Source organism: Klebsiella sp. CN_Kp088, assembly GCF_040064335.1.
Classification (GTDB): domain Bacteria; phylum Pseudomonadota; class Gammaproteobacteria; order Enterobacterales; family Enterobacteriaceae; genus Klebsiella; species Klebsiella aerogenes.
In genome coordinates this window covers 1-164213 of sequence record NZ_JBEAIQ010000029.1, presented here as the reverse complement: position 1 = coordinate 164213, position 164213 = coordinate 1, and the positions used below count along the sequence as shown (strand labels likewise).

153 protein-coding genes and 1 tRNA gene are annotated in these 164213 nt (G+C 55.5%); 97 read left to right on the top strand and 57 right to left on the bottom strand.

Going from position 1 to position 164213, the window contains the following annotated elements; all coding sequences use genetic code 11:
- Positions 1-321 precede the first annotated feature (321 nt).
- Complete coding sequence (queG, locus tag ABLV08_RS19130; protein WP_015704164.1) at positions 322-1461, bottom strand: tRNA epoxyqueuosine(34) reductase QueG; 1140 nt, start codon at positions 1459-1461, stop codon at positions 322-324.
- Between the two features lie 13 nt (positions 1462-1474).
- On the opposite strand from queG, the gene nnr reads away from it, so the two are divergent.
- From nnr to rlmB, 14 genes are all read left to right on the top strand, one after another.
- Positions 1475-2986, top strand: a complete 1512-nt coding sequence (gene nnr, locus ABLV08_RS19125) for a bifunctional ADP-dependent NAD(P)H-hydrate dehydratase/NAD(P)H-hydrate epimerase (RefSeq protein WP_026612424.1) — start codon at positions 1475-1477, stop codon at positions 2984-2986.
- Positions 2979-3440, top strand: a complete 462-nt coding sequence (gene tsaE, locus ABLV08_RS19120; protein WP_015704166.1) for a tRNA (adenosine(37)-N6)-threonylcarbamoyltransferase complex ATPase subunit type 1 TsaE — start codon at positions 2979-2981, stop codon at positions 3438-3440. The genes nnr and tsaE overlap by 8 nt, the downstream gene beginning before the upstream one ends.
- Positions 3441-3456: 16 nt before the next feature.
- Positions 3457-4806, top strand: a complete 1350-nt coding sequence (gene amiB, locus ABLV08_RS19115; protein ID WP_015368636.1) for an N-acetylmuramoyl-L-alanine amidase AmiB — start codon at positions 3457-3459, stop codon at positions 4804-4806.
- A gap of 10 nt (positions 4807-4816) precedes the next feature.
- Positions 4817-6679 (top strand): DNA mismatch repair endonuclease MutL, encoded by a 1863-nt coding sequence (gene mutL, locus ABLV08_RS19110; RefSeq protein WP_015704168.1) that lies wholly within the window; start codon positions 4817-4819, stop codon positions 6677-6679.
- Entirely contained in the window at positions 6672-7622 is a 951-nt protein-coding gene (gene miaA, locus ABLV08_RS19105) for a tRNA (adenosine(37)-N6)-dimethylallyltransferase MiaA (RefSeq protein ID WP_015704169.1), read from the top strand. The genes mutL and miaA overlap by 8 nt, the downstream gene beginning before the upstream one ends.
- Before the next feature lie 92 nt (positions 7623-7714).
- Positions 7715-8023: an RNA chaperone Hfq gene (hfq, locus tag ABLV08_RS19100; RefSeq protein ID WP_015368633.1), complete on the top strand. Its 309-nt coding sequence runs from the start codon at positions 7715-7717 to the stop codon at positions 8021-8023.
- Between the two features lie 75 nt (positions 8024-8098).
- Positions 8099-9379, top strand: a complete 1281-nt coding sequence (hflX, locus tag ABLV08_RS19095) for a ribosome rescue GTPase HflX (protein ID WP_015368632.1) — start codon at positions 8099-8101, stop codon at positions 9377-9379.
- A gap of 58 nt (positions 9380-9437) precedes the next feature.
- Positions 9438-10700: an FtsH protease activity modulator HflK gene (hflK, locus tag ABLV08_RS19090; protein WP_015368631.1), complete on the top strand. Its 1263-nt coding sequence runs from the start codon at positions 9438-9440 to the stop codon at positions 10698-10700.
- A gap of 2 nt (positions 10701-10702) precedes the next feature.
- Positions 10703-11707: a protease modulator HflC gene (gene hflC, locus ABLV08_RS19085; RefSeq protein WP_015368630.1), complete on the top strand. Its 1005-nt coding sequence runs from the start codon at positions 10703-10705 to the stop codon at positions 11705-11707.
- A gap of 198 nt (positions 11708-11905) precedes the next feature.
- Positions 11906-12103, top strand: a complete 198-nt coding sequence (locus ABLV08_RS19080; RefSeq protein WP_015368629.1) for a DUF2065 domain-containing protein — start codon at positions 11906-11908, stop codon at positions 12101-12103.
- A 103-nt stretch (positions 12104-12206) separates the two neighbouring features.
- Positions 12207-13505 (top strand): adenylosuccinate synthase, encoded by a 1299-nt coding sequence (locus ABLV08_RS19075; RefSeq protein WP_002885665.1) that lies wholly within the window; start codon positions 12207-12209, stop codon positions 13503-13505.
- Between the two features lie 150 nt (positions 13506-13655).
- Positions 13656-14090, top strand: coding sequence for a nitric oxide-sensing transcriptional repressor NsrR (gene nsrR, locus ABLV08_RS19070; protein ID WP_015368627.1), 435 nt, complete (start codon positions 13656-13658; stop codon positions 14088-14090).
- Between the two features lie 91 nt (positions 14091-14181).
- Positions 14182-16623 carry a ribonuclease R gene (rnr, locus tag ABLV08_RS19065; RefSeq protein ID WP_348856158.1) on the top strand — a complete coding sequence of 814 codons (2442 nt, stop codon included), beginning with the start codon at positions 14182-14184 and terminating at the stop codon, positions 16621-16623.
- Positions 16624-16704: 81 nt separating this feature from the next.
- Positions 16705-17436 (top strand): 23S rRNA (guanosine(2251)-2'-O)-methyltransferase RlmB, encoded by a 732-nt coding sequence (rlmB, locus tag ABLV08_RS19060; RefSeq protein WP_015704174.1) that lies wholly within the window; start codon positions 16705-16707, stop codon positions 17434-17436.
- A 20-nt stretch (positions 17437-17456) separates the two neighbouring features.
- Here the strand turns inward: rlmB and ABLV08_RS19055 are convergent, their stop codons facing one another.
- Positions 17457-18752, bottom strand: coding sequence for an MFS transporter (locus ABLV08_RS19055; RefSeq protein WP_149271419.1), 1296 nt, complete (start codon positions 18750-18752; stop codon positions 17457-17459).
- A 179-nt stretch (positions 18753-18931) separates the two neighbouring features.
- Between ABLV08_RS19055 and ABLV08_RS19050 the strand changes: the two genes are divergently transcribed.
- Positions 18932-20569, top strand: a complete 1638-nt coding sequence (locus ABLV08_RS19050) for an isovaleryl-CoA dehydrogenase (RefSeq protein WP_047464573.1) — start codon at positions 18932-18934, stop codon at positions 20567-20569.
- Here ABLV08_RS19050 and yjfN read toward each other — a convergent pair.
- Together yjfN and bsmA are read right to left on the bottom strand one after the other, a co-directional pair.
- Complete coding sequence (gene yjfN, locus ABLV08_RS19045; protein WP_020079815.1) at positions 20560-20835, bottom strand: DUF1471 family protease activator YjfN; 276 nt, start codon at positions 20833-20835, stop codon at positions 20560-20562. The genes ABLV08_RS19050 and yjfN overlap by 10 nt on opposite strands.
- A gap of 140 nt (positions 20836-20975) precedes the next feature.
- Positions 20976-21284, bottom strand: a complete 309-nt coding sequence (gene bsmA, locus ABLV08_RS19040) for a biofilm peroxide resistance protein BsmA (RefSeq protein WP_015368621.1) — start codon at positions 21282-21284, stop codon at positions 20976-20978.
- A gap of 209 nt (positions 21285-21493) precedes the next feature.
- Between bsmA and yjfP the strand changes: the two genes are divergently transcribed.
- On the top strand, positions 21494-22210 hold the full coding sequence (gene yjfP / locus ABLV08_RS19035; RefSeq protein ID WP_348856157.1) for an esterase: 717 nt from the start codon (positions 21494-21496) through the stop codon (positions 22208-22210).
- On the opposite strand, the gene ulaR is transcribed toward yjfP, so the two are convergent.
- Together ulaR and ulaG are read right to left on the bottom strand one after the other, a co-directional pair.
- Positions 22207-22962: an HTH-type transcriptional regulator UlaR gene (ulaR, locus tag ABLV08_RS19030; protein ID WP_348856156.1), complete on the bottom strand. Its 756-nt coding sequence runs from the start codon at positions 22960-22962 to the stop codon at positions 22207-22209. The genes yjfP and ulaR overlap by 4 nt on opposite strands.
- A gap of 103 nt (positions 22963-23065) precedes the next feature.
- Positions 23066-24130, bottom strand: coding sequence for an L-ascorbate 6-phosphate lactonase (gene ulaG, locus ABLV08_RS19025; RefSeq protein ID WP_015368618.1), 1065 nt, complete (start codon positions 24128-24130; stop codon positions 23066-23068).
- Positions 24131-24494: 364 nt separating this feature from the next.
- On the opposite strand from ulaG, the gene ulaA reads away from it, so the two are divergent.
- From ulaA to ABLV08_RS18995, 6 genes are read left to right on the top strand one after another with little or no spacing between them, the layout of a single operon-like run.
- Positions 24495-25895, top strand: a complete 1401-nt coding sequence (ulaA, locus tag ABLV08_RS19020) for a PTS ascorbate transporter subunit IIC (RefSeq protein ID WP_015368616.1) — start codon at positions 24495-24497, stop codon at positions 25893-25895.
- A 12-nt stretch (positions 25896-25907) separates the two neighbouring features.
- Complete coding sequence (gene ulaB, locus ABLV08_RS19015; RefSeq protein ID WP_001577590.1) at positions 25908-26213, top strand: PTS ascorbate transporter subunit IIB; 306 nt, start codon at positions 25908-25910, stop codon at positions 26211-26213.
- 9 nt (positions 26214-26222) lie between these two features.
- Positions 26223-26690 (top strand): PTS ascorbate transporter subunit IIA, encoded by a 468-nt coding sequence (ulaC, locus tag ABLV08_RS19010; RefSeq protein ID WP_015368614.1) that lies wholly within the window; start codon positions 26223-26225, stop codon positions 26688-26690.
- Between the two features lie 15 nt (positions 26691-26705).
- Positions 26706-27359, top strand: a complete 654-nt coding sequence (gene ulaD / locus ABLV08_RS19005; protein ID WP_348856155.1) for a 3-keto-L-gulonate-6-phosphate decarboxylase UlaD — start codon at positions 26706-26708, stop codon at positions 27357-27359.
- Positions 27360-27368: 9 nt separating this feature from the next.
- Positions 27369-28223: an L-ribulose-5-phosphate 3-epimerase gene (locus ABLV08_RS19000; RefSeq protein WP_042895261.1), complete on the top strand. Its 855-nt coding sequence runs from the start codon at positions 27369-27371 to the stop codon at positions 28221-28223.
- Complete coding sequence (locus tag ABLV08_RS18995) at positions 28223-28909, top strand: L-ribulose-5-phosphate 4-epimerase (protein WP_015704178.1); 687 nt, start codon at positions 28223-28225, stop codon at positions 28907-28909. Before ABLV08_RS19000 ends, ABLV08_RS18995 begins: the two co-directional genes overlap by 1 nt.
- Before the next feature lie 61 nt (positions 28910-28970).
- Here ABLV08_RS18995 and ABLV08_RS18990 read toward each other — a convergent pair whose 3' ends face one another.
- Both ABLV08_RS18990 and ABLV08_RS18985 read right to left on the bottom strand, forming a co-directional pair.
- Positions 28971-30164, bottom strand: coding sequence for an MFS transporter (locus ABLV08_RS18990; protein WP_032715476.1), 1194 nt, complete (start codon positions 30162-30164; stop codon positions 28971-28973).
- Between the two features lie 147 nt (positions 30165-30311).
- A complete protein-coding gene (locus ABLV08_RS18985; RefSeq protein ID WP_020079809.1) occupies positions 30312-30587 on the bottom strand; it encodes a DUF1471 domain-containing protein in 276 nt (91 codons plus the stop codon).
- Between the two features lie 339 nt (positions 30588-30926).
- Here ABLV08_RS18985 and rpsF point away from each other — a divergent pair, with 339 nt between their 5' ends.
- The 5 genes from rpsF to ABLV08_RS18960 all read left to right on the top strand — a co-directional run bounded on the left by rpsF (position 30927) and on the right by ABLV08_RS18960 (position 33446).
- Positions 30927-31322, top strand: coding sequence for a 30S ribosomal protein S6 (gene rpsF / locus ABLV08_RS18980; RefSeq protein ID WP_004098001.1), 396 nt, complete (start codon positions 30927-30929; stop codon positions 31320-31322).
- 5 nt (positions 31323-31327) lie between these two features.
- Positions 31328-31642, top strand: coding sequence for a primosomal replication protein N (priB, locus tag ABLV08_RS18975; protein ID WP_015704181.1), 315 nt, complete (start codon positions 31328-31330; stop codon positions 31640-31642).
- Positions 31643-31646: 4 nt separating this feature from the next.
- On the top strand, positions 31647-31874 hold the full coding sequence (rpsR, locus tag ABLV08_RS18970) for a 30S ribosomal protein S18 (RefSeq protein ID WP_000135199.1): 228 nt from the start codon (positions 31647-31649) through the stop codon (positions 31872-31874).
- Positions 31875-31915: 41 nt separating this feature from the next.
- Positions 31916-32365 carry a 50S ribosomal protein L9 gene (gene rplI, locus ABLV08_RS18965; protein ID WP_015368607.1) on the top strand — a complete coding sequence of 150 codons (450 nt, stop codon included), beginning with the start codon at positions 31916-31918 and terminating at the stop codon, positions 32363-32365.
- A 145-nt stretch (positions 32366-32510) separates the two neighbouring features.
- The gene (locus ABLV08_RS18960; RefSeq protein ID WP_020079808.1) at positions 32511-33446 is read left to right on the top strand and encodes a DMT family transporter; all 936 of its coding nucleotides are present in this window, start codon (positions 32511-32513) and stop codon (positions 33444-33446) included.
- 32 nt (positions 33447-33478) lie between these two features.
- Here ABLV08_RS18960 and ABLV08_RS18955 read toward each other — a convergent pair whose 3' ends face one another.
- Positions 33479-34150: a LysM-like peptidoglycan-binding domain-containing protein gene (locus ABLV08_RS18955; protein ID WP_015368604.1), complete on the bottom strand. Its 672-nt coding sequence runs from the start codon at positions 34148-34150 to the stop codon at positions 33479-33481.
- A gap of 209 nt (positions 34151-34359) precedes the next feature.
- Here ABLV08_RS18955 and fklB point away from each other — a divergent pair, with 209 nt between their 5' ends.
- Together fklB and cycA are read left to right on the top strand one after the other, a co-directional pair.
- A complete protein-coding gene (gene fklB, locus ABLV08_RS18950) occupies positions 34360-34980 on the top strand; it encodes an FKBP-type peptidyl-prolyl cis-trans isomerase (protein WP_002886687.1) in 621 nt (206 codons plus the stop codon).
- Between the two features lie 307 nt (positions 34981-35287).
- Complete coding sequence (gene cycA / locus ABLV08_RS18945; RefSeq protein ID WP_015368603.1) at positions 35288-36691, top strand: D-serine/D-alanine/glycine transporter; 1404 nt, start codon at positions 35288-35290, stop codon at positions 36689-36691.
- 64 nt (positions 36692-36755) lie between these two features.
- On the opposite strand, the gene ytfE is transcribed toward cycA, so the two are convergent.
- The 4 genes from ytfE to ABLV08_RS18925 form a co-directional block, all read right to left on the bottom strand.
- Positions 36756-37421 (bottom strand): iron-sulfur cluster repair protein YtfE, encoded by a 666-nt coding sequence (gene ytfE / locus ABLV08_RS18940; RefSeq protein ID WP_015704183.1) that lies wholly within the window; start codon positions 37419-37421, stop codon positions 36756-36758.
- Between the two features lie 82 nt (positions 37422-37503).
- Positions 37504-38478, bottom strand: coding sequence for a DMT family transporter (locus ABLV08_RS18935; RefSeq protein WP_032713612.1), 975 nt, complete (start codon positions 38476-38478; stop codon positions 37504-37506).
- 76 nt (positions 38479-38554) lie between these two features.
- Complete coding sequence (locus ABLV08_RS18930; RefSeq protein ID WP_015368600.1) at positions 38555-39379, bottom strand: AraC family transcriptional regulator; 825 nt, start codon at positions 39377-39379, stop codon at positions 38555-38557.
- An 80-nt stretch (positions 39380-39459) separates the two neighbouring features.
- A complete protein-coding gene (locus ABLV08_RS18925) occupies positions 39460-40308 on the bottom strand; it encodes an SDR family oxidoreductase (protein ID WP_348856153.1) in 849 nt (282 codons plus the stop codon).
- Positions 40309-40397: 89 nt separating this feature from the next.
- Here ABLV08_RS18925 and ABLV08_RS18920 point away from each other — a divergent pair, with 89 nt between their 5' ends.
- Positions 40398-40769, top strand: a complete 372-nt coding sequence (locus ABLV08_RS18920; RefSeq protein WP_015704186.1) for a helix-turn-helix domain-containing protein — start codon at positions 40398-40400, stop codon at positions 40767-40769.
- A gap of 194 nt (positions 40770-40963) precedes the next feature.
- Here the strand turns inward: ABLV08_RS18920 and cpdB are convergent, their stop codons facing one another.
- Positions 40964-42907, bottom strand: coding sequence for a 2',3'-cyclic-nucleotide 2'-phosphodiesterase (gene cpdB / locus ABLV08_RS18915; RefSeq protein WP_015704188.1), 1944 nt, complete (start codon positions 42905-42907; stop codon positions 40964-40966).
- A gap of 191 nt (positions 42908-43098) precedes the next feature.
- Here cpdB and cysQ point away from each other — a divergent pair, with 191 nt between their 5' ends.
- On the top strand, positions 43099-43842 hold the full coding sequence (gene cysQ / locus ABLV08_RS18910) for a 3'(2'),5'-bisphosphate nucleotidase CysQ (RefSeq protein WP_015704189.1): 744 nt from the start codon (positions 43099-43101) through the stop codon (positions 43840-43842).
- Here the strand turns inward: cysQ and ABLV08_RS18905 are convergent.
- A complete protein-coding gene (locus ABLV08_RS18905; RefSeq protein ID WP_032709693.1) occupies positions 43832-44389 on the bottom strand; it encodes a YtfJ family protein in 558 nt (185 codons plus the stop codon). The two genes, cysQ and ABLV08_RS18905, sit on opposite strands and share 11 nt — an antisense overlap.
- Before the next feature lie 319 nt (positions 44390-44708).
- On the opposite strand from ABLV08_RS18905, the gene ABLV08_RS18900 reads away from it, so the two are divergent.
- On the top strand, positions 44709-44915 hold the full coding sequence (locus ABLV08_RS18900) for a DUF1107 domain-containing protein (RefSeq protein WP_015368594.1): 207 nt from the start codon (positions 44709-44711) through the stop codon (positions 44913-44915).
- A 63-nt stretch (positions 44916-44978) separates the two neighbouring features.
- On the opposite strand, the gene ABLV08_RS18895 is transcribed toward ABLV08_RS18900, so the two are convergent.
- On the bottom strand, positions 44979-46331 hold the full coding sequence (locus tag ABLV08_RS18895) for a hemolysin family protein (protein WP_015368593.1): 1353 nt from the start codon (positions 46329-46331) through the stop codon (positions 44979-44981).
- A gap of 181 nt (positions 46332-46512) precedes the next feature.
- The gene (gene msrA, locus ABLV08_RS18890) at positions 46513-47151 is read right to left on the bottom strand and encodes a peptide-methionine (S)-S-oxide reductase MsrA (protein ID WP_015368592.1); all 639 of its coding nucleotides are present in this window, start codon (positions 47149-47151) and stop codon (positions 46513-46515) included.
- A gap of 202 nt (positions 47152-47353) precedes the next feature.
- Here msrA and tamA point away from each other — a divergent pair, with 202 nt between their 5' ends.
- The 3 genes from tamA to ABLV08_RS18875 are packed head-to-tail and all read left to right on the top strand — an operon-like array spanning position 47354 to position 53204.
- Positions 47354-49087, top strand: a complete 1734-nt coding sequence (tamA, locus tag ABLV08_RS18885) for an autotransporter assembly complex protein TamA (protein WP_348856152.1) — start codon at positions 47354-47356, stop codon at positions 49085-49087.
- Entirely contained in the window at positions 49084-52860 is a 3777-nt protein-coding gene (gene tamB / locus ABLV08_RS18880) for an autotransporter assembly complex protein TamB (RefSeq protein ID WP_032715481.1), read from the top strand. The genes tamA and tamB overlap by 4 nt, the downstream gene beginning before the upstream one ends.
- A 2-nt stretch (positions 52861-52862) precedes the next feature.
- Positions 52863-53204 carry a gamma-glutamylcyclotransferase gene (locus tag ABLV08_RS18875; RefSeq protein WP_015704194.1) on the top strand — a complete coding sequence of 114 codons (342 nt, stop codon included), beginning with the start codon at positions 52863-52865 and terminating at the stop codon, positions 53202-53204.
- A 115-nt stretch (positions 53205-53319) separates the two neighbouring features.
- On the opposite strand, the gene ppa is transcribed toward ABLV08_RS18875, so the two are convergent.
- A complete protein-coding gene (gene ppa, locus ABLV08_RS18870; protein WP_015368588.1) occupies positions 53320-53850 on the bottom strand; it encodes an inorganic diphosphatase in 531 nt (176 codons plus the stop codon).
- Between the two features lie 404 nt (positions 53851-54254).
- Here ppa and ytfQ point away from each other — a divergent pair, with 404 nt between their 5' ends.
- The 4 genes from ytfQ to yjfF all read left to right on the top strand — a co-directional run bounded on the left by ytfQ (position 54255) and on the right by yjfF (position 58838).
- Entirely contained in the window at positions 54255-55211 is a 957-nt protein-coding gene (ytfQ, locus tag ABLV08_RS18865; protein WP_015704195.1) for a galactofuranose ABC transporter, galactofuranose-binding protein YtfQ, read from the top strand.
- 103 nt (positions 55212-55314) lie between these two features.
- On the top strand, positions 55315-56817 hold the full coding sequence (gene ytfR / locus ABLV08_RS18860; protein ID WP_015704196.1) for a galactofuranose ABC transporter, ATP-binding protein YtfR: 1503 nt from the start codon (positions 55315-55317) through the stop codon (positions 56815-56817).
- A gap of 10 nt (positions 56818-56827) precedes the next feature.
- A complete protein-coding gene (ytfT, locus tag ABLV08_RS18855; RefSeq protein ID WP_071993155.1) occupies positions 56828-57853 on the top strand; it encodes a galactofuranose ABC transporter, ATP-binding protein YtfT in 1026 nt (341 codons plus the stop codon).
- Positions 57840-58838 (top strand): galactofuranose ABC transporter, permease protein YjfF, encoded by a 999-nt coding sequence (gene yjfF, locus ABLV08_RS18850; RefSeq protein WP_015368584.1) that lies wholly within the window; start codon positions 57840-57842, stop codon positions 58836-58838. The genes ytfT and yjfF overlap by 14 nt, the downstream gene beginning before the upstream one ends.
- 42 nt (positions 58839-58880) lie before the next feature.
- On the opposite strand, the gene fbp is transcribed toward yjfF, so the two are convergent.
- The gene (gene fbp / locus ABLV08_RS18845) at positions 58881-59879 is read right to left on the bottom strand and encodes a class 1 fructose-bisphosphatase (RefSeq protein WP_015368583.1); all 999 of its coding nucleotides are present in this window, start codon (positions 59877-59879) and stop codon (positions 58881-58883) included.
- A gap of 174 nt (positions 59880-60053) precedes the next feature.
- On the opposite strand from fbp, the gene mpl reads away from it, so the two are divergent.
- Complete coding sequence (gene mpl / locus ABLV08_RS18840) at positions 60054-61427, top strand: UDP-N-acetylmuramate:L-alanyl-gamma-D-glutamyl-meso-diaminopimelate ligase (protein ID WP_015368582.1); 1374 nt, start codon at positions 60054-60056, stop codon at positions 61425-61427.
- Between the two features lie 68 nt (positions 61428-61495).
- Positions 61496-62017 carry a GNAT family N-acetyltransferase gene (locus tag ABLV08_RS18835; RefSeq protein WP_015368581.1) on the top strand — a complete coding sequence of 174 codons (522 nt, stop codon included), beginning with the start codon at positions 61496-61498 and terminating at the stop codon, positions 62015-62017.
- A 53-nt stretch (positions 62018-62070) separates the two neighbouring features.
- Here the strand turns inward: ABLV08_RS18835 and yjgA are convergent, their stop codons facing one another.
- A complete protein-coding gene (gene yjgA / locus ABLV08_RS18830; RefSeq protein WP_015704200.1) occupies positions 62071-62622 on the bottom strand; it encodes a ribosome biogenesis factor YjgA in 552 nt (183 codons plus the stop codon).
- A 94-nt stretch (positions 62623-62716) separates the two neighbouring features.
- Here yjgA and pmbA point away from each other — a divergent pair, with 94 nt between their 5' ends.
- From pmbA to ABLV08_RS18770, 12 genes are all read left to right on the top strand, one after another.
- Positions 62717-64069 (top strand): metalloprotease PmbA, encoded by a 1353-nt coding sequence (pmbA, locus tag ABLV08_RS18825; RefSeq protein ID WP_020079799.1) that lies wholly within the window; start codon positions 62717-62719, stop codon positions 64067-64069.
- Positions 64070-64133: 64 nt separating this feature from the next.
- Complete coding sequence (gene cybC / locus ABLV08_RS18820) at positions 64134-64520, top strand: cytochrome b562 (protein WP_015368578.1); 387 nt, start codon at positions 64134-64136, stop codon at positions 64518-64520.
- Positions 64521-64809: 289 nt separating this feature from the next.
- The gene (locus tag ABLV08_RS18815) at positions 64810-65148 is read left to right on the top strand and encodes a PRD domain-containing protein (RefSeq protein WP_015368577.1); all 339 of its coding nucleotides are present in this window, start codon (positions 64810-64812) and stop codon (positions 65146-65148) included.
- A 10-nt stretch (positions 65149-65158) separates the two neighbouring features.
- The gene (locus ABLV08_RS18810) at positions 65159-65521 is read left to right on the top strand and encodes an SFCGS family glycine-rich protein (RefSeq protein WP_015368576.1); all 363 of its coding nucleotides are present in this window, start codon (positions 65159-65161) and stop codon (positions 65519-65521) included.
- Between the two features lie 2 nt (positions 65522-65523).
- Positions 65524-65823, top strand: coding sequence for a DUF4312 family protein (locus ABLV08_RS18805; protein WP_015368575.1), 300 nt, complete (start codon positions 65524-65526; stop codon positions 65821-65823).
- Between the two features lie 21 nt (positions 65824-65844).
- On the top strand, positions 65845-66621 hold the full coding sequence (locus ABLV08_RS18800) for a DUF4311 domain-containing protein (protein ID WP_015368574.1): 777 nt from the start codon (positions 65845-65847) through the stop codon (positions 66619-66621).
- A gap of 13 nt (positions 66622-66634) precedes the next feature.
- Positions 66635-67279 (top strand): DUF4310 family protein, encoded by a 645-nt coding sequence (locus ABLV08_RS18795; RefSeq protein ID WP_015368573.1) that lies wholly within the window; start codon positions 66635-66637, stop codon positions 67277-67279.
- A gap of 112 nt (positions 67280-67391) precedes the next feature.
- Positions 67392-68525, top strand: a complete 1134-nt coding sequence (locus ABLV08_RS18790; protein ID WP_015368572.1) for an amidohydrolase/deacetylase family metallohydrolase — start codon at positions 67392-67394, stop codon at positions 68523-68525.
- A complete protein-coding gene (locus ABLV08_RS18785) occupies positions 68509-69627 on the top strand; it encodes a DgaE family pyridoxal phosphate-dependent ammonia lyase (RefSeq protein WP_348856151.1) in 1119 nt (372 codons plus the stop codon). Before ABLV08_RS18790 ends, ABLV08_RS18785 begins: the two co-directional genes overlap by 17 nt.
- Positions 69624-70364, top strand: coding sequence for a KDGP aldolase family protein (locus ABLV08_RS18780; protein WP_015368570.1), 741 nt, complete (start codon positions 69624-69626; stop codon positions 70362-70364). The genes ABLV08_RS18785 and ABLV08_RS18780 overlap by 4 nt, the downstream gene beginning before the upstream one ends.
- A 66-nt stretch (positions 70365-70430) precedes the next feature.
- A complete protein-coding gene (locus ABLV08_RS18775) occupies positions 70431-71582 on the top strand; it encodes a lactonase family protein (protein WP_015368569.1) in 1152 nt (383 codons plus the stop codon).
- A gap of 22 nt (positions 71583-71604) precedes the next feature.
- Entirely contained in the window at positions 71605-73515 is a 1911-nt protein-coding gene (locus tag ABLV08_RS18770; protein WP_047058376.1) for a PRD domain-containing protein, read from the top strand.
- Between the two features lie 17 nt (positions 73516-73532).
- Here ABLV08_RS18770 and nrdG read toward each other — a convergent pair whose 3' ends face one another.
- The 3 genes from nrdG to ABLV08_RS18755 form a co-directional block, all read right to left on the bottom strand.
- Positions 73533-73997: an anaerobic ribonucleoside-triphosphate reductase-activating protein gene (gene nrdG / locus ABLV08_RS18765; protein ID WP_015704204.1), complete on the bottom strand. Its 465-nt coding sequence runs from the start codon at positions 73995-73997 to the stop codon at positions 73533-73535.
- 242 nt (positions 73998-74239) lie between these two features.
- Positions 74240-76378, bottom strand: a complete 2139-nt coding sequence (nrdD, locus tag ABLV08_RS18760; protein ID WP_015368566.1) for an anaerobic ribonucleoside-triphosphate reductase — start codon at positions 76376-76378, stop codon at positions 74240-74242.
- A gap of 357 nt (positions 76379-76735) precedes the next feature.
- Positions 76736-77479, bottom strand: coding sequence for a MurR/RpiR family transcriptional regulator (locus tag ABLV08_RS18755; RefSeq protein ID WP_032715487.1), 744 nt, complete (start codon positions 77477-77479; stop codon positions 76736-76738).
- A 261-nt stretch (positions 77480-77740) separates the two neighbouring features.
- Here ABLV08_RS18755 and ABLV08_RS18750 point away from each other — a divergent pair, with 261 nt between their 5' ends.
- The 3 genes from ABLV08_RS18750 (at position 77741) to celB (ending at position 80824) form a co-directional block, all read left to right on the top strand.
- On the top strand, positions 77741-78049 hold the full coding sequence (locus ABLV08_RS18750; protein WP_020079792.1) for a PTS sugar transporter subunit IIB: 309 nt from the start codon (positions 77741-77743) through the stop codon (positions 78047-78049).
- Between the two features lie 89 nt (positions 78050-78138).
- Positions 78139-79446 (top strand): 6-phospho-beta-glucosidase, encoded by a 1308-nt coding sequence (locus ABLV08_RS18745; RefSeq protein WP_348856149.1) that lies wholly within the window; start codon positions 78139-78141, stop codon positions 79444-79446.
- 25 nt (positions 79447-79471) lie between these two features.
- Positions 79472-80824, top strand: a complete 1353-nt coding sequence (gene celB, locus ABLV08_RS18740) for a PTS cellobiose transporter subunit IIC (RefSeq protein ID WP_015704207.1) — start codon at positions 79472-79474, stop codon at positions 80822-80824.
- A gap of 56 nt (positions 80825-80880) precedes the next feature.
- Here celB and treC read toward each other — a convergent pair whose 3' ends face one another.
- From treC to treR, 3 genes are all read right to left on the bottom strand, one after another.
- Positions 80881-82536: an alpha,alpha-phosphotrehalase gene (gene treC, locus ABLV08_RS18735; RefSeq protein ID WP_045364909.1), complete on the bottom strand. Its 1656-nt coding sequence runs from the start codon at positions 82534-82536 to the stop codon at positions 80881-80883.
- A 51-nt stretch (positions 82537-82587) separates the two neighbouring features.
- Entirely contained in the window at positions 82588-84006 is a 1419-nt protein-coding gene (gene treB / locus ABLV08_RS18730) for a PTS trehalose transporter subunit IIBC (protein WP_015368560.1), read from the bottom strand.
- Between the two features lie 130 nt (positions 84007-84136).
- Positions 84137-85084 (bottom strand): trehalose operon repressor TreR, encoded by a 948-nt coding sequence (gene treR / locus ABLV08_RS18725; protein ID WP_015704209.1) that lies wholly within the window; start codon positions 85082-85084, stop codon positions 84137-84139.
- 381 nt (positions 85085-85465) lie between these two features.
- Between treR and mgtA the strand changes: the two genes are divergently transcribed.
- Together mgtA and ABLV08_RS18715 are read left to right on the top strand one after the other, a co-directional pair.
- Entirely contained in the window at positions 85466-88174 is a 2709-nt protein-coding gene (gene mgtA, locus ABLV08_RS18720; RefSeq protein WP_032715491.1) for a magnesium-translocating P-type ATPase, read from the top strand.
- A gap of 158 nt (positions 88175-88332) precedes the next feature.
- Positions 88333-90726, top strand: coding sequence for a family 20 glycosylhydrolase (locus ABLV08_RS18715; RefSeq protein WP_348856147.1), 2394 nt, complete (start codon positions 88333-88335; stop codon positions 90724-90726).
- Between the two features lie 57 nt (positions 90727-90783).
- Here the strand turns inward: ABLV08_RS18715 and ridA are convergent, their stop codons facing one another.
- The 4 genes from ridA to ABLV08_RS18695 all read right to left on the bottom strand — a co-directional run bounded on the left by ridA (position 90784) and on the right by ABLV08_RS18695 (position 92798).
- Positions 90784-91170, bottom strand: a complete 387-nt coding sequence (gene ridA, locus ABLV08_RS18710) for a 2-iminobutanoate/2-iminopropanoate deaminase (protein ID WP_020079786.1) — start codon at positions 91168-91170, stop codon at positions 90784-90786.
- A gap of 73 nt (positions 91171-91243) precedes the next feature.
- Positions 91244-91705: an aspartate carbamoyltransferase regulatory subunit gene (pyrI, locus tag ABLV08_RS18705; RefSeq protein ID WP_015368555.1), complete on the bottom strand. Its 462-nt coding sequence runs from the start codon at positions 91703-91705 to the stop codon at positions 91244-91246.
- Between the two features lie 13 nt (positions 91706-91718).
- Positions 91719-92654, bottom strand: a complete 936-nt coding sequence (pyrB, locus tag ABLV08_RS18700; RefSeq protein ID WP_015704213.1) for an aspartate carbamoyltransferase — start codon at positions 92652-92654, stop codon at positions 91719-91721.
- A gap of 36 nt (positions 92655-92690) precedes the next feature.
- Positions 92691-92798, bottom strand: a complete 108-nt coding sequence (locus ABLV08_RS18695) for a pyrBI operon leader peptide (protein WP_020079785.1) — start codon at positions 92796-92798, stop codon at positions 92691-92693.
- A gap of 191 nt (positions 92799-92989) precedes the next feature.
- On the opposite strand from ABLV08_RS18695, the gene ABLV08_RS18690 reads away from it, so the two are divergent.
- Entirely contained in the window at positions 92990-93442 is a 453-nt protein-coding gene (locus ABLV08_RS18690) for a YhcH/YjgK/YiaL family protein (protein ID WP_032713560.1), read from the top strand.
- 56 nt (positions 93443-93498) lie between these two features.
- Here the strand turns inward: ABLV08_RS18690 and argF are convergent, their stop codons facing one another.
- Complete coding sequence (argF, locus tag ABLV08_RS18685; RefSeq protein WP_015368551.1) at positions 93499-94503, bottom strand: ornithine carbamoyltransferase; 1005 nt, start codon at positions 94501-94503, stop codon at positions 93499-93501.
- Between the two features lie 163 nt (positions 94504-94666).
- On the opposite strand from argF, the gene rraB reads away from it, so the two are divergent.
- Together rraB and miaE are read left to right on the top strand one after the other, a co-directional pair.
- A complete protein-coding gene (gene rraB / locus ABLV08_RS18680) occupies positions 94667-95092 on the top strand; it encodes a ribonuclease E inhibitor RraB (protein WP_015368550.1) in 426 nt (141 codons plus the stop codon).
- Positions 95093-95163: 71 nt separating this feature from the next.
- On the top strand, positions 95164-95928 hold the full coding sequence (gene miaE, locus ABLV08_RS18675) for a tRNA isopentenyl-2-thiomethyl-A-37 hydroxylase MiaE (RefSeq protein ID WP_042894224.1): 765 nt from the start codon (positions 95164-95166) through the stop codon (positions 95926-95928).
- 199 nt (positions 95929-96127) lie between these two features.
- Here the strand turns inward: miaE and ABLV08_RS18670 are convergent, their stop codons facing one another.
- From ABLV08_RS18670 to pepA, 4 genes are all read right to left on the bottom strand, one after another.
- On the bottom strand, positions 96128-96631 hold the full coding sequence (locus tag ABLV08_RS18670) for a GNAT family N-acetyltransferase (RefSeq protein WP_139397281.1): 504 nt from the start codon (positions 96629-96631) through the stop codon (positions 96128-96130).
- A 124-nt stretch (positions 96632-96755) separates the two neighbouring features.
- Positions 96756-99611, bottom strand: coding sequence for a valine--tRNA ligase (locus tag ABLV08_RS18665; protein ID WP_015368547.1), 2856 nt, complete (start codon positions 99609-99611; stop codon positions 96756-96758).
- The gene (gene holC / locus ABLV08_RS18660; RefSeq protein WP_015368546.1) at positions 99611-100054 is read right to left on the bottom strand and encodes a DNA polymerase III subunit chi; all 444 of its coding nucleotides are present in this window, start codon (positions 100052-100054) and stop codon (positions 99611-99613) included. The genes ABLV08_RS18665 and holC overlap by 1 nt, the downstream gene beginning before the upstream one ends.
- Before the next feature lie 121 nt (positions 100055-100175).
- Entirely contained in the window at positions 100176-101687 is a 1512-nt protein-coding gene (gene pepA / locus ABLV08_RS18655; RefSeq protein ID WP_008807121.1) for a leucyl aminopeptidase, read from the bottom strand.
- Positions 101688-102077: 390 nt separating this feature from the next.
- Here pepA and lptF point away from each other — a divergent pair, with 390 nt between their 5' ends.
- The 3 genes from lptF to ABLV08_RS18640 are packed head-to-tail and all read left to right on the top strand — an operon-like array spanning position 102078 to position 104791.
- On the top strand, positions 102078-103175 hold the full coding sequence (lptF, locus tag ABLV08_RS18650) for an LPS export ABC transporter permease LptF (protein WP_020079782.1): 1098 nt from the start codon (positions 102078-102080) through the stop codon (positions 103173-103175).
- Positions 103175-104257 carry an LPS export ABC transporter permease LptG gene (lptG, locus tag ABLV08_RS18645; protein WP_015368543.1) on the top strand — a complete coding sequence of 361 codons (1083 nt, stop codon included), beginning with the start codon at positions 103175-103177 and terminating at the stop codon, positions 104255-104257. Before lptF ends, lptG begins: the two co-directional genes overlap by 1 nt.
- Positions 104258-104311: 54 nt before the next feature.
- A complete protein-coding gene (locus ABLV08_RS18640) occupies positions 104312-104791 on the top strand; it encodes a hypothetical protein (protein ID WP_020079781.1) in 480 nt (159 codons plus the stop codon).
- A gap of 91 nt (positions 104792-104882) precedes the next feature.
- On the opposite strand, the gene ABLV08_RS18635 is transcribed toward ABLV08_RS18640, so the two are convergent.
- Together ABLV08_RS18635 and ABLV08_RS18630 are read right to left on the bottom strand one after the other, a co-directional pair.
- Entirely contained in the window at positions 104883-106385 is a 1503-nt protein-coding gene (locus ABLV08_RS18635) for a helicase HerA-like C-terminal domain-containing protein (protein WP_015368541.1), read from the bottom strand.
- Positions 106386-106472: 87 nt separating this feature from the next.
- Positions 106473-107294, bottom strand: a complete 822-nt coding sequence (locus tag ABLV08_RS18630) for a TIM barrel protein (protein WP_042894218.1) — start codon at positions 107292-107294, stop codon at positions 106473-106475.
- 355 nt (positions 107295-107649) lie between these two features.
- Between ABLV08_RS18630 and ABLV08_RS18625 the strand changes: the two genes are divergently transcribed.
- Entirely contained in the window at positions 107650-109155 is a 1506-nt protein-coding gene (locus ABLV08_RS18625) for a CoA-acylating methylmalonate-semialdehyde dehydrogenase (protein WP_015368538.1), read from the top strand.
- 18 nt (positions 109156-109173) lie between these two features.
- Positions 109174-109974 (top strand): 5-deoxy-glucuronate isomerase, encoded by an 801-nt coding sequence (gene iolB, locus ABLV08_RS18620; protein ID WP_020079778.1) that lies wholly within the window; start codon positions 109174-109176, stop codon positions 109972-109974.
- A gap of 84 nt (positions 109975-110058) precedes the next feature.
- Here iolB and ABLV08_RS18615 read toward each other — a convergent pair whose 3' ends face one another.
- Together ABLV08_RS18615 and iolC are read right to left on the bottom strand one after the other, a co-directional pair.
- Positions 110059-110913 carry a MurR/RpiR family transcriptional regulator gene (locus ABLV08_RS18615; protein ID WP_015368536.1) on the bottom strand — a complete coding sequence of 285 codons (855 nt, stop codon included), beginning with the start codon at positions 110911-110913 and terminating at the stop codon, positions 110059-110061.
- Between the two features lie 148 nt (positions 110914-111061).
- Positions 111062-112975: a 5-dehydro-2-deoxygluconokinase gene (gene iolC, locus ABLV08_RS18610; RefSeq protein WP_015704220.1), complete on the bottom strand. Its 1914-nt coding sequence runs from the start codon at positions 112973-112975 to the stop codon at positions 111062-111064.
- Between the two features lie 527 nt (positions 112976-113502).
- Between iolC and iolD the strand changes: the two genes are divergently transcribed.
- The 5 genes from iolD (at position 113503) to ABLV08_RS18585 (ending at position 120003) form a co-directional block, all read left to right on the top strand.
- Positions 113503-115443 (top strand): 3D-(3,5/4)-trihydroxycyclohexane-1,2-dione acylhydrolase (decyclizing), encoded by a 1941-nt coding sequence (iolD, locus tag ABLV08_RS18605; RefSeq protein ID WP_348856146.1) that lies wholly within the window; start codon positions 113503-113505, stop codon positions 115441-115443.
- Positions 115444-115490: 47 nt separating this feature from the next.
- The gene (locus tag ABLV08_RS18600; RefSeq protein ID WP_015368533.1) at positions 115491-116504 is read left to right on the top strand and encodes a Gfo/Idh/MocA family oxidoreductase; all 1014 of its coding nucleotides are present in this window, start codon (positions 115491-115493) and stop codon (positions 116502-116504) included.
- 41 nt (positions 116505-116545) lie between these two features.
- Positions 116546-117430 carry a sugar phosphate isomerase/epimerase gene (locus ABLV08_RS18595; protein ID WP_015368532.1) on the top strand — a complete coding sequence of 295 codons (885 nt, stop codon included), beginning with the start codon at positions 116546-116548 and terminating at the stop codon, positions 117428-117430.
- A 23-nt stretch (positions 117431-117453) separates the two neighbouring features.
- Positions 117454-118353, top strand: a complete 900-nt coding sequence (gene iolE, locus ABLV08_RS18590; RefSeq protein ID WP_045360285.1) for a myo-inosose-2 dehydratase — start codon at positions 117454-117456, stop codon at positions 118351-118353.
- Between the two features lie 153 nt (positions 118354-118506).
- A complete protein-coding gene (locus ABLV08_RS18585) occupies positions 118507-120003 on the top strand; it encodes a sugar porter family MFS transporter (RefSeq protein ID WP_015368530.1) in 1497 nt (498 codons plus the stop codon).
- 100 nt (positions 120004-120103) lie between these two features.
- Here ABLV08_RS18585 and ABLV08_RS18580 read toward each other — a convergent pair whose 3' ends face one another.
- The 8 genes from ABLV08_RS18580 to ABLV08_RS18545 form a co-directional block, all read right to left on the bottom strand.
- Positions 120104-121414 carry an ABC transporter substrate-binding protein gene (locus ABLV08_RS18580; protein ID WP_337087522.1) on the bottom strand — a complete coding sequence of 437 codons (1311 nt, stop codon included), beginning with the start codon at positions 121412-121414 and terminating at the stop codon, positions 120104-120106.
- Positions 121407-122480 carry an ABC transporter ATP-binding protein gene (locus tag ABLV08_RS18575; RefSeq protein WP_020079774.1) on the bottom strand — a complete coding sequence of 358 codons (1074 nt, stop codon included), beginning with the start codon at positions 122478-122480 and terminating at the stop codon, positions 121407-121409. Before ABLV08_RS18575 ends, ABLV08_RS18580 begins: the two co-directional genes overlap by 8 nt.
- Positions 122481-122485: 5 nt before the next feature.
- Positions 122486-123310, bottom strand: a complete 825-nt coding sequence (locus tag ABLV08_RS18570) for a phosphodiesterase (RefSeq protein ID WP_020079773.1) — start codon at positions 123308-123310, stop codon at positions 122486-122488.
- Between the two features lie 10 nt (positions 123311-123320).
- Complete coding sequence (locus ABLV08_RS18565) at positions 123321-124208, bottom strand: carbohydrate ABC transporter permease (protein ID WP_348856144.1); 888 nt, start codon at positions 124206-124208, stop codon at positions 123321-123323.
- Entirely contained in the window at positions 124198-125070 is an 873-nt protein-coding gene (locus ABLV08_RS18560; RefSeq protein ID WP_348856143.1) for a sugar ABC transporter permease, read from the bottom strand. The genes ABLV08_RS18565 and ABLV08_RS18560 overlap by 11 nt, the downstream gene beginning before the upstream one ends.
- 142 nt (positions 125071-125212) lie before the next feature.
- A complete protein-coding gene (locus tag ABLV08_RS18555; RefSeq protein WP_348856142.1) occupies positions 125213-126232 on the bottom strand; it encodes an NAD(P)-dependent alcohol dehydrogenase in 1020 nt (339 codons plus the stop codon).
- Positions 126233-126345: 113 nt separating this feature from the next.
- Positions 126346-127815 carry a SulP family inorganic anion transporter gene (locus tag ABLV08_RS18550; RefSeq protein ID WP_047075957.1) on the bottom strand — a complete coding sequence of 490 codons (1470 nt, stop codon included), beginning with the start codon at positions 127813-127815 and terminating at the stop codon, positions 126346-126348.
- Positions 127812-128456 (bottom strand): carbonic anhydrase, encoded by a 645-nt coding sequence (locus ABLV08_RS18545; protein ID WP_015368521.1) that lies wholly within the window; start codon positions 128454-128456, stop codon positions 127812-127814. The genes ABLV08_RS18550 and ABLV08_RS18545 overlap by 4 nt, the downstream gene beginning before the upstream one ends.
- Positions 128457-129028: 572 nt before the next feature.
- Here ABLV08_RS18545 and ABLV08_RS18540 point away from each other — a divergent pair.
- The 9 genes from ABLV08_RS18540 to ABLV08_RS18500 all read left to right on the top strand — a co-directional run bounded on the left by ABLV08_RS18540 (position 129029) and on the right by ABLV08_RS18500 (position 139961).
- A tRNA-Leu gene (locus tag ABLV08_RS18540) sits at positions 129029-129113 on the top strand.
- Positions 129114-129312: 199 nt separating this feature from the next.
- Positions 129313-130560 (top strand): integrase arm-type DNA-binding domain-containing protein, encoded by a 1248-nt coding sequence (locus ABLV08_RS18535; protein ID WP_348856141.1) that lies wholly within the window; start codon positions 129313-129315, stop codon positions 130558-130560.
- A 277-nt stretch (positions 130561-130837) separates the two neighbouring features.
- Positions 130838-131005 (top strand): hypothetical protein, encoded by a 168-nt coding sequence (locus ABLV08_RS18530; RefSeq protein WP_163361748.1) that lies wholly within the window; start codon positions 130838-130840, stop codon positions 131003-131005.
- A 135-nt stretch (positions 131006-131140) separates the two neighbouring features.
- On the top strand, positions 131141-131722 hold the full coding sequence (locus ABLV08_RS18525; RefSeq protein ID WP_100781468.1) for a restriction endonuclease subunit S: 582 nt from the start codon (positions 131141-131143) through the stop codon (positions 131720-131722).
- 3 nt (positions 131723-131725) lie between these two features.
- The gene (locus ABLV08_RS18520) at positions 131726-133249 is read left to right on the top strand and encodes a type I restriction-modification system subunit M (RefSeq protein ID WP_100781451.1); all 1524 of its coding nucleotides are present in this window, start codon (positions 131726-131728) and stop codon (positions 133247-133249) included.
- Positions 133239-134456 carry a restriction endonuclease subunit S gene (locus ABLV08_RS18515; protein WP_348856140.1) on the top strand — a complete coding sequence of 406 codons (1218 nt, stop codon included), beginning with the start codon at positions 133239-133241 and terminating at the stop codon, positions 134454-134456. Before ABLV08_RS18520 ends, ABLV08_RS18515 begins: the two co-directional genes overlap by 11 nt.
- A 397-nt stretch (positions 134457-134853) precedes the next feature.
- On the top strand, positions 134854-138135 hold the full coding sequence (locus tag ABLV08_RS18510) for a type I restriction endonuclease subunit R (protein ID WP_348856139.1): 3282 nt from the start codon (positions 134854-134856) through the stop codon (positions 138133-138135).
- Positions 138136-138165: 30 nt separating this feature from the next.
- The gene (locus ABLV08_RS18505; RefSeq protein WP_100781469.1) at positions 138166-138888 is read left to right on the top strand and encodes a SprT family zinc-dependent metalloprotease; all 723 of its coding nucleotides are present in this window, start codon (positions 138166-138168) and stop codon (positions 138886-138888) included.
- A gap of 158 nt (positions 138889-139046) precedes the next feature.
- Positions 139047-139961, top strand: a complete 915-nt coding sequence (locus ABLV08_RS18500) for a restriction endonuclease (RefSeq protein WP_100781455.1) — start codon at positions 139047-139049, stop codon at positions 139959-139961.
- A 119-nt stretch (positions 139962-140080) separates the two neighbouring features.
- Here the strand turns inward: ABLV08_RS18500 and ABLV08_RS18495 are convergent, their stop codons facing one another.
- Positions 140081-140308 carry an AlpA family transcriptional regulator gene (locus tag ABLV08_RS18495; RefSeq protein WP_100781470.1) on the bottom strand — a complete coding sequence of 76 codons (228 nt, stop codon included), beginning with the start codon at positions 140306-140308 and terminating at the stop codon, positions 140081-140083.
- Positions 140309-140463: 155 nt separating this feature from the next.
- Entirely contained in the window at positions 140464-141033 is a 570-nt protein-coding gene (locus ABLV08_RS18490) for an inovirus Gp2 family protein (protein ID WP_057068566.1), read from the bottom strand.
- Positions 141034-141527: 494 nt separating this feature from the next.
- Between ABLV08_RS18490 and ABLV08_RS18485 the strand changes: the two genes are divergently transcribed.
- From ABLV08_RS18485 to ABLV08_RS18425, 13 genes are all read left to right on the top strand, one after another.
- On the top strand, positions 141528-142514 hold the full coding sequence (locus ABLV08_RS18485) for a hypothetical protein (RefSeq protein ID WP_100781456.1): 987 nt from the start codon (positions 141528-141530) through the stop codon (positions 142512-142514).
- Between the two features lie 210 nt (positions 142515-142724).
- Entirely contained in the window at positions 142725-143453 is a 729-nt protein-coding gene (locus tag ABLV08_RS18480; RefSeq protein ID WP_057068562.1) for a DUF3944 domain-containing protein, read from the top strand.
- A gap of 59 nt (positions 143454-143512) precedes the next feature.
- Positions 143513-144190 (top strand): WYL domain-containing protein, encoded by a 678-nt coding sequence (locus ABLV08_RS18475; protein ID WP_100781457.1) that lies wholly within the window; start codon positions 143513-143515, stop codon positions 144188-144190.
- 54 nt (positions 144191-144244) lie between these two features.
- Positions 144245-144709 carry a hypothetical protein gene (locus ABLV08_RS18470; protein WP_057068557.1) on the top strand — a complete coding sequence of 155 codons (465 nt, stop codon included), beginning with the start codon at positions 144245-144247 and terminating at the stop codon, positions 144707-144709.
- 86 nt (positions 144710-144795) lie between these two features.
- Complete coding sequence (locus ABLV08_RS18465; protein WP_057068555.1) at positions 144796-145155, top strand: hypothetical protein; 360 nt, start codon at positions 144796-144798, stop codon at positions 145153-145155.
- An 81-nt stretch (positions 145156-145236) separates the two neighbouring features.
- Positions 145237-145449, top strand: coding sequence for a hypothetical protein (locus tag ABLV08_RS18460; protein ID WP_100781458.1), 213 nt, complete (start codon positions 145237-145239; stop codon positions 145447-145449).
- A 98-nt stretch (positions 145450-145547) separates the two neighbouring features.
- Positions 145548-146369 (top strand): DUF932 domain-containing protein, encoded by an 822-nt coding sequence (locus tag ABLV08_RS18455; RefSeq protein ID WP_165787423.1) that lies wholly within the window; start codon positions 145548-145550, stop codon positions 146367-146369.
- Between the two features lie 70 nt (positions 146370-146439).
- Entirely contained in the window at positions 146440-146910 is a 471-nt protein-coding gene (radC, locus tag ABLV08_RS18450; protein ID WP_057068553.1) for a DNA repair protein RadC, read from the top strand.
- A 12-nt stretch (positions 146911-146922) separates the two neighbouring features.
- Entirely contained in the window at positions 146923-147246 is a 324-nt protein-coding gene (locus ABLV08_RS18445) for a type IV toxin-antitoxin system YeeU family antitoxin (RefSeq protein ID WP_100781460.1), read from the top strand.
- A 36-nt stretch (positions 147247-147282) separates the two neighbouring features.
- Complete coding sequence (locus ABLV08_RS18440; RefSeq protein ID WP_100781461.1) at positions 147283-147603, top strand: TA system toxin CbtA family protein; 321 nt, start codon at positions 147283-147285, stop codon at positions 147601-147603.
- Positions 147604-147716: 113 nt separating this feature from the next.
- Positions 147717-148553, top strand: coding sequence for a DUF4942 domain-containing protein (locus ABLV08_RS18435; RefSeq protein ID WP_348856138.1), 837 nt, complete (start codon positions 147717-147719; stop codon positions 148551-148553).
- Between the two features lie 406 nt (positions 148554-148959).
- Positions 148960-149520, top strand: a complete 561-nt coding sequence (locus tag ABLV08_RS18430) for a hypothetical protein (protein ID WP_045364741.1) — start codon at positions 148960-148962, stop codon at positions 149518-149520.
- Positions 149517-149858, top strand: coding sequence for a putative T6SS immunity periplasmic lipoprotein (locus tag ABLV08_RS18425; protein WP_045364739.1), 342 nt, complete (start codon positions 149517-149519; stop codon positions 149856-149858). The genes ABLV08_RS18430 and ABLV08_RS18425 overlap by 4 nt, the downstream gene beginning before the upstream one ends.
- Before the next feature lie 40 nt (positions 149859-149898).
- On the opposite strand, the gene ABLV08_RS18420 is transcribed toward ABLV08_RS18425, so the two are convergent.
- Positions 149899-150768, bottom strand: a complete 870-nt coding sequence (locus tag ABLV08_RS18420; protein WP_348856137.1) for a phosphorothioated DNA-binding restriction endonuclease — start codon at positions 150766-150768, stop codon at positions 149899-149901.
- A gap of 179 nt (positions 150769-150947) precedes the next feature.
- On the opposite strand from ABLV08_RS18420, the gene ABLV08_RS18415 reads away from it, so the two are divergent.
- Entirely contained in the window at positions 150948-151580 is a 633-nt protein-coding gene (locus ABLV08_RS18415; protein WP_117026197.1) for an HNH endonuclease, read from the top strand.
- A 27-nt stretch (positions 151581-151607) separates the two neighbouring features.
- Positions 151608-152603 carry a hypothetical protein gene (locus ABLV08_RS18410; RefSeq protein WP_142689449.1) on the top strand — a complete coding sequence of 332 codons (996 nt, stop codon included), beginning with the start codon at positions 151608-151610 and terminating at the stop codon, positions 152601-152603.
- An 89-nt stretch (positions 152604-152692) separates the two neighbouring features.
- Here ABLV08_RS18410 and ABLV08_RS18405 read toward each other — a convergent pair whose 3' ends face one another.
- From ABLV08_RS18405 to ABLV08_RS18380, 6 genes are all read right to left on the bottom strand, one after another.
- Positions 152693-153037 carry a DUF1294 domain-containing protein gene (locus tag ABLV08_RS18405; RefSeq protein ID WP_045364731.1) on the bottom strand — a complete coding sequence of 115 codons (345 nt, stop codon included), beginning with the start codon at positions 153035-153037 and terminating at the stop codon, positions 152693-152695.
- A 115-nt stretch (positions 153038-153152) separates the two neighbouring features.
- The gene (locus ABLV08_RS18400) at positions 153153-153911 is read right to left on the bottom strand and encodes a DNA/RNA non-specific endonuclease (RefSeq protein WP_348856159.1); all 759 of its coding nucleotides are present in this window, start codon (positions 153909-153911) and stop codon (positions 153153-153155) included.
- 278 nt (positions 153912-154189) lie between these two features.
- Entirely contained in the window at positions 154190-157339 is a 3150-nt protein-coding gene (locus ABLV08_RS18395; RefSeq protein WP_059444016.1) for a CusA/CzcA family heavy metal efflux RND transporter, read from the bottom strand.
- Positions 157340-157350: 11 nt separating this feature from the next.
- Positions 157351-158613 carry an efflux RND transporter periplasmic adaptor subunit gene (locus ABLV08_RS18390; protein ID WP_348856136.1) on the bottom strand — a complete coding sequence of 421 codons (1263 nt, stop codon included), beginning with the start codon at positions 158611-158613 and terminating at the stop codon, positions 157351-157353.
- A gap of 45 nt (positions 158614-158658) precedes the next feature.
- Complete coding sequence (gene cusF / locus ABLV08_RS18385; protein ID WP_032709759.1) at positions 158659-159003, bottom strand: cation efflux system protein CusF; 345 nt, start codon at positions 159001-159003, stop codon at positions 158659-158661.
- A 17-nt stretch (positions 159004-159020) separates the two neighbouring features.
- Positions 159021-160406 carry an efflux transporter outer membrane subunit gene (locus ABLV08_RS18380; RefSeq protein ID WP_348856135.1) on the bottom strand — a complete coding sequence of 462 codons (1386 nt, stop codon included), beginning with the start codon at positions 160404-160406 and terminating at the stop codon, positions 159021-159023.
- A 173-nt stretch (positions 160407-160579) separates the two neighbouring features.
- Between ABLV08_RS18380 and cusR the strand changes: the two genes are divergently transcribed.
- Positions 160580-161263, top strand: coding sequence for a copper response regulator transcription factor CusR (gene cusR / locus ABLV08_RS18375; RefSeq protein WP_008807068.1), 684 nt, complete (start codon positions 160580-160582; stop codon positions 161261-161263).
- Positions 161253-162695 carry a Cu(+)/Ag(+) sensor histidine kinase gene (locus ABLV08_RS18370; protein WP_032709761.1) on the top strand — a complete coding sequence of 481 codons (1443 nt, stop codon included), beginning with the start codon at positions 161253-161255 and terminating at the stop codon, positions 162693-162695. The genes cusR and ABLV08_RS18370 overlap by 11 nt, the downstream gene beginning before the upstream one ends.
- A 54-nt stretch (positions 162696-162749) precedes the next feature.
- On the opposite strand, the gene ABLV08_RS18365 is transcribed toward ABLV08_RS18370, so the two are convergent.
- Positions 162750-163871, bottom strand: coding sequence for a cupin domain-containing protein (locus ABLV08_RS18365; protein WP_015704249.1), 1122 nt, complete (start codon positions 163869-163871; stop codon positions 162750-162752).
- Between the last annotated feature and the right edge of the window lie 342 nt (positions 163872-164213).

Sequence of the window (164213 nt, the reverse complement as noted above, 5' to 3'; positions counted from 1 at the left end):
ACGACCTTGCCAAGGTCGGGGTCGCGAGTTCGAGTCTCGTTTCCCGCTCCAAATTTCTTCCTTTATCCAGTTTATCCACAGTGCGAAATCGCGCCGGGGATGATTTTCATTGCCTATCGAAAAATACTGTAAACAGAGTTATCCACAGGCTGTCGTTTGGCTGACGGCGCGATAAATGCTTCACTTTGTAAATAGTATTGTCGTATCTTATTGAAATTTAACATTTAAATTTCATTTCAAACTGTTAATTCGATCACTTGACGTACGTCTGCCCGTTGAAACGCAATGTGTTTTTGTTTTTATTCACAGCCTGTGAATGAATCAGGCGTCGCGCGGTAATCCTTTCTCGACCACCCTGACCAGGCGTAATTTCTGCGGCAACTGCACTTCGACAACGTTGGCGTTTCGCTTTTCGATCTGCTGCGCAACCGCCCATTCAATGTGTTCATCGAGAAGTGGGTGCTCACCTCGGCGACTTTCCAGCGCGACCAGATTGGCTTCATTCCAGGGAGCATTACCGAGCGCGACGGCGATATTGCGTAACCAGCGTAAGTGACCGATACGGCGTATCGCCGAGCCCTCAGTGACTTTCAGGAACCAGGCTTCGCTCCAGGCGAACAGCTCAATCAGCTGCGGCGCATGTAGCGCTTTACGCGGGCTGAAGTCCTCTTCATCGGTGAGCTGCGAAAAACGGTTCCACGGACATATCAACTGGCAATCATCGCAGCCGTAAATACGGTTGCCGATAAGCGGACGAAATTCTTCCGGGATGGCGCCTTCAAGCTCGATGGTCAGATAGGAGATGCAGCGCCGCGCGTCGACGGTATAGGGCTCGACGATGGCGCCGGTGGGGCAGATAGTCATACAGGCGACACAACGCCCGCACTCTTCGGCAACCGGCTGGTCTATCGGCAGTGGCAGATCGATAAGCAACTCGCCCAGGAAGAAAAACGATCCGGCGTCGCGGCTTAAGATAAGTGAGTGCTTACCTGTCCAGCCAAGCCCCGCTTTTTCAGCGATGGGCCGCTCCAGGATAGGCGCGGAATCGACAAACGGTCTAAAATTGAGCGAAGCACACTGTTCCTGAATCATCTCGCCGAGTTTTTTCAGACGGTTACGTAGCAGCTTATGATAATCACGCCCCAGGGCATAACGGCTGACGTAACCCAGCGTGGGATCTTTCAGAGTGCTGGCGAAAGCAGCATTGGCGGGCAGGTAGTTCATGCGCACGCTAATCACGCGTAGCGTACCGGGCAGCAGTTCATGCGGCCGGGCGCGCATCATGCCGTGGCGAGCCATCCATTCCATTTCGCCATGGTATTGTTTATCCAGCCATGCCTGTAGTTTAGGTTCGCTGGCGCTGAGATCGGTATCGGTAATACCGACCTGCTGGAAGCCAAGCTCGGTGCCCCATTGTTTGATTTGTTGCGCTAACTGATTGAGATCGAGGGGCTGTGACATGATGGACCATACAATGACGAAAAACCCTGACAGTATACCACACATCGTATGGCCAGCGGAGACGCTGCGCCAGGCGGAAAGAGAGGCGGCGGATAGTCTCGGGCTGACGCTTTTTGAATTGATGCGGCGTGCCGGTGAGGCGGCGTTTCAACTGGCCCGAAGCCTTTATCCCGCCAGCCAGCACTGGTTGATTCTTTGCGGCCACGGCAATAACGGCGGCGACGGCTATGTCGTCGCGCGACTGGCGCAGGCGCAGGGCATCGCGGTAACGCTACTGGCGTTGGAAAGCGATAAGCCGCTGCCGGAAGAGGCGCAGGCCGCGCGGGAAGAGTGGCTCAATGCCGGCGGCGTCATCCACGCCGCCGATAGCGCCTGGCCGGATGATATCTCATTGATTATTGACGGGCTGCTCGGCACCGGCCTGCATAGCGCGCCGCGCGCTAACGTCGCCGGGCTGATTGAACTGGCGAATGCCTATCCCGCGCCGGTTATTGCGCTTGATATCCCCTCCGGGCTGAACGCGCAAACCGGCGCGACGCCTGGCGCGGTAATCCACGCCGCCCATACCCTGACGTTTATCGCGCTAAAACCCGGACTACTGACCGGCAACGCCCGCGACGTCGTCGGGCGCTTACATCATCATGCGCTCGGGCTGGAGCGCTGGCTTGCCGGGCAAAACACCGCTATTCGCCGTTTTTCCGCAGCGCAACTGGCAGGCTGGTTGCCGCCGCGTCGCCCGACGTCGCATAAAGGCTCGCATGGTCGGCTGGTGATTATCGGCGGCGATCGTGGCACCGCTGGCGCCATTCGTATGGCAGGTGAGGCCGCGCTGCGTGCCGGCGCGGGTTTAGTACGCGTGCTGACCAGGGCGGAAAATATCGCGGGCATTGTGACTGCCAGACCGGAATTGATGGTCCATGAGCTGAACGGTGACTCTCTTGCCGAGAGCCTGGAGTGGGCGGATGTCGTGGCGATTGGTCCCGGTCTTGGGCAAAGCGAATGGGGTAAAGCGGCGCTGCGGCAGGTAGAGAATTTTCGCAAACCGATGGTCTGGGATGCCGACGCGTTGAACCTGCTGGCAATCAATCCCGATAAACGTCACAATCGCGTGTTAACCCCGCATCCTGGCGAAGCCGCCCGTTTATTGAATATCAGCGTGGCAGAAGTTGAAAGCGATCGCTTACATTCTGTACAACGTCTGGTAAAACGGTATGGCGGCGTGGTGGTGCTAAAAGGCGCAGGAACCGTCGTGGCGAATAACGCGGGGGAAATCGGTATCATTGATGCCGGTAATCCCGGAATGGCCAGCGGCGGGATGGGCGATGTGCTCACCGGCATTATCGCCGCGCTGTTGGGACAGGGGCTGACCCCATATGATGCCGCTTGCGCAGGCTGCGTGGCGCACGGCGAAGCCGCAGACCGGCTGGCCGCCAGAGATGGCGCCCGCGGGATGCTGGCGACCGATCTTTTTTGCACGCTGAGGCGTGTTGTTAACCCGGATGTGATTGACCTAGACCATGATTAACCGTGTGATTCCTTTACCCGACGAGCAGGCGACATTAGACCTTGGCAACCGCGTAGCGCAGGCCTGTAGCGGCGCGACGGTTATCTATCTGTATGGCGATTTAGGCGCGGGTAAAACCACCTTCAGCCGCGGTTTTCTGCAGGCCCTTGGCCACCGCGGCAATGTCAAAAGCCCAACGTATACGCTGGTGGAGCCTTACACCCTCGACAATCTGATGGTGTATCACTTCGACCTCTACCGGCTGGCGGATCCTGAGGAGCTCGAATTTATGGGGATCCGCGATTACTTCGCTAACGATGCCATCTGCCTGGTAGAATGGCCGCAACAAGGTGCGGGTGTACTGCCTGACCCGGATGTCGAAATTCACCTGGATTATCAGGCGCAAGGGCGTGAGGCGCGCGTAACGGCGGTCTCTTCATTGGGTGAGTCTTTATTGGCGCGTTTAGCCATTTAGCCTAAAGGATGACGGGATGAAGTATCGTATAACCAGTTGGCTGGCCGCCGCTCTGATGCTGCTCGGCACTCAGGCATCCGCGGCAAGTTTATCCGATATCCAGGTCTCAAACGGCGATCGGCAGGCCCGCATCACGCTAAGTTTTGTCGGCGATCCTGAATATTCTTTCACCCCGCAAGGTAAGCGGGCGGTGGCGTTGGATATCAAACAAACCGGCGTACTTCAGGGGCTGCCGCTGCAGTTTAGCGGTAATAATCTGGTCAAGAGCATTCGTTCCGGCTCGCCTCAGGATACGCAATCGCTGCGTCTGTTGGTCGATCTGACGGAAGATGGTAAAACGCGGGCGGTGAAGCAGCAAAATGGCGCCAACTATACCGTCGTCTTTACCATTAACGCCGATGTGCCGCCGCCACCTCCTCCGCCAGTGATAGCGAAACGGGTCGAAGCGCCGGTAGTGGCGTCGCGTCCGAGCACGCCGCCGCGCAATCCGTTTAAAAACTCTGGCAGCGACAGAACCACGGTGGTGACCAGCAGTCAGCCGGCGATGACCAACAACCAGACCATCAGCCGTCCGGCGGCGCGTACCGTCTCTTCTGACGATAAAATTATTATCGCCATTGATGCCGGTCACGGCGGCCAGGATCCTGGCGCCATCGGACCGGGCGGCACCAAAGAGAAAAACGTCACGATTGCTATCGCCCATAAACTCCGGGCGTTGCTCAACGACGATCCGCAGTTTAAACCGGTGCTAACCCGCAACGGTGATTACTTCATCTCGGTTATGGGGCGTTCGGACGTGGCGCGCAAACAAAACGCCAATTTCCTTGTCTCTATCCATGCCGATGCGGCCCCGAACCGCGACGCGACCGGCGCATCGGTGTGGGTGCTCTCTAACCGCCGCGCGAATAGCGAAATGGCCGGCTGGCTAGAACAGCATGAGAAACAATCCGAACTTTTGGGCGGTGCGGGCGATGTGCTGGCGAATAGCCAGTCGGATCCTTATCTGAGCCAGGCGGTGCTGGATTTACAGTTCGGCCATTCCCAGCGCGTCGGTTATGATGTGGCGACGGATGTACTAAGCCAGCTGCAGCGGGTCGGTAATCTCCATAAACGCCGCCCGGAGCATGCCAGCCTTGGCGTTCTGCGCTCGCCGGATATTCCGTCGATCCTCGTCGAAACCGGCTTTATCAGTAATAACGGCGAAGAGCGCCTGCTGGGTAGCGATGATTACCAACAGCAGATTGCAGAGGCGATTTATAAAGGGCTGCGTAACTATTATATGCAGCACCCGCTGCAATCAGCGCCGCGCGGCACGGCTGCGCAAACCGCCAGCGCCAGTTCGCCTGGCGGGACGTTGATTAACTAAGGAGAAGGTCATGCCGATTCAGGTTCTACCGCCGCAGCTCGCCAACCAGATTGCCGCTGGCGAGGTGGTGGAACGTCCGGCGTCGGTAGTGAAGGAGCTGGTTGAGAACAGCCTTGATGCCGGCGCAACCCGTATCGACATTGATATCGAACGCGGGGGCGCGAAGCTTATCCGTATTCGCGATAACGGCTGTGGGATCAAAAAAGATGAGCTGGCGCTGGCGCTGGCTCGTCACGCCACCAGTAAAATCGCCTCGCTGGATGACCTTGAGGCGATCATCAGCCTTGGCTTTCGCGGCGAAGCGTTGGCCAGTATCAGTTCCGTCGCCCGCCTGACGCTGACTTCGCGTACCGCGGAGCAGCACGAGGCATGGCAGGCTTATGCTGAAGGGCGCGACCAGGCAGTGACGGTGAAACCGGCGGCGCATCCGATAGGCACCACGCTGGAAGTCCTGGATCTGTTTTACAACACCCCCGCGCGGCGCAAGTTCATGCGCACCGAAAAAACCGAGTTTAATCATATTGATGAAATCGTCCGCCGCATCGCGCTGGCGCGTTTCGATGTAACGATTAATCTCAGCCATAACGGCAAAATGATGCGCCAGTATCGCGCAGTGGCGGAAGGCGGCCCGCGTGAACGCCGCCTCGGCTCGATTTGCGGCGCGGCGTTTCTGGAACACGCGTTGGCCATTGAGTGGCAGCATGGCGATCTGACGCTGCGCGGCTGGGTTGCCGATCCGTTGCATACCAATCCGGCATTAGCGGAAATCCAGTACTGCTACGTCAACGGGCGTATGATGCGCGACCGGCTGATCAACCATGCCATTCGCCAGGCCTGTGAAGACAAGCTGGGCGCTGACCAGCAGCCGGCGTTTGTGCTGTATCTGGAGATTGACCCGCATCAGGTTGATGTCAACGTGCATCCGGCGAAGCACGAAGTACGTTTCCATCAATCGCGGCTGGTGCATGATTTTATCTATCAAGGCGTACTGAGCGTGCTGCAGCAGCAACTGGATGCGCCGTTGGCGGAAGAAGACGAAGCGCCCGCGTCGCGGCCGGTGCCGGAAAATCGCGTAGCGGCGGGCGCTAACCATTTCGCTCGCCCATCGCCTGCCCGGGAACCGGCGGCGGGTTATGATACCCGCGCGCCGCGGGAACCTGCCGCCGGCGGCGGCTATAGCGCAGGCGGCGCCAACTGGCCCCACGCGCAGCCGGGCTATCAAAAACAGCAGGGGGCGCTTTACCGTCAACTGCTGCAAACCCCGGCGGCGGAAAAGCCACCCGTTGCGCCGGCGCCTGCGGAAAGCCTGGCAGCCCATAGCCAAAGCTTTGGCCGGGTGCTGACTATTATCGGCAGCGATTGCGCGCTGCTCGAGCGCGGCGGCACATTGGCGTTGCTGGCGCTGCCGGTGGCGGAGCGCTGGCTGCGTCAGGCGCAGCTAACGCCGGGCGCGGAAGCGGTTTGCGCGCAGCCGCTGCTGATCCCGCTGCGTCTTAAAGTGAGCGAAGCAGAACGTAAGGCGCTGGAAAAGGCGCAGCCGGCGCTGGCGCAATTGGGTATCGATTTACAAGCAGATGCTCAGCACGTGACGGTCCGCGCGGTGCCTTTACCCTTAAGACAACAAAATTTACAAATCTTGATTCCTGAACTGATAGGCTACCTGGCGCAGCTAACGGCATTCGACGTCGGCGACATTGCCCAGTGGACGGCGCGTAATCTGACGAGCGAGCACGCGCAGTGGAGTATGGCGCAGGCGATTTCCGTGCTGGCGGACGTTGAGCGTTTATGTCCGCAGCTGATTAAAGCGCCGCCGGGTGGTCTGTTACAACCTGTTGATTTACATTCGGCGATGACAGCCCTGAAAGATGAGTGATGTAACTGAGGCGAGCCTGCCTAAGGCAATTTTTTTAATGGGGCCGACGGCCTCCGGTAAAACCGCATTAGCTATCGCCTTGCGTAAAGTTTTGCCCGTAGAGTTGATTAGCGTCGATTCCGCCCTCATCTATCGAGGAATGGATATCGGCACGGCCAAACCCGATGCCGCGGAGCTTAGCGCTGCGCCGCATCGGTTGCTGGATATCCTTGATCCGGCAGAGTCGTACTCGGCGGCGGATTTTCGCCGCGATGCGTTGGCGGAAATGGCGGATATCGTCGCCGCCGGGCGCATCCCGCTGCTGGTCGGCGGAACAATGTTGTACTTCAAAGCGTTGTTGGAAGGGTTATCGCCGCTGCCTTCGGCGGATCCCGCAGTCAGGGCCAGAATTGAGCAACAAGCAGCAGAGCAGGGGTGGCACGCATTGCACCGGCAGTTACAGGACATCGATCCCGTGGCCGCCGCGCGTATTCATCCAAATGATCCGCAAAGACTTTCCCGAGCACTGGAAGTTTTTTTCATTTCGGGTAAAACTTTAACGGAACTGACGCAAACGTCAGGAGAGGCTCTGCCGTATCAGGTGCATCAGTTCGCCATCGCCCCGGCGAGCCGTGAACTGCTACATCAACGCATTGAGCAGCGTTTTCATCAGATGTTGGCTTCAGGTTTTGAAGCAGAAGTGCGGGCGCTATTTGCCCGTGGAGATTTGCATACGGATATGCCTTCCATTCGTTGTGTCGGATACCGCCAGATGTGGTCATACCTTGAAGGCGAGGTCCCGTATGATGAAATGGTTTATCGAGGTGTTTGCGCGACGAGACAGTTAGCTAAACGTCAGGTCACCTGGCTGCGTGGTTGGGAAGATGTTCACTGGTTAGACAGTGAGCAACCTGAACAAGCGCTCAACAAAGTATTACAGGTTGTTGGTGCTAGCCAGAACTGAACGTGTACAATTGAATGGTATCGTGCGTAATTTTTTTTAAGAATCGTAAGGTTCTGAGTACAAAACAAGCATACATATAAGGAAAAGAGAGAATGGCTAAGGGGCAATCTTTACAAGATCCGTTCCTGAACGCTTTGCGTCGGGAACGTGTTCCGGTTTCTATTTATTTGGTGAATGGTATTAAGCTGCAAGGGCAAATTGAGTCTTTCGATCAGTTCGTGATCCTGTTGAAGAACACGGTCAGCCAGATGGTCTATAAGCACGCAATTTCTACTGTTGTTCCGTCCCGTCCGGTGTCTCACCACAGCAATAATGCTGGCGGCGGTGCAAACAACTATCACCACGGTGGTAGCGCGCAAGGTTCTTCTGCGCCGCAGCAAGACAGCGACGACGCCGAATAAGGCTAATGCTGTTTTTCCACGTCGGGGAGCCAGGTTTTCTGCGTTCCCCGCTGGTATTTTATAAGGGGTTTACGCTTGTTTGACCGTTATGATGCCGGTGAGCAGGCGGTACTGGTACACATCTATTTTTCGCAAGACAAAGATATGGAGGATCTCCAGGAGTTTGAATCCCTGGTCTCTTCCGCCGGTGTCGAAGCAATGCAGGTGATTACCGGTAGCCGTAAAGCACCGCACCCGAAGTATTTTGTTGGTGAAGGTAAGGCTGTTGAAATTGCGGAAGCCGTAAAAGCGACCGGCGCCTCGGTCGTGCTGTTCGATCATGCCTTGAGTCCGGCCCAGGAACGTAACCTGGAGCAGCTTTGCGAATGCCGGGTTATCGATCGCACCGGTCTGATTTTAGATATTTTTGCCCAGCGAGCGCGTACCCACGAAGGGAAACTGCAGGTTGAGCTGGCGCAGCTGCGCCATCTGGCCACCCGTCTGGTACGCGGCTGGACCCACCTTGAAAGGCAGAAGGGCGGGATTGGTTTGCGCGGACCGGGTGAAACCCAGCTCGAAACCGACCGTCGATTGCTGCGTAACCGTATTATGCAGATCCTGTCGCGACTGGAAAAAGTAGAAAAGCAGCGCGAGCAAGGTCGGCGGTCACGCGCTAAGGCCGATATCCCTACCGTCTCGCTGGTGGGATATACCAACGCCGGAAAATCAACGCTGTTCAACCAGATAACCGAAGCGGAAGTCTATGCCGCGGACCAACTGTTCGCCACCCTGGACCCAACGCTGCGCCGCATTAACGTCACCGACGTCGGCGAAACGGTACTGGCTGACACCGTAGGCTTTATTCGTCATCTGCCGCACGATTTGGTGGCGGCGTTTAAAGCGACGCTGCAGGAGACGCGTCAGGCGACGCTGCTGCTGCACGTTATCGACGCGGCGGATGTCCGCGTGCAGGAAAATATTGATGCAGTAAATACGGTCCTTGCTGAAATCGAGGCCGATGAAATCCCGTCATTGCTGGTGATGAACAAAATCGATGTGCTTGACGATTTTGAACCGCGCATCGATCGGGATGAAGAGAATAAACCGATTCGGGTCTGGCTCTCCGCCCAGACCGGAGTTGGCGTACCACTGCTTTTTCAGGCGTTAACAGAACGTCTTTCCGGCGAAGTGGCTCAGCATACGCTGCGTTTACCGCCGCAGGAAGGTCGTCTGAGAAGCCGGTTCTATCAGCTTCAGGCGATAGAAAAAGAGTGGATGGAGGATGACGGCAGCGTAAGCCTGCAAGTGCGCATGCCCATCGTGGACTGGCGTCGCCTCTGCAAACAAGAGCCTGCGTTGGTCGACTACGTGGTTTGACCTGGCCTGAAGATATTAACCCCTGTGGGGATATCAAAAACAAATATGGAGCATATACATGGCGTGGAATCAGCCCGGTAATAACGGACAGGACCGCGACCCGTGGGGAAGCAGCAAGAATGGCGGCAACTCTGAGGGAAATGGCAACAAAGGCGGTCGCGATCAGGGGCCGCCCGATCTGGATGATATCTTCCGCAAGTTAAGCAAAAAACTTGGCGGTCTCGGCGGCGGTAAAGGCGGCCAGGGTGGCGGTAATGTGACGCAGGGGCCGCGCGGCCCGATGGGCGGGCGCATTGTCGGCATCGTTGCTGCAGCGGCGGTGATTATCTGGGCAGCCAGCGGTTTCTATACCATCAAGGAAGCGGAACGTGGTGTGGTGACACGCTTTGGCAAGTTCAGCCATCTGGTTGAGCCAGGTCTGAACTGGAAGCCAACCTTTGTCGATAATGTGCAAGCGGTGAACGTCGAGTCGGTTCGTGAGCTGGCCGCATCTGGTGTGATGCTGACTTCCGATGAGAACGTCGTGCGCGTTGAGATGAACGTACAGTACCGGGTGACCGATCCGGAGCGCTACCTGTTTAGCGTGACCAGCGCCGACGATAGTTTGCGTCAGGCCACCGACAGCGCCCTGCGCGGCGTCATCGGTAAGTACACCATGGACCGTATCCTGACTGAAGGTCGTACCGTTATCCGTAGCGATACCCAGCGCGAGCTGGAAGAGACCATTCGTCCGTACAACATGGGGATTACCCTGCTGGACGTCAACTTCCAGACGGCGCGTCCGCCGGAAGAGGTGAAGGCCGCGTTTGATGATGCCATTGCCGCGCGTGAGAACGAGCAGCAGTACATCCGCGAAGCGGAAGCTTATACCAACGAAGTTCAGCCGCGTGCGAACGGTCAGGCGCAGCGTATCCTCGAAGAGGCGCGTGCGTATAAAACCCAGACCGTACTGGAAGCACAGGGTGAAGTCGCTCGCTTTGCGAAGATCCTGCCGGAATATAAAGCCGCGCCGGAAATTACCCGCGAGCGTCTGTATATCGAAACCATGGAAAAAGTGCTGAGCCATACCCGCAAAGTGCTGGTTAATGACAGCAAGGGCGGCAACCTGATGGTTCTGCCGTTGGATCAGATGCTGAAAGGCGCCACTGGTGCGCCGGCAAAGAGCGATAGCAGTGGCGCAAGCGATCTGCTGCGCCTGCCGCCTGCGTCCAGCTCAAGCAGCGCCAGCACCTCATCAACCTCGAGTTCAACTGGGGGTACCATTATGGACCAACGCCGCGCCAACGCGCAGCGTAACGACTACCAGCGTCAGGGGGAATAACGATGCGTAAATCTGTTATCGCGATCATTGTCGTCGTGCTGGTAGTGCTCTACATGTCTGTCTTCGTGGTGAAAGAAGGCGAGCGTGGCATTACGCTGCGCTTTGGCAAAGTTCTGCGCGACGATGAGAACAAGCCGCTGGTGTATGCGCCAGGTCTGCACTTCAAGATCCCGTTTATTGAATCCGTGAAAATGCTGGATGCGCGTATCCAGACCATGGACAACCAGGCTGACCGCTTTGTTACTAAAGAGAAGAAAGACCTGATCGTCGACTCCTATATCAAGTGGCGCATCAGTGACTTCAGTCGTTACTATCTGGCGACCGGCGGCGGCGACGTCTCCCAGGCCGAAGTTCTGCTGAAGCGTAAGTTCTCTGACCGTCTGCGCTCTGAGATTGGTCGTCTGGACGTGAAAGACATCGTGACTGATTCCCGCGGTCGTTTGACCCTGGAAGTGCGTGATGCGCTGAACTCCGGTTCTGCAGGTACAGAAGATGAAGTCTCGACGCCGGCAGCCGATGACGCTATCGCTAAAGCGGCAGAACGGGTAGAAGCTGAAACTAACGGTAAGGTTCAGGTAATCAACCCGAACAGTATGGCGGCGCTGGGTATTGAAGTCGTTGACGTACGTATCAAGCAGATCAACCTGCCGGCTGAAGTGTCTGAAGCGATCTACAACCGTATGCGCGCCGAGCGTGAAGCGGTTGCTCGTCGCCATCGTTCACAAGGTCAGGAAGAAGCGGAAAAACTGCGCGCGACCGCGGACTATGAAGTGACCAAGACCCTGGCGGAAGCCGAGCGTCAAGGGCGTATTCTGCGCGGTGAAGGCGATGCCGAGTCGGCAAAACTGTTTGCCGATGCATTCAGTCAGGATCCGGGCTTCTATGCCTTTATCCGTAGCCTGCGCGCCTATGAGAAGAGCTTCCAGAGCAACCAGGACGTGATGGTCCTCAGCCCGGATAGCGATTTCTTCCGTTACATGAAGTCACCGGATTCTGTGCGTAAATAAGCCGGGTCAGTGTGAAATCAGAAGGCGCCTTGCAAGAGGCGCCTTTTTTCATGCCATAGATTGTGATTTTTCTCTCAGCTAGTGGTTTCATATTGCCTGTGAAATGCCGGAGAATGTGAAGAAAGAAAAGGGTTTTGCGGTAATACTCACCGGCGCCAAACTGGCGGCGGTTTTGTTTTTCTATAAGGGTCATCAATAATGAATGCAACAATTTGGCTGGCACTGGCGCTGGTTTTAGTTCTCGAAGGTCTTGGCCCACTGCTTTATCCCCGCGCCTGGCGCAAGATGGTAGCGACCATGAGCCAACTGCCGGATAATTTATTGCGTCGCTTTGGCGGCGGTCTTGTGGTAGCTGGTATCGTCATCTACTACATGTTGAGGAAATCGATTGGCTGATCAAAAAACAATCGTATTACCCTCATTTTGAGTGCAAAAAGTGCTGTAACTCTGAAAAAGCGATGGTAGAATCCATTTTTAAGCAAACGGTGATTTTGAAAAAATGGGTAACAACGTCGTCGTACTGGGCACCCAATGGGGTGACGAAGGTAAAGGGAAGATCGTCGATCTCCTGACTGAACGGGCTAAATATGTTGTGCGCTACCAGGGTGGCCATAACGCAGGCCATACTCTCGTAATCAACGGTGAAAAAACCGTCCTCCATCTTATTCCATCAGGTATTCTCCGTGAGAATGTAACCAGCATCATCGGTAACGGTGTTGTGCTGTCTCCGGCTGCGCTGATGAAAGAGATGAAAGGTCTGGAAGACCGTGGTATCCCTGTTCGTGAGCGTCTGCTGCTGTCCGAAGCCTGTCCGCTTATTCTCGACTATCACGTTGCGCTGGATGTTGCGCGTGAGAAAGCACGCGGTGCGAAAGCTATCGGTACAACCGGTCGCGGTATCGGCCCGGCTTACGAAGATAAAGTCGCCCGTCGCGGCCTGCGCGTTGGCGACCTGTTTGATAAAGCTACCTTCGCTGACAAACTGAAAGAAGTGATGGAATATCACAACTTCCAGTTGGTGAACTTCTATAAAGCAGAAGCGGTCGACTATCAAAAAGTGCTGGACGATGTGATGGCGATTGCCGACATCCTGACCAGCATGGTCGTTGACGTCTCCGATCTGCTGGATCAGGCGCGTCAGCGCGGCGACTTCGTGATGTTCGAAGGCGCGCAGGGCACGCTGCTGGATATCGACCACGGTACCTATCCGTATGTAACTTCCTCCAACACCACTGCTGGTGGCGTGGCGACCGGCTCCGGCCTGGGCCCGCGTTATGTGGATTACGTTCTGGGTATCATCAAAGCTTACTCTACTCGTGTAGGCGCGGGTCCGTTCCCGACCGAGCTGTTTGATGAAACCGGCGAGTTCCTGTGCAAGCAGGGTAACGAATTCGGCGCCACTACCGGCCGTCGTCGTCGTACCGGCTGGCTGGACGCTGTCGCGGTACGCCGCGCGGTGCAGATTAACTCCCTGTCCGGCTTCTGCCTGACCAAACTGGACGTCCTGGACGGCCTGAAAGAAGTGAAAATCTGCGTCGGCTACCGTATGCCGGACGGCCGTGAAGTGACCACCACTCCGCTGGCTGCCGACAACTGGGAAGGTATCGAGCCTATCTACGAAACCATGCCGGGTTGGTCCGAAACCACCTTCGGCGTGAAAGAGCGCAGCGGTCTGCCGCAGGCAGCGCTGAACTATATCCAGCGTATTGAAGAGCTGACCGGCGTGCCGGTTGATATCATCTCTACCGGTCCTGACCGTACTGAGACTATGATTCTGCGCGACCCGTTCGACGCGTAATCATCATCCAGGGGCGCCGTTCGGGCGCCCTTGTTTTTGCAGTTCGCCCGCCCCATTTCAAATAAATTAGCGGCCTGAGCGCTGGCTGGTTTATCATCAATAGAGTTAATACCCGCGGATTCACCGCTTTCCCCTTACCCTGAGGTTGATGTGCAGTTAACGAGTTTCACCGATTATGGATTACGTGCGCTGATTTATATGGCGTCGTTGCCGGATGACCGAATGACCAGTATTTCCGAGGTGACGGATGTCTATGGCGTTTCCCGTAATCATATGGTCAAAATAATCAATCAGTTAAGCCGTGCTGGCTACGTGACGGCCGTGCGGGGAAAGAATGGGGGGATTCGCCTTGGCAAGCCAGCTAAAATGATTCGCGTGGGTGATGTTGTGCGCGATCTTGAGCCGCTATCGCTGGTGAATTGCAGCAGCGAATTTTGCCACATTACTCCCGCTTGCCGCCTGAAACAGGCACTTGCCGAAGCCGCGCAAAGTTTCCTGAAGGAACTGGATAACTACACGCTGGCCGATTTGGTTGAAAAGAATCAACCGCTATATAAATTATTACTGGTGGAAGAAAAGCGCTGAGTGATTCGCGCCGCAGCGTAAAGAGAACTCACAAAGCGGCGGCGTGCGCCACCCAGAGACTTTCATCGGAGATGACAACGGAGGAACCGATATGTCACAAGATCCATTCCAGGAACGCGAAGCTGAGAAGTACGCGAATCCAATCCCGAGCCGGGAATTTATCCTCGAACATTTAACCAAACGCGAAAAACCGGCCAGCCGTGATGAGCTGGCGATTGAGTTAAATATCGAGGGCGAAGAACAAACCGAAGCGCTACGTCGTCGCCTGCGTGCAATGGAACGCGATGGCCAGTTGGTGTTTACTCGCCGTCAGTGCTATGCGCTGCCGGAACGTCTCGATTTAGTCAAAGGCGTCGTTATTGGCCACCGCGACGGCTACGGCTTTTTACGCGTCGAAGGGCGTAAAGACGACCTGTATCTTTCATCTGAGCAGATGAAAATGTGTATCCATGGCGATCAGGTGCTGGCCCAGCCGTTGGGCGCCGATCGTAAGGGGCGTCGCGAAGCGCGCATCGTTCGCGTGCTGGTGCCGAAAACCAGCCAGATCGTCGGCCGTTATTTCACCGATGCCGGTGTAGGCTTCGTGGTGCCGGATGACAGCCGTCTTAGCTTCGATATCCTGATCCCGCCTGAAGAGATCATGGGCGCGCGTATGGGCTACGTGGTGGTGGTCGAGCTGACCCAGCGTCCAACCCGCCGTACCAAAGCGGTCGGCAAAATAGTTGAAGTGCTGGGCGACAACATGGGCACCGGCATGGCCGTTGATATGGCGCTGCGTACCCATGAGATCCCTTACGTCTGGCCGCCGGCGGTGGAAAAACAGGTCTCCGGCCTCAAAGAGCAAGTGCCAGAAGAGGCGAAAGCCGGGCGCGTCGATTTGCGCTCTCTGCCGCTGGTCACTATTGACGGCGAAGATGCCCGCGACTTCGATGACGCGGTGTATTGCGAGAAAAAACGCGGTGGCGGCTGGCGACTGTGGGTGGCTATCGCCGACGTGAGCTACTACGTGCGCCCCGGTACGCCGCTGGACGGCGAAGCGCGCAGCCGCGGGACGTCAGTCTACTTCCCTTCGCAGGTCGTACCGATGCTGCCAGAGGTGCTGTCCAACGGCCTGTGTTCGCTGAACCCACAGGTCGATCGCCTGTGTATGGTCTGCGAAATGACGATCTCGTCAAAAGGCCGCCTGACCGGCTTTAAATTCTATGAAGCGGTGATGAGCTCTCACGCCCGCCTGACCTATACCAAGGTGTGGCATATGCTGCAGGGCGATCAGGAGCTACGCGAGCACTATGCGCCGCTGGTGAAGCATATTGAAGAGCTGCATAACCTCTATAAGGTGCTGGATGGCGCCCGTGAAGAGCGCGGCGGTATCTCATTTGAAAGTGAAGAAGCTAAATTCATCTTCAACGCCGAGCGTCGTATCGAGCGTATTGAACAGACTCAGCGTAACGATGCGCACAAGCTGATTGAAGAGTGCATGATCCTGGCGAACATCTCCGCGGCGCGTTTCGTTGAGAAAGCGCAGGAGCCGGCGCTGTTCCGTATTCACGATAAGCCAAGCACCGAAGCGATTACCGCCTTCCGTACCGTGCTGGCGGAACTGGGGCTGGAACTACCGGGCGGCAACAAGCCGGAGCCGCGCGATTACGCCGAGCTGTTGACTTCCATCGCCGATCGCCCGGATGCGGAAATGCTGCAGACGATGCTGCTGCGTTCTATGAAGCAGGCGGTCTACGATCCGGAAAACCGCGGCCACTTCGGCCTGGCGCTGCAGTCATACGCCCACTTCACCTCGCCGATCCGTCGTTATCCTGACCTGTCGCTGCATCGCGCTATTAAGTATTTACTGGCGAAAGAGCAGGGACATAAAGGCAATAGCACCGAGACCGGCGGCTGGCACTACAGCATGGAAGAGATGCTGCAGCTGGGCGAGCACTGCTCGATGACCGAGCGCCGCGCCGATGAAGCAACGCGTGAAGTGTCAGACTGGCTGAAGTGCGACTTCATGCAGGATCAGGTGGGCAACACCTTCTCCGGCGTGATCGCCAGCGTCACCGGCTTTGGCTTCTTCGTCCGCCTGAACGATCTGTTTATCGATGGTCTGGTACATGTCTCCTCGCTGGATAATGACTACTATCGCTTCGACCAGGTCGGGCAGCGGCTGATCGGCGAGTCCGGCGGCCAGACTTACCGCCTGGGCGACCGCGTGGAAGTGCGCGTCGAAGCGGTCAATATGGATGAGCGTAAGATTGATTTCAGCCTGATTTCCAGTGAACGCGGCCCGCGTAATGTCGGCAAAACCGCACGCGAAAAAGCGAAGAAGGGCGCGCCGGGTAAAAACAGCGGCGGCCGTCGTCGCCAGGTTGGCAAGCAGGTAAACTTCGAGCCGGATAGCGCCTTCCGCAAGGAAAAAGAGAAAGCTAAAGCCAAACCGAAAGGCGAGAAGAAAGCGAAAAAGCCATCGGCGAAAACGCAAAAAATCGCCGCGGCAACCAAAGCCAAGCGCGTGGCAAAAAAGAAGAACGCCGAGTAATTGACGTCCCTTCACCCTGAAGCCTGCTGGCGCAGAACGGGGTGAAGGGAACGGATAACAGAACCTAAAACGAGTACATCAATGAGTGAAATGATTTACGGCATCCATGCGGTGCAGGCACTGCTGGAACGCGCACCTGAGCGTTTTCAGGAAGTTTTTATTCTGAAAGGCCGTGAGGATAAGCGTCTGCTGCCGCTGATTCATGCCCTTGAAGCGCAGGGCGTGGTGATTCAGGTTGCCAGCCGCCAGTTTCTCGATGAGAAAAGCGAAGGCGCGGTGCACCAGGGCATTATTGCTCGCGTGAAGCCGGGACGTCAGTATCAGGAAAACGATCTGCCGGATCTGCTGGCGCAGTTCGATCAACCGTTCCTGCTGATCCTCGACGGCGTCACCGATCCGCACAACCTCGGCGCCTGCCTGCGTAGCGCCGACGCCGCCGGCGTGCATGCGGTGATCGTGCCGCGCGATCGTTCCGCTCAGCTCAACGCTACGGCGAAGAAAGTCGCCTGCGGCGCGGCGGAAAGCGTGCCGCTGATCCGCGTCACTAACCTGGCGCGGACCATGCGTCTGCTGCAGGAAGAAAACGTGTGGATCGTTGGTACCGCCGGCGAAGCCGACCATACGCTGTTCCAGAGCAAAATGACCGGCCCGATGGCGCTGGTGATGGGCGCGGAAGGCGAAGGTATGCGTCGCCTGACCCGCGAACATTGTGATGAACTGATCAGTATCCCGATGGCAGGTAGCGTCTCTTCGCTGAACGTCTCCGTCGCCACCGGTATTTGCCTGTTTGAAGCGGTGCGCCAGCGCAGCTAAGCCGCCGCGGGCGCGGTAGGTTAGTCGTCCAGCGCCCGCAGATGATCGTTCTTATTGAGCGTCATCAGCGCGGCAATACTGACGACGGCCGTCGCCATCACGTAGTACGCCGGAATATCCAGATTACCGGTCTGTTTAATCAGGCCGGTAATAATCAACCCGGCACAGCCGGAGAAGACAGCATTCGAAAGCGAATAGGCTAAACCCAGCCCGGTATAACGCACTCTGGTTGGGAACATCTCCGCCAGCATCGCCGGCCCAGGCCCGGCCAGAATCCCCACCAGGCCACCCGCAATCAGCACCACGATACCTTTCACCAGCAGCGTACTGCTTTCCGCCTGCAATATTTTCAGCAGCGGTAGCGCCAGTACCAGCAGCAATACCGCAGCCGCGACCATCACCCGCCGACGTCCCCACTTATCGCTGAGCATCCCGGCAGGCAAGATGGTGATGGCGAAGCCAATATTGGAGATCACCGCAATCAGCAGTGCCTGATTAAAACCGGTGTGCAGCGCGGACTGAAGGTATGAGGGCATGATCACCAGGTAGGTATAACCCGCCGCCGACCATACCATCAGCCGGCCAATGCCGGTGAGAATCGCTTTGAGCGTCTGGCGCAAACTGGCGCGGGTTTCCGCGGGCGGTTTAGCCTGCTGCTGGCGTAAAAAGCCCGGCGTCTCTTCCATTTTAACGCGTAGCCACAGCGCGACGATGCCCATCGGTATGGCGAGAAAGAAGGGGATGCGCCAGCCCCAGTCATGCAGCGATTCGGGGCTAAGCGCGGCGGAAATCAGCGCGACCACGCCTGCGCCTGCCAGCAGCCCCAGCGCGACGGTAAAAGATTGCCATGCGCCATACAGCCCACGCTTACCTTTAGGGGCGAACTCGGTCATCAGCGATACCGCACCTCCGTACTCGCCGCCGGCAAACAATCCCTGAAGAATACGTAATCCGGTCAGAATGAGCGGTGCGGCAATACCGATGCTGGCGTAAACCGGTACCAGTCCGATAGCCGTGGTGGCGAGCGTCATCAGTACCAACACGATAATCAGCGTCGGCTTGCGGCCGATGCGGTCGCCGAGACGGCCAAAAACGATGGCGCCCAGCGGGCGAAAGAAGAACGCTATCGCGAAAGAGGCGTAAGTCAGAATCAGCCCGGTCAGCGGCGCTTCTCCAGTCATTTGGAAAAAATTTTTCGCAATTACGGTCGCCAGAAAGCCATAGACCGCGAACTCGTACCATTCAATAAAGTTACCGATAGAACCGGCGATCAGCGCGCGTTTTTGCGCTGCCGATGTTGTGCTGGCGGTGTGCATAGGAAGCCCCGACTGATACAAAACAGTAACGAATGAATAAATTATTCCATACATTTTTAATGAGAAAATTTTAAATTCTTATGCCTGTGATGGGCTTCACGAAGGCGGAGCGGTTTTTTTGTGGCCGTCTATGCGGGCGACCATACTTACTGTCAGAGCCATTGACGGAGGGAGACATCATGCACTGGCAAACGCATACCGTATTCAATCAACCGACGCCGTTGTGTAACAGTAATCTGTTTTTGTCCGATACCGCGCTTTGTGAGGCAGTGACGCGTGAAGGCGCTGGCTGGGATAGCGATCTGCTCGCCAGCATCGGCCAGCAGTTAGGCACGGCGGAATCGCTGGAGTTGGGGCGTCTGGCCAATAGTAATCCGCCGGAACTGCTACGCTACGACGCCACCGGCGCCCGATTGGATGACGTGCGGTTTCACCCCGCCTGGCATTTGCTAATGCAGGGACTGTGCGCCAACCGGGTGCATAATCTTGCCTGGCAGGAGGATGCCCGCGCGGGTTCATTTGTTGCCCGTACTGCCCGCTTTATGCTGCATGCCCAGGTGGAGGCGGGAACGTTATGCCCGATAACCATGACCTTCGCCGCAACGCCGCTGCTACAGCGCGCGCTGCCCACCGTCTTTAGCGACTGGCTGCCGCCCTTGCTCAGCGACCGCTATGACCCGCATCTGGCGCCCGGCGATCAGAAGCGTGGGTTGCTGATTGGTATGGGAATGACCGAAAAACAGGGCGGTTCCGATGTGCTCAGTAATACCACCCGGGCGGAAAAAACGGCGGAAGGATTCTATCGGCTGGTGGGGCATAAATGGTTCTTCTCGGTGCCGCAGAGCGACGCGCATCTGGTGCTGGCTCAGGCGTCGGGTGGGCTCTCCTGTTTCTTTGTGCCGCGCTTTTTACCCGATGGCCAACGCAATGGCGTGCGTCTTGAGAGGCTGAAAGATAAATTAGGCAACCGCTCTAACGCCAGTAGCGAAGCCGAATTCTTTGACGCCTGCGGGTGGCTGATAGGCGAAGAAGGCGACGGCGTGCGGCAAATTCTCAAGATGGGCGCGCTGACCCGCTTCGACTGCGCCGCCGGCAGCCATGCCCTGATGCGCCGCGCTTACTCGGTGGCGCTGTATCATGCGCTGCAGCGTCAGGCGTTCGGCAAGAATCTGGCCGATCAGCCGATGATGCGTCAGGTGCTGGGCCAGATGGCGCTGCGTCTTGAAGGACAAACCGCTTTTCTGTTCCGTTTGGCTCGCGCCTGGGATCGGCGCGACGATGCGCATGAAGTGCTATGGGCCCGGTTATTTACCCCAGCCGCCAAATTTGCTATCTGTCGCGCCGGTATACCGTTTGTCGCCGAGGCGATGGAAGCGCTGGGCGGTATCGGTTATTGCGAAGAGAGCGAGCTCCCACGTTTATACCGTGAGATGCCGGTGAATAGTATCTGGGAAGGCTCCGGCAATATTATGTGTCTCGACGTGATGCGGGTGCTTGGCAAGCAGCCGGCGGCGCTAGAAATGCTGGCGGCGGAGTGTGCGGAAGTCAAAGGGCAAAATCGCCATTACGATCGCGCGTGGCGACAGCTTCAGCAACTTTTACGGCGGCCGGTTGAGGCGCAGGGACGAGAAATAGCGCGTCTGGTGTATTGCCTGGGGGCGGGTGCGCAGATGCTGCGCTTTGCGTCGCCGCCGCTGGCCCAGGCATGGTGCCGAATGATGCTGGATACGCGAGGAAGTGTCCGCCTGGACGCTCAACTGCTTGACGATGCGCTGCTGCGAGCAATGGGGCGCGGACGACAGCCGTCTCAGGCGTAGAGAATGGCCTGCACCCGCCAGCTATCCGGCTGCGGCTCTTCATACATCTGAACGATACGATACCAGGAAGCGCCCTGCTCATCGGCTTTTACGGCAATGGCGTGCTCGACATCCTGCTGACTGCCGGAGATATTATTGACGGAAATCAGACCAATTTCGTTCAGGCCGGTGACGCAATCCGCACTGGCGAATTCGGCTGACTGAGCGGAAGTATTGGCCGTCGCGGTGGTCAGCAACAGGCTGGGTAAGGTCAGTGATCGTTTCATCGTCAGCTCCATTTCACGTAATCCCGAGGGCAGTCCGTTTGCTAACGTTCTGCCAAAAAGGCTGGCCGAACGTTATTATGCGCAGGAGAACGTGAATGGACGCAAAGCAGTGTAAAGCTGATTAAAAGCGCATCACGCTGCTATTTATGATACAGAATCGCTTGCGAATACCACTGGCCGGGAACCATGGTGTCATCGATCATGACGATGACGTAGTAATCCGCTTTTGCGGCTTCTGCTTTGGCTTTCAACGCGGTCTCGACATCCATCGGCGAACCGTACATTAGCACGCTGACGGTACCTATCTTTTGCAGGCCCTCAGTCTGATTGCGACGAATCTCCTGCGGATGATCGCTTGCCGGCGGCGGTGCCTCCGGCGTACCCTGCAGGACGCTACATCCGCTTAAGGCGAGAGCCAGTAACCACGGTGTAAACCTACGCATGACCATATCTCGTTTCCTGATAGTGATAGTGTAGTGGTAGCCTGAACATCATTTCTGGGGAATGTTCCCGAATTGTTATCTATCGCGCGATTTTCGAATGAAAATGTTATGAAAGCGTAACCGAGCTCTCAACATTATAATTCACGGCAAAAGCAGAATTTTGGTGGTTGCTTTTTGCGCATTGCGTGATGCCACTATAAAGAAGGAGACGATAAATGATAACACTCGAAATGCGCAATCTGGCGGGCGGTGAAGTGATTCACGCCTGTCCGGCTGGGATGGCGGAGAAACCGCTGCCGGTTATCGTCTTCTATCACGGTTTTACCTCTTCCAAACTGGTCTACAGCTACTTTGCCGTCGCGCTGGCCGAAGCCGGCTTCCGGGTGATTATGCCGGATGCCGCCGAACATGGCGCGCGTTTTCACGGCGATGATGCCGGGCGAATGCTGCGCTTTTGGCCGATCCTGCGACAAAACTTTGTTGAGTTTGCCGCACTGCGGGAAGCGATTATCGCTGAGGGGTGGCTGGAAGACGAGCGGCTGGCGGTGGCCGGCGCATCAATGGGCGGCATGACCGCGCTCGGCATCATGACTCATCATCCTGAACTTAAATGCGTGGCCTGCCTGATGGGCTCGGGCTATTTCAGCACCCTCGCACAGACGCTGTTTCCGTCGCCCGGATTCGATACGGCAAGCCTGGCGGAGTGGGACGTGACTCATCAACTGGCGGCGCTGGCCGACAAGCCGCTGCTGCTGTGGCACGGTGATGCCGATGATGTGGTTCCACCTGGTGACACTTTCCGTCTGCAGCAGGCGTTAACGCAGAGCGGCCAGGCAACTAACCTGACCTGCCACTGGCAAAAGGGCGTGCGTCACCGCATCACCCCGGAAGCGCTGCACGCGACTACCGCCTTTTTTCTACAGCACCTTTAAACGCGGATAACCTGCACGCCCTGATCCTCAAGCTGCTTGAGGATCGTTTCATCGGCCTGCTTACCGGTGATAACCAGGTCGATTTGGCTGGCCTGGCTGAACAGCATCCCGGCGCGTTCGCCGACTTTGCTGCTATCGACCAGTACCGCCAGTTTGCCAACGACGTTAAGCATTTTCTGCTCGGCCATCGCAGTCAACATATCCGTTTTGTACAATCCCTCGGCGGTTAACCCTTTGCCGCTGGTGAACATCCAGTGCCCGGCATACAGGCTGTTTTCGCTACCCTGCGGGCTGAGGGTGATGAAGTGGCTGTGGTTATATTGCCCCCCCATAATGATCACGCTGTCATGCTCCTGATCAATCAGATAGTTGGCCAGCGGCAGGTAGTTGGTGATGATCTGCACCGGTTTGCCGCATAGTTCGCGGCCGAGCAGGAAGGCGGTGGAGCCGCAGTTGATAACAATGCTTTCGCCCGGCGACACCAGCTGCGAGGCGGCGCGGGCAATCCGCACTTTCTCATCATGATTTTGCGCCTGATGAATGTTCATTGGCGACCATCGCGGGCGCTGTTCGCTGATGGCTTCCGCGCCATTACGGACTTTCTTCAGCTTACCGTTTTCATCCAGCTTATTAATATCGCGTCTTGCCGTCGCCGGAGAGATGCCGAGACGGGAAATTACCTGTTCAACGGTAACGAATCCCATTTGCGCCAGCAAATCCAGTAAAATTTGATGTCTTTGCGCTTCAGTCATGAGCGAATCCGATTAAAAGTGACAAGCAAAGATGATATTTGAAATCAACGCTAAATACTAATGCGGAAAGGGAATTCCGGCGGGCGCGACCGCCGGAATACGGTTACAAGAAGGATTTGAACGGCAGGTCCGGCTCAATGGTAAAGCAGTCGTCGAACCCGCGTGGGTAGTGGTACTCGAAATTGTCTTTATCCAGCGGCCAGGTAAATTTACCGCCGACCTGCCAGATAAACGGCTTGAAGCCGTATTTCAGACGATCTTTTTTCATCTCCCACAGTACGCGGATCTCTTGCGGGTCGGCCTGGAAGTTGGACCAGATATCGTGATGGAACGGGATAACCACTTTGGTATTCAGCGATTCCGCCATGCGCAGGATATCGGCGCTGGTCATTTTGTCGGTGATGCCGCGCGGGTTTTCCCCGTAGGAACCGAGGGCGACGTCAATCTGATGCTCGTTGCCGTGCTTCGCGTAGTAGTTGGAATAATGGGAGTCGCCGCTGTGGTACAGGTTGCCGCCCGGCGTTTTGAACAGATAGTTGACCGCGCGTTGGTCCATGCCGTCCGGCAGCACGCCGGCGGCTTTTTGATCGGCTGGCAGGGTAATGAGGGCCGTACGATCGAATGCGTCGAGCGCGTGGATCTCAATATCTTTGATCTTCACCACATCGCCCGGTTTCATGACGATGCAGCGTTCTGCCGGCACGCCCCAGCCAATCCACAGGTCAACGCAGGTTTTCGGCCCGATAAACGGCACATCGGCGGCGCAGTTTTGCATCACCGCGGCGGCGACGTTAACGTCGATATGATCGTTGTGATCGTGCGTCGCCAGCACAGCGTCAATTTGACGGATGGCGAAAGGATCGAGCACGAATGGCGTAGTGCGCAGGTTCGGCTGCAGTTTTTTCACCCCGGCCATGCGCTGCATCTGGTGGCCGGTTTTCATCAGCGGATTACCGTGGCTCTGCTTACCGGTGCCGCACCAGAAATCGACGCAAATATTAGCGCCGCCTTCCGATTTAAGCCAAATACCGGTGCATCCCAGCCACCACATGGCAAAGGTGCCCGGCGCAACCTGCTCTTGTTCGATCTCTTCATTCAGCCAGCTGCCCCATTCCGGGAAAGTGCTCAAAATCCAGGATTCACGGGTGATGGTTTGCACTTTACTCATCTATCTCTTCCTCTTTTATTTCAAAAGTAATCAATCGGTGATTTGTTTTGATTGATGTTGTCACTGTTTTTTCAGGAATGCAATCGGCTATTTTCGATAAAAAGCGCTGATATCGTTGCGCTAACGCGCTGATAAGCCCTGAGTTTAATATCATGGATGTATGTATATTGTTGATATTAGTGGTTTGTTTGGTTGTGATATGACGTAATGGAAAATACACGTATAAAAAATGTGATTATTTGCGTGATGCGTCACATTTAATCAAATTCAATCTTGTTGTGATTGTTTTTGATTATTAGAGTGAGGGCGACGACAACTGCTGAGCGTCATGCGCGTTCAAAGCCTTCCTCTTCTGGAGTGTGTTATGGAGATCCTCTACAACATCTTTACCGTCTTCTTTAATCAGGTAATGACTAATGCCCCGCTGCTGCTGGGTATCGTGACCTGCCTTGGCTATATCTTGTTGCGTAAAAGCGTCAGCGTGATTATCAAAGGCACGATCAAAACCATCATTGGTTTCATGCTGTTACAAGCCGGCTCTGGCATTCTTACCAGCACCTTTAAGCCGGTGGTGGCGAAAATGTCAGAGGTTTATGGCATCAATGGCGCGATTTCCGACACCTACGCCTCAATGATGGCGACCATCGACCGGATGGGTGAAGCCTATAGCTGGGTGGGGTATGCGGTGCTGTTGGCCCTGGCGCTAAACATCTGTTACGTCCTGCTGCGCCGCATTACCGGCATTCGCACCATTATGCTGACTGGCCATATCATGTTTCAGCAGGCGGGGCTGATTGCGGTCTCTTTCTTCATTTTCGGCTACTCCATGTGGACGACCATTATCTGTACCGCGGTACTGGTCTCCCTGTACTGGGGGATCACTTCCAACATGATGTTCAAGCCGACTCAACTGGTTACCGACGGTTGCGGCTTCTCTATCGGGCACCAACAGCAGTTTGCCTCGTGGATTGCCTATAAAGTGGCGCCGTATCTGGGGAAAAAAGAGGAGAGCGTCGAAGACCTCAAACTGCCCGGTTGGCTCAATATCTTCCACGACAACATCGTCTCTACCGCGATTGTGATGACCATTTTCTTTGGCGCCATTCTGCTCTCCTTTGGCATCGACGTTGTACAGGCGATGGCGGGCAAAACCCACTGGACGGTCTATATCCTGCAGACCGGTTTCTCCTTCGCCGTGGCCATTTTCATCATTACCCAAGGCGTGCGTATGTTCGTCGCCGAGCTGTCCGAAGCCTTTAATGGCATCTCTCAGCGCCTGATCCCCGGCGCCGTGCTGGCGATCGACTGCGCCGCTATCTATAGCTTCGCGCCGAATGCCGTGGTCTGGGGCTTTATGTGGGGCACCATCGGCCAACTGATTGCCGTGGGTATTCTCGTCGGCGTTGGTTCCTCCATCCTGATCATCCCGGGCTTTATCCCAATGTTCTTCTCTAACGCGACGATTGGCGTCTTTGCTAACCACTTCGGCGGCTGGCGCGCGGCGCTCAAAATCTGTCTGGTGATGGGCATGATTGAAATCTTCGGCTGCGTGTGGGCGGTGAAGTTGACCGGAATGAGCGCCTGGATGGGCATGGCGGATTGGTCAATCCTGGCGCCGCCGATGATGCAGGGCTTCGCCTCGATAGGGCTGGCGTTTATGGCCGTCATTATTCTGATTTCACTGGCTTATATGTTCTTCGCCGGCCGCGCGCTGCGCGCCGAGGAAGACGCGGAAAAACAACTGGCAGAAGCCTCTGCTCAATAAGGAGTTCTGATTATGACCGTACGTATTCTGGCTGTGTGTGGCAACGGGCAAGGTAGTTCCATGATCATGAAAATGAAGGTGGACCAGTTCCTGACGCAATCAAACATCGACCACACGGTGAACAGCTGCGCGGTAGGTGAGTATAAAAGCGAACTAAACGGCGCGGATATCATTATTGCCTCGACCCACATCGCCGGCGAAATCACCGTCACTGGCAATAAATATGTGGTTGGCGTGCGCAATATGCTGTCGCCTGCGGATTTCGGCCCAAAACTGCTTGAAGTGATCAAAGCCCACTTCCCGCAGGATGTGAAATAAGGAGCCGCCATGAAACTTCATGATTCTCTGGCGCAGAACCACTCCATACGCCTGCAGGCGGAGGCGGAAAGCTGGCAGGAGGCGGTGAAAATCGGCGTCGATCTGCTGGTGGCCGCCGACGTAGTGGAACCGCGTTACTACCAGGCGATCCTCGATGGCGTCGCTCAGCATGGCCCCTATTTTGTTATCGCGCCGGGGCTGGCGATGCCGCACGGCCGTCCGGAAGAGGGGGTTAAGAAAACCGGCTTTGCGCTGGTGACGCTCAAAAAACCGCTAATTTTCAATCACGAAGATAACGACCCGGTCGACATTCTGATCACCATGGCGGCAGTTGACGCCACCACCCACCAGGAGGTGGGCATCATGCAGATCGTTAACCTGTTTGATGACGAAGCCAATTTCGACCGTTTACGCGCCTGCCGCACCGAGCAGGAAGTGCTGGATTTAATTGAAAACGCCACTGCGGCGGCTGTTTAAGAGGGAGTTGATACGATGTCTCAGTTACCAATGTTGCAGGTTGCGCTGGATAACCAAACCCTGTCTCACGCCTATGAGACCACCCGGCTGATCGCCGAAGAGGTGGATATCATTGAAGTCGGCACTATTCTCTGCGTCGGTGAAGGGGTGCGCGCGGTGCGCGATCTGAAAGCGCTGTATCCGCATAAAATCGTGCTGGCGGATGCCAAAATCGCCGATGCCGGTAAAATCCTGTCGCGGATGTGCTTTGAAGCCAACGCTGACTGGGTGACCGTGATCTGCTGCGCCGATATCAACACCGCCAAAGGGGCGCTGGATGTCGCCAAAGAGTTCAATGGCGACGTACAAATTGAACTGACCGGCTTCTGGACCTGGGAGCAGGCGCAGGCGTGGCGTGATGCGGGTATTCAGCAGGTGGTCTATCACCGCAGCCGCGACGCGCAGGCCGCGGGCGTGGCGTGGAGCGAGGCGGATATCAGCGCGATTAAGCGCCTTTCCGATATGGGCTTCAAAGTCACCGTGACCGGCGGACTGGCGCTGGAAGACCTGCCGCTGTTCGCCGGTATCCCTATTCACGTCTTTATTGCCGGGCGCAGCATCCGCGATGCCACCTCGCCGGTGGAAGCGGCTCGCCAGTTTAAACGCTCTATCGCCCAGCTGTGGGGTTAAGGAGCGGTTATGTTGTCGAAACAAATTCCGCTCGGTATCTATGAAAAAGCGCTCCCCGCCGGGGAGTGTTGGCTGGAACGGTTACAGCTGGCGAAAGCGCTGGGTTTTGATTTTGTTGAAATGTCGCTTGATGAAACCGATGCCCGTCTCGCCCGGCTGGACTGGAGCCAGGAGCAGCGCCTCGCGCTGGTCAAGGCGGTAGCCGAAACCGGCGTCCGGGTACCATCGATGTGCCTTAGCGCCCATCGTCGTTTTCCGCTCGGCAGCGAAGATGACGCGGTGCGCAAGCAGGGGCTGGACATCATGCGTAAAGCCATTCAGCTGGCGCAGGATGTGGGGATTCGGGTGATCCAGCTGGCGGGCTACGATGTTTATTACCAGCAGGCAAATGATGAAACGCGCCGCCGTTTTCGTGAAGGCCTGAAAGAGAGCGTCGAGATGGCCAGCCGGGCCCAGGTCACGCTGGCGATGGAAATCATGGACTATCCGCTGATGAACTCAATCAGTAAGGCGCTGGGTTATGCCCACTACCTGAATAATCCATGGTTCCAGCTTTATCCGGATATTGGCAATCTGTCGGCGTGGGATAACGACGTACAGATGGAATTGCAGGCCGGCATGGGGCATATCGTGGCGGTACATGTCAAAGATACGAAGCCCGGCGTCTTTAAAAACGTGCCGTTTGGTGAAGGGGTCGTCGATTTTGAACGTTGCTTCGAAACGCTCAAGCAGACAGGCTACTGCGGTCCGTATCTGATTGAGATGTGGAGCGAAACCACCGATGACCCGGCGGCGGAAGTCGCGAAAGCCCGTGACTGGGTGAAAGCGCGGATGGCCCGCGCGGGCCTGACGGAGGCGGCATAATGCAGCAGCTTAAACAGCAGGTATTTGCAGCTAATATGGATCTGCCGCGCTACGGGCTGGTGACCTTTACCTGGGGCAACGTCAGCGCAATCGACCGGCAACGTGGGCTGGTGGTGATTAAGCCCAGCGGCGTAGCCTACGAATCAATGACCGTCGATGATATGGTGGTGGTCGATTTGCAGGGCAACGTGGTGGAAGGGCGCTGGCGTCCCTCTTCTGATACCGCTACCCACCTTGCGTTATACCGCCGTTATTCCGGCCTTGGCGGGGTGGTGCATACCCACTCGACGCACGCTACCGCCTGGGCGCAGGCGGGGCTGGCAATCCCGGCGCTCGGCACCACCCACGCGGACTACTTCTTCGGTGATATCCCCTGCACCCGGGCGCTCAGCGCACAGGAGGTGGAAGAGGCCTATGAGCTGAACACCGGGAAGGTGATTATCGAAACGCTGGGCGAGGCCAACCCGTTACATACGCCGGGAATTGTGGTGTATCAGCACGGACCCTTCTCCTGGGGGAAAGATGCCCACGAGGCGGTGCACAATGCGGTGGTGATGGAAGAAGTGGCGCGAATGGCGTGGATCGCCCGCGGCATTAATCCGCAGCTACAGCCCATCGACAGCTGGCTAATGGAGAAACATTTTCTGCGTAAACACGGGCCTGACGCCTACTACGGGCAGAAGTAAGCTACGCGCTCCGGGGCTTTCACCTCAGGGTGAAGCAACTGGTCTGGCCCCGGAGCCGTTTTTAACCCTGACGATAGGCCGATGGCATACAGCGCATGCCGATGAGCGTCAGCAGACAGATAACCGCGCCGGCGTAAAACGTCGATGCGGCGCCGAAGCTTTCCCAGAGTATCCCCGCGCCGGTACTGGCCAGCAGCAGCGCCAGCCCGCTCATCAGGTTGAACATGCCGAATGCCGTACCGCGTAGTTCCGGCGGCGCGGTATGCGCAACCATGGCCGCCAGTAGGCCTTGAGTCATCCCCATGTGAATCCCCCACAGCGCGACGCCGATCAGCAGCGTGCTCCAGTGGCCGCTGAGCGCCAGCACGATATCGGCGAGGATCAGCACCAGCAGCCCCCATTGCAGCAGTTTACTGTGGCTCATGCTGTCAGAGAGCTTACCGAACGGGTAAGCCGTGAGGCTGTAGACCAGGTTCATCGCGACCATGACCAGCGGAATAGTAAACAGCGGGATCTCCATCTGCTGGGCGCGCAGCACCAAAAAAGCTTCGCTGAAGCGGGCGAGGGTGAAAATACTGCCGATCGCCACCACCCACCAGTAGGCGGCAGAGAGCTTTTTCAGGTTTTCGCGCTTCAGCGGATTGCTACGTTTGTGCGCGATGGCGGATTTCGGCTCCTGCAGGCCAAAGCCCAGTAGAGCAATGGATAGTACGGCGGGAATGACCGCCACCCAGAAGATAGCGTGAAAATCGTTGGCCCAGATGAACATCAGCAGCACCGCCAGCAGCGGGCCGAGAAAGGCGCCGACGGTATCCAGCGCCTGGCGTAACCCGTAGGCAGCGCCACGGATCTCCGGCGGAGTTACGTCGGCGACCAGCGCATCGCGCGGCGCTCCGCGGATACCTTTTCCGACGCGGTCGATCATGCGGGCGCTAAATACCACCCCGGCGCTCGGCGCGATGGCAAACAGCGGTTTACTCAGCGCCCCCAGCCCGTAGCCAAGCAGCGCCAGCCCTTTGCGTTTGCCAACGTAGTCGCTAATGACGCCGGAGAAGACTTTGAGAATTAAGGCGGTGGCTTCGGCTAGCCCTTCGATAAGACCGATAATAATGACGCTGGCGCCGAGCGTGGTGGCCATAAACAGCGGGAGCAGGCTGTGGATCATCTCGGATGAGACATCCATTAGCAGGCTGACGCCGCCGAGCACCCAAACTCCTTTCGGGATGCGACCTAACGTCGCGAAACGCGGGACCATCAATCACTCCTGATTAACAAACGGTGAATTGATGATTAAATCAGGTTGCGATGACGCTGGTAAGTCAGTTTGGAAAATAATTCTCAATTGCGTTTACATCGGCTATCGCTTCGCCCCTCGTGAGGAGAGGCGAAGCATCGACCTGGGTTAGCGGTAAATAGCGGCGCTGGCATGAATAAGGCCATTGCTCTGCGGTTCGTGAATCAGGATTGGCTGGAAGTACTTCGCTCCCAGGGCATCGCTTTCCTGGTTCAGGGCCTGGTCGGCCTCTTGCTCGCTAGCCATATTATGGTTGATATAAATTACGCCCAGACTCTGCACATCGTCCATGTTGCGAGCCTGACGCCCATCGATTTTGATGGCTGCCAGCGCGTTGGCGCTAAGGAGTAGCGCAGCCATAACGGCGATGATAATGCTTTTCATAGAACGCTCCTTACTGACAGTACGGGTAAAACGCTGGACTCCTCTTGCTGGTGTCTGGCCATTGATTAAATTGTAATCGCTGGCGCGTCGCCTGATAGCGACCTTTTCTGATGCAGTTGTTCAAAAAAATGCCGCGTTCGTTATTGGTTAATTTTAAATCACCCACTTAGCCCAGCTTGGCGCTTAGTGCGAATTATTTGTGCAAATGCGCTTGTGTTCCTGGGGGGGCGCAATTAGAATGACGCGTCAATTTTTCAGCCGCCCTTTAACACGTTCCTTGCCTCCATGGGCCGCGGCTGACCCAGACAGGAGGCTGAATAATCCGTAAGGAGCAATTCGATGCGTCATTACGAAATCGTTTTTATGGTCCATCCTGACCAGAGCGAACAGGTTCCGGGCATGATCGAACGTTACACTGGTGCAATCACTGCAGCAGAAGGTACGATCCACCGTCTGGAAGACTGGGGCCGCCGTCAGCTGGCTTATCCGATCAACAAACTGCACAAAGCTCACTACGTTCTGCTGAACGTTGAAGCGCCGCAGGAAGCGATCGATGAGCTGGAAACTAACTTCCGCTTCAACGACGCCGTTATCCGCAGCATGGTAATGCGTACTAAGCACGCTGTTACCGAAGCATCTCCGATGGTTAAAGCGAAAGACGAGCGCCGTGAGCGTCGTGAAGATTTCGCTAACGAAACCGCAGATGATTCTGAAGCTGGGGATTCTGAAGAGTAATCCTGATGACCAACCGTCTGGTGTTGTCCGGCACCGTGTGCAGGATGCCCCTTCGAAAGGTCAGCCCGTCAGGAATTCCTCATTGCCAGTTCGTGCTTGAGCATCGTTCTGTGCAGGAGGAAGCCGGTTTTCACCGGCAGGCGTGGTGCCAAATGCCCGTTATTATTAGCGGACACGAGAACCAGGCCATTACTCACAGTATAACGGTCGGTAGCGCAGTCACCGTTCAAGGGTTCATTAGTTGCCATAAGGCAAAGAACGGCTTGAGTAAAATGGTTCTGCATGCCGAGCAGATTGAATTGATAGATTCTGGAGACTAGCCATATGGCACGTTATTTCCGTCGTCGCAAGTTCTGCCGTTTCACCGCGGAAGGCGTTCAAGAGATCGACTATAAAGATATCGCTACGCTGAAAAACTACATCACCGAAAGCGGTAAGATTGTCCCAAGCCGTATCACCGGTACCCGTGCAAAATATCAGCGTCAGCTGGCTCGCGCTATCAAACGCGCACGCTACCTGTCCCTGCTGCCGTACACTGATCGTCATCAGTAATCGGTCACGGTCCATTAATACGACTTTGAGAGGATAAGGTAATGCAAGTTATTCTGCTTGATAAAGTAGCAAACCTGGGTAGCCTGGGTGATCAGGTAAACGTTAAAGCGGGCTATGCTCGTAACTTCCTGGTACCACAGGGTAAAGCTGTTCCAGCTACCAAGAAAAACGTTGAGTTCTTCGAAGCGCGCCGCGCTGAACTGGAAGCCAAACTGGCTGACGTTCTGGCCGCTGCTAACGCACGTGCTGAAGCAATCAACGCACTGGGCACCGTTACCATCGCGTCCAAATCTGGCGACGAAGGTAAACTGTTCGGTTCCATCGGTACTCGCGACATCGCTGACGCTGTTTCTGCAGCTGGCGTTGCCGTTGCGAAGAGCGAAGTTCGCCTGCCGAACGGCGTTCTGCGCACCACCGGTGAGCACGAAGTAGACTTCCAGGTTCACAGCGAAGTCTTCGCTAAACTGGTTGTTAACGTTGTAGCTGAGTAATTTTTTACTCAACTCACGTCGATGCGCCGGCCTTGTGCCGGCGTTTTGCTTTTTAGCGCCAGCCTGATTTTTATCTGGTATGGTAGCTATTCTCTCCACTTTCTGGATGATAAAATAAAACACGATTTTATTTCCGGTAAAGTTAATGGACGCTTCCTTTCCGACCCCCTCGATTTTTGCCAATAAAAAAGTAGCTTATGTCTGCGCGACCCTATGCTGTCTGCTGTGGGGCAGTTCTTATCCGGCGATTAAAAACGGCTATGAGCTTCTGCACATCGCCACCGATGATGTTCCCTCAAAAATTGTTTTTGCCGGATATCGCTTCCTGTTTGCGGGCTTATTGTTGCTGCTGTTTGCGCTCGCGCAGCGCAAACCCATCGCCCGGCTCAATGGCCGCCAGTGCGGGCAGCTGGCGATGCTGGGGCTGACGCAGACCGCTATCCAGTACGCCTTCTTCTACGTTGGCCTGGCATTCACCACCGGAGTGAAGGGATCGATTATGAATGCCACCGGGACGTTCTTCAGCGTTCTGCTGGCGCATTTTATCTACCAGAATGACCGGCTCAGCTATAACAAAACTATCGGCTGTGTGCTGGGCTTCGTCGGCGTGATGTTGGTGAACTTCAACACCTCATTGGGCGATTTTAATTTTGTCTGGCAGGGGGATGGATTTGTCGTGCTGGCGGCGTTCATCCTCTCGGCGGCGACGCTCTACGGCAAACGCATCTCGCAAACCGTCGACCCAACGGTGATGACCGGCTGGCAACTGGCCTTCGGCGGCCTGGTGCTGGTGGCGGGCGGGTATTTGACCGGCGGGGAGCTACGGATGCACAGCCTGACCGCAGCGATGATCCTTGGCTATTTAACTCTGCTGTCGTCGATAGCTTTCGCACTATGGAGCGTGCTGCTCAAGCACAACCGCGTCAGTATGATTGCGCCGTTTAACTTTGTTATCCCGGTGGCCGGGACGGTGCTGTCGGCGATCTTTCTTGGCGAGAATATTTTTGAGTGGAAGTACGCGATCGCACTGGTGTTGGTATGCGTAGGGATCCGCTGGGTGAACAAAAACCAGGCGCGTTAGGCCGGGTGTTCGACCCGACCTAAGCGAAGTGTTTATCGCGCGCGCACGAAGCTGCCGTTCGACTGGCGGGTGAACAGCACCTGCTGGCCGTTGCCGGTATCGATAGTAAGGCCGGTGACGACGCCGTTGGCGTTCTGGCGAATTTGCACCGTTTGTCCACTTTGCAAGGTGCTTAATGGTTTGCCGGCGCCTTCGACCTGCGCCATGGCATAGACGTCAGTGGCTGGCAGACCGTGGTCGCGGAACAGCTGCGCCAGCGTTTTGCCGGATTCAATCCGGTAGGTGCGCCACTGCTGTTCGATGCCCGGAGCAGACTGCTGCTGCGCCGGTTGTTGATACGGCTGAGAAGAGGAAGCGGTTTGCGTCTGGTCTGGCTGTTCATCCTGAATGGCTTCAGGCGCCACAGGCGCAACCTGGTCGGCATCGCTGACCGTCGGCGTATTGGTAATTGGCGGAAGCGGCACAGCCTGATTGCCCGAACCTTGCGGCTGAGACTGGGACTGCAGATCGAGATTAGCTTCGCGGCTGGCCTGGGTCGGCGTGCTGTTATCGCCGGAGGGGAGCAGGAAACCAATAATGACCAGCAGGAAGCCGGCGATGATGCCGCGGCGATGCATGGGCGGTAGCGGATCCATGAGACGAAGTTGATCCGGGGCGTGCCAGATCTTCGCCAGGGTAGATGTCAGTTCAAAGCGCCCGGGCATGGCTTTCCTCCTGCTCCGCATATTTTTATCCTGCTTATGAGTATAGACGGCTAACGTCCTGAAGGTAGAGGTTAACCTGATATCGCCTATTGTTTCTGTTTCGCTGAGATTTGTCATCATCCGCCGACAAAGTTTTACCCATTCCTCTATGGCTGTTATGCTTTCGAACGCTTTTCTCAAGATGTTTATCACCCAAAAAAGGAACAAAGATGGCAACCCCGACTTTTGACACTATCGAAGCGCAGGCAAGTTACGGTATCGGCTTGCAGGTTGGACAACAACTGAGCGAATCCGGCCTGCAGGGGCTGCTGCCGGAAGCGCTGGTTGCCGGCATTGCCGATGCGCTGGAAGGCAATCAGCCGCAGGTGCCGGTTGAAGCCGTACACCGCGCGCTGCGTGAAATCCATGAACGCGCTGACGCCGTGCGTCGCGAGCGCTTCCAGGCGATGGCCGCCGATGGCCAGAAATACCTCGATGAAAACCGTGAAAAAGAAGGCGTGAACAGCACTGAATCCGGTCTGCAGTTCCGCGTACTGACGCAGGGCGAAGGCCCGATCCCGGCGCGCACCGACCGCGTACGCGTTCACTACACCGGTAAGCTTATCGACGGTACCGTGTTCGATAGCTCCGTAGCCCGCGGCGAACCGGCTGAATTCCCGGTGACCGGCGTGATCGGCGGCTGGATCGAAGCGCTGACCCTGATGCCGGTAGGTTCCAAATGGGAACTGACTATTCCGCACAACCTTGCTTACGGCGAGCGCGGCGCGGGTGCTTCTATCCCGCCATTCAGCACCCTCATCTTTGAAGTTGAGCTGCTGGACATTATTTAAGCACCAGGGGCTTCCTCTCCTGTCAGGGGGAGGGAGCCAATAAAAACAGTGTAAAATCCTTAAGTTATAAATTTATTGGAATTTTGTATTGCATATAAGTTCGTTGAGTGTATTTTTGTGAGCTGTTTCGCGTTACATTGGTGATATAACACTCACTTTAAACATAAAATTAACATTATATCTAAATCATAGTATTCATCCCTCCGATTCTTACCTAATATCGATAAACCCTCTTGCCAGGGTTGCGACAAATGACAGGCCAACAGAGCCTGAACAACACAGACAGGTACAACAGGAAGAAAATCACATGGTAGATCAGGTCAAAGTCGTTGCCGACGAGCAGGAGACGACTGAACAATCGCTACGGCGAAATCTCACTAACCGGCATATTCAGCTTATTGCTATCGGCGGGGCGATCGGCACCGGGCTGTTTATGGGGTCTGGCAAGACCATCAGTCTCGCCGGGCCATCCATTATTTTTGTTTATATGATCATCGGTTTTATGCTGTTTTTCGTCATGCGTGCCATGGGCGAATTACTGCTGTCGAACCTCGAATATAAATCATTCAGTGATTTCGCTTCCGACCTGTTAGGGCCGTGGGCGGGGTATTTTACCGGCTGGACCTACTGGTTCTGTTGGGTGGTCACCGGGATGGCGGACGTTGTCGCTATCACAGCCTACGCGCAGTTCTGGTTCCCCGGGCTTTCTGACTGGGTCGCTTCGCTGGCGGTTATCCTGCTGCTGCTGGGTCTGAACCTCGCTACCGTGAAGATGTTTGGCGAAATGGAGTTCTGGTTCGCGATGATCAAAATCGTCGCCATCGTGGCGCTGATCGTGGTCGGCCTGGTGATGGTGATGATGCACTTTAAATCGCCGACCGGCGTTGAAGCTTCATTCGCGCATCTGTGGAATGACGGCGGCTGGTTCCCGAAAGGCCTCAGCGGTTTCTTTGCCGGCTTCCAGATAGCGGTATTCGCCTTCGTGGGGATTGAGCTGGTGGGTACTACCGCGGCGGAAACCAAAGACCCGGAAAAATCACTGCCGCGGGCGATTAACTCCATCCCGCTGCGTATCATTATGTTCTACGTCTTCGCGCTGATTGTGATTATGTCGGTGACGCCGTGGAGCTCCGTCGTGCCGAGCAAGAGCCCGTTCGTTGAGCTGTTTGTTCTGGTCGGCCTGCCGGCTGCCGCCAGCCTGATCAACTTCGTGGTACTGACTTCCGCCGCCTCTTCCGCTAACAGCGGAGTGTTCTCCACCAGCCGTATGCTGTTCGGTCTGGCGCAGGAAGGCCAGGCGCCGAAAATGTTCGCCAAGCTGTCTAAACGCGCGGTGCCGGCGAAGGGCTTAACCTTCTCCTGCATGTGCCTGCTGGGCGGCGTGGTGATGCTGATGGTCAACCCGAGCGTGATTGCCGCGTTCACCATGATCACCACGGTGTCGGCGATTCTGTTCATGTTCGTCTGGACCATTATCCTCTGCTCTTACCTGGTCTATCGTAAAAAGCGTCCGCAGCTGCACGAGAAGTCCATCTATAAGATGCCGCTGGGTAAAGTGATGTGCTGGGTGTGCATGGCCTTCTTCGTCTTCGTACTGGTGCTGTTGACGCTGGAAGATGATACTCGCGAAGCGCTGATGGTTACCCCGCTGTGGTTTGTTCTGCTGGGCGCGGGCTGGCTGTTTGCCGGTAAAAAACGTCTGGCGAAATAAAAAAGGCCACCCGGAGTGGCCAATAAACTGACAATGTCGAGAGGGCGCCTGCGGGCGCCTTTTTTTATGGTTTTCCGGCGAGGGCACGCGGGAACAGCACGTTATTTTCCAGACTGATGTGCTCCATCAGGTCGTCAATCATCTCGTTAATGCCGTTGTACATCGCTTTCCAGGTGGTGCAGGCTTCCGGCGGCGGTGTCACGTTATGGGTGATGTGCTTGATGACTTCCAACAGTTCGCCCGCTTCGTCGTGCTCGCTTTCCATCACGCTGATAGGACCACCGGCCTGGGTTCCCATCCCCTGCTTGATCATCGGGAACAGGATCTGCTCCTCTTTCATCATGTGGCTGGAGAGTTCCTGGTGCAGCATGGTCAGATATTTGGTTAGTCCTTTTGGCACGTTCGGCTTATCGGCGTGGACGCGTTCAACCTTGGTTGCCTGCAGAATCAGTTCCGGCAGCTGTTCGCGGTGACGATCATGATAGCGAACGATGATGTGGTCGATGATGTCGGTGAACGGCGCGGCGCGCCAGTCGCGCTCGATCGGCTGCTCGGCCAGTTTTGTCAGCTCGGCTTCAATCGCCGCGACGTCCAGTGCTTTGCGCGCCGCCGCGCGATCCAGGGTTTGTTTGCCGCCGCAGCAGTAATCCATATCGTATTTACGGAACAGCGCGGAGGCGCGCGGGATGCTCAGCGCCAGCTCGCCTAAAGGTTGGTCACGGAAAGCCATAGCAATTACCTCGTCATCAAGAATATAAGATGCATATTAAATGCATCTTTAATCCATGGGAATACCCCTTTAGGATACCAGGCTATTTTTTAGGCTCGACGCGCAGTTCCTGCAGAACCGGTTTTTCCGGGCGGGCGCGAACCGCCGACACCACGCCGAGCACCAGCAGCAGGATCCCGCTCAGCGTCAGCAGCGGCGGCAGGCTCTGGCGTAGCAGGAAGGTGTACAGCAGACCAGCCAGCGTCTCGAAGACAATCAGCGGCCCGAGGATCACCGTCGGCAGACGCTGGCTGGCGACGTTCCAGCACAGCGCGCCCACCCACGAGCAGAGTACGGCAATCGCCAGCATCAGCGCGATGAATACAGCCGGGCGCGGGCCGAAGGGGAGCGGAAAGTTGAGGTGTTGGCCCTGCAGCCACCAGCAGGCGGCGATGTAACCGACCAGCGAGAGCGGCAGGGTGACCAACGCCTGCGCGGTGGCCCACATCATCGGCGGCTTATCCGGGTTTTCACGCAACCAGCGGGCGTTGCGCAGGGCATACCACGCCCAGCAGACGACGGCGATCAGCGCGAGAACAATGCCCGAACCATAGCGCCACGGGCTGAAATCAGGAAGCCCGTGCTGCAGCTCCGCCACGTTGACGCACACCAGCCCCAGCGCAATACAGATTAGCGCCGGAAATAGCCGCCGCCACGGCAGCTTGCCATCGCGCTGGCTATACAGCAGGTTGGCGCACACCGGCAGTACTACCGGCAGGGTGCCGATAATCATTGTCGATACCGGCGCGCCGGTGCGCTGAATGGCGCTGGCCAGACAGAAGTAATAGATCAGGTTTCCCATCATGGTCAGCGCCAGCGCGGTCCACCAGTCCTTGCCGTTCAGTTGGCGTAGACGCGCGCGGCCGAGCCACGCCAGCGGCAGGGCGATAAGTCCCAGCGCCAGATAGCGCCCCATCGACTGCAGCACCGCCGGATATTCCGGCACCAGCAAGGGGCCGACGAAAATCAGCCCCCACATTAACCCCGCCAGCAGGGCATACAACACGCCGCTAATCATGATGACATCCATCTTCAGTTTGCTTGCGCCAAGTGTAGGAGGGTACGAGGGAAAGAATATTGTATGAGATTGCGCTTTAGCGCCCGGCGACCTGCTTTTGGTAACGCACCGGTGTGATGCCGTAGCGACGGGTGAAGGCGCGGGTTAAATGTGACTGGTCGGTTAACCCGGCGGCGATGGCCACTTCGGCGGCAGGCATGCCGTGGGTCAGAAACGCCTTGGCGCGCCACAGGCGAATCGCCATCAGCATCTGGTGCGGGGTAACATGAAAGTGGGCTTTAAACTGGCGCTGGAAGTGATAGGGGCTGAGCGCTGCCACCTGCGCCAGTTCATCAAGGCTGACGGCGCGCATATAGTTATCGTGCAGGTAGTCGCGTACCCGATCGAAGCGGTGCGCCGCTTCCGGCGCCATTGGCGCATGGTGGGCCAGCGGGCGGAAGGTATCAACCAGGTCGAGCAGTATCCCTTGCTGCGCCAGCGGATCGTCAGCGTGCCACAGGCCGTAAATCAGTTGGCCGATTTGCCGGGCACGCTGCGGCTCCTGGCGCACAACCTCACTGAACCACCAGTGGCGAACGCCGGTGAAGGCTTCCAGCCGATCCGGCTCCAGATAAATCATCCGGTAGCGCCAGCCTTCGGCGGTTTCCGCCTCGCCGGTATGGAGCTCATCCGGATTCATGGTGACGATGGAATTGGCTGAAGCGACGTGCTGGCTGCCACGATAGCGAAAGCGTTCGGCGCCTTGTTCAATCACGCCGATGCCGAAGGCTTCGTGGGTATGCGGTTCAAAGGCATAACGGGAAATATGGGCGTGATAGAGCTCAACGCCGGGAAGTTGTTCGAGATGGCGAAAGCGCGCGCGGTCTTTTTCATCGCTAAATTGTGGTGGTACGCCCTGCATGCCGTGTCTCCCGACGATTCATCCCTTCAATATTAGAGATGAAGCGCCGGGACGCAACCGCAAAAACTGACAGGGAGCGGTTAAATGATGCCTTTTACGCTATCGGCAAGCGACGTGGTCGGGCGGCCAATCAGTTTGCTCAGAGTGCGGCTGTCGTCAAACAGTCCGCCTTTCGACGCGCCGGTATCGGAATCCGCCAGCATATCGGCAAGCCCGGACGGCAGGCCGACGTTTTTCAGCGCGGCGGCGAAATCGGCTTCGCTGAGGTTTTGATAAACCACATTTTTCCCGCTTTGCTTGCTCAGCTCGGCAGCCAGTTCGCTCAGGGTCCAGGCGTTGTCCCCCGCCAGTTCGTAAACTTTCCCGGCATGACCCTCACCGGCAATAACGTGAGCGGCGGCGGCGGCATAATCGGCACGGGTGGCGGAGGCGATTTTACCCTCCCCGGCGGCGCCGATAAACACGCCGTGTTCCAGCGCCGGCGGCGCGCTGGCCAGATAGTTTTCGGTATACCAGCCGTTACGCAGCAGCGCGTAAGGAATACCGGAATCAGCCAGCATTTGTTCGGTTTCGATATGTTCACCGGCCAGGCCCAGCGGTGAGGTATCGGCATGCAACAGGCTGGTATAGGCGATAAATTTCACCCCAGCGGCTTTGGCAGCGTTAATGACGTTACGGTGCTGGACGGCGCGCTGGCCGACTTCGCTGGAGGAGATTAATAGCAGTTTATCAACCCCTTGCAACGCGGCGGTAAGGGCGGCTTCATCGCCGTACTCGGCCTGCCGCACAGTGACGCCCTGCTGTCTGAGCGCTTGCGCTTTCGCCGGGTTGCGGACAATCGCCACAATCTGGCTGGCGGGGACGGTTTTTAACAGATCATGCAGTACGTGCTGGCCAAGCTGGCCGGTGGCGCCGGTAATCGCGATCATAGGTCTTCTCCTTCGTGTTCATTGGCAGTTGTGGTAAGCTAACACCTTAACTAACTTTTAGTAAGTACGTACAAAAAGGTAAGTATAAAATGGCCGAACCGACGCTGAGCGACAAACTGCGCAACGGGAATCTGTTTGCTGAACAGTGCCCGTCGCGTGATGTGCTAAAACACGTGACCAGCCGCTGGGGCGTGTTGATTCTGGTGGCGCTACGCGAGGGGACCCACCGCTTTAGCGATCTGCGGCGCAAAATGGGCGGCGTCAGCGAAAAGATGCTGGCGCAGTCCTTACAGGCGCTGGAACAGGATGGCTTTATCGACCGCGTCTCTTATCCGGTGGTGCCGCCGCATGTTGAATATAGCCTGACGCCGCTCGGCCTGCAGGTGAGCGAGAAGGTGGCGGCGCTGGCGGACTGGATCGAGCTGAATCTCCCCGCGGTGCTGGCTAACCACGGGGAGTGAAAATGTATCACTCCCTGTAACCCCGGATAGCGGCTGGCGCCTTATCCGGGCTACCGGCCAGCTTCGCTTTGTAGCCCCGGTAAGCGCAGCGCCACCGGGGAGATGTACCCGGATAGCGGCTGGCGCCTTATCCGGGCTACCGGCCAGCTCCGCTTTGTAGCCCCGGTAAGCGCAGCGCCACCGGGGAACAGGCATTACTGACTCAAATCCAGCTGATAAATAGCGAAACCGATATCATCGGTCGCCACCTGCCGCATCGGATACTGTGCTTTCTCTTTGATAAACGCCGCGGCTTTGTCGCCAGGCGAGGTCTCAAAGCGAATATCCAACGGCGTTTTGCTGTGGATCGGCGCCAGTCGCCAGTTGTTATCCGCCGCCGGATGGATCGCGCCATCTTTCTTCGACTGTGCGCCAATCCACGCCGCCAGCACCGAACGGTTTTCGTCCGGGGAGGCAAAAGCGATATGGCTGTCGCCGGTACCGGCGAATTTGCCGCCGTAGGCGCGATAGTTATTGGTGGCGACGAGGAAGGTGGCCTGCGGATCGATAGGCTTACCGTTAAAGGTCAGGTCTTTGATGCGTTCTGACTGCGGGTGAATCATCTGGCACTCGCCGTCGTAGCGCGCCGGTTGGCTGACGTCGATCTGGTAATTGACGCCGTCAATCACGTCGAAGTTATAGGTGCGGAACCCGTCCCAGTTAATCAGCGACTGTGGTTTGCTGCTGGCGGGGTCAATCTGGTTAAACTGCCCGGCGGAGCATTCGAGCCACTCCTTGACCTCTTTACCGCTTACCTTCATCACCACCAGCGTGTTCGGGTAGAGATAGAGGTCGGCGGCGTTACGGAAGGTGAGCTGGCCTTTTTCCACTTCGACAAAGCTTGCCGGATCGTTTTTACGCCCACCGACTTTGAACGGCGCGGCGGCGGAAAGCACCGGCAGCTTCGCCAGATCCGGATCGCCCTGGATGTAGTGTTCGACATAGGCCTTTTGCGCCATGTTGACCACCTGCACCGTCGGGTCGTCCTGTACCAGCGCCAGGTAGCTATACATGTTGTCGGCGGACTTGCCGATAGGCTTGCTGACGAATTCGCGAGTGGCGTCGTGATCGGCTTTCAGCACCGCCACCATTTTACTATCTTCCGCCGCCAGCGATTTTTTCGCTACCGCGTCGTAAATAGGTCGCGCTTCGGCTTTAGCCTGCGTCACTTGCCATTTACCGCTGTCGTTATTCAGCACCAAATCGACCACCCCGAGATGATCGCCCCACATTCCCGGCATCACCGCCGGAATACCATTCAGCGTACCTTTGGCGATATCCGCGCCTTTAATGGTGGCGAAGTCTTTACCGGGGAACACCGCGTGAGCGTGGCCGAACATAATGGCGTCAACGCCGGGTACCTGGCTTAAGTAGTAGACCGAGTTTTCCGCCATTGCCTGATAGGGGTCGGCGGAGAGGCCGGAATGCGCAACCACGACTACCACATCAGCGCCTTTCGCGCGCATCTCCGGTACATACTTACGCGCGGTTTCAGTGATGTCGTTGACCTTCACCTTGCCGCTGAGGTTAGCTTTATCCCATGTCATGATCTGCGGCGGCACAAAACCGATATAGCCGATGCGCAGGGTATGGGGTTGACCATCGCTATCCTGAACCTCGGTATCCTGAATCAGGTAGGGCGTAAACATCGGTTTGCCGGTTTTGAGATCGATAATGTTGGCGTTAACGTAGGGGAATTTCGCCCCGGCCAGCGCCTTGTGCAGGAAGTCGAGACCGTAGTTGAATTCATGGTTTCCCAGATTGCCGACGGCGTAATTCAGGGTGTTCATCGCCTTATAAACCGGATGCACATCCCCCTCTTTAAGTCCTTTTGCCGCCATATAGTCGCCCAGTGGGCTACCCTGAATAACATCGCCGTTATCCACCAGCACGCTGTTTTTCGCTTCCGCGCGGGCTTTTTCAATCAGGCTGGCGGTTCTGACCAGGCCGAATTTTTCCGTCGCGGCATCTTTGTAGTAATCGAAATCCATCATATTGCTGTGCAGATCGGTGGTTTCCATGATCCGCAGGTCGACCGTCGCCGCGTTGACGCTGGCCGCCACCAGCGTGGCCAGCAGCGTTGCGCTAAACTTAATCATCAGAGGCGTCCTTTTTTATGAGCAATGGCACAAAAGAAAATGTATTTACATTCTGTTGCTTACAGAATTGTGAATTCTGCCAGAAAAGCGTGAATGGAAACCGCTAGTGTTATCACAGATAGCGGAACTGGTGATGATGCGATATAAATAAAACAACGAGTTAACGCCACTGTAACCAGAAGAGGTGGAGAATGTTAGAACAAGTATGTCAGCTTGCACGGACCGCGGGCGATGCCATCATGGATGTCTACGATGGGAACCAGCCGATGGATGTGAGCAGCAAAAAGGATGATTCTCCCGTTACCGCGGCGGATATCGCCGCGCATAAAGTCATTGTCAGCGGCCTGCAGGCGCTGGATGCAGCAATCCCGATCCTCTCCGAAGAGGATCCGCCGGCGTGGGAAGTGCGGCAGCACTGGCAGCGCTACTGGCTGGTCGATCCGCTGGACGGCACCAAGGAGTTTATCAAGCGCAACGGCGAATTCACCGTTAATATCGCGCTAATTGAAAACGGCAAACCGACGCTGGGCGTGGTGTACGCGCCGGTGATGAAAGTGATGTACAGTGCGCAAAATGGCAAGGCGTGGAAAGAAGAGTGCGGCGTGCGCAAGCAGATTCAGGTTCGCGATGCTCGCCCGCCGCTGGTGGTGATTAGCCGCTCCCATGGTAACGATCCGGAGCTGCAGGAGTATCTGGAGCAACTGGGCGAGCACCAGACCACCTCAATCGGTTCGTCTCTGAAATTCTGCCTGGTGGCGGAAGGCCAGGCGCAGCTCTATCCGCGCTTCGGGCCGACCAGCACCTGGGACACTGCCGCCGGTCATGCGGTCGCGGTAGCCGCCGGGGCGCACGTTCACGACTGGCAGGGTAAAACCCTCGACTACACGCCGCGTGAATCCTTCCTCAACCCCGGCTTCCGCGTCTCTATTTATTAAGCAGCTTATGCAGCAGGCCGACAACCTGCTGTACCTCTTGCTGGGTCAGCGCGCCGTCTTTTGCCCACTGAACGCGTCCGTCTTTGTCTAACACCACAATCGCCGAACTGCCTTCATCGAGCTGCCAGGCTTTGCGTGCGAGACCGTTGCTGTCGACGATAAACTGCGACCACGGATAGAGCTGTTTATTGCTCTCAATGCTGCTGCGCACGAACATCCCGGAACCGGGGATCGCGTCATCGGTATTGACGATGGTGGTGGTCTGGTAGCGGTCGTGCGGCAGGCCAGCCGCCTTAATCGCCTCAATCAGATTGGCATTTTTCTCTTTTGCCGAGGTGCGCCCGGCAATATGCTGGATGACGCGCACTTTTCCCGCCAGCTGCGAGCTATTCCAGTTTTTGTAGCTAAACTTATCGTTACTCAGTACCAGTTCTCCGCGGTCGGCGATGCCTACCGGCGCGACGCGTTGACCGTCGACAAAATTATGTGCCGAAGCCATTAACGGCAACAGGAGGGCGGAAACCGCCAGCAACTTACGTAGGGTCATGAGATATCCTTTTTTATATGCAGGTGATCCGACCACTTGGTCTTGTTTAATGATAAGTGCGAATTGTCGCCATTACCCGCAAGCGTGATGCCAGTTTGCGTGCCAACGCACACATTCAATAAAAAACGGAAACTTATACTAACAACTACGTATGCCTGAAACGAAAATTCTGAATTATTGTCATCAAAGGGTAAAAAAACTTCTACAGACTGGGTGACTTCGGAAATCTGGACTATAGTTTTAGGGCATTAAAATTTGCGCTCCCGATACGCGGGCTAACTGTGGCACCGCAGGAGCGTAACCCTGGCAGGAGACAACAATGAAAATTTTCCAACGCTACAATCCGCTGCAAGTGGCGAAGTACGTGAAGATCCTGTTTCGTGGACGGTTGTACATCAAGGACGTTGGCGCTTTTGAATTTGATAAGGGCAAAATCCTTATCCCGAAGGTTAAGGACAAGCTGCACTTCTCAGTGATGTCCGAGGTCAATCGTCAGGTTATGCGTCTGCAAACAGAGACCGCATAACGTGGTATGACGGCACGAAAAAAAACGGCTCCCGATGGGAGCCGTTGATGTTTTCAGGGCCGCTTACGCCGCACCTTTCTCTTTTTTCGCCGCTTCTTCGATATCAGGCAGTTTCGGTACCAGCACCGTTGGTTTGTTATCGATACGGGTGACCAGCAGCTGGTCGATACGGTAGTTATCGATATCCACCACTTCAAACTTGTAGCCGGAGAACTTCACCGCATCGGTGCGTTTCGGGATCTTGCGCAGCATAAACATCATAAAGCCGCCGATGGTCTCGTAATTATCGGACTGCGGGAACTCATCGATATCCAGCACGCGCATCACGTCGTCGATCGGCGTCCCGCCGTCAATCAGCCAGGAGTTCTCATCGCGGGCGACGATTTGCTCTTCCAGCCCTTGGCCGACCAGGTCGCCCATCAGGGTAGTCATGACGTCGTTGAGGGTGATAATCCCCACCACCAGCGCGTATTCGTTCATGATCACCGCGAAGTCTTCGCCGGCGGTTTTAAAGCTTTCCAGCGCTTCAGAGAGGGTCAGGGTATCCGGCACGATCAGCGTATTGCGGATCTGCACGCCGCCGGTTAACACCAGGCTCTGGTTTGCCAGCACGCGGTTCAGCAGGTCTTTTGAATCGACGTAACCGATGATGTGATCGATATCCTCGTTACATACCAGGAACTTGGAGTGCGGATGTTCCGCCACTTTATTCTTCAGGCTCTGCTCGTCTTCGTGCAGATCGAACCAAATCACGTTTTCACGCGGCGTCATCGAAGAGGGGACGGTACGGGATTCCAGCTCAAAGACGTTTTCAATTAATTCGTGTTCCTGTTTACGCAGTACCCCGGCCAGCGCGCCGGCTTCCACCACCGCGTAAATATCATCAGAGGTGATGTCGTCTTTACGCACCATTGGGATTTTAAACAGGCGGAAGATGTTGTTCGCCATGCCGTTAAACAGCCACACCAGCGGGCGGAAGACCAGTAAACAGAAGCGCATCGGGTTGATGATGCGCAAAGCCACGGCTTCTGGCGCAATCATACCGATGCGTTTCGGCGTCAGGTCAGCAAACAGGATGAACAGGCTGGTGACCAGGGTGAAGGAGAAAATAAAGCTCAGCTGCTCGGAAAGCTCCGGCGACATGTAGCGGCTCAGTACGCTGTGGAAAGCAGGCGAAAAGGCGGCATCGCCGACGATACCACCGAGAATGGCCACGGCGTTAAGGCCGATCTGCACGACGGTGAAGAAGGTGCCAGGGTTTTCCTGCATTTTGAGAACGCGCTGCGCGTTCACATTGCCTTCATCAGCCAGCAATTTGAGTTTGATTTTACGTGATGCGGCCAGTGAGATTTCAGAGATCGAAAAAAATGCACTGACGGCAATAAGGAAAAGTATTACTAAAATACTGTTTAACATATCTTTTCTGACCGTTGAGGCCAGATCCTCGGAAGGGAAGTGGATAACTCTTTTAATGTGGAATACATAAAAAACCGGTCCGAAGGCGCTGGACCGGCTATGACACAGCGTAGTATAGCGTAAATGTCTGTAAAGCCACCAGAGCGATAATTATTCTCGCCAGCGGCCTTACTCTTCAGGATTACGCCTGTGGGGGGAGGCAAACGCCAATCCCGCCGATACCGCAGTAGCCGTACGGATTTTTGTGCAGATACTGCTGATGATCGTCCTCGGCATAGTAGAACGGTTTCGCCGTGGCGATTTCGGTGGTGATCTCGCGGGTATCGTTGGCGTCGCGCATCGCTGCCTGGTAACGCAGCATGCTGGCCTGCGCCGCTTCAAGCTGCTCCGGCGTCAGTGGGTAGATAGCCGAACGGTATTGCGTGCCGTGGTCGTTACCCTGCTGCATCCCTTGCGCCGGATCGTGGTTCTCCCAGAAAACCTGCAGCAGTTGTTCATAGCTGATGACCTGCGGGTCATACACCACGCGCACCGCTTCCGCGTGCCCGGTGTCGCCGCTGCAGACTTCGCGATAGGTTGGATTTGGCGTGTAGCCGCCGGTATAGCCCGCCGCGGTGCTGTAGACCCCCGGCAATTGCCAGAACAGACGCTCGACGCCCCAGAAGCAGCCCATCGCGAACAGCGCGACCTCCATTCCTTCAGGAACATTGGTCATTGAGTGGCCGTTAACGGCGTGGAGCGTTGCTACCGGCATCGGCGTGTTGCGCCCCGGTAGTGCATCCGCCTGGGCGACAAGATGCGTTTTATCAAATAGACTCACGGTTGGCCTCGCAATTTGTGGTTAAGGTTGTAACGTCGCGTATCTTTTTAGACAATAAACACGCTCAATACGTCTAAATTTAAACATAAGAATTATTTGGGTTACCGTCACTTTTTCAACCCTTAGTTGTTAGGGTTTTGTTAAGCCGTGGAGCGGCACTTGCGTTTCCTTCGGGGGGAAACAAGGATATTCAGGAGAACACGTGCAACAAATCCGCCAGATATGCGTTACCAGCCTTTTGCTGGTCAGCGGGGTCGCCAGCGCAGCGAATGTGCGTTTGCAGGTTGAGGGGTTATCCGGGGAACTGGAAAAAAACGTCCGCGCCCAACTATCCACGATCCAGAGCGATGAGGTCACGCCGGACCGTCGCTTTCGCGCGCGCGTCGATGACGCCATCCGCGAGGGCCTGAAAGCGCTGGGTTATTATGAACCCACTATCGATTTCGATCTGCGTCCGCCGCCCAAAAAAGGGCGTCAGGTACTGATTGCCAAAGTAACTCCCGGCGAGCCGGTGCGCATTGGCGGTACCGAGGTTATCCTGCGCGGCGGCGCGCGCACCGACCACGATTATCTGGACCTGCTGAAAACGCGTCCGGCAATTGGCACGGTACTTAATCACAGCGATTATGACGGCTTCAAAAGCTCGCTCACCAAGGTGGCGCTGCGTAAAGGCTATTTCGATAGTGAGTTCAATAAAAGCCAGCTCGGCGTGTCGCTCGACCGTCATCAGGCTTTCTGGGATATAGATTACAACAGCGGCGAGCGCTACCGCTTTGGTCCGGTAAGTTTTACCGGTTCGCAGATCCGCGAAGAGTACCTGCAAAGCCTGGTGCCCTTTAAACAGGGTGATTATTACACCTCGCAGGATTTGGCGGAGCTGAACCGCCGCCTGGCCGCAACCGGCTGGTTTAACTCGGTGGTCGTCGCGCCGCAGTTTGATAAATCACGTAAAACCAAGGTGCTGCCTCTGCAGGGCGTCGTTTCGCCACGCAAAGAGAACACCGTGGAAACCGGGGTCGGTTATTCGACAGACGTTGGGCCGCGCGTGAAAGCAACATGGAAAAAGCCGTGGATGAACTCCTATGGCCACAGCCTGACCTCCAGCATCAGCCTATCCGCGCCGGAGCAACAGTTCGATTTCAGCTACAAAGTCCCGCTGTTAAAAAGCCCGCTTGAGCAGTATTACCTGATGCAGGGCGGTTTTAAGCGTACCGACCTTAACGATACCAAGGCCGACTCCACCACCCTGGCGCTGTCGCGCTATTGGGAGATGTCGAGTGGCTGGCAGCGCGCGATTAATCTGCGCTGGAGTCTGGACCACTTTACCCAGGCTAACGTCACCAATACCACCATGCTGCTTTATCCCGGCGTCTCGGTGAACCGGACCCGCTCCCGCGGCGGCCTGATGCCAACCTGGGGCGATTCCCAGCGCTATTCGGTGGACTACTCCAACACCATGTGGGGCTCGGACATTAACTTTATCGTCATGCAGGCGCAGGACGTGTGGATCCGCACCCTCTATGACCGCCACCGCTTCGTGGTGCGCGGCAACCTCGGCTGGATTGAAGCCGATGACTTCAGCAAAGTTCCGCCGGATCTGCGTTTCTTCGCCGGTGGCGACCGCAGCATTCGTGGTTATAAATACAAATCGATCTCGCCGAAAGACGACGACGGCAAGCTGATCGGTGCGTCAAAGCTGGCGACAGGCTCGCTGGAGTATCAATACAACGTCACCGGAAAATGGTGGGGGGCGATGTTTATTGACAGCGGCGAAGCGGTGAGCGACATCCGTAAAAGCGATTTTAAAACCGGCGCGGGCGTCGGCGTGCGCTGGCAATCGCCGGTCGGGCCGATCAAGCTGGATATCGCCAGACCTATCGGCGACAAAGAAGAACACGGTTTACAGTTTTATATCGGTCTGGGGCCTGAATTATGAGTTTATGGAAGAAGATAAGCCTCGGCGTATTACTCTTTTTAGTGTTGCTGATTGGCGCGGTCGGCTTTTTAGTCGGCACTACTACCGGTTTGCATCTGGTACTGAAAGCGGCGGACCGCTGGGTGCCGGGGCTGGAGATCGGCAAGGTTACCGGCGGCTGGCGTGACCTGACCTTACAGAACGTGCGCTTCGAACAGCCGGGCGTGGCGGTGACGGCCGGCCAGTTCCATCTCGGCGTCAAGCTGCGCTGCCTGTGGGATAGCAGCCTGTGCGTAAACGATATCTCGCTGCGTGATATCTACGTCGCTATCGATACCAAAAAGATGCCGCCTTCGGCGCCGGTAGAGGAAGAAGATTCCGGCCCGCTGAACCTCTCGACGCCATACCCCATTACCCTCAGCCGCGTGGCGCTGCATAACGTCAATGTCAAAATCGACGACACCGCCGTTTCGCTGCGCGATTTCTCCACCGGCCTGAACTGGCAGGAGAAAAACCTGACTCTGACGCCGACTTCGCTCCAGGGCTTGCTCATCGCCCTGCCGAAGGTGGCGAAAGTGGCGCAGGAGCAGGTGGTGGAGCCGAAAATTGACCATCCGAAACCGGAAGAGAAGCCGCTTGGCGAGACGATGAAAGATCTGTTCTCGCAGCCGGTGCTACCGGAGATGGTCGATGTGCATCTGCCGCTGAACCTTAATATTCAGGAGTTCCGCGGCGAACAGCTGCGCCTGACCGGCGACACCGATATGACCGTCTACAACCTGCTGCTGAAGGTGAGCAGCATCGACGGGCAGATGAAACTTGATGCGCTGGACGTCGATTCCGACCAGGGCAAGGTTACCGCTTCCGGCACCGCGCAACTGCAGGATAACTGGCCGGTCGACATCACCCTCGACAGCACGCTGAACATCGACCCGCTGAAAGGCGAGAAGGTAAAGCTGAAAGTTGGCGGCGAACTGCGTAAAAAACTGCAGGTCGGCGTTGATTTAGCCGGCTCGGTGGCCATGACCCTGCGCGCCGAAGCGCAGCTGGCGGAAGCCGGTCTGCCGCTGAATATGGAAGTGAAGAGTAAGCAGCTGTACTGGCCGTTTACCGGCGAGAAACAGTTCCAGGCGGATGATCTGCATCTGAAATTCAGCGGCAAAATGACCGACTACACCATGGCGTTTAGTACCGCGGTGAAAGGACAGTCGCTGCCGCCGGCTAAAATTACCCTTAATGCTAAAGGCAATGAACAGCAGGTGAACCTGGATAAGCTGACCGTAGCGGCGCTGGAGGGGAAAACCGAACTGAAAGCGTTGCTCGACTGGCAGCAGGCGATCAGCTGGCGCGGCGAATTGACCCTCGATGGCATTAATACCGCCAAAGAGGTGCCGGACTGGCCGTCGAAGCTGAACGGGATTATCAAAACCCAGGGTAGCCTGTATGGCAGCAGCTGGCAGATGGCGGTTCCCGAGCTGAAAATTACCGGCAACGTGAAACAGAATAAAGTGGATGTCCACGGTTCGCTGCAGGGTAACAGCTATATGCAGTGGAAAGTGCCGGGACTGCATCTGGCGCTTGGCCCAAACAGCGCCGATGTGAAAGGCGAGCTGGGGGTGAAAGACCTCAATCTCGACGCCACCATCGATGCGCCGCATCTCGATAACGCGTTGCCGGGGCTCGGCGGTACGGCGAAAGGTCTGCTGAAGGTGCGCGGCACCATCGATGCGCCGCAGCTGCTGGCGGATATCACCGCCCGCGCTTTACGCTGGCAGGAACTGACGGTAGCTCAGGTCAACGTCAAAGGCGACGTCAAATCCAGCGACCAGATTGGCGGTAATCTTGACGTACGCGTCGATCGTATCAGCCAGCCGGGCGTTAACATCAGCCTGGTGCAGCTGAATGCCAAAGGGACTGAGAAGCAGCACGATTTACAGCTGCGCGTACAGGGCGAGCCGGTGTCGGGCCAGTTGACGCTGGCGGGCAGCTTCGATCGTAAAGAGGAGCGCTGGAAGGGCACCCTGAGCAATACCCGTTTCCAGACGCCGGTAGGGCCGGTGGCGCTGACGCGCAACATTGCGCTGGATTACCGTAATCAAGAACAGAAAATCAGCATCGGGCCGCACTGCTGGAGCAACCCGAATGCCGAGCTGTGCGTACCGCAGACCATCGATGCCGGCGCCAGCGGGCGCGCGGTGGTCAATCTCAACCGTTTCGATCTGGCGATGCTGAAGCCGTTTATGCCGGAGGCGACCCAGGCAAGCGGCGTGTTTAGCGGTAACGCCGATGTGAGCTGGGACACCACCAAAGAGGGGCTGCCGCAGGGCAAAGTCACCCTCAGCGGGCGCAACGTCAAAGTCACCCAGACGGTCAACGACGCACCGCTGCCGGTGGCTTTCGATACGCTTAACCTCAGCGCCGACCTGCATAACAACCGGGCGCAGTTGGGCTGGCTGATACGCCTGACCAACAACGGCCAGCTTGATGGCCAGGTGGAAGTGACCGACCCGCAGGGGCGGCGTAACCTGGGCGGCAACGTCAACATTAGCAACTTCTCGCTGGCGATGATTAACCCGATCTTCGCTCGCGGCGAGAAAGCAGAAGGCAAGCTTAATGCCCGTCTGCGTCTGGGCGGCAACTTACAGAGCCCGCAACTGTTTGGTCAGATGCAGTTGAGCGGCGTTGATATCGACGGCAACTTTATGCCGTTTGATATGCAGCCGAGCCAGCTGGCGATGAACTTCAACGGAACGCGTTCGACCCTGCAGGGGACGGTGAATACCAAACAGGGGCAGATTGCGCTGAGCGGCAACGCCGACTGGACGCAAATCGACAACTGGCGCGCGCAGATTGCGGCGAAGGGTAGCCGGGTGCGCATTACCGTGCCGCCGATGGTCCGCCTGGATGTTTCTCCGGACGTGGTGTTTACCGCCACGCCAAGCCTGTTTAACCTCGATGGCCGCGTTGACGTACCTTGGGCGCGTATTGTGGTGAACGAGGTGCCGGAGAGTGCGGTGGGCGTCTCTTCTGATGAGGTGATGCTGGATAAAGATCTGAAGCCGATTAAGCCGCAGAGCGCCGGTATTCCGATCAACAGCAACCTGACGATTCACGTCGGCAACAACGTGCGTCTGGACGCTTTCGGCCTGAAAGCGCGTCTGACCGGCGATCTGAAAGTGGCGCAGGATAAGCAGGGGCTGGGGCTCAATGGCCAGATCAATATTCCGGAAGGTCGTTTCCACGCTTATGGTCAGGATCTGATCGTGCGTAAAGGCGAGCTGCTGTTCTCCGGGCCGCCGGATCAGCCGCTGCTCAATATCGAAGCGATTCGTAACCCGGAAGCCACCGAAGACGACGTGATCGCCGGCGTTCGCGTCACCGGTTCTGCCGATCAGCCGAAGGCCGAGATCTTCTCCGACCCGGCAATGTCGCAGCAGGAAGCGCTTTCTTATCTGTTACGCGGTCAGGGTTTAGGCAGCGAACAGAGCGATAGTGCGGCAATGACCTCAATGCTTATTGGAATGGGGGTTGCACAAAGTGGTCAGGTTGTGGGTAAAATCGGCGAGACGTTTGGCGTAAGCAATTTGGCGCTGGATACCCAGGGGGTAGGCGACTCCTCCCAGGTGGTAGTCAGCGGCTATGTGCTGCCAGGTCTTCAGGTAAAATACGGCGTCGGCATCTTCGACTCTTTGGCGACGCTTACCCTGCGTTATCGCCTGATGCCTAAGCTATATATGGAAGCGGTGTCTGGCGTAGACCAGGCTCTCGATTTGCTCTATCAGTTTGAGTTTTAGCAATGCGAATATTTGTTTACGGCAGTTTACGACGCAAACAAGGCAACAGCCACTGGATGACCAACGCCCAGTTGCTGGGCGCTCATAGTGTCGACGATTATCAGCTGTACAGCCTGGGCCACTATCCAGGCGCGGTGCCGGGCGAGGGCACAGTACATGGTGAAGTGTATCGTATCGACGCATCGACGCTGGCCGAGCTGGATGCGCTGCGCACCAAGGGCGGTGAATACGCGCGCCATCTGATCCAAACGCCTTACGGCAGCGCGTGGATGTATGTCTACCAGCGCTCCGTCGAGGGGTTTGCGCAGATTGAGAGCGGAAACTGGTTGGACAGAGACCAGTAATTGAAAACGGCAACGCCACCTTCGGGTGGCGTTGTTTTTTGGCCGTCTGAAACCAGAACAGGCCCATACAAAAACACCGCCCGGAGGCGGTGTTTTTTATGCTGGATAAACAGAATTACTTCTGTTTAGCGCGCTCGAAGGAAGCAACGATTTCAGCTTTAGCCGCTTCAGCGTTGTCCCAACCGTCGACTTTAACCCACTTGCCTTTTTCCAGATCTTTGTAGTGCTCGAAGAAGTGAGTGATCTGGGCTTTCAGCAGTTCCGGCAGGTCGTTCACATCTTTGATGTGATCGTATTCTTTGCTCAGCTTGGTGTGCGGTACCGCAACCAGCTTGGCATCTTCACCGGATTCGTCGGTCATTTTCAGTACGCCAACCGGACGGCAGCGGATAACTGAGCCTGGTTGCAGCGGGTACGGAGTCGGGACCAGCACGTCAACCGGGTCGCCGTCCAGGGACAGGGTGTGGTTGATGTAGCCGTAGTTGCACGGATAGAACATCGCAGTGGACATGAAACGGTCAACGAACAGTGCGCCGCTCTCTTTGTCAACTTCGTATTTGATTGGGTCTGCGTTAGCTGGGATTTCGATAACGACGTAGATGTCTTCCGGCAGCTCTTTGCCCGCAGGTACGTTGAGTAAGCTCATGTCTGTTTCCTTTAAAAATGTTTGGCAAACAAGTGCCAGGTATTATAGCCAACTCACATCGAATGTCTTCGCTTCTTTTTGCCTGGCTATGGGGGGAAGCGTCTGAATTTCTCCTCATCAGATAACCCTAAAATCCATAAAGATAGCTACATTCTGAATAATTTTGTGTAACCGTTTTCAATGTTGCGAGCGGCGGTTATCCAGAAGGCAAATTTTCGTCATTAGCGCAGGGCATGCCGCTGGGCGGGAAGCCTTATCGCCGCTCAGCTCAGACAAATCGCACCAATTAACATTTTATTTACTTTTTCGAAGTGTGATGTAACGCATTCAGTTACATAACGGATTGTCTATAGTTTGTTCGCAGGTGAGCATTTAACCAACAATAACCCTACGAGGAACATCTTATGTGGAAGCGCTTACTTCTCGTCACCGCGGTTTCGGCAGCTATGTCGTCTATGGCGATGGCCGCCAACCTGACCGTAGGATTTTCGCAGGTCGGCTCTGAATCGGGCTGGCGCGCGGCCGAAACGAATGTTGCTAAGGAAGAAGCGGCGAAGCGTGGCATCACCCTGAAGATTGCCGATGGTCAGCAAAAACAGGAAAACCAGATTAAAGCCGTGCGCTCATTCATTGCCCAGGGCGTGGACGCGATCTTTATCGCGCCGGTGGTGGCGACCGGCTGGGAGCCGGTGCTAAAAGAAGCGAAAGAGGCCAATATCCCGGTGTTCCTCCTCGACCGTTCGATCGACGTTAAAGATAAGTCGCTGTATATGACCACCGTCACCGCCAACAACGTGCTGGAAGGCCAACTGATTGGCGACTGGTTGGTGAAAACCGTTGATGGCAAGCCGTGTAACGTCGTGGAGCTCCAGGGCACCGTGGGCGCCAGCGTCGCTATCGATCGTAAGAAAGGCTTCGCCGAGGCGATTGCCAAAGCCCCCAACATCAAGATTATCCGCTCGCAGTCCGGCGACTTCACCCGCAGTAAGGGGAAAGAGGTGATGGAGAGCTTTATCAAAGCAGAGAATAACGGCAAGAACATCTGCATGGTCTACGCCCATAACGATGACATGGTCATCGGCGCGATTCAGGCCATCAAAGAGGCCGGGCTGAAGCCGGGCAAAGATATCCTCACCGGTTCTATCGACGGCGTGCCGGATATTTATAAAGCGATGATTGCCGGCGAGGCGAATGCCAGCGTCGAGCTGACGCCGAATATGGCCGGTCCGGCGTTTGATGCGCTGGAAAAATACAAAAAAGACGGCACCCTGCCTGAGAAGCTGACCATCACCAAATCGACCCTCTACCTGCCGGATACGGCAAAAGAAGAGTTAGAGAAGAAGAAAAATATGGGCTACTAAGCCTTCATGAAAATGCCGGGGGCGCTACGCTTGCCCGGCCTACATTGCGCTCTTTTGTAGGCCGGATAAGCGTAGCGCCATCCGGCGTGATGCAGGGGGAATCATGACCACCGACCAACATCAGGAAATCCTCCGCACCGAAGGATTAAGCAAATTCTTTCCCGGCGTCAAAGCGCTGGATAACGTTAATTTCAGCCTACGGCGCGGCGAAATCATGGCCCTGTTGGGCGAAAACGGCGCCGGAAAATCGACGCTGATAAAAGCGCTCACCGGTGTGTACCATGCCGAACGCGGGGCGATTTGGCTGGAAGGGCAGCAAATATCGCCGAAAAACACCGCCCACGCTCAGCAGTTGGGTATCGGCACCGTTTACCAGGAAGTTAACCTGCTGCCAAATATGTCGGTGGCGGATAACCTGTTTATTGGCCGCGAGCCGAAGCGCTTTGGTCTGCTGCGGCGCAAAGAGATGGAAAAACGCGCTACCGCGCTGATGGCCTCTTACGGCTTCTCGCTCGACGTGCGCGAACCGCTGAACCGTTTTTCGGTGGCGATGCAGCAAATCGTCGCCATCTGCCGGGCCATCGACCTGTCGGCGAAAGTATTAATCCTCGATGAACCGACCGCCAGTCTGGACACTCAGGAAGTGGAGATGCTGTTCACCCTGATGCGTCAGCTGCGCGATAACGGCGTCAGCCTGATTTTCGTGACCCACTTTCTCGACCAGGTCTATGCCGTCAGCGACCGTATTACCGTGCTGCGCAATGGCAGTTTCGTCGGCTGTCGGGAGACCCGCGAGCTGCCGCAAATCGACCTGGTCAAAATGATGCTGGGGCGCGAGCTGGACCATCAGGCGCTGCAGCGCGCCGGGCGCACGCTGCTTAGCGATAAGCCGGTGGCGGCATTTGAAGATTTTGGCAAGAAGGGCACGATTGCGCCGTTTACTCTGCAGGTGCGGCCAGGCGAGATCGTCGGCCTGGCCGGGCTGTTGGGATCCGGGCGCACCGAAACGGCGGAGGTCATTTTTGGCATCAAGCCTGCCGACAGCGGTAAAGCGTGGATCAAGGGCAAGCCGCAAACGCTGCGCTCGCCGCATCAGGCTTCCTGCCTCGGCATTGGCTTCTGTCCGGAAGATCGTAAAACCGACGGCATCATCGCCGCTGCTTCGGTGCGGGAAAATATCGTGCTGGCGCTGCAGGCGCAGCGCGGCTGGCTGCGGCCGATCCCGCGCCGTGAACAGCATGAGATCGCCGAACGCTTTATTCGCCAGCTCGGGATTCGCACTCCCAGCGCTGAACAACCGATCGAATTTCTCTCCGGCGGCAACCAGCAGAAGGTATTGCTGTCGCGCTGGCTGCTGACCAAACCCCAGTTCCTGATCCTCGATGAGCCGACGCGCGGTATCGATGTCGGCGCCCACGCTGAGATTATTCGCCTGATAGAAACCCTCTGCGCCGATGGTCTGGCGCTGCTGGTTATCTCCTCCGAACTGGAAGAGCTGGTGGGCTACGCCGACCGGGTGATCATCATGCGCGATCGCCAGCAGGTGGCGGAAATCCCGCTTGCCGAGCTATCGGTCCCGGCGATCATGAACGCGATTGCGGCATAAGGAGCCCAGCATGATGCCCAGAACCGTACCACAAAGCGGACAGCCAAAACGGCGCTTTAGCTGGCCGAAAGGGATGCCGCAAATTATCGCTCTCCTGCTGGTATTAGCGGTGGATAGCCTGGTGGCGCCGCATTTCTTCCAGGTGCTGCTGCAGGATGGGCGGCTGTTTGGTAGCCCGATTGACATTCTCAACCGCGCGGCGCCGGTGGCGCTGCTGGCGATTGGCATGACGCTGGTCATCGCCACCGGCGGCATCGATCTGTCGGTCGGTGCGGTGATGGCTATCGCCGGGGCGACCGCCGCCTCAATGACCGTCGCCGGGCACAGCCTGCCGGTGGTGCTGCTCGCCGCATTGGGCGCAGGCGCGCTGGCCGGCCTGTGGAACGGCATTTTGGTGGCCGTGCTGAAGATCCAGCCTTTTGTGGCCACGCTTATCCTGATGGTCGCCGGGCGCGGCGTCGCGCAGCTGATTACCTCCGGGCAGATAGTCACCTTTGATTCACCGGCGCTTTCCTGGCTCGGCAGCGGATCGCTGCTGTTGCTACCGACGCCGGTGATTATCGCCGTCGCAACGCTGCTGCTGTTCTGGCTGTTTACCCGCAAAACGGCGCTCGGCATGTTTATTGAGGCGGTGGGGATCAATATCCGTGCGGCAAAGAATGCCGGGGTGAATACCCGCATCGTGGTGATGCTGGCCTATGTACTAAGCGGTATTTGCGCGGCGATTGCCGGCATTATCGTCGCGGCGGATATCCGCGGCGCCGACGCCAACAACGCCGGATTGTGGCTGGAGCTGGACGCCATCCTGGCGGTGGTGATCGGCGGCGGTTCGCTGATGGGCGGGCGCTTCAATCTGCTGCTGTCGGTGGTGGGGGCGTTGATTATCCAGGGGATGAACACCGGGATTTTACTCTCCGGTTTCCCGCCGGAGCTCAACCAGGTGGTGAAAGCGGTGGTGGTGCTGTGCGTACTGATCGTTCAGTCGCCGCGCTTTATCGGTCTACTGAAAGGGGTACGCGGCCGTGATAAAACGTAATTTACCTTTGATGATCACCCTCGCGGTATTCGTGCTGGGCTATCTCTACTGCCTGACCCAGTTTCCGGGTTTTGCTTCGACGCGGGTGATTTGCAATATCCTGACCGATAACGCTTTCCTTGGGATCATCGCCGTCGGCATGACCTTCGTGATCCTCAGCGGCGGTATCGATCTGTCGGTCGGGTCGGTGATTGCCTTCACCGGCGTGTTTCTTGCCAAAGCGATCGGCTTTTGGGGGATCTCGCCGCTGCTGGCCTTTCCGCTGGTACTGGCCATGGGCTGCGCCTTCGGCGCGTTTATGGGATTGCTGATCGATGCGCTGAAAATTCCGGCATTTATCATCACCCTCGCCGGTATGTTTTTCCTGCGCGGCGTGAGCTATCTGGTCTCGGAAGAGTCGATTCCTATTAACCATCCGCTGTATGACACTCTGTCCGGGCTGGCGTGGACCATCCCCGGCGGCGGCCGCCTGAGCGCGATGGGGCTGCTGATGCTGCTGGTGGTAGTGCTGGGAATTTTCCTCGCCCATCGTACCCGCTTTGGCAACCAGGTCTACGCTATCGGCGGCAACGCCACGTCGGCCAATTTGATGGGCATTTCGACGCGTAGCACCACCATTCGCATCTATATGTTGTCGACCGGTCTGGCGACGCTTGCCGGCATCGTCTTCTCTATCTACACCCAGGCGGGCTACGCGCTGGCGGGCGTCGGCGTGGAACTGGATGCTATCGCTTCGGTGGTGATAGGCGGCACGCTGCTTAGCGGTGGCGTCGGAACGGTCCTGGGGACGCTGTTCGGCGTGGCGATTCAGGGGCTTATTCAGACCTACATCAACTTTGACGGTACGCTCAGTTCATGGTGGACGAAGATTGCCATCGGCATCCTGCTGTTTATCTTCATTGCGCTGCAGCGCGGGCTGACGGTGCTGTGGGAAAATCGCCAGAATGCGGCGGTGACTCGCGTGGGTGGGGCGGTGAATCGCTGACAGGGAACTCCCTTCCCGCAGGGCGGGAAGGGAAGGTAGAAATTAAGCGTCCGGGAACTCTTTAATGAAGTTCTCGACGTCTTCTACCATGTGGTCGTTGCCGACGAAGAACGAACGGCGCTGGTGCAGGCTTTCCGGGATGATATCGAGAATACGCTCTTTACCATCGCTGGCTTTGCCGCCCGCCTGTTCCGCCAGCATCGCCATCGGGTTGCATTCGTACAATAAACGCAGTTTCCCTTGCGGGTGGCTGGCGGTGCTCGGATACAGGTAGATGCCGCCTTTCAGCAGGTTACGGTGGAAGTCGGCCACCAGAGAACCGATATAGCGCGAGGTGTACGGGCGCTGGGTCTCTTTATCTTCTTCCTGACAGTACTTGATGTATTTCTTCACGCCCATCGGGAACTTGATGTAGTTACCTTCGTTGATGGAGTAGGTTTTGCCTTTCTCCGGGAAGCGCATCCGCTCCTGGCTCAGGCAGAAGACGCCGAGTGACGGGTCGTAGGTAAAGGCGTGCACGCCGCAGCCGGTGGTGTAGACCAGCATGGTGGAGGAGCCGTAAACCACATAACCCGCGGCAACCTGTTTGTTACCCGGCTGCAGGAAGTCTTCTTCGGTGACCGGCGTACCGACCGGCGTGACGCGGCGGTAGATAGAGAAGATAGTCCCCACGGAGACGTTAACGTCAATGTTGGAGGAGCCATCCAGCGGATCCATCAGCACAACGTATTTGGCGTGTTCGCACCCTTCGAAGACCACGATTTCATCTTCTTCTTCCGAGGCGATACCGGCGACGATATCACGTGCGCGCAGTGCAGCTTTTAATTTTTCATTCGCGAACAGGTCCAGCTTCTGCTGAACTTCACCCTGAACGTTTTCCGCACCGCTGGCACCCAGGATATCGACCAGACCGGCCTTATTGATATCGCGGTGGATGATCTTGGCGCCCAGTTTTATTGCCGACAACAAAGCAGTCAGCTCACCGGTAGCGTGGGAGAACTCGTGCTGCTTTTCGACAATAAATTCACCTAACGTTTTCATAACTCGTTCCCTGCATTTTTATGTTGAGTAAAACGAACGCAACAATCTTAACAAATAATAAAAAAACTGCGCACAGGTGAATCGCGCCAGCAAATGCAGATTTGCCTGAAATGCATTTCTCAGGGGGCCTACATATGGGTAAAATGCGGGTCAGATTAATGAGGGAAGTAACGAATGCGCATTCATATTTTAGGAATCTGTGGCACGTTTATGGGGGGGCTGGCAATGCTGGCACGTTCCCTCGGGCATCAAGTAACCGGCTCGGATGCTAACGTTTATCCGCCAATGAGCACCCTGCTGGAAAATCAGGGTATCGATCTGATTCAGGGCTATGACGCCAGCCAACTGGACCCGCAGCCGGATCTGGTGATTATCGGCAACGCTATGACCCGCGGTAATCCGTGCGTCGAAGCGGTGCTGGAAAACAACATTCCGTACATGTCCGGCCCGCAGTGGCTGCACGACTTCGTTCTGCGCGACCGCTGGGTGCTGGCCGTCGCCGGTACCCACGGTAAAACCACCACCGCCGGGATGGCGACGTGGATCCTCGAAGCCTGTGGCTATAAGCCGGGCTTCGTTATCGGCGGCGTACCGGGGAACTTCGATGTTTCCGCACGCCTGGGCGACAGCCCGTTCTTCGTGATTGAAGCCGACGAATATGACTGCGCCTTCTTCGACAAGCGTTCCAAGTTCGTTCACTACTGCCCGCGCACGCTGATCCTCAATAACCTTGAATTTGACCACGCGGATATCTTTGACGACCTGAAAGCGATTCAGAAACAGTTCCACCACCTGGTGCGCATCGTGCCGGGCAAAGGCAAAATTATTCTGCCGGAGAGCGACATCAACCTGAAGCAGGTGATGGCGATGGGCTGCTGGAGCGAACAGGAGCTGGTGGGCGAACAGGGCCACTGGCAGGCGAAGAAACTCAATGCCGATGCCTCGCAGTGGGAAGTCCTGCTCGACGGCGAAAAAGTAGGCGAAGTGAATTGGGCGCTGGTCGGCGAACATAATATGCACAACGGCCTGATGGCGATTGCCGCGGCGCGTCATGTCGGCGTGGTGCCGGCGGATGCCGCTAACGCGCTGGGCAGCTTTATCAACGCCCGCCGCCGCCTTGAGCTACGCGGCGAAGCCAACGGCGTGACCGTCTACGACGATTTTGCCCACCATCCGACGGCCATTCTCGCGACGCTGCAGGCGCTGCGCGGCAAAGTCGGCGGCACCGCGCGTATTCTGGCGGTGCTGGAGCCGCGTTCCAACACCATGAAAATGGGCGTCTGCAAAGACGATCTGGCGCCGTCTCTCGGCCGCGCCGATGAAGTCTTCCTGTTACAGCCGCAGCATATCCCGTGGCAGGTGGCGGAAGTGGCGGAAGCCTGCGTACAGCCGGCGCACTGGAGCGCCGACGTCGATACGCTGGTGGACATGATCGTGAAAACCGCGCATCCGGGTGACCATATTCTGGTGATGAGCAACGGCGGCTTCGGCGGCATTCATCAGAAGCTGCTGGATAAACTGGCGCAAAAAGCGGTCGCGGCAGAATAAGCGCGAACGCCTCCGGTTACTGCCCTCCGCGTGAGGGCAGTTTTGTTTTTGCCACCAGGGATTGTGTGATGCTGACCTGTGAAAGAGTACTTTCTACCGACTCGCCCCATTTCGCCACGCTTGACGCGCTGTACGCCCGCGCCTTTCCGTGGCACGAACAGCGCGAAAGCGACGCCAAACTTCAGGCGCTGAGCAACCCGCACTATGCGCTGGAAGCGTGGTTTGATGACGGGGGATTTATTGGCCTGAGCGGCTGCTGGCAGTTTGCCGGTTATAGCTATATCGAACATCTGGCGATTGACGACACCCTGCGTTCGCGCGGTTATGGCAAACAGCTGCTGGCGCAGATCCTGACGCGCGCGCCGCTGACCATTCTGGAAATCGATCCGCTCACCAGCGAAATCGCCCATAAACGGCTGCGCTTTTATCAGTCGATGGGATTCCATGCCAATGCCTGGGCGCACCGCCATCCGACCTATCATCAAGGGATCGACGATCATGAACTGCTGGTGTTGAGCTATCCACAGCCGATCGATGCGGCGCAGTATCAGCAGTTTGCCCGCGATTTAGGGCGAGAGGTGATGGGGTAGCCCGGATAAGGCGCAACGCGCCGCCATCCGGGAGATGGCGGTTAGCGTGGTGACTAGCCTTCGTTTTCGGCCAGTTCGCGCAGATACTGGAAGATCAGGCGCGCGGATTTCGGCGGCTTGTTGCCTTCTTTCTCTTTCTTGGCATTGCGGATCAGTGAGCGCAGCTGCTGACGGTCAGCGTCTGGCCACAGGTTCAGTACTTCTGCGACCGCATCATCGCCATTATCAATCAGGCGATCGCGGATTTGTTCCAGCTTATGGAACAGCGCAACCTGCTGGTTGTGACGGTTCTTCAGCTTATCCAGCGCCTGGCGAATCGGATCGACGTCGCGGTTACGCAGCATTTTACCAATCAGCTGCAGCTGGCGGCGGCGGCCTTCTTTCTTGATACGCTGGGCGAGCTCAATGGCGTCGCGCAGGTCGGTATCGAGCGGCAGCTTATCCAGCGCGTTCTTACCAAGGTCTACCATTTCCGCGCCAAGACGCTTCAGTTCTTCCGCATCGCGCTTAATTTCACTCTTGCTGACCCAGATAATTTCATCATCTTCATCTTCAACGTCATCACCGGGCACGTCGTCGAGCCAGTCTTCGGGCTGCTTTGTCATCTCAGGCTCCTTAAAAAAGAGGCTAATGTTACCAGTTAAGGCGCGCACTGAAAAACGGTTCTCTGTTAGACTTCAGTTAACTCCTTCTTACATTATGGCATTAGCAATGAAAGTCATCTCTCAAGTTGCACAGCAGCGTAAGACGCTGGAAGAAGCCGTTAGTACGGCACTGGAACTGGCGGCAGGCAAATCCGACGGTGCGGAAGTCTCCGTCAGCAAGACCACCGGCATCGGCGTCAGCACCCGCTACGGTGAGGTGGAGAATGTTGAATTCAATAGCGACGGCGCGCTGGGCATCACCGTTTATCATCAAAACCGTAAAGGCAGCGCCTCGTCGACCGACCTGAGCCCGGACGCTATCGCCCGTACCGTGCAGGCGGCGCTGGATATCGCGCGTTACACCTCGCCGGACCCGTTTGCCGGCGTGGCGGATAAAGAACTGCTGGCCTTTGACGCCCCGGATCTGGACCTGTTCCATCCGGCAGAGGTCTCTCCGGATGAAGCCATCGAGCTGGCCGCCCGCGCCGAGCAGGCCGCCCTGCAGGCCGACAAACGTATTACCAATACCGAAGGCGGCAGCTTCAACAGCCACTATGGAATTAAAGTTTTCGGTAACAGCTATGGCATGCTCCAGAGCTACTGCTCTACCCGCCACTCGCTCTCCAGCTGCGTGATTGCCGAAGAAAACGGCGATATGGAACGCGACTATGCCTACACCATTGGCCGCGCTATCGGCGACTTACAGACCCCGGAGTGGGTCGGCAACGAATGCGCCCGTCGCACTTTGTCGCGCCTGGCGCCGCGTAAGCTGTCGACGATGAAAGCGCCGGTTATCTTCGCCAACGAAGTGGCCACCGGGCTGTTTGGCCACCTGGTCGGGGCGATTGCCGGCGGCGCGGTCTACCGTAAATCGACCTTCCTGCTCGACTCCCTCGGCAAACAGATCCTGCCGGAGTGGCTGACCATCGAAGAACACCCGCATCTGCTGAAGGGGCTGGCCTCCACGCCGTTCGACAGCGAAGGCGTGCGCACCGAACGTCGCGACATCATCAAAGACGGCGTGCTGACCCAGTGGCTGCTGACTAACTACTCCGCGCGCAAGTTGGGTATGAAAAGCACCGGCCACGCCGGCGGTATCCATAACTGGCGCATCAACGGCCGCGGCCTGAGTTTTGCAAAGATGCTTAAAGAGATGGGCACCGGGCTTGTGGTCACCGAATTGATGGGGCAGGGTGTCAGTGGCGTGACCGGCGACTACTCGCGCGGCGCATCCGGTTTCTGGGTAGAAAACGGCGAAATTCAGTATCCGGTCAGTGAGATCACCATCGCCGGAAATCTGAAAGAAATGTGGCGTAATATTGTCACCGTCGGCGACGATATCGAAACGCGCAGCAATATTCAGTGTGGTTCCGTGCTGCTGCCGGAGATGAAAATCGCCGGTCAATGACCTGTGTGCCGGGCGCGTCCTGCCGCGCCCGTTTTATATCTTCATAATAAAAAGGAAGTGAGCAATGCGTAAAAAACTGTTAGCGATGCTGGCCGTCTCTGCTTTTGCGCTCGGTTCGGCATCGGCGTTCGCCGATCTTGGCGAAGACATGGACACCCTTGCGGAAAACCTGCAGGTGGTACAAAAAACCTCTGACATTGGCGAGCTGAAAGCGGCGCTGAATAAGATGCGCACCGCTGCGGTTGACGCGCAGAAAGAGACGCCGCCAAAACTGGAAGGCAAAGCGGCCGATAGCCCGGAGATGAAAGATTTCCGCCACGGTCTGGAAACGCTGGTCGGCCAGATCGACGGCGCGCTGAAGTTAGCTGACGCTGGTAAGCTGAAAGAGGCGCAGGCTGCCGCGGAGGACTTCAAAACTACCCGCAATACTTACCATAAGAAGTATCGCTAATCGCCATTTTCGGGAGGCGTCAGCCGATGTCTCCCGCCTAAAAGCCTACCTGTATCACATTTTTCCCTTTTCTTTTTCCGGTCTTTCTGCGGTCGTTTTCCGCTAAACCTCGCTCATTGTTGTGATGCGCATCACGTCATATCGCCTGTTTTTACATTTATCCGGCGAATATGTGGAGTCGATCACCTAAGCCTTCTCCCTTTCCACTTCGAAGTGGAAAACAACTCGCTACAAACTCCTGACCCCCGGCGCTACTTTGGATTCCAGAGACATCAGCGGGGTAACACAAGTGAATAACGGAGCGGTAATAAACGACGTAGGGGAGCAGGCGGCGCAGACCGAACGCCTGGCTGACAAGATGTTACAGCAGGTATTCGCCCTGTTAAGCCGTCACGACATCGTCCCTAACGACGTTCAGGAGCAAATGCTGACTTCCCACGTGCGGGCCATGGCCCACCGGTCAATCAGCGGCGAACCGCTACCGGAAGTGGATGCCAGTCTGTTCGAAGAAATTTCTGAAGATTCAATGATGCTGGCCCGCGAAGTGGTCGCACAGTTCGGCAACCTGCCTGATGAAGAGGCCTGGTTGTTGTCCGTCCACTTCGAAGTCGCAAAAGAAAACCTGTAAGGAGCAAAACATGGAACAAATCACCGTAGTTATTGGCGACCGTCTGGGTAAAGGACAAAAAGTCGCGGCAGGCGCAGAAAAAGCCGGCGCACGTGCAGTGGTCGTCCCTGGCGTTGCTGCAGATATGAAACTTGGCGACATGATGAAAGCGGAAAACGCCTCTTTCGGCATCTCCTTCTGCGGTAGCGGCGGCGCAGGCGCCATCACCGCGCAGACCAAGTACGGTTACAAAGCAAAATACGGCATGCGTTCTATTGAAGAGGGCGTCACCGCCATCAACGAAGGCTGCAACGTGCTGGGCTTCGGCTTCATGGATAAAGAAGAGCTGGGCGAGCGCCTGGTTGAAGCCTGGAAAAAGAAATACGGCGCATAAGTATGAAAGAGCAATTCACCACCACGGTGAGGGTTGCAGGCAAAGGCGAAAGCAAATCACGGGCCTTCGCCGATGCCCTGAACCATGTGCAGGCTGCGGTGATGAAATCATCATCGCGCATCCTACTGCGTATTGAGCCACAGGACGTGACGGTTGTTCATGCGCGCGAAGCGGTACGAAAAGAGGCGTTTCTGTTCATCTTTTTGCGCCGTGAACGACGGACCTACAGCGTGGAGCTGGACGTCACCGTCAACGTGACCGCCATCGATCTCGATAAAGTGGATTTCGTCACGCAAACCTGATTGTTACCAAAGGGTCAGACTATGTTCCTGATAATTTTAATAAAATCGCTCATCATCGGCGGCCTGGTCGGCGTCGGCGTGGGCGCCGGAGCGGCACGCATGTTTCACGCGCCCACCACGCAAGGGATGGGGGCGTTTCGTACCTTGGGCGAGCTGAATTCCTGCGAAGGCGATCCGGCTTCTCACTTCTCTTTTGGTCTCGGCTTCTTCTTTAACGCCTGGGCCTCTTCCGTTGCAGCAGGCTCCTTCACTCAGGACGTTGACCACCGCATTATCCCGAACTGGGGCGCGGCGGCGTTGATGGTGAAAAATCGTAACGTTGGCGAAACGCTACACGATCCGAAAAAAATGGCCATTGCCTGCGGCATCATCGGCATGATCGTCGTCGCCTTCCTTAACCTGACCGCCTCTTCCGTACCGGAAGCGCTGCAGGTCACCGCCGTTAAGGTATTGGTTCCGGCGGCAAACCTGCTGGTGAACACCGTGATGCCGGTGATTTTCTGGCTGGCGGCTATCGATGCCGGTAAGAAATCAGGCTTCTGGGCGACGATTTTCGGCGGCGCGGCGCAGCTGATTATGGGGAACGCCGTACCGGGTCTGGTACTGGGGATCCTGATCGGTAAAGGCGTGGAAGAGAGCGGCTGGAACCGGGTAACCAAAGTGATGATGATCGCCATTGTCGCGTTGTTCGTCCTCAGCGGCTTCTTCCGCGGCTTCGACATGAAGATGCTCGAATCCTTCCATCTGACCGTGCCGAACTGGCTGGACATGATCCACAACTCACTCAGCGGCAAGTAACGGGAGCCTAATAATGGAACAGAATAAAGGTTTTTGGTATGCCGACTGGTCGTTCCCGATCTTTGTTGGCCTGCTCTCCTCCGGCGTCTTCGCCGGGACGCACATGTACTATCTGTACGGCATCGGCGCCTTTAACGAAGTGGCCTTCGTGGCGATGTTGAAGGCAGGGATTGATACCGGCGCGTACGGCGCGGTGGCGGCATTCGGCGCAAGCTTCCTGTTCGCCCGCATCATCGAAGGTTCGCTGGTGGGGATTCTGGATATCGGCGGCGCCATTCAGACCGGTATCGGCCTCGGCGTACCGGCGCTGCTGCTCGGCGCGGGCTTTGTCTTCCCGGTGGCGAACTTCGCCGCGTCGCTGGCAACCGGCCTGATCCTCGGCCTGGCAGTCGGCTACATCATCATTCTGGCCCGTAAGTTCACCATCAACCAGAGCGACTCCACCTACGGCGCCGACGTGATGATGGGGGCCGGTAACGCCTCCGGCCGCTTCCTCGGCCCCTTGATCATCCTCAGTGCGATGACGGCGTCTATTCCTATCGGAATTGGTTCTTTGGTTGGCGCACTGCTGTTCTACATCTGGCAGAAACCGATCACCGGCGGCGCCATCCTCGGCGCGATGATCCTCGGTTCCATCTTCCCGATTGCGATTAGCTAATCGCCCGATGGCGCCGCGCTTATCGGGCCTGCAAGTCAGCGCGATTTGTAGGCCGGATAAGGCGGCACGCCGCCATCCGGCAACAGATTCACTCTTTCATCAGGAGATAGCTATGTTTGATTTACTCCTGCGCCGTGCGCGCCTCGTCGACGATACCCTGACTGATATCGCCATCCAGGACGGGAAAATCGCGGCGCTGGGCGAGATTAGCGCGCCCTCCCGTAAAACCATCGAGCTGAACGGCAAGGTTTACGTCAGCGCTGGCTGGATTGACTCTCACGTTCACTGCTACCCGAATTCACCAATTTATCACGATGAGCCGGATAGCGTCGGCATCGCCACCGGCGTCACCACCGTGATTGATGCCGGCAGCACTGGCGCCGACGACGTCGATGACTTCTATCAACTGACCCGTAAAGCGGCGACGGAAGTTTATGCGTTGCTCAACATCTCCCGCGTCGGGCTGATTGCGCAGAATGAGCTGGCGAATATGGCTAATATCGACGCCGCCGCGGTGAAGCAGGCGGTGCAACGTCATCCTGATTTTATCGTCGGCCTGAAGGCGCGGATGAGCAGCAGCGTCGTCGGCGAAAACGGCATTACGCCGCTGGCGCGCGCCAAAGCCATTCAGCAGGAAAACGGCGATCTGCCGTTGATGGTGCACATCGGCAATAACCCGCCGAACCTCGATGAAATCGCCGATCTGCTGAGCAGTGGCGACATCATTACCCACTGCTATAACGGCAAGCCGAACCGTATTCTTAATCCTGCCGGCGAGCTGCGCAGCTCCATTACTCGCGCTCTGCAGCGCGGCGTGCGCCTCGATGTCGGCCACGGTACCGCCAGTTTCAGCTTTGAAGTGGCGCGGCGGGCGATTGCGATGGGCATTCTGCCGCACACCATTAGCTCCGATATTTACTGCCGTAACCGTATCGACGGCCCGGTGCGCTCGCTGGCGCTGGTGATGTCGAAATTCCTCGCCATCGGCATGACCCTGCCGCAGGTCATTGACTGCGTGACCGTCAGCGCCGCCGAGGGGCTGCGCCTGACGCGGAAAGGGCGCCTCGAAGAGGGCTTCGATGCCGATTTAACGCTATTTAGCCTGCAGCATCAGCCCACGTTGCTGGTAGATGCCGAAAAAGAGAGCCTGCAGGCTGACAACATTCTGGTGCCGCTGGCCGCGATTCGCGCGGGCAAGGGCTATCTGACCGAACAAGGGAGCGCGGAACATGCCTTCGATTTTTGAGAAATACCATTTAAAACAAGTTATTAACACTTCTGGCCGAATGACGGTGCTGGGCGTTTCCACGCCGCGCCCGGAAGTGGTTGAAGCCGCGATGGCCGGTATGAACCAGTACTTTGAAATGAAAGACCTGGTGAATAAAACCGGCGAGTACATCGCCAAACTGCTGGATGTGGAAGGGGCGACCGTTGTCTCCTGCGCGTCGGCGGGGATTGCCCAGTCGGTCGCGGCGGTGCTGGTGAAAGACAGCGACTGGCTGCTGGAAAACCTGCACGTTACCCCGATTGAAAATAACGAAATCGTGTTGCCGAAGGGCCACAACGTCAACTTCGGCGCGCCGGTTGGCACCATGGTGGCGCTGGGCGGCGGTAAGCTGGTGGAAGCAGGCTACGCCAACGAATGTTCTGCCCAACAGCTGGCGGCGGCGATCACTCCGCGCACCGCGGCGATTCTGTACATCAAATCCCACCACTGTGTGCAAAAAAGCATGCTTAACGTCGCGCAGGCCGCGGAAGTGGCGCGCCAGCATAACTTGCCGCTGATCGTCGATGCGGCGGCGGAAGAAGATCTGCAGTGCTACTACCGCATGGGCGCCGATTTGGTTATCTACAGCGGCGCGAAAGCGATTGAAGGGCCGACCAGCGGGCTGGTCATCGGCAAAACGCAGTACGTTGAGTGGGTTAAGCGCCAGTCGATGGGGATTGGCCGGGCGATGAAAGTGGGTAAAGAGGGCATTCTCGGCCTGACCTGCGCCATTGAACACTACCTGACGGCGACCAAAGAGAGCGGCCAGCAGATGGTGGACAAGATGACGCCGTTTATCGAACAGCTCAACACTCTCAACGGCGTGACCGCGCGGGTGGTGTGGGATAGCGCGGGCCGTGATATCGCCCGCGCCGAAATTAAATTTGATGAAGCGACCACCGGCGTGAATACCGGCGATCTGGTTAACGCCCTGAAGCAGGGCGAATACGCCATTTACTTCCGCGGCTATAAAGCGAATGAAGGCATTATCGAAGCCGATGTCCGCAGCGTGAACGCGCAGCAGCTGGAGGTGGTCGCTCGCCGCATCGCAGAAGTTCTGAATAAGGAGAAAAAAGCATGAAACTGACCCCAAACTTTTACCGTGACCGCGTGTGCCTGAACGTACTGGCGGGCAGCAAAGACAACGCCCGTGAAATTTACGAGGCGGCGGAAGGTCACGTACTGGTCGGCGTGCTCTCCAAAAACTATCCGGACGTCGCCAGCGCGGTGGCCGATATGCGTGAATACGCGAAGCTGATTGATAACGCGCTCTCCGTCGGGCTGGGCGCAGGCGATCCAAACCAGTCGGCGATGGTGAGCGAGATTTCTCGCCAGGTGCAGCCGCAGCACGTCAACCAGGTCTTCACCGGCGTGGCTACCAGCCGCGCGCTGCTCGGGCAGAATGAGACCGTGGTGAATGGCCTGGTCTCGCCGACCGGCACGCCGGGAATGGTGAAGATCTCAACCGGCCCGCTGAGCAGCGGCGCGGCGGATGGGATTGTTCCGCTGGAAACCGCCATCGCGCTGTTAAAAGATATGGGCGGCAGCTCAATCAAATACTTCCCGATGGGCGGCCTGAAGCACCGCGCCGAGTTTGAAGCCGTCGCCAAAGCCTGCGCCGCGCACGATTTCTGGCTGGAACCGACCGGCGGTATCGATCTGGAAAACTACAGCGAGATCCTGAAAATCGCGCTGGATGCCGGCGTGAGTAAAATCATCCCGCATATTTACAGCTCGATTATCGATAAAGCCAGCGGCAACACCCGCCCGGCCGATGTGCGCCAGTTGCTGGAGATGACCAAACAGTTAGTGAAGTAGTGCTCTTGCCCCTCACCCTCAAAGGGTGAGGGGCAACTTATCCCACCGAACCATCAAGGAGTTACCATGCCAACCGCTCGTCACCTGCTTGTTGCTTCACTGTCTTTGCTTGCCGCCGGCGCCGCCGCGCAAACCCACTACGCCTGGATTGGTACCTATAATCCTAATGGCGAAGGTCTGTATCGCTTTACCGTCGATGCCAAAACCGGCGCTCTGCGCGATAAGGCGCTGGTGAGCTCGTTGCCGAACGTCGCGCAGTTAACCGTATCGCGCGATGGCAAAACGCTGTATGCCGCCAGTGAAGTCGAAAAAGGCGTGGTGCAGGCGTGGCGAATTGACAAGAACGGCGAGCTGACGGAACTCAACCAGGTTGCCTCCGGCGGCGCCGGGCCGGTGTATCTCTCCCTGACGCCGGATGGTAAATATCTGTTGGTGGCCAACTATGTTAGCGGCAGCACCGCCGTGCTACCGGTGAAAGAAGATGGTAGCCTGGGCGAGGCGGTGGATGTGCATCAGGATGAAGGTCCGGCCGGCGCCGAACGTCCGGCGGCGGCCGTCGAGGGCAGCTTTGCCATTAGCGATCACAATGGCCCTCACGCCCATATGATCGCCGCGGATCCCAGTGGGAAGTTTGTTTACTCCACCGATCTCGGGCTGGATCGGATCTATCAGTACCGGCTGGATAGCGCCAGCGGTAAGCTGACGCCGAACGATCCGCCGTTTATCGCCGCCTCATCGCCGGGAGCCGGCCCGCGCCACTTCGTCTTTACGCCAAAGGGCGACGGTCTGTGGCTGATTAACGAAGAAGCGTCGACGCTGACCTTCTATCATCTTGATAAGCAAAGCGGCCTGCTGCGCGAAGGCAAAACCGTCTCCGCGCTGCCGAAAGAGTATAAGGGTACCAGCTTTGCCGCGGGCCTGGTGTTGAGCAACGATGGCAAACAGCTATATGTCGCCAACCGCCTGCATAACAGCATTGCCCACTTTAGCGTGCTGGCTGACGGCAGCCTGAGCCACCAGGAGGATATCTGGACGCGTGGGGATTACCCCCGTACGCTGACGCTGGATAATCAGGGGCAGTGGCTGTACGTCATGAACCAGCGTAGCGATAATATTACCCGTTTTAGCGTGGCGCCGAAGGATGGCAAATTAACCTTTGCCCCAGACTACACGCCGGTCGGTAGCCCATCGCAGATGGTGATATCCGCCCAACCCTGAGCCGTAACAACAAGGAACTGACATGCGATTTCCCAACCAACGCTTAGCGCAACTCTTCACCCTGCTGCGAAATGAAACGCTGCCGCAGGATGAACTGGCGCAGCGGCTGTCGGTTTCTACCCGTACCGTGCGCGCCGATATCACCGCGCTGAATGCGCTGTTGGCGCAGTATGGCGCGCAGTTTACGCTCAACCGCGGTAGCGGTTATCAACTGAAAATTGACGATCGGTCGCGTTTTCAGGCGCTGGAGGAGACGGCGCCGAAGACGCAGCACGTGCCGCGTACCGCCCAGGAGCGCATCCACTTTTTGCTGGTGCGTTTCCTGACCTCGGCGTTCTCCATCAAGCTGGAAGATCTGGCCGATGAGTGGTTCGTCAGCCGCGCCACGCTGCAAAATGATATGGTCGAGGTGCGCGAGCGCTTCCAGCGTTATCAGTTGACTCTTGAAACCCGCCCGCGCCACGGCATGAAGCTGTTCGGCAGCGAGGTATCGATTCGCGCCTGCCTGACCGATTTACTGTGGGAGCTGACGCTGCAGGGCGGCATGAATCCGCTGATTAGCGCCGAGGCGCTGGAAGCGGATGTTCCTGCGCAACTGGAACCGGTGCTGCAGGAGACGCTCACCCGGCATCATATTCGCCTCACCGATGTCGGCGAGCGCTTTATCTGCCTGTACGGCGCGGTTGTGGTACGCCGCGTGAGTGAAGGCTACCCGCTGGCCGATTTTAGCGCTGAAGATGTGGCGCAAAACGTCCGCGACGCCGCGCGCGATTTGGCGGGGGAGCTACAGCGGTTGGCCGGAAAACCCTTCTCGCCCGCCGAGGAAGAGTGGCTGTGCGTGCATATCGCCGCCCGTCAGGTACAGGATGTCGATCCGGAAACCATCAGCGCCGACGATGACGAAGCGCTGGTCAATTACATTCTGCGTTACATCAACAGTCAGTATAACTACAACCTACTGGACGACGCCCAGCTGCACGCCGATCTGCTGACCCACATTAAAACCATGATCACCCGCGTGCGCTATCAGATAATGATCCCCAATCCGCTGCTCGATAACATCAAACAGCACTATCCGATGGCATGGGATATGACACTCGCCGCGGTATCGAGCTGGGGCAAATATACGCCTTATACCATCAGCGAAAACGAAATCGGCTTTCTGGTGCTGCATATTGGCGTCGGGCTGGAACGCCACTACAACATCGGCTACCAGCGCCAGCCGCACGTACTGCTGGTGTGCGATACCAGTAATGCGATGGTGCGGATGATCGAAGCGATCCTGCAGCGTAAATATCCGCAGTTGGCGATCGCCGCTACCATTTCCCAGCGTGAATATGAGCAGCGGGCGGCGATCGATGAGGATTTTGTCATCTCAACGGTACGGATCGGCGAAAAAGACAAACCGGTGGTGACCATCGCGCCGTTCCCCACCGATTACCAGTTAGATCAGATTGGCAAGCTGGTGCTGGTGGATCGTACCCGTCCGTGGATGTTGAATAAATACTTCGATGCCGCCCACTTCCGGGTGATCGATAAGCCGATAGATCAGCAAACGCTGTTTGCGGAGCTGTGTCAGCAGCTGCAGCAGGAAGGCTTCGTCGATGCAGAATTTCATGATTCGGTGGTCGAGCGTGAAGCGATTGTCAGCACCATGCTGGGCGACGGTATTGCGCTGCCGCACGCCCTCGGCCTGTTAGCGAAAAAGACGGTGGTCTATACCGTGATCGCCCCGCAGGGTATCGCCTGGGGCGACGAAACCGCCCATATCATCTTCCTGCTCGCTATCAGCAAGAGCGAGTATGAAGAGGCGATGGCGATCTACGATATTTTCGTGACTTTCCTGCGCGAGCGCGCCATGAGCCGCCTTGCCGCGACCCGTAGCTTCGATGAGTTTAAAACGGTGGCGATGGAGTGCGTCAGCCGGTTTTGAGAGGCTGACGGAGGGGATTAACGCAAATGATGCACGACCTGGTTGCTGCTGCCGCGCCAGATAAGCGCCGGGTCTTTTAAATCCTGCACAAACTTACCGTCGACCAGCACGTTAATCAGGTTCACGACTTCCATCTGCCCGGCGTTCAGTTCGTCAATCTTATAGCCGGTCCAGACCCAGATATCTTTACCGGGGCATTCGGCGCGTACGCGCTGCACCAGATTGAGGATCTCCGCGACGTTTTGCGGATGCAGCGGATCGCCGCCGGAGAGTGAAAGCCCCTGGCGTTTGATGCGGGTATCGTTGAGGTCGGCGATGATGCGGTCGGCCATCCCGGTTGTGAACGGCATACCGGAATTTACCCGCCAGGTGCTTTTGTTGTAGCAGCCGGGGCACTCGTGGACGCAGCCGGAGACAAACAGGGTGCAGCGGGTGCCGGGGCCGTTGACGATGTCGACGGGGTAGTATTGGTGATAATTCATTGTTTCCTCTTCTCATTTGCCGCTGCAGCGTCGTTGGCTGCGCTCGCTCGCCCGGGTCACTTACTCCAGTAAGCTCCCCGGGACTTACTCGTTTGCCGCCTTGCTCTGACGTTAATTGCTTTGCGAAAACGAAGGAGTGCGGCCATTTCCCGGCGTCGCTGAGCTCGGCCGGGCTACGACAGTGGCAGTGGTAGCCCGGATAAGGCGCTGCGCGCCGCTATCCGGGAAAAGCGCATTGATCTTTAACCAATCTGCCCATTGCCCAGGTGCTTCACGCGGCGCTTCACTTCTTCCTGCTTGCCGGCGTTGAACGGACGCGCGTCCGGGCTGCCGAGATAACCGCATACCCGGCGGGTCACCGATACGCGGGCGGCGTCGTGATTGCCGCATTTCGGGCAGGTAAAGCCCTTGCTGGTGCACTCGAACTCGCCGGTATATCCGCACTCGTAGCATTCATCGATCGGCGTATTGGTGCCGTAATACGGTACGTGCTGATAGCTGTAATCCCACACGTCTTCCAGCGCCTTGAGGTTATGCTGGATATTCGGATATTCGCCGTAGCAAATGAAGCCGCCGTTGGCCAGCGGCGGATACGGCGCTTCAAAATCGATCTTGTCGTACGGGTTAACCTTCTTCTCGACGTCGAGATGGAAGCTATTGGTGTAGTAGCCTTTTTCGGTCACGCCCGGTACCACGCCGAATTCGGCGGTATCGAGGCGGCAGAAGCGATCGCACAGGTTTTCGCTCGGCGTGCTGTACAGGCTGAAGCCGTAGCCGGTCTCTTCCTTCCATTGTTCAACGGCGTCGCGCAGACGCTGAACGATGGCGATGCCTTTTTCACGCAGCGCTTCGCTATCGTACATATGCTGATTGTTGTACAGCGCGTTGATGGTCTCGTGAATCCCGATGTAGCCCAGGGAAATGGACGCGCGGCCGTTCTTGAAAATTTCCGCGACGTCATCGTCGGCTTTCAGACGCACGCCGCAGGCGCCTTCCATATACAGAATTGGCGCGACGCGGGCTTTCACCCCTTCCAGACGGGCGATACGGGTCATCAGCGCTTTGCGCGCCAGCAGCAGGCGCTCGTCCAGCAGCGCCCAGAAAGCGGCTTCGTCGCCTTTCGCTTCCAGCGCGATACGCGGCAGGTTCAGGCTGATAACGCCGAGGTTGTTGCGCCCATCGTGTACCTGTTCGCCGTTCTCGTTTTCCCATACACCGAGGAAACTGCGGCAGCCCATCGGCGTTTTAAACGACCCGGTGACTTTCACTACCTGATCGTAGTTGAGAATATCCGGGTACATGCGTTTGCTGGCGCACTCTAAGGCCAGCTGTTTGATGTCATAGTTCGCATCGCCGAACTTATGGTTCAGGCCGTCGCGAATGGCGAAGACCAGTTTCGGGAATACCGCCGTTTTGCGGTTTTTCCCGAGGCCGGCGATGCGGTTGCGCAGAATCGACTGCTGGATCAGGCGCGACTCCCAGCTGGTGCCGAGGCCAAAACCAAAGGTGACGAACGGCGTCTGGCCATTGGCGGTATGCAGCGTGTTGACCTCATACTCCAGCGACTGGAACGCGTCGTAGCACTCTTTCTCGGTACGCGTACGGGCATACCCTTCGGCATCCGGGATCTGCCACTCTTCGGCAATTTTACGATGCTTTTTGAAGCTCTCGGTGACGAACGGCGCCAGCACTTCATCGATACGGTTAATGGTGGTGCCGCCGTAAATATGGCTGGCGACCTGGGCGATAATCTGCGCCGTGACCGCGGTGGCGGTAGAGATAGACTTCGGCGGCTCAATTTCGGCATTGCCCATTTTAAAGCCGTGCGTCAGCATGCCTTTCAGGTCGATCAGCATGCAGTTGAACATCGGGAAGAACGGCGAATAGTCGAGATCGTGGTAGTGGATCTCGCCGCGCTCGTGCGCCTGCACCACATCGCGAGGCAGCAGGTGCTGACGGGCATAGTGTTTGGCCACGATACCGGCCAGCAGATCGCGCTGGGTCGGGATCACTTTACTGTCTTTGTTGGCGTTCTCGTTGAGCAGCGATGAGTTGGTTTGCTCGACCAGACCACGAATTTCCTGGTTCAGACGGCCGCGCTTTTCACGCTCGATATCGCGATCGTGGCGATATTCGATATAGGCGCGCGCCAGCTGTTTCCACGGGCCGGACATCAACTGGTTTTCCACGGCGGTCTGGATGTCGTTGATATCGACCTGCGCGCGGCCCTGCATTTGCTGGCTAACGACTTCTGCGACGGTGGCGCAATAGTCTGCGTCATCGACTCCCGCTGCTTTAGCTGCACGCAGAATTGCTTCTTTAATGCGCTCTGACTTGAACGGCACTTTACAGCCATCACGTTTCATCACATGCGGTGTCATGATCACTCCATATATAGAACAGGTTATCCACAGAGGCGGAAGGTCTCCCAAAAGCGCGCCACGCTACGAGTAGCGGCGTTTGCCTTCGGATCCGGCCCTTTTTATCCACATCTCATCACCGCCCAACAACGACAAGATATGGTGACATAATAGACGATTAATACAATATGTAGGGCCGAGGCGCATTTTAAGTTCTATATGTAGTGATTTGCATCAAAGATGTTTGCGATTTTATTGACCCAGAACAAGGTAAAAAGGTGAGAGTACGGATGATGGGCGCTAGCGTGAAATGTAAATTTAGGCGCTTAAAATATAAGCAAAAATGGGGCCCGATCGCGAAGGGAACGGGCAGAATATTCAGGCAATCAATGTATCGTTAAGCAGATCGACAAGCAGCAGCAGGGCGTAGCGGGCATGCTGCGGGTTGACGGGCAGGGGAAGCACGGCGCTGGCCATATCCGCCAGCGCGTGCTGTTCCGGGGTCAGAGCGATAATCGTCACCCCTTGCGTACGCGCCTGCAGCGTCGCGCTCTGTAATACGGCATTGGCATCGGCGGTGGCCAGCACCAGCAGCAGGTGATCGTCATTAAGGGTACTGGCAGTCATTCGCATCAGCGCCGCATCCTGGCAGAGATTAATCGCGATACCGGATGGCAGCAACTGGTGCTGAAGCAGCGCCGCCAGCGCCACGTCCTGGGCGCCGAGGGCGAAGCAATGCACCGCGCGGGCGCTCAGCAGGCGCGATTTGCACTTCTCCACCGCCGCTTCGGCGGTGTGGCCGAGCTGACGGGTTAGCGTATCGCCGAGGCTGCTAAGTTTGTCGCGCCAGGCGACGGGCAGGGCGGCGCTATCCGGCGTGAGCCAGCTGGCGCGCCGTTCGCTGGCCTGCGCCAGCTGTTTGCGTAAATCACGAATATCATCACAGCCCACTGAACGGGCGAAGCGGGTGATGGTGGCCGGGCTGACCCCCGCGCTGGCGGCCAGTTCGTCAATCGAGGCGCTGGCGGTAAAGCTAAGATTTTCCAGAATAAAGGCGGCGACGCGCGACTCCTGAGCGCTAAAGCGGACCAATCCGTCCTGTAGTTGACCTACGATATCCATCCTGATGTTCCCTTTGGCAGTACCCGGAATTGAAAATATTTTTCACTTAGTGAATAGCCGTTTTTATAGCATCTGCGCAGAATATTTCCTATGTCTGGCATCGATGTTTCGCAATGGCATGAGGAAATAATGCGCAAAAATTGAGCCTCGATCACATCGGTGAAAATTATTTTCATATAGCCTTCACTATCACACAATATTAACAATATAGTCGCATAGGTCGTGAAGGCTGAAGCGATAAACACGCAAAGGGGAAGCGCAATGCCACGAATCGTACTCTGTTGTGCCGCAGGCATGTCGACCAGCATGCTGGTGAACAAAATGAAAGCGGAAGCCCAGCAGCGCGCGCTGGCGCTGGAAATCTATGCCGTAGCGGTGGCGGAATTTGAACGCGAACTGCCGAACGCCGACGTCATCCTGCTCGGGCCGCAGGTCAAATACGAAGCAGGCCGCCTGACCGCGCTGGCGGCGCCGCAGGGTAAAGCGGTGGCGGTGATTGATATGGCCGACTACGGCATGATGCGCGGCGCAGCGGTGCTGGATAAAGCGCTGGCCCTGCTCGAACGCTAATTTTCTAATCCCATTTTTATCACCCTCACGTGCGGTCCTGGCGATCGCGCGCGGCGATCTGCATGCCGAAAATGCGAATAGAGGTCACTATGCAAGCACTGAAAATCGCCGTTATCGGCGGCGGCAGCAGCTACACGCCGGAGCTTATTGAAGGGATTATCGTTCGTTATGAACAGCTTCCGGTCACCGAACTGGCGCTGGTGGATGTCGAATCCGGCAGGGAAAAGGTTGAGATCATTGCCGCGCTGACCCGGCGGATGTTGAAACATAAAGGGCTGGATCAGGTGGCGGTCAGCGTCCACTTTACGCTCGATGAGGCGATCCGCGGCGCCAGCTTTGTGCTGACGCAGCTACGCGTCGGGCAACTGGCGGCGCGCGCCGCGGATGAAAGGCTGGGTCTCAAATATCATCTATTGGGCCAGGAGACCACCGGCGTCGGTGGGTTCGCCAAGGCGCTACGGACGATCCCGGTGATCCTCGAAGTTGCGCGCAAAGTGGAACAGCTGGCGCCGGAAGCGTTCATTCTTAACTTTACCAACCCGGCGGGGATCGTCACCGAGGCGGTCAGCCGCTACAGCACGGCGAAGATCATCGGCCTGTGCAACGTGCCGATCAACATGCAGCACATGATCGTCGGGATGTTAGGCGCGCAGGAGTCCGAAGTGAAATTGCGCTTTGCCGGGCTCAACCATATGGTTTGGGTGCATAAGGTGCTACAGGGGCGCGAGGATGTCACCGGCAAAGTGATCGATATGCTCTGCGACGGTAAGGCGTTGTCGATGAACAACATTAAAGAACTGCCGTGGCCGGCGGAATTCCTCCGCGCGCTGAAGGCGATTCCGTGCCCTTATCATCGTTATTTCTGGCTGACGCCGGCGATGCTGGCGGAAGAGATCGCCGCAGCGAAAACCAAAGGCACCCGCGCCGAGCAGGTGATGAAGGTCGAGCAGGAGCTGTTTGCGCTGTACGCCGACCCGCAGCTGGAAGAAAAACCAGAGCAGCTGAGCTTTCGCGGCGGCGCTTACTACTCGGAAGTGGCCGTTGAGCTTATCAATGCGATTCACAACAACCTGGGCGCGGAGATGGTGGTAAACACCCGCAACAACGGCGCGATTCACGGCCTGGATGATGATGCGGTGGTGGAAACCAACAGCATTATCGATGCGCAAGGGGCGCGGCCGCTGGCGTTCGGCCCGCTGCCGCCGGCGATGAACGGCCTGACGCAGCAGGTGAAGGCCTTTGAAAGGCTGACGATTGAAGCCGCGGTACACGGCTGCCGCGAGAGCGCGCTGTTGGCGCTGGTGGCTAACCCGTTGGTCGGTAACGTCACCGATGCCCAGACGCTGCTGGATGAAGTGTTAACGATAAACCGTCAATGGCTGACGCAATTTAACTGACCGCTATTTCCCTCGGGAGCACACCATGTCGAATACAAGCTGGATTGAACGTTACGTCATGCCGGCGGCGCTGAAAATCGCCGGGCAAAAGCACGTCCTGTCGGTACGCGATGGCATCATTCTGAATATGCCGTTTATGCTGATTGGCTCGTTTTTCCTGATTTTCGCCTACCTGCCGATCCCCGGCTATGCCGACATGATGAGCGGCCTGTTTGGCGAGGTCTGGCGCGATAAAATGCTGTACCCGGTGAAAGCGACCTACGACATTATGGCGCTGATTTCCAGCTTCGGCATCGCTTATCGGCTGGCGGAGAAGTACCGCACCATCGACCCGCTGAGCGCCGGGGCGATGTCGCTGGTGGCCTTTGTGATGACTATCCCGCAGAACACCCTCTTTACCCCGGTACACGGCGCGGCGGAGGTGATTAAAGGAGTGATCCCGGTGAGCATGGTCGGCAGCCAGGGGCTGTTTGTCGCTATTGTCATTTCGCTGCTGTCGACGGAGATTTATCGTTTGGTCGCCAGCCGCAATCTCGTTATCCGCATGCCGGACGGCGTGCCGCCGGCAGTGGCGAAATCTTTCCTCGCCCTGATCCCCGGCTTCTGTGTTCTGGCGGTGGTGCTGGCGCTGCGCCTGGCGGTTGAGGCCTCGCCGTTCGGCGACATCAACAGCATGATCGCCACTTTGATCGGTATTCCGATGCATCACGTCGGCGGTACGCTGCCGGGGATGATTATTTCGGTGATAGTGATCGGTATTTTGTGGACGCTGGGCCTGCACGGCGACGCGATTGTGCTGGTATTTATCCAGCCGGTGTGGCTGTCGAATATGTCAGAGAACCTGACGGCCTTTCAGAACGGTCAGCCGATCCCGCATATCATTACCCAGCAATTTTACGATCTGTGGATTGCGCCCGGCGGCACCGGCGCGCTGCTGGGGCTGGTGATATTTATGTTGCTGCGCAGCCGTAGTCAGCAGATGAAACAGCTGGGGAAAATTGCCGCGCCGGGAGCGTTGTTTAACATCAGCGAGCCGATGGTGTTCGGCATCCCGCTGGTGATGAACCCGTACTTCTTCCTGCCGTTTATTTTAACGCCGGTGCTGCTGGTGATCGTGTCCTATACCGCAATGGCGACCGGGCTGGTGGCGCCGCCGGCCGGAATCGCGCTGCCGTTCACTACGCCGATCTTCATCAGCGGCTATCTGGCGACCGGCGGCCATATTTCCGGCACCATACTGCAGGTCGTGAATTTAACTATTTCGCTGGTGGTTTACTATCCGTTCTTCCGCGCCTGGGATCGGCTGAAGGCCAAAGAGGAGCACGCCTCAGCGCAGCCGCAGGAGAGCGTTATCCTTCCTGACGCTGACCGCGCGTAATCTCCAGCCCCACGAACCGGTAGCCCCGGTGAGCGTAGCGCCACCGGGGAAAAGCTTTATGCCTGCAACCACCATACCGCTTCGAACGGCCGCAGCGTCATTGCCGCCGGACGGTTGGCCGTTTCCGCATAGTTGCCAATCAGCGCCCGCCAGTCGCCAGACATCTCTGGCGGCTGCCACGGCTGGAACTCACGGCTCAGGTTGGCGGCCACCACCAGCGTCTGCCCCTGCCACTGGCGGCGATAACACCACAGCGACGGATGGTCCGGCAGCAGATCCTGATAATCCCCCCAGGTCAGCACCGGCGTGGTTTTTCGCAGTGCGATCAGCTGCTGATAGGTGTAAAACACCGATTCCGGATCCGCCAGCGCCGCCTCGACGTTAATCTCGCGATAGTTATTACCCAACGCGATCCAGGGTTCTCCATCGCTGAAGCCGCCGTTCTCGCCATCGTGCCACGGCATCGGCGTGCGGCTATTGTCGCGCGATTTGCTGGCCAGAATCGCCAGCAGTTCATCCGGGCTTTGTCCCTGCGCCGCGCGCTCGATAAACATGTTATGGCTTTCCACGTCACGATAATCGCTGATGTTGCTGAAATGCGGGTTGGTCATGCCAATCTCTTCGCCCTGATAGATATAGGGCGTGCCCTGCATGCCGTGCAGTACCATCGCCAGCATCTTCGCCGCCGGCACCCGGTACTCGCCCTCGTCGCCGAAGCGCGACACGATGCGCGGCTGATCGTGGTTACACCAGAACAGCGCATTCCACGCCCGGTTATGCATCCCTTGCTGCCAGTGGCGGAATAGCGCTTTCAGCGCCACGTAGTCCGGACGGGCGAGGGTCCATTTTTCACCGCCGGGATAATCGACTTTTAAGTGATGAAAATTAAACGTCATCGACAGTTCGCAGCCGTCCAGCGCGGCGTACTGTTGGCAGTGCTCAAGCGAAGTGGAAGACATTTCGCCCACGGTCATCAGGCCACGAGGGGTAAAGACATCGCGGCTCATTTCCTGCAGGAACTCGTGAACCCGCGGGCCATCGGTGTAGAAGCGGCGTCCATCGCCAACGGTATCGGAGGGGAAGTCCTGCTCCTTGGAGATAAGATTGATGACATCGAGGCGCAGGCCATCAACGCCGCGATCGGCCCAGAACTCGCAGACTTTTTTCAGCTCGGCGCGTACCGTCGGGTTTTCCCAGTTGAGATCCGCCTGCTCGGTGGCGAAAAGATGCAAATAATACTGTTCGCTTTCCGCATGCCATTGCCAGGCGTTACCGCCGAATTTCGAACGCCAGTTATTCGGCAATGCTCCCGGCTCGCCGTCGCGCCAGATATAGAACTGGCGGTACGGGCTCGCCTTATTTAACGACTGGCGGAACCATTCGTGTTCCGTCGAGGTATGGTTAAACACCATATCCAGCACGATGCGGATACCGCGCGCTTTCGCTCCGGCGACCAGTTGGTCGAAATCCTCCAGCGTGCCGTATGAGGGATCGATAGCGGTATAGTTCGCCACGTCATAGCCGTTGTCCACCTGCGGCGAGACGTAGAACGGCGTCAGCCAGATAGCGTCGACGCCGAGCTTTTGCAGGTAGTCGAGACGGGCGGTGACGCCGCGTAAATCGCCGGTACCGCTGCCGGTGGTGTCCTGAAAACTCTTCGGGTAGATTTGATAAATAACGCCGTTTTGCCACCAGCGGGGAAGGGTATTCATATTACGTTCCTGCGAATATAGGGGGCGCAAGCGGCGCCCCGAAAGAAGACGTTAGATAATCTGCAAGGTGCCCTGACGGTACTTGCGTTGATAAACCACGGTGGTGAGGATAATCGGCACTACCACGGCGATGGCCATCGCCGTGGCGTAGACCTGCCAGTAGCTTGGCTGAATCGACAGGATGCCCGGCAGGCCGCCGACGCCGATGCCATTCGCCAGCACGCCGTTCAGGCCGCACAGCAGGCCCGCGAGGCCGGATCCGACCATCGCGCACAGCATCGGGAAGCGGTACTTCAGGTTGATGCCGTACATCGCCGGTTCGGTGACCCCGAGATAGGCGGAGATCGCCGCGGGTACCGAGATTTCGCGTTCATTCTGTTTACGGCTGGCAATAATAATGCCGACCACCGCCGACGCCTGAGCAATATTCGACAGCGCAATCAGCGGCCATACCGGCGTGCCGCCCATGCTTTGAATCATCTGCATATCGATAGCGAGGGTGGTCTGATGTACGCCGGTTATTACCAGCGGCGCATAGAGGAAGCCGAACAGCGCGGCGCCGATCGGCGCGAAGCTGCCGGTTAACAAGTGGCGCACCGCGAAGGCCACGCCGTCGCCAATCAGACGACCAAACGGGCCGATAAAAGCGTGAGCGAGGAACACCGCCAGAATCAACGAGCACACCGGCACCACCACCAGGTAGAGGTAGTCAGGCACGATGCGCTTGAGACGTGTTTCGATAAAGCCCAGCGCCAGCCCCGCCAGCAGAGCCGGGATCACCTGCGCCTGATAGCCGACTTTCGCAATGGTAAACAGGCCGAAGTTCCACACTTCCGGCACCTGCTGGCCGAGCAGGTAGGCGTTCATCAACTGTGGAGAGACCAGCGTGACGCCAAGCACGATCCCGAGGATCGGCGTGCCGCCCATTTTCTTCACCGCTGACCAGCAGATCCCCACCGGCAGATAGAAGAAGATAGCCTCGCCAATCAGCCACAAGAAGTCATAAATCGTTTTCAACGACGGGTGCATTTGCGCCAGCGTCTGGCCGTTGCTCATTGGCAGATCGCCGATGACGTTACGGAAACCGAGGATCAGACCGCCGCTGATCAGCGCCGGCAGAAGCGGGAAAAAGATCTCGGCAAAGTGCGAGATCAACCGTTCATGCCACTTCATATTTTGCCGCGCGGCCTGTTTGGCCTGCTCTTTGTCGGCGGACGCCTGACCGGTGGTGGCCAGCAGCGCCTTATAGTAATCGCCGACTTCGGTGCCGATGACCACCTGAAACTGCCCGGCGTTAGTGAAGCATCCCTTCACCATGCGCAACTGCTCAATCTCTTTCGGTTTGGCGATGGCCGGATCGTTCAGCACAAAGCGCAAACGGGTAATACAGTGGCTGACGGTGGCAATGTTGCCGCGCCCGCCCACCAGTTCGATCAGTTTATCGATGTCCTGCTGGTTTACTTTGCTCATGATGAAGCCTCAAAAACAGAGGGGAGAGATGCCGTTTTTACCTTGCATGCATCCTAACCGTTCCGTTGGCAATGCAAAATGGGAACGTTCCCGAAACTCGGCGAAGATCACATAAATCACCCGAACGAGATTAATTCAGGGCAGCGGGAATGACGATTTGGCGGGGTTCGGCGTGGCCGGCGATCTGGTCGATCAGCTGCTGTGCCGCCTGGCGTCCAGCTTCGGCGTAGCCGGGATCGACGGTGAGGATCTCCGGATGCAGAAACTTCATCAGCGGCGTGCTGCCGACGCTGGCGAGTTGTAGCGTGTCGATACGCTGTTCCTGTAGATATTTACTGGCGCCGAGAGCGAGAGTATCGGTGGCGCAGACCAGCGCGCGGGTCTCGGGCGTCAGCACGCTGGCGACGCTTTCATAACCCTGCTTCATCGCCAGCCCCGGCAAAGCAGCGGTTGGCGTGAGCTTCTTTTGCGCGCAGAAATCGAGATACGCCTGATGACGGCGTTCCCCGGTGGTGACGTCGCTGTGCGGCACGCCGAGGAAGCTTATATGCCGGTGCCCGCGCTCATAGAGACGCTGCATCAGTAACTTGATCGCGCCATGATCGTCATAGCACACCGAAGCGAAGCCGGGGGCATCGCGCGCCAGCAGCACCAGCGTTTCGCGCCACGGCGCAAGCATCTCCTCGCTAATACCGGTAAAGCCGAACAGCACCACGCCGTCGATATTGCGCCGGGCGAGCATGCCCAGATGTTCTTCCACCAGTGCCGGAGAAAACTGGCTCTCCATCATGATCGGATCGTAGCCCTGCTGATAAAAGGCGGGCAGCATGGTCTGCACCGCTAAATTTTCCGACAGCGAATCCAGACGGGTGACGATAATCGCCACCACCTTATCGCTCTGACCACGCATGGCGCGGGCGGAGCGGGAAGGGGAGAAACCGTGCTGCTGCATCACCGCTTCCACCCGTTCGCGGGTGCGCTCGCTGACGCCGCTTTCGTTATTCAGCACGCGCGACACCGTCGACTTTCCGACGCCGCTTAAGCGGGCGATATCTTTGATTGTTAGCCGGTTTTGCATACGGGGTTCTCGCCATCGTCCGATTTGAGTGAGTCTAATGCTACTCAACGAATCCTCAATGAGCAAAGACTGGTTGATGTCTGGTTTAGTTGCCGGGCGGTATGATAGCCATAATAGCCACAAATAGTTTCCTGGTCGCGGTATACTCCGCGCCGTCTTGAGTCACTTACCGGAGAATTTTATGGACCCCGATCCCACTCCTCATCCTCGATGGATCAACCTTTCTTTCCGGTAAGCCTGTTTAGCACTGCTTTACCGGAAAGCGTAAAGCAGTGACGTCCACGATGTCCCTGCCCTATAAAAATAATGCCTGACAGGTAAGGCTTTGCCGCGCCTGTTGGCAACGCTGCGTTCGCTCGCGCGAGCGCGGAGGGACTGTTTATGCTGAAAAATTTTACCCGGCAGCTGTTCGCGCAGCTTAGCCGCCATTTACCACATCGTTTGATCCAGCGCGATCCGCTGCCCGATGCCCGCAATCTGGCCAGCGCGCCGATCCCGGATTCACTCGGCAAGCGCTGCCTGGACGTGGCGGCCATGGATGAGCAGGAGATCTGGCGCGCGTTCGATAGCCACCCTGAAGGGCTGAACGACGCCGAAGTGGCGGCGAAAATCGCCCTGCACGGCGATAACCAAATCCCCGCACAGAAGCCGTCGCCGTGGTGGATTCATCTGTGGACCTGCTATCGCAACCCGTTCAACCTGCTGTTGACGGTGCTCGGCATCGTCTCCTATTCCACTGAAGATTTGTTCGCTGCGGGCGTTATCGCGCTGATGGTCGGCATCTCGACGCTGCTTAACTTCATTCAGGAAGCGCGCTCGACCAAAGCGGCGGATGCGCTGAAGGCGATGGTCAGCAATACCGCCACGGTGCTGCGGGTCATCAACGAACAGGGCGAGAGCCGCTGGCTCGAACTACCCATCGACCAACTGGTGCCGGGCGATATTGTCAGGCTATCGGCGGGAGATATGATCCCGGCAGACCTGCGCATCATTGTGGCGCGCGACCTGTTTGTCGCTCAGGCCTCGCTGACCGGCGAATCGCTGCCGGTTGAAAAAGTCGCGCGCACCCGCGATCCGCTACAAACCAATCCGCTGGAATGCGACACCCTGTGCTTTATGGGGACCAACGTGGTGAGCGGCTCGGCGCAGGCTATCGTCTACGCCACCGGCGGCAACACCTGGTTCGGCCAGCTTGCCGGGCGCGTCAGCGAGCAGGAAAGCGAGCCGAACGCCTTTCAGAAAGGCATCAGCCGGGTCAGCATGCTGCTGATCCGCTTTATGCTGGTGATGGCGCCGGTGGTGCTGCTGATCAACGGCTACACCAAAGGCGACTGGTGGGAAGCGGCGCTGTTCGCGCTGTCGGTGGCGGTCGGCCTGACGCCGGAGATGTTGCCGATGATCGTCACCTCGACGCTGGCGCGCGGGGCGGTGAAGCTGTCAAAACAAAAAGTGATCGTCAAACACCTCGACGCCATTCAAAACTTTGGCGCGATGGATATCCTCTGCACCGATAAAACCGGCACCCTGACCCAGGATAAAATCGTGCTGGAGAACCATACCGATGTTTCCGGTAAATCCAGCGAGAGAGTCCTGCACACCGCCTGGCTCAATAGCCATTACCAGACCGGGCTGAAAAACCTGCTCGACACCGCGGTGCTGGAAGGCGTGGAGCTGGATGCCGCTCGCGGTCTCGCGGAGCGCTGGCAGAAGGTGGATGAGATCCCGTTCGACTTCGAACGCCGCCGCATGTCGGTGGTGGTAAAAGAGCAGGACGACGCGCATCAGCTGATCTGTAAAGGGGCGCTGCAGGAGATCCTCAACGTCTCAACTCAGGTGCGCTACAACGGTGAAATCGTACCGTTGGACGACACCATGCTGCGCCGTATCCGCCGGGTGACCGATACCCTGAACCGTCAGGGGCTACGGGTGGTGGCGGTGGCGACCAAATACCTGCCGGCGCGGGAAGGCGACTATCAGCGTGCGGATGAATCCGACCTGATCCTCGAAGGCTACATCGCCTTCCTCGATCCGCCGAAAGAGACCACCGCCCCGGCGTTGAAAGCGTTAAAGGCCAGCGGCATTACGGTGAAAATCCTCACCGGCGACAGCGAACTGGTGGCGGCGAAAGTGTGTCATGAAGTGGGGCTGGATGCGGGCGAAGTGGTGATTGGCAGCCAGATTGAAGCCATGAGCGACGACGAACTGGCAGCGCTGGCGAAACGCACCACGCTGTTCGCGCGCCTGGCGCCGCTGCATAAAGAGCGCATCGTGACGCTACTGAAACGAGAAGGCCACGTGGTGGGCTTTATGGGCGACGGTATTAACGACGCCCCGGCGCTCCGCGCGGCGGATATTGGCATTTCCGTTGACGGGGCGGTGGATATCGCCCGCGAGGCGGCGGATATCATTTTGCTGGAAAAAAGCCTGATGGTACTGGAGGAGGGGGTTATCGAAGGCCGCCGCACCTTCGCCAACATGCTCAAGTACATCAAAATGACCGCCAGCTCCAACTTCGGCAACGTCTTCAGCGTGCTGGTGGCCAGCGCCTTCCTGCCGTTTCTGCCGATGTTGCCGCTGCACCTGTTGATTCAGAACCTGCTGTACGATGTCTCCCAGGTGGCGATTCCGTTTGATAACGTCGACGATGAGCAGATCCGTAAACCGCAGCGCTGGAACCCGGCCGATCTCGGGCGTTTTATGGTCTTCTTCGGGCCGATCAGCTCGATTTTCGATATCCTCACCTTTGGCCTGATGTGGTGGGTGTTCCACGCCAACAGCGTCGAGATGCAGACCCTGTTCCAGTCCGGTTGGTTCATTGAAGGGCTGCTGTCGCAGACGCTAATTGTGCATATGATCCGTACCCGCCGCATTCCGTTCGTCCAGAGCCGCGCCGCGTGGCCGCTGTTCGCGATGACGCTGCTGGTGATGGCGGTGGGGATCGCGCTGCCGTTCTCGCCGCTGGCGGGCTACCTGCAGCTGCAGGCGCTGCCGCTCAGCTATTTCCCATGGCTGGTGGCGATTCTGGCGGGTTACATGGTGTTGACCCAGACCGTTAAAGGCTTCTACAGCCGCCGCTACGGCTGGCAGTAGCGGTTTCGCCCCTTTGCCGTTCGGCAGAGGGGCTTACCGGTATTTCTCTTAAATCTCATCAAGTTGTGAAGCCCGTCATCGCCATGTATTGACGCAATTTTGTGCGCATGTTAACCCAATGTTTTGCTTTTTTTGGCCCGTCATAAAAAGGAACATTGATGATTAACACCGTGCGTTACAGTCTGCTGACCAGCGGAATATTACTGAGCAGCATGGCGCTTGCCGCCCCGGCGGGCGATCTGCCGCTGATGCCGTGGCCCGCCCATGTAGAGCGCCCGCAGGCGCAGGGGGCGTTGGCGCTAAATAATCAGCTGACGATCAACGTCAGCGGCGACGATCTGGGCGAGGCGGCCAACCGCTGGCGTGAACGTGTTGCGCGGCAAACCGGCTGGACGCTACAGCCGCAGACGGCGCCGGCAAAAAGCCCAACCATTAACGTGATCGTCAATAAGAAAGTGCCTTTCCTGCCGCAGCCTGATAGCGACGAAAGCTATCAGCTAACCGTTAACGCCGAAGGCGCGACCCTGAAAGCCAATACGCGTTTTGGCGCGCTGCGCGGCATGGAAACGCTGCTACAGCTGGTACAAAACGGCCCTGACGGCACCACCATTCCTTATGTCGCCATTGACGATGCGCCGCGCTTCCCGTGGCGTGGACTGCTGCTGGATTCCGCCCGTCACTTTATGCCGCTGTCGGCGATCAAGCGGCAGATTGACGGTATGGCGGCGGCGAAGCTTAATGTACTGCACTGGCATCTGACCGACGATCAGGGCTGGCGCTTCGCCTCCAGCCGCTATCCGAAGCTGCAGCAGCAGGCCAGCGACGGCCTGTTTTATACCCAGGCGCAGATGAAAGACATTGTGCGCTATGCCGCCGAACGCGGTATTCGCGTGGTGCCGGAAATCGATATGCCGGGCCACGCCTCGGCGATCGCCGTAGCTTATCCGGAGCTGATGAGCGCGCCGGGGCCTTACGCGATGGAGCGCCACTGGGGCGTGCTAAAACCGGTACTCGATCCAACAAAAGAGGCCACCTACGCGTTTGCCGAGGCGATGGTCAGCGAACTGGCGGCTATCTTCCCCGATCCGTATCTGCATATCGGCGGTGATGAAGTCGATGACAGCCAGTGGCGCGCCAATCCGGCTATTCAGAAATTCCTCAAAGAGAAGGGGCTGGCGGACAGCCACGCGCTACAGGCGTACTTCAACCGGCGGCTGGAGAAACTGCTCGAGAAACATCACCGGCAGATGGTCGGCTGGGATGAAATCTACCACCCTGATTTACCGAAGAGCATTCTGATTCAGTCCTGGCAGGGGCAGGACGCATTAGGCGACGTCGCCAAACACGGCTATCGCGGCATTCTCTCCACCGGTTTTTACCTCGACCAGCCGCAGTACACCGCCTATCACTATCGTAATGAGATTATCCCGCAGGGGCTTAACGGTGTGGATACGATTACCGATAACGACAGCGCCCAGAGCTGGCAGTTTTCGATGCCGCGCCTGAAGGGCAGCGCGGTTGAGGGCAGCTTTACGCTGGTAAAAGGCGATAGCGGCTGGCGTGGATTTATTGATTTTAAAGGGAAATCACGGCGTGCCGTGCAGGAGATTGAATGGCTCGGCGACAATCAGGTCACGTTCCGCGTCGATACCTGGATGGGCGAGACCCGCCCGGTGCTAACCATTAACGACGACAAGCTCGCAGGCTACTTCCTGCTTGGCAACACCCGTTATCCTATTGACGGCAAGCGGCTGGATGCCGTGCCGCAGGGCATTCAGCCGACGCTGCCCGACGCGCAGCAACAGAAGAATCTGCTCGGCGGCGAGGCGGCGCTGTGGGCGGAAAACGTCGCCGCGCCGGTCATCGATATCAAGCTGTGGCCGCGGGCTTTTGCGGTGGCGGAGCGGCTGTGGTCGGCCGAAGACGTCAAAGACAGCGACAATATGTATCAGCGCCTGCAGGCGATGGACAGTTGGTCAACGGTCTCCGTCGGCCTGCAGCAGCACACTCAGCAGCTGGAGCAGTTCACCCGACTGGCGAACAGCAGCCATACGCTGGCGTTGCAGATCCTCGCCGAGGCGCTGGAGCCGGCGCATTACTACACCCGTCAGCATCTCAAGTTCCAGGCGAACAATTACCATCAATTTGAACCGCTGAACCGGCTGGCCGATGCGTTACCGGCGGAGAGCGATACCGTACGCAGCCTGAACCAGTGGGCGGAGCGGCTGATCAGCGATGCCGAAGACACTGAGAGCGCCGATGCGCTGCGCCACGTCTTTACCCGCTGGCAGAACAACAGCGGCGATGCGCTGGCGCTGACTGACAATAACTATCAGCTGGCGGCGATTAAACCGGTGGTGCAGCAGGTTGATAAGCTGGCGAGCCTCGGGCTGCGCTTGACCGATCTGGTGGCGCGGCAGGGAACGCTGGACGATAAAGAGTACGCCTCAATCCAGGCGCAGCTGGATACGGCGGCGAAAACCCAGGATGAGCTGGTGATTGCGGCGGTCTATCCGCTGGAGAAACTGCTGCGGGCAACGAAGATAAAATAGGGCATTTCCCTCACCCCGTGGATGACGCAAGCGCCTGGGGTGAGGGCAGAGAAGCGCTTAGCGACGGATCGCGATAGCTTCAATCTCAATCTTCACGTCTTTCGGCAGACGCGCGACTTCTACGCAGGAACGCGCCGGGAAAGTGGCGTTATGCTCGGTGAAGAACGCTTCATACGCGGCATTCACGGTGGCGAAATCGTTCAGATCTTTCACGAAAACGGTGGTTTTCACGATATCGCCCACTTTCAGGCCAGCGGCTTCAACGATAGCTTTTACGTTGTCCAGGGACTGACGCGCCTGCGCGGCGACATCTTCCGGCACGCTGCCGGTTTTCGGGTCTACTGGGATCTGGCCGGAAGTGATGATCATGCTACCCAGATCAACACCTTGTACATATGGGCCGATAGCTGCTGGTGCCTTTTCCGTCGCAATAGTTTTGCTCATAATATCTCCAGATGAACTGCAGTAATTAGGTCGTAGCCATTATAGGGAGGGCCGGTATTAATACCAACCGCAATTAGTTGGCCAGCACCACATAATGGGAAAACTCTTTTTCACAGTATTTGCATTTGAGTGCGATGTCATCGGCGCGTTTTTTCACTGCGAAACTCGACGAAACCGGCTCAGCGTGACTGATGCAGTTGCTGTTCGGGCAGACCAGCACGCTGTTGATGCGCTCCGGCAGGCTCGGGCGGGATTTGCCCACTACTTCGTAATCATCGATACGGTTAACCGTTGCGTCCGGCGCATACAGCGCCAGCTGATTGACCTGCTCATCGGTCAGGAAGGTGTTCTCGATTTTAATCAAATCTTTACGGCCCATCTCGCCGGACGGCAGGTTCAGGCCGATGGTGATGCGCTGGTCGGTTTCGGTCAACTTGAACAGGGTCAACAACTTGAAGCCGACCTGGGCCGGGATATGGTCGATCACGGTGCCGCGTTTAATGGCTTCTACTTGCAGTTTATTGTCGTGTGTCATCTCTCATTCCCCCTTATTGTGCCAGCTCGCTATTCAATACCAGTGCCAGTAACGCCTGGCGGGCGAAGATGCCGTTGCCGGCCTGTTGGAAGTACCAGGCGTGCGGCGTTTTATCGACGTCGGTGGTGATTTCATCAACGCGCGGCAGCGGGTGCAGCACCTTCATGTTGACGCGGGCGCCTTCGAGATCCGCGGCGCGCAGCACGAACTGCGCCTTCACGTTGGCGTATTCCGATGGGTCCAGGCGCTCTTTCTGCACGCGAGTCATATACAGAATATCGACCTCTGCCATCACTTCGTCGATGGCGCTATGCAGGCTCCAGGCGATGCCTTTTTCATCCAGCATATCGAGAATGTACTGCGGCATCGCCAGCGCGTCCGGGGCGATGAAGTAAAAGCGGTTGCCGTTGAATTTGGCCAGCGCCTGGGTCAGCGAGTGTACGGTACGGCCATATTTCAGGTCGCCGACCATCGCGACATTGAGGTTCTCAAGGCGGCCCTGAGTTTCCTGAATGGTGAACAGGTCGAGCAGGGTTTGCGTTGGATGCTGATTGGCGCCGTCGCCGGCGTTGAGAATCGGTACGTTGCCGGAGAATTCGGTTGCCAGACGCGCGGCGCCCTCTTGCGGATGGCGCATTACGATAGCGTCGACGTAGGTGCTGATAACCGAAATGGTGTCGGCCAGGGTTTCGCCTTTCTTGCCGAGCGAGGTGTTGCTGCTGTCGGAGAAGCCGACCACGCTGGCGCCGAGGCGGTGCATGGAGGTTTCAAAAGAGAGGCGAGTACGGGTGGAGGCTTCAAAGAAACAGCTGGCGATAACCTTATGCTTCAGCAGCTCGGGTTGCGGATTGGCTTTCAGCTTTGCGGCTGTCGCCAGCACCAATTCGAGGTCTTCGCGGCTGAGATCGTTTATGGAAATGATATGTTTTTGATATAGCGGGTTAGCCATGCTTATCTCCTGACGCCTGAGCAAAAAAAAAGCCCCTTAAATAAGGGGCTTCGAGAATTCATTGAGCAACGGAAAGAAAAACGCCAGGCCAGCGCCTGCTTTCAGACGCGGTAAGACACAGCAATGTCGTACGCAATTGACCATATTTCCTCCCGGCAAAACGGCTGGCATTATACGCAGCTTTGATGAGCAATCAAGCGATTAATCCACAATCAGGGAAACGTTTGCCTGCGAAGGCTGCGCCAGCGCAAAAAACCGCGATAAAAATGTGGTCTGGCAGTGGTAAGCAGCGTATAAAACAAAAATGAAAAGCTGTTTTATATTTGAGGGCTACTATGATTATCGGCAATATTCATCATCTGCAATCCTGGCTGCCGGACGCGCTGCGTCAGGCGATTGAGCATGTTAAAGCCCACGTTAGTGCGTCGACGCCGCTCGGCAAACACGACATCGACGGCAATAATCTGTTCTATCTGATTTCTGAAGACAGCACCGAAGCACAGGCCGAGCGTCGCGCCGAGTATCACGCCCGCTATCTGGATATTCAAATTGTACTTCGCGGTCAGGAAGGGATGACCTTCAGCACCTTACCCGCAGGCGAGCCGCAGACTGACTGGCTGGCGGACAAAGACATCGCCTTCCTCGCCGAGGGCGCGCAGGAGAAAACCGTTATCCTTAACGAGGGCGATTTTGTAGTGTTTTATCCAGGCGAAGTGCATAAACCGCTCTGTGCGGTCGGGGCGCCGGCGAAGGTGCGCAAAGCGGTGGTGAAGGTGTTGATGGCTTAAAACGGTTAGCCCGGATACGCGTAGCGCGCTATCCGGGAACCTACCGTGATTAATGGTTATTTTCCAAGCGTCGCCACCATCACCGCTTTGATGGTGTGCATACGGTTTTCCGCCTGATCGAAGACGATGCTCGCTGGGGATTCAAAGACTTCATCGGTCACTTCCATACCGCCGTGCAGTCCATACTCCGCCGCCATCTGTTTGCCGAGAATGGTCTGGTCATCGTGGAACGCGGGCAGACAATGCAGGAATTTCACCTGCGGGTTGCCGGTTAATTGCAGCATGGCTTTATTCACCTGATAGCCGCGCAGCAGGGCGATACGCTCCGCCCATTTCTCTTTCGCCTCGCCCATCGATACCCACACGTCGGTATAAATGAAATCGGCGCCTTTTACGCCCGCGGCGATATCTTCCGTCAGGGTAATATTGCCGCCGTGCTTTTTCGCCAGCGCAGTGCATTCCGCCACTAAACCCTCTTCCGGCCAGCAGGCTTTCGGCGCCACCAGGCGCAGGTCCAGCCCGGTCAGCGCGGCGGCTTCCAGCATGGAATTACCCATGTTGTTACGCGCGTCGCCGGCGTAGACCAGCGTCATTTCATTAAATGCCTTACCCGGCAGGTGCTCTTGCATGGTCAGCAGGTCGGCCAGTAGCTGTGTCGGGTGGAATTCATCGGTCAGGCCGTTCCACACCGGCACGCCGGCGTACTCCGCCAGGGTTTCTACCAGCTCCTGACCGTAGCCGCGGTACTGAATACCGTCATACATGCGACCCAGCACGCGGGCGGTATCTTTCATGGATTCTTTGTGGCCGATTTGGCTTCCGCTGGAACCGAGATAGGTCACGCGGGCGCCCTGGTCGTAAGCGGCAACTTCGAAAGAGCATCGTGTGCGGGTTGAGTCTTTTTCGAAGATGAGCGCGATGTTTTTGCCCTTCAGTTTCTGGGCTTCGATGCCGTTTTTCTTATCGGCTTTTAATTGCGCGGCCAGGTCGACAAGGCCGGTAATTTCTGCAGCAGTAAAATCCAGTAATCTCAAGAAATGCTTCTGATATAACGCGGACATAATTCCCTCACCTGGCAAACGCCACTATTGAATTAAAATTCACTTTATATGTATGAATATTCATTTGCAACCCCGAGTTAGAAATCTTTTACACAGAAGGTGGAGGCAATCACGGCGGTATGTGACAATAGGAGTATCTGCCGCACATTATGAGGAACGAGCCATGGCAAACCCGGAACTACTGGAAGAACAGCGTGAGGAAACGCGTCTGATTATCGAAGAGCTGCTGGAAGATGGCAGCGATCCGGACGCGCTGTATACCATTGAGCATCATCTCTCTGCCGACGATTTCGAAACGTTGGAAAAAGTGGCGGTAGAGGCCTTCAAGATGGGTTATGAAGTCACCGAGCCGGAAGAGCTGGAAGTCGAAGAAGGTGAAGTGGTGATCTGCTGCGATATCCTGAGCGAAAGCGCGCTTAACGCCGATCTGATCGACGCCCAGGTTGAACAGCTGATGAACCTGGCGGAAAAATTCAACGTCGAGTACGACGGTTGGGGTACCTACTACGAAGACCCGAACGGCGAAGACGATGACGGCGAAGATGACGAAGATTTAATTGACGAAGACGATAACGGCGTACGCCACTAAGTCGTCAACGGATACGGCGGCGTCTGCCGCCGTATATACCCGTCCTGATTAGGGTATAGCCTGGAGCTTCAATGGATTACCCGCAAATACTTTCCCCGATTTTAGCATTCCTGCACTGCCCAACGCCGCAGGCGTGGATTGACGAAGCCCGTAAACCGGAAAACCTGCCGCTGCTGTTGACCGACCATATGGTATGCGAGCTGAAAGCGGCGCAAAACGCCATGCTGCTGGTACGCCGCTACGTCGCCGATAAAGATGGCGCCGACGAGCTACTGGAATGCCTGAAACCGTACGAAGACTTTACCTATCGCCGTGGGCCGGAGCCGGATTTTGTCGCTCTGCATAAACGGATCAACAAAAGCGCCATGCCGCGAACCAACGACCCGTGGGGCAGCCAGTTGCTCGACAGCATGATTCTGCTTATCAAAGAGGAGCTGCACCACTTCTGGCAGGTGCGTGAGATCATGCTGGCGCGGGATATCCCTTACGTCAAAATCACCGCCAGCAACTATGCCCGCGGTATGCGCCGGGAGGTGCGATCCCATGAGCCGGTGATGCTAATCGATAAGCTGATTTGCGGCGCCTATATCGAAGCGCGCTCCTGCGAGCGATTTGCCGCGCTGGCGCCGTGGCTGGATGATGATCTCCAGAAGTTTTATCTGTCGCTGCTGCGCTCCGAGGCCCGGCATTATCAGGATTACCTGGACCTGGCGCAGAAGATAGCGGGGGGAGATATCAGCGAGCGCGTACGCCAGCTTGGCGAGGCGGAAGCGGCATTGATCCTCCGCCCGGAGCCCGAGTTCCGTTTCCACAGCGGCGTGCCGACGGCGTTGTAGCCCGCGGTATTCGGCCCCTGTAGCCACTAACACCGGCAGTTTCAGTAATCCTGGGGAGAGGGAGAGCGTTGAGAGCTTTAGCTCGCAATAGCACGGGCCGTAGGTCGGGTAAGGCGTTAGCCGCCACCCGACAAAAAACGACACCGCGGGTAGCCCCGATAAGCGCAGCGCTACCGGGGAGGCCCACGGTAGCGAGGCGTTACAGCGTTTTCAACATCCGCACTTCACAATCGACGTGGCCGGTGCAGCCCAGCGGCTCGTCAATATGCTCAAACCCGAGATGCTCATACAAGCCAATCGCTTCTTTCAAAAAAGCGGTGGTTTCCAGATAGCAGCGTTTAAAACCCTGCTCGCGGGCGTAATCCATCGCCATCAGCGCCAGCTTTTTCGCCAGCCCTTTGCCGCGCGCCGGGGACATAAAGTACATTTTCTGTAGCTCACAGATATCGGACTCGCTACACGAGAGCGGCGCCACGCCGCCGCCGCCGACCACTTCGCCATTTTGCTCAACCACCCAATAAGCGGAGCCAGGTTGGCTATAGAGCTCATAGAGTTCATCCAGATTCGGGTCAGCGACCGTATAGCCTTTATCGGCGGTCAGACCGTATTCCGCGGAGACCTGGCGGATAACATTGGCAATCGCCGGATTATCAGTGGCCGTGATGCGGCGCAGGGATAGCGTTAGGGTTGCGCTCGTATTCATTTGAAGACTCATTACAATAATAATGACGGATGATGTTGTTAATAACACTGCGGGCGGGGAGAGTGCAAGCGAGGATCTTTCATAAAATAACGCCCCTTACCGGATGGGATAAGGGGCGGGAGGATTACAGCGCGGCGATCACTGCCTGCTGTTCAATCAGTTTCGCTTTCGCTTCCGCGTAGCCTTCCAGCTTCTCACGCTCTTTGGCGATAACCGCTTCCGGCGCGCGGGCCACAAAGCCTTCGTTGGACAGCTTGCTTTCGATACGGCCGATTTCCGCTTCGACTTTCGCCACTTCTTTTGCCAGACGCGCCAGCTCGGCTTCTTTGTCGATAAGACCCGCCATCGGGATCAGCAGCTCGGCGCCGTCGATAATCTTGGTCACGGAAACTGGACCTTTATCATCGGCAGGCAGCACGGTGATGCTTTCCAGACGCGCCAGGTTCAGCAGGAAACTGCGGTTGTCGTTAACACGACGCTCGGCATCTTTGCTGCAGCCGCGCAGCAGCAGTTCCAGCGGTTTACCCGGAGCGATGTTCATCTCCGCACGGATGTTACGTACGGCGACGATCGCCTGCTTCAGCCATTCGGTGTCGGCTAGCGCCGCTTCATCAACCTGAGAAGCCTCGTACTGCGGGAACGGCTGCAGCATGATGGTATCGGCGGTGATACCGCAGATTACTTTCACGCGCTGCCAGATGGTCTCGGTGATGAAAGGAATAATCGGGTGAGCCAGGCGCAGCAGACCTTCCAGCACGGTCACCAGAGTATGGCGAGTCCCGCGCAGCTCCGCTTCGCTGCCACCGTTCATGACCGGCTTGGTCAGTTCGAGGTACCAGTCGCAGAATTGGTTCCAGGTAAATTCATACAGGATGCCCGCGGCGATATCGAAGCGGAAGTTATCCAGCGCTTCGCGGTACGCTTTCACGGTCTGGTTGAATTCAGCCAGGATCCAGCGGTCGGCCAGGGACAGCACCATCTCGCCGCCGTTGAAACCGCAATCCTGATCTTCGGTATTCATCAGTACGAAGCGGCTGGCGTTCCACAGCTTGTTGCAGAAGTTACGGTAACCTTCCAGACGCTTCATATCCCAGTTGATGTCGCGGCCGGTAGAGGCCAGCGCCGCCAGGGTGAAACGCAGGGCGTCGGTGCCGTGCGGCTCGATACCGTTCGGGAACTGTTTCTCGGTGCGCTTACGGATTTTTTCCGCCAGCTGCGGCTGCATCATGTTGCCGGTACGTTTCTCCAGCAGCTCCGGCAGGGTGATGCCGTCAACCATATCCAGCGGGTCAATGACGTTACCCTTGGATTTGGACATCTTCTGGCCTTCGTCGTCGCGGATAAGGCCGGTCATGTAGACGGTCTTAAACGGAACCTGCGGCTTGCCGTTTTCATCTTTGATGAAGTGCATGGTCATCATGATCATGCGGGCGATCCAGAAGAAGATAATGTCGAAGCCGGACACCATCACGCTGGTCGGGTGGAACTGACGCAGCGCGTCGGTGTTTTCCGGCCAGCCGAGGGTGGAGAAGGTCCACAGCGCGGAAGAGAACCAGGTATCCAGAACGTCTTCATCCTGACGCAGCGCGACGTCGGCGCCGAGATTATTTTCCTGGCGTACTTCGTCTTCGGTGCGGCCAACGTAGACGTTGCCCTGATCGTCGTACCATGCCGGGATGCGGTGACCCCACCACAGCTGACGGGAAATACACCAGTCCTGAATATCGCGCATCCAGGAGAAGTACATGTTTTCGTACTGCTTCGGCACGAACTGAATGTCGCCATTCTCAACGGCTTCGACTGCCGGCTTGGCCAGCACGTCCGCACGCACGTACCACTGGTCGGTCAGCATCGGTTCGATAACCACACCGCCGCGGTCGCCGTAAGGCACGGTCAGGTCGTGCGGTTTGATCTCTTCCAGCAGGCCCAACGCGTCGACAGCGGCAACCATCGCTTTACGCGCGGCAAAACGTTCCATCTTCTGGAATTCAGCCGGGATCTCGTTGGAATAGACGTCGGATTCATTGCCTTTGGTATCGTAGACTTCCGCGCTTTCGCGGATGTCGCCATCAAAGGTCAAAATATTAATCATCGGCAGCTGATGACGGCGGCCAACTTCGTAGTCGTTAAAGTCGTGCGCCGGGGTGATTTTCACGCAGCCGGTGCCTTTTTCCATGTCGGCGTGTTCGTCGCCAACAATTGGAATGCGGCGGTTAACCAGCGGCAGCACCACGAATTTACCGATAAGGTCTTTGTAACGCGGATCTTCCGGGTTAACGGCCACGCCGGTATCGCCCAACAGGGTTTCCGGACGGGTGGTGGCGACCACCAGGTAATCTTTACCGTCAGCGGTTTTCGCGCCATCGGCCAGCGGATAGCGGATGTGCCACATGGAACCTTTCGATTCGCGGTTCTCTACTTCCAGGTCAGAGATGGCGGTGCGCAGTTTCGGGTCCCAGTTGACCAGGCGCTTGCCGCGATAAATCAGGTCTTCTTTGTACAGGCGAACGAAGACCTCTTTCACCGCGTTGGACAGGCCTTCGTCCATTGTGAAGCGCTCGCGCTCCCAGTCTACGGAGTTGCCGAGGCGGCGCATCTGGCGGGTAATGGTGCCGCCGGATTCCGCTTTCCACTGCCAGATTTTATCGATGAAGGCATCGCGACCGTAGTCGTGGCGGGTTTTACCTTCTTCAGCGGCAATCTTACGCTCAACCACCATCTGGGTGGCGATACCCGCGTGGTCGGTACCGGCCTGCCACAGGGTGTTTTTACCCTGCATGCGCTGGTAGCGAATCATGGTATCCATGATGGTTTGCTGGAAGGCATGACCCATATGCAAACTGCCGGTGACGTTCGGCGGCGGGATCATGATGCAGAAGCTCTCCTGGCTTTCATCACCATTCGGTTTGAAATAGCCCTGCTTTTCCCAGTGCTCGTAAAGCGGCTGTTCGATATCTTGTGGGTTGTATGTCTTTTCCATTATTTCCAGGTTGCCGTGTTCAGGTTGAAACCAGCCATGCGGTACGCTTTATAGCGTTCGCGCGCCAGTTGTTTCAGAGAATCTTCGTAAGGGACAAAGTCTATCACTTCTGTGAAAGCGGTGGCAAAATCTGCAAAGTTTAGCCGCAGGCTGATAAGAATATCCCGCGGGCTGCTGTTGCGCTTTTGCGGCCAGGCAATTTCTACCGGCGCGCCGCCTCTCGGGCCTTCGCCCGCCAGGTTATGCGGCACAAAGCTCTCCGGCGGCCGCGTCCACAGCGCTTCGTCGAGGCGAATAGCCTGCTGTTCATCTTCACAGGCGATCAATACGCGCTTGCCGTTGCGCCAACGTTCTGCGGCAATTTCACACACCAGCTGTTCGACGGCGCTGAGCTCGTCGACGATGGTGTCATTGTCCAGAAGATAGAACGTTGCGTTTTTCATATATGGGGCTTCTTGTTGTGGATTTAAATGCAAAGCCGGGTGGCGCTACGCTTACCCGGCCTACAAACGGCATCTTTCCGTAGGCCCGGTAAGCGTAGCGCCACCGGGCATCAGACGGCAATCACTCTTCGCCGTTAAAACCCGCACGATTGAGCAGGAACTGCGACAGCAGCGCCACCGGGCGGCCAGTCGCGCCTTTGGCTTTTCCGGAACGCCAGGCGGTACCGGCGATGTCGAGGTGCGCCCAGTTGTACTTGCGAGTGAAGCGTGACAGGAAGCAGCCAGCGGTAATCGCGCCGCCAGGACGGCCGCCGATGTTCGCCATATCCGCAAAGTTGGACTCCAGCTGATCCTGGAACTCGTCGGCCAGCGGCAGACGCCATGCGCGGTCGCCGGCCAGTTCGGAGGCGCCGATCAGCTCATGAGCCAGCGGGTTATGGTTCGACATCAGGCCGGTGATGTGATGACCGAGGGCAATCACGCAGGCGCCGGTCAGCGTTGCGACATCGATAACCGCTTCCGGTTCGAAGCGCTCAACGTAGGTCAATACGTCGCACAGCACCAGACGGCCTTCGGCATCGGTATTCAGCACTTCAACGGTCTGTCCGGACATGGTGGTCAGAACATCGCCCGGGCGATACGCGCGACCGCCAGGCATATTTTCACAGCCTGCCAGCACGCCGATGACGTTTAGCGGCAGCTGCAGCTCGGCAACCATTCGCATTACGCCGTAGACCGCCGCCGCGCCGCACATGTCGTACTTCATCTCGTCCATGCCTTCGGCAGGCTTGATGGAGATACCGCCGGAGTCGAAGGTCAGGCCTTTACCGACCAGCACGATAGGGCGCGCGTCTTCAGACGGGTTGCCTTTATACTCGATGACCGACATCAGCGACTCGTTCTGCGAGCCGTTGCCGACGGCGAGATAGGAGTTCATCCCCAGCTCGCGCATCTGCTGTTCGCCGATCACGCGGGTGATGACGTTCTTGCTGTAAGTGTCGGCCAACTGGCGCGCCTGGGAAGCAAGGTAAGCCGCGTTACAGATATTCGGCGGCATATTGCCGAGATCTTTCGCCGCTTTGATGCCGGCGGCGATCGCCAGGCCATGTTGAATGGCGCGTTCGCCGCTGGTGAGCTCGCGGCGAGTCGGTACGTTAAAGACCATTTTACGCAGCGGGCGACGCGGCTCGCTTTTGTTGGTCTTCAACTGATCGAAGCTGTATAGCGTCTCTTTGGCGGTTTCAACGGCCTGGCGAACTTTCCAGTAGTTGTTGCGGCCCTTAACGTGCAGTTCCGTCAGGAAGCAGACGGCTTCCATCGAACCAGTATCATTCAGAGTATTAATGGTTTTCTGAATAACTTGTTTATACTGACGTTCATCCAGTTCGCGCTCTTTACCACAGCCGATGAGCAGAATGCGCTCAGACAGGATGTTCGGCACATGGTGCAGTAACAACGTCTGGCCAGGCTTGCCTTCGAGCTCGCCGCGACGCAGCAGGGCGCTGATGTAACCGTCGCTGATTTTATCGAGTTGTTCGGCGATGGGGGAGAGGCGACGTGGTTCGAAGACGCCGACCACGATACAGGCACTCCGCTGCTTCTCCGGGCTACCGCTTTTTACACTGAACTCCATGCACTATGCTCCTGAATCTTAAAGACAACAGTGGTGGCTACGGCTATACTCGTCGCCTTTCCAGTTGCAGATGCGTTGGCTACGCCTGCTTACCCCTGACGCTGGCTGATGCCGCTTTGGGGCTTCACAGTCCTGCCGCCTTTCTACAACTCGAAATCCATTGAGTATATAATTGCAAGCTTTCGTAACTCATGTCCGCTGTTGCGGTGACTTCGTGTTAATCTTAACGTTATTACGGCCTTGGTTCGTCAGAAAAGATCCTGATACGCAGAACCGATGAGTCATTTAATCTTAGCGATGTTTTCGACGACAAAAGAGAATAAATGACGTTTAAGCCATGAAACAAGCAATTTTCCTGCAATAAGACGGGTTTTTACGGGCGTATTTATAGTGATAATCATAAGATATCTGGTTCGTGAGACGCTGAAAAGCCAGTTGGCGATCCTATTCATCCTGTTACTGATTTTCTTCTGTCAGAAACTCGTCAGGATCCTTGGCGCCGCGGTAGATGGCGATATCCCGACCAACCTGGTGCTCTCGCTGTTAGGGCTGGGCGTACCGGAAATGGCGCAGCTCATTCTGCCCCTGAGTCTTTTCCTCGGGCTGTTGATGACGCTGGGCAAACTGTATACCGAAAGCGAAATTACGGTGATGCACGCCTGCGGCTTAAGTAAAGCCGTATTGATTAAGGCGGCAATGATCCTCGCCCTGTTTACCGGCGCCGTCGCGGCAGTCAACGTGATGTGGGCGGGGCCGTGGTCGTCACGCCATCAGGATGAAGTGCTGGCGGAAGCCAAAGCCAACCCTGGAATGGCGGCGCTGGCTCAGGGCCAGTTCCAGCAGGCCAGCGACGGCAGCGCGGTGTTGTTTATCGAAAACGTGAACGGCAACCGCTTTAGCGACGTGTTCCTTGCGCAATTGCGGCCCAAAGGCAACGCGCGTCCTTCCGTTGTGGTGGCGGATTCCGGCGAACTGTCGCAGAAAAAAGACGGATCCCAGGTGGTCACTATGACTCAGGGGACGCGTTTTGAAGGCACGGCGATGCTGCGCGATTTCCGTATTACCGACTTCAAAAACTACCAGGCGGTAATTGGCCATCAAGCGGTAGCGGCCGATCCCAGCGACACTGAACAGATGAATATGCGCACCCTCTGGAAGACCGATACCGCGCGCGCGCGCGCCGAACTGCACTGGCGATTTACGCTGGTGGCGGCGGTGTTCATGATGGCGCTGATGGTTGTCCCGCTTAGCGTGGTGAACCCGCGTCAGGGCCGCGTGCTGTCTATGCTGCCGGCGATGCTGCTGTATCTGGTGTTCTTCCTGCTGCAAACGTCGATCAAATCGAACGCGGGTAAAGGCAAAATGGACCCCGCTATCTGGATGTGGGGCGTGAACCTGCTCTACTTCGCGCTGGCGGTGCTGCTTAACCTGTGGGATACGGTGCCGATGCGTCGTTTTCGTGCCCGGTTTAATAAAGGAGCGGTGTGATGCAGGCGTTTGGCGTACTTGACCGCTATATCGGTAAAACCATTTTCAACACCATCATGATGACGCTGTTCATGCTGGTGTCGCTCTCCGGCATTATTAAGTTTGTCGACCAGCTGAAAAAAGCCGGACAGGGCAGCTATGATGCAATGGGCGCCGGGCTTTATACCATTCTCAGCGTACCAAAAGATGTGCAAATCTTCTTCCCCATGGCGGCGCTGCTTGGCGCATTGCTGGGGCTGGGGATGCTGGCGCAGCGCAGCGAACTGGTGGTGATGCAAGCTTCCGGTTTTACCCGTATGCAGGTGGCGCTGGCGGTGATGAAAACGGCGATCCCGCTGGTGTTGTTAACCATGGCGATGGGTGAGTGGGTGGCGCCGCAGGGCGAACAGATGGCGCGTAACTACCGTGCACAGCAGATGTACGGCGGTTCGCTGCTGTCGACCCAGCAGGGTTTATGGGCGAAAGACGGGCATAATTTTGTCTACATTGAACGAGTAAAGGGCAATGATGAACTAGGCGGCGTGAGCATCTATCAGTTCAACGATAATCGTCGTCTGCAATCTGTCCGTTACGCCGCTTCCGCGAAGTTTGATAATGAAGCTAAGATCTGGCGCCTGTCGCAGGTGGATGAATCTAATCTCACCGATCCGAAACAGGTCACCGGCACGCAAATGGTGAGTGGCACCTGGAAGACCAAACTGACGCCAGACAAACTCGGTGTGGTCGCGCTGGATCCGGATGCGCTGTCAATCAGCGGCCTGCATAACTACGTGACCTATCTGAAGTCCAGCGGCCAGGATCCGGGCCGTTACCAGCTCAATATGTGGAGCAAAATTTTCCAGCCGCTGTCGGTGGCCGTGATGATGCTGATGGCGCTGTCGTTCATTTTTGGCCCACTGCGGAGCGTGGCGATGGGCGTGAGAGTGGTTACCGGGATTAGCTTCGGCTTCATCTTCTACGTCCTCGACCAGATATTTGGCCCACTGACGTTGGTTTACGGCATACCGCCGATAATCGGTGCGTTGCTGCCAAGCGCAAGTTTCTTCCTGATAAGCCTTTGGCTGATGATGAGAAAAGCGTAGTACAATAGAAGGGTGCGAAAGCACCCTTTTTTTCGTCTTTGCATGGAGGCATTGATGTTTGGTAAATCCCTGATATTCATTCTGCAGGTCGCTGCCGGAATCTTGTGGATCCCGGATATTTTTATCATCGCCACCATCTTCTTCGGCGCGTTGCATCCAGAGTGGGCCAGCGGCTGGTTCCTGTTTGAAGGCACAGTTTTTCTGCTTATGCTGGTGTTTTTTATCTGGTCGCTGAAACGAGCGGATGTGCTGAGCCTGACGACGGGGCTGGTGCGTGCGGGCACAGCTGAAGAGCAAAAAGCCAATCGGGTGCTGTTTTGGTTCGATCTCAATGGCACGTTAGCGGGGGTTATACTGTCGCTATCGATATTCGCTTTTCTGTTTGCTTTCGTGGTGTTAGACAAAGGCCTGCCGCTATATCTTCATCAGGTTGCGGTGGTCGCCGTGCTGGCGCTGTGCTGGCGTGGCAATCACCGCCTCGAAGCGCGTAAAAGCGCGCGGGGATATGGGGATTATGTTAAGACAACCCCCTGAGGCGACTAAGGCCTAACGCTTACGCTCACCGAGCCAACAAATAACCCGGATGAGGCGCAGCGCGCCACAATCCGGGGTCGGCGTCCTTGCGCTAACGGCGCCTTCCGCCGAGCAGGCTTCCCAGCATGCCGCGGACGATCTGGTTGGTTACCTGACGTACGGCGCTTTTGGCCGCGGTCTGCACGATACCATCTCGTTTACCGCCGCGCGGGCCGGTAGTGCCGAACAGAATATCTTTCAGTCCACCGAGTAGCCCGTCATCATCACCGTTTTGTTGACCTTTTGCCGGCGGTGCCGACTGCTGCTCTGTGGCGACCTGCACCCCTTTTTGCAGCATTTCGAAGGCCGACTCGCGGTCAATCTCTTCTTCATACTTGCCGTACAGCGCCGAGTGGTTAATCAGGCCATTTCGCTCATCATCGGTGACCGGTCCCATCCGCGAGCAGGGAGCGATAACCATTGCGCGCTCGACGACCGACGGGCTGCCTTTCTCGTCGAGGAAGGAGATCAGCGCTTCGCCGGTACCGAGCTCCTGAATGGCCTGCTCGGTACTGAATGCCGGGTTGGCGCGCATGGTCTGGGCGGCGGTTTTCACCGCTTTTTGATCCTTCGGAGTAAAGGCGCGCAGGGCATGCTGCACGCGGTTGCCCAACTGGCCAAGCACGGCATCCGGGATATCCGACGGATTCTGCGAGACAAAATAGACGCCGACCCCTTTAGAGCGGATAAGACGGATCACCTGCTCGATTTTATCCAGCAGTACCTGCGGCGCATCGTTAAACAGCAGGTGGGCTTCGTCAAAGAAGAACACCAGCTTCGGTTTTTCGAGGTCGCCGGCTTCCGGCAGGCGCTCGTAGAGTTCGGAGAGCATCCACAGCAGGCTGGCGGCGTACAGCTTCGGCATCTGATAGAGCTTTTCAGCACTGAGGATATTAATCACCCCTTTACCGCTGGCATCGACACGCATCCAGTCCTGAATATCCAGCATCGGTTCGCCGAAGAAGTGCTCTGCGCCCTGCTGCTCCAGGGTTAACAGCCCGCGCTGGATAGCGCCGACCGACGCGCTGCTGATGTTGCCATACTGGTTCTGGAAGGCTTTGGCGTTATCACCGATAAACTGGGTGATGGCGCGTAGATCTTTAAAGTCGAGCAGCAGCAGGCCGCGATCGTCAGCAATACGGAAAATAATGTTTAGCACGCCGCTTTGTACTTCATTCAGGTTGAGCAAGCGGGCGAGCAGCAGGGGGCCGAGATCCGACACCGTGGCGCGCACCGGGTGGCCCTTTTCACCAAAGATATCCCAAACAACCACCGGGTTGGCATGCGGCTCCCAGTCGGTAACGCCGATTTTTTCCAGACGCGCCTGAAGTTTCTCAGAGCTCTGGCCTGCTTCCGCGATACCGGTCAGGTCGCCTTTCACATCGGCCATAAAGACCGGTACGCCGATCTCGGAAAATGACTCCGCCAGTTTCTGCAAAGTTACGGTTTTACCGGTGCCGGTGGCGCCGGTAATTAGGCCGTGACGGTTAGCCATTGCAGGCAGCAGATGCAGTTGTTTATCCAGCGTGCGCGCAATCAGCAGGGGTGAGCTCATGATCGATTCCTCCATTTATCCTGCGTCGATTATAGGCAACCTGACAGCAAAAAGATGGAGGAAATCGATAACTCTCAACGTTTAATCTCAGGCGCAGTGGCGCTGAATCAGCGCGATGCTCTGTTCAATCTCGCGGCGAATCTCCTCTTCGCGCCATGACGCCAGCTGCGGAGCGAAAGGCTCGAAGGCGTAATCTCCCTGGTATCCGCGGGCTTCGAGATGTTTTACCTGCTGGCAGGTCAGCAGCCTATCTTGTGGTGTCAGCATGATGCGCTCGTTGTCGGTCAACTGTTCGCGTGGGCGGGGATCGTCAACGCCGGAGAGATGAACCAGACCTATCTCAGCAATGTCCAGCTGGCTGAATTCCTCTTCAGCTTGTGGATAAAGATGATGATGGAAAGTATCAATTAACAGCTTAAACGGTACCTGGGCGTCGCGAATGAGCGCCTGCGCCTGCGCCGCCGAGCGCAGCGAACTTTGTGGGAAGCCAAGCGGCTCAACCAGGCCCTGAACGCCATATTGTTCGAACAACGGCGCCAGCTCGCGCATAGCGGCAAGCGTTTCTTGCGGCGCTACAACGGTGCCATCATTTAACGGGCACATCACCAGCGATTTGGCGCCAATGGACTGCGCCTCTTTCAGCAGCGACTCCGTCAGCTGACGTACTTCAGCGCTGTGGCGATTGAAGGGATAGACGGCGTTGATCGTCAGAATTTCAAGCTGGTATCGGTCGGCCAGCTTGCGCACCTGCTGGTGGGTTAGCTCATCGGTGACTTTACCGCTGGGTAAATCATTACGCAGCTCGACCTTATGCAGCCCGAGTTCGCTTACCAGACGGAAAAACGCTTCAATGCTAAGCGATGGCGCAATTTTACGATTGATACAGAAACGCTGCAGGGCAATGGCCATTTGACACTCCTGACAAGATGTTGACTGGTTTAGTTCGCTTGCCTGATAGTTAAAATGTTTATTTCATCATTGGCAATGGATGAAATGATGGTTGTTTGAGCACGATCGCAAAATAGTTGCTGCGCTATTTCATAGTTTACATCAACATCAACCGCAGAAAATCTCACCTTCACTACCGCTGCGATATGAAATCATGTAGAGAGAGGCTTGCTGAAAAATGCGACAGCTATCACCAAAGTGGAATTTCATTTTATCTGTTTATTGAAATATAAATTTCATTTTACTACGGTTATAGCACAGCACAATCAGCGACGGGCCGTAACTTGAACGGCCTTCTACACTATGAGGCGAGAAGATGACTATCACAGGTAACTTTATTGGTGGGAAAACGGTAACCAGCAGCAGCCGGGAAACGATGCCGGTGTACGACCCGGCCACTGGCGATGTGGTTCGCGAAGTCACGCTTTCCACCGCGCAGGAGGTTTCCGACGCAATCCAGGTCGCTCGCGACGCTTTTGACAGCTGGTCCCGTACCACGCCGCTGCGCCGCGCCCGCGTGCTGTTCAATTTTAAAATGCTGCTTGAACAGCACGTCGATGAACTGGCGGGAATTATCGTTAGCGAGCACGGCAAAGTGTGGTCCGATGCGTTGGGCGAGCTGACCCGCGGCATGGAAGTGGTTGAGTTCGCTTGCGGTATTCCGCATCTCATTAAAGGTGAGTTTTCTTCCGACGTGGGTACCGGCGTCGACAGCTATTCGCTCATGCAGCCGCTGGGCGTGGTGGCGGGGATAACGCCGTTTAATTTCCCGGCTATGGTGCCGATGTGGATGTTCCCCATCGCGCTGGCCTGCGGCAACAGCTTCGTGCTGAAACCACCGGCGCTGGCGCCGACCGCGGCGGTACGCATGGCTGAATTACTGAAAGAAGCCGGTCTGCCGGACGGCGTTTTTAACGTCATTCATTGCAGTAATGAAGATGCCGAGCAGCTTTATACCGACCCGCGTATTGCCGCCGTCAGCTTTGTCGGCTCCTCCGGCGTGGCGGAATATATCTATAAAACCGCCAGCGCTCACGGAAAACGCGTCCAGGCGTTTGGCGCGGCGAAAAATCATGCCATCGTGATGCCGGACGCCGATCTTGATGCGACCGTGAATGCCATCATGGGCGGTGCGTATGGTTCCGCAGGCGAGCGCTGTATGGCTCTGCCGGTAGTGGTGGCCGTCGGTGACGAGACCGCAGATAAGCTCATTGCCCGCCTGAAACCATTAGTCGAGTCGTTGAAAGTGGGACCTGGTTGCCTGCGCGGCAAAGACGAAAACGAAATGGGGCCGGTGGTATCCGAAGCGCATCAGAAAAAAGTACTCGGCTATATTGATAAGGGCGTCAGCGAAGGGGCGTCGTTGGTGGTGGATGGCCGCAGGCTGCGCGTGGCCGGGCATGAGGACGGATATTACGTTGGCGGTACGCTGTTTGACCATGTCACTCCGGAAATGACCATCTGGCGTGAAGAGATTTTTGGCCCGGTGCTGGGGATCGTCCGTGTTGCTGATTACCAAAGCGCGCTGGCGCTGGTAAACAGCCACGAATTTGGTAACGGCAGCGCCGTCTTTACCAGCAATGGCCATACCGCCCGCGAGTTCGTTCATGATGTACAGGCCGGCATGGTTGGCGTCAACGTACCGGTGCCGGTGCCGATGGCCTTCCATAGCTTTGGCGGCTGGAAGCGCTCGGTATTTGGCGCGCTGAACGTCCACGGGCCTGACGGCGTTCGCTTCTATACCCGTATGAAAACTGCCACCGTGCGCTGGCCGCAGGGGCAGCAAACCGTATCTGAATTCAGTATGCCGACGTTAGGTTAATCGGCGAAGGAGAACGCTATGTCGTTATTGGCTAAAGCGCAAAAAGAGGGACATATCCAGCACATCACCCCGCAGAGTGCGGGGTGGCATTATATTGGCTTTGATGTCTGGATGTTAAAACAGGGGCAAACCGTGACCCTGGAGAGCGGTGATCGTGAGCTATGTCTGGTTCTGGTCTCCGGGCTGGCCTCGATCAAAACTCAGCACGCCGATTTTCCCGACCTTGGTAAACGCATGTCGCCATTCGAGCGTACGCCGCCGTGGTCGGTCTATGTGCCGCCACAGGATAAGGTCGAGGTCACTGCAGATTCCGATCTTGAGCTGGCGGTTTGCAGCGCGCCGGGCAAAGGCAGCTTCCCGGCGCGAGTGATACGGCCTGAGGATGTTGGCGTAGAACATCGCGGTAAAGGGCGTAACCAGCGGCTGGTACATAATATTCTGCCGGATAATGCGCAGGCGGATTGCCTGCTGGTAGTGGAAGTCTACACCGAAGAAGGGGCGACCAGTTCCTGGCCATCGCACAAGCACGATACCGCGCTGCCGGGGCAGGAAACCCAGCTGGAAGAAACCTACTACCACCGTTTCGATCCGCCGCAAGGTTTTGCCTTTCAGCGAGTGTACACCGATGACCGCAGTCTGGATGCCTGTATGGCGCCCTATAACCATGATGTGGTGATGGTGCCGCGCGGCTACCATCCGGTAGCGGCGATCGCCGGTTACAACAGCTACTATCTGAACGTGATGGCGGGGCCGGATCGTAAGTGGCTATTTACCTGGGAAGACGATCACGCCTGGATCAACAGCGATCGCTATTCATAGTGCGCGATAAACGAGAAAAGCCGGGGATGTCCCCGGCTTTTTTGTCTATTGATTGCCCCTGTTTACCGCTAGCGCAACGGGCAATCAGGCGCGGTGCTGCTGCGGCTCTTTGCTGCTATTCAATGCCAGCGATACCGCCAGCGTCTGCGCCAGGCACAGCGAGGCCACCTGTGAACGGAAACCATCGACCTGCGCTTCACGCACCACAAAGCACACATCACTGAAGGCGGCAAGCGGGCTTACCTGGCTATCGGTAATGGCGATTTGTCGCGCCTTGCGCTGGGCGCCAAGCTCAACCAGCTCCACCACTTCACGGGCATAAGGCGAGAAGCTCACCGCCACGACCACATCCTTCGGCCCCACCAGACTGAGCTGCTCGGTGAACATCCCGCCGAGGCCGTCGATCAGGAAGGCTTTGCGATCCAGATGGCGCAGTGCGTAGGTCAGGTAAGAGGCGACGCTGAACGAGCGACGCAGACCGATAACATAGATATTTTCCGCATCCGCCAGTAAATCTACCGCCCGGTTGAGGTCTTCGCCGGAGGTCTGCATTGCCAGTTGCTGCAGCGCCTGGGTATTGACCATGCTGAACATGTTGAGGATTTCCGTCGGCGTTTCCGGCGGCGTTGTTTCGTCGTTAGTAGTCTGGCGGAACAGACGTGCGCGCTCGGTGTAGTTGGCGGTCTCTTCCATCAGATGCTGCCTGAACATCTGCTTCATTTCGTTAAAGCCGCTGAAGCCAAAGGCGTTAGCGAAGCGAATCAGCGTTGAGGGCGGAACGTCAGCCTGTTGCGCAATGGAGGCTACAGTATCGAAAGCAACGCTATTACTGTTATCCAGTATATAGCGCGCCACCTGCTTCAGACGTTTGCTGAGCGTGTCGTAGCGCCGTCTGATTTCATCCTGCAGGATGGTCAGTTGGGTCGGATTATTAGCCATAAGTTGCGCTCTGAGAAAATGGAAGGAATATGGCTTCCAGTGTACCAAATGAAGCGAATTTTTCATTTTTTGCGATGAAATACGCGATTCATTTCACGAAGAAACCGCAGGCCCGCCGCTTTCAAGGAAGTGGCGGGCCTGAAGGAGGTTAGCCGCGCGCTTCGCGCCAGTAGCCGATGAGCCGTAGATAGTTGCGTTTCACTTCATCTATTAGCGCTGCGTCATCCAGTTCGCCCTGCATCCAGCGGCGCGAAGGCTGGCCAAAGATGGTTCGGCCGACGGCAAAACCCTTGATCATCGGGTGCCCGGCCGCTTCGGCGAAACCTGAACGCAATCGATCCGATGGCGCATCCAGCCCCAGGAGCAGGATGCCCCGGCACCACGGATCTTCGCGCTCGATAAGCGCTGAGATCCGCTCCCACTGGGCGCTGGCCAGCGGCGGCAGCTTCCACCAGTCCGGCTGGATGCCCAACTGATAGAAGTGCTCCAGCATAGTGTGGTAGTGGCGTTCATCTTTGTCCGGTCCGTTCTCCGGCAGGATCACTTCCAATAGCAGCTCGTGCCCGGACTTATTGCAGGCCTGCCAGACTTCCAGCAGCAGCGCATCCTGCTCGGCGCGCAGCGCCGCCGGGTCATCCGGGTGGTAAAAGACCAGGCATTTGACGACGTGCTCAAGCGGCCAGTCGATCAGCTGTGAGCCAATATTACCATGTTCAAGACGTAGCGGACGCGAGCTGGGAAGCTCAATCGGCCGACCGATCCACCAGCCTTTACCGGTAATGGCGTTAAGTGAACGTTGACCATAGGTACCATCGGCGAGGATGCCGCTGCGCCGATCCAGCCCGGCCTCTGTGGCGGCCGCCTCGGCGGCGGCCAACAGCAGCAGTTTGAGTTCGGGAATACAGGCCGGGTCGCGCCCGGTTTCTAATGCCAGATCCGCCAGCTGTTTACGATGGTCAAAGGCGAAGATACACAGTTCCGGCCACGGCTGGCGCCGGCTGGTCACCCGGTGCAAATGATTTAACCGCGCGTCGATATCCGGGCGCGGAACGGCATCGGCCCGCGATAAATAATCATCAAGCTCTACTTTTGTCGGCATCGCCGGCGCGCAGCCGTGGCGCGAAACCACTAAGGCGCCGCAGGCGTTGGCGTAGCGGCAGGCCTGCTCCCAGCCCTCATCGTTAAGCCAGCCGCGCAGTAGCCCGGACATAAAAGCATCGCCGGCACCGAGCACGTTGAGTACTTCGACGCGAACGCCTTGCTGCAACGGCACTTCGTCCCAGCTATCCGGGATGGCGCCCTCCAGCACCACGCAGCCCATCGGCCCGCGCTTGCAGACCAGCGTCGCTTTGGTGGCATGGCGAACGTTTTTCAGCGCGGTGAGGGTATCGGTGCTGCCGCCGGCGATATGAAACTCCTCTTCAGTGCCGACGACTAAATCGAACAGGTGCAGAACTTCCTGCAGCTGACGGGTCACCGGACCCGACTCAATGAAACGCGTTTCACCGTCGCCCAGCGAAGTAAGCCCCCACAGCACCGGACGGTAATCGATATCCAGCGCGGTACGCAGGCCGTGGCGGCGGGCGTATTCCAGCGCCTTCAGTACCGCGTCTCGGGTATTGGCGTGTGAAAGGTGGGTGCCGGTCACCGCCAGAGCGCGTGAAGAGGCGATGTACTCCTCATTGATATCGTCAGGCGTCAGCGCCATATCGGCGCAGTTGTCGCGGTAGAAAATCAGCGGGAAGGTATCCTGATCCTTAATGCCCAGCATCACCAACGCAGTCAGCCGTTCTTTATCCGTGATCAGATATTCGGTATCGACACCTGCGCGGCGGAGGGTTTCACGCAGAAACCGGCCGTTGTGCTCATCGCCAACCCGCGCCAGCATCGCCGATTTTAATCCCTGAATCGCGGTACCAAAGGCGACGTTGCCCGAGGAACCGCCGAGATACTTGGCGAAACTGGCCACATCTTCCAACCTTGCCCCTATCTGCTGGGCGTAGAGATCGACGGCCACCCGGCCAATACAGATGACGTCGAGCCGCTTAACTGCTGCATTCATCGCTTGGGTTTCCTTTTGCAAATCTGCTGCCAGGAGAAGGTCGCATGAGTGACAGTCTGCCGTGAACAGCCTGATGGTTATTAGTTATCTCTAGTTTGAGAAATAAATATTTCATTTTCAAATCTAATCGAAATTAAAAAACCAAAAGTGTGAAGGATCTACCACTCTGCGTGGGTAAGCAGCTGCCCACCCATACATGCTGTCTGTGTCCCGCTTACCCATGTTATCCTTTTTTTAATATCAATATTATCCATAATTTTCATGTAGATACTCTTGTTTTTCCTCTTTTGTTTGGAAGCCTGCTCGCGAAGGAGATGTAAGTGAAACGTGTGAAATGGGTAGAGAGTTTGATCCTTCTCGCAAAATGAAACATTTCTTCTGTATTTGTGTTTAATGAAAAAAATGTTTGCCTATAATCCAAAAATATTCCAGTGGACGTTAACGGCTTTCCCTCACCTACGCCATCTTCTTTGGCGAGCAAAGCGCTAACTCACACGACAAATACTGAACGATAAGGATTAGGCAACATGGGCAAACTGAGACTGACAATGGCGCAGGCGCTGGTGAAGTTCCTTGATAACCAGTATCTGGAGGTGGACGGCGAAGCGCAGAAATTCGTGAAAGGGATTTTCGCTATTTTTGGTCACGGCAACGTGTTGGGCTTAGGCCAGGCGCTGGAAGAGAACAGCGGCGAACTGCGGGTTTACCAGGGGCGTAATGAACAAGGCATGGCCCATGCGGCCACCGGCTTTGCCCGTCAATCACTGCGCCGGCAGATCATTGCCTGCACTTCTTCCATCGGTCCCGGGGCGGCCAACATGATCACCGCCGCGGCGACGGCTACGGCCAACCGTATCCCGCTGTTATTACTGCCGGGCGATGTATTTGCCACCCGCCAGCCGGACCCGGTACTGCAGCAAATCGAACAGAGCCACGATCTGAGTATCACGACTAACGACTCATTTCGCGCGGTGAGTAAGTACTGGGATCGTATTACCCGCCCGGAACAGCTCATGAGCGCCTGCATTAATGCCATGCGCGTGCTGACGGATCCGGCGGAAACCGGTGCCGTCACCTTGTGTCTGCCGCAGGACGTGCAGGGTGAAGTCTGGGATTATCCCGAGTCCTTTTTTGCCCGCCGTGTCCACCGTCTGGATCGCCGTCCGCCAAGCGCGGCGCAGTTGGCGGATGCGGTAGCGGCAATTAAAGCCAGCCGTAAACCGCTCATCGTCTGCGGCGGCGGCGTGAAATATTCCGCGGCAGGCGAAGCGCTGGTGAGCTTCGCCGAACGTTACGACATCCCGTTTGCGGAAACGCAGGCCGGAAAGGGCACGGTGGTTTCATCGCATCCGCTGAACGTCGGCGGCGTTGGCGAAACGGGCTGTCTGGCTGCCAACCTGTTAGCGAAAGAGGCCGATCTGGTCATCGGTATCGGCACGCGCTTTAGCGATTTTACCACCTCCTCGAAATGGATATTCCAATCCCCGGGCGTGCGCTTTCTTAACGTTAACGTCAGTAATTTTGATGCCTGGAAGCTGGACGGCATCCCAATGCTGGCGGACGCCCGCGAGGCGCTAAGCGCGCTCAGCGCCGCGCTGGCGAACGAGTCCTGGCAGGCAGGATGGGGCGCGCAGATTGCAAGCGTGCAGAGCCGGCAGATGAAAGAGACCCAGCGCGTCTACCAGGCGGTCTGGCAGGAAACGGATTTCGTACCAGAAATTGACGACCATATTGACCGTGAATCGGTTTATCGCGAATTCCGTCAAATCACGGATTCCACCCTGACGCAAAGCAGCGTTCTTGGCCTGCTGAACGAGTCGCTGGCGGCGGATGCGGTCATTGTGGCGGCGGCGGGCAGCCTGCCGGGGGATTTACAACGCGTCTGGCGCAACCGCGCGCCGAATACCTATCACGTAGAGTACGGCTACTCGTGCATGGGCTATGAGGTCAACGCCGCCCTCGGCGTTAAGCTGGCGCAGCCGCAGAGCGAAGTCTATTCGCTGGTCGGCGATGGCTCCTTCATGATGCTGCACTCTGAGCTGGTCACCTCCCTGCAGGAGCGGGCGAAGATCAACGTCATCCTGCTCGACAACATGGCGAACGGCTGCATCAACAACCTGCAGCTGGAACACGGTATGGATAGCTTTGGCACCGAGTTTCGCTACCGCTCGGCGGAAAACGGCCAGCTGCAGGGCGGGCTGGTACCGGTGGATTTCGCCACGATCGCTTCCGGCTACGGCTGCAAGACCTGGCGGGTCACCACCCTCGATGAGCTTCGCCACGCGCTGGATGCCGCTCGCCGTGAAACCGTCAGCACGCTTATCGACATTAAAGTACTGCCGAAAACCATGGTCCACAAATACGGTAGCTGGTGGAACGTTGGCGTGGCGCAGACGGCGCTGTCGGAACGTATCCGTAAAGTCGCTGAAATGATTAATGAAAAACGCGCCCAGGCGCGGGATTACTAACAAATAACACGAACCCTGAACCCTACAGAACTACGGAGAGAACCATCATGTCACTCAAATTAGGTGTCATCGGCGCAGGCGCCATCGGTAAAGAACATATCCGTCGCTGCACCCAGGTCCTACAGGGGGCGACCGTGGTCGCCGTTTCCGATATCAACGCCGAAAACGCCCGTGCGGCAGTAGCGCTGCCGGGCGTGCAGGCGGAAGTCTACGCCGACGGTCATGATGTGATTAAAGCCAGCGACGTTGACGCCGTGCTGGTGACCTCCTGGGATCCAACCCATGAAGAGTACACCCTGGCGGCTATTGAGGCCGGTAAGCCCGTATTTTGCGAAAAGCCGTTGGCGATGAGCGCGGAAGGCTGCCGCCGCATCGTTGATGCTGAAATGAAAGCCGGGCGTCGCCTCGTTCAGGTCGGCTTTATGCGCCCGTACGATGAAGGCTATCTGGCGTTGAAGAAGGTCATCGACGACGGTGATATCGGCGCGCCGCTGATGCTGCGCTGCGCCCACCGCAACCAGTCGGTCGGCGAGAACTACACCACCGATATGGCGATCACCAACACCCTGATCCACGAGCTGGACGTGCTGCGCTGGCTGCTAAATGACGACTACCGCTCCGTACAGGTACGCTTCCCGCGCTCGACCTCCCATACCCATGCGCGGCTGAAAGACCCACAGATCGTCTCGTTTGAAACGAAAAAGGGCACCCTGATCGACGTCGAAGTCTTCGTAAATTGCCAGTACGGCTACGACATCCAGTGTGAGGTGGTTGGCGAAACGGGCATTGCGCGCCTGCCGGAACCGTCGGCGGTGGAGATGCGTAAAGCCGCCAGCCTGTCGACAGCTATCCTCACCGACTGGAAAGACCGTTTCATCAAAGCCTACGACGTCGAACTGCAGGCATTTATCAATGATGTGAAAGCCGGCAAGCTGCAGGGCCCCTCCGCCTGGGACGGCTATGCGGCATCGGTTGCCGCCGACGCCTGTCTGAAAGCGCAAGAGTGCAACGAACCGGTAGCAGTATCGCTACCTGAGTGCCCGGCATTCTACCAACGCTAAATCCTCCTTCACCGACGTAACGTTTCAAACAGGTAACGACGATGAAAATTGCTTTTGATGTCGATGTGATTCGCGATCTCGGGATCACCAGAATGGTTCAGCAGGTGGCGGAGTGGGGCTACAAATACATTGAACAGTCGCCGCACCCGCAGATTAACCCATTCTACAAACATCCGCGCGCCAGCCGGGAGATCATGGCCGAGTATAAGCAGGCGCTGCGTGACAACGGCGTTGAACTCTCCTCGTTCATCTGCGTTTATCGCTGGTCCGGCCCGGATGAGCTGCGCCGTCAGGCGGCGGTGAAGAACTGGAAGCGGCTAATCGAAGTAGCGGTAGAGATGGGCGTGCAGGTTATCAACACCGAATTTTCCGGCGATCCTAACCAGCCGGAAATTTGCGAAGAAATGTTCTACCGCTCGATGGAAGAATTACTGCCGATATTCGAACGTGAAGGTATCCGCGTCGAAATCCAGGCCCACCCGTGGGACTTCTGCGAAGAAAACAACGAGACGGTGGATATCGTGAAGTCCTTCCGTAGCGACAACGTGAAGTACGTCTACAGCGTGCCGCACACCTTCTTCTACGACAAAGGTAAAGGTGAAGTCGAGAAGATGCTGCGCTATGCCGGTCAGGACCTGTCGCACGTGCTGATTGCCGATACCCGCAACCACACCAAACACTGCCGCTATATCGTTAATCCGCCGGGCGTTGACGCCGCCGTACATCAGCACGTCGGCGTCGGCGAGGGGGATGTCGATTTCGATGCTCTGTTCCGCACCCTGCGCGATATGCGCTTCGCTGAACAGACCTTCAAAGTTGGCGGTGAACCGATCGTCTGCACCTCGCTGTTTGGTTACCCGGAAAAGATGAAATACCAGGCCGTGGAAACGCGTGAACTTATCGAACGTGAACTGCTGCGCCGGTAAGGCGCGGCGGCAGGAGCATCAAAATGAACAAAGACAACGTCAAACTGGCTATCGCCCCTATCGGTTGGACTAACGACGATATGCCTGAGCTGGGGAGTGAAAACACCTTCCAGCAAACGGTCAGCGAAATGGCGCTGGCCGGGTTTACCGGCAGCGAAGTCGGCAGCAAATATCCGCGCGATCCGGCGGTGCTGAAGCCGATGCTGGATATTCGCGGCATGCAGATTTGCAACGCCTGGTTCAGCACCTTCTTCGCGAATGGCCAAAGAGAAAAAACCATCGATGAATTCGTTAACCACATGAATTTCCTCCATGCGATGGGCGCAAAGGTGATTGGTTGCTCTGAACAAAGCGGCAGTATCCAGGGGCTCGATAAACCGATTCTCGGCGATGTAAAGCCGTGCTTTAGCGACGAAGAGTGGCAGCGGGTAGCTGAAGGTTATAACGCGCTTGGCAAACTGGCGGCAGAGAAGGGGATGCAGGTTTGCCTGCATCACCATATGGGCACCGGCATTCAGACTGCCGCGGAGATTGACAAGTTTATGTCGCTGGTGGACGAACGCGTCTTCCTGCTCTACGACACCGGTCACGCCTGGTATTCAGAGGGCGGCGAGGCGCCGATGCTGGCGATCCTGAAAAAATATCTGCCGCGCATTAACCACGTGCATCTGAAAGACGTCCGCCCCGCGGTAATTGAGCAGGTGCGCCGCGAAGGGCTCTCATTCCTCGACGGCGTCAAGAAAGGCACCTTTACCGTACCGGGAGACGGCGAAATAGATTTCCGTCCGGTCTTCCAGTTGCTGGATGACTACGGCTACAAGGGTTGGATGGTAGTGGAAGCCGAACAAGACCCCGCGCTGGCGAACCCCTTCGAATACGCCGTAAAGGCGCGTAAGTACATCCGCGAAACGGCAGGAATCTGATCGTTGATGCATTTCGGGCCACACAGCTGCGTGGCCCGCTTTTTCTAAACCTCAAGAGAACCACACGAGAACGACACGTCCGTGAGGCAGGAGGCCTCTGTATTCAGACAAGAGCATATCTTCCCCCTACAAGGTAGGTTACTGGAGTCTTCTATGTCACAGGAACAATATCTCACACTCAATAAAGCGTCGGGGCCGAATAGCGACGCCCCGGCAACGCCGTTTGTTAAGATCGTTGCGTTGATTGCGACCTTAGGCGGTTTACTCTTTGGCTACGACACCGGGGTGATTTCCGGCGCCCTGCTGTTTATGGGTAAGGAACTGCACCTCACGCCCTTTACCACTGGGCTGGTGACCAGCTCGCTGCTGTTCGGCGCCGCATTCGGCGCACTGCTTTCTGGCCATCTGGCCAGCGCCGCAGGCAGAAAGAAAATCATCCTCTGGCTGGCGGTGATCTTCGCTATCGGCGCGGTGGGTACTGCCCTCGCGCCGGACGTCAACTGGATGATTTTCTTCCGCCTGGTTCTCGGCGTAGCGGTTGGCGGTGCGGCGGCAACGGTGCCGGTTTACATCGCTGAGATGGCGCCCGCCAACAAACGCGGGCAACTGGTCACGCTGCAGGAGCTGATGATCGTCTCTGGACAGCTGCTGGCCTATATTTCTAACGCCACCTTCCATGAGCTGTGGGGCGGTGAAAGTACCTGGCGCTGGATGCTGGCGGTGGCGACGCTACCTGCCGTGCTGCTGTGGTTTGGCATGATGTTTATGCCCGATACCCCGCGCTGGTATGCGATGAAAGGCCGACTGGCGGAAGCACGCCGGGTGCTGGAGCGTACGCGGCGTAAAGATGATGTCGAGTGGGAGCTAATGGAGATTACGGAAACTCTCGACGAGCAGCGCAATCTTGGTAAGCCAAAAATTCGTGAAATAATGACCCCTTGGCTGTTTAAGCTGTTCATGATCGGTATCGGCGTGGCGGTTATTCAGCAGCTTACCGGCGTCAATACCATTATGTACTATGCGCCGACGGTGCTGACCTCGGTCGGTATGACCGATAACGCCGCGCTGTTCGCCACCATTGCCAACGGCGTGGTTTCGGTGCTGATGACCTTTGTCGGTATCTGGATGCTGGGGAAGATAGGCCGTCGCCCGATGACCATGATCGGCCAGTTCGGCTGTACCGCCTGCCTGGTGTTTATCGGCGCGGTGAGCTACCTGCTGCCGGAAACGGTCAATGGTCAGCCGGATGCGCTGCGCGCCTATATGGTACTGGCGGGAATGCTGTTGTTCCTGAGCTTCCAGCAGGGGGCGCTGTCGCCGGTGACCTGGCTGCTGTTGTCGGAAATTTTCCCAACCCGGATGCGCGGGATGTTTATGGGCGGGGCGGTGTTCTCAATGTGGATTGCCAACTTCCTGATCTCGCTGTTCTTCCCGATGCTATTGTCGTGGGTCGGCCTCTCCGGAACCTTCTTTATCTTTGCGGCAATCGGTATCTTCGGCGCGATCTTCGTGATCAAATGCGTGCCGGAAACGCGCAACCGCAGCCTTGAGCAGATCGAGCACTACCTGCGCGAGAAGCTGGATACCAGCCCGGCGGGAAAAGCCTACGCGCGTAAATCCTGGGCTTCGTCGCAGGCGGATAAAATCTAAGGCTTCGCAAAATCTTCCCGGCGCATCCTGCGCTGGGGGCGGTTGGTCACCCGGCCTGGGCGTTTACGCCGTAAGCCGGGCGCCCCGCAACAGACCTGTGCTACTTCACTTCTCCCAGTGCGGTCTTATCAACATAAGGTTTCATTAGCGCGTCAGCTTCCTTCTGCGCTGCCTGTACCGCGGCTTCCGGCGTTACTTTGGCATCGTTGACCACCGCCGCCAGCTGGTTCTCCATCGCCTTACGCACGGCGACGGTCTCCCAGGTGGAGTACCACGGATGCGCGTACTTCAACTGTTCAAGGGCGATCGCTGCTCGTGGATCCTGCTGCAGATAAGCTTTCATCTCCGGCGTATCGTAAGAAGCCTTACGCGGCGAGAAGTAGCCGGTAAAGCGGCTCCACGCGCCGTTCACCTGCGGGCTCACCAGATAAGTCAGGAACTGGTAGGCCGCTTTCTTCTGCGCGTCGTTGATGCCTTTAAAGCTCACAAGGCTGGCGCCGCCAATCGGCACCGCGCGCTGCTCCTTGGCTGGTAGCATGGCGACGCCGAGTTCAAAATCTTTACTGTTCTCGCGCATAAAGCCCAGTGCGCCGGTGCTGAGCATCGCCATGCCAAGTTTGCCGGAGAAGAATGAAGCGCTGATCTGCTTCGAATTCAGTACCCCGGAAGGCATCACTTTGTCTTTGTAGATCAGATCCTGCCAGAAGCGCAGAGCGCCGATAGCGGTCGGCGAGTTGTAATAAACCTCACCCGGATAGTCTTCATTGAAATATTTACCGCCGTTGGCGCGCACCAGCGCCGAGAAGATCCAGCCGCCGTAGTCGTCGTTGGTCGACGGCAGCATGATCCCCCACTGGCCTTTGCTCTCGTCGGTCAGCTTTTTGGCATCGGCCAGCAGCTCGGACCAGGTCTGCGGTGGTTGCGCGATCCCTGCTCGATCGAACAGCGTCTTGTTGTAGTAGAGGATCGGTGTCGAGTTATGGAACGGGATCGCATAGGTGGTGCCCATCACCTGGGCGTTCTTATGCATCGCGGGCCAGAACTCCTTTTGCAGAAAATCGCCAGCCTTTTGATCGCCATATTTAAACAGCTCATCCATCGGCAGGATCTCATCCTTCAGCGCCAGATCGGTGGTGAAGTTGGCGGACATGATCACCAGCGCCGGCGGCTGCCCGGCCTTCTGTGCGGATTCGGCTTTGATCTTGGTGGTGTCATAATTACCGGTGAAGATGCCGCGTACTTCGACATCCTGCTGCGAGTCGTTGAACGCTTTAATAACGCGGGTCATCTCCATCGTCAGCTTGCCGTCTACCGGGGCCGGAAACATGAAGTCTATTTTCTCTTTCGCCAGCGCCGCGCCGCTCAGGGCGAGGCTGAGCCCAACCGTCAGGGCGGTGAGGGGGTTAAACATGATTACACTCCATCAGTAAATTATGCTGGGTCTCAGCATGAAAAAGATGCACATCGGCAGGCGAGAAGCCGAGGATCAGCGATTCGCCTTTTTCCGGCACCGTGCCGCGGTGGCGGCGGCTAAAGCGCAGGGTGCCGATCGGGGTGCTGACGTGGAGCAGATAATCGGCTCCCATCAGTTCTCGTTGCAGGACGGTGCCCGGCAGGCGCAGTTGGCCTTGCTCCACGCGGTCGGTAATATGTTCCGGGCGAATGCCCAGCCAGACACGGGTCTGGCTGCGGTGGCGCGGCGGTAGCGGATGGCGTTGTTCGCCAAGCTGAACGTTGCCGTCAACGCAGGGCAGCGATAGCAGATTCATCGCTGGTGAACCGATAAATCCGGCCACGAACAGATTGGCCGGGTTGGCATACAGATATTCTGGCCGCCCCACCTGCTGCACGTGGCCGCCGTTCATCACCACGATGCGATCGGCCATCGACATGGCTTCGGTTTGATCGTGGGTGACGTAGACGGTACTGGTTTTCAACTGCTGGTGGAGGTCCATAATGCTGTCGCGGACTTCGCTGCGCAGGCGGGCGTCGAGGTTGGACAGCGGTTCATCCATTAAGAACAGCCGCGGATTACGCACGATCGCCCGCGCCATCGCTACCCGCTGCCGTTGGCCGCCGGAGAGCTTCGCCGGTTTACGATCGAGCAGCGCCTCAAGCTGCAGCATCTGCGCCACTTTATCTACTCTCGGCTGCCAGCCGCTTTTCTCTTCCTTGCGTACCTTCATGCCGAAGGTGATGTTGTCGCGCACTGACAGATGTGGAAACAACGCATAGTTCTGGAAGATCATCGCAAAATTGCGTTCTCGCGGCGTGGTGTCGGTGATGTTCTCATCATGCAACCAGATTTCGCCTTCACTGACCTGATCCAGCCCGGCAAGCAGGCGTAGCAGGGTGCTTTTACCGCAGCCCGACGGGCCGACCAGCACCACAAATTCGCCTTCGTGAATATCAAGCGACAGCGCGCTGAGCGCGGGTTTACCGTCGAAATGTTTACTGATGTTTTGCAGACTGAGCATGGCGGTTAGCGCTCTTCCGTTGGACAACTGATGTTTTCGTCGTACAGCCATGGCCCGGCGTAGTGGGCCAGCGAGTGCTGGTAGCTCACCCACTGTTCGCCGACCTGGCGGTGCATCAGGCAAGAAGCCGGCGAGAGATCGTAATACGGGCGAGTGTCTTCGTGGCAGTACGGTACCTGATGGACGGTGCCGGGGAGGGTGGAGATCAGCGTCTGGCGATACTGGGTCATGGTCAGGCTATGGTTATGACCGCAAAAGATGCGCGTCAACGACGGGAAACGCTCCACCAGCGCCAGCAGACGGTGGCCGTTTTCGCAGGCAATCGGGTCCATCTGCGCGTTGCCCAGCGGCAGCGGCGGGTGGTGCATAAAGATCGTTGCCGGTTTGTCGCCGCCGTCGAACAGCTGCGCCTCCAGCCAACTGATGGTCTCGTCGGTCAGCCAGCCTTTTGAAGTGCCGGCGTGGCTGGAGTCGATAAACAGCAGGCGGGTAGCGAAGTCGTCAACCGCATAGCGCATATTATTGGCATCGCTACCGAGCTGTGGGCACAGCGGCTGCAGGTACTCCAGAAACAGCGCTTTATCATCGTGATTGCCGGGGATGAGATACAGCGGATAGTTCAGGCTGCCGAGGATCTGGCGGGCCACCTGATACTCCTCCGGACGGCCGCAGTTGACGATATCGCCGCTCACCACCACCGCATCCGGGCGTTCGCGCAGCGCGTTAAGTTGAGAAACCACATCAGCATTGGCGGCATTGACGTCGATAAAACCGTACAGCTTCTCGCCGCGGCTGCGGAAATGGGTATCGGAAATGTGCGCTAACAGCATGAATAACTCCTTATTTGATCCCGGAGAAGCCGAAGCTTCGCAGGAACTGTTTCTGGAAAAGGATGAACGCCAGCATCAGCGGCAGGCAGACCATCAGCGTCCCGGCGCCGATGGTGCCCCACTGGCCGCCGGATTCAGCGCCCATGGCGAAAGAGACCAGCCCGACCGTCAGCACCTGCTTATCGGGATCGTTGAGCATCATCAGCGGCCACAGGTACTCGTTCCAGTGGTAGGTAATGCTGACGGTGGCGAAGGCCAGCACCGATGGCCAGGACATCGGCAGCAGTACGCGGAATAGCACCTGCCACCAGCGGCATCCCTCCATCAGCGCCGCCTCTTCCAGCTCTTTCGGGATGGCGAGGAACGCCTGGCGCATCAGAAACACGCCGAACGCCGAGGTAAAGTAAGGCATCATCACGCCGGTCAGAGTGTTGAGCAGGCCGAAGGTTTTCAGGGTCAGCATGTTCGGCACCATCATCACCACCGGCATGATCATCAGCTGGACGAGGAACAGCAGAAACAGCGTTTTCTTGCCGCGAAATTCGTGGCAGGCGAAGACGTAGCCGGCGGTGGTGATGGTGAGTAGCTGCACGAAGAAAGTGCCGAAGGTAAAGATAAGGGTGTTGGCGTACAGGCTCAGCCAGTCGGCGCTGTCCCACGCGTCGCGGAAGTTATCGAGAGTCAGCGGCAGACGGGGCAGCAATGAGGCCATATCTTCGCCGAAGGTGGTGGCGCTGAACGAGGTCGCCAGCATCCAGATAAACGGGCTCACCCATAGCAGCGCCAGGCAGCACATGATTACCGTCAGGGTAAAGGGCTGTGAGCGACGCAGGCGCAACCACAGCGGACGCGCAGCGGCGGGCGAGTGGACCATCAGCGGCGAGATTTCAGCGCTCATAGTGGGCTCCTTTTTCCAGCAATTTCAGGTTAATCAGCGAGAAGGCAAACAGCCCGGCCAGCGTCAGGAAGGTGGCGGTGGAGGCCTTGCCGAGGTCATGGGTATCCCAGGCGAGATTCTGGATGTAATAGAGCAGCACGGTCGTGGCGTTATCCGGCCCGCCACGCGTCATCACCGCGACGTGATCAATCTGGGTAATGGAGTAAATCAGCGCGGTGGTGATAACAAAGCTCAGCGTCGGGCGCAGCAGCGGCAGCGTGACCTTAAAAAACACCTGGGTGCGGCTGGCCCCTTCCATCAGCGCCGCTTCCCGCGTCGAGGCCGGAATGCTCTGCAACCCGGCGAGGAAAAACAGCATGTAGTAGCCAGCGAATTTCCACACGCCAATCAGCGCCAGCGCCAGCAGCGCGCTGTTGCTGCGCCCCAGCCAATTGTTGTTCAGCGGGCCAAATAGCTTCGCCAGATAGTGATCGAGCAGGCCGAGACCGGGCATAAAAATAAACAGCCACAGCGCGGCGGCGCTGACCATTGGGATAATCATCGGGAAGAAAAAGGCGGTGCGCAACCAGCGGTTGACGCGGTGATTCTCGCTCAGCGCCACCGCCAGGAGCAGGGCGAGCGTCACGCCGGGTACCACCGTCAGCAGGATATAGAGCAGATTATTGACCAGCGATTGCCAGAAAACGCCGTCGGCAAACAGGCGGGCGAAGTTATCCAGCCCGACGTACTGTGCGCCGTCGCTGGCCATGCGGGTATCAAACAGGCTGTCATAGACCGAACGGCCAAGCGGAAACCAGGTAAACAGAAGTAAAAACAACAGGGAAGGCGACAGTATCAGCCAGGGGAGCCAGCGCTTATTCATGGTGACGGGCGTCTCGTTCAGGCGTTTATGGAAGCCCGGATTGTGGGAAGCGATGACTACAGAGGAATGGCGGGGAGATGACGGTTTGATGAAGCAAGAAGAAAAGCGCCGGGCGCACGGGACGCCCGGCGATAAATACCAATCAGAAGTCGGCTTTTAATACCGCGCGATAGCGGGCTTTGCCTTCGCGCACGTGTTTCAGCGCTTCGTTAATTTGCGACATCGGGAACAGTTCGGTGGTTGGCGCCACTTTGCTACGCCCGGCGAATTTCATCAGCTTACGCAGTTCGGAAGGATTACCGGTCGCCGAGCCGGAGATGCTGCGGTCGCCGCCGATAAGGGTAAAGGCCGGTACCGGGAACGGCTTCATCACCGCGCCGACGGTGTGGAAGTTGCCGCCGTAAGCCAGCGCCTGGAAGTACGGCTGCCAGTCGAGATCCACCGCTACGGTGTTGATGATCAGATCGAACTGACCGGCCAGCGCGGTTAACGCCTGCGGATCGCGGCTGTTCACCACACGATCGGCACCCATTGCCAGCACTTCCTGCTCTTTAGCCGGGTTGGAACTGAAAGCGGTCACTTCCGCCCCCATCGCCCGCAGCAGTTTAATGGCGATATGGCCGAGGCCGCCGATACCAATCACGCCGACGCGGCTGGTGGCGGTCACGTGGTGGGTCAGCAGCGGTTTGAAGACGGTGATGCCGCCGCACAGCATCGGGCCCGCGGAAGCCAGATCGATGCTCTCCGGCAGCGGGATCACCCATTGCCAGTCGGCGCGCAGCTTATCGGCGAAGCCGCCGCGGTTCATAATGGTCGGCACAGAGCCTTCCAGGCAGTTGATCTGATTGCCGCTAATACAGGCGTCGCAGTGGCCGCAGCTGCGCGCTGTCCAGCCGATCCCGACCTTCTGACCAATCTTCAGCCCTTTATCCTGCGCCGTGCTGCCCAGCGCCGCCACCCGGCCAATCACCTCGTGACCGGCGACCAGCGGGTAGCTCGACATGCCCCATTCGTTGTCGATCATCGACAGGTCCGAATGACAAATCCCGCAGTACTCCACCTCGACTTCAACATCTTCCGGCAGCAGTTCGCCGGCATCGTACTCCCACAGCGACAGATCGGCGCCCGCTTCTTTGGCGGCGTAACTTTTAATGATGCTCATGTTTGTTTCCTTGGGGTTGGCGTAGTAACGAAGAAAGTGTAGAGCATGGCAACAGGCGTCGCTTGGCATTAGGAGGGGTGGATAAGCGGGCGGACCAGCCGCCCGGGAGACGGTCAGCGGCTGGCAAGCGGCCACTGATTGAGGCGGATACCGCGCTGCGGCGCGCTCTCGGCAAAATCATCCAGCACCGCCTGCACATCCGGGTCAAGATAGCCGACGTTATCGTGCTCGACGATCACCACGCTCTTTTCCGGAATTTTCGCCAGCAGCGCCAGCAGATGCGGATTGTGTAAAAAGGTCAGGTTCTGCTGGATGCGCAGCACGTAGTGGTCGTCGTAGCGCGCCAGCTGCAGCGAATGGCGATGGCTACGCCAGATGCTGAACGCCACCTGGGTGGCGAGGCCAATCCCGATCCCCGCCAGCATGCCGAAGCCGATAATCCCGCCAATGGTGGCAAGGAAGGGGACGTACTGTGCGGCGCCCTGGCGGAACTGTTCAATGAACAGCCGCGGCGTCGCCAGCTTATAGCCGGTGTACAGCAGCACGGCAGCGAGGCTGGCGAGCGGGATTAACGTCAGCAGGCCGCTAAACCACAGTCCGCAGATCAGTAGCAGTACGCCGTGGATAAAGATCGACAGTTTGCTCTGCGCGCCGTTGCTGACGTTGACCGAGCTGCGAACGATGACCGCGGTGATCGGCATCGCCCCGAGTACGCCGGAGAGCAGGTTGCCGACGCCCTGGGCGACCATTTCGCGGTTCGGCGAAGGCGGCGGATTTTGCGGACGCAGTTTTTTCAGCGCCTCCTGACTGAGCAGGGTTTCGAGGCTGGCGACCAGCGCGAGGGTCAGCGCCACCATCCACACCGACGGATTACGCCACGCGCTCCACGCAGGAGACTCCAGCTCGCCCAGCAGATCGCCGAGGCTACCGAACTCCGGCAGGGTAATGCGCGGCAGGGAGGCAAGCTGCTGTGGCGCGGCCTGGGTCATTAATACGGTGGTGACACAACCGAGCAGGACCGCGATCAGCGGGCCGGGGATCCAGCGCAGGCTCTTCACCCGGCGGATAAGCGGCGAACCCCACAGCCATAGGACCAGCAGGCCGCCCAGGGCGGCGGCGATAGCGCTGAGGGAGAAGGTGGCGTTACCCTGCACGATATCGGCGAGCCCGGTCTCTTCTGCGCTGCCAAGCGCGACGGGGATCTGCTGCATAATCAGCAGGATGCCGATCGCCGCCAGCATACCTTTGATGACGCTGGCGGGAACCAGCGAGATAAAGCGCCCGGCCCGCAGAATGCCAAACAGCAGCTGCAGCACGCCGGCCAGCACCAGCGCCATCAGGAAGACGGAGAAGGAACCCAGGGATTCAATGGCGGCGACGACGATGGTGACCAGTCCGGCGGCGGGGCCGCTGACGGCGAAGCGGGAGGGGCTGAGGGCGGTGACGACCAGGCCGCCGATGATACCGGTTAGCAGACCGACAAAGGGCGGTAAGCCGCTGGCCTGGGCGATGCCGAGGCACAGCGGCAGGGCGACAAGGAAGACGACAATGCCTGCGAGAGAGTCCTGACGAAGAGTATTCATGGGGCATGCTCCTGAGGTGAGAGGTGTTCGACGAGAGTGGTCAGATGGCCGGATGCCAGATCGTAGACGCAGCCGTGCAGGCTGAGCGGCCGTCCGCTGGCGAGCAGCGTCTGTACGGGTTCACAGTCAAGCAGGCGGCTGAACTGGGCGCGAACGTTGGCCTCCACCAGGGCGTTGAGCGCTTCGGCCGCGTCGGCGTCAGGGTCAGTGTCAGTGAGCGTCAGAGTAGCGATATCACCCTGCAGGGTATCGCGCAGCGAGCCGATGCGGCGGGCCAGCGCCGAGGACTCACGGGCTAGCGGCATCTCCGGCAACGAGAGCGCCGCCTGCACGCCGCCGCAGCCGTAGTGGCCGCAGAGCACCACCCGTTCGACCTCGAGATAGTGGAGGGCATATTGCAGTACGCTCATAAAGTTGTCGTCGGCGGGGTCAATCATGTTAGCGATATTGCGGTGGACGAAGAGTTCGCCGGGATGGCTGCCGGTGAGTACTTCGGCGGGAACGCGGCTATCGGAGCAGCCAATCCACAGCGAATGTGGCCGCTGCCCGGCTACCAGTTTTTCAAAATATTCCGGGTCATGCTGGCACTTCTGCAGCGCCCAGCTGCGGTTACGCGCCAGTAAAGGTTTTAAGGTAGTCACAGTCTTTCTCCTGAGTAAATTCACCGAGTGAAGATGTCCATCGAGACTCGTACAGCGACTAGTAAAAATAGTATTTACCGGAACTTTCACGCCTGAGGAAAATCCTGGAATAAAGAGCGAAAACAAAACTTTTCATTAATGTAAAGTTATAAAAATATTGACGTAATTAATAAATCCTTAAGGATTGCGGTAATAAGAAAAAGCGATGGAGTAGTTTTTTATGGAATATATAAATCAATTACATTAATTATTCTGGAATCTTATATTGAGTGTTTGAGGAAGCGTAAATGCTTATGGTTGGCGGCGATAAAACGTTGACGCGATGAGGGTGTAATGTGAGATGGGTTTGAGAAAAATTGGAGCGGGATTGTGATGTGTTGGTCGTAGGGGCAGGGAAGCGAAAGTCAGGTAGCCGGTTTGCTGCGCATTGATGGCTGAAAAATGTGACGCCGCACCGCGCGTTTGTGGGATTACGCTGTTTTTTTCAACACTTAGCACTACTGATGCACGCTGTTGCTTGCATGGCGGCTATCGACAGGTATAATCCAAAACGTTTTCCGTATCCCTTCAGTGCCGAAGTGGCGAAATCGGTAGACGCAGTTGATTCAAAATCAACCGTAGAAATACGTGCCGGTTCGAGTCCGGCCTTCGGCACCATCGGAACATCAATAGACGTCAACGGACGTCTTTTTTTGTGTCTGAAATCCCCGTCATACAAGGCTTTCCGCGATTTTCCTTTCAACAGTAGTCAATCTGAGTCAACCCACATCAAGTCGCTTGTGAGTATAGAACCGAGTATATATGCTGGTTCGATAATGGTTGTATACTCACAGCGGCACATGGAAGGAGAACTTTTATGGCTCTGACAGATATCAAAGTGCGTTCTGCAAAACCGCAGGAAAAGGAGTACACCCTAGTTGATGGGGATGGCATGTTTTTGCTGATTCACCCCAACGGCTCAAAATACTGGCGGTTCCGCTTTCGCTTCGGTGGCAAGCAACACTTGATGGCGTTTGGTGTTTATCCTGAAACGTCACTGGCTGATGCTCGTCAAAAAAGGGAAGAGGCCAGAAGGCTTGTTGCTGCTGGAATCGATCCTCGCGAACACAAACGTGCTGTGAAAGAAGAACTGGCGAAAGAAGATATTACCTTTGAGTCAGTTGCCAGAGAGTGGCATGGCGCTAATAAGAAATGGTCGGAAGACCATAGCCGACGGGTGCTTAAAAGTCTGGAAGATAATCTGTTCCATGCAATTGGCAAACGTAGTATTGAGGAGCTGAGAACTCGCGATCTGCTTGCTCCTATCAAAGTTGTAGAAGCTACAGGCCGTTTTGAAGTAGCTTCTCGTCTTCAGCAACGGACAACTGCCATAATGAGGTATGCCGTTCAAAGTGGCTTGATTGATTACAACCCGGCTCAAGAGATGGCTGGGGCAGTTGCTTCCAGCAACCGTATCCATCGACCTGCACTTGAGCTGAAACGCCTACCTGAACTACTCCACCGAATTGACTGTTACACGGGACGCTTGTTGACCCGCCTGGCCGTTGAACTCACCTTGTTGATATTCATTCGCTCTAGCGAATTGCGCTTTGCTCGTTGGTCTGAAATAGATTTTGAAACGGCAATGTGGACGATACCGGCTGAACGAAAAGCTATCGAAGGGGTAAAGCACTCACACCGGGGTTCAAAGATGCGCACACCTCATTTGGTGCCATTATCTCATCAGGCTTTAGCAATCCTCAAACAGGTTCACAAGCTTAGCGGCGGGCGCGATTTTGTTTTCGTTGGAGATCACAACCCTCGTAAACCGATGAGTGAAAACACGGTGAACAAGGCACTTCGTGTTATGGGTTATGACACAAAAGTAGAGGTTTGTGGGCATGGTTTCAGGACAATGGCCTGTAGTTCGCTGATTGAGTCAGGATTATGGTCTAGGGATGCGGTTGAACGGCAGATGAGCCATATGGAGCGTAACTCTGTTCGAGCTGCGTATATTCATAAGGCGGAGCATTTGGACGAGCGTAGATTGATGCTGCAGTGGTGGGCGGATTATCTTGATGCAAATCGGGAGAAAGGAGTCAGTGCATTTGATTTTAAAACATAAGGAACAGTTAAATACTCAATTAAAACAGTATATTAGAATAATTAATAATTAAGCCATTAACGATCACTGCTTCTTCGGGGGGTAACGCTCTTCTGTAGAGAAGCTACTGCACATAAAATACTTATTGACTTTGATATCAGCCTGAGCAAATATAAGTGCATCAACTCACTTTTATTACAGTAGCGGTCGTACAGAAGAGAGTGATTTGTGCGATTGATTCCAGCCTTTCGCGAACCTCAAACCCGAAGCGTCTAAACCAGGATAGGAGATCGAATCCATGGCATTTTATCAAGTTTCTTACGATTTGCAAAAGCAGATTATTACACTTAGCGTAACAACAGAAGTAAACCCGGCAGCGACTGATGCTAACGTTATGACTTTACAAGGTTCACTATCTCTCACTAAGTTGCTGCGTAAATTCATTGGGCTGTTCTGGTTTTGGTAATATAACTCTCGCTTCACATATAAAGTTATGCAGGCGTGGATTATCAAAATAAGGGCTTCATGAGCTCATAGCTAAGCCCTTTTTATCCTCTTTAAGATTAGTCCATCAGTGATGATGCACTTAACTGAGGCCATTATGCCAACAAAGTTATACAAGATAGGTGATTTGGCTGATATTCGCTCAGGCTATACCTTCCGGGGGGCTGTCGAACCGGTGTCTGATGGGGATGTACGCATATTACAAATTAAGGACCTTGAGCTGGATTGGCAGAGAGATTCTGAAGCTTTACCGGCGATTAGTTGGGAGCAACGTGTTGAACCACCTTTCCTCAAACAAGGTGAGATCGTCGTTGCCGCCAGGGGGAACCGGAACGTCGCGGTTGTCTATAGCAGTGACATCCCAGTGGTAGCTACCAGCCAGTTTCTGATCGTTACCCTTCGAAGGGAAGAGCACGAGATAGCTCCTGAATACCTGTGTTGGGTACTTAACCACCCGATGACACAACAGATGTTTAATCGCAGTGGTACAAACATCCAGCTTGTTACTAAAGCAGCATTGTTAGATGTGGAGGTTCCAGTTCCACCTGCGCATACGCAACGACAACTTATTGAGCTTCAACGAGTCTGGCAGGAAGAAGATAAACTTATCAGTAAGTTACAACATAATCGCCACCAACTTGAGCTTGGCATTTTGCAGAAATTACTTAAGGATAAATAGATTATGAGCAACAAAATCGATCAAGACCGTATTAACAGGGTGCTATGGGGCGTGTGCGATATCTTCCGTGGCACTATCAGCCCTGATACCTATAAAGACTTCATCCTTACTATGTTGTTCCTGAAGTACATTTCTGATGTGTGGCAGGATCACTACGATGGATACAAAAAAGAGTATGGTGAAGAGCCGGAACTGATCGAAGAAATGATGAAGAATGAACGATTCGTTCTGCCTAAAGAGGCCAGTTTTTATGCGCTTTACGAGCGTCGTAATGAACCTGGTAACGGCGAGCGTATCGACGAGGCCCTTCACGCGATTGAAGAAGCCAATGGTACTAAGCTGAAAGATGCAGGGAAAAGTGTTTTCCAAGATATCTCTTTTAACACAGATAAACTAGGTGAAGAGAAGCAAAAGAACGGGATCCTCAAAGACCTGTTAGTGGAGTTCGCTAACCCAGAGCTGAACCTTAAGCCTAGTCGCGTGGGCGGGCTGGACGTAATCGGTAATGCGTATGAATACTTGATCGGAAAGTTTGCTGCAAACAGTGGTCAGAAGGCGGGTGAGTACTATACCCCACCGGAAGTGTCTGAGCTTATGGCTGAACTCTTAGATCCACAACCGGGAGATACTATTTGCGATCCCGCGTGCGGTTCTGCGTCCTTACTGATGAAATGTGGTCGTAAAGTAGTGCAGCATCATGGCTCCAAACAGTATGAACTCTATGGCCAAGAAGCCATCGGTTCAACTTGGTCGCTAGCGAAAATGAATATGTTTTTGCATGGTGAGGATAACCACAAAATAGAATGGGGCGATACTATTCGTAATCCCAAGCTGCTGGATAAAAATGGCGATTTAATGCTGTTTGATGTGGTTACCGCCAACCCACCTTTCTCTTTAGATAAGTGGGGACATGATGACGTAGAAAACGATAAGTTTGGTCGTTTTCGTCGTGGTTTGCCGCCAAAAACAAAGGGTGATTACGCATTTATTCTGCATATGATCGAAACCATGAAGCCTAAAACTGGGCGCATGGGCGTTGTGGTCCCTCATGGCGTGCTGTTTCGCGGTTCTAGCGAAGGCAAAATCCGACAGAAGTTGATTGAAGAAAACTTGCTTGATGCGGTGATCGGATTACCTGAAAAACTGTTTTACGGCACAGGTATTCCAGCTGCGATTCTGATCTTTAAAAAGCAGAAAGTGGACGATAACGTGTTGTTCATCGATGCCAGTCGTGAGTTTAAACCGGGTAAGAACCAAAACCAGCTCACTGATGAGAATATTCGTGACGTTGTTAAAGCTTATCAAAATGGTGATAACATTGATAAATATGCTCATATTGCCAACCTGCAAGAGATCCGCAACAACGACTATAACTTAAATATCTCCCGTTATGTCGATACCTTTGAAGAAGAAGAGCAAATTGATCTGATGATTATACATGCTGAACGCGAGCAACTTAAAGGACAGCTGGCTGCATTAGAGGACCAAATGGCTTTATATTTAAAGGAGTTGGGTTATGGTGCCTGAGGGATGGAGTCTAGTAGATGCTAATAGAATTTGTGAGTCTATTTCTGTTGGCGTCGTTATTAAACCTTCTCAGTATTACGTTGATGAAAGTGTGGGAATAAAAGCATTTAGATCAGCAAATGTGAGAGAAGGGTTTATTAATGACTCTGATTGGGTCTATTTTTCTCAAGAAGGGCACTTGGCGAATAAGAAGAGTCAACTTAAAACAGGCGATGTTTTAATTGTAAGGACAGGGTATCCCGGTACAGCTTGCGTCGTTACTCCAGAATTTGAAGGGGCAAATGCAATAGATATTGTTATAGCTAGGCCTAAGAAGGATAAGGTGCTTCCTGAATATTTGTGCGCTTACACAAATTCTTCGGTTGGCAAGTCACAAGTATTAAGCCTCCAGGGCGGGATGGCACAAAAACATCTTAATGTTAGTGCCTACCAAACATTAAAAGTAAAACTACCTCCATTATCTGAACAGAGACAAATTACTCAAATATTGTCTACTTGGGAGAAAGCGATCTCAATTACTGAGAAACTGCTTGTCAATAGCCAGCAGAAGAAGAAAGCAATTATGCAACAACTGCTTACAGGGAAGAAACGCTTTGAGGGGTTTAATCGCGAATGGAGTAAGGTTAAAGTTAGTGACATGGGAAGCATATTTTCCGGAGGTACACCAGATACAACTGAGACAGAATATTGGAACGGGGGTATTAGCTGGTTAACTCCTACTGACGTTACATCCTTGAAAAGTCGGTATGTATTTAATACAAATAAGACAATATCAGAAAAAGGTTTAAAAAATAGTTCGGCAAAGATGCTTCCTAAGGGAGCATTACTTGTTTGTACAAGAGCAACTATTGGTGCAATGGCTATTTCTGCAACAGAAATAACGACCAATCAGGGGTTTAAAAATTTAGTTCCGAACTCCGATTTTTCTGTTGAGTTTCTTTACTATCTATTCATGTTCAATGTTAAAGAATTAGTTAGAAAATCATCTGGTTCAACATTTTTAGAATTATCAAAATCAGACTTTGAAAAAATAACTTTTTTATGTCCTTGCTTAGATGAACAACACAAAATTGCTTCTGCCCTGACTACGGTTGATAATGTTATTAATGTGCTACAACAAAAACTAGATTACTTGAAACAAGAAAAAAAAGCGTTGATGCAGCAATTGCTCACCGGCAAACTCCGGGTGAAAATGGAGGCGGTGTGACTGATAAGTACGTAGTTCATGCCTCTATAAGGGCGTTTTTATTTTATAAAAATGCAAATTGCAGAGTGCTTGAGTTGGGTATCGGCTTGAAACAAAGGCTCCTCAGTTATACCGAGAGTCTATGGCTGAGTTGTATGGCAAAGACATTCCCATTTTTGAAGAGCACCTTCTCAATATTTATAATTAAGTTGGGGTTGGTTAAAGTTCAATCGCTAGAGGTCTGCAGATGGTTTGTCAGAAAGGGGGGCGCTGAGTTTCTAGGGAGATTGAATACTGCAATCTTAAGGTCGTTTTGGTTATGGCTTATTGGGATTGCTCGGTATGTAGTAGACAGTTCTGTCAATAGGCAACCGTACTCCATCAATGGAAGATTAAGCCTAAACGATAGGGGAGTATAATGAGCAACCAACATGCCCCAAAATTTCAGGAAGAATTTAGCGCTAAGATGCCGGCTTTGGCGCTACTGACTAACCTTGGCTGGTCTTACCTTTCTTCTGATGAGGCTCTAGCTACCCGAGCAGGCAAACCTGATCAGGTTGTGTTAACACACCTTCTTAGGGAGCAGCTGGCAAAGCGTACTTTTACGTTTGGTGGGCAAGAGTATTCCCTTTCTGACAAAGCCATCGATAATCTTATTGCTGAAGTCAACAGCCCGGCCCTGAATCAGGGATTACTCACTGCCAATGAGCGTCTCTATAACCACTTGATGTACGGTATTTCCGTTACCGAGTTTATCGATGGTAAAAAGGCGAACCCAACTATTGCCTTAATCGATTGGCATCATCCAAAGAATAACAGCTTTGTCTTTACCGAAGAGTTCACAGTAACGCGCGCTAACGGTGTTGGATCCCGTAGGCCTGATATCGTCTGTTTTGTGAACGGTATTCCATTGGTGGTCATTGAGGCAAAACGTCCGGATGGTAATGCTAAAAAAAACCCAACCATTGGTGAAGGAATATCACAAACTCTGCGCAATCAGCGGCACGATGAAATTCCGCGCTTGTTTGTTTACAGCCAGTTGCTGTTATCGATTAATGGTCATGATGGTCGGTATGGTACTTGTGGAACATCGGCTAAATTCTGGGCCGCCTGGCGTGAAGAGGACCTCTCTGATGCTGAAATGTACGTCATCAAGAACCAAAAACTTCCGCCTGAACAGCTAGATAAGCTATTTGGTCACCGGCCGGTAGCGGCCAGAGATTGGTACCAGGGTTTGGTAGCTGCGGGTGAATTGGCCGTGACCGGGCAAGATAAGCTGTTAATCAGCCTATTGTTGCCTGAACGTCTGCTGGATATGGTTCGCTTTTATACGCTGTTTGATAAAAAGGTCGGCAAGGTTGTTGCTCGCTATCAGCAAGTGTTTGGTATCAAACGCTTGATTGAGCGTATCAATACCAAAAGACCTGATGGTAGCCGTGAAGGTGGCGTTATTTGGCATACCACCGGTTCGGGTAAATCGTTGACGATGGTATTTCTGAGCAAAGCGCTGATCTTGCATGAAAGCTTAAAGCAATGCCGCATTGTGGTGGTTACCGACCGCGTCGATTTGGAAAACCAGCTTAGCCGTACCTTTATCTCCAGTGGAGAGCTCTCTGGGAAGAGGGATAAGTCAGCGGCGATCGCGACATCCGGCAGGCGTTTGGCAGAGCAGATTGGTAAGGGCACTGAGCGTATTATCTTCTCGTTGATCCAGAAGTTTAATACCGCCATCAGGCAGCCTGAATGCATCAATACCAGTTCAGATATTATTGTGTTGATTGATGAAGGCCACCGTAGCCAAGGTGGTGAAAACCATATCCGCATGATGCAGGCATTGCCGAAAGCCGCATTCGTTGCTTTTACCGGTACTCCATTGCTGAAAGATGATAAAACGACCAATAAATTTGGTTCTATCATCCATGCTTATACGATGCAGCGAGCAACGGATGATAAAGCTGTAACTCCACTACTTTATGAAGAGCGCATTCCCGATCTGGATGTGAATGAACGAGCTCTCGATAGCTGGTTTGAGCGAATCACCGAAGGGTTAAGCGACCAGCAAAAAACCGATCTTAAACGCAAATATGCCAGTAAAGGGCAGATCTACACCGCAGACGATCGTATTCGTCTGATTGCATTAGATATTGCTAACCACTTCGTGAAAAACATCGATGAAGGATTAAAAGGTCAGCTTGCTTGTGACAGTAAAGCCGCTGCTATCAAGTACAAGAAATACCTGGATGAGGTCGGGCTGTTTGAATCAGCGGTGGTGATCAGCGCCCCTGACACGCGTGAAGGTAACACCGAAGTTGATGAATCTACCGCACCTGAAGTTGTTAAATGGTGGAAAGAGAATGTCGGTCAACAGGATGAACAATCCTACACCAGAAATGTGATAGACCGCTTTGATAAAGACGATTCGTTAAAATTGCTGATTGTGGTCGATAAGCTGCTAACCGGCTTTGATGAGCCCAAGAACGCTGTGCTTTACATCGATAAGCAGCTCAAAGGACACAACCTGATTCAGGCGATAGCACGAGTCAACCGTTTACACCCTAAGAAGAAATTCGGTCTGCTCATAGACTATCGTGGCATTCTTAAAGAGCTGGATACTACCATAGAGAAGTACCAGAAACTTGCATCCCGCACTCAGGGTGGTTATGAGATTGACGATCTCGCCGGGCTCTATAATCAGATGAGCACCGAATACAAACGTTTACCGCAGCTTTATAAAAACCTGTGGGCGATTTTTGACGGTGTGAAGAACAGACAAGATACCGAGCAACTGCGTCAGGTATTGGTGCCACGCATTGAAGACAAAAATGGCGAACTGGTCGATGTGCACCTGAAAATACGTGAAGACTTCTACGAGGCACTGACTGAATTTGCCAGTTGTTTAAAAGTTGCATTGCAATCAGCCACCTTCTTTGAAGACAAGAGCTTCAGTGAAGATGATCGCCGTCATTACAAAGAGACGGTGAAGCAGTTCTCCAGTTTACGCCAGTTAGTGCAGCAAGATGCCGGTGAGCGTATCGACTATGATGAGTATGCCGAGCAGGTCAAAAAGTTACTCGATAAGCATGTTGTTGGCGTAGAAGTTCGGGAGCCTGATGGTGTTTACGAAGTAAACAAGATGGGGCAAGCGCAGCCAGATGAGTGGAGCGAAGATAAAACCCGTAACGAAACCGACATCATAAAAACGCGTGTTACTCGTATGATCGAGCAAGAACTGCGTGATGATCCCTATGCGCAGGAAGCGTTCTCTAAGCTATTACGGCAAGCTATTGAAGAAGCTGAGAAGTTATTCGAACATCCGCTCAAGCAATACATGCTTTTCCGGGAGTTTGAAGAGCAAGTGCATGAACGCCGCTTGAATGATATTCCAGATGTATTTGCCGGCAACCATCATGCTCAGGCTTACTTTGGCGTATTCAAGAAAATGTTACCTGAGGTTTTCTCGATTACCGATTCGCAAGTTCAGGATAAATGGATAAAACTGGCTTTTGATGTGGACCGTTCAGTCGAAACCTCAGTGGCCGAAAACTCAATAAACCCGCAGAACATTGAAGCAGATATCAGGAAAAAGCTGCTGCCATTGATGTTTAAGGAATGCAAAGCCATTGGCGGCGGAATGGACCAGGCGAAGAGGATCGTCGAGATGATTGTACAAATTACCCGTGTCGGATTGAGCGGAGTGTAAGCTGTGCCCATTCACACTCAAACGCAGGCTATGAGCTTTATCTACGGAGACGAGTGGATCAACTTTGACCGTGAGTCTCGTCCCTATGCCACAAGTCGCGTGTTGATTAAGGTGCATCCAGATTGCCGTGTGGTTGTTTCTGCACCTGAAGAGGCTGATGACCAGGCCGTTCTGACGGCAGTAAAGAAACGTGGGCGCTGGATTTATCAGCAGCTTAGGGATTTCCGCAGACAGATTGAATACATTACGCCACGTAAGTATATCAGCGGCGAGAGCCATTATTACCTTGGCAAACAATACTTGTTGAAGGTGATTGAAGAACCTGCGGAGGTACAACGCGTAAAAATGTTGCGCGGAAAGCTGGAAGTTACCTTGCGTCAGAAGAGCCCTGAAAAGGTCCGGCAGCTTCTTATTGATTGGTATAAAACTCGTGCCAAAGATGTTTTCGCCAAACGGCTCGAAGCCATGCTCGAGCAGGCTCTGTGGGTAAATGCTCCTCCCCCATTGCGTATTCTAACAATGCAAACACAGTGGGGGAGTTGTTCTCCTAACGGTCGGCTCACTCTTAACCCAAACTTGGTTAAAGCTCCCCGAGAATGCATTGACTATGTAATTTTGCATGAGCTGTGTCATCTAGCTGAGCACAACCATAGCGAGCGTTTTTACCGTTTGATGGGACAAGTTATGCCCGAGTGGGAAGTAGTCAAAACGCGGTTGGATGAGATGGCTGGGGTGATATTTTCTGATTTATGATGTGGAGATGAGACTTTAGCTTGGTGAGTAAAATGATTGAGGTATGTGTTCATCACCTCGCCAGTTGGAAGTACACTCAATTGCTAAGTAACTAAACAGACTTTAGTTGATCGGTTTGACGCAGCCGAGCTAATAAGAACCCTATCAGGGATGTATATATGGCCGTTCCTACCTACGATAAATTTATTGAACCAGTTCTCCGTTTTCTGGCAGGTAAACCTGAGGGCGTACCAGCTCGTGATGCGCATGAAGCTGCGGCAGATGCTCTTAATCTTGATGATAATCAGCGAGCAGAGGTAATAGCCAGCGGTCAGTTAGTTTATAAAAATCGGGCGGGCTGGGCACATGACCGTCTGAAGCGAGCTGGATTATCGCAAAGTTTATCCAGAGGAAAATGGTGCTTAACGCCCGACGGGGTTAAATGGGTACAGGCTCATCCCCAGCCACTCGCCGAAAAGGAAGTGAACCACCTGGCCTTTGATTTCATGAACGTGAAATTAAAACAGCAGCCAGATGCTGTCGATCTTGATCCAAGACCAGCTGCACCGAACCAGGAAGAGCTGGCAAAAAGCAGCCCTGACGATCGTCTTGATCAAGCGTTAAAAGAGCTACGGGATGCTGTTGCTGATGAGTTACTGGAAAACTTGTTGCAGGTATCCCCAGCGCGTTTTGAGGTTATCGTCCTGGATGTTCTTCATCGTCTGGGATATGGCGGACATCGGGATGATCTTCAGCGCGTAGGTGGTACTGGAGATGGTGGTATCGACGGAATTATTTCACTTGATAAATTGGGGCTGGAAAAAGTTTACGTGCAGGCTAAGCGCTGGCAGAACACTGTTGGTCGCCCTGAACTTCAGGCGTTCTATGGTGCGCTGGCCGGACAGAAGGCCAAACGAGGAGTATTTATTACTACTTCCGGCTTTACTTCTCAGGCGCGAGATTTTGCCCATTCCGTTGAGGGAATGGTACTGGTTGATGGTGAACGTTTAGTTCATTTGATGATTGAAAACGAGGTTGGCGTTTCCTCTCGTTTGGTTAAAGTGCCCAAACTGGACATGGATTATTTTGAGTAATGAGTGAATTCGAGCCGGAGGGACAGCTCCGGTGATTTGTCCGAAGTGTTTTCTCTCTAAGGGCTGGTTTTCGTGTTTCTGAGTTATCAGTGACATACATTTCGCTGTGTACTGTCTTTTCATCGCAGACAGTTCCCCCGTGAATCCTCGATACGTTGCTGCATCCAGCTCTCCACCTCACTTTTTCGCCAGCGGGAACTGCGCCCCAGCTTGATGGGTTTCGGGAACAGACCGTCTCCAATCAGTTTGTAGAACCACTTATCTGTCATACCGGTATACGTCGTGATAAAGCTCATATCGATAAGCGGGTCTTCAGCGCAAAGGACTGGGTTATTGGTAGTAGCCATGGAATCTCTCCCTCTGAAAATTAATGATGGGAGGAGTCCGGCGTGGTTGAGTTCTATTGCACACCAGTACTCCTTCAGAGGATAGGGATTGCCAGTAAAAAAATACCTGAGCGCCTTATCGGCAACGATAGGCTGGGGCGAATCTTGAGGGGATATCAGCGCTGGCTGCATCCAAAATTACGCTCGCCATCACCAGTAACCTTGGTATGGTCCTTTGCAAGATATGAAGCCCGTAATAATGCCTCCTGTAGTTGCTCGTTATTCCCTCGGTTAATCCAGTACACCGGGCTTTCCGGAAAGTGTGCCAGCGTTGCATACTCCTGAGTACCCACCCGTAAGGCGCTACACCACGCCTGTTTGATTAATCCTGCCAGTGAAGCCGGGTCGTTATAGTTGCCTGCGGAACACCAGACTTCGCGATTAAGCAACAACACCATGTGATAGTGCTTTTTACCGTTGCGTTCTCCATATTCCTTTGCCCATATATAACGCAGGTCGGTCATGCGTTTTCGGTTGCCCTCGCGGTGTTTACGAAGCAGATACACTGCAATCTTTACTTTCAGAGAGTCTATAAATCGGGAGATGACAGCAGCATCTGTAGCTGCTGGTACATTGGGTAGTCGTAGATCAACCCTCAGCATTAATACTCGCGGATAAGCCTTAAGGGCGTTCTGTAAGGTGTCGGTAATACGTTGTTGCCAGAAAGGATTAGAGGTGTAATTCATTATGGAAATCTCCAGTGGTTTGTTTTTCACATCAATGACTGGAGCTGTAAAAAAATACTCTTAAAAATAATCCTTCAGATAATTAAAACTGAGATTTGATGTTTCAACCTATCTTGATTAAATCATTTCTGATTACAAAAGGGTTATGAAGGTAACCCATAGGTTTAAGCGTAACAGAGAGAAAGGGTGTGTCAGGTATATATTACCAATCCGACAGTTTGTTCGATGTAAAGTGTGTACATCCGGTGGCCATGCACCATCAACCTGCTCCTGGCTGGTCCTCCAGTCACTCTGGAGTTAACGTTGTATGGGGAAGTTGATTGACTATGCTATTAAAGTGCCATCAGCTCAGTATTTAAAGGGGTTTTGTGCTATGAATGGAACGTTTTTTCCTTGTTTTTTCCGCTATCAGGCATCATTTTTAACACGAAAAATCTTCATTAACACCTTGGCTTAAGTTATCTTAAAAGGAGGCTTGAGAGAAGGAACTGGACATGAGTGATGAGCGTATAAAAAGGATGAGAATCAAATCTGCTCAGGAATTGGCAGGAGATGAACCAATGCTGATAAGGGAATATCTTTCAACCTTTCCATTGTCTATGCTCAGGCGCATATTAATATCGCTAAATATAACGATAGCAAACTCAAATTTCTCACAGATAGCCAATAATGCCCCGGCATTAATAGATTTTATTTGCTCGGATGTCGCTTCTGATAAAATAAAATCTCCTTTTGATAAGATAAATAAACTTGTAAAAGATGTAGAAAGTGACGCTTTCTCCGATGGTTGTATTGTATGGCTTAAAAATGATATCGAGGCATGCCACTATTTCTGGTGGAATCTGATGCAACTCGAATGGAAAGGTGTGTTTAAACTGCTCAGAGCGGATAATATACATCTCTACAGTGATGTGGGGAGTAAGCAGCAAGCTCAATGCGTCTTTGATACATTTTGTTTGCCCAGAGTCGTAGGCGGACATAAAGAACGTTATAAATCCATTTTTACCTTATTAAGTTTGTTGCCATTTAAAAATACTGAAATAAATCTTCTGATTTCACATTTATCCTGTAACTACAAGAGAGATAAAGAGATATGCAGGCATGAGGTCAATGTCACCTCTTTGATGAAAAGCAAAGAGTCGGTTTCTTTTTCAGTTCGTTACTTAAAGAAAAAAAATATGTTCCTGGCTGATTTAGAACCTCTCACGGAGAGTGAGAGTAAATATGCATTAATCACACAGCTTTATATGCTTACAAGAGAAGACAATTTTAAAGAGTTAGTCACTTCGTTGACTAAAGCTTGGTCACAAAAGAAGGTACGTGAAAAAAGAAAAGAGACGGATAAAAAACAGACTGCCGAACTTCTCGGCTTGAGCAAAGAAAGCATCAGGATGCTTAAGGAATTATCAAAAAAACACAGTATGGGCCAATCAGAACTGATGGATCTGGCTATACAGTCTTTGTTCGAGCAAATGCAATAATTCATTATAAAATCAGATATATATCATCATAATGTATGACGGTAGCTTCCGATCTCAGTGTGTATGTTTTAGTCGTAGTTGTCACGGGACTATGACACTCAGTGTCGCATTCAACTCCATCCGCGTAAAAACTCACCATTTCAGAAGACATATCCGTGCCACAGCCCCCCTTAAAGTGTGAACTCTCACCACACTGACTGAGGAAGATTAATGGCTGTCTACCGTAACGACCCCGATTTAAACCTGCTGGGCCAGTGCAGCAATGAAGAGCTGCAACTACTGGTTTCTATTCTGACCACTGACCCTCGTGACGGCGACATCCGCTGGACAGAGAGCCTGACCAGCACCCCGGAATACCGTCTGCTGGCACCGGAACACCGCCGCTACTGGCAACTGATAGCGGCTGAACTTCAGCGTTACGGGGCCAATACGCTGGTAAGTTTGATTAGGCTGGGGCAGGGCGTGACCTATCGAGAAATCCTTGGTGATGTTTGCGACAAACTTGATGTGAACTTCAACCTGAAAAGCACCACCGAGACCATTGAGTTGTGCCTGCTGATGAAAGTGCTGGAGAAAAGCCTGGACCAGATGACATCCGAAGAACTGGCTACCTTTTCCCGCAATATGCAACTCGACTTAACCAACCCCACCCCTCAGCTCATTTTGATGGCAGTACAGGCAGCCATACGTACCTCCTCGCTGGCTGCACTGGAGCTTGCCACCGTACTATCTGCAAGCGTCATTACCTCACTAGGAGGCGTTGCCACTTGGGGCACGGTAGTGGTGGCATCCAGAGCACTGTCCGTTATTTCCGGTCCCGTCGCCATTGCGCTCAGTTCGGCGTGGATGATTTCCGACATTGCGGGTCCGGCTTACCGGGTCACCATACCAGCCTGCATCATCGTAGCCTGGCTCCGGCAGCAACGTCTTTCCCGCTAATCCATTTTTCACTGCCAGCAGATGACTGGTACCAATATTTTCTGCTGGGAGCACACAACATGTCTGAACAGGGACACCGCTATGATCGGTTGGCCAGCCGTCTCGCCATCCTGGTCAGTCGCCTCTTTATGGGCGAATCACTCAGCGTCAGACAATTGGCTCAGGAGTTTGGCGTTTCTGAGCGCACCGTTCAGCGCGACTTGCGTGAGCGTTTGCGTTATCTCGACATCGAATATTCCCGTGGAAGCTTCCGGCTCCTGGACGCACGGGGTCCCTTTCGCACCAACAGCGACATTCTCCGCTTTGCCCGGATAACCAGCGTGGCACATTACTTTCCTACTCTGGATCCCAGGCTGCTGTCGGTGTTGCTCGACAGTGGTCAGGACTCTCCATGTATTATCTGGAATGCCCCGCCACGTCAGGCACCTGCGTTGTTTGGTGGTTTCCAGGCTATCGTTCAGGCCATCATCCGTAATCGCTGTGTTCACTTTCTGCATCAAGGTCATCAGCAGTCTGCAGTGGCCCCTTACCGGCTGATCTGTCTGGACGGGGAGTGGTACTTGGTGGGCGTATCGAAAGATCGCATTCAGGTGTTCACCCTTTCAGCCATCACTGATGTGGTGATGACCCTCAGCTGTTTTGTGCGAAACAGCCATATCACTCGCATTTTTCAGGACCCGAGATTCATTCAGGCCCTGCCGCATTATCAATATATCAGCGGGCTCATCAGGGAATGAGCCCGTATTCCCGTCCGTCAGGACAATTTGCTTTACTTACAAAAGGATACATTCATGAAAAATTCATCACTCAGCGCGTTGGTGCTGGTCTGTGGCCTTGTTCCGGTCATGGCGCAGGCTTTTGGAAATAAGGACACTTGGTCCAGTGGTTGGGGCCAAGGCGTATCAGAGTTTGTTATCAAGGGGAAAGGTCAGTCACAGTTATATCTATCCTGTGAGGATTATGGCTCACAGCCGGCTACGGTCATATTTACGGACGCCAGCGGGCATGAAGTCAGTATGGATGAAGATAAAAACCTTCAGGTCAGCATTGACGGTGGAGAGGCCATTGATATCAGTGAGTCTGGCAGTCGTATCGGCAGCAATAACCTGGTGCTGGCCTGGACACAGTTGCGTAACGGCAAACAAGTCTCGGTATCCGGCGAAGGTGTTAATCCAGCTACCTTCACGCTAGCTGGGGCTGCGAAGGTGCTGCCAGAGTTTGGCACACACGGCTGTGTGGCAAAGGCCTCACTCTGATTTGTACCTGTTTTTACCTTCTGTTGCTGGTAATGAATGATGATATTCGTGTTCCGGCGATACGTTACTCTTAAAAGGAATACGCTGTGAAAATCAAACAATGGTTGATACCCGCACTGCTTTTATTGTCTGCTTCGGCGCTGGCCGAGCCAGCTTCTCCAATAAAAGTGGAGACCAGTGATTATGTTCATCCTGCCGGAACACGCTACGCCACTGTAGTGGTCACCTCGCTGGATGACAGTGTGAGAGTTGAAAACATTGACGTTAATCGGGGCAACTGCCGCATCGACAACAAAAAGTTTATGTCCTCCGTTAACAAGGAAACCATTCTGCCGATCACTCTGCACTACGGGCAGTCCGTCAAAGTGAATTTTTATAATGAGTGCGTGGCTTCGGAAGTGGTAGTCACCACCGACAGAGGGGCGTGGCGCTACACCTATAACTGAGTAGTCTCTCTGTTTCATCTCCCTCCATAAAAGACGTCACATCACCAACGGACTGCCGTCAGGCAGTCCGGAGCAAACCCTATGATTTTTCTGAAAATGCTGGTGACCGCTTTGGGTCACGTTCTGACCTGGTACGGCGGTCAGCAAGCCCGACAATTTATTGAAATCCGCTTTCGTCAGGCCGGTCGCGATGACGACAGCATAGATGCAGCCAGAGAAGCAGCCACGCTGCTGGTGACCGCGCTGATAACTGCCCTGATGGCGCAGATATTACGGATCCTGGACAACTTCTGAGCCGCCTTCTGCTGCAACGATCACTGAACCTGCATATCGCCCCTGCCTCCTTACGGAGCAGGGGCTTTTGTTTTTATGCCCCAAAACCTAAGGAAATTATCATGAAATTAGCCAGTCGCTTTGGTGCGGTCAACCTGGTTCGCCGCGACCGTCCTCTAACCCATGATGAACTGGCGCATTACGTTCCGAGTGTCTTTAGTGAAGAAAAGCATGAATCACGTAGTGACCGATACACCTACATCCCGACCATAACCCTTCTCGATAACCTGCAGCGAGAAGGCTTCCAGCCGTTCTTCGCCTGCCAGACTCGTGTGCGGGATCAGAGCAAGCGTGAACACACTAAACATATGCTGCGCCTGCGCCGCGAAGGCCAAATCACTGGCAAGCAAGTGCCGGAAATTATTCTGCTTAATAGCCATGACGGTTCCAGCTCATACCAGATGCTGCCGGGGCTATTTAGATCGGTTTGCCAAAATGGGCTGATTTGCGGTGAGAGTTTTGGTGAAGTGCGTGTTCCCCATAAGGGTAACGTGGTGGAGAAAGTCATTGAAGGGGCTTACGAGGTACTGGGGATATTTGATCGGGTGGAGGAGAAGCGCAATGCAATGCAGACGCTTTTGTTACCGCCGCCAGCACAACAGGCGATGGCGAAAGCAGCATTAACCTATCGCTTTGGTGAAGAGCATCAGCCGGTGACGGAATCCCAAATCCTATCCCCACGCCGCTGGCAGGATGAAAGTAATGACCTGTGGACCACTTATCAGCGCATTCAGGAAAACCTGATCAAAGGCGGTCTGTCTGGACGAACCACTAAAGGTAAACGAGCCCATACACGCGCTGTTAAAGGTATCGACGGTGATGTAAAGCTCAACCGTGCTCTGTGGGTGATGGCTGAGAATATGCTGCAGCTTGTTTCATGAACCTTTTTATTATCCCTTCCCCTAGGCCTTGCCAATAAACCGGCGAGGCTTTTTGTTTTAAGGAGCAAATATGTCTGTATTCAATTTATCCCCGGTATTTCCTGCAAACGAGCAACGCATCATTCGTCGGGCGTTACGACTGCTGGAGAAATATCAGCGTCAACCGAGTGAGCCATTTACTTCCACCAGCTTCACTAAAACCTGGCTGCAATTACAGATGGCTCATCAGGAGCGTGAAGTTTTTATCGTGATGTATCTCGACAATCAGCACTGCCTGCTGGGATGCGAAACACTGTTTACCGGCACACTCAGCCATACCGAAGTGCATCCCCGCGAAGTGGTTAAATTGGCTCTGAAACACAATGCCGCTGCGGTAATTCTGGCTCATAACCATCCGTCAGGTACGACAGAAATCAGTCAGCAGGATAAACACATCACTCAGCGGATAGTGAAAGCCTTGGCACTGGTAGAAGTGCGAGTGCTGGATCATTTGGTGGTTGGAAACGAGGTGGTCTCCTTTGCCGAGCAGGGTTTGCTTTAAACGGAGATATCCATGTCATTAACACCATCCCATGAATGGGGGCTACAAAGCGATATCACCCCACGATTTGGCGCAAGATTAGTTCAGGAAGGCAACCGGCTGCGTTACCTGGCTGACAGGGCTGGATTGACGGGGAGTTTTAGCCCAATGCACCTGCAGCAATTAGATCTGGCTTTCCCGCTGTTTGTAGAACAACTGGAAGATATGCTGCGTGCTGGCGAACTAAATCCACATCAGCAACGTCAGGTAAACATTCAACTTGCGAGTTTAACCTGTATAGCTGATACCCGTGGTAGCTGCGGTTACGTTTACATTTCTATTTATCCCACCCTGTAACACCTTCTCTCTTCTTCTTTTTTCAGGATTCTACCCATGCACATTTCAACTGTACTGGCCAAGGTGCCGGTTTCGTCACATCTGTCGCCCGTGCAGGTCTGGCAGCAACTTTTAACGTATCTGCTGGATCACCATTACGGCCTGACGCTTAACGACACGCCATTCCATGACGAGGCGGTCATCCAAGAGCATATTGAAGCTGGTATTACACTTGCTGATGCAGTGAATTTCCTGGTGGAACGCTATGAACTGGTGCGCCTTGACCGCAAAGGATTTACATGGCAGGAGCAGACACCATTCCTAACCGCTACCGATATTCTCCGAGCCAGGCGAGCTACCGGATTAATAAATACCTGAATACTTCGAGCCTCATTCCTGATTTTTACCTCTGAACTTCCCACCTTTTGTATTCATCGCATAATGCGCCAGCCACTCCCGGCAGGCGTGTTTGCTTTAATGGACGATTAACGATGCAAACAGAACCCGATGTATTAACGGAGCACAATGAACTCATCCTTTCGACTAGTATCGAGCGCGTTGTCACAGGCCGAGATACCGCCCTGAAACAGATCGAACAGCTCATTCAGCAGCTTGATGCCATTTCAGGGTTAACCTCAGAAATTGGCGGTGGTACAGCGCAAGACTGGGCGATGAAGCCAGGGCACCGCTACGATAGTTGGCTGACTGAGAAGGCAGATAAAGCGATGCCTGCCGTCACCCGCAATATCGACAGTAGTATCTGGCGCGATTTGATGCTGAAGTCCGGCATGATGGCCTTAATGGATGCACAGGCTCGCGACCAGTGGCACAAGAACCTGGAGGAGGGCGATCTTCCTGCTATCAGTGAGGCGAACATTCTCAGTACTTTTGAACAGTTACATCTGAACAAAATGGAAGTATTTGAGCGCGGGATCATTAACGTCTTCAAAGGCCTGTCATGGGATTATAAAACCAATAGCCCCTGCAGCTTTGGTAAGAAGATAATCATTAACCATTTGGTAACTCATAACCGCTGGGGCTTTAGCCTTAACTGGGGTTGGCGGAGGGATCAGTTGGCTGACCTTGAGCGGATGCTGTTTTTACTTGATGGCAAACCAATACCTGACAGCCGTGGTGATATATCTTTTCGATTGATGGAACATATTCGGGATAACCCGGCTAAGAATGCTTACGAGGATGAATACTTCAGCATCCGCTACTTTCAGAAGGGAACAGCCCATCTGACATTCAAGCGTTTGGAGCTGATAGAAATGATGAATGACATTATTGCGAAACACTATCCTGGGGTATTAGCTAAGACCAACTGAAGTAGAGAGTTTCAGTTGGTCTCTGCTGACGAATTTGTCTAAAAATGGGATTACATGCATTTTTTAACTCATTGATTTTAAATGATTGCTAACTAAAATTGATTGAGTATACAAGTGAGTATATAGACTAAGGTTGGATATTTTTATATTTAATTAATTCAGTTGATTAGTTTGATTTGGCGAGTCCGGCCTTCGAACCCAATCGGCAACCAATTCACCTGAAGGCATCTTTTTGTGCCGGAAATTCAGTATCTGTTTAAACACTTCGTGTAACGCATGTGAGTATTGTAGTCCCATTAACTATGCTAAGTCAGCTGCAAATTTTTTCGGATAAAAATCTTTTCCTTGTCGATTGCGTTGGCGTACGATAAACAAACAATACCATTGCAATTCAGAGGGATTTTGAATGCCTGTAAACGAGAGGATTAACGCGACATCCGGGACACGTATTAAGCCCGGTGGAACGAGGCTTATAACCACTGGTGAGATTGGGTTAGCAAGAACGCTATACAGCTACGGTCTCCGGTACAATACAGTGTGGATTCATCGGGAAAGTTATTTGCCATTCAATCTACAGCCTACTGATATTGCTATGAGCCCTAATGGCGAAATGTGGTTTAGGGAAGACACCTACTCCCATGATTTTTCAATGGAAGTTGATGTGCAGAAAAAACATAGATTCATGCATGAGTTAATGCATGTATGGCAAGCGCAGCACGGAATGTTTGTCAGAACCAGAGGGTTGTTCTCCCGATTTGCTGATTACAGTTATAGTTTAGACAAGGAAAACATACGACATTATAGCTTAGAACAGCAGGCTTCATTAGTTAGTGATTACTGGTTGTTGCAAGCTTACGGTTTTAAAAATTATCTGTATCTGCCTGCATTACGAGATTATGATCATAAAGAATCTGACTATACATTGCTTCAAAAATATAAATTAGTTATGAAGGGATTTCCACAATGAAGAGATTCGCTATCTTATCTTTAACTTTTCTTATTTCCGGTTGTCCTGGTGGTAATCCTGCGCCACACCCAAGAGATACCATTATTAATGGAGAGCATCTTTGCTTTAGTTTGGATAAAAGGGATGTATTGAATTACTACACTATTGACTCAGGCGAAAACGGTAAGACGCAAACGGTAATGAGTTCTGGTTATGACAAGTTAATGTCATCATATCCTGACAATTGCATCGATATTGAATGGAAGAAGAACCATACTTATGTCATTAACTACGGTTTAAATAATAAAAAATATGTTCATGAATTCTTTATTGATAGTACCGGAACGCTGACGAAGTAGAGGTGAGGCGATTCCGTGCCATATATTCGCGTGCCTTACCTCACCTCCTAAATACCTCTATCCTGTGCCACTCCACAAATCCCTCTTTCGGGTAACAATCCTTCCCCTGAGGCAATCCAATTTGCTTACCATCAAAATCCCAGAACAGCTTTCCGACAATCCCGCCGCCGTTAACCGCGGGAGAAATCTGTACCCGCATATGCTCATCCAGGCCAATCGAGCCTTTATCAAACGCTTTGTGGTGAATGGCGCATAGCGCCAGGCCGTTGGGAATTTCACATGGGCCGCCGTGCTGCTTCCATTTGATATGCGCAGCCTCCAGCGCGACGGAGGTGTTGTCATGGCGCATATTAAAGCCGCAGATAGCGCATTCATAGTTATAAGCGCGTAGCACCTGCTGGCGGAACAGCGGGTCGCGTTCTTTGCGAATTTGCTGGATATCAAACCCCATCTCGTCGGCGATCTCTTCCTGAATACTCACCGGGAAATGGGCCTGCAGGATCTGATGCGCCAGGGTGTTAATCAGCCTCTTATTCTTGCTCAGCAGCGCGAAGTGCTCTTCGTCAAAGCCGCCCGCGACGTGATAGGTTTCCAGTTCTTTAGAGGGAGGTTGTCTGCTGCCTTCCGTTGAGCATTGCTCAGCGTTGCGTAATTCCCAGAAGCCGTCGCCTTTTAGACGCCAGAAGGGCATATCGGGGCGGTATTGCGCGCGCTGTGGACCAAAACGCTCCAGCAGGCTATGTAACTCATCACGGACCTCTGAGGCGTAATCGAACATCCGCGTATGTCCGCGCTGGTAATGCGACAACACGTGCAACAATAGCAGAGGTTTATGCGGCGCGCGCTGTTCGCCTTTGCGCCAGATAGTGATATTGGCGATCGCTTGCTGCAGAGTTTTACTGGAAGGCATCGCGTTACGTTTTTCGCTAAATAATTGCGATGATGCTCGCAAAACTGCTGACGATCAAGCCACCGGGATTCGATATCCAACCCAGGTCTCTTTTCAACTATCACCATGATTTATCTATTCGAGATTTATTCAGCTTTCTATCTATAATGAGGTCACTCATCATCAAATAGCTCAGCCATATGAAACGGTTGCCAGATCATCTATCGCGAGAATGCATCATCGAAGCCATCCGCGCATACGACAAGGGTATAGCGCATCAGTTTAAAAACGCGCGTCTGTATGAAGTCGAATTCGAAGGACGTCGTTATCCCTCTAAAGCTATCGTTGGGATAGCGGCCACTATGGCGACGAAAACGGAGTTCACGCCGGCGGATTTCAGCGGTGGGATCAAATCCAAATGCGTCCGTCTGTTGCTGGAGCAAGGATTCAAGATCGTTCAGGAGCGAGTAGATGATGCTGGTATTACCCCTTTCCCCGACGAGCTACAGACGAAAAGTGAGTTTGTAGAAGGGGCTGCGGTTCAGGTTATGGTTAATCGCTATGAGCGCGATCGCCAGGCCCGCGAGGCCGCGTTGCGCTATCACGGTACCCGGTGTCAGGTGTGCGGCCTTGATATGGCGAAGCGCTACGGTGATATCGGCCAGGGCTTTATCCACATTCATCATCTGGTGCCGCTATCGGAGATTAAACAGGACTATCGTCTGGATCCGAAAACTGACCTGATCCCAGTTTGCCCCAACTGTCACGCGATGCTGCATCGGCGAAACCCGCCATATACGCCAGATGAATTAAAAACTCTGATACAATCATAGTAATACTTTCATAAACGGATTTGAAAAATGGCATTATATAATATTGCTGATAAAAATTTAGTTGCGCTGGAAAAAACTACCTACTCAATAGAGGGGCTTCAGGAACGTTACGATTTGCAAGAAGCTATAAAAAATAATATTGATATCCTTGCACCTGATTGTCTTGTCATTGCTGAGGAGTTTTCAGATTGGGAGGACAGCAGAAGACGGATTGACTTATTAGCGATTGATAAGCAGGCTAATCTTGTCGTAATAGAGTTAAAGCGAGATGAAATCGGCGCTCATATGGAATTACAAGCATTGCGTTATGCAGCTATGATTTCTACAATGAGTTTTACAAAAGCATGCGAATATTATCAGTCATATTTAGGTACTGATTCAGATGTTAATGCTAAAGCAAAAATATTAGAATTTATTGGTCTTGAGGAGAATGAGCTCTCTGACTTTGGTAAGGATGTTAGAATTGTTCTTGCTTCAGCTGATTTTGGGAAAGAACTGACCACTACAGCGATTTGGCTGAGAGATAAAGGTGTTGATATTCGTTGTGTTCGTCTTACACCTTACAAGTTTAACGATGATATACTAATAAATGCAGAGCAAATTATTCCGGTTCCAGAATTAGAAGAATATCAAGTTAAGTTCAGAGAAAAGCTGGTTGAGCAAAATATAAGTAGCCAGAAGTCTGAAAAAGATTACTCTGAATATAGGTATAATGGTGGTATTTATAATAAGCGTAAGTTAGCCCTTGAACTATTTACTGATTGGATAAATAAGCATAATCCCCACAGCCTTGCGGACATTTATACTAAGCTGGGTGAAATTCTCAAAAATCGAACAATTGTTTTGGCTGATCAAGTTCCTGATGGGCGAAAGAATCGATATCATTTGAGTGAAGATGCGGTAATTGAGCTTCAATCTGGCGAAGTTATCGCAATATCGAACCAATGGGGGCTTGGTAATATCCAGCGTGTAATTGATTTTTTACGACGCGATGGTTTTATTATTGAAAAAGTAGAGCAATAGATAGTAAAAAATATTGCTCAACGCTGCGTTTGCAGACGTGGTGTTGAGCATATTGAGCGTGTATGTAGTGATAATAAATTACACCAACCCTACACCCCATATCCCCGATACAGCCAATACCCGCCAACCAGCACCACAACATTCAGCACGATGCTAATAATGAAATATGTCCTGAATGGCTGCTTCTGGGTTTTGTGGCGAAAACACTGCTGCCCGGCAATCGCGCCCGGCCATCCGCCGAGCAGGCCGAAGGTCAGCAGGGTGGATTCCGGGATCCGGCTCCAGGCTTTACGGGCGGCTAATTTGTCGATGCCGTAGATAAGCCAGGTCAGTACGTTCGCCAGCAGGAACCACATGGCGATGGAATGGGGCAGTAACACGCTGCCGACGGCGGCAAGGGCCAGCAGGAAGTAACAAAAATAACCGAGCTTCATACGATATCAACAGCGCTTAGCGGTGGCAGAGACGGCAACTATACCTGGTTTGCTGGCTGGCGGTAAGACGCCGATTGTTAATCGCGACAGGTCGACAACTTTACCCCTCCGTTCCCTACCTGCAACCCATTTCCCGCGCCAACCTCCCCGGCTGCGTTTTTAGCGTTGTGGCAACGGCCGCCGGCAGTGCCGACCACAGCGTCAAATGCGGACTGGTTCGGCGCTCAATCTCCGCCACCGTCACCTGATGGTCGCAAAAATTGGCATCGCGCGGCGTTGCCTGGTCCAGCACAAATGCTGCGTACTGGCCGCTCTGCGGGCCGCTATCGAGGAAAATAATCTTCCAGTAGCCGCTGGGGATCTCCACGCCCGGCGCGGCGGGCAGGGTGGCGATATGCCGCTCGAACAGCGGCCCGGTAACCGCATAAACCGCCGTCACCTCCGGGCGCTCTGCTAACGCGCGCTCCGCGTCTTCCAGCCGCGCCCATGCTCCCTGATTCAGCGCCGCTTCCTGCGGGGTGATATTCGACAGATAGTTCAGCGCAGGCCAGTCCGCCGCGCCGCCGAGGCTCGCCAGCGGCGCCTGATGGCCGCGATCGACCGCCAGTAAAGTATTAGCCCGGCGATAGTCGGCGGGCGCCAGGGTATCGGCAGCGGGGAGATCGGGGTCCTCTTTCCACACTCTCGCCCGGTTACTGGCCTCGCTGGCGCGGGTGATTTTATACGCTACCCAGTTGGCCAGTTTACGGCGGGGGTTGTTATTCAACGTGTAGGCCGCGCGGAAAAGCGTCTGTTGGCTACCGCCGATTGGGCAGCCAACTTCGCAATTATCCACCTTTGCTGTCGCGGCATGGCAGGGTGATATCGTATTCAGGGCAGAAAGTAATAACAGCAAAAATAAACAGGGTGGAAAAGGATTCAGGTTCATCGATAGCGCTCATTGAATTAAGGCCCACCTTTTCTCTGCGTGATAAATACGCAGTCAGGGTGAGCAGGAAAATCAATGAAGCTAAAGGGAATAACGTGGCGTGAAGGCCGATTGGCGCAGAGGATGAGATAATATGAGAGCGGGTGAGGGTTAAATGAGGTAATTGCTTGTAGGTCTAATAATAAAAAAGCCCGCCGGTGAAATACCAACGGGCTTGCCTTTATTTATTCCCCGCGCTTGCCCCGATGCCGGTACAGCCACATCAGCTTATATGCCGCCGGAATGATAAACAGCGACAACAGCGGCGCGGTGATCATCCCGCCAATCATCGGCGCGGCGATACGGCTCATCACTTCCGAACCGGCGCCGGTGCCCCATAAAATCGGCAGCAGGCCGGCGATAATCACCGCCACGGTCATCGCCTTTGGCCGCACGCGCAGCACCGCGCCCTGATAAAGCGCCTCGTCGAGCTTATCGGCGCTGAAGGTCTGCGGGTTCTCCAGCGATGGCTCCGCCTCGATGGCGTGGCGCAGGTACATCAGCATCACCACGCCAAACTCCGCCGCCACCCCGGCAAGGGCGATAAAGCCGGTACCGGTGGCCACCGACAGATGGAATCCCATCCAGTAGAGGAACCAGATCCCGCCGACGAGGGCGAACGGCACGCTGGTGATAATCAGCAGCGCCTCGCCGAAGCGGCGGAACGCCAGGTACAACAGCACGAAGATAATCATTAGCGTCATCGGCACCATCAGCTTCAGCTTCTGATTGGCGCGCTCCAGCAGCTCAAACTGCCCGGAGTAGGAGACGCTGATGCCCGGCTTCAGCTTCACCTCTTTGCCGATGGCCTGCTGCAGATCGCGCACCACCGACACCATATCGCGGTCGCGAGCGTCGATGTAGATCCAACTGGTCGGGCGGGCGTTCTCGGTCTTCAGCATCGATGGCCCGGTAACGACTTTAACCTCGGCGACGTCGCCGAGCACGATCTGCTGCTTCAGCGGCGTGAGGATCGGCAACTGGCGGAGGATCTCCGGGCTGTCGCGATAGCTCTGCGGGTAGCGGATGTTGATCGGATAGCGCTCGACGCCCTCTACCGTTTCGCCAACCATCGCGCCGCCGATGGCGGACGAGACGAACAGCTGCACATCGCCGACGGTCATGCCGTAACGGGCCGCCTTCTCACGCTGAATATCAATGTTGAGGTAGCGCCCGCCGACCAGCCGCTCGGCTAATGCTGACGTGACCCCCGGCACGGTGCGCGCCACCACTTCAATTTGTTCGGCGATGGCGTCGATATCGGCCAGATTAGTGCCGGAAACTTTAATGCCGATCGGGCTCTTGATGCCGGTGGAGAGCATGTCGATGCGGTTGCGGATCGGCGGCACCCACAGGTTTGCCAGCCCCGGCAAACGCACGGTTTTATCCAGCTCCTCGACGATCTTCTCCATGGTCATCCCCGGTCGCCACTGATCCTGCGGCTTGAGCTGAATCGTGGTCTCTACCATCTCCAGCGGCGCCGAGTCGGTGGCGGTTTCGGCCTTGCCGGTTTTGCCGAACACCCGCGCCACTTCCGGCACCGTCATGATCAGCTTATCGGTTTTCTGCAGCATATCCGCCGCCTGCGCAGCGGAGATCCCCGGCAGCGTTGACGGCATATACAGCAGATCCCCTTCATTAATCTGCGGCAGAAACTCACCGCCGACCCGGTTAAGCGGCCAAATCACCGTCAGGATCGACAGCAGCGCGATCAGCAGGGTAGTTTTCGGCCAGTGCAGTACCTTCAGCAGTAGCGGGTGATAAATGCGGATCAAAAAGCGGTTCAGCGGATTGCTGTTCTCCGCCGGGATCTTGCCGCGGATCCAGAAGCCCATCAGGATCGGGATCACCACGATCGCCAGCAGCGCCGCCCCGGCCATCGACCAGGTTTTGGTGAAGGCCAGCGGACCGAACAGTTTGCCCTCCTGGCCTTCTAGGGTGAAAATCGGGATAAACGACAGGGTAATGATCAGCAGGCTGATAAACAGTGCCGGGCCGACCTCCACCGACGCATCGGTAATGATTTTCCAGCGGATGTCGTTGCTTAGCTTCTCTCCGGGGTGCTGATGTTCCCACTCTTCCAGCCGCTTATGGGCGTTCTCAATCATCACGATGGCGGCATCGACCATCGCCCCCACCGCAATGGCGATCCCGCCCAGCGACATGATGTTGGCGTTAAGCCCCTGGAAATGCATCATAATAAAAGCGAAGCACAGGCCGAGCGGCAGCGAGATAATCGCCACTAGCGCCGAGCGCACGTGCCACAGGAAAAGGGCGCAGACCAGCGCGACAACGATAAACTCTTCCAGCAGCTTGTAGCTGAGGTTGTCGATGGCGCGGTCGATAAGCTGGCTGCGGTCGTAAGTGGTAACCACTTCAACCCCTTCCGGCAGGCTGCTTTGCAGCGACGCCAGCTTCTCTTTGACCGCCGAGATCACCTCGCGGGCGTTCTTGCCGGAGCGCAGGATCACCACGCCGCCGGCCACTTCGCCTTCGCCGTTAAGCTCGGCGATACCGCGCCGCATCTCCGGGCCGATCTGCACCCGCGCGACGTCGCCGAGATACACCGGCACGCCGTTGTCACCGGTTTTCAGCACGATATTTTTGAAGTCGTCGAGCGTTTGCAGGTAGCCGCTGGCGCGCACCATATATTCGGCTTCCGCCAGTTCGACGGAAGAACCGCCGGCTTCCTGGTTAGACGCATCCAGCGCCGATTTCACCTCGCCGAGGCTGATGCCGTACTGGGTCAGCTTCATCGGGTCGACGACAATCTGATACTCCTTGACCACGCCGCCTACCGAAGCCACTTCCGAGACGTTAGGAATGGTTTTCAGCTCATATTTTAAGAACCAGTCCTGCAACGAGCGCAGTTCGGCGAGGTCATGTTTGCCGCTGCGGTCGACCAGCGCGTACTCGAAGACCCAGCCAACGCCGGTGGCGTCAGGGCCCATTTCGGCGCTGACCCCGGCGGGCAGTTTGCCCTGCACCTGGTTGAGATACTCCAGTACCCGCGAGCGCGCCCAGTAAGGATCGGTGCCGTCTTCAAAAATCACGTACACGTAGGAGTCGCCAAACTGCGAGAAGCCGCGCACCGTTTTGGCGCCGGGGACTGACAGCATGGTGGTGGTCAGCGGCCAGGTGACCTGGTTTTCAACGATCTGCGGCGCCTGTCCCGGGTAGCTGGTTTTGACGATTACCTGCACGTCGGAGAGGTCCGGCAGGGCGTCTACCGGGGTGTGGATGATGGTCCAGGTTCCCCAGATGCTGAGAAACAGCGCCGCCATCATCACCAGGAAGCGGTTGGCCACCGAGCGGCGGATAATCCATTCAATCATTGTTCCGTTCCTCAGTGCGAGTGGGCGGTAGGAGCCGTGACATCAGGAGCCTGCGCGCGCATGCGCTCCAGCGCGCCGGAGATATTGGCTTCCGAGTCGATCAGGAACAGGCCGCTGGCGACGACTTTTTCGCCCTCCTGCAGACCGCTGCGAATGGCCGTGACTCCATTGGATTCATGGAATGCCTGCACGATTTTCGGCACGAAGCGGCCCTCGTTATCCACGGTAATCACTCGCTGCTCGCTGCCGCTGTCGATCAACGCTTTTGATGGGATTAGCAGCATCGGAGCGCTTTCGCTGGTCAGTTTCAGATAGGCGTTCATCCCCGGCTTCAGCGCTTCATCCGGGTTGTTGACCTGCAGGCGTAGCTGCAGCGTACGGGTGGCGCTATCGACGCTGGGGAGAATGGTCCATTTGTTGATACTGAAGGTTTTTCCCGGCCAGGCGGGAACCTGAATGGTGAACTGCGAGGCGTCTTTAATTAGCCAGGCGATGGATTCCGGCACCGCCACGGTGACCCACACCGGGTCCATGCCCTGAATTTTCGCCACCACATTATCTTTGGCGATATTCATTCCTGCGCGCAGATCGAAGGCGGTAATAACGCCATCGATCGGTGCTTTGAGGGTAAAGCGGGTCTGGATTTTACGTGTGGTTTTCAGGCGGCGGACATCATCATCCGGCATTCCGGCGAGGCGTAGACGCTCGAGGATCCCCTCGACCTGCGTAGCGGTGCCCCCGGTCTCCTGCAATAAAAGATATTCGCTCTGCGCTTCCACCCAGTCCGGGATGGTCAGCTCGAGTAACGGCGTGCCTTGCTTGACTTTGTCGCCGACGGTCAGCGGAGAGACTTTATTGATAAAGCCCGCCGCCCGCGCCTGCATAATCACGTACTGGTACTCGTTATAGCTGATGTTGGCCGGGAAGGTCTGGGCGTAGCGCAGCGGCCCGCGGGTGACCGCGGCGGTTTTTACGCCGAGGTTTTGGGTCTGCGTCGGGTCGATACGTACCCCCGGCGCACCGGCGGCGGCACTCTCCTCATCAGCGTATTTCGGCACCAGGTCCATATCCATAAACGGCGATTTACCCGGTTTATCAAAGCGAGTATTCGGGTACATCGGGTCGTACCAGAACAGCACTTTACGCTGCTGCTCGGCCGCCGGAGCGCTATCCATTGTCGGCGTCAGTCGGGTATACAGCGCCGCGGTAAGCGCGCCGCCAATTACCATGCTGCCGAGGATCAGCGCCGTATTTTTCAGTGTCAGGGATGCCATGTGTCGTCCATTCAGTTATTGAGGGGGCCTACCGTCGCCGGGCCGTTATTGGGCGCGGATATCCTGTAACAGCGACAGATTGCCCTGCTGAACGAAGGTGAAGTCCACGCTGTCGCCGTCCTTCACATTGTTGAGCTGCGTTTGCGAGGTGATGGTGAAGCGCATGGTCATCGGCGGCCAGTTCACCGCCGGGATGGCCTCGTGGGCGATAGTGATTTTTTTACTATCCATATCAATGGCTTTAATGACGCCTTTGCCAGTGATGCTTTGCGTCTGCGCGCCAGCGGGCTGCTCGTGCATTGCCATACCGGCGTGCGGGTCGGCGGCCTGGGCCGCGAACACTGCGCCAGAGAACAGGGTGAACAGGGCGATTTTAGAAAGTGAATTCATAATCAAGACTCCTCGGGTTATTCCATCCAGCCGCCGCCGAGGGCGGTGAACAGGGTGATTTCATTCGCCTGACGGGAATAGTTGAGTTCCAGCAGGGTTTGTCGGGTGGTAAAAATGTCGCGCTGGGCGCTCAGGACTTCGATGTAGCTGACCGCGCCGTGACGATAGAGCGCGGTGGCGCGTTGCAGAGTGATATTCAGCGAGGCGAGATAGCGCTGCTGGGCGGCAATCTGATCGGCCAGGCTCTGGCGCAGGGCCAGCGCGTCGGCCACCTCTTTAAAGGCAGACTGAATCTTTTGTTCATAGTTGACCACCTGCTGCTGCTGGCGGATCTCCGCCAGGTCAAGGTTGGCCTGATTGCGCCCGGCGTTGAAAATCGGCAGTTCGATTTTAGGGATGAAGTTCCACATCGCGCTGCCGGCGTTAAACAGGCTGGAGAGCTCGCTGCTGCTGCCGGAGAGCGAGCTGGTCAGGGTAATCGACGGAAAGAAGGCCGCCCGCGCGGCGCCGATGTTGGCGTTGGCCGCCAGCAGGCTGTGTTCGGCCTCTAAAATATCCGGCCGCTGCAGCAGGATCTCTGAGGAGAGCGACGGCGGCAGGGTTACGCCTTTCAGGTCCACCGCGCTGCTGGCGTTATCGTCCGGCAGCCGTTGATAGCTGCCGAGCAGTAGCTGCAGGGCGTTATTGGCCTCCGCCAGCTGGCCTTGCCGTTTGGCGATATCGGCGCGGGTGCTTTCGATCATGCCGCGCGCCTGTTCCAGCGCCAGAACGGTGGTGCTGCCGGTCAGCAGCTGTTTTTCAACGAAGGCGTAAGACTGCTGATAGTTCTGCAAGGTGTCGTTCGCCACCTGCAGCTGCGCCGCCGCCAGCCGCTGGTTGAAGTAGCTTTGTGAAACTTTAGCAATCAACAGGATATGCACCGCGCGCCGCGCTTCTTCGCTGGCGAAGAAGTTCTGCCGGTCGGCCTCGCTAAGGTTTTTCAACCGGCCAAAGAAGTCGAGGTCGTAGCTGAGATTCAAGCCGGCGGCATAATCGCTGTTGGTGGTGGTGTCGCCTTTGAGCTTGCCGCCATAGGTGGTGCTGCCGTCGCCGTTAAGCTGCGGGTAGCGGTCGGCGTCGGTCACCCGGTACTGGGCGCGGGCTTCCTGCACTTTCAGCGTCGCCATCCGTAGATCGCGGTTGTTGGTCAGCGCGGTGCTAATCAGGCTTTTCACCTGCGGGTCGACGAAAAAGGTGCGCCAACCGGTCTCCTGGTAGCCCGCCGTCGCGGTAACCAGTTTGTTCTGGCTGAGAGAGAACTGCTGTGGTACCGGCGCGGCGGGGCGCTGGTAGTCCGGAGCAAGTGACAAACAGCCGGTTAAGGCGAATATCACGCTGAGAGTAAGAAGCTTTATTGGGCGCATGGCGACAGACGGTTTTTAGCGATTTATCAATGGCGGATACTTTACGCAGCGGGCTCTGTTCAACGCGTGACAGGAAAATGACAAAGCTGTCATTTTCCTGATATTTCATTGCTATCCGGAGGGGCTCCTCTAAAATTGAATACCCGCACAGAGCGCGCGTGAAGGAGCCAGCCGTGAAGATTTTGATTGTCGAAGATGAGAAGAAAACCGGGGAGTACCTGACCAAAGGGCTTACCGAAGCCGGATTCGTCGTCGACCTGGCCGACAACGGCCTTAACGGTTATCACCTGGCGATGACCAGCGACTACGATCTGCTGATCCTCGATATCATGCTGCCGGACGTCAACGGCTGGGATATCGTGCGCATGCTGCGCGCCGCCAATAAAGGGATGCCGATCCTGCTGCTCACCGCGCTTGGCACTATCGAGCATCGGGTGAAGGGGCTGGAGCTGGGCGCCGACGACTATCTGGTAAAGCCCTTTGCTTTTGCGGAACTGCTGGCGCGGGTGCGCACTCTGCTGCGTCGCGGGGCGGCGGTAATAGTAGAAAGCCAGTTTCAGGCGGCCGATCTCAGCGTTGATTTGGTGAGCCGCAAGGTGACGCGTGGCGCGACTCGTATCACCCTGACCAGCAAAGAGTTTACCCTGCTGGAGTTCTTCTTGCGCCATCAGGGCGAGGTGCTACCCCGCTCGCTGATCGCGTCGCAGGTGTGGGATATGAATTTCGACAGCGACACTAACGCCATCGACGTGGCGGTGAAGCGGCTGCGCGCCAAAATCGATAACGACTTCGAGCCGAAGCTTATCCAGACCGTGCGCGGCGTCGGCTATATGCTTGAGGTGCCGGATGGCCGCTAAGCGCCCCTTTTCGTTGGCCACCCGGCTGACCTTCTTTATTAGCCTCGCCACCATCATCGCTTTCTTTGCCTTCACCTGGATCATGATCCATTCGGTGAAGGCCCACTTTGAAGAGCGCGACGTTCACGATCTCAAGCAGCTCAGCACCACGCTTGAGACGGTGCTCAACCACGCCGACTATCCGCAGGAGCGGCGGCTGGAGATCTTAAAAAACGTGATTGGCGGCTACGCTAACGTCTTTATCTGTCTGGATGATGCCGAGGGCAATATCTTATTTCAGTCGCCAGACGGCCCGGAACTCAGCCATATTATGAGTACGCCGGGTCTGGCGATGAAGTTGCGCGATGGTAATGTGATTTCATGGACCGACCCGCAGCCGCGGGAAATGGTTCATGATAATCATCAAATGGAGACCCGCTCCTGGCGGCTAATCATGTTGCCGCTGGGCAAGCAGGCAGATGGCAAACCGGCCTGGCATCTGCTGATGGCCTTATCGATCGACTTTCACCTGCACTATATTAATGAGCTCAAAGCAAAGCTGATTTCCGCGGCGTCGATAATCAGCCTGCTGATTATCGCCATCGTGCTGTTTGTGGTCTATCAGGGGCATAAGCCGATTCGCCAAATCAGCCGCCAGATCCAGAATATTACCTCGCGGGATCTCGATGTACGCCTTGACCCACAGGCGGTGCCCATCGAGCTGGAGCGGCTGGCGCTGTCGTTTAACCATATGCTGGAGCGCATAGAGGATGTCTTTACTCGCCAGTCGAACTTTTCCGCCGATATCGCTCATGAAATCCGTACGCCGATTACCAACCTGGTCACGCAAACCGAAATCGCCTTAAGCCAGAGCCGCAGCCAGCAGGAGCTGGAAGAGGTGCTCTATTCCAATCTCGAAGAGTTCTTGCGCATGTCGCGGATGGTCAGCGATATGCTGTTCCTTGCCCAGGCGGATAATAACCAGCTGATCCCTGAACAGCGGGCGCTGGATCTGGCCGAGGAAGTGAATAAGGTATTTGAGTTCTTTGAAGCGTGGGCGGAAGAGAAAGAGGTGGCGCTGCGTTTTGTCGGTAGCCACTGCCGGGTGATTGGCGACCCGCTAATGCTGCGGCGGGCAATCAGCAACCTGCTGTCGAACGCGATTCGCTATACGCCGGCCGGGCAGGCGGTGACCATTCAGTTGAGCGAAAGCGCCGAGAAGATTCGCCTGGTGGTGGAGAACCCCGGCGCGCCGATTGCCGCCGCGCATCTGCCACGCCTGTTTGATCGTTTCTATCGCGTCGACCCCTCGCGCCAGCGCAAAGGCGAGGGCAGCGGCATCGGTCTGGCGATTGTAAAATCGATTGTCAGCGCTCACCACGGCAGCGTAGCGGTGCAGTCCGATCTGCGCTCCACTCGCTTTATTATCGTGTTGCCGAAATATGCGCAATAACGGCTGAAAGCAAGCGGGCAGCGCCAGGCGGCTGCCCGCAGTATTGCCGTTCTCTTACTCTTCGAAATACCAGTAGCCCTGATTAATCAGGCGCGTCAGTTCGCTAACGAACGCCGGATTTTTCAGGCCGCTGCCGAGCTCTTCTTGACCTAACGAGGTATAGCGACATAGCGCATCGAGCGCGCCGGCATCGGTAGTGTCGAGTTGTTCGCTATGCACGAAGAAGCTGTCGCCGATATGCAGAACGCGCAGGCCGCTCAGGCGAGAAAGCTTTTCCCCGCCCAGCAGCGCATCGACCACTTCCTCTTCTTCATATGCCGGTTCCGCCGGCGCAATATCCAGTTCGTGACGCGGCGTGGTGACGAAACTGCCGAACCACTGCTTGAAGTCTTCGGGTTGGCGAATCATGTCGATCATCATGTTGCGCAGACGGTCGAGTTCATACTCTTCAACCCGGCCCGGATGGTCGCGGCAGGTGAGGTCCGGATCGCTGTAGTGTTCCCCGCCGAGGTCGTTTTCCAGCACATAGTCGGCGAAGCTGCTGATCAGGTCGCGGCCGTTTGGCCCACGGAAGCCGACGGAGTAGTTCAGTGCCGTTTCGTGGGTCACGCCGTCGTGTGGGAATCCAGGCGGAATATAGAGGATGTCGCCCGGCTCCAGATCTTCATCAATAATCGGCGGGAACGGATCAACGTGCAGCAGCGCCGGATGTGGACAGAACTGACGCATCGGCAGCTTGTCACCCACGCGCCAGCGGCGGCTGCCCATGCCCTGAATAATAAAGACGTCATACTGATCGATATGTGGGCCAACGCCGCCGCCTGGAACGGAGAAGGAGATCATCAGATCGTCTAAACGCCAGTCCGGCAGTACGCGGAATGGGCGCACCAGTTCGGCGGCAGGCATATGCCAGTGGTTTACCGCCTGGGCCAGCAAGGACCAGCCGTTTTCACCCAGCCCATCGAAATGTTCAAAAGGACCGTTACTGGCCTGCCACTTACCGTTGACCAGGCTGACCAGCCGGCTATCGACTTCCGGTTCCATGGCTAACCCGGCCAGCTCGTCTGGCGTAATGGGGTCGATGAAGTTAGGGAACGCCTTCTTTAATACGACCGGCTGCTTTTGCCAGTACTTCTCTAAGAACTCGGGCCAGTTAATGTTGAGTTGATAAGCCATAGATTATTACCAGTAGGAAGAAACGGCTCTGATTATAGAAAGGAGGGAAAGCGTGGCGCTTTGTCATGGGTCAAGAGTGATGCTTAATTCACCATTAGCGTTATGAGGGCGTCGGCAGAGCGAGAAAAATCACTTTTCCGCAAAAAACGATTTTGACTGTTACTACGCTACAAGCCGCATAAACACTGGGTTTTCGCATTTATATATCAAGAAGGATAAACGTGAAAAGTGTAATTAATGAGCGCTTGATAAGTTTTTTGTATTTTAAGGCTTGCTATATCTCAGCAGCTCCCTATAATGCGCCTCCATCGACACGGCAGATGTGAATCACTTCACACAAAC

Bases quoted from the DNA above. Each gene is read 5' to 3' on its own strand.
- queG (WP_015704164.1), bottom strand. From the start codon at position 1,461: ATGTCACAGCCCCTCGATCTCAATCAGTTAGCGCAACAAATCAAACAA.
- nnr (WP_026612424.1), top strand. From the start codon at position 1,475: ATGACGAAAAACCCTGACAGTATACCACACATCGTATGGCCAGCGGAG.
- tsaE (WP_015704166.1), top strand. From the start codon at position 2,979: ATGATTAACCGTGTGATTCCTTTACCCGACGAGCAGGCGACATTAGAC.
- amiB (WP_015368636.1), top strand. From the start codon at position 3,457: ATGAAGTATCGTATAACCAGTTGGCTGGCCGCCGCTCTGATGCTGCTC.
- mutL (WP_015704168.1), top strand. From the start codon at position 4,817: ATGCCGATTCAGGTTCTACCGCCGCAGCTCGCCAACCAGATTGCCGCT.
- miaA (WP_015704169.1), top strand. From the start codon at position 6,672: ATGAGTGATGTAACTGAGGCGAGCCTGCCTAAGGCAATTTTTTTAATG.
- hfq (WP_015368633.1), top strand. From the start codon at position 7,715: ATGGCTAAGGGGCAATCTTTACAAGATCCGTTCCTGAACGCTTTGCGT.
- hflK (WP_015368631.1), top strand. From the start codon at position 9,438: ATGGCGTGGAATCAGCCCGGTAATAACGGACAGGACCGCGACCCGTGG.
- hflC (WP_015368630.1), top strand. From the start codon at position 10,703: ATGCGTAAATCTGTTATCGCGATCATTGTCGTCGTGCTGGTAGTGCTC.
- ABLV08_RS19080 (WP_015368629.1), top strand. From the start codon at position 11,906: ATGAATGCAACAATTTGGCTGGCACTGGCGCTGGTTTTAGTTCTCGAA.
- ABLV08_RS19075 (WP_002885665.1), top strand. From the start codon at position 12,207: ATGGGTAACAACGTCGTCGTACTGGGCACCCAATGGGGTGACGAAGGT.
- rnr (WP_348856158.1), top strand. From the start codon at position 14,182: ATGTCACAAGATCCATTCCAGGAACGCGAAGCTGAGAAGTACGCGAAT.
- rlmB (WP_015704174.1), top strand. From the start codon at position 16,705: ATGAGTGAAATGATTTACGGCATCCATGCGGTGCAGGCACTGCTGGAA.
- ABLV08_RS19055 (WP_149271419.1), bottom strand. From the start codon at position 18,752: ATGCACACCGCCAGCACAACATCGGCAGCGCAAAAACGCGCGCTGATC.
- ABLV08_RS19050 (WP_047464573.1), top strand. From the start codon at position 18,932: ATGCACTGGCAAACGCATACCGTATTCAATCAACCGACGCCGTTGTGT.
- yjfN (WP_020079815.1), bottom strand. From the start codon at position 20,835: ATGAAACGATCACTGACCTTACCCAGCCTGTTGCTGACCACCGCGACG.
- bsmA (WP_015368621.1), bottom strand. From the start codon at position 21,284: ATGGTCATGCGTAGGTTTACACCGTGGTTACTGGCTCTCGCCTTAAGC.
- yjfP (WP_348856157.1), top strand. From the start codon at position 21,494: ATGATAACACTCGAAATGCGCAATCTGGCGGGCGGTGAAGTGATTCAC.
- ulaR (WP_348856156.1), bottom strand. From the start codon at position 22,962: ATGACTGAAGCGCAAAGACATCAAATTTTACTGGATTTGCTGGCGCAA.
- ulaG (WP_015368618.1), bottom strand. From the start codon at position 24,130: ATGAGTAAAGTGCAAACCATCACCCGTGAATCCTGGATTTTGAGCACT.
- ulaA (WP_015368616.1), top strand. From the start codon at position 24,495: ATGGAGATCCTCTACAACATCTTTACCGTCTTCTTTAATCAGGTAATG.
- ulaB (WP_001577590.1), top strand. From the start codon at position 25,908: ATGACCGTACGTATTCTGGCTGTGTGTGGCAACGGGCAAGGTAGTTCC.
- ulaC (WP_015368614.1), top strand. From the start codon at position 26,223: ATGAAACTTCATGATTCTCTGGCGCAGAACCACTCCATACGCCTGCAG.
- ulaD (WP_348856155.1), top strand. From the start codon at position 26,706: ATGTCTCAGTTACCAATGTTGCAGGTTGCGCTGGATAACCAAACCCTG.
- ABLV08_RS19000 (WP_042895261.1), top strand. From the start codon at position 27,369: ATGTTGTCGAAACAAATTCCGCTCGGTATCTATGAAAAAGCGCTCCCC.
- ABLV08_RS18995 (WP_015704178.1), top strand. From the start codon at position 28,223: ATGCAGCAGCTTAAACAGCAGGTATTTGCAGCTAATATGGATCTGCCG.
- ABLV08_RS18990 (WP_032715476.1), bottom strand. From the start codon at position 30,164: ATGGTCCCGCGTTTCGCGACGTTAGGTCGCATCCCGAAAGGAGTTTGG.
- ABLV08_RS18985 (WP_020079809.1), bottom strand. From the start codon at position 30,587: ATGAAAAGCATTATCATCGCCGTTATGGCTGCGCTACTCCTTAGCGCC.
- rpsF (WP_004098001.1), top strand. From the start codon at position 30,927: ATGCGTCATTACGAAATCGTTTTTATGGTCCATCCTGACCAGAGCGAA.
- priB (WP_015704181.1), top strand. From the start codon at position 31,328: ATGACCAACCGTCTGGTGTTGTCCGGCACCGTGTGCAGGATGCCCCTT.
- rpsR (WP_000135199.1), top strand. From the start codon at position 31,647: ATGGCACGTTATTTCCGTCGTCGCAAGTTCTGCCGTTTCACCGCGGAA.
- rplI (WP_015368607.1), top strand. From the start codon at position 31,916: ATGCAAGTTATTCTGCTTGATAAAGTAGCAAACCTGGGTAGCCTGGGT.
- ABLV08_RS18960 (WP_020079808.1), top strand. From the start codon at position 32,511: ATGGACGCTTCCTTTCCGACCCCCTCGATTTTTGCCAATAAAAAAGTA.
- ABLV08_RS18955 (WP_015368604.1), bottom strand. From the start codon at position 34,150: ATGCCCGGGCGCTTTGAACTGACATCTACCCTGGCGAAGATCTGGCAC.
- fklB (WP_002886687.1), top strand. From the start codon at position 34,360: ATGGCAACCCCGACTTTTGACACTATCGAAGCGCAGGCAAGTTACGGT.
- cycA (WP_015368603.1), top strand. From the start codon at position 35,288: ATGGTAGATCAGGTCAAAGTCGTTGCCGACGAGCAGGAGACGACTGAA.
- ytfE (WP_015704183.1), bottom strand. From the start codon at position 37,421: ATGGCTTTCCGTGACCAACCTTTAGGCGAGCTGGCGCTGAGCATCCCG.
- ABLV08_RS18935 (WP_032713612.1), bottom strand. From the start codon at position 38,478: ATGATTAGCGGCGTGTTGTATGCCCTGCTGGCGGGGTTAATGTGGGGG.
- ABLV08_RS18930 (WP_015368600.1), bottom strand. From the start codon at position 39,379: ATGCAGGGCGTACCACCACAATTTAGCGATGAAAAAGACCGCGCGCGC.
- ABLV08_RS18925 (WP_348856153.1), bottom strand. From the start codon at position 40,308: ATGATCGCGATTACCGGCGCCACCGGCCAGCTTGGCCAGCACGTACTG.
- ABLV08_RS18920 (WP_015704186.1), top strand. From the start codon at position 40,398: ATGGCCGAACCGACGCTGAGCGACAAACTGCGCAACGGGAATCTGTTT.
- cpdB (WP_015704188.1), bottom strand. From the start codon at position 42,907: ATGATTAAGTTTAGCGCAACGCTGCTGGCCACGCTGGTGGCGGCCAGC.
- cysQ (WP_015704189.1), top strand. From the start codon at position 43,099: ATGTTAGAACAAGTATGTCAGCTTGCACGGACCGCGGGCGATGCCATC.
- ABLV08_RS18905 (WP_032709693.1), bottom strand. From the start codon at position 44,389: ATGACCCTACGTAAGTTGCTGGCGGTTTCCGCCCTCCTGTTGCCGTTA.
- ABLV08_RS18900 (WP_015368594.1), top strand. From the start codon at position 44,709: ATGAAAATTTTCCAACGCTACAATCCGCTGCAAGTGGCGAAGTACGTG.
- ABLV08_RS18895 (WP_015368593.1), bottom strand. From the start codon at position 46,331: ATGTTAAACAGTATTTTAGTAATACTTTTCCTTATTGCCGTCAGTGCA.
- tamB (WP_032715481.1), top strand. From the start codon at position 49,084: ATGAGTTTATGGAAGAAGATAAGCCTCGGCGTATTACTCTTTTTAGTG.
- ABLV08_RS18875 (WP_015704194.1), top strand. From the start codon at position 52,863: ATGCGAATATTTGTTTACGGCAGTTTACGACGCAAACAAGGCAACAGC.
- ppa (WP_015368588.1), bottom strand. From the start codon at position 53,850: ATGAGCTTACTCAACGTACCTGCGGGCAAAGAGCTGCCGGAAGACATC.
- ytfQ (WP_015704195.1), top strand. From the start codon at position 54,255: ATGTGGAAGCGCTTACTTCTCGTCACCGCGGTTTCGGCAGCTATGTCG.
- ytfR (WP_015704196.1), top strand. From the start codon at position 55,315: ATGACCACCGACCAACATCAGGAAATCCTCCGCACCGAAGGATTAAGC.
- ytfT (WP_071993155.1), top strand. From the start codon at position 56,828: ATGATGCCCAGAACCGTACCACAAAGCGGACAGCCAAAACGGCGCTTT.
- fbp (WP_015368583.1), bottom strand. From the start codon at position 59,879: ATGAAAACGTTAGGTGAATTTATTGTCGAAAAGCAGCACGAGTTCTCC.
- mpl (WP_015368582.1), top strand. From the start codon at position 60,054: ATGCGCATTCATATTTTAGGAATCTGTGGCACGTTTATGGGGGGGCTG.
- ABLV08_RS18835 (WP_015368581.1), top strand. From the start codon at position 61,496: ATGCTGACCTGTGAAAGAGTACTTTCTACCGACTCGCCCCATTTCGCC.
- yjgA (WP_015704200.1), bottom strand. From the start codon at position 62,622: ATGACAAAGCAGCCCGAAGACTGGCTCGACGACGTGCCCGGTGATGAC.
- pmbA (WP_020079799.1), top strand. From the start codon at position 62,717: ATGGCATTAGCAATGAAAGTCATCTCTCAAGTTGCACAGCAGCGTAAG.
- cybC (WP_015368578.1), top strand. From the start codon at position 64,134: ATGCGTAAAAAACTGTTAGCGATGCTGGCCGTCTCTGCTTTTGCGCTC.
- ABLV08_RS18810 (WP_015368576.1), top strand. From the start codon at position 65,159: ATGGAACAAATCACCGTAGTTATTGGCGACCGTCTGGGTAAAGGACAA.
- ABLV08_RS18805 (WP_015368575.1), top strand. From the start codon at position 65,524: ATGAAAGAGCAATTCACCACCACGGTGAGGGTTGCAGGCAAAGGCGAA.
- ABLV08_RS18800 (WP_015368574.1), top strand. From the start codon at position 65,845: ATGTTCCTGATAATTTTAATAAAATCGCTCATCATCGGCGGCCTGGTC.
- ABLV08_RS18795 (WP_015368573.1), top strand. From the start codon at position 66,635: ATGGAACAGAATAAAGGTTTTTGGTATGCCGACTGGTCGTTCCCGATC.
- ABLV08_RS18790 (WP_015368572.1), top strand. From the start codon at position 67,392: ATGTTTGATTTACTCCTGCGCCGTGCGCGCCTCGTCGACGATACCCTG.
- ABLV08_RS18785 (WP_348856151.1), top strand. From the start codon at position 68,509: ATGCCTTCGATTTTTGAGAAATACCATTTAAAACAAGTTATTAACACT.
- ABLV08_RS18780 (WP_015368570.1), top strand. From the start codon at position 69,624: ATGAAACTGACCCCAAACTTTTACCGTGACCGCGTGTGCCTGAACGTA.
- ABLV08_RS18775 (WP_015368569.1), top strand. From the start codon at position 70,431: ATGCCAACCGCTCGTCACCTGCTTGTTGCTTCACTGTCTTTGCTTGCC.
- ABLV08_RS18770 (WP_047058376.1), top strand. From the start codon at position 71,605: ATGCGATTTCCCAACCAACGCTTAGCGCAACTCTTCACCCTGCTGCGA.
- nrdG (WP_015704204.1), bottom strand. From the start codon at position 73,997: ATGAATTATCACCAATACTACCCCGTCGACATCGTCAACGGCCCCGGC.
- nrdD (WP_015368566.1), bottom strand. From the start codon at position 76,378: ATGACACCGCATGTGATGAAACGTGATGGCTGTAAAGTGCCGTTCAAG.
- ABLV08_RS18755 (WP_032715487.1), bottom strand. From the start codon at position 77,479: ATGGATATCGTAGGTCAACTACAGGACGGATTGGTCCGCTTTAGCGCT.
- ABLV08_RS18750 (WP_020079792.1), top strand. From the start codon at position 77,741: ATGCCACGAATCGTACTCTGTTGTGCCGCAGGCATGTCGACCAGCATG.
- ABLV08_RS18745 (WP_348856149.1), top strand. From the start codon at position 78,139: ATGCAAGCACTGAAAATCGCCGTTATCGGCGGCGGCAGCAGCTACACG.
- celB (WP_015704207.1), top strand. From the start codon at position 79,472: ATGTCGAATACAAGCTGGATTGAACGTTACGTCATGCCGGCGGCGCTG.
- treC (WP_045364909.1), bottom strand. From the start codon at position 82,536: ATGAATACCCTTCCCCGCTGGTGGCAAAACGGCGTTATTTATCAAATC.
- treB (WP_015368560.1), bottom strand. From the start codon at position 84,006: ATGAGCAAAGTAAACCAGCAGGACATCGATAAACTGATCGAACTGGTG.
- treR (WP_015704209.1), bottom strand. From the start codon at position 85,084: ATGCAAAACCGGCTAACAATCAAAGATATCGCCCGCTTAAGCGGCGTC.
- mgtA (WP_032715491.1), top strand. From the start codon at position 85,466: ATGCTGAAAAATTTTACCCGGCAGCTGTTCGCGCAGCTTAGCCGCCAT.
- ABLV08_RS18715 (WP_348856147.1), top strand. From the start codon at position 88,333: ATGATTAACACCGTGCGTTACAGTCTGCTGACCAGCGGAATATTACTG.
- ridA (WP_020079786.1), bottom strand. From the start codon at position 91,170: ATGAGCAAAACTATTGCGACGGAAAAGGCACCAGCAGCTATCGGCCCA.
- pyrI (WP_015368555.1), bottom strand. From the start codon at position 91,705: ATGACACACGACAATAAACTGCAAGTAGAAGCCATTAAACGCGGCACC.
- pyrB (WP_015704213.1), bottom strand. From the start codon at position 92,654: ATGGCTAACCCGCTATATCAAAAACATATCATTTCCATAAACGATCTC.
- ABLV08_RS18695 (WP_020079785.1), bottom strand. From the start codon at position 92,798: ATGGTCAATTGCGTACGACATTGCTGTGTCTTACCGCGTCTGAAAGCA.
- ABLV08_RS18690 (WP_032713560.1), top strand. From the start codon at position 92,990: ATGATTATCGGCAATATTCATCATCTGCAATCCTGGCTGCCGGACGCG.
- argF (WP_015368551.1), bottom strand. From the start codon at position 94,503: ATGTCCGCGTTATATCAGAAGCATTTCTTGAGATTACTGGATTTTACT.
- rraB (WP_015368550.1), top strand. From the start codon at position 94,667: ATGGCAAACCCGGAACTACTGGAAGAACAGCGTGAGGAAACGCGTCTG.
- miaE (WP_042894224.1), top strand. From the start codon at position 95,164: ATGGATTACCCGCAAATACTTTCCCCGATTTTAGCATTCCTGCACTGC.
- ABLV08_RS18670 (WP_139397281.1), bottom strand. From the start codon at position 96,631: ATGAATACGAGCGCAACCCTAACGCTATCCCTGCGCCGCATCACGGCC.
- ABLV08_RS18665 (WP_015368547.1), bottom strand. From the start codon at position 99,611: ATGGAAAAGACATACAACCCACAAGATATCGAACAGCCGCTTTACGAG.
- holC (WP_015368546.1), bottom strand. From the start codon at position 100,054: ATGAAAAACGCAACGTTCTATCTTCTGGACAATGACACCATCGTCGAC.
- pepA (WP_008807121.1), bottom strand. From the start codon at position 101,687: ATGGAGTTCAGTGTAAAAAGCGGTAGCCCGGAGAAGCAGCGGAGTGCC.
- lptG (WP_015368543.1), top strand. From the start codon at position 103,175: ATGCAGGCGTTTGGCGTACTTGACCGCTATATCGGTAAAACCATTTTC.
- ABLV08_RS18640 (WP_020079781.1), top strand. From the start codon at position 104,312: ATGTTTGGTAAATCCCTGATATTCATTCTGCAGGTCGCTGCCGGAATC.
- ABLV08_RS18635 (WP_015368541.1), bottom strand. From the start codon at position 106,385: ATGAGCTCACCCCTGCTGATTGCGCGCACGCTGGATAAACAACTGCAT.
- ABLV08_RS18630 (WP_042894218.1), bottom strand. From the start codon at position 107,294: ATGGCCATTGCCCTGCAGCGTTTCTGTATCAATCGTAAAATTGCGCCA.
- ABLV08_RS18625 (WP_015368538.1), top strand. From the start codon at position 107,650: ATGACTATCACAGGTAACTTTATTGGTGGGAAAACGGTAACCAGCAGC.
- iolB (WP_020079778.1), top strand. From the start codon at position 109,174: ATGTCGTTATTGGCTAAAGCGCAAAAAGAGGGACATATCCAGCACATC.
- ABLV08_RS18615 (WP_015368536.1), bottom strand. From the start codon at position 110,913: ATGGCTAATAATCCGACCCAACTGACCATCCTGCAGGATGAAATCAGA.
- iolC (WP_015704220.1), bottom strand. From the start codon at position 112,975: ATGAATGCAGCAGTTAAGCGGCTCGACGTCATCTGTATTGGCCGGGTG.
- iolD (WP_348856146.1), top strand. From the start codon at position 113,503: ATGGGCAAACTGAGACTGACAATGGCGCAGGCGCTGGTGAAGTTCCTT.
- ABLV08_RS18600 (WP_015368533.1), top strand. From the start codon at position 115,491: ATGTCACTCAAATTAGGTGTCATCGGCGCAGGCGCCATCGGTAAAGAA.
- ABLV08_RS18595 (WP_015368532.1), top strand. From the start codon at position 116,546: ATGAAAATTGCTTTTGATGTCGATGTGATTCGCGATCTCGGGATCACC.
- iolE (WP_045360285.1), top strand. From the start codon at position 117,454: ATGAACAAAGACAACGTCAAACTGGCTATCGCCCCTATCGGTTGGACT.
- ABLV08_RS18585 (WP_015368530.1), top strand. From the start codon at position 118,507: ATGTCACAGGAACAATATCTCACACTCAATAAAGCGTCGGGGCCGAAT.
- ABLV08_RS18580 (WP_337087522.1), bottom strand. From the start codon at position 121,414: ATGTTTAACCCCCTCACCGCCCTGACGGTTGGGCTCAGCCTCGCCCTG.
- ABLV08_RS18575 (WP_020079774.1), bottom strand. From the start codon at position 122,480: ATGCTCAGTCTGCAAAACATCAGTAAACATTTCGACGGTAAACCCGCG.
- ABLV08_RS18570 (WP_020079773.1), bottom strand. From the start codon at position 123,310: ATGCTGTTAGCGCACATTTCCGATACCCATTTCCGCAGCCGCGGCGAG.
- ABLV08_RS18565 (WP_348856144.1), bottom strand. From the start codon at position 124,208: ATGAGCGCTGAAATCTCGCCGCTGATGGTCCACTCGCCCGCCGCTGCG.
- ABLV08_RS18560 (WP_348856143.1), bottom strand. From the start codon at position 125,070: ATGAATAAGCGCTGGCTCCCCTGGCTGATACTGTCGCCTTCCCTGTTG.
- ABLV08_RS18555 (WP_348856142.1), bottom strand. From the start codon at position 126,232: ATGAGCATCATTAAAAGTTACGCCGCCAAAGAAGCGGGCGCCGATCTG.
- ABLV08_RS18550 (WP_047075957.1), bottom strand. From the start codon at position 127,815: ATGAATACTCTTCGTCAGGACTCTCTCGCAGGCATTGTCGTCTTCCTT.
- ABLV08_RS18535 (WP_348856141.1), top strand. From the start codon at position 129,313: ATGGCTCTGACAGATATCAAAGTGCGTTCTGCAAAACCGCAGGAAAAG.
- ABLV08_RS18530 (WP_163361748.1), top strand. From the start codon at position 130,838: ATGGCATTTTATCAAGTTTCTTACGATTTGCAAAAGCAGATTATTACA.
- ABLV08_RS18525 (WP_100781468.1), top strand. From the start codon at position 131,141: ATGCCAACAAAGTTATACAAGATAGGTGATTTGGCTGATATTCGCTCA.
- ABLV08_RS18520 (WP_100781451.1), top strand. From the start codon at position 131,726: ATGAGCAACAAAATCGATCAAGACCGTATTAACAGGGTGCTATGGGGC.
- ABLV08_RS18515 (WP_348856140.1), top strand. From the start codon at position 133,239: ATGGTGCCTGAGGGATGGAGTCTAGTAGATGCTAATAGAATTTGTGAG.
- ABLV08_RS18510 (WP_348856139.1), top strand. From the start codon at position 134,854: ATGAGCAACCAACATGCCCCAAAATTTCAGGAAGAATTTAGCGCTAAG.
- ABLV08_RS18505 (WP_100781469.1), top strand. From the start codon at position 138,166: ATGAGCTTTATCTACGGAGACGAGTGGATCAACTTTGACCGTGAGTCT.
- ABLV08_RS18500 (WP_100781455.1), top strand. From the start codon at position 139,047: ATGGCCGTTCCTACCTACGATAAATTTATTGAACCAGTTCTCCGTTTT.
- ABLV08_RS18495 (WP_100781470.1), bottom strand. From the start codon at position 140,308: ATGGCTACTACCAATAACCCAGTCCTTTGCGCTGAAGACCCGCTTATC.
- ABLV08_RS18490 (WP_057068566.1), bottom strand. From the start codon at position 141,033: ATGAATTACACCTCTAATCCTTTCTGGCAACAACGTATTACCGACACC.
- ABLV08_RS18485 (WP_100781456.1), top strand. From the start codon at position 141,528: ATGAGTGATGAGCGTATAAAAAGGATGAGAATCAAATCTGCTCAGGAA.
- ABLV08_RS18480 (WP_057068562.1), top strand. From the start codon at position 142,725: ATGGCTGTCTACCGTAACGACCCCGATTTAAACCTGCTGGGCCAGTGC.
- ABLV08_RS18475 (WP_100781457.1), top strand. From the start codon at position 143,513: ATGTCTGAACAGGGACACCGCTATGATCGGTTGGCCAGCCGTCTCGCC.
- ABLV08_RS18470 (WP_057068557.1), top strand. From the start codon at position 144,245: ATGAAAAATTCATCACTCAGCGCGTTGGTGCTGGTCTGTGGCCTTGTT.
- ABLV08_RS18460 (WP_100781458.1), top strand. From the start codon at position 145,237: ATGATTTTTCTGAAAATGCTGGTGACCGCTTTGGGTCACGTTCTGACC.
- radC (WP_057068553.1), top strand. From the start codon at position 146,440: ATGTCTGTATTCAATTTATCCCCGGTATTTCCTGCAAACGAGCAACGC.
- ABLV08_RS18445 (WP_100781460.1), top strand. From the start codon at position 146,923: ATGTCATTAACACCATCCCATGAATGGGGGCTACAAAGCGATATCACC.
- ABLV08_RS18440 (WP_100781461.1), top strand. From the start codon at position 147,283: ATGCACATTTCAACTGTACTGGCCAAGGTGCCGGTTTCGTCACATCTG.
- ABLV08_RS18435 (WP_348856138.1), top strand. From the start codon at position 147,717: ATGCAAACAGAACCCGATGTATTAACGGAGCACAATGAACTCATCCTT.
- ABLV08_RS18430 (WP_045364741.1), top strand. From the start codon at position 148,960: ATGCCTGTAAACGAGAGGATTAACGCGACATCCGGGACACGTATTAAG.
- ABLV08_RS18425 (WP_045364739.1), top strand. From the start codon at position 149,517: ATGAAGAGATTCGCTATCTTATCTTTAACTTTTCTTATTTCCGGTTGT.
- ABLV08_RS18420 (WP_348856137.1), bottom strand. From the start codon at position 150,768: ATGCCTTCCAGTAAAACTCTGCAGCAAGCGATCGCCAATATCACTATC.
- ABLV08_RS18415 (WP_117026197.1), top strand. From the start codon at position 150,948: ATGAAACGGTTGCCAGATCATCTATCGCGAGAATGCATCATCGAAGCC.
- ABLV08_RS18410 (WP_142689449.1), top strand. From the start codon at position 151,608: ATGGCATTATATAATATTGCTGATAAAAATTTAGTTGCGCTGGAAAAA.
- ABLV08_RS18405 (WP_045364731.1), bottom strand. From the start codon at position 153,037: ATGAAGCTCGGTTATTTTTGTTACTTCCTGCTGGCCCTTGCCGCCGTC.
- ABLV08_RS18395 (WP_059444016.1), bottom strand. From the start codon at position 157,339: ATGATTGAATGGATTATCCGCCGCTCGGTGGCCAACCGCTTCCTGGTG.
- ABLV08_RS18390 (WP_348856136.1), bottom strand. From the start codon at position 158,613: ATGGCATCCCTGACACTGAAAAATACGGCGCTGATCCTCGGCAGCATG.
- cusF (WP_032709759.1), bottom strand. From the start codon at position 159,003: ATGAATTCACTTTCTAAAATCGCCCTGTTCACCCTGTTCTCTGGCGCA.
- ABLV08_RS18380 (WP_348856135.1), bottom strand. From the start codon at position 160,406: ATGCGCCCAATAAAGCTTCTTACTCTCAGCGTGATATTCGCCTTAACC.
- ABLV08_RS18370 (WP_032709761.1), top strand. From the start codon at position 161,253: ATGGCCGCTAAGCGCCCCTTTTCGTTGGCCACCCGGCTGACCTTCTTT.
- ABLV08_RS18365 (WP_015704249.1), bottom strand. From the start codon at position 163,871: ATGGCTTATCAACTCAACATTAACTGGCCCGAGTTCTTAGAGAAGTAC.